The sequence below is a fragment of the Myroides sp. C4067 genome (assembly GCF_038039665.1).
GTDB classification, from domain to species: domain Bacteria; phylum Bacteroidota; class Bacteroidia; order Flavobacteriales; family Flavobacteriaceae; genus Flavobacterium; species Flavobacterium odoratimimum.
In genome coordinates this window covers 1-202,078 of the sequence record NZ_JBBPHJ010000006.1, presented here as the reverse complement: position 1 = coordinate 202,078, position 202,078 = coordinate 1, and the positions used below count along the sequence as shown (strand labels likewise).

Annotated in this window: 188 protein-coding genes, 3 tRNA genes, 1 other RNA gene, 1 pseudogene and 2 riboswitches; of the genes and pseudogenes, 90 read left to right on the top strand and 103 right to left on the bottom strand. The window is 33.7% G+C overall.

Annotated features, from left to right (window positions below):
• Window positions 1–253: 253 nt before the first annotated feature.
• On the bottom strand, window positions 254–1,141 hold the full coding sequence (locus tag AABL87_RS06610; RefSeq protein WP_006256929.1) for a bifunctional 5,10-methylenetetrahydrofolate dehydrogenase/5,10-methenyltetrahydrofolate cyclohydrolase: 888 nt from the start codon (window positions 1,139–1,141) through the stop codon (window positions 254–256).
• A gap of 78 nt (window positions 1,142–1,219) precedes the next feature.
• A complete protein-coding gene (gene ffh / locus AABL87_RS06605; protein ID WP_006256930.1) occupies window positions 1,220–2,560 on the bottom strand; it encodes a signal recognition particle protein in 1,341 nt (446 codons plus the stop codon).
• A gap of 214 nt (window positions 2,561–2,774) precedes the next feature.
• On the opposite strand from ffh, the gene AABL87_RS06600 reads away from it, so the two are divergent.
• Window positions 2,775–3,866, top strand: a complete 1,092-nt coding sequence (locus AABL87_RS06600) for a serine hydrolase domain-containing protein (protein WP_341277104.1) — start codon at window positions 2,775–2,777, stop codon at window positions 3,864–3,866.
• 7 nt (window positions 3,867–3,873) lie between these two features.
• Here AABL87_RS06600 and AABL87_RS06595 read toward each other — a convergent pair whose 3' ends face one another.
• The 4 genes from AABL87_RS06595 to AABL87_RS06580 form a co-directional block, all read right to left on the bottom strand.
• Window positions 3,874–6,537, bottom strand: a complete 2,664-nt coding sequence (locus AABL87_RS06595) for a TonB-dependent receptor (RefSeq protein ID WP_341277103.1) — start codon at window positions 6,535–6,537, stop codon at window positions 3,874–3,876.
• 1 nt (window position 6,538) lies between these two features.
• Window positions 6,539–7,363: a GLPGLI family protein gene (locus AABL87_RS06590; protein WP_006263084.1), complete on the bottom strand. Its 825-nt coding sequence runs from the start codon at window positions 7,361–7,363 to the stop codon at window positions 6,539–6,541.
• A 115-nt stretch (window positions 7,364–7,478) separates the two neighbouring features.
• Window positions 7,479–7,673, bottom strand: a complete 195-nt coding sequence (locus AABL87_RS06585; protein WP_016649775.1) for a hypothetical protein — start codon at window positions 7,671–7,673, stop codon at window positions 7,479–7,481.
• Between the two features lie 167 nt (window positions 7,674–7,840).
• The gene (locus AABL87_RS06580) at window positions 7,841–8,665 is read right to left on the bottom strand and encodes a GLPGLI family protein (protein WP_341277102.1); all 825 of its coding nucleotides are present in this window, start codon (window positions 8,663–8,665) and stop codon (window positions 7,841–7,843) included.
• A gap of 205 nt (window positions 8,666–8,870) precedes the next feature.
• Between AABL87_RS06580 and AABL87_RS06575 the strand changes: the two genes are divergently transcribed.
• Window positions 8,871–10,562 carry an RluA family pseudouridine synthase gene (locus AABL87_RS06575; protein ID WP_341277101.1) on the top strand — a complete coding sequence of 564 codons (1,692 nt, stop codon included), beginning with the start codon at window positions 8,871–8,873 and terminating at the stop codon, window positions 10,560–10,562.
• 39 nt (window positions 10,563–10,601) lie between these two features.
• The gene (locus AABL87_RS06570; RefSeq protein ID WP_016649777.1) at window positions 10,602–11,834 is read left to right on the top strand and encodes a DUF445 domain-containing protein; all 1,233 of its coding nucleotides are present in this window, start codon (window positions 10,602–10,604) and stop codon (window positions 11,832–11,834) included.
• 301 nt (window positions 11,835–12,135) lie between these two features.
• Here AABL87_RS06570 and AABL87_RS06565 read toward each other — a convergent pair whose 3' ends face one another.
• From AABL87_RS06565 to hisS, 7 genes are all read right to left on the bottom strand, one after another.
• The gene (locus AABL87_RS06565; protein ID WP_341277100.1) at window positions 12,136–12,894 is read right to left on the bottom strand and encodes a hypothetical protein; all 759 of its coding nucleotides are present in this window, start codon (window positions 12,892–12,894) and stop codon (window positions 12,136–12,138) included.
• Entirely contained in the window at window positions 12,891–13,391 is a 501-nt protein-coding gene (locus AABL87_RS06560) for a hypothetical protein (protein WP_006263077.1), read from the bottom strand. Before AABL87_RS06560 ends, AABL87_RS06565 begins: the two co-directional genes overlap by 4 nt.
• Before the next feature lie 121 nt (window positions 13,392–13,512).
• Window positions 13,513–14,025, bottom strand: coding sequence for an ankyrin repeat domain-containing protein (locus AABL87_RS06555; protein WP_341277099.1), 513 nt, complete (start codon window positions 14,023–14,025; stop codon window positions 13,513–13,515).
• A gap of 200 nt (window positions 14,026–14,225) precedes the next feature.
• Window positions 14,226–15,749, bottom strand: coding sequence for a catalase (locus tag AABL87_RS06550; RefSeq protein WP_006266515.1), 1,524 nt, complete (start codon window positions 15,747–15,749; stop codon window positions 14,226–14,228).
• 323 nt (window positions 15,750–16,072) lie between these two features.
• Window positions 16,073–16,879, bottom strand: coding sequence for a DUF4261 domain-containing protein (locus AABL87_RS06545; protein ID WP_006256938.1), 807 nt, complete (start codon window positions 16,877–16,879; stop codon window positions 16,073–16,075).
• A gap of 78 nt (window positions 16,880–16,957) precedes the next feature.
• Complete coding sequence (locus tag AABL87_RS06540; protein ID WP_230493112.1) at window positions 16,958–17,353, bottom strand: hypothetical protein; 396 nt, start codon at window positions 17,351–17,353, stop codon at window positions 16,958–16,960.
• Window positions 17,354–17,416: 63 nt separating this feature from the next.
• The gene (hisS, locus tag AABL87_RS06535) at window positions 17,417–18,787 is read right to left on the bottom strand and encodes a histidine--tRNA ligase (protein WP_006266513.1); all 1,371 of its coding nucleotides are present in this window, start codon (window positions 18,785–18,787) and stop codon (window positions 17,417–17,419) included.
• A 186-nt stretch (window positions 18,788–18,973) separates the two neighbouring features.
• Here hisS and AABL87_RS06530 point away from each other — a divergent pair, with 186 nt between their 5' ends.
• The gene (locus AABL87_RS06530) at window positions 18,974–20,215 is read left to right on the top strand and encodes an ABC transporter permease (protein WP_341277098.1); all 1,242 of its coding nucleotides are present in this window, start codon (window positions 18,974–18,976) and stop codon (window positions 20,213–20,215) included.
• Between the two features lie 397 nt (window positions 20,216–20,612).
• Here the strand turns inward: AABL87_RS06530 and AABL87_RS06525 are convergent, their stop codons facing one another.
• The gene (locus AABL87_RS06525; protein WP_006256942.1) at window positions 20,613–21,308 is read right to left on the bottom strand and encodes a pseudouridine synthase; all 696 of its coding nucleotides are present in this window, start codon (window positions 21,306–21,308) and stop codon (window positions 20,613–20,615) included.
• Window positions 21,309–21,485: 177 nt separating this feature from the next.
• On the opposite strand from AABL87_RS06525, the gene yiaA reads away from it, so the two are divergent.
• Complete coding sequence (yiaA, locus tag AABL87_RS06520) at window positions 21,486–21,968, top strand: inner membrane protein YiaA (protein WP_006256943.1); 483 nt, start codon at window positions 21,486–21,488, stop codon at window positions 21,966–21,968.
• Between the two features lie 78 nt (window positions 21,969–22,046).
• On the opposite strand, the gene AABL87_RS06515 is transcribed toward yiaA, so the two are convergent.
• Genes AABL87_RS06515 through AABL87_RS06495 form a run of 5 tightly spaced genes read right to left on the bottom strand, consistent with a single transcriptional unit; the run spans window position 22,047 to window position 28,005 of the window.
• Complete coding sequence (locus tag AABL87_RS06515) at window positions 22,047–24,674, bottom strand: hypothetical protein (protein ID WP_286393616.1); 2,628 nt, start codon at window positions 24,672–24,674, stop codon at window positions 22,047–22,049.
• A 57-nt stretch (window positions 24,675–24,731) separates the two neighbouring features.
• Window positions 24,732–25,517 (bottom strand): GLPGLI family protein, encoded by a 786-nt coding sequence (locus AABL87_RS06510; RefSeq protein WP_225581518.1) that lies wholly within the window; start codon window positions 25,515–25,517, stop codon window positions 24,732–24,734.
• A 4-nt stretch (window positions 25,518–25,521) separates the two neighbouring features.
• Complete coding sequence (locus AABL87_RS06505; RefSeq protein WP_006263067.1) at window positions 25,522–26,328, bottom strand: GLPGLI family protein; 807 nt, start codon at window positions 26,326–26,328, stop codon at window positions 25,522–25,524.
• Window positions 26,329–26,332: 4 nt separating this feature from the next.
• On the bottom strand, window positions 26,333–27,139 hold the full coding sequence (locus AABL87_RS06500; protein WP_006266510.1) for a GLPGLI family protein: 807 nt from the start codon (window positions 27,137–27,139) through the stop codon (window positions 26,333–26,335).
• 17 nt (window positions 27,140–27,156) lie between these two features.
• Window positions 27,157–28,005: a GLPGLI family protein gene (locus AABL87_RS06495; RefSeq protein ID WP_006263065.1), complete on the bottom strand. Its 849-nt coding sequence runs from the start codon at window positions 28,003–28,005 to the stop codon at window positions 27,157–27,159.
• A 402-nt stretch (window positions 28,006–28,407) separates the two neighbouring features.
• Between AABL87_RS06495 and AABL87_RS06490 the strand changes: the two genes are divergently transcribed.
• On the top strand, window positions 28,408–29,826 hold the full coding sequence (locus AABL87_RS06490) for an MATE family efflux transporter (protein WP_341277097.1): 1,419 nt from the start codon (window positions 28,408–28,410) through the stop codon (window positions 29,824–29,826).
• A 38-nt stretch (window positions 29,827–29,864) separates the two neighbouring features.
• Here the strand turns inward: AABL87_RS06490 and AABL87_RS06485 are convergent, their stop codons facing one another.
• The 8 genes from AABL87_RS06485 to AABL87_RS06450 form a co-directional block, all read right to left on the bottom strand.
• Complete coding sequence (locus AABL87_RS06485; protein WP_006263063.1) at window positions 29,865–30,332, bottom strand: GNAT family N-acetyltransferase; 468 nt, start codon at window positions 30,330–30,332, stop codon at window positions 29,865–29,867.
• A 132-nt stretch (window positions 30,333–30,464) separates the two neighbouring features.
• Entirely contained in the window at window positions 30,465–31,175 is a 711-nt protein-coding gene (locus AABL87_RS06480; protein WP_006256951.1) for a CPBP family glutamic-type intramembrane protease, read from the bottom strand.
• A gap of 142 nt (window positions 31,176–31,317) precedes the next feature.
• Window positions 31,318–32,535 (bottom strand): DUF4374 domain-containing protein, encoded by a 1,218-nt coding sequence (locus AABL87_RS06475; RefSeq protein ID WP_006263062.1) that lies wholly within the window; start codon window positions 32,533–32,535, stop codon window positions 31,318–31,320.
• A 20-nt stretch (window positions 32,536–32,555) separates the two neighbouring features.
• On the bottom strand, window positions 32,556–34,916 hold the full coding sequence (locus tag AABL87_RS06470) for a TonB-dependent receptor (protein ID WP_025124132.1): 2,361 nt from the start codon (window positions 34,914–34,916) through the stop codon (window positions 32,556–32,558).
• Between the two features lie 371 nt (window positions 34,917–35,287).
• Window positions 35,288–35,764 (bottom strand): hypothetical protein, encoded by a 477-nt coding sequence (locus tag AABL87_RS06465; RefSeq protein WP_006256954.1) that lies wholly within the window; start codon window positions 35,762–35,764, stop codon window positions 35,288–35,290.
• A gap of 32 nt (window positions 35,765–35,796) precedes the next feature.
• Window positions 35,797–36,747 (bottom strand): NAD(P)-dependent oxidoreductase, encoded by a 951-nt coding sequence (locus AABL87_RS06460; protein WP_025124133.1) that lies wholly within the window; start codon window positions 36,745–36,747, stop codon window positions 35,797–35,799.
• Window positions 36,748–36,767: 20 nt separating this feature from the next.
• Window positions 36,768–37,835 carry a 3-phosphoserine/phosphohydroxythreonine transaminase gene (gene serC / locus AABL87_RS06455; RefSeq protein WP_341277096.1) on the bottom strand — a complete coding sequence of 356 codons (1,068 nt, stop codon included), beginning with the start codon at window positions 37,833–37,835 and terminating at the stop codon, window positions 36,768–36,770.
• Window positions 37,836–38,312: 477 nt separating this feature from the next.
• Complete coding sequence (locus AABL87_RS06450) at window positions 38,313–39,371, bottom strand: acyl-CoA reductase (protein ID WP_006256957.1); 1,059 nt, start codon at window positions 39,369–39,371, stop codon at window positions 38,313–38,315.
• A gap of 74 nt (window positions 39,372–39,445) precedes the next feature.
• Between AABL87_RS06450 and AABL87_RS06445 the strand changes: the two genes are divergently transcribed.
• Window positions 39,446–39,796 carry a 4Fe-4S dicluster domain-containing protein gene (locus AABL87_RS06445; RefSeq protein ID WP_006256958.1) on the top strand — a complete coding sequence of 117 codons (351 nt, stop codon included), beginning with the start codon at window positions 39,446–39,448 and terminating at the stop codon, window positions 39,794–39,796.
• 565 nt (window positions 39,797–40,361) lie between these two features.
• Here the strand turns inward: AABL87_RS06445 and AABL87_RS06435 are convergent.
• From AABL87_RS06435 to AABL87_RS06415, 5 genes are all read right to left on the bottom strand, one after another.
• Window positions 40,362–41,198: a hypothetical protein gene (locus AABL87_RS06435; RefSeq protein WP_006263056.1), complete on the bottom strand. Its 837-nt coding sequence runs from the start codon at window positions 41,196–41,198 to the stop codon at window positions 40,362–40,364.
• Between the two features lie 149 nt (window positions 41,199–41,347).
• Window positions 41,348–42,187, bottom strand: coding sequence for a hypothetical protein (locus AABL87_RS06430; RefSeq protein ID WP_006263055.1), 840 nt, complete (start codon window positions 42,185–42,187; stop codon window positions 41,348–41,350).
• Between the two features lie 207 nt (window positions 42,188–42,394).
• Window positions 42,395–43,213, bottom strand: coding sequence for a hypothetical protein (locus AABL87_RS06425; protein WP_341277095.1), 819 nt, complete (start codon window positions 43,211–43,213; stop codon window positions 42,395–42,397).
• 809 nt (window positions 43,214–44,022) lie between these two features.
• Window positions 44,023–44,421 (bottom strand): acyl-CoA thioesterase, encoded by a 399-nt coding sequence (locus AABL87_RS06420; protein ID WP_253113716.1) that lies wholly within the window; start codon window positions 44,419–44,421, stop codon window positions 44,023–44,025.
• Between the two features lie 200 nt (window positions 44,422–44,621).
• Window positions 44,622–44,814: riboswitch (cobalamin riboswitch) on the bottom strand.
• A 133-nt stretch (window positions 44,815–44,947) separates the two neighbouring features.
• Window positions 44,948–46,441: a hypothetical protein gene (locus tag AABL87_RS06415; protein WP_006263053.1), complete on the bottom strand. Its 1,494-nt coding sequence runs from the start codon at window positions 46,439–46,441 to the stop codon at window positions 44,948–44,950.
• Window positions 46,442–46,587: 146 nt separating this feature from the next.
• Between AABL87_RS06415 and AABL87_RS06410 the strand changes: the two genes are divergently transcribed.
• From AABL87_RS06410 to leuB, 4 genes are read left to right on the top strand one after another with little or no spacing between them, the layout of a single operon-like run.
• Complete coding sequence (locus AABL87_RS06410; RefSeq protein WP_341277094.1) at window positions 46,588–47,763, top strand: 2-isopropylmalate synthase; 1,176 nt, start codon at window positions 46,588–46,590, stop codon at window positions 47,761–47,763.
• A gap of 13 nt (window positions 47,764–47,776) precedes the next feature.
• A complete protein-coding gene (gene leuC, locus AABL87_RS06405) occupies window positions 47,777–49,180 on the top strand; it encodes a 3-isopropylmalate dehydratase large subunit (protein ID WP_326367929.1) in 1,404 nt (467 codons plus the stop codon).
• Window positions 49,164–49,748, top strand: a complete 585-nt coding sequence (gene leuD / locus AABL87_RS06400) for a 3-isopropylmalate dehydratase small subunit (protein WP_006256968.1) — start codon at window positions 49,164–49,166, stop codon at window positions 49,746–49,748. Before leuC ends, leuD begins: the two co-directional genes overlap by 17 nt.
• A 2-nt stretch (window positions 49,749–49,750) precedes the next feature.
• Window positions 49,751–50,869, top strand: a complete 1,119-nt coding sequence (gene leuB, locus AABL87_RS06395; RefSeq protein ID WP_006266495.1) for a 3-isopropylmalate dehydrogenase — start codon at window positions 49,751–49,753, stop codon at window positions 50,867–50,869.
• Between the two features lie 31 nt (window positions 50,870–50,900).
• Here the strand turns inward: leuB and AABL87_RS06390 are convergent, their stop codons facing one another.
• Window positions 50,901–51,125: a hypothetical protein gene (locus tag AABL87_RS06390; RefSeq protein ID WP_341277093.1), complete on the bottom strand. Its 225-nt coding sequence runs from the start codon at window positions 51,123–51,125 to the stop codon at window positions 50,901–50,903.
• Window positions 51,126–51,406: 281 nt separating this feature from the next.
• Between AABL87_RS06390 and AABL87_RS06385 the strand changes: the two genes are divergently transcribed.
• The 3 genes from AABL87_RS06385 (at window position 51,407) to carB (ending at window position 55,657) form a co-directional block, all read left to right on the top strand.
• Window positions 51,407–52,330: a beta-1,6-N-acetylglucosaminyltransferase gene (locus AABL87_RS06385; RefSeq protein ID WP_006256971.1), complete on the top strand. Its 924-nt coding sequence runs from the start codon at window positions 51,407–51,409 to the stop codon at window positions 52,328–52,330.
• A gap of 165 nt (window positions 52,331–52,495) precedes the next feature.
• Window positions 52,496–52,657, top strand: coding sequence for a 50S ribosomal protein L34 (rpmH, locus tag AABL87_RS06380; protein WP_006256972.1), 162 nt, complete (start codon window positions 52,496–52,498; stop codon window positions 52,655–52,657).
• A 147-nt stretch (window positions 52,658–52,804) separates the two neighbouring features.
• Complete coding sequence (gene carB / locus AABL87_RS06375) at window positions 52,805–55,657, top strand: carbamoyl-phosphate synthase large subunit (RefSeq protein WP_006256973.1); 2,853 nt, start codon at window positions 52,805–52,807, stop codon at window positions 55,655–55,657.
• 36 nt (window positions 55,658–55,693) lie between these two features.
• Here carB and AABL87_RS06370 read toward each other — a convergent pair whose 3' ends face one another.
• Window positions 55,694–56,119 carry a hypothetical protein gene (locus AABL87_RS06370; protein ID WP_341277092.1) on the bottom strand — a complete coding sequence of 142 codons (426 nt, stop codon included), beginning with the start codon at window positions 56,117–56,119 and terminating at the stop codon, window positions 55,694–55,696.
• A 179-nt stretch (window positions 56,120–56,298) separates the two neighbouring features.
• Here AABL87_RS06370 and AABL87_RS06365 point away from each other — a divergent pair, with 179 nt between their 5' ends.
• Complete coding sequence (locus AABL87_RS06365) at window positions 56,299–57,621, top strand: DNA recombination protein RmuC (RefSeq protein WP_006263046.1); 1,323 nt, start codon at window positions 56,299–56,301, stop codon at window positions 57,619–57,621.
• Window positions 57,622–57,756: 135 nt separating this feature from the next.
• Window positions 57,757–59,070, top strand: coding sequence for a magnesium transporter (mgtE, locus tag AABL87_RS06360; protein WP_006256976.1), 1,314 nt, complete (start codon window positions 57,757–57,759; stop codon window positions 59,068–59,070).
• Window positions 59,071–59,134: 64 nt separating this feature from the next.
• On the opposite strand, the gene AABL87_RS06355 is transcribed toward mgtE, so the two are convergent.
• Together AABL87_RS06355 and AABL87_RS06350 are read right to left on the bottom strand one after the other, a co-directional pair.
• Window positions 59,135–59,338 (bottom strand): hypothetical protein, encoded by a 204-nt coding sequence (locus AABL87_RS06355; protein ID WP_006256977.1) that lies wholly within the window; start codon window positions 59,336–59,338, stop codon window positions 59,135–59,137.
• 54 nt (window positions 59,339–59,392) lie between these two features.
• A complete protein-coding gene (locus AABL87_RS06350) occupies window positions 59,393–60,637 on the bottom strand; it encodes an MFS transporter (RefSeq protein ID WP_006260731.1) in 1,245 nt (414 codons plus the stop codon).
• Between the two features lie 135 nt (window positions 60,638–60,772).
• On the opposite strand from AABL87_RS06350, the gene meaB reads away from it, so the two are divergent.
• The gene (meaB, locus tag AABL87_RS06345) at window positions 60,773–61,870 is read left to right on the top strand and encodes a methylmalonyl Co-A mutase-associated GTPase MeaB (RefSeq protein WP_006256979.1); all 1,098 of its coding nucleotides are present in this window, start codon (window positions 60,773–60,775) and stop codon (window positions 61,868–61,870) included.
• A gap of 26 nt (window positions 61,871–61,896) precedes the next feature.
• On the opposite strand, the gene AABL87_RS06340 is transcribed toward meaB, so the two are convergent.
• Window positions 61,897–62,148, bottom strand: coding sequence for a hypothetical protein (locus AABL87_RS06340; protein ID WP_006256980.1), 252 nt, complete (start codon window positions 62,146–62,148; stop codon window positions 61,897–61,899).
• A 7-nt stretch (window positions 62,149–62,155) separates the two neighbouring features.
• A complete protein-coding gene (locus tag AABL87_RS06335; protein ID WP_006266491.1) occupies window positions 62,156–63,529 on the bottom strand; it encodes an MATE family efflux transporter in 1,374 nt (457 codons plus the stop codon).
• Between the two features lie 141 nt (window positions 63,530–63,670).
• On the opposite strand from AABL87_RS06335, the gene AABL87_RS06330 reads away from it, so the two are divergent.
• Window positions 63,671–64,198, top strand: coding sequence for a hypothetical protein (locus AABL87_RS06330; protein WP_006256982.1), 528 nt, complete (start codon window positions 63,671–63,673; stop codon window positions 64,196–64,198).
• A gap of 61 nt (window positions 64,199–64,259) precedes the next feature.
• Here the strand turns inward: AABL87_RS06330 and AABL87_RS06325 are convergent, their stop codons facing one another.
• Window positions 64,260–65,135, bottom strand: coding sequence for a PPK2 family polyphosphate kinase (locus AABL87_RS06325; RefSeq protein WP_039328961.1), 876 nt, complete (start codon window positions 65,133–65,135; stop codon window positions 64,260–64,262).
• A gap of 70 nt (window positions 65,136–65,205) precedes the next feature.
• Between AABL87_RS06325 and AABL87_RS06320 the strand changes: the two genes are divergently transcribed.
• On the top strand, window positions 65,206–66,045 hold the full coding sequence (locus tag AABL87_RS06320; protein ID WP_341277091.1) for a DUF6929 family protein: 840 nt from the start codon (window positions 65,206–65,208) through the stop codon (window positions 66,043–66,045).
• 73 nt (window positions 66,046–66,118) lie between these two features.
• Here AABL87_RS06320 and AABL87_RS06315 read toward each other — a convergent pair whose 3' ends face one another.
• The 6 genes from AABL87_RS06315 to nhaA form a co-directional block, all read right to left on the bottom strand.
• Window positions 66,119–67,318, bottom strand: coding sequence for an ABC transporter permease (locus tag AABL87_RS06315; protein WP_006256985.1), 1,200 nt, complete (start codon window positions 67,316–67,318; stop codon window positions 66,119–66,121).
• On the bottom strand, window positions 67,311–68,432 hold the full coding sequence (locus tag AABL87_RS06310) for an ABC transporter permease (protein ID WP_232297427.1): 1,122 nt from the start codon (window positions 68,430–68,432) through the stop codon (window positions 67,311–67,313). Before AABL87_RS06310 ends, AABL87_RS06315 begins: the two co-directional genes overlap by 8 nt.
• Window positions 68,433–68,488: 56 nt before the next feature.
• The gene (locus AABL87_RS06305; protein ID WP_006266487.1) at window positions 68,489–69,475 is read right to left on the bottom strand and encodes an HlyD family secretion protein; all 987 of its coding nucleotides are present in this window, start codon (window positions 69,473–69,475) and stop codon (window positions 68,489–68,491) included.
• Between the two features lie 15 nt (window positions 69,476–69,490).
• A complete protein-coding gene (locus AABL87_RS06300; protein ID WP_225581512.1) occupies window positions 69,491–70,879 on the bottom strand; it encodes a TolC family protein in 1,389 nt (462 codons plus the stop codon).
• A 380-nt stretch (window positions 70,880–71,259) separates the two neighbouring features.
• Window positions 71,260–72,891 (bottom strand): ABC-F family ATP-binding cassette domain-containing protein, encoded by a 1,632-nt coding sequence (locus AABL87_RS06295; protein ID WP_341277090.1) that lies wholly within the window; start codon window positions 72,889–72,891, stop codon window positions 71,260–71,262.
• A gap of 133 nt (window positions 72,892–73,024) precedes the next feature.
• Complete coding sequence (gene nhaA, locus AABL87_RS06290; RefSeq protein WP_341277089.1) at window positions 73,025–74,380, bottom strand: Na+/H+ antiporter NhaA; 1,356 nt, start codon at window positions 74,378–74,380, stop codon at window positions 73,025–73,027.
• Between the two features lie 616 nt (window positions 74,381–74,996).
• Here nhaA and AABL87_RS06285 point away from each other — a divergent pair.
• The 3 genes from AABL87_RS06285 (at window position 74,997) to gap (ending at window position 77,128) form a co-directional block, all read left to right on the top strand.
• Complete coding sequence (locus AABL87_RS06285; protein ID WP_341277088.1) at window positions 74,997–75,122, top strand: hypothetical protein; 126 nt, start codon at window positions 74,997–74,999, stop codon at window positions 75,120–75,122.
• A gap of 80 nt (window positions 75,123–75,202) precedes the next feature.
• Complete coding sequence (gene lipA / locus AABL87_RS06280) at window positions 75,203–76,075, top strand: lipoyl synthase (protein ID WP_341277087.1); 873 nt, start codon at window positions 75,203–75,205, stop codon at window positions 76,073–76,075.
• Between the two features lie 45 nt (window positions 76,076–76,120).
• A complete protein-coding gene (gap, locus tag AABL87_RS06275) occupies window positions 76,121–77,128 on the top strand; it encodes a type I glyceraldehyde-3-phosphate dehydrogenase (protein ID WP_341277086.1) in 1,008 nt (335 codons plus the stop codon).
• 74 nt (window positions 77,129–77,202) lie between these two features.
• Here gap and yajC read toward each other — a convergent pair whose 3' ends face one another.
• The 3 genes from yajC to nusB are packed head-to-tail and all read right to left on the bottom strand — an operon-like array spanning window position 77,203 to window position 78,914.
• Window positions 77,203–77,478, bottom strand: coding sequence for a preprotein translocase subunit YajC (yajC, locus tag AABL87_RS06270; RefSeq protein ID WP_006256993.1), 276 nt, complete (start codon window positions 77,476–77,478; stop codon window positions 77,203–77,205).
• Window positions 77,479–77,498: 20 nt separating this feature from the next.
• Window positions 77,499–77,948: a DUF1573 domain-containing protein gene (locus AABL87_RS06265; protein ID WP_006256994.1), complete on the bottom strand. Its 450-nt coding sequence runs from the start codon at window positions 77,946–77,948 to the stop codon at window positions 77,499–77,501.
• Window positions 77,949–77,972: 24 nt separating this feature from the next.
• Complete coding sequence (nusB, locus tag AABL87_RS06260) at window positions 77,973–78,914, bottom strand: transcription antitermination factor NusB (RefSeq protein ID WP_006266483.1); 942 nt, start codon at window positions 78,912–78,914, stop codon at window positions 77,973–77,975.
• 251 nt (window positions 78,915–79,165) lie between these two features.
• Between nusB and AABL87_RS06255 the strand changes: the two genes are divergently transcribed.
• From AABL87_RS06255 to AABL87_RS06235, 5 genes are all read left to right on the top strand, one after another.
• Window positions 79,166–80,917, top strand: coding sequence for an ABC transporter ATP-binding protein (locus AABL87_RS06255; RefSeq protein WP_006256996.1), 1,752 nt, complete (start codon window positions 79,166–79,168; stop codon window positions 80,915–80,917).
• Window positions 80,918–80,993: 76 nt separating this feature from the next.
• Window positions 80,994–81,353 carry a PUR family DNA/RNA-binding protein gene (locus AABL87_RS06250; RefSeq protein ID WP_006256997.1) on the top strand — a complete coding sequence of 120 codons (360 nt, stop codon included), beginning with the start codon at window positions 80,994–80,996 and terminating at the stop codon, window positions 81,351–81,353.
• A 66-nt stretch (window positions 81,354–81,419) separates the two neighbouring features.
• Window positions 81,420–81,487: riboswitch (Fluoride riboswitch) on the top strand.
• A 31-nt stretch (window positions 81,488–81,518) separates the two neighbouring features.
• Window positions 81,519–82,778: a chloride channel protein gene (locus AABL87_RS06245; protein ID WP_006256998.1), complete on the top strand. Its 1,260-nt coding sequence runs from the start codon at window positions 81,519–81,521 to the stop codon at window positions 82,776–82,778.
• A gap of 293 nt (window positions 82,779–83,071) precedes the next feature.
• Window positions 83,072–84,625, top strand: coding sequence for an FMN-binding glutamate synthase family protein (locus AABL87_RS06240; protein ID WP_006256999.1), 1,554 nt, complete (start codon window positions 83,072–83,074; stop codon window positions 84,623–84,625).
• 94 nt (window positions 84,626–84,719) lie between these two features.
• The gene (locus tag AABL87_RS06235; protein ID WP_006257000.1) at window positions 84,720–85,625 is read left to right on the top strand and encodes a DMT family transporter; all 906 of its coding nucleotides are present in this window, start codon (window positions 84,720–84,722) and stop codon (window positions 85,623–85,625) included.
• 38 nt (window positions 85,626–85,663) lie between these two features.
• Here AABL87_RS06235 and AABL87_RS06230 read toward each other — a convergent pair whose 3' ends face one another.
• The 3 genes from AABL87_RS06230 to AABL87_RS06220 form a co-directional block, all read right to left on the bottom strand.
• The gene (locus tag AABL87_RS06230; protein WP_006257001.1) at window positions 85,664–86,602 is read right to left on the bottom strand and encodes a pyridoxal-phosphate dependent enzyme; all 939 of its coding nucleotides are present in this window, start codon (window positions 86,600–86,602) and stop codon (window positions 85,664–85,666) included.
• Window positions 86,603–86,663: 61 nt separating this feature from the next.
• Entirely contained in the window at window positions 86,664–87,596 is a 933-nt protein-coding gene (locus AABL87_RS06225) for a peptidylprolyl isomerase (protein ID WP_006257002.1), read from the bottom strand.
• A gap of 59 nt (window positions 87,597–87,655) precedes the next feature.
• Window positions 87,656–88,813: an MFS transporter gene (locus AABL87_RS06220; RefSeq protein WP_006257003.1), complete on the bottom strand. Its 1,158-nt coding sequence runs from the start codon at window positions 88,811–88,813 to the stop codon at window positions 87,656–87,658.
• A gap of 270 nt (window positions 88,814–89,083) precedes the next feature.
• On the opposite strand from AABL87_RS06220, the gene AABL87_RS06215 reads away from it, so the two are divergent.
• On the top strand, window positions 89,084–89,416 hold the full coding sequence (locus AABL87_RS06215) for a DMT family transporter (protein WP_006260721.1): 333 nt from the start codon (window positions 89,084–89,086) through the stop codon (window positions 89,414–89,416).
• Between the two features lie 58 nt (window positions 89,417–89,474).
• Entirely contained in the window at window positions 89,475–90,158 is a 684-nt protein-coding gene (gene trmD / locus AABL87_RS06210; RefSeq protein WP_006257005.1) for a tRNA (guanosine(37)-N1)-methyltransferase TrmD, read from the top strand.
• Window positions 90,159–90,264: 106 nt separating this feature from the next.
• Here trmD and AABL87_RS06205 read toward each other — a convergent pair whose 3' ends face one another.
• The gene (locus AABL87_RS06205; protein ID WP_341277085.1) at window positions 90,265–91,578 is read right to left on the bottom strand and encodes a DUF4374 domain-containing protein; all 1,314 of its coding nucleotides are present in this window, start codon (window positions 91,576–91,578) and stop codon (window positions 90,265–90,267) included.
• Window positions 91,579–91,593: 15 nt separating this feature from the next.
• Window positions 91,594–94,095, bottom strand: coding sequence for a TonB-dependent receptor (locus AABL87_RS06200; protein WP_341277084.1), 2,502 nt, complete (start codon window positions 94,093–94,095; stop codon window positions 91,594–91,596).
• Between the two features lie 192 nt (window positions 94,096–94,287).
• Here AABL87_RS06200 and AABL87_RS06195 point away from each other — a divergent pair, with 192 nt between their 5' ends.
• Together AABL87_RS06195 and rplS are read left to right on the top strand one after the other, a co-directional pair.
• Window positions 94,288–95,313: a helix-turn-helix domain-containing protein gene (locus tag AABL87_RS06195; RefSeq protein ID WP_006257008.1), complete on the top strand. Its 1,026-nt coding sequence runs from the start codon at window positions 94,288–94,290 to the stop codon at window positions 95,311–95,313.
• 154 nt (window positions 95,314–95,467) lie between these two features.
• Window positions 95,468–95,818, top strand: coding sequence for a 50S ribosomal protein L19 (rplS, locus tag AABL87_RS06190; RefSeq protein WP_006257009.1), 351 nt, complete (start codon window positions 95,468–95,470; stop codon window positions 95,816–95,818).
• A gap of 103 nt (window positions 95,819–95,921) precedes the next feature.
• On the opposite strand, the gene AABL87_RS06185 is transcribed toward rplS, so the two are convergent.
• A complete protein-coding gene (locus tag AABL87_RS06185; RefSeq protein ID WP_341277083.1) occupies window positions 95,922–99,605 on the bottom strand; it encodes a M1 family aminopeptidase in 3,684 nt (1,227 codons plus the stop codon).
• A gap of 3 nt (window positions 99,606–99,608) precedes the next feature.
• Window positions 99,609–100,484: an ABC transporter ATP-binding protein gene (locus tag AABL87_RS06180; RefSeq protein ID WP_006257011.1), complete on the bottom strand. Its 876-nt coding sequence runs from the start codon at window positions 100,482–100,484 to the stop codon at window positions 99,609–99,611.
• A gap of 222 nt (window positions 100,485–100,706) precedes the next feature.
• Between AABL87_RS06180 and AABL87_RS06175 the strand changes: the two genes are divergently transcribed.
• Window positions 100,707–102,212 (top strand): SulP family inorganic anion transporter, encoded by a 1,506-nt coding sequence (locus AABL87_RS06175; protein ID WP_341277082.1) that lies wholly within the window; start codon window positions 100,707–100,709, stop codon window positions 102,210–102,212.
• An 85-nt stretch (window positions 102,213–102,297) separates the two neighbouring features.
• Window positions 102,298–102,450, top strand: coding sequence for a hypothetical protein (locus AABL87_RS06170; RefSeq protein ID WP_006257013.1), 153 nt, complete (start codon window positions 102,298–102,300; stop codon window positions 102,448–102,450).
• 145 nt (window positions 102,451–102,595) lie between these two features.
• On the opposite strand, the gene AABL87_RS06165 is transcribed toward AABL87_RS06170, so the two are convergent.
• From AABL87_RS06165 to AABL87_RS06120, 10 genes and pseudogenes are all read right to left on the bottom strand, one after another.
• Entirely contained in the window at window positions 102,596–102,775 is a 180-nt protein-coding gene (locus AABL87_RS06165; protein WP_041889570.1) for a type II toxin-antitoxin system Phd/YefM family antitoxin, read from the bottom strand.
• A gap of 65 nt (window positions 102,776–102,840) precedes the next feature.
• Window positions 102,841–103,248, bottom strand: a complete 408-nt coding sequence (locus tag AABL87_RS06160) for a hypothetical protein (RefSeq protein ID WP_341277081.1) — start codon at window positions 103,246–103,248, stop codon at window positions 102,841–102,843.
• Window positions 103,249–103,409: 161 nt separating this feature from the next.
• Window positions 103,410–103,647 (bottom strand): annotated as a pseudogene (locus AABL87_RS06155) (type II toxin-antitoxin system Phd/YefM family antitoxin).
• Window positions 103,648–103,783: 136 nt separating this feature from the next.
• On the bottom strand, window positions 103,784–104,815 hold the full coding sequence (locus AABL87_RS06150) for a PLP-dependent cysteine synthase family protein (RefSeq protein ID WP_006257016.1): 1,032 nt from the start codon (window positions 104,813–104,815) through the stop codon (window positions 103,784–103,786).
• An 81-nt stretch (window positions 104,816–104,896) separates the two neighbouring features.
• Window positions 104,897–106,957 carry a S9 family peptidase gene (locus AABL87_RS06145; RefSeq protein WP_016649810.1) on the bottom strand — a complete coding sequence of 687 codons (2,061 nt, stop codon included), beginning with the start codon at window positions 106,955–106,957 and terminating at the stop codon, window positions 104,897–104,899.
• 165 nt (window positions 106,958–107,122) lie between these two features.
• Entirely contained in the window at window positions 107,123–108,514 is a 1,392-nt protein-coding gene (locus AABL87_RS06140; RefSeq protein WP_006257018.1) for a S41 family peptidase, read from the bottom strand.
• Window positions 108,515–108,690: 176 nt separating this feature from the next.
• Complete coding sequence (locus tag AABL87_RS06135) at window positions 108,691–110,391, bottom strand: S41 family peptidase (protein WP_131540606.1); 1,701 nt, start codon at window positions 110,389–110,391, stop codon at window positions 108,691–108,693.
• Window positions 110,392–110,692: 301 nt separating this feature from the next.
• Window positions 110,693–111,334: a hydrolase gene (locus AABL87_RS06130; RefSeq protein WP_006260719.1), complete on the bottom strand. Its 642-nt coding sequence runs from the start codon at window positions 111,332–111,334 to the stop codon at window positions 110,693–110,695.
• A gap of 788 nt (window positions 111,335–112,122) precedes the next feature.
• Entirely contained in the window at window positions 112,123–112,665 is a 543-nt protein-coding gene (locus tag AABL87_RS06125; RefSeq protein WP_006260718.1) for an NADPH-dependent FMN reductase, read from the bottom strand.
• A 13-nt stretch (window positions 112,666–112,678) separates the two neighbouring features.
• Window positions 112,679–112,996 (bottom strand): GNAT family N-acetyltransferase, encoded by a 318-nt coding sequence (locus tag AABL87_RS06120; RefSeq protein WP_006263024.1) that lies wholly within the window; start codon window positions 112,994–112,996, stop codon window positions 112,679–112,681.
• A gap of 503 nt (window positions 112,997–113,499) precedes the next feature.
• Between AABL87_RS06120 and AABL87_RS06115 the strand changes: the two genes are divergently transcribed.
• The 7 genes from AABL87_RS06115 (at window position 113,500) to AABL87_RS06085 (ending at window position 118,115) form a co-directional block, all read left to right on the top strand.
• Window positions 113,500–113,823, top strand: a complete 324-nt coding sequence (locus AABL87_RS06115; protein WP_006257023.1) for a YbaB/EbfC family nucleoid-associated protein — start codon at window positions 113,500–113,502, stop codon at window positions 113,821–113,823.
• A 4-nt stretch (window positions 113,824–113,827) separates the two neighbouring features.
• On the top strand, window positions 113,828–114,589 hold the full coding sequence (locus AABL87_RS06110; protein ID WP_006260716.1) for a DUF4369 domain-containing protein: 762 nt from the start codon (window positions 113,828–113,830) through the stop codon (window positions 114,587–114,589).
• Window positions 114,590–114,633: 44 nt separating this feature from the next.
• A complete protein-coding gene (locus AABL87_RS06105) occupies window positions 114,634–115,206 on the top strand; it encodes a Crp/Fnr family transcriptional regulator (protein WP_253113692.1) in 573 nt (190 codons plus the stop codon).
• A gap of 83 nt (window positions 115,207–115,289) precedes the next feature.
• Window positions 115,290–116,294 (top strand): nicotinate-nucleotide--dimethylbenzimidazole phosphoribosyltransferase, encoded by a 1,005-nt coding sequence (cobT, locus tag AABL87_RS06100; protein WP_253113689.1) that lies wholly within the window; start codon window positions 115,290–115,292, stop codon window positions 116,292–116,294.
• Window positions 116,291–117,067 (top strand): adenosylcobinamide-GDP ribazoletransferase, encoded by a 777-nt coding sequence (locus AABL87_RS06095; RefSeq protein WP_253113687.1) that lies wholly within the window; start codon window positions 116,291–116,293, stop codon window positions 117,065–117,067. Before cobT ends, AABL87_RS06095 begins: the two co-directional genes overlap by 4 nt.
• Window positions 117,052–117,612, top strand: coding sequence for a histidine phosphatase family protein (locus AABL87_RS06090; RefSeq protein ID WP_006260712.1), 561 nt, complete (start codon window positions 117,052–117,054; stop codon window positions 117,610–117,612). The genes AABL87_RS06095 and AABL87_RS06090 overlap by 16 nt, the downstream gene beginning before the upstream one ends.
• Before the next feature lie 86 nt (window positions 117,613–117,698).
• Window positions 117,699–118,115 (top strand): SRPBCC domain-containing protein, encoded by a 417-nt coding sequence (locus tag AABL87_RS06085; RefSeq protein WP_253113683.1) that lies wholly within the window; start codon window positions 117,699–117,701, stop codon window positions 118,113–118,115.
• 33 nt (window positions 118,116–118,148) lie between these two features.
• On the opposite strand, the gene AABL87_RS06080 is transcribed toward AABL87_RS06085, so the two are convergent.
• Together AABL87_RS06080 and AABL87_RS06075 are read right to left on the bottom strand one after the other, a co-directional pair.
• Window positions 118,149–118,907: a hypothetical protein gene (locus AABL87_RS06080; protein WP_006266460.1), complete on the bottom strand. Its 759-nt coding sequence runs from the start codon at window positions 118,905–118,907 to the stop codon at window positions 118,149–118,151.
• 104 nt (window positions 118,908–119,011) lie between these two features.
• Window positions 119,012–120,778: a M23 family metallopeptidase gene (locus AABL87_RS06075; protein WP_341277080.1), complete on the bottom strand. Its 1,767-nt coding sequence runs from the start codon at window positions 120,776–120,778 to the stop codon at window positions 119,012–119,014.
• Window positions 120,779–120,890: 112 nt separating this feature from the next.
• Between AABL87_RS06075 and AABL87_RS06070 the strand changes: the two genes are divergently transcribed.
• From AABL87_RS06070 to rny, 4 genes are all read left to right on the top strand, one after another.
• On the top strand, window positions 120,891–121,181 hold the full coding sequence (locus AABL87_RS06070) for a hypothetical protein (RefSeq protein WP_006257032.1): 291 nt from the start codon (window positions 120,891–120,893) through the stop codon (window positions 121,179–121,181).
• 7 nt (window positions 121,182–121,188) lie between these two features.
• Window positions 121,189–121,497, top strand: a complete 309-nt coding sequence (locus AABL87_RS06065; protein WP_006257033.1) for a cell division protein ZapA — start codon at window positions 121,189–121,191, stop codon at window positions 121,495–121,497.
• Window positions 121,498–121,555: 58 nt separating this feature from the next.
• Window positions 121,556–121,663, top strand: a non-coding RNA gene (ssrS, locus tag AABL87_RS06060) — 6S RNA.
• A gap of 53 nt (window positions 121,664–121,716) precedes the next feature.
• On the top strand, window positions 121,717–123,279 hold the full coding sequence (rny, locus tag AABL87_RS06055; RefSeq protein ID WP_006257034.1) for a ribonuclease Y: 1,563 nt from the start codon (window positions 121,717–121,719) through the stop codon (window positions 123,277–123,279).
• Window positions 123,280–123,331: 52 nt separating this feature from the next.
• On the opposite strand, the gene xerD is transcribed toward rny, so the two are convergent.
• Together xerD and AABL87_RS06045 are read right to left on the bottom strand one after the other, a co-directional pair.
• Window positions 123,332–124,246, bottom strand: coding sequence for a site-specific tyrosine recombinase XerD (gene xerD / locus AABL87_RS06050; protein WP_006257035.1), 915 nt, complete (start codon window positions 124,244–124,246; stop codon window positions 123,332–123,334).
• Between the two features lie 87 nt (window positions 124,247–124,333).
• Entirely contained in the window at window positions 124,334–124,999 is a 666-nt protein-coding gene (locus AABL87_RS06045; RefSeq protein ID WP_006257036.1) for an outer membrane beta-barrel protein, read from the bottom strand.
• Window positions 125,000–125,416: 417 nt separating this feature from the next.
• On the opposite strand from AABL87_RS06045, the gene aroQ reads away from it, so the two are divergent.
• Window positions 125,417–125,833 (top strand): type II 3-dehydroquinate dehydratase, encoded by a 417-nt coding sequence (gene aroQ, locus AABL87_RS06040; protein ID WP_006257037.1) that lies wholly within the window; start codon window positions 125,417–125,419, stop codon window positions 125,831–125,833.
• Entirely contained in the window at window positions 125,833–128,325 is a 2,493-nt protein-coding gene (locus AABL87_RS06035; RefSeq protein ID WP_006257038.1) for a DUF5686 family protein, read from the top strand. Before aroQ ends, AABL87_RS06035 begins: the two co-directional genes overlap by 1 nt.
• Window positions 128,326–128,901: 576 nt before the next feature.
• On the opposite strand, the gene murA is transcribed toward AABL87_RS06035, so the two are convergent.
• From murA to AABL87_RS06020, 3 genes are all read right to left on the bottom strand, one after another.
• On the bottom strand, window positions 128,902–130,215 hold the full coding sequence (murA, locus tag AABL87_RS06030) for a UDP-N-acetylglucosamine 1-carboxyvinyltransferase (protein ID WP_006257040.1): 1,314 nt from the start codon (window positions 130,213–130,215) through the stop codon (window positions 128,902–128,904).
• Window positions 130,215–130,922 carry a DUF4290 domain-containing protein gene (locus AABL87_RS06025; protein ID WP_006257041.1) on the bottom strand — a complete coding sequence of 236 codons (708 nt, stop codon included), beginning with the start codon at window positions 130,920–130,922 and terminating at the stop codon, window positions 130,215–130,217. The genes murA and AABL87_RS06025 overlap by 1 nt, the downstream gene beginning before the upstream one ends.
• Before the next feature lie 95 nt (window positions 130,923–131,017).
• Complete coding sequence (locus AABL87_RS06020; RefSeq protein WP_006260705.1) at window positions 131,018–131,302, bottom strand: DUF493 family protein; 285 nt, start codon at window positions 131,300–131,302, stop codon at window positions 131,018–131,020.
• A gap of 119 nt (window positions 131,303–131,421) precedes the next feature.
• Here AABL87_RS06020 and AABL87_RS06015 point away from each other — a divergent pair, with 119 nt between their 5' ends.
• The 5 genes from AABL87_RS06015 to AABL87_RS05995 all read left to right on the top strand — a co-directional run bounded on the left by AABL87_RS06015 (window position 131,422) and on the right by AABL87_RS05995 (window position 136,023).
• Window positions 131,422–131,955 (top strand): AAA family ATPase, encoded by a 534-nt coding sequence (locus tag AABL87_RS06015; protein ID WP_006257043.1) that lies wholly within the window; start codon window positions 131,422–131,424, stop codon window positions 131,953–131,955.
• Between the two features lie 110 nt (window positions 131,956–132,065).
• The gene (locus AABL87_RS06010) at window positions 132,066–133,958 is read left to right on the top strand and encodes a RecQ family ATP-dependent DNA helicase (RefSeq protein ID WP_341277079.1); all 1,893 of its coding nucleotides are present in this window, start codon (window positions 132,066–132,068) and stop codon (window positions 133,956–133,958) included.
• The gene (gene fmt, locus AABL87_RS06005; protein ID WP_006260704.1) at window positions 133,955–134,899 is read left to right on the top strand and encodes a methionyl-tRNA formyltransferase; all 945 of its coding nucleotides are present in this window, start codon (window positions 133,955–133,957) and stop codon (window positions 134,897–134,899) included. The genes AABL87_RS06010 and fmt overlap by 4 nt, the downstream gene beginning before the upstream one ends.
• A 166-nt stretch (window positions 134,900–135,065) precedes the next feature.
• On the top strand, window positions 135,066–135,350 hold the full coding sequence (locus tag AABL87_RS06000; protein ID WP_006257046.1) for an HU family DNA-binding protein: 285 nt from the start codon (window positions 135,066–135,068) through the stop codon (window positions 135,348–135,350).
• Between the two features lie 106 nt (window positions 135,351–135,456).
• Window positions 135,457–136,023 (top strand): YqgE/AlgH family protein, encoded by a 567-nt coding sequence (locus tag AABL87_RS05995; RefSeq protein WP_341277078.1) that lies wholly within the window; start codon window positions 135,457–135,459, stop codon window positions 136,021–136,023.
• An 18-nt stretch (window positions 136,024–136,041) separates the two neighbouring features.
• Here the strand turns inward: AABL87_RS05995 and AABL87_RS05990 are convergent, their stop codons facing one another.
• Window positions 136,042–136,884 (bottom strand): aminotransferase class IV, encoded by an 843-nt coding sequence (locus AABL87_RS05990; RefSeq protein WP_006263010.1) that lies wholly within the window; start codon window positions 136,882–136,884, stop codon window positions 136,042–136,044.
• 56 nt (window positions 136,885–136,940) lie between these two features.
• A complete protein-coding gene (locus AABL87_RS05985) occupies window positions 136,941–137,327 on the bottom strand; it encodes an START-like domain-containing protein (RefSeq protein WP_006257049.1) in 387 nt (128 codons plus the stop codon).
• A gap of 145 nt (window positions 137,328–137,472) precedes the next feature.
• Between AABL87_RS05985 and AABL87_RS05980 the strand changes: the two genes are divergently transcribed.
• From AABL87_RS05980 to AABL87_RS05960, 5 genes are all read left to right on the top strand, one after another.
• Window positions 137,473–137,546: transfer RNA gene (locus AABL87_RS05980), tRNA-Met, on the top strand.
• Window positions 137,547–137,696: 150 nt separating this feature from the next.
• Window positions 137,697–138,323 carry an NAD(P)H-dependent oxidoreductase gene (locus AABL87_RS05975; protein WP_006257050.1) on the top strand — a complete coding sequence of 209 codons (627 nt, stop codon included), beginning with the start codon at window positions 137,697–137,699 and terminating at the stop codon, window positions 138,321–138,323.
• A gap of 106 nt (window positions 138,324–138,429) precedes the next feature.
• A tRNA-Met gene (locus tag AABL87_RS05970) sits at window positions 138,430–138,502 on the top strand.
• 113 nt (window positions 138,503–138,615) lie between these two features.
• The gene (locus AABL87_RS05965) at window positions 138,616–139,311 is read left to right on the top strand and encodes a hypothetical protein (protein WP_006263008.1); all 696 of its coding nucleotides are present in this window, start codon (window positions 138,616–138,618) and stop codon (window positions 139,309–139,311) included.
• 42 nt (window positions 139,312–139,353) lie between these two features.
• On the top strand, window positions 139,354–139,986 hold the full coding sequence (locus AABL87_RS05960; RefSeq protein WP_006260675.1) for a hypothetical protein: 633 nt from the start codon (window positions 139,354–139,356) through the stop codon (window positions 139,984–139,986).
• Between the two features lie 34 nt (window positions 139,987–140,020).
• Here AABL87_RS05960 and AABL87_RS05955 read toward each other — a convergent pair whose 3' ends face one another.
• From AABL87_RS05955 to AABL87_RS05920, 8 genes are all read right to left on the bottom strand, one after another.
• The gene (locus AABL87_RS05955; protein ID WP_006260674.1) at window positions 140,021–140,671 is read right to left on the bottom strand and encodes a DEAD/DEAH box helicase; all 651 of its coding nucleotides are present in this window, start codon (window positions 140,669–140,671) and stop codon (window positions 140,021–140,023) included.
• 3 nt (window positions 140,672–140,674) lie between these two features.
• On the bottom strand, window positions 140,675–141,847 hold the full coding sequence (locus tag AABL87_RS05950; RefSeq protein WP_006260673.1) for a sigma-54-dependent transcriptional regulator: 1,173 nt from the start codon (window positions 141,845–141,847) through the stop codon (window positions 140,675–140,677).
• 28 nt (window positions 141,848–141,875) lie between these two features.
• A complete protein-coding gene (locus AABL87_RS05945) occupies window positions 141,876–143,189 on the bottom strand; it encodes an ABC transporter permease (protein WP_006260672.1) in 1,314 nt (437 codons plus the stop codon).
• Between the two features lies 1 nt (window position 143,190).
• Window positions 143,191–144,111, bottom strand: coding sequence for an ABC transporter ATP-binding protein (locus tag AABL87_RS05940; RefSeq protein ID WP_006257056.1), 921 nt, complete (start codon window positions 144,109–144,111; stop codon window positions 143,191–143,193).
• Window positions 144,112–144,297: 186 nt separating this feature from the next.
• Window positions 144,298–145,422 carry a molecular chaperone DnaJ gene (dnaJ, locus tag AABL87_RS05935; RefSeq protein ID WP_341277077.1) on the bottom strand — a complete coding sequence of 375 codons (1,125 nt, stop codon included), beginning with the start codon at window positions 145,420–145,422 and terminating at the stop codon, window positions 144,298–144,300.
• Between the two features lie 33 nt (window positions 145,423–145,455).
• Window positions 145,456–146,046: a nucleotide exchange factor GrpE gene (locus AABL87_RS05930; RefSeq protein ID WP_006263006.1), complete on the bottom strand. Its 591-nt coding sequence runs from the start codon at window positions 146,044–146,046 to the stop codon at window positions 145,456–145,458.
• A 177-nt stretch (window positions 146,047–146,223) separates the two neighbouring features.
• Window positions 146,224–147,126 carry a TIGR01777 family oxidoreductase gene (locus AABL87_RS05925; protein WP_006263005.1) on the bottom strand — a complete coding sequence of 301 codons (903 nt, stop codon included), beginning with the start codon at window positions 147,124–147,126 and terminating at the stop codon, window positions 146,224–146,226.
• Window positions 147,126–147,587 carry a DUF4442 domain-containing protein gene (locus AABL87_RS05920; protein WP_006263004.1) on the bottom strand — a complete coding sequence of 154 codons (462 nt, stop codon included), beginning with the start codon at window positions 147,585–147,587 and terminating at the stop codon, window positions 147,126–147,128. The genes AABL87_RS05925 and AABL87_RS05920 overlap by 1 nt, the downstream gene beginning before the upstream one ends.
• Window positions 147,588–147,739: 152 nt before the next feature.
• On the opposite strand from AABL87_RS05920, the gene AABL87_RS05915 reads away from it, so the two are divergent.
• Both AABL87_RS05915 and AABL87_RS05910 read left to right on the top strand, forming a co-directional pair.
• The gene (locus AABL87_RS05915) at window positions 147,740–148,081 is read left to right on the top strand and encodes a PadR family transcriptional regulator (RefSeq protein ID WP_006257061.1); all 342 of its coding nucleotides are present in this window, start codon (window positions 147,740–147,742) and stop codon (window positions 148,079–148,081) included.
• A complete protein-coding gene (locus AABL87_RS05910) occupies window positions 148,074–149,594 on the top strand; it encodes a PspC domain-containing protein (protein WP_006260668.1) in 1,521 nt (506 codons plus the stop codon). Before AABL87_RS05915 ends, AABL87_RS05910 begins: the two co-directional genes overlap by 8 nt.
• Window positions 149,595–149,674: 80 nt before the next feature.
• Here AABL87_RS05910 and AABL87_RS05905 read toward each other — a convergent pair whose 3' ends face one another.
• Together AABL87_RS05905 and AABL87_RS05900 are read right to left on the bottom strand one after the other, a co-directional pair.
• On the bottom strand, window positions 149,675–150,382 hold the full coding sequence (locus AABL87_RS05905; protein WP_006257063.1) for an OmpA family protein: 708 nt from the start codon (window positions 150,380–150,382) through the stop codon (window positions 149,675–149,677).
• A gap of 31 nt (window positions 150,383–150,413) precedes the next feature.
• On the bottom strand, window positions 150,414–150,959 hold the full coding sequence (locus AABL87_RS05900) for a lipocalin family protein (RefSeq protein ID WP_006257064.1): 546 nt from the start codon (window positions 150,957–150,959) through the stop codon (window positions 150,414–150,416).
• Between the two features lie 87 nt (window positions 150,960–151,046).
• Here AABL87_RS05900 and htpG point away from each other — a divergent pair, with 87 nt between their 5' ends.
• The 4 genes from htpG (at window position 151,047) to AABL87_RS05880 (ending at window position 157,451) form a co-directional block, all read left to right on the top strand.
• Window positions 151,047–152,903 carry a molecular chaperone HtpG gene (gene htpG, locus AABL87_RS05895; RefSeq protein ID WP_341277076.1) on the top strand — a complete coding sequence of 619 codons (1,857 nt, stop codon included), beginning with the start codon at window positions 151,047–151,049 and terminating at the stop codon, window positions 152,901–152,903.
• Window positions 152,904–153,259: 356 nt separating this feature from the next.
• Window positions 153,260–154,375: a hypothetical protein gene (locus tag AABL87_RS05890; protein ID WP_341277075.1), complete on the top strand. Its 1,116-nt coding sequence runs from the start codon at window positions 153,260–153,262 to the stop codon at window positions 154,373–154,375.
• Window positions 154,376–154,640: 265 nt separating this feature from the next.
• Entirely contained in the window at window positions 154,641–155,687 is a 1,047-nt protein-coding gene (locus AABL87_RS05885) for a serine hydrolase domain-containing protein (RefSeq protein ID WP_341277074.1), read from the top strand.
• Between the two features lie 786 nt (window positions 155,688–156,473).
• The gene (locus AABL87_RS05880) at window positions 156,474–157,451 is read left to right on the top strand and encodes an EamA family transporter (protein WP_006263003.1); all 978 of its coding nucleotides are present in this window, start codon (window positions 156,474–156,476) and stop codon (window positions 157,449–157,451) included.
• Between the two features lie 80 nt (window positions 157,452–157,531).
• Here AABL87_RS05880 and AABL87_RS05875 read toward each other — a convergent pair whose 3' ends face one another.
• A complete protein-coding gene (locus AABL87_RS05875) occupies window positions 157,532–158,272 on the bottom strand; it encodes a YggS family pyridoxal phosphate-dependent enzyme (protein ID WP_341277073.1) in 741 nt (246 codons plus the stop codon).
• 308 nt (window positions 158,273–158,580) lie between these two features.
• Between AABL87_RS05875 and AABL87_RS05870 the strand changes: the two genes are divergently transcribed.
• The 10 genes from AABL87_RS05870 (at window position 158,581) to AABL87_RS05825 (ending at window position 165,985) form a co-directional block, all read left to right on the top strand.
• Window positions 158,581–161,328, top strand: a complete 2,748-nt coding sequence (locus AABL87_RS05870; RefSeq protein WP_341277072.1) for a toxin-antitoxin system YwqK family antitoxin — start codon at window positions 158,581–158,583, stop codon at window positions 161,326–161,328.
• Window positions 161,329–161,487: 159 nt separating this feature from the next.
• A complete protein-coding gene (locus AABL87_RS05865) occupies window positions 161,488–161,772 on the top strand; it encodes a DUF2089 family protein (protein ID WP_006263001.1) in 285 nt (94 codons plus the stop codon).
• Between the two features lie 22 nt (window positions 161,773–161,794).
• Complete coding sequence (locus AABL87_RS05860) at window positions 161,795–162,382, top strand: hypothetical protein (protein ID WP_016649825.1); 588 nt, start codon at window positions 161,795–161,797, stop codon at window positions 162,380–162,382.
• A 16-nt stretch (window positions 162,383–162,398) separates the two neighbouring features.
• Window positions 162,399–163,310, top strand: a complete 912-nt coding sequence (locus AABL87_RS05855) for an alpha/beta hydrolase (protein WP_341277071.1) — start codon at window positions 162,399–162,401, stop codon at window positions 163,308–163,310.
• 1 nt (window position 163,311) lies between these two features.
• Entirely contained in the window at window positions 163,312–163,689 is a 378-nt protein-coding gene (locus AABL87_RS05850) for a DUF3784 domain-containing protein (protein ID WP_286419203.1), read from the top strand.
• Window positions 163,686–164,009, top strand: a complete 324-nt coding sequence (locus AABL87_RS05845) for an SdpI family protein (protein WP_006260658.1) — start codon at window positions 163,686–163,688, stop codon at window positions 164,007–164,009. The genes AABL87_RS05850 and AABL87_RS05845 overlap by 4 nt, the downstream gene beginning before the upstream one ends.
• Window positions 164,010–164,011: 2 nt before the next feature.
• Entirely contained in the window at window positions 164,012–164,548 is a 537-nt protein-coding gene (locus AABL87_RS05840; protein WP_286419202.1) for a DUF1697 domain-containing protein, read from the top strand.
• A 39-nt stretch (window positions 164,549–164,587) separates the two neighbouring features.
• On the top strand, window positions 164,588–165,007 hold the full coding sequence (locus tag AABL87_RS05835; protein ID WP_006266444.1) for a hypothetical protein: 420 nt from the start codon (window positions 164,588–164,590) through the stop codon (window positions 165,005–165,007).
• A 175-nt stretch (window positions 165,008–165,182) separates the two neighbouring features.
• On the top strand, window positions 165,183–165,542 hold the full coding sequence (locus AABL87_RS05830; RefSeq protein ID WP_058699319.1) for a hypothetical protein: 360 nt from the start codon (window positions 165,183–165,185) through the stop codon (window positions 165,540–165,542).
• Entirely contained in the window at window positions 165,542–165,985 is a 444-nt protein-coding gene (locus tag AABL87_RS05825; RefSeq protein ID WP_006257078.1) for a PEGA domain-containing protein, read from the top strand. The genes AABL87_RS05830 and AABL87_RS05825 overlap by 1 nt, the downstream gene beginning before the upstream one ends.
• A 36-nt stretch (window positions 165,986–166,021) precedes the next feature.
• Here the strand turns inward: AABL87_RS05825 and AABL87_RS05820 are convergent, their stop codons facing one another.
• Window positions 166,022–168,220, bottom strand: a complete 2,199-nt coding sequence (locus AABL87_RS05820) for a B12-binding domain-containing radical SAM protein (RefSeq protein ID WP_286419201.1) — start codon at window positions 168,218–168,220, stop codon at window positions 166,022–166,024.
• 164 nt (window positions 168,221–168,384) lie between these two features.
• On the opposite strand from AABL87_RS05820, the gene AABL87_RS05815 reads away from it, so the two are divergent.
• Window positions 168,385–168,546 carry a hypothetical protein gene (locus tag AABL87_RS05815; RefSeq protein WP_341277070.1) on the top strand — a complete coding sequence of 54 codons (162 nt, stop codon included), beginning with the start codon at window positions 168,385–168,387 and terminating at the stop codon, window positions 168,544–168,546.
• Window positions 168,547–168,585: 39 nt separating this feature from the next.
• Here the strand turns inward: AABL87_RS05815 and AABL87_RS05810 are convergent, their stop codons facing one another.
• Window positions 168,586–169,008, bottom strand: coding sequence for a GNAT family N-acetyltransferase (locus AABL87_RS05810; protein ID WP_341277069.1), 423 nt, complete (start codon window positions 169,006–169,008; stop codon window positions 168,586–168,588).
• 35 nt (window positions 169,009–169,043) lie between these two features.
• On the bottom strand, window positions 169,044–169,763 hold the full coding sequence (locus AABL87_RS05805; RefSeq protein WP_341277068.1) for a class I SAM-dependent methyltransferase: 720 nt from the start codon (window positions 169,761–169,763) through the stop codon (window positions 169,044–169,046).
• 152 nt (window positions 169,764–169,915) lie between these two features.
• On the opposite strand from AABL87_RS05805, the gene AABL87_RS05800 reads away from it, so the two are divergent.
• The 4 genes from AABL87_RS05800 (at window position 169,916) to AABL87_RS05785 (ending at window position 173,896) form a co-directional block, all read left to right on the top strand.
• A complete protein-coding gene (locus AABL87_RS05800) occupies window positions 169,916–170,803 on the top strand; it encodes an AraC family transcriptional regulator (RefSeq protein ID WP_326368252.1) in 888 nt (295 codons plus the stop codon).
• A gap of 127 nt (window positions 170,804–170,930) precedes the next feature.
• Entirely contained in the window at window positions 170,931–172,391 is a 1,461-nt protein-coding gene (locus AABL87_RS05795; RefSeq protein ID WP_006257083.1) for a c-type cytochrome, read from the top strand.
• The gene (locus AABL87_RS05790; protein WP_341277067.1) at window positions 172,384–173,721 is read left to right on the top strand and encodes a c-type cytochrome; all 1,338 of its coding nucleotides are present in this window, start codon (window positions 172,384–172,386) and stop codon (window positions 173,719–173,721) included. Before AABL87_RS05795 ends, AABL87_RS05790 begins: the two co-directional genes overlap by 8 nt.
• Before the next feature lie 7 nt (window positions 173,722–173,728).
• Complete coding sequence (locus AABL87_RS05785; RefSeq protein WP_006257085.1) at window positions 173,729–173,896, top strand: hypothetical protein; 168 nt, start codon at window positions 173,729–173,731, stop codon at window positions 173,894–173,896.
• 210 nt (window positions 173,897–174,106) lie between these two features.
• Here AABL87_RS05785 and AABL87_RS05780 read toward each other — a convergent pair whose 3' ends face one another.
• Entirely contained in the window at window positions 174,107–174,544 is a 438-nt protein-coding gene (locus AABL87_RS05780; RefSeq protein WP_006257086.1) for a hypothetical protein, read from the bottom strand.
• A gap of 623 nt (window positions 174,545–175,167) precedes the next feature.
• Between AABL87_RS05780 and AABL87_RS05775 the strand changes: the two genes are divergently transcribed.
• From AABL87_RS05775 to AABL87_RS05735, 9 genes are all read left to right on the top strand, one after another.
• On the top strand, window positions 175,168–175,470 hold the full coding sequence (locus AABL87_RS05775) for a hypothetical protein (RefSeq protein ID WP_006257087.1): 303 nt from the start codon (window positions 175,168–175,170) through the stop codon (window positions 175,468–175,470).
• Window positions 175,471–175,479: 9 nt separating this feature from the next.
• Window positions 175,480–175,767 (top strand): hypothetical protein, encoded by a 288-nt coding sequence (locus tag AABL87_RS05770; RefSeq protein WP_006257088.1) that lies wholly within the window; start codon window positions 175,480–175,482, stop codon window positions 175,765–175,767.
• A 154-nt stretch (window positions 175,768–175,921) separates the two neighbouring features.
• A complete protein-coding gene (gene bshC / locus AABL87_RS05765) occupies window positions 175,922–177,511 on the top strand; it encodes a bacillithiol biosynthesis cysteine-adding enzyme BshC (protein ID WP_006257089.1) in 1,590 nt (529 codons plus the stop codon).
• A 212-nt stretch (window positions 177,512–177,723) separates the two neighbouring features.
• Entirely contained in the window at window positions 177,724–178,488 is a 765-nt protein-coding gene (locus AABL87_RS05760; RefSeq protein WP_006257090.1) for a ParA family protein, read from the top strand.
• Between the two features lie 29 nt (window positions 178,489–178,517).
• Window positions 178,518–179,423, top strand: a complete 906-nt coding sequence (locus AABL87_RS05755) for a ParB/RepB/Spo0J family partition protein (RefSeq protein WP_006257091.1) — start codon at window positions 178,518–178,520, stop codon at window positions 179,421–179,423.
• The gene (locus tag AABL87_RS05750; RefSeq protein ID WP_006257093.1) at window positions 179,423–180,010 is read left to right on the top strand and encodes a DUF5683 domain-containing protein; all 588 of its coding nucleotides are present in this window, start codon (window positions 179,423–179,425) and stop codon (window positions 180,008–180,010) included. The genes AABL87_RS05755 and AABL87_RS05750 overlap by 1 nt, the downstream gene beginning before the upstream one ends.
• A gap of 12 nt (window positions 180,011–180,022) precedes the next feature.
• On the top strand, window positions 180,023–180,727 hold the full coding sequence (dapB, locus tag AABL87_RS05745) for a 4-hydroxy-tetrahydrodipicolinate reductase (protein WP_006257094.1): 705 nt from the start codon (window positions 180,023–180,025) through the stop codon (window positions 180,725–180,727).
• A 36-nt stretch (window positions 180,728–180,763) separates the two neighbouring features.
• Window positions 180,764–182,356, top strand: coding sequence for a signal peptidase I (gene lepB / locus AABL87_RS05740; RefSeq protein ID WP_006257095.1), 1,593 nt, complete (start codon window positions 180,764–180,766; stop codon window positions 182,354–182,356).
• A gap of 8 nt (window positions 182,357–182,364) precedes the next feature.
• On the top strand, window positions 182,365–182,988 hold the full coding sequence (locus tag AABL87_RS05735; protein WP_006257097.1) for a WbqC family protein: 624 nt from the start codon (window positions 182,365–182,367) through the stop codon (window positions 182,986–182,988).
• Window positions 182,989–183,212: 224 nt separating this feature from the next.
• On the opposite strand, the gene AABL87_RS05730 is transcribed toward AABL87_RS05735, so the two are convergent.
• The 8 genes from AABL87_RS05730 to AABL87_RS05695 all read right to left on the bottom strand — a co-directional run bounded on the left by AABL87_RS05730 (window position 183,213) and on the right by AABL87_RS05695 (window position 192,492).
• Window positions 183,213–183,908 (bottom strand): sulfite exporter TauE/SafE family protein, encoded by a 696-nt coding sequence (locus tag AABL87_RS05730; RefSeq protein WP_006257098.1) that lies wholly within the window; start codon window positions 183,906–183,908, stop codon window positions 183,213–183,215.
• Window positions 183,909–183,911: 3 nt separating this feature from the next.
• Window positions 183,912–184,370 carry a FixH family protein gene (locus tag AABL87_RS05725; protein WP_006257099.1) on the bottom strand — a complete coding sequence of 153 codons (459 nt, stop codon included), beginning with the start codon at window positions 184,368–184,370 and terminating at the stop codon, window positions 183,912–183,914.
• An 18-nt stretch (window positions 184,371–184,388) separates the two neighbouring features.
• Complete coding sequence (gene ccoG / locus AABL87_RS05720; RefSeq protein ID WP_006257100.1) at window positions 184,389–185,822, bottom strand: cytochrome c oxidase accessory protein CcoG; 1,434 nt, start codon at window positions 185,820–185,822, stop codon at window positions 184,389–184,391.
• A gap of 608 nt (window positions 185,823–186,430) precedes the next feature.
• Window positions 186,431–187,408, bottom strand: a complete 978-nt coding sequence (locus tag AABL87_RS05715) for a cbb3-type cytochrome c oxidase N-terminal domain-containing protein (protein ID WP_006257101.1) — start codon at window positions 187,406–187,408, stop codon at window positions 186,431–186,433.
• Window positions 187,405–187,611: a CcoQ/FixQ family Cbb3-type cytochrome c oxidase assembly chaperone gene (locus AABL87_RS05710; protein WP_341277066.1), complete on the bottom strand. Its 207-nt coding sequence runs from the start codon at window positions 187,609–187,611 to the stop codon at window positions 187,405–187,407. The genes AABL87_RS05715 and AABL87_RS05710 overlap by 4 nt, the downstream gene beginning before the upstream one ends.
• Window positions 187,612–187,631: 20 nt before the next feature.
• Window positions 187,632–189,812, bottom strand: a complete 2,181-nt coding sequence (gene ccoN / locus AABL87_RS05705) for a cytochrome-c oxidase, cbb3-type subunit I (protein WP_006260641.1) — start codon at window positions 189,810–189,812, stop codon at window positions 187,632–187,634.
• A gap of 6 nt (window positions 189,813–189,818) precedes the next feature.
• Window positions 189,819–190,025: a cbb3-type cytochrome oxidase assembly protein CcoS gene (gene ccoS / locus AABL87_RS05700; RefSeq protein ID WP_006257104.1), complete on the bottom strand. Its 207-nt coding sequence runs from the start codon at window positions 190,023–190,025 to the stop codon at window positions 189,819–189,821.
• Window positions 190,026–190,101: 76 nt separating this feature from the next.
• Window positions 190,102–192,492 (bottom strand): heavy metal translocating P-type ATPase, encoded by a 2,391-nt coding sequence (locus AABL87_RS05695; protein WP_341277065.1) that lies wholly within the window; start codon window positions 192,490–192,492, stop codon window positions 190,102–190,104.
• Between the two features lie 117 nt (window positions 192,493–192,609).
• On the opposite strand from AABL87_RS05695, the gene AABL87_RS05690 reads away from it, so the two are divergent.
• The 4 genes from AABL87_RS05690 (at window position 192,610) to AABL87_RS05675 (ending at window position 196,031) form a co-directional block, all read left to right on the top strand.
• The gene (locus tag AABL87_RS05690) at window positions 192,610–193,293 is read left to right on the top strand and encodes a Crp/Fnr family transcriptional regulator (RefSeq protein WP_006257106.1); all 684 of its coding nucleotides are present in this window, start codon (window positions 192,610–192,612) and stop codon (window positions 193,291–193,293) included.
• Window positions 193,294–193,378: 85 nt separating this feature from the next.
• Complete coding sequence (locus AABL87_RS05685) at window positions 193,379–194,401, top strand: DHH family phosphoesterase (protein WP_006257108.1); 1,023 nt, start codon at window positions 193,379–193,381, stop codon at window positions 194,399–194,401.
• Entirely contained in the window at window positions 194,394–194,945 is a 552-nt protein-coding gene (gene gldI / locus AABL87_RS05680) for a gliding motility-associated peptidyl-prolyl isomerase GldI (protein ID WP_131540583.1), read from the top strand. Before AABL87_RS05685 ends, gldI begins: the two co-directional genes overlap by 8 nt.
• Before the next feature lie 6 nt (window positions 194,946–194,951).
• Window positions 194,952–196,031, top strand: a complete 1,080-nt coding sequence (locus AABL87_RS05675; RefSeq protein ID WP_131540582.1) for a peptidylprolyl isomerase — start codon at window positions 194,952–194,954, stop codon at window positions 196,029–196,031.
• 208 nt (window positions 196,032–196,239) lie between these two features.
• On the opposite strand, the gene secA is transcribed toward AABL87_RS05675, so the two are convergent.
• The 6 genes from secA to AABL87_RS05645 form a co-directional block, all read right to left on the bottom strand.
• A complete protein-coding gene (secA, locus tag AABL87_RS05670; RefSeq protein ID WP_016649842.1) occupies window positions 196,240–199,341 on the bottom strand; it encodes a preprotein translocase subunit SecA in 3,102 nt (1,033 codons plus the stop codon).
• Between the two features lie 90 nt (window positions 199,342–199,431).
• Entirely contained in the window at window positions 199,432–199,653 is a 222-nt protein-coding gene (locus tag AABL87_RS05665) for a DUF2795 domain-containing protein (protein WP_002986941.1), read from the bottom strand.
• 134 nt (window positions 199,654–199,787) lie between these two features.
• A complete protein-coding gene (locus AABL87_RS05660) occupies window positions 199,788–200,363 on the bottom strand; it encodes a cob(I)yrinic acid a,c-diamide adenosyltransferase (RefSeq protein ID WP_006260637.1) in 576 nt (191 codons plus the stop codon).
• Between the two features lie 157 nt (window positions 200,364–200,520).
• Window positions 200,521–201,210 carry an ABC transporter ATP-binding protein gene (locus AABL87_RS05655; RefSeq protein ID WP_006257113.1) on the bottom strand — a complete coding sequence of 230 codons (690 nt, stop codon included), beginning with the start codon at window positions 201,208–201,210 and terminating at the stop codon, window positions 200,521–200,523.
• A 120-nt stretch (window positions 201,211–201,330) separates the two neighbouring features.
• Window positions 201,331–201,819, bottom strand: coding sequence for a hypothetical protein (locus tag AABL87_RS05650; RefSeq protein ID WP_006257114.1), 489 nt, complete (start codon window positions 201,817–201,819; stop codon window positions 201,331–201,333).
• Between the two features lie 72 nt (window positions 201,820–201,891).
• A tRNA-Arg gene (locus AABL87_RS05645) sits at window positions 201,892–201,965 on the bottom strand.
• Between the last annotated feature and the right edge of the window lie 113 nt (window positions 201,966–202,078).

The window sequence follows — 202,078 nt, the reverse complement described above, 5'->3', positions numbered from 1 at the left end:
TAACACATCAGTAGAGACACAATATTTTGTATTTTCAATAAATACATCTCCAATATAACACATCAATAGAGATGCAATATTTTACATGTCACACAATACATCTCCAATATAACACATCAGTAGAGATGCAATACTTTGCATGTCACACAATACATACCCAATATAACACATCAGTAAAGGCGATTAATATGAAACAAAAAAAAGAGAGATGATCTCTCATCTCTCTTGATATATAAATAGAATAGTCTAATTCTTATTCCCCTTTTTTAGCTCTTCTTGATCTAGCTAATAAAGTATTCTTCAATAACATCGCTATTGTCATTGGTCCTACACCACCTGGTACAGGAGTGATAAAAGCGGCTTTCTTACTAACCTCATCGAAGTCCACATCTCCTGCGATAACGTATCCTCTAGGATTAGTCTCGTCTGGTACTCGTGTGATACCTACGTCTACTACAGTTACTCCATCCTTCACCATATCTCCTTTTAAGAAGTAAGGCACTCCTAATGCTGAAATGATAATGTCTGCTTCTCTAGTAATCTCTGCAATATTCTTAGTACGACTATGTGTAAGTGTCACAGTAGCATCCCCAGGATAACCTTTACGGCTTAATAAGATACTCATAGGACGACCTACAATGTGAGAACGACCGATAACTACTACGTTTTTACCTGCTGTCTCTACTTTATAACGCTCTAATAATTCCATGATTCCATAAGGAGTAGCTGGCAAAAATGTTTCCATCTCTAGAGCCATACGACCGAAGTTCGTTGGGTGGAACCCATCTACGTCTTTATCCGCATCGATAGCTAATAAGATTTTTTGCTCATCAATGTGTTTTGGAAGAGGTAATTGAACGATATATCCATCTATAGCAGGATCAGCATTCAATTCTTTTACTTTAGCTAAAAGCTCTTCTTCTGTAGTTTCTTCTGGCAAAGAAACTAATGTAGATTCAAAACCTACTTTCTCACAAGATTTAACCTTACTTCCTACGTAAGTTAAACTTGCTCCATTAGTACCAACAATAACTGCTGCTAAATGAGGTACTTTTTCTCCACGAGCTTTCATCTGTTGAACCTCAACAGCGATCTCATTCTTGATATCTTCCGATACCTTTTTTCCGTCTAGTAGTTGCATTAAAATAAAATGTGTGTTGTGTGTATGTAAATAAAGAAGGTTTAAACCTCATAATGAACCTTAAACCTTCTTCTTTAATTATCTTTGCATGCCTTTCATTTGCCCCATCATTCTCATCAAATTCTTTCCTTTTGCCCCTTGCATCATCTTCATCATTTTGCTCATTTGATCGAACTGCTTAAGCAATTGATTCACTTGTTGTATATCTGTACCTGATCCTTTAGCGATACGGTTCTTACGTTTTACATCTATAATAGATGGTTTAGAACGTTCTGCAGGTGTCATCGAGTAGATAATAGCCTCGATATGTTTAAACGCATCATCTTCTATCTCTACATCTTTCATTGCTTTTCCAACTCCAGGTATCATCCCCATCAAGTCTTTCATATTCCCCATCTTCTTCACTTGCTGAATCTGATTTAAGAAATCATCAAAACCGAACTCATTCTTCGCGATTTTCTTCTGGATTTTACGAGCCTCTTCTTCGTCGTATTGAGCCTGTGCACGCTCTACTAACGAGATAACGTCTCCCATCCCTAAGATACGGTCTGCCATACGATCTGGATAGAACACATCTATCGCTTCCATCTTCTCACCAGTACCGATAAACTTAATCGGTTTATTTACTACTGATTTAATTGAGATTGCAGCCCCTCCACGTGTATCCCCATCTAACTTAGTAAGGATAACTCCGTCGAAGTTTAATCTATCGTTAAAAGCTTTCGCTGTATTTACGGCATCTTGTCCTGTCATAGAGTCCACTACGAATAGTGTCTCATGCGGTGTAATTGCTTTGTGAATATTAGCGATCTCCGTCATCATCTCCTCGTCTACTGCTAAACGACCAGCTGTATCGACAATCACTACATTGAATCCATTTGCTTTCGCATGCTTAATAGCATTCTCTGCAATTAGTACAGGATTGTTATTTCCTTCTTCTGAATATACTTCTATACCTAATTGATCACCTACTACGTGTAACTGATTAATAGCCGCAGGACGATATACGTCACACGCTACCAATAAAGGTTTCTTATTTTTCTTTGTCTTTAAGAAGTTTGCTAGTTTACCAGAGAACGTTGTTTTCCCTGACCCTTGCAAACCTGACATTAAAATAACTGAAGGATTACCAGATAAGTTAATACCCGCAGCCTCACCTCCCATTAATTGAGTCAACTCGTCCTTAACGATTTTGATCATCAATTGTCCTGGTTGTAAAGTTGTAAGTACCTCTTGTCCTAAGGCTTTTTCTTTTACTATATTAGTAAAATCTTTAGCAATCTTAAAGTTAACGTCGGCATCTAATAGAGCTCTACGAACCTCTTTTAGAGTGTCTGCTACATTGACTTCTGTAATCTTGCCGTGTCCCTTAAGGATATGAAAGGCTTTATCTAATTTATCACTTAAATTATCAAACATATCGGTATTATTTTAATACTTTGAGTCGCCAAAGATACTATTTAACTCGTTAAGTCACAAAAAGCAAAAGCAACAAAACATACTTTTTTAAAAATTATTTGTTATTTCGGTTATTTATCACCAATTACCTTCCCTCTACCTAACCTTTTCGAAGGAGAAAAACTTATTTATAAACCGAATATCATTACCTTAGTTTTTATAATAAATCCAAAACATGAAAAAACTACTTATACTAACCTCAGCCTTCATATTATCATGTAGTCAAACAATATACAGTCAAGACTTACACGTTAAAATAGATAGTATACGCAACCTATACAACGTTCCTGAAGTCGCCTTTGCCATTGTAACAAAAGACCAGACTGTTCAAAAAGGAATCTCAGGACATCACAAATTCAGTGAAAAGAACACACCCTCTAACGCTGATCTAAAAGACTACTTCCACTTAGGTTCTAACTCTAAAGCGATTACAGGGTTTATAGCAGCGAAGCTAGTAGAACAAGGCAAAATCGAATGGAATACTACCTATTTTGATCTATTCCCTGAAGCAAAAGAATCTGCTAATCCTGCATACTACACTGCTACACTGAAGGACTTCTTCTCTCACAGAGCTAAAGTACACGCCTTTACTAGTGGTACAGAACGCATTGGTCTACCTAAATTTGAAGGGACAAAACAACAACAGAGACAAGCTTTCGCTCAACATGTATTAACGATGGCTCCACTAGAAGCTCCTGATGGATATACCTATTCTAATGCAGGGTATAGTATAGCAGCTTCTATGTTAGAGAAAGTAGCTAACAAATCTTGGGAAGAACTAGCAAAAAATATTCTAACCAATGAACTAGGTATAGACTTCGTCATCGGCTGGCCAAATCGCAATCTAGAAAACCAACCTTGGGGACATGCCCTACAGTATGATGTACTAGAATCTGTACCTCCTACTTATAACTATGCATTAACCCTTATAGAACCTGCTGGTGACTTAAGTATGAATATAGAGAATTATATCAAATACATCCAACTCAATCTACAAGGTCTTGCAGGTCAAAACAACGCCCTTAAAGCAAGTACTTATGACTTCTTATTTAATAGTCAAAGCAAATATGCTATAGGCTGGGGGAATCTTATCAATGAAACTACTAAGCTATATGACCACGCTGGTTCTGATGGTACATTCTTTACCTATACACAGATAGATGGAATTACGAATACTGCCTATATCATTATGGCAAACAGCGGTACTGCCAATGCACAACAGGCTGTAATGAAAATAGTGCAAGTGATGAAAGAGGCTGATAAGTAAAACAATATTAAAAACTAAATGTAGCTCCTATAAGAACACTTCTACCTCGAATAGGTATCTTTAAGGAGCTGCTATTTAACCCATTATAACTCGTATACGAATACTCTTTTTTATCAAGTAAGTTCTGTAACAATGCTGTGAACTCCACTTGCTTCAACTTATATGATGCTGTAGCATCTATAAAGAAGTTTTTATAACTCTCCTTACCTCCCATATCATTATAGTTATGCTCTCCACTGAGCTGTAATTGTACATTCTTTAAAGTAAAGAAAGACAAATTCACTTGTTGAGTGATATTGTGTAACTTATCAGTATTTCTAAATTGATTGTTCTCCCAAAATATATTGTCACTAATGATATACTGTATAGACATCCAATCTAATTTCTTTACAAAAGCCTCAAAACCTACAGTCCACTGATTACTGTAGTTTGTAAACAACGTATTCTGTTGCCATATATCACTTTTATAATACTCATAAGAAGTACTTAAAGCTAATGTCGTCTTTAACTCACTAAATAACTTAGACACTCTCGTATTTAGATATAACTTATCCATCTTTATATCTTGCGCTACTTTATTGCTCCACGTATAATCCTTATCATAATATCCTTGATTAGCTACATTAATCTTAGAAGGTTGGTACCCTATATTCAAATTAAAGAATACAGAAGTCAATAGATTGCGATGATCTAAACCTACCTCATAACGCATAGACTTATACTTCTGTGGCAAGTTACCATAAGTCATAAAATCTCTATAGGTAGCCATCACCACTCCTTGATAATAATTATCTATCTGACTTACAGACTCTGTATAAGAAGTATTCGCATTAAACTTCCACAACTGATTCAAATTATAATTAAACGAAACTGAAGGTGTTATTAAGAAGTTACCTTTCTCTTCATTCTCAACTCCTATTCTGTCAGATACACTGTGTTGTTCATATTTTAGAGGTATGTTAATACGTAAATTACCTTCTTTTAAATAATATGTATAACTCGTCGTTAATGTAGTCCCATATTTCTTAAATCTTACACTATTATCATGTAGATATTGATCTAAAAAACTATATTTCTTATCTGTCTCTAATCTAGTCTTTAACTCATCATTATTATAGTACAACTCTACATTAAAAGACAGTGGATTAGACCACACTCTCATCGTCTTGCCAGATTGGGCTTTAAACAATAAATGCTTATTATCTACCTTCTGCCTATCCATACTAGACACCTTATCAGTTCCTTTAAGCGTATTTAAAGTCATACGCTCTGGCTGATCTACATATTTTATGAATGCATCGATCGTATACTTATTATTATCCGTTCCAAATATATACGCAAAGCGATTCTGAATAGTCACATTATCCTGTTTAACATGATTAGTAAACTGATCTAAGCCCTGCAGCAAACTTTCATTGCTTCTCTGCCAATTAAAGATGGTCTTCAGTTCATTCTTAAAATAGACAGCTGTGCTATTCTTTTCATAGTTCACAGAAGCATTTAATCTAGTATTACTAAGTGCAACATTCCTATCCTCGTTTAATGTCAATACTTCACCATTCATTAAATCGTAGTTAGAAATATAGTAACTATCTTGTTGTTTGTGATCTTTTGTAATGTCAACCTTAAAACGCAATGTAGCCTCCTTAGCAAGTTTCTTTAGATGGTTGATAGATCCTAAATACGTTTCATTAAACAAGTATCGTTTCTCATCCATCGGTATTCTACGAATACTCGTGTTACCGATGTATTGCTTGAGTGGCATATCAAAAGAAAACAAATCTGTAAAGTCAATCTGTTCTCTTGTATCTACTTCTATATTAACACCTGTATTATCAGACTTCGCAGTCACTAAAGTTTGACTGTTCTTGGCTATTAAAGTAGCGAATACTTTATTGCTGCTCAACAGAGGTGATCCGCCGAAAGCAGTCTTAACCTCACCAAAAGGCTTTTGTTTATACTCGTCTTTAAACTTGATATTTAAAGCCGCATTCTCACTAAATTCAACTCCTTTTAGTGTTTTGATATGTTGATTATTCTCTATCACTTGTACAGACTGTACAGCATCGATAGGTAAGTTATTAGATGCTATTGTATATTGATTACCTAGCAAGTCAAGCCCTTCCATATAAAACTTATTAATAGGCTTCCCTTGATAAGTAATAGCTCCTGTCGTATTTACTGTAATACCAGGTAGCTTCTTTAAGACATCTTTCAGATAGCGATCCTCTTTTCCTTTAAAGGGAGTGACACTGTAGTTAAGCGTATCTCCTTCTTGGGTTATAGCCTGACTTTTAATCACGATCTCCTCTATCTCTATCGCCTTGCTAAACAGTTTTACCTCTTTACTCTTTATAAACGAAATATACTCCACTCTCTCATTCTGAAACCCTAAATAGGAAAATATAATATATGCTGGTGTTTCATCACTCTTTATCAACACTTCGCCAGACTTAGTACTTAATGCATAAGTTATCATCTCATCGGTACTATCGTATACCTTACAGATAACTCCTTCTATAGGTTCGTCACTCTCTCCATTAATAACTCTCCCCTTCACAATACTACCTTGACTAAAACATAACTGAGTAAACAGCAATAAAAATATAGTCCAAAATTGATTAAACAATCTCAGACTAATTCTCTCGCTATTTATACTCTTAATGCTCATTTTACTCTAACTCTATCGGATTATAGGGTATTGACTTCATACCACTTGTATTAGCCATTTTTCCTGGTTCTGTATAAATCTTTCCTTGTAATGAAGCTCCTGGGTCAAGATGATCATTCTTATCTCCTCTTCTAAATGATTCTCTATCTGTCTTCGTTACTTTAGGATATAAGGCTATATATACATCTTCATTTTTGCGCTCTACACCATTAGCCATAAAAACGTACTCATTCTTAGTATCTCTTACTTCTAATATCAAACCTGGTAATCCAGTAAATAAGAATGGACCATCACTAATCGGCAACTCACTAGCATACCAGGCAATATAGTCACGCCCTCTAAACTTAGCAGTAGCTTTAGTACATTGATACCCTAAGATTTCTTTCTGTTCCTTTCCTATTTTCCACTCTATCTTAGGAATACCTTCCTCATATTGAAACTTATAACCTGAAATATCTCTATGAATAATTACTTTTGACTTTTCAAAGTCTTTTATTATCGTGCCTGAAAAAACATATTGTTTTAACAACTTTAATGCTTCTCCAAAATTTTCATTACTGACTGTTCCTAAAAAGTGCTTATTATTATAATCAATCATTTTATCTTCAGTTACATCTACATATTTACTCTTAGAATCAAGTATCTGTAACACTGTTTCTCCTGATTTCTTCTGATTTGTAGAGTTATCATTTAATTGATAATACACAGACAACTTAGATTGTCCTATAATCTCTGTCTCTATCTTAGGAAAGCCTTTTGACTTTTGTCCTTTAACTTTGTTTACAGTACTAAAAACTATAACTATTAAAATAAAAATATTTTTCATAATTTGTATTATACTTATAAAAACCAAGGAGTATAGTACTATATTCCTTGGTTTTAAAAATTATTAATCTAATTAGCAGTTATAAATAACTAAAATCTTCAATAAAAAAAATCAACTATTGACATCGTAATTTATTATATTTTTCTGCAGCTTTTAATGCCGCATCTCCATCAGGATACATATCTGCCTTTAAATAAAAAGTACCTCCACAATTATCATGTACAGTAATCCATCCTTCTGCAGCTGCAAATGCTACCGTACTCACTACTAAAACTGCCACTACTAAAATGGCTTTCATTGTTTTCTTCATAATTTTAAATTTATTTGGTTAAAACTAAAATCCTTCTTGTGCACCAAAGAACTTACAAATTAAAGTTATGTTAAATAAAGTTAACAAACAATATCCAAAAAAATAAATCTCATAAAAAACAAATAAATAAAAACAATTACTTAACAAATACACAACAAACACAAACATTACTCTAACTCTATCGGATTATAGGGTATTGATTTCATTCCACTTATATTAGTCACTTTTCCTGGTTCTGTATAAATCTTTCCTTGTAATGAAGCTCCTGGATCAAGATGATCATTCTTATCTCCTCTTCTAAATGATCCTCTATCTGTCTTCGTTACTTTAGGATGAATAGTTAAAAATACCTCCTCATTCTTATTCTCAATTCTATTAGCTATAAAAGCATAGGCATTCTTAGTGTCTCTTACTTCTAATATCAAACCTGGTAATCCAGTAAATAAAAATGGACCATCACTAATAGGCAAATCATCTGTGTACCACACTACATAATCACGCCCTCTAAACTTAGCAGTAGCTTTAGTACATTGATAACCTAAAATTTCTTTCTGTTCCTTTCCTATTTTCCATTCTATCTTAGGAATACTTTCCTCATATTCAAATCTCTTACCTCCTATCAAATCATTTACCACTACTTTAGATGTTGAAAAATCTTTCAGTATTACACCTTTATAAACATATTTACCAAACACCTTCAGACCTTCAGCTATATTATCCTTATTCAACTCTCCCGTAAGTGCTGCATTATTATAAGCGATAGCATCTGATTCAACTACATCAAAATACTTACTCTTAGAATCAAGTATCTGTAACACTGTTTCTCCTGATTTCTTTTTACTTGTTGAGTTATCTTCTAATTGATAATACACAGACAACTTAGATTGTCCTATAATCTCTGTTTCTATCTTAGGAAAGCCTTTTGTACTCTGAGCAGACATATTATTTACTACTATAAAAAACAGATACATTAAATTCAATATTTTTTTCATCTTTGCTATTCTTTATATAACAAGATATTTTACCTTGTCTAAATAACTAATTAATTAGTTACTAAACTACAAAAATAGTTTTACATCTTTTAATAATTATCAAATACTTTTTGAAATAGCTAAATATGAATTATAAGATTTTAAAACAATGCTCTTTCCCATCTCCCTTTTATCCTTAATTTTGCAGTCTAAAAATTAGAATTACATGTCTCAGCCTAAAGCTATCTTCAGAAAGTTTACCAGTGATGTGCAGTCTATAGCACTGCCGACTAAGTTTACTTTCCCTTTTTATTACGAACCTCATCCCCTAACCGTACTAGCAGCAGAAGAGTTACAACGTGAACTAAGTACACATCCTCTTATAGCACCGCTATTTGACACAGGGGATGAGAATTGCCTACCTACAGGTAAGATGTTTGGTGTACTAGTAGTAAAAAATGAAAAAGGAGAACTAGGCTACTTAGCAGGCTTCTCTGGTAAGCTAGGCAGTCATACAGACCTAGAGGGATATGTACCTCTAATCTTTGACCTGTGGAATGAAGACGGCTTTTTTGCAAGAGAAGATGTAGAGGTAAAAGCTATTAATGCTATCAATGCCAAAATAGAAAAACTAGAAGCAGATACTGTATATAGCAATGCCAAAGCTTTATTGAAACAACAGATAGCTGAAGAAAAAACAGCCATCGAAGAGAAGAAAGCACAGCATAAAAAACAAAAAAACGAGCGAAAAGCCATCCGAAAAGAACAAGAAGCTATACTCTCTCCTGAAGAATTTCAGCTTTTAAATGATGATTTAGTCAAACAGAGCTTAAGAGATAAATATGAGTTGCGCGTACTGACAGAATATTGGCAAGAGCAAATCACTACGACTAGAGATATCACGACAAGTATAGAAGAGGAGCTAAATAACCTAAAAGAAGAACGCAAACAAAAGTCTAATGGACTACAGCAAAAACTATTCGCTTCTTACAAATTCTTAAATTACAAAGGAGAGGAACAAAGCTTATTAGAGATCTTCGAAAAGACAGTATTACAACAGCCACCTGCTGCTGCAGGAGACTGTGCCGCTCCTAAACTGATGCAATACGCCTATGAGCATAATTATACGCCTATTGCCTTAGGAGAATTCTGGTGGGGAGAGTCTCCGAAGTCAGAGATTCGCAAGCATCAGCACTTCTACCCTTCTTGTCGCAGTAAGTGTGAGCCTATTTTAGGACATATGCTAGAAGGCTTAGAAGTAGATGATAACCCACTACTAATCAACCCTGCTCTTAATAGACCTATTGAGGTAGTCTATGAGGATGAGTACTTTGCTATTGTCAATAAGCCTGAAGACTTCTTATCTGTACCTGGTATTTATATACTAGACTCTGTATATGAACGTATGAAACTTCGCTACCCTAATGCTACAGGGCCTCTTATCGTACACCGATTAGACATGCCTACATCAGGTATCTTAATCATTGCTAAGGATAAAGACTCTCATAAAGCACTACAGAGCCAGTTTATAAAGAAGAGCTTAGAGAAGAGATATGTCGCTATACTTGATGGTATCATAGCAGAAGACGAAGGGATTATAGAACTACCGTTGAGAATAGACTTTGACGATAGACCTAGACAGATGGTATGCTATGAATATGGCAAGTATGCCAAGACTAGATACGAAGTGATAGAACGAAAAGATGGCAAGACAAAAGTGTACTTCTATCCTATCACAGGGCGTACACATCAGCTGCGTATGCATGCCTCACACCCAAAAGGACTAAACACACCTATAGTAGGTGATGACCTATATGGTACCAAAGCAGATAGACTATACCTACATGCAGAAAGTATCACTTTTAGACATCCAAAGACATACGAATTAATGACATTTACCATAAAAGAGAGCTTCTAAGCTCTCTTTTTTCATTACATTAGCTATAAATACAGCACTATGAATGAAAAGAAAAAACAGTTACAAAAGCATAAACGCATAGCTACTGGTCTATTTATACTTATGGCTATCCTCTATATCTCTATGGTATATGCCATCAGACATTCACCTGCTTCGTGGATGGGATATGTCAAGGCATTCTCAGAAGCTGCGATGGTCGGGGCACTAGCAGACTGGTTTGCAGTGACAGCTCTTTTTAGACATCCGATGGGCATGCCCATTCCGCATACTAATCTTATTGTCAATAGCAAAAACAAGATTGGAGATAACCTAGGAGACTTTGTCACAGATAACTTCTTGACGTCAGAGAATATCAGACCTTATGTGGAGAAAGTTGATTTAGCGAATATGATTTCTACTTGGTTAAACAAACCTAATAATCAAATCATTTTAGAGCATGAGATTACTTCACTTGCCAAACGAATACTCGCTGAACTAGAAGATGAAACAATCATCGCACTGATGACTTCAAAAGCGAAAGAAGGCATCGCGGCTATTAATATTCAAAGCTTTGTATCACAAGGAGTCACCTATGCTATCGAAAAGAATGAACACAACAGATTATTAGATATTATCTTGCCTAAGGCACAACTCTATGTAGAAGAACACCGCCAAGAAATATATGACAATGTCGTAGAGAAAAAACCTATCTTAGGGCTTATCGGAGGTAAAGCGGTGACGAATCAACTTATCAGTGGTATCAATACCTTCTTAAGTGATATAGAAAAAGACCCTCATCACAAAATAAGAAAAGAGATTACCCTAAGGTTAGAAATGCTCGCTGTAGATATAGAAGCTTCTCCTATGTGGAAAGCTAAGTTTGATGAAATCATAGGTCAATTCATTACTGATGATACTATTCATACGTATATGCAAGATCTATGGTGCTCTACGAAGGAAAATCTACTCGTACAACTAGAGGACAATAACTCAGTACTGCGCAAGTACATCTCTAATAGCCTGTCTAAAATAGCCCTAGACTTAGAGAATAACGAAGAGAATAAAATCAAGATCAATAAGTGGATACAACACACCATCTATAAAGTAGCTCTTAAAAACACAAAAGAAGTAGGGCAACTAATCAGAAATACTGTAGATAGCTGGGATGGTCGCGAACTAAGTGATAAACTAGAACTAGAAGTAGGTAAAGACTTACAGTATATCCGTATCAACGGTACTCTAGTGGGAGGACTAGTAGGACTACTTATTTATATTATTACTTCCTTGCTATAATTATATTACACTTGTAATATAACTAGGCTAATTTATTGTAATCTTTATACCTATTTTACACTACTCTGCTTCCTATCTCCTCTTAAAATGAGTTGAGGTGAGTCCGTAGTGAGTCCGTTATGAGTCCGTAGTGTGTCCGTTAAATCAAGTAAAAAAACGGAGGCAATACCTACTTAAACCATAAACAATATCGAAATATCTGCTATTAGACTAAACTTAGTTTACTATAAAGCTAATACTACAGAACAAAAAAAGCTGTAACATCTCTGTTACAGCTTCATTATATTAGATGGTTTAGGATCTAATTATCAGATTGTCCTTTTAGGCTTACTTCATTTCCTTCACTATCTATTGTAATGATAGTTACTTCATGTGCTACTTCTGACTCAGGATTATCCATTAAGATCGTGATCATGTTATTCGCTTTTTTATCTTTAAAATACAATACTCTATTACCCATTGTACCTTGTATATCTTCAGTTCCTTCTAGAATCAGGTCAGGGACATCAGATACTAGCTTACCGTCGTTCCATATTGTTAAGCGCATTACTTTCTCATCTTTTCTATCTATACGCCAGATATCCTGTCCTGTTTTAATAATAGCATATGGTTCTAAGAACTTATTCACACTTCTGTGCAATCTCTTCTTATCTGCCTGAATCATTTCTTCTCTTATCTTCTTCTCTAGCTCAGTCTGATCGATAATGCGATAAATATCTCCGCTCTCTGTCAGCCACATTCTACCCAAGTCAAACATAATACCGCGCCATCCCATATGACTGTATTCTTCTATTACAGAGTTCGCTATCTTAGCTGAAAACTCGGGTACAAAAAACTCTTCAAAACGACTCACAAATTCGAACTCGGAAGTCACTGGTGGCAAAGGGTATTCTCGCTTCAAAGGATAGACTATTCTCTTGGCAATACCTTCTCTATCTTCATTCTCAAACAAAGTGATTAAGGATTTTATTCGTTCTACCGAAGCATCAGACAGATTACTCTCCTGACTATACCCACTTAATCCCATCACTAGGAATAAAACTGCTAATATTCTTTTCATATTTTTATTTTCTTTTTTAATCTTTCTAATCTATCACGCATATGCTCTGACAGTAGTTTCTGTACTTCTAGATCTGACTCCGTTTCTTTTAAATAATCGAAGTGCACTAATAATTCTTCTATTCTCTCTTGACTCAATTCTATATTAGCTGTACTCAAAAAAGTATCAAAAGAAATATGAGCTGCACATAGATAATCAAATAAATACTCTTTCCCTCCTCTTTCTAATAAAGTCTGTGCTAATAAATGAAACTTATTATACACTGAAAAATTAAGTTTAGACGCTGTCCCGATATGGATAAATAACTCTCTTAATAGAGGCAAATCTACAGTATCTAATTGCTGACAAACTAACTCTGCTATCTGAATTCTAAAAAGGTAATTATCATCTTTAAACTTAGCTCCATACTTTCCGTTCCAATCTAGGGCTAACCACTCACTATCAGACGAAGAATAATTATCTATAAAACTTTGAAAATCAACACTACTCACTTCCATATCTCCTTACTTTTTTTATTCTAATACGAATGATAAAAATACAACTAAAAATAAAAAAGCGAACAATTACTTTTCTACTATTTAAAAAGTAATTGTTCGCTTATATTTAGATCCTTATTCTTTACTGTAAGAGTGAGATCATCTCTTTATTATCTTGTAATACGGCATGGTCTAATGCTGTCTTTCCTCTATTATCTTTTACTGTCTTATCTGCACCTGCCTTTAGTAAAGCACCTACAATATCAGTAGTCCCAAAAGTTACTGCAAAAATAAGAGGATTAGCATCATTACTATTCCTTCTATTGACATCTGCACCTGACTCTAATAACCAATTAACCAAAGTCAAATTCTTTTTAAACACAGCTCCTATCAAGGCTGTATTGCCCATAGCATCTTGTTTCTCTAGGTCTACTCCTGCTTCTAGTAGTACCTTCACTACCTCCTTACTATCGTTATACACTGCTATCGTTAAGGGAGTAAAAGAACGATCATTGACTTGATTTAAATCTATCTTTTGACTGACCAACTGCTTTACCTCCTCTGTATTATTCTCTCTTGCGGCTGTAAATATATCTTGTCCAAAACTAATCTGAACACTACATAACAACAGTCCTACTATCATCCATTGTTTCATCACTAACACTAAAAATAGATTCAACACAAATACATATCCATAGAAGCAAATCTAGGTACAGAACAATGGTAGAAAGTAAATAATATAAAAATATAAGCTTGTACCTAAATCTGTTCTTCTATACTCTTGATAAAATATGATGTGGGGCCATATAGAGTAGATAATGTATCTATGCTGAATCCTTGTTTATACTATATCTATTATTGAGCTAAATAAGGTTTTATCTCATCTAGTTTCATATCTACTGCTTTTAATAAGCGCGTACCATATTCTTTATCAGCTTGATAAAAATAAGCAATCATCTTATGTACAATCACCTTATTCTTAATCGTCTTAAATGCTCCACTCAAATTCTTGATTAAATTATCTTGGTCTTTTTTAGAGAACGAGCGATATAGATCACCAGCTTGTTTAAAGTTATTCTCCTTATCTATCACATGCTGTGTAGTACTAACAGGTTTAAAGAACTCAGACTTAGAGTACATAAACTTAGCATTATCTACTACTTCAGGTTTATTAGTAGATGGCTGATAGTTCACATCACCAGACTGTACACGTGTAGACATATACCCATTCTGGTTATAAGTAGTCGCTGTATTCTTAGGTGCATTAACAGGTATTTGTTGGAAATTCCCTGTTAAACGGTGACGTTGTGTATCTGCATAAGAGAATAATCTTCCTTGTAACAGTTTATCCTCAGAAGGCTCTATACCAGGCACTAATGTACTAGGTGCAAAGGCAGCTTGTTCTACCTGTTGGAAGTAGTTCGTAGGATTAGCCTTTAATGTCATTGTACCTACTTTTACAGACTTCGCTATCTCAGCTGGCCAAATCTTCGTTACATCTACAGGATTAAAGTCTAAGGCATCAAAGTCTTCTCTCTTTAACATCTGTACATATAAGTCCCAGATAGGATAATCACCTCTATCTATTGCGTGATATAAGTCTAAAGTCGCATGCTCTACTGAAGTTGCTTGGATAGCGTTAGCCTCTTCTTGTGTCAGGTTTTTAATCTCCTGACGAGGTACCCATTTATACTTTACATACGTTACTTCTCCTTTATCATTCACCCATTTATACGCGTGTACTCCATTCCCTTCCATCTGTCTAAAGTTAGCTGGTATACCATAATCAGAGAACAGCCAAGTAAACATATGAGTAGATTCTGGCAAATTAGAAAAGAAGTCAAATACTCTATTCGGATCTGATGCCCCATTAGTCAAAGGAGACGGTTTAAAAGCGTGTACCATATCAGGGAACTTAATCGCATCTCTGATAAAGAATACCGGAAGGTTATTTCCGACTAAGTCATAGTTACCTTGCTCTGTATAGAACTTTACCGCAAAACCACGTGGGTCTCTATACGTCTCTGGTGATCCTTGCTGATGTGTCACAGTAGAGAATCGTACCATCACAGGCGTTGTCTTACCTGCTTGTGATAAAAAGTCTGCCATCGTCACATCCGAAAAATCAGCACTCGCTACAAACTCTCCGAAAGCTCCAGCTCCACGAGCGTGTACTACTCTCTCAGGAATACGCTCTCTGTCAAAAGCAGCTAACTTCTCTATTAAATGGATGTCTTCTAATAATACTTGTCCATTATTACCAATGGTTTTAGAATGTTGATTACTTCCTACAGGGCTACCTGTATTCGTAGTCAAAACTTGAGCTTGAATAAATGATGATACTACTAATGCAGATATCAAAAAACTACGTTTAAGCATAAAATTAATATTTGTTGTTTAGATTTTTTCTTTACATCACAAATATATTATACCACTCAACGGCAAGTCAGTCTTTACTAATGATAGATTTTATTCTATCATAGGTACTATTTATCATAAATACTATCTATTATAGATTCCTCTATATCGCCTACTATTTATTCATAAAAAAACAAGTTTAGTCCTCAATGTACTATAATACCTAGGATCTCTCTATCATACTACTCCTCTGTGTAAACAAAAAAGGAGCAATAATCTTTTAAAAACTATTACTCCTCAGGGTTCAATTATATATATTCTATTGTAAGTGTCTACTTTTCTGACTAACTCATCACTACATTGATCACTGTTCTTCTAGGTTGAGACGAAGAGAACTCCTTATGACAAGTCCATTTGCTTCCTGGCTCAAACCCTTCTATTGTATTTCCATCTTCTATGACATCCCCTGCTTCCATTAAATAATAAGCATAGTCCCATAGACGACCTGCTACCTCATTCACTATCGTATCATCATCAAAGAAAAACTGAAAATCAGAAATACCTAACGCATGTAACCCTACTGTATCCATTAACAAACTTCCATACTCTGGCTGATTCACATTATATAAACGAACATTGATCATTAAGTCTAATGCAACGTAGTTAGGATCTAGACAGTCTCTCATAAATACTTCTGGATCAATCAACTTCTCACCGTGCTCAGAAACAATGATAGTAGGCTGAGCTACTTTAGCCATCGCAAAAAGCATCTGCTGCATTAATACAATACGTATGCGAGGCTCTAAACTTCTACTCAAAAAATCAGTCACTAACACTTCATATTGACAATTCTTCAATACCTCTGCTCCCTCTTCCCAATGCCAATTCTGTTCTGTATATTTCTGGTCAATCTTCTTAACACTGTCATCCTCTGCATGCATCACGACACACTGCGCAGGCACAATACCCTCTTCGAACTCTACTTCACAATCAGGGAAAGTAAACACATTAGCCTCTTTTGCAAAGGTTACATTAGGAAACACTTGTTTTAATTCTTCTAATACTGCTTGTAGGTCTATAGATGGCTTCTGTTCAAATAACAATCTAAACATCATCATCTTCGGGTTATTACCTAGTTTTTTACTTCCCATATCTTATTGAAATATTATTAATGTATTGCAAGTTTAAAATTACGGAATTACAACAATTAAAAGATGAGTATTATCACCTTATTTGCTATAAGTCTTTTTTAATAGCTTATCGATCTGATAACCATGCTGTACTAATAGATCTAAACCATCTAACTCTAGTCTTTCTTTTGTTGGCCTCCACCCTTGTTCTAATCCATAATCTAAGGCTAAACGGATAAATAATGGTCGATTTAAATTCACTACTATTTCTTTTTCTAACGCTGTATTATATAATAGCACACCATGATTAAGTGGATTACCTACATAATAATCATCTAACACACGGAAGTGGACGAATAAAGCATACTTACTATACTTATCTACAAAGATGCGCATAATGAAAATGCTCTCCTCTGTATCAGCGATATAAGTACCTCCTATACTATATAGGTACTCCGAGTTATCTACTCTTAGTGTTCTTAGCTTCTTCTTCATAGGCATAAAAAAAGGTATGTGTAAGTAAACACATACCTTCTATATTTCAAAATAAACTATTCGTTATTTTAATTTAGCAATCAGCTCTTCTAATGATAATACCTCCTGCTCACCTGATGCTAATTCCTTTAGTGTATATTTCTGATCTGCCATTTCTTGAGATCCTACTAACACTGCATAAGGAATTCCTTTCTTATCTGCGAACTGGAATTGCTTACCTACTTTAGCTTTATCAGGGTAAACTTCTGTACGGATACCAGCATCTCTTAGCTTCATCACTGCTTGTACTCCATAGCTCATCTCTTCTTCTCCCATATTTAAGAACATCGCTTTAGAAGATGCACTTACTGTCTCTGGGAATAGATTTAACTCTTCCATCACTAAATAGATACGGTCTAAACCGAATGAAATACCTACCCCGCTCATATCTTTAAGCCCGAAGATACCTGTAAGGTCATCATAACGACCACCTCCACCTATAGAACCAAGCTGTACTGTCTCAGGTGCTCCAATCTCAAAGATCGCTCCTGTATAGTAATTAAGTCCTCTAGCTAAAGTCACATCTAAGTTTAATTTCGCTGTCTGTAGCCCGATAAGCGCTACTTCTCTTCCTACGAATGCTAACTCTTCTACTCCTTTTAATCCTTCTTCTGATGAAGCTAACATTACACGTAGTTTCGCTAATTTCTCTTCAAAAGTACCTGTGAAGTTAAACAATGCTTTTACTTTTTCAATAGACTCTGCAGCAATACCTTTTTCGATCATTTCTGCTTTTACTCCATCTTCCCCTATCTTATCTAGTTTATCAAGAGCTACAGTAAAGTCAATTAACTTATCACTTGCATCAATCACCTCAGCAATACCTGCTAATATCTTTCTATTGTTTAGTTTTATAGTTACTCCATTTACTCCTAATGCAGTGAATACTCTATCATATAGTGTAACGAACTCTACCTCTTGCCACAGTGATTTAGATCCGATCACATCAGCATCACACTGATAGAACTCTCTATATCTACCTTTCTGTGGACGGTCTGCACGCCATACAGGCTGCATTTGGTAACGTTTAAAAGGGAAGTCTAACTCATTCTGGTGCATTACTACATAACGAGCAAAAGGCACAGTCAAGTCATAACGCAATGCCTTCTCAGAGATTTGATTCGTTAGTTTTAAACTATTCTTGCTCTCTAATGCAGTCTCATCTACTTTACTTAAGTAATCCCCTGAGTTTAAAATCTTAAAAATTAAACGATCACCCTCTTCGCCATACTTACCAAGTAGTGTATCAAGGTTTTCGAAAGAAGGAGTCTCGATGGGATGGAATCCAAATTTCTCAAATCCATGTCGGATAGTCTGCATGATGTATTGTCTTCTTGCTACTTCTGTTGGAGAAAAGTCTCTTGTACCTTTTGGAATTCCAGGTTTCTTTGCCATCTCTAATTAATTTTTATGTATTATTATTAGACAAAACTACTACTTTTTTTAAAATCCTCCTATTGAATCAGAGGGGTAAGTATGAGTATTTGTCACTTATTTTAAGAAAAGAGGATAACTGTGAGGTTTAAACTTTTTTTGTGTATTTTTACTTCTAGCAACTATATTAATTACTCCTACCACTATATGTTTAAAATCGGAATCGAAAACATGAGAATCGCCTTGACAAGTATTAAGAGTCAGATACTCCGTACTTGTATCACTGTGTTTATCATAGCGATCGGTATATGGGCATTAGTAGGAATATTAGCTGTAGTCTCTGCTCTACGCAATACAATATTAGATGACTTTGCCTCTATGGGAGCAAATACATTTACGATATTGAGATACGATGTCGCAGACAGAATGGCTAAGAATAAGTCTGTACAAAAAGTTAATCCTGTTATTACCTATAGTGAAGCACAGGCATTTAAAAGAGAGTTTTTGTTTCCTTTCGCTAATGTGTCTCTGTCTTTTAACGCTGCCTCGAATATCGAAGTCAAAAATGACTTCATGAAAACAGATCCTGAAATCCCTATTATCGGATGTGATGAGAACTACTTATCCAATAGTGGATTAACTGTCACGGAGGGTAGAAACTTCAGTTATACTGATATTGCTAATGATCACTTTGTGTGTGTTATCGGTTCTGACTTTTCTAAAAAGATGTTTAAAGATCAGAATCCGATAAGTCAGGTTATCTCTATCCGAGGGTACAAATTTAGAATAATAGGGATGCTGAAAGAGCAAGGAAGTACTTTTGGTCAAAATGAAGACCAACGAATCTTTATCCCGATAAAGATTGCTCGTTCTATATTTAATAGTGCACATGGTAATTATGATATCAAGATAGGTCTATTACAAGATAACTTACTTAATCAAGCCATAGATCAGGCTACTATAGACTTTAGAAATATCAGAAAACTAACTCCTGCTCAACCTTCTAATTTTGGTATCGAACGCAGTGATGATTTGATACGCTCTATGATGAAACAGGTGAATATGCTGAATGTAGCAGCCTGGGTAATCGGTCTAATCACAATACTAGGATCGTCTATAGCACTGATGAATATCATGCTCGTATCTGTCACTGAACGTACTCGTGAGATAGGTGTTCGCAAATCTCTAGGTGCTAAAAAGAAAACAATAGCAATACAGTTCTTTACTGAAACAATCATCATCGGTCAGTTAGGTGGGCTATTAGGCACCTTACTTGGTATCCTGACAGCTTATGCTTTAGCCCAAGTCATGAGCTTTAGTTTTACAGTGCCGTGGACAGCTATCATAGCTGCTTTTACTACTACCTTCGTTGTTGCGATAATATCAGGGCTATACCCTGCGATGAAAGCTGCTAAGCTAGATCCTGTAGAAGCATTGAGATATGAGTAGTGTCTTTTTGAAATCGTGAAATCGTTTTTTTGTGATGGTGTCAAGGTGTGATGAAGAATATCTCGTTGCACAAAGTCTCCTGACTTTGAGGCTTTATAACACTATTATCTTATTTACTGTGACACGCAAGATATGCGTCTCTACTTTATGTTGGGGTGGTTTGTACTCTCGCTGCGCAAAGTCTCCTGACTTTGAGCCTTTATAACACTATTATCTAATTTACTGTGACACGCAAGATATTGCATCTCTACTTTATGTTGGGATGGTTTGTACTCTCGCTACGCAAAGTCTACTGACTTTGAGTCTTTATAACACTATTATCTTATTTACTGTGACACGCAAGATATTGCGTATTTACTTTATGTAGTGGACGTAATATACACCGTTAACTGCCAACCTAATAATACTGTTCTAAGTCAAAGTCCAGTACAGCGTTATACTTACGATACTGCTCATCGATAGTTGCTCTAAGTTCTATGACTTCCTTTGTAACAGGGTGTGTAAATTTCAGTTCTAAAGCATGTAATAACATCGCTCCTAATCCATGTCTGTCAAGCCAAAGCTTATTCTGCTTATTACAGCCATGTGGGCGACTCCCTAGAATAGGGTGAAAGATATGTTTAAAATGCTTGCGCAATTGGTGTTGTCTTCCTGTCTCAGGATAAGCTTCTACCAAGGAATAACGAGAAGTCAAGTGCTTACCAAATGGCATTTCTACCTCTACTCTCTGCAAGGTTTTGTAATATGTTTTTGCTTCTTGTACTTGACCATTGTCATTGGTCAAAGCATAATCAATTGTCTCTTCATCTATCGTATATCCTCTCACGATAGCGATATACTTCTTCTCTACACTACGGGTAGCAAAGTCATCATTAAGCTGTTTTAGAATCTCTTTATCCAAAGCAAACAATAATACGCCTGATGTCTTTCTGTCTAAGCGATGTACTGGATAAACATACTGCCCTATCTGATCTCTTAAGATCTGAATAGCATACTCCTGAATATCACTTGCTATAAAAGATTTGTGTACTAATAAATCACGTGGCTTATTAATCGCTACTATATACTCGTCTTGGTAAAGGATTTCTAACATCTGACAAAGATAAAAAAGCAATAAAGACAATCACTAAAAACAACACAACCTTATTAGTATTCATATAAAAAGCACAAACAACAAACAATTAAACAACACAATACATAATAAAATAAAAATACAATATTAAATTTTATAAAAATTTATACATATATTTACTTCTTTAATACAAAAAATATGATAGAAGAAGAAAAAACAGAAACAAGAAATACAACGTCATCTAGTACTACTAATAGAGCACACTTACAAAATGACACTATTAATCTAGAGAGATTTAAACCTTCAGCGATATATACATTAGTTGCATGGATAGCTTTAGGACTTGGTATTACTAGTTATTGTATAGGTCTGTGGAATGCAGAGATTTTATTAAGTGAGAAAGGTTTTTACTTTACCCTTATTTTATTTGGGTTATTTGCAGTAGTTGCTTTACAAAAGAGTGTAAGAGATAAGATAGAAGGTGTACCTGTTACCCCTATTTTCTATACATTAGGATGGATTGGTACCTTAGCAAGTATAACATTACTAACTATTGGGCTAATCAATGCAGAAATGACTTTAAGTGAGAAAGGGTTCTATGCTATCTCTTATTTATTATCACTTTTCGCTGCTGTGAGTGTTCAAAAGAATGTACGTGATTTAGAAAATTTCAATAAATAGTTTTTATAATATCACTTTACCACAAAAGAAAACCTCCAATCTTAATTATTAAAGATTGGAGGTTTTTTTATATTCTATTTAAAAATTAAATCGCACTGATACTAAGAATTGTGAAGGTCTTAGTTTAAAGTTAGTTGTTGATGTCTGTATACTATTGATTACTACTTGTTCGTATTCTTTTGTATTCAGTATATTATTCCACTCGAAGTCAAAGTCTATCTTCTTCTTATTCCACTTAAAGCGGTACATAACATCCATAAATCGATTAGTAAACTTCTGATTATTAAATACATTTTCTTTATAATCTAGCTTCCAAATAAAACTATGTGATTTAAAAGGGATAAGGTCTATACGCAGATTATGTGAGTTGCCATAAGAATGTGTTGACTGCTTCATATCCTTTCGCTCTGTCTCCATATAATTAAAATCATAAGTAAAGTTTAACCAATCAAAATAATTATTCGTCAATTGTAATCCATAATTATAGTTATAGGTATTCACATCTCTTAGATACTCATTTACTAATATCTCTGACTTACCTTTATTAACTGAGAAACTTCCTTTAATATTAGAGCTATACTCACTAAAGAACTTACCTAGGTTAATATTAGCACTTTGATTATTTGAAATGTTCTTTTGCTCTAAAGCTTCTAAAACAGACTGTCCATTCTCATCAATTGTCTGTGATAATATAATCTTTCTCTCTTGGTAGTTATTATTTAAAGACCCATTAAAGAATATTCCATTAAAAGGATTTTTAAACTCAAACCTAAACCAAGAAAAAATACTCTGTGTGTCTTCTATCTTCGCCTTATATGCTGTAAAGTTTAGTCCACTAAAAATATAGTGACTGTACAGTTGGTCAAGAGGGGTATAACTAGTACTCAAGTTACTTCCTCCTCTTAATGTCCACATATTATTAATCTTATATGACAGGTATAATGATGGTGAGAAATCTACTGCATTCTTTGTAGTCTTCGTATCTATAGACTTATCATCTAACTTCATAGATGACCATATAATAGGCACAGTAAATGTCATATCCCATGACACTCCCTTAAAATTAACACTAGAATTTAAACGATTTACAAATCTATTGTAAGTCAAATCATTCTGATAATTATCCCCTAGCCAAACAGACTGAGTATTATATCCGTATAAGTCTGTCTCAAAACGCTTATTCTCATACAATAAACTATACTCTTCTGTAAAAGTCCACTTTCTGTACTTCCACGAAAGTGATAAAGCATTCTGTGTATAGAAAGTATTGTCTAAGAATGACTGATTTAATAAATCGTATTTCTTCAAATCTTGATCTGGGAAGTTCACATTGCCATTCGCTACCACATCATAATCTTGTTTATCTCTTGTAAAGTCAATAATAGACTTAAAGTTAGCAAACTTATTACTACCTACTGGTACTAGGGTACTCAATGAATTCTGTAAGCTAAAAGAAGGAGATAATACACTCTGATTAATAGGATCGTTATTCTGTAATAATAGTCCTCTTTCTTTATTTCTACTTACATTAATCGTTATATAATCTTTTAAGTAATTGTCTTTTGTATTCTTCGTAATCGTAAACTTAGAGTTAAATGCTTCTTTAAAGTATCTGTTCTCATCTTTTCTACTATATCTAATTACATCACTGACATTGCCATTTGCGTCTAAGTTTCTAATCTCTGTAGATTGTGCTCCTGATTGCTTAACCTCATCATTGTTATAAAAAGCATTCGTATTCATCTCTATCTTATCTGTAAACTTCACTAAGAAGTTAGCAGAAACATAATGAGATCTATTGTCTAAATAACGTGATTTAGCAATACCAGGAGCAGACGTTGTACTCATAGACAGCGCCTGGCCTGTACTCTTCGTATAATTATAAACATCAAAAGAACCAAAAGAGCCAAATGCTCTAAATTTATTAGTAAGGTCTTCTCCTGTATTATTAGTATCATAACTTACTAAGTACTGTAATCCTTTACTAAAAAACATCGGAGATATAGTACTATTCCATAAAAAGGGATCACCACCTACTCCTATCTTAGCACTACCACTTAAACTTATTTTATTCTTTAATCTAATATTAATAGCAGGACTCTCTGAAGGTACTTTTCCCTCTAGCATCTTAATCGGCTGATGGTTTTCTATTACCTCTAGCTTGCTAACATGAAGATTAGGCAAGGCTTTAGTAATAGCACCATATCTTCCTTGCATCAAGTCTTTCCCTTCTACATAAAACTTATTTAGAGGCTTACCTTGATATTCTATTTCTCCATTACTCTTCACCTCCATTCCTGGCATCTTCTTTATCACATCTTCTAGTACTCTATCATTCTTCCCTGCAAATTTGCTAAGATCAAATACTAGAGTATCATTGTGTTGAGTAATAGGAGAAGCTTTAACGAATATTTCTTCTAATTGTGTAAACTCATCTACTAACTGAATTTGAATATCCTGAGACTTATTCTCAATCACTTTTTCAAATACACTGTAGTTCACTATAGATGCCTTGATCTTTAGTGTTGTTAGAGAAGACTTGATAGGTATCTGATAAGTCCCTTTGCTATCCGTCATCTCATAAGCTATTACAGCATTAGTCTCTGGATTAAGTATAGAAACAATGACATTAGATAATGCTTGTTTATTCTCACCATTTACTTTTCCCTTTAGAACTACTTGTGCCTGTAAAGGCAGTACTATCATAAAAAAAAGTATATATATTACATATTTCATCGTTAATAAGGTCGTTTAGATTAATTACTAATAAAGCTCTATAGGGTTAGGCTCTTTGCCAAATTTCTTAGTCATAAAATCAGAAGGTTCTTTATCATCATTCATTAACTTCCCCCCTCTTTCTTGCATGAGTTGCATATAAGTTTTATTGGCGTTTAATGTTTTTAATCGATTTAATTGTTTACCTGTTACTTCCTTGAAAAAATCTAATTCCTTTAATTCAATCCAGTAATTATGTACTCTCATACTCTCAGTAAACTCAAATACATAGTCTTTATTTTTATCCTCTGCTTTTACTACAAAACCTGGCAGATTCTTAAACTTATAAGGGCCTTCTATTATAGGTATCTCAGTAGTAAACCATACTGTCCAATTACGTCCACTTAGTTCTCCAGTTGCCTTCTGTACTTTCATACCGCGATAATCTTCTATCTCACTTGAGATAGTCCATTGAATAAGATTAAGAGGCTGTTTTACTTTATAAGCTTCTAACGAATTAATCATCTCATAAAGAATAATGTTCCCTGAGTCTTTAGCAACCATCCAAGGCACTTGAGAATTTGGAATATCTATTTCTACCTTTTCTAAGTCAGCAACAAATTCTTGGTAAGTAAACTCATCATAGAACATAGAGTTTTCTCCGTCTATATCTAGATAAAACTTCTCTGTAATAGGAAGACTATCAGGCATTACTTTTACATCATAAGGCTTAAAAGTCAATGAGTACTCATAACGCATAAAGTCTTTTTTCTCTTGAGCCATACTATGAATAGAAAATAAAAATAGTACAACACATCCTATTAAATACTTCATAAATTTACTTTTTTAACCATTCAAGGTAATTACTACTATTTCCCACTTTCTTATTTAACATCTGTTGATTCTCAACAGTATCTTCAAAATAAACAATCATACCTTGACTATCTAAATTCTGCTTAACTGTCATATTCGCCTTAACCTCTCTTAGCTTGACTAACTCACTAGTTTTATACAATCCAGCCTGTTTATATTCGTTGAAGTCTACTGGTATTTCTACTTTCTCACTCTTTCTGAACTCAAAAACATAATCTTCCTTATCATCCTGTGCTTTGACTACAAATCCAGGCAAGTTCTTAAACTTATATGGCCCTTCTATGATAGGAATTTCAGAAGTAAACCATACTGTCCAATTACGCCCATTCAGTTCACCTATAGCTTTCTGTACCTTCATACCTTCAAACTCCTCTACAGTATCATCTATATTCCATTTGACCTGATTAACTGGACTTTCTATCTTCAACATAGTACCACTCACATTCTGTACATAAAATAGTTTATTAGCTTCCTTTACTAATACCGCTTCAAGCCGTGTCTGTTCACCAGCCATACTAAACGACTTACCTATTAGTCCGCTATTCTCTTTTTTAGCTAAACGTTCTACCCTAGTAGCATATCCTTTAGAATAAAAACGTGAAGAAGTATCCCATACATCTAAGAATACAGACTCTGTAAACATTTCGTCTGACTTAATAGATGGTTTAAACGTTGCCTCATATTCATATCGCATGACCTCTATTTTCTCCTGAGCTACTACTCCTAAAACAGTTAAAACAGTAACTGTAATACTAAATAAATACTTCTTCATAACCTTACTTTTTTAACCATTCAAGATAGTTCGTATCATCTCCCCTCTTTCGATTCATCTCCTGTTGATTTTCTATTGTATCAGGTTCATCAAAAATTATTCTTTGAGCTGCCAAACCTTGTTTTATAGTCATATTAGCTTTAACCTCTCTTATCTTTATTAACTCAGTAGTTTTGTAAAGCCCTGCTATTTCGTATTCGTTGAAATCTACTGATATTTGGGCTTTCTCACTTTTTCTAAATTCAAAAGTATAGTCTGCTTTATCATCCTGTGCTTTGACTACAAACCCAGGCAGGTTCTTAAACTTATAAGGCCCTTCTATAATAGGTATTTCAGAAGTGAACCATACTGTCCATATACGTCCATTTAATTCTCCTATTGCTTTCTGTACTTTCATCCCTTCATACACCTCTATATCCTCAGAAATACTCCATTTGACCTCATTAAGTGGGCTTTCTATTTTAAGTAATGTACCAGTTAACATCTGTAAATAGAATAGCTTATTACTTTCTTTTACCAATACTGCCTCAAACTCAGTTCGTTCATTAGGCATACTAACAGACTTACCTATTAGCCCCCTATTCTTAGGATTAGCTAAGCTTTCTACCCTAGTAGCATATCCTTTAGAATAAAAACGAGAAGAAGTATCCCATACATCTAAGAATACAGACTCTGTAAACATTTCGTCTGACTTAATAGATGGTTTAAACGTTGCCTCATACTCATATCTCATGACCTCTATTTTCTCCTGAGCTACTGCTCCTAAAACAGTTAAAACAGTAACTGTAATACTAAATAAATACTTCTTCATTACTTAATCACTTTATACTAATAGAACTCTATAGGCTTACTTTCTTTTCCCATCTTCTTTTTAGTCATCTCATCGGTTATATCCTTCCCTTTTTCATCTACCATTTTAAAAGTAGCTGTACCTCCTCTTTCGTTCATAATCTGAGAGAAACTTTTATTAGCATTCATATTTCTAATCTTATCCCATTGTTTCTTATCTATTTTCATCGCCTTCTCTTGTCTATTTGATAACCAAAAATCAGTAGTAGCTCTCTCACTCTTTAAGAACTCAAACTTGTAGTCTCCTGTACTATCCTCTGCTTTGACTACAAATCCAGGTAGATTCTTAAACTTATACGGTCCGTCTATCAATGGGATATCTTGAGTAAACCACACAGTCCAAGTACGTCCGCTCAACTCTCCTATTGCTTTCTGTACTTTCATACCATTATAATCTTCTATATCTCCAGAAATATTCCATTTCACTAGATCATTAGTTTCTCCTACATTGTACGACTCTATACCTGAAGAAGCATAAGTATTTAATTCTGCTCCATTTTTATATATTGTCCATTTTACTCTACTCTTAAATTGGCTTAAAGCCTGCATACGCACAGCAAAATCAGCATCTTTCTTAGCCCCAGTAGAATATTCCATCAAAGTCTCTTCCCTTTTAATATCCCCCTCACTAGCACATCTAGACTCGCTTCCTTTTATATCTAAATAAACAATTTCAGTGCTACTCTGTAATGCCTCTTCATCTCCAGTAGCATTTGTACTTGGTAAGGTTAGTTGATACTCATACCTCATTACATCTATTTTCTCCTGTGCATTAATTAACGTTACACTACATAATGCTACAACTGATACATACATTGCTTTAATCATATTCTATAGTTATTTATGGTTTATACTAACTATGATTTAAATTATTTAACATCTATATTATTTTCAGAACGGCTATATTAAATAAATATAACACTAATAATCAAAAATCAATAAATATATTCAAATCATTAACAACAAAAACTAACTTATCATCACTAATAAATAGTTATCCAAACTAACAACTATTTATTTAGTTTTACAACTATTTAAATAGTTTAAATATAAAATGATTATATAAAACAAAATAACACACTTATTTTCAATTACTTAAAAACAAAAAAAACATAAATAACAGAGTCTATTTATAAATACCATTGGAATAAAAAAGGTACTAACCTATATCTTAATTACATAATCAACTTATCTTTGAGTCCTTAAATACCCTTAGGCAATTCATTAAATATGTCAACAACAACATTTAAATCAAAAAACAATATATTTTCTTTAATCAAGCAATCCTTTTCTAATGAAAACTTTGACTTGACGAATATGTCTATTAATAAAGCTGTTTTTCTACTAGCTATTCCTATGATGTTTGAGATGCTAATGGAGTCAGTGTTTGCTTTAGTTGACTTATATTTTGTTGGTCATTTAAAAGAGAGTGCCTACGCTATACAAAGTGTCGGGCTAACAGAGTCTCTACTATCTATTATTTACGCTATATGTATAGGGATTAGTATGGCTGCCACAGCTATCGTAGCAAGGCGTATAGGTGAAAAAGATAAAGAAAAGGCAGCGCAAAATGCAGCACAAGCCATCACACTTTCAATATTAATCACCATTGTATTAAGTATACTTGGTTTTATTTATGCAAAAGATTGGTTACTGTGGATGGGAGCATCAGAAGCTTCAGCAGAATATGGATACGGATATACCAGAATCTTATTAGTCAGCTGTGTATCCATCATGCTCTTATTCCTTATTAATGGAATATTTAGAGGCGCAGGTAATGCGGCCATAGCCATGAAAAGTCTTGGTTTTGGTAATATCATCAATATCATCCTATGCCCTATTATGGTTAGAGGATGGTGGATATTTCCAGAAATGGGATTAGAAGGAGCTGCTTACTCTACAGCTATAGGACGTAGTATGGGGGTAGTGTATCAGTTGTATTATCTGTCTAAAAAAGACTCTCTTATTCAGTTAAAACTAAAGTACTTCAAAATACAATGGGATATGACCTGGAATATCATTAAAATCGCAGTACCAGGTATGGTACAGTATATGATATCCACTTGTAGTTGGGTTATTCTTGCACGCATAGTAGCGCAAAGCGGAGGAGAAATAGGCTCGTCAGGTTTCTTGACATGTTTACGCCTTCTTGTATTTTTTATTCTTCCCGCATGGGGATTGAGCAATGCGGCTTCTACTTTAGTTGGTCAAAACTTAGGAGATAACAATCCCGACAGGGCATATAAATCAGTGATTGCAACTTTAAAATACAATGTCTTCTATATGGCTATTGTCACGATTATATTCTTTAGTATGGCCGAAATTTTAGCTTCCTTCTTTACAACCGATGAAGCTATTAAAACAGTCGCTAAAGAAGCAATGTATATAGGAGCTATTGGTTTTATAGCTTATGGAGCAGGAATGACCTTGATGAATGCCTTTAATGGAGCTGGAGATACTGTTACCCCAACAATAATAAATATTGTAGGGTTCTGGTTATTTCAGATACCTTTTGCTTATTTAATGACTTATCATTTTAATTTGGGTTCTACAGGAGCATTTATCGCTATCCCTTCTGCCGAATTAGTAATCGCTATTCTTGCCTTTATTTTATTTAGGCGAGGTAAATGGAAACAGAAAAAAGTATAATAAAAATGCCTTAACATCATCCTGTTAAGGCATTTTATCTATTTAGTATATTCTGATTCTTTTCTAATCATATCCACATGTGGAATACCATCTTCTAAATACTCTTCAGAAGAAGGTTCAAAACCAAATGAACCATAAAAGTTCTTCAAATAACTCTGAGCACCTATCTGAATATCTTGAGCTCCAAACTCCTCTTCTATCTTATCTATAGCATATTGCATTAAGATACGACCATAACCATCCTTGCGATAGTCTGCGTGGACAGCTACTCTTCCTATAGCTATTTCTGGATAACTAAGCCCAGGAGGGACAATACGAGCGCAAGCAACGACTTGATCTAACTTCGTTGCATAAATGTGTAAACATTTCTTATCCTTACCATCTAATTCAGGATAAGGACAGTTTTGTTCTACCACAAATACATCTGTACGTAAACGCATAATATCATATAATTCACTCACTGTCAACTCATCAAAAACTTTGGTATGCCAATGTATACTATTCATAACTCAATATTTTAAAGTCTATTATTCAAAGATAAAAATTACAAATTAACATATTGTAATTTTTATTTAAAACACATTAATCATTTATAGTTAAATCCTCTTCACTTAATGTAACCTTCTAAGAATACCTATCTATTTAATAACACCAGTCCCATACAATAATAACATAAGAATAGTATTATAGATTATATGTATCATACAATTATAACCAAAACCAAATCTCATCCGTATATATCCGAGTAGAAGTCCTCCTATGAACTGAGGAAGAAACAACAAAGGGCTATATACCAGTACTTCAGTATTAATCGTATAAAAGTTACTAATATGCATAATCATAAACAAAAATGTGTAACTGTAAAACACATACCCAAAATACTTCTCATGTCTCTCTTTAAGTATCACTATATTATTTCTATGTAGATAAAGATAGGCACACAGTATCACGTAGAATACCCCTCCTACTATGAAGGCTATACTCAGATTAAACCTATACAAGATCCAAAGGCTATATACTAATGTAAGAGGAGTACTTAACAACAAATACCAACTCTTAAACCTTAGAGCTAATCTAAAAGCAACCTCCTCTGCTAAAGGTCCTAATAATACAATAAACAACATAGCTACTAACAGTCCTTTGTCAGCTATAAAATCAAGTAATCTAGCTGTCTTAGGTAATGGAACTATTTTATTAATACTGAATATATAAACTGTTATCACTATTAATGTAAAAACAACTAATACCAAGCTTCTTCTTACTTTCTCTTTCTTGCTAATATCTAATACTTCAGTATGAGGTTGTCGTATATAATGGATAAAATCACTAATGATAACTGATATACTCATTTTATTAAGTCAATAATTTTACAATACAAGATAAACAAAAAAACAGTAATCACATTTCCGTGATTACTGCTTCAACAACTTATTATACTCTGAATTTGCCTAATTCAAAACACGCTAACTAACTAATTTATTTTAAATGCTACTATTGTACAGACTCTAATTTAGAGATAGCTGTAACGTCATTTGCATTTTCGATTGTAATACCTTTTTTAGCAATACCTGTTGCAACATCAATATTGTATACTTGGAAACGATTTGTTTTCTCTATTGGAGCTACATAGTGTACTGTTTTCTTATCCTTCTCTACATATATCTTTTGTTTATATGGCATTTGTTCATGATCAGCAATAGTGTCTATCCATCTAATAGATTGAGTAGATACATTTACGATTGCTAACTTAGTCACACCAGACCAAGTGCTTTGAATATTCTTATCTACAAAGAAGCTCACTAAGAAATCATTACCTCCAATGTACTCTGCACGAGATAACTTATGTCCTCCTGATGCTTTTTGTACATCAAAGAAGTATCCTTTATCTATCTCATGGTTTTTGATTTTAATAAAAGCAGAAGGGTTCTTAGACTTCTCAGCAGGAGACCATGCATATACAGATCCATCTTCCACTTGTTGAATACCATTCATCCCAAACCAGCTTCCTATTAACCCAGTTCTATCATCTATAATGGTTTTACTAACTTTAAGACTTGGATAATCTACTACTGCAATAAATGTATTGTCTCTATATTTTGTATCTCCTTCTTTTGGCGACACAGAATAAGGAATATATAATTTATCTGTTCCTACCGCAAACACCCCAGTTAAATTACGCCCTCCAGCTTCTTCATCTTTATATTTTAATTTATCAAAATCAACAGCTCCTTTATGAGTCATTTGTTTTAACTCAGTATTTATAGCAAACAGATTTCCTCCTAATGTAGCACTAACTACATCAGTTTTTCCAATATTTCCATAACTACCTATTGTTTCAGTCGCTAGTTTAGTTCCCTCTACTATTTCATTCTTAGCATTTAAACTATAGAATGTCAATGGGCTTTGTCCACTGAATCCATATACAGCAGCCATTAATTGATTGTTTTGTACGAAGAATGAATAAGAATCAGTTTCGATACCATTGTTCTTATCTATTTTTATAACACCTTCTGTTAATGACGATGCGGTTGCTATATATTTTGTTCCTCCTTCTTGTCCTGTCAAGGAGTTAATCACAAATACATAAGAACTAGCTTTTTTACCTTCTTCAGGAGTTGTTGGTTTTTCTGATGATGAGTTGTCATCACTACTACATGATGCTATTAATACAAGTGATAATAGACTTAGTGTTTTTTTTATGATATTCATATTATATTTAATTATGTTTTTTATAAATTATATCTCAGTTTTAAAGTCACTGAACGACTTGGCTTTTGTAAACTGAAGTTGTCATACAATGTCTTATTAGCTAGATTCTTCACCTCTACTGCCACATTATATCTTCCATCACGAATAGCATAATGCAAACTGATATCTTGTGAGAATTGCTCTGGTATATATCTCTTATACTTAGCGATACCAGCACTAGGAGCATATAAATAATATTTCTGTACATACATCATATTATAGTCTAGACGCAAACTATTCTTAGATCCAAATACTTCTTTAAAATTGAATGACACCATCCCATTTCCATATAGATAAGGGATATTAGCCACTCTATCTCTATATAAAGCACTCACTTCCTCAGAATTATTCTCATACTTCATATCATTTAGAATATCCTGATAAGTAATATTAGCCATCACAGAGAAGAAATCTTTGTAGCTATATTTTATCTCTCCATCAAATGATTTTACTAATACCCCACCGATATTTCTATTTACTTTTTGAGCTGCAGTACCTTGTCCTGTATTAACTTCCTCCTTTATATAATCTTTAGCTTTTCGATATAAGAAATTAGTCTCTACCTTGAATTGGTTTACTTCATTAATAGTAAATCCATATTGAAGTCCTACATTAAAGTTATTACTAGACTCTGGTTTTAGATTATAATTAGAAGCTAAGTTTACCTCATCCCCAAACATCTCATATGCTTCTGGCATACGTATGCTATGTTCAAAAGACCCTTTTACTTGTAAGTCTGGCAGTATATTATAAGCTGTAGCTATTCCATATCCAGTAAAGTTCTGTCTATTGTCTTGTGTGAAGTAAGTCTCGTTATAATAGCGTTCTGAGTAATTATATTGGAAGTACTTCTTTAGAAATGCTATCGCGTTCCACTTTTCATTATGCGTATACTGGTAACTAAAACCTAATATAGCCTTATTAGATTTCTTAGGTAGATTATTATTCTTTAACGTAGCGTCTAATAAATCCTCTCCTTTTCTATTAAATAAAGATAGATTATAGTTTACCGCAAACAGATGATGCTCACTTAGTGCATAATTTGCATTAGCGATTACTGATCCATTATTATTTTTGTACTTAAATCTTCTTCTCTCTATCTCCCCTCCTTCTTTCTTTAAAGTATTTTTTATAATATAATCTCCATCCCAGTTATACAATCTATTCATTGTATCTACAGATTGTTCACTACCTAGATTATAATTAGCATTTACAGAAACATTCAGATTTTCTACTAAGAAATCTTTCTTTGTATAACTAAAACTTGGTAATATTAAGTCCCCTTTAGTAAAACGACCGCCATAGACATCTTCCATTCTATTCCCAGTCTGGATCTGATTGTAATTCTTTCCTAACGTAATCCCAAATAGTAACTCATCAGCATACCACTTATTCACCATACCTCCTTTTAGGACAATTCCTTCATTGTGATAACGATCGTGGAATCGACGAACTCTCTTTGGCGTAAGTACTCCTGTTTCAAAATTGTGAACATCTACATTCACTTTATAATCATTGTCTGAATAGTTTTGATAAGCATTTAATTGAAACTTATATCCTTTATCTGTAGTCATTCCCATATTGACAGATGAACGCACAGTATTAAAAGATCCATAAGAAACTGTAGCATCTAAATATTTGCTCTTAGTATTCTTAGTGATAATATTTAGAGCACCTCCTAGAGCATCCCCTCCTAAACTAATAGGAACTACCCCTTTATAGATCTCTATGCGTTCTATCATATTTACAGGGATATTGTTTAGTTGGAAAGAAGATCCTACTCCCTCTAATGGAACTCCATCTAAGTAGAATTTGATCTGATTTCCACTAAAGCCGTTTAGAGCAAAATTAAAGTTAGAACCAAGTCCCCCTTCTTCTCGCACACGTACTCCAGCACTTCGGTTTAAAATCTGATTGACATCAGATACTGTATTGGCTAAAGCTTTTACTTCTACAGCGTTGACAGTATAAGCACTTTGCCTTACTTTTTCACTAGCACTCTTAGCTTTAATATTAATTTCACTTAATTGCTGTTGTTGTTCTTTTAATTTTACTGACAGTACTTTAGTAGTTTCTTGATCAAAAGTAATATTGCTTTTAAAAGAGTTGTATCCCATAAAACTAACTTCTATGGTCTCTTTTTTATTTGGAACTTTTAACTCAAAGTTTCCTCTTTCATCAGTTTGAGTAGACTGATTAGATTCGATACCAACAATGGTTGCATAAGCTATTGGTACATTTTTTTCATCTAACACTTTTCCTTTTATAGAATAAGCCAGTTGTTGAGCATGACATAAAAGGTTAAAAGAGAATAAGAACGTAAGTAGTATATATTTTTTCATTTAAGATTGTATTTCTCAAAAGGCAATAAAGAACTTGACACAACACCTTTTGATTACTATGCATTGAATATTTAACTAGTTTATAAATCACATATAAGTGTTTACTTAGACCATAAATATTTAACAGCTATTTAGATATTCCATAATTAACTATGATTAGCAACAAAAAAATAAAAATCTAATAATCAACATATTACCAACAACAATATATTAATTATTATTTAGACTAATTTTATATAAGTGCAAATATATAGTAAAACTTAACATAAAATCAAGTTATGCGAGTATTTATTTTTAATAAATCTAAATAATAAAAAAAGGCGATTATTCATTGTATGAATAATCGCCTCTATATTAATGCGTTATAACGACTAGAACAATCCTTTTAATTTATCGATTGCTCCTCCTAATCCTTCTTTTCCTCCTAGTAAAGACCCTAGCATATCTTGTGCTCCTCCTTGTCCTAGTCCACTTAGGATTGTAGACATATCAAAACCTGATTCTCCTCCTTGTATTTTAGCTACTATAGCTGATACCACTTGCGGTACTACACCATTAGCAAAACTTCCAGCTACACCTTCTGATAAACCTAATTTACCAACTAATCCACTGATAAGGTTACCTATCATACCTGTTACGATAGGATTAGATGCAATATTAGAAGCTTGACCTGATAATAAATTAGTCAATCCACTAATATCTCCAGAGCTAACACTATCCTTTAATCCATTGATAATACTGTCTCCTGTTTCTTTAGTAACTGCACTTGTAAGATCTGACGTGATCCCACCTTTAGCCACTTCACTAGAACTAATCTGTTCTACTAATTTTGTAATTTGCTCTAACATAGTTTTATTTTTTAGATGTATAAAACTACTTATTATTTTCGCAATACTTGCATTTTCTCAAAAATTTCATCCCATATTAACACTTTACTTTCATCAGTAGAAGCATTAATATTAGGAGATAAAGAAAAGGCAGGTTGCATCAATACTTGAATAGCGGGATGAGGCTCCTCTTCGAATCGATCAATCCCAGCAAACAATACCGTTTCAGCATTTACTACATCCACTAAATCTACTTCGTTAATCGCTTCTGGATAAGCACAGTTAATCACTCCTATCAAGTTATGAGCATGACTAAATGCCTCTTTATCTAAGATATACTTTTGATAATGCTTAGTATGAATAGTGATAAAATGAGAATCATGTAATAATCTATGCATATCTGTAGAAGCCAAATCTACTCTAAAGTGTATTCCATTTGGCAATACAAAGTCAGCTTTAATCTCAGGTACTGAGGCATCTGTATACAACACATTCATTCCTAAAGCCAACGCTTTTTGAGCCACCTTCTCTCCTGCTGTATTTAACCCAATAATTCCAAGTGTCTTACCTGCTAATTCTATCCCATTGCTATAAGACTGCTGTAGAGATTTAAAACTAGCATCGCCTTCTAGAGGCATATTGCGGTTCGACTCTTGTAACAAACGACATCCCGAAAACAAATGTGCAAATACTAACTCTGCAGTAGCATTAGACAATGCTTCTTCTGCCCATATTACCTTAATACCACAACTTTGGATATAATCTATACTATCTAAGTCTATCGAAGTACCTGCAAAAACAATAGCTTTTAGATGGGACATCTCATCTATCATTTTTTTATTCAATAAAGTTCCCTGTTGTAACAACAGAATCTCTATCTCATTCTTACTTGTATAATTAACTAACTGTTCGTGAGCTACCCGAACCTCTTTTACTTCAAATCCCAATCCCTCTAAGTCGTTCTTTACTTCTTCTGGGATACCATCATTCGCTAATATTCTCATCTGTGTTATTTGGTTCTTTATTAAATCTTTGATTTCATCGTATGTAACACTTCTACTAGAGCATCCACACTCTCTTGCTTCAAGGCATTATACAGAGAAGCGCGATATCCTCCAGCTACTCGATGACCTTTTATATTGGTGATATTCGCCTCCATACACAATGTATAGAAGACACTTCTCATTGTCTCATCTTTAAAATCAAAAGTCACATTCATCTTTGATCGATATGCGACATCAGCTAGTCCTACTACATAATCTAACTCATCTATAGCACGATATAGAGTAGCTGCTTTTTGATTATTAATCTTTTCGATAGCCTCGACACCTCCTAAACGTTGTAACCATCTCAAGTTTAATAAACTCGTGTATATAGCAAACACATTAGCTGTGTGATATAAACTACCTTTATCGATATGCTCAGCATAATCCATCATTTGAGGTATCATACGACCTGACTTACCAAGAATACTATCTTTTACTAAAACAACACTTAACCCTGCTGGGCCTATATTCTTTTGTGCCCCAGCATAGATTAGGTCTATTTTATCACAGTCATATACTCTCGAATAAATATCCGAACTCATATCACAGACTATCGGACAGTCTGCCTTAGGCACATCGCTAAACTGCGTACCATATATTGTATTATTAGAAGTATAATGCACATAATCTAGCCCCGAAGGAATAACGATATCTTCTGGGATATAAGCATATTTTCTATCCTTAGAAGTAGCTAATACCTCAACTTGACCGAATGTTTCTGCCTGTGCTATAGCCTTAGAAGACCAATTACCTGTATCGATATATCCTGCTCGTTTCTGCATTAGATTATATGGAACCCTTAAGAATTCCATACTTGCTCCTCCTTGTAAGAATAGAGCTGAATACCCCTTTCCTTCTAGTCCCAATAGAGATAGAGCCAAATGCTGTGCTTCTTCTAGTACAGCTATAAACTCCTTACTTCGATGAGAAATCGAAAGTAGAGATAATCCACTTCCATTAAAATCCAATACAGCATCTGCAGCTCCTTTATATACCTCATCTGGTAATAGACATGGCCCTGCACAGAAATTATGTACTTTAATCATGTTTTTTTGTTTTTTCTGTGAAACTGTGAATTTGTGAAACTGTGAAATCGTTTTTTTGTAATGTCGTTTTTTTGTGATATCGTGAAATTGTTCAGTCTATAATCCTAAAATTAATCTATCAGTTGGCGCGGATTTGTAATCCGTACCTTGTTCTGTAAACATTTACAGTGACACGCAAAATATTGCGTCTCTACTAATGCTGATGTGGTTTGTAACCTGTGCCTTATATCAGTTGACGCGGATTTGTAATCCGTGCCTTTACTTACTGTGACACGCAAAATATTGCGTTTCTACTTGCTGTCACAGATTTATAACCTGTACCGTATATCAGTGTGCACGGATCTATAATCCGTGCCATGTTCTATAAACATTAACTGTGACACGCAAAATATTGCGTCTCTACTAATGCTGGTGTGGTTTGTAACCTGTTCCGTATATCAGTTGGCGCGGATTTATAATCCGTGCCATCTCTAATCATTACAATCCTAACAAAAATTCAATAGTATCCACATTATCAGCATAATCCCATAACTGTGGTTCTTGTGTCTGTCCAAAAGCAATACTGCCATCTACTAGATTATTAGACACGATACATTGTATCTTATCCACATCCTCAGCTAGTCTCGCTTTTACCTCATTAATATCAGTATAGTATTCATAGAATACAGACGATATAGGTGAAGCATATCCCTTATCCTCTTTCACAGTTAAGAATCCATTATCTAGAATCTTAAACTCACTCATTAAGAATACAGCTTTATTATAATCATAGTTATTAGAATATTTCTCATATTCTATAACATCTTTGTACTCAAACATACCTTGATAAAAACTATCAAATACATAACCTTCTGGTACGAATATCTTAGATACATTACGGCATCCTAAGCCGTAGTATGTAAACACATCTTTACCTAAAGCCACCATATCCTCATGACTCTCTGTACCATCTAAGACAGCAACAGAGTTTCTATTCTTGCGAATGATATTAGGAACACTATTAAAGTAATAATCAAAATAACGAGCTGTATTATTACTTCCTGTAGCTATCACTGCATCAAATCCTTCCATCTTCCCTTCAATAAAATCAAAACGACTAGCAAATCCAGGCTCTACAGCTACTAAGTAATTCGCTAAAAAAGGAAGTAATTTTTGGTCATTAGAAGACATTTTTACCTTAGCAATATTACCCGAAATCAATACACTGATAAAATCGTGAAATCCTACTAAAGGAATATTACCTGCTAAAATCAATCCTACTCGCTTATTAGGCTCAGTAGAAAAATCATATTTTGAAGTCCACTTTTCTAAATTATCTTGTGTCAACGCACTTGCCCAAGAGTTGATCGAGATCACTACTTGTTCTAATGTGAACCATCCATTGTAGTTTACTGAGCTGTGAATCAGCTCTTCAAACTTTGAAAAAAATTCATCATTATGACATACATCATTGTTTTTTACAAATTCATTTGCAGCGAATTGGCTCAAAAATTGACCTAACTTAACAAATGCATTTTTTTTAACATCTAAATTCATATTGACTTGTTTGTGAATTGTTTTGGGTGTAAATTTGCATACAAAGTTAATACATATAAAACAAAATATAAGCTATGGCAATCATTATAACAGACGAATGCATAAATTGTGGAGCTTGCGAACCTGAATGTCCTAACACAGCGATATATGAAGGAGCAGATGACTGGAGATATAAAGACGGTACAGCCTTAACAGGTAAGGTAGTTTTACCTGATGGTACTGAAGTTGATGCTGAAGCAGCTCAAGAACCTGTTTCTGATGAGTTCTACTACATCGTACCTTCTAAGTGTACAGAGTGTAAAGGATTCCACGAAGAACCTCAGTGTGCGGCAGTTTGTCCAGTAGATTGTTGTATTCCTGACGACAACCATGTCGAAAGTGAAGAAACTCTTTTACAAAGACAAGCATTCTTGCATAAGCACTAAGCAACATATAAAGCTACTCTCTATGAGTAGCTTTTTTCATTTATCACCATAGCCATAAATCGATATATTACTCTACTAGCTCAAGGATTCTTGAGCTTTTTGTTTTTGACCTTTCGTTGTAATACAATCCTTATTTCCATTACAACTCTAAATTACAATTAGTTATAAAAAATATTTTTTATTAACTTTATAGGTAATTAACACAAAAAACAAAATCATTATGAACAAATCTCATGCATTTTGGATCACGGCCATGATCCTTATCACGACCTCAGCCTTTGCAGATAGTCCCTCCATCAAGATATGGGGAGGTGGACTTACACTAGGTTCGCTTATCGCAGTATTCCTATCTTGGACGAGAAATAAATCTATTCTTTGGGCCATTGTCCATTTCTTTCTCGGATGGTTATATGTGATTTATTATTTCTTTAGCAACAACTCTAAATAGTATAAAAAATACGCTCTGATGACTAGTCATCAGAGCGTATTCATTTCTATCTCTTCCCTATTGAATGTTACACTCAATTAGTTTATATCGCCAATCATATTATACCAAGTTAATATCTTATCTTTTATTCACTGCTTTATTAAAAGTAATTGGAACAATCAAATTGCTATTATAGTAATTTCCATTAATATCTCTATTAAAATGATAATCTTCTAACTTTTCATTTTTTAAAGCATACATAATATCTGTCACTAATTCAGTATACATAGCATTATCTGAACTATAATTTCTAGGAAAATCTAATGCCAGATTCCACTTTTGAGCTTTATAATCAGATTCAATATTTACTAATATATAATTAGGCACAGAACCATTCTTAGTATAAATAGTATTAGTTATTTTTGCCTTCACTTTTTCAGATAAATCTATCATTTTATCCTTTGGAAACTTAAATCTAGTATATAACAAACAACCATCAGTATTAATAACTTTTCCATCTTTAGAATAGCATTTAATCACTTTTTCTTTATTTACAGTTGTAATCTCTTCTATCAATCCATCCAACAAAAATTGCTTAGTAACAAGTGTAGAACCCTTTTCTTTTTTATTAAGATAGGTTACAACCCTATCCATATAAAGAGTTTCTTCTTTAGTATTTAAATCTCTCTTATATATTTTTGATTTAAACTCATACTTATTATCAGCTAATACACTACCTGTATAGACCACTCTATTTGTCCAAGAACGAGTAGAATCAACCTCAAATCCACCGTTGAAATAGCGTGTAAAAGTTATATTCTCATTCTTTTTTAGAATACTCTTAATAATATCATTCCCCGTAAATTTCATTCGACTCTGTCTAAGGGCACTTCCGCCTGGTGTAGTCTGACTATAACCAAGTGAAGATATAACTATAGCTACAAATAATAGCATTGATTTAAATAATACTTTCATTGAGGTTTGATTTAATATTTTACATATAAAATCAAAAGTAGAAAGTATACTCCGTATATCCTAGACGTTATCTGACAAAACGGATAAAACTTTAACTTATTATTAATATTTCATACAAAACTTACATTCCATCATTTAACACACTATAACTATCCATGGTGAGCTATAAATGTAAAAGGAATAGTATAGCTACGATTATAGAAATTACCGTATAAATCCTTATTAAAGTGATACTCTTCTATTTTTAAACTATTTAGAGCATTAAGAGTGTTAATCACTAATCCTGAGTACAAATGATTACTCACCTTATAGTCTTCAGGAAAAGAAAATGTTACAAACCATTTCTTACTTAAATAATCAGCTTCTATATTCAGTAAGATGTAAGAAGGTACTCTTCCTGTAGAAGTATACAAATGATTTTGTATTCTCTGTTTTACATCTTCGTAGAAAGCCTCAAACTTATGTCTTGGAAATTTAGAATAAGTATATAGTAGACATCCCTTATCGTTTAACTTAGCTCCATTTTTATCATAACAGCTAATAGTCTCCTTCCCTTTATCACTCTTATACTCTTCTACTAGCCCCCCTTTTAAGAATTGCTTTCTTATGTAGACCTGCTTCTTTCCTTTCTTATCTAATAAAGTTCTTTTGCTTTCTTCCTCTTTAACTAATTTTCTTGTTTCTATATCAAGCTTATAAGTCTTAGTCATTAGTAAATACTGATTATCCTTTAGGCTTTTCCCTGTATACTTCACTACTCTGTCCCACGTAGATACAGAATCTACAGCATTAATACTGTTAAAGTATCTAGTAAACAATGTATCTTTCTCTTGCTTATTTAACTCTTTTACAATATCATATCCACTTAAAAGCTGCCTATTAATTATAAGCGCATCAGAGGCTGGTCCCCCCTGACCATATCCTAATACTGAAATTAAAAAAAGTATTAAAGCCGTTATTCTATTTAATTGCATTTGTCTCATTATCATATCTATTTCTTTATTCTATAATTTAATTACATATAACTATAAAAGTATTTTTCACCTACTTTATTGTATAAATACTTTCTATTTAAGATTACTCTTGTCCTAAACGACCTATCACCTAGATAACTATTACTATTCTCTTAGATCATTCCTTCTTCAAAACATTATATTTTCAATACTCTAGAGTCCTTTCATCTCTAACTATTCTTATCATCTAAAAGATAATGGGATAAACATAGTTCTATTATAATAATTACCATTAATATCTTTATCAAAATGATATTCTTCTAGTTTCTCATTATTTAATACATGTGCTATAGCAGCTACTAGACTTGTATGCATATCAGAGCCTAACTTATACTCTTTAGGAAAGTCTAAAGCTAGATTCCAACGCTGACTCTCATAATCTGCTTCAATAGCCAATATGATATAACGGGGTAGTCTACCTTTACTCTTACTTACTAGATTAGTTATTGTTTTTTGTAGATTGCGTTGAAACTTTTCTGTTTTTTCAACTGGGAAAGGTGTCTGAGAGTAGCGAAGGCATCCTGTTTCATTCAACACGTTCCCTTCCTTATCTATACATTTGACAACATATTGTTTATTCTGATGAACTATTTCTTCTACTAATCCATCCACTAGATATCTTTTATTCAATACATAAACAGCATCTGATTTATTCTTATGATATACCTTCTCACTTTCGGTATTTAGCTTTAGCTCACCCGAATTCTTTTCTTTAAGCATACTCTGGGCAGACATTTTATATTTATTATCGTCCAGTTTTTCTCCTGTATACGTTACTTCCTCTTTCCATAAACGTGTAGAGTCTACTAAGAAGCTGCTTAAATAATGCCTCGTAAAAACCGTATCTCTTCCCGTTTTTAATAGATCTTGAATAACATCATTAGCACGATATACCTCAGCACTATTATACTGCTTTACATTTCTTTTCTTTTTTTGACCATATACAGTCATAGTTGTAGTAGCTAATACCACTGCTAATACAATGTTTAATAATCCTCTCATGCGTGATGTTTATTGGTTTTTTACAAGTGAATCTAAAACTATAAAGTCCATTTCCAAAATCCTAGACATTATCTGACAGATTCACTATTTCTCAAATTTATTTTAACCTTATATCCAAGGAGAATACATGGTCAATAAAAGGATACTTCTTCGACTAACGACCTCTTTTGCCCACTAAATACGGATTATTATCCACCAACTGTCGAAGGAATTGCAGTCAAACTACTGTTTATAAGGCTTTAAGGGATATAAAGAAAGTATTCATTCTACACAAAAAGCAAACAAAACACTGTTAATCAATACATTAAATAAAACTAGTTACTAAAAAAAATAACATCTTTTTTTCAAAAAGAGCTCATTATAGGTCTTTACAGAGCTAATTATCAAAAAAAAGGAAGTATACTCTATAAAAACTCGTTATAAAAGGTCAATTTTTGAATCAAAAAGTAAAAAAATGAGTTTATTATTTTTAAGATTATACCTCTTATAAAAGGTTTATAAATGGAGTTAGATAGCTATAATGAAACCAATGTTTAGATCTCAAAGACTAGATTAAACCCAGAATAAGCGTTAGCCAAATACTACAAAGCAATTCTACTTCATATCTCTTTCATTAGCTCTAAAACCATACTATAGTATGCTTGTATCACTAATTCAGAGCTATTTTGTATAATTACTTTTCGTTTATCTGTCTATCACTGATTCTGGGTTAAAAAGAGTCAAAAAAATGGGGATAGACACTAACCTGTCTATCCCCCTACCAAAAACTAAAAAATGTAAGATGCTTACAAAATTTACTTGTATAAAACCTAGTCTAATATAGATATCGGTTTGAAATTATCATTTAATGCTACGAGTGTAAATACTCCTGTCACTACCTGGATGCGTTCATCCTCTCTCATCTTCTCTCTATACACATTGACACGGATGCGAATACTCGTAGTACCGATAGACTCTACCTCGCCTACCATCTCTACTAATGAGCCTGCTGGTATCGGCTTGCTGAAGTCAATCTTATCACTGCTAACAATCACAAAGTTCTTTCTACAAAAACGAGTAGCAGTCATAAATGCTGTCTCTGTCATCATCATGATAACTCGTCCACCGAACATCGTGTTATGATGATTAGTAGTATCTGGAAATACTACCTTAAAGACACTAGTGATTGCCTTCGATTTGCGTTCTTCTATCTCTGCTTCTATTAACATAGTTATATTCGTTAATCCTACAGTATTCAGACAATACTATAGACTAGATAGAAATCTATCAAACTGCTATTCGAGAAAATGATTTGGAATTAAATGAAAAGATACAATGTGCTTATCCTAGATTATATAGACTATAATCTCATGGATTAAATAATAAACACATTCCAACTTGACATAAAGCTCTAAACCGCGAAAGCATAGTCTATAAACAGAATTAGGCAGGTCTCCTGACTTGTAACTATTTTTTATCGTCCTTCCCATTACTTAAGTAATAACAGTGGATCACTTGGATAAAAAATTAATGAGTTACTTACAGTTGCGCGACAGTTCGTGATTCTCACACGATTCCCTTTTCATATACAACTAAGTATAACCTATTTCTATGGAATTAATACTGTATTATTTTCTAATACTGTGGCGAAGATAGTAATTCTTTTGAAACATCCAACATATTTTAATCAAACAAAGCCACATAAACTAAGAAGTCTATGTGGCTTTTATCATTGCATAAGTCGATATATTTAAACTAAGCTATTTTCTTTTTTGCCCAATTTAGGACATCTATATAGAGAATACTTCTCACATAAAATCTATTTGTATAGAGCTCTTCAGTTTCTTTTACAAATCGCTCTAAAACAACCTTCTGATCTTTAGCCGATGCCCCTAATAGCCCTTCGAATAGCCTCATAAAGGTATCGTGTATCTGTGTTTTATTTTTCATTTTTTTCATCAAGGTTCTATTGGCTTTAATAAAATCTTCATAATACTGATCTTGCCCTGACTCATACTGTGCCATTAGAGATAAGATGCGGGTGTGGAATAGTAAATCTTCTTGTACAGAATAGTCAGATTTGTTCAAAATGCGCGCTGTATAAGCAAGTGAATCTTCATACTTCTTGTACCCAAAATACAATGAGGCTACTTTAAAATACAGAATATGGAAGTGATGCTCATCGATCATATTTCGATATTCATTAATACCACGCTGTAATTGCTTGACAAAAAGTAAACTGCCATTATAAGTCTGTTGTATAAACTCTATATTCAGCTTATTACTAAACTGCAATAAGAATCGCTGAGAATCTATATTCATAGACTGAGGGAAACTCTCTAAAGCCAATTGTTCTTCTAACTTAGCATTCCAATAGATATATTTATCCACTGATTTAAACAACAATAAAATTTTAAATAAATAAGAATTCCCTTTTAAATACCATATAGGATGACTCTGTATCATCTTAGGATGCTCATAGAATAGCGTTACCCATAGCTTAGCATATTTATAAGCATTGTGATAATCTTGGATTAGAAAACATAGCCACACATGTGCTTTAAAGTACCACAACTTCTCTCTAAAGTTAAGCACCTTCACATCTATATCTAAGAGCTGATCACTAAATCGGGTAATTAGTTCTTGCTTATCCTCCTCACTTTTAGCATACCCTGAGGTAAGCATCTCGTTATAGAACTTCAGTGATAGATTAGATAACTTAGTCGCATAATAGTTCTGTATAATCAGGTCATTAGACTGTGCGATAAGCTCGTCTGCACGCCCCGTAATACTACGAGTGATATACTGAGATTCGATTACCTTTTCTAGTTCTATAATCTCTAGAGCTAGGCTTTTCTCCTCTACATCTAAAGCGATTTGTTTCGCCTTGTCTAATATCTTTAATCCTTGTTTATGCAACCCTTTTTGATATAAGATAGTTGCAAAATCTAATTGTTCACGTATCTGTATTCTTACGTTTTTCTTACTAGGATTCATACGAAGGCTAGCCAAAATAGCTTTATACAGATTTGCTTTTAAGTTGGATAATTGCTGCTTACTCGTTATTTTTTGTTTGAGAATAACTTGCTCATCATACTCCTCCATCTTATCCATCGCATTAAATAGTGAGATGAATTTAGCATCTGCATTATTCTGCAACCTATTCACATATAAAGTAAATTGACGTTTCTCTGACCTTGTCAAAGATTTTATCAATATAAATAACCAGTCTTTTCCCCAATTTGACATTGTAATAAAAAATATTTTAACAAACTCAAAAACAACAACTTAGATATTGAAATTAGTTTTTTAACATTGTAGTTTTTGTTTTTTTGATAAAGTTAACAAAAAGCTTTTATACACTTTTGTCTAAAGTTATTTAAAAACATAAAAATATGAAAACTGAAAAGATTGAGATTTTTGACACCACATTAAGAGACGGAGAACAAGTACCTGGTTGTAAACTAGATAAACAACAAAAGTTAACTATTGCTCAGCAACTCGATGAATTAGGTGTTGATGTGATTGAGGCAGGTTTTCCTATTTCTAGTCCTGGTGACTTTGAGGCTGTTCAGGCGATTAGTAAAATCGTTAAAAACGCTAAAATATGTGCACTTACTCGTGCGAATACAAAAGATATAGATTCGGCAGCTAAAGCATTAGAGTTTGCACAAAAACCAAGAATACACACAGGTATCGGTACATCTGACTCACATATAAAATACAAGTTTAACTCAACACAAGAGGCTATTATAGATCGTGCTGCAGAAGCTGTAGTTTATGCTAAAAAATATGTGCATGATGTAGAGTTCTACGCTGAGGATGCTGGTAGAACTGATAATGCTTATCTAGCGAAAGTATGTGAGGCAGTAATCCAAGCAGGGGTGACAGTGATCAATATCCCAGATACTACGGGATACTGTCTACCTACAGATTATGGAACCAAAATCAAATACCTAAGAGATCATGTCAAAGGAATAGAAAACGTCATCTTATCATGCCATTGTCACAATGATCTAGGTATGGCTACTGCTAATTCTATCGCTGGAATAATCAATGGAGCTAGACAGATAGAATGTACGATCAATGGTATAGGTGAACGCGCAGGTAATACTGCTCTAGAGGAAGTGGTCATGATCTTAAAACAACATGAGAATTTAGGCTTTCATACCGATATTAATACGACGTTGTTAAACCACTTAAGCCAGTTGACTTCTTCTACGATGGGCATGGTAGTCCAACCGAATAAAGCTATCGTAGGTGCGAATGCCTTTGCTCACAGTTCTGGTATTCATCAAGATGGAGTGATTAAACGAAGAGACACTTATGAGATTATAGACCCTAAAGATGTAGGTGTAGATGCCTCTTCTATTATTCTAACAGCACGTAGTGGTAGATCTGCCTTAGCGTACCGCTTCAAGAATATCGGATATGACGTTACTAAAACCGAATTAGATACCTTATACGAATATTTCTTAGGCGTAGCAGATACTAAAAAAGAAGTAACCGAAGTAGACTTATTTGCCATTATGAATATGTACACACAGAACCAGATTATTAAACACGCCTAAACAAACAAAGAAAATGAGTAAAACACCAAAAACATTATTTGACAAGGTATGGGATGCCCATGTCGTAGAAAGTATTGAGAACGGTCCGGATATATTATATATAGATAAACATCTAATTCATGAGGTAACGAGTCCACAAGCCTTTGATGAACTAAAGAAGAGAGATATTCCTGTCTTTAGACCTCAACAAATCATCGCTACAGTGGATCACAATGTACCTACTCTAAATCAAGAATTACCAATAAAAGATCCTTTATCAAAACAGCAAGTAGAACAATTAGCAATTAACTGTAAGGAAAACAACATTACTTACTATGATTTAGGACACCCATACCAAGGAATAGTGCATATTATCGCACCCGAACTTGGTATTACTCAGCCAGGTATGAGTATGGTCTGTGGAGACAGTCATACTTCTACTCATGGCGCATTCGGAACTATTGCCTTTGGTATCGGGACGAGCCAAGTAGCGCAAGTATTCGCTAGTCAATGTATCTTAATGAATAAACCAAAGACTATGCGTATCACTGTAAATGGTAAGCTTAATGCTCATGTACAGCCAAAAGATGTGATCTTATACATCATCTCTCAGGTAGGTACAGATGCAGGTACAGGATACTTCTGTGAATATGCTGGTAACGTATTTGAAGAGATGAGTATGGAAGGGAGAATGACGGTCTGCAATATGAGTATAGAGATGGGAGCTCGTGGAGGAATGATAGCTCCTGACAAAACTACTTTTGACTATGTAAAAAATAAAACCTTTGCTCCTCAAGGAGAAGAGTGGAATCAAAAAGTAGCGTATTGGTCAACGTTACCAACAGATAAGGATGCGAAATTTGACTGTGAATATCACTTCAATGCTGAGGATATCAAGCCGATGATTACTTATGGTACTAACCCAAGTATGGGAATAGACATAGATACGTTCATTCCATTCAATAAAAATGAATCAGAAGAGAAAGCTCTTAATTATATGGGATTATTACCTGGTCAGGCTATTGATACGATACCGATTAAACACGTATTTATAGGTAGTTGTACGAATGCGAGAATAGAAGACTTTAGAGTAGCTGCTTCTTATATTAAAGGAAAGCAAATCTCTAAAGACATCAATGCTCTAATAGTACCTGGTTCACAAAAAGTAGTCGCTCAGATTAAAGAAGAAGGACTAGATATAGTGTTCCAAGAAGCTGGTTTTATAATTAGACAACCAGGCTGTTCTGCTTGTCTAGCGATGAATGAAGACAAGATACCATCAGGCGAATTCTGTGTTTCTACTTCAAATAGAAACTTCGAAGGAAGACAAGGACAAGGAGCTCGTACCTTATTAGCAAGCCCATTAACAGCAGCTATCGTAGCTGTAGAAGGAAAGATTACTTACTCTAAAATGAATGAATATGCAAGCCTTAACTAAGATAACATCTACCGCTACTCCATTAGCTATAGAGAATATAGATACAGATCAGATCATACCTGCTCGTTTCTTAAAAAGTATAAACAGAGAAGGCTTCGGTGATAATCTATTTAGAGACTGGAGATATAACAATGATGGTAGTGAGAAAAAAGACTTCTCTCTAAACAACCCTAAATACGCTGGTGAAATATTAATCGCTGGTAATAATTTTGGGTGTGGAAGTAGTAGAGAACACGCAGCATGGGCTTTATCTGATTATGGTTTTAAAGTGATTGTGAGTAGTTACTTTGCAGATATCTTTAAAACGAATGCTTTAAACAATGGTGTACTTCCTATTATGGTAAGTAAGGAGTATCTCTCTTACTTATTTAATGAAGTACAAAATAACCCTAATGTAGAGATAGATGTGGATGTGGAACAACAGTCTATTACAGTCAATAATCAAAAAGAGCACTATGAACTAGATCCGTATAAAAAGATCTGTTTGCTAAATGGATATGACGACATAGACTTCTTAATTGCTAAAAAGGATGCAATAAAATCCTTTGAACAAACTAAATCGTACTAGACATGATGAACAAATACAATATAGCGGTATTATCGGGAGACGGTATAGGCCCTGAGGTAATCCACGAGACAATAAAAGTATTAAACGCAGCGGCACAGACCTATGTGTTCCAATTACAATATCACGAAGCACTAATCGGAGCTATTGCTATAGACGAAACAAACAATCCTTTGCCACAGGAAACATTAGCTAAATGCAAGGCTTCGGATGCTGTGCTTTTTGGCGCGATTGGGGATCCTAAATACGATAATGATCCGTCTGCGAAGATACGCCCTGAGCAAGGGTTACTTGCTCTTAGAAAAGAATTAGGCCTTTATGCTAATGTACGTCCTGTAAAAGCGTATCAAAAGCTGATCAATAAAAGCCCTTTAAAAGAAAGCATCATTCAGGGAACTGATATGGTAATTTATAGAGAATTAATTAGCGGTATCTACTTCGGAGACAAAAGCACTTCTGCTGACGGCAAGTCAGCAGTAGATATCTGCTCGTATCATCAAGAAGAAATAGAAAGTATCGCTCGTCTAGCTTTTAAAACTGCTAAACAACGTAATAATAAAGTGACACTTATAGATAAAGCAAACGTATTAGAAACTTCTAGGCTGTGGAGAAAAGTAGTGAAGACCATTGCTATGGAGTTCCCAGAAGTTGAACTAGACTTTATGTTTGTAGATAACGCGGCTATGCAATTAATCTTAAACCCAAAACAGTTTGACGTTATTCTAACAGAAAATATGTTTGGAGACATTATTTCTGATGAAGCTAGTGTTATCGGTGGCTCTATTGGCTTATTGCCTTCTGCATCTATCGGAGAAGAAAGCGCTTTATTCGAGCCTATTCACGGTTCTTATCCACAGGCAAAAGGACTAGGAATCGCTAATCCTATTGCTTCCATATTAAGTGGAGCTATGATGCTAGAACATTTAGGCGAACACGAAGCTGCTGAAGCTATAGAGGATGCAGTACTACACTGTATCAATGCAGGAGTATTAACTACTGACTTAGACAAGACTTCTAAATTTATTACATCTGATATCGGTGACTATATCTGTAACCATATTCGATACAGAACAGGATATCGATATCAAGATAATATCCCGTATCACAAATCAACGATTATATAAACAGAAAAGAGCTCCTTAATGGAGCTCTTTATTATTTTGTTCTGCTCATTTGATGAGCTTGTATATCTTCGTATATCTTTACCGTCTGCATAGTGGTAAAAGCTTTCATCTTATTCAGCATATACTGTCCATGTTCTCCCATTTCTGGTTGTACTTTCGGCTTTCGCTTATCACTTCCTACCCAAGTATAATAATATGTTTTATCATTCTCAACCGCCACTATCCCCCACAGAGTCAACCACATAACTATAGTCATTTAGACCAAATCTATAAGACTTAGTATTACAAAACAGATTATCTCCTGTATATTTATAATTCGCATCAGATAAAATATAATTATTATATTATCATAAAAGATATTTTATTTCAAAACTATACTATATTTGTTTTAGTTTAAAAAAGTATAATTAAGTAAAATCTTTTGTCTTCATTATTATTTCTAATCAAAAACGAAAGATAAGTTAACTCTCTTCAATAACAGCTTCATATTGATTTCATTTACTTCAATACGAAGTTATAATTTTTTATTGTTTCAATATGAAAATATATTATTTAGTACAAGCTCATACAAATCCATCACAGTTAAAACGTATGATAAGTCAATTGACAGATGATCAAGTTTTTTTTCTAATTCACATTGATTCTAAAACTTCTATCGATATATTTAAAGAAATTAGTTATAAAAAAAACATACATTTCATAGAGAACAGAGTTAACTGTATTTGGGGAGATTTTTCACAAGTTCAAGCAACACTTAATCTAATACAAAATTTAAAACTATTTCCTGTACAACCAGAAGATAGAATAGTCTTAATTAGTGGACAAGATTACCCCCTAAAAAACGCGAAAGAGATAACAAAATTTTACTCTGAGAATATATCAAAAGATTTCATTGAATTTTTTGTAGCTAAAGAAAAACATTACCGCCCTTACTTAAACTTCAAAGGTTACAAAGTTAACAGAAGTGATAAAAGAGGTGATTATGTAATTTTTAAAAAACATAACTTTACAGGTATATACAAATCACTACTTAAAAGGTGCTTTAAATTTAAATACTTAAAGTATTTTTTTACAGAAAAAAAACTCAATCCATCTATAACGTTTTACAAAGGCTCTCAATGGTGGTCATTGAGATATGATACATTGCAAAAAATAGTAGATTTATACAATTCTAATTATGATGAATTTTATAATTTCTTTAAAGTATCGTTTTGTTCTGATGAATATTTTTTTCAAACTCTATTAGTACAAGTTATGAAAGATGATATCGATATTAAAGTCGAATCTTTACTAACATATATAGATTGGGATAGAACGAATGTTCCTCTACCAGTTACTTTTACAATCGAAGATAAGGAGTTTTTAAAAACAGCTTCAGACAATTTTCTTTATGCAAGAAAATTCGATACTACAAAAGATAAAGAAATATTAGATTGGATAGATTTGAAGTTGTTAAAGTAGAAAACAATCACTTAAAAAATCTAATCATGAAAAGAATGAAAATATTTTTCAAAAACGTTTTGTAAGAGTAAAAAGACTTTTATATATTTGCACTCGGTTTTTAAGCAACAGCTAATTCAAATAAACCAGTTAGATTAGTAAAATTAAGATTTAAAGATAAAAGCAATGAGCAAAAGAACGTTTCAACCATCGAATAGAAAAAGAAGAAACAAACATGGTTTCATGGATAGAATGTCTACTCCTAACGGTAGAAAAGTATTAGCTGCTAGAAGAGCTAAAGGAAGACATAAATTGACTGTTTCTTGTGAAACAAGACATAAAAAATAATGTTTGATTCAAACATAAATAAAGGTGTTACTATTATTCGTAACGCCTTTTTTTATACTTTGTCGTAAAACATATCATCTATCACACACAACAACACTAAACTTACTTCACTCACAACGAAGTATTTAACATAACAACACAATTAAAATGCCCAAAGACAATTCTATCAAAACTGTATTAATCATTGGTTCTGGACCAATCATTATCGGACAGGCTTGTGAATTCGATTACTCAGGTTCACAATCAGCAAGATCTTTAAGAGAAGAAGGAATTAAAGTTATTTTGATTAACTCTAATCCTGCGACAATTATGACTGACCCATCTATGGCAGATCATATTTACTTAAAACCACTGACAGCAAGATCTATTATTGAGATTCTTGTAGCTCATCCTGAGATTGATGCTGTATTACCTACTATGGGTGGTCAGACAGCACTAAACTTATGTTTAGAATGCGATGAGAAAGGTATATGGGCAGACTTCGGAGTTCGCCTAATCGGTGTTGATATCAACGCTATTAACATCACTGAAGATCGTGAGCAGTTCAAACAACTTCTAGAAAAAATAGATGTTCCTGCAGCTCCTGCAAGTACAGCTACCTCATTCTTAGAAGGAAAAGAGATCGCTCAAAAATTTGGTTTCCCATTAGTTATTCGTCCTTCATTTACCTTAGGAGGTACTGGAGCAGCTTTCGTTCACAAAGAAGAAGACTTCGACGATTTATTAACTTATGGATTAGAAGCTTCTCCTATCCACGAAGTTTTAATTGACAAAGCTTTATTGGGATGGAAAGAATACGAATTAGAATTATTACGCGACAAAAATGATAACGTAGTAATCATCTGTACTATCGAGAATATGGACCCTATGGGTATCCACACAGGAGATAGTATCACAGTAGCTCCTGCTATGACATTATCAGATAGAACATTCCAGAGAATGCGTGATCTATCGATCAAGATGATGCGTAGTATCGGTAACTTCGCTGGAGGATGTAACGTACAGTTCGCTGTATCACCAGACGAAAAAGAAGATATCGTAGCTATTGAGATCAACCCTCGTGTATCTCGTTCTTCTGCATTAGCTTCTAAAGCGACTGGTTACCCTATCGCTAAGATTGCAACTAAACTTGCATTAGGATATACACTTGATGAATTACAAAACCAAATTACTAAATCTACATCTGCTTTATTCGAGCCGACTTTAGACTATGTAATCGTTAAAATACCTCGTTGGAACTTTGACAAATTTGAAGGCGCTGATAGAACATTAGGTCTTCAAATGAAATCTGTAGGTGAGGTTATGGGTATCGGACGTTCATTCCAAGAAGCTTTACACAAAGCAACTCAATCATTAGAGATTAAACGTAATGGTCTAGGAGCTGACGGTAAAGGATACACTAACTATGATCAAATTATCGATAAACTTACTCACGCAAGTTGGGATAGAGTTTTCGTAATCTATGATGCAATCCAACACGGTATTCCATTAAGTAGAATACACGAAATCACTAAAATCGACATGTGGTTCTTAAAACAATACGAAGAACTATATATGTTAGAAAAAGAGATTTCTAAATATACACTTGAAACTCTACCTAAAGATTTATTACTAGAAGCAAAACAAAAAGGTTTTGCCGATAGACAAATCGCTCATATGCTAAATACACTTGAGAGTAAAGTACACGACTTACGTGATACAATGAACATTCAACGTGTGTTTAAATTAGTAGATACTTGTGCTGCAGAATTCCCTGCTAAGACTCCTTACTACTACTCTACGTTCGAGGCTGAAATCGAAAGACCTGACGGTACACGTTATGTCTCTAACGAAAGCATCGTAACAGATAAGAAAAAGGTAGTGGTACTAGGTTCAGGACCTAACCGTATCGGTCAAGGTATCGAATTCGATTACTCATGTGTACACGGAGTATTGGCAGCTGAAGAGTGTGGTTATGAAACAATCATGATTAACTGTAACCCAGAGACAGTATCTACTGACTTTGATACAGCGAACAAATTATACTTCGAACCGGTATTCTGGGAGCATATCTATGACATCATCCAACACGAGAAACCAGAAGGTGTAATCGTGCAGTTAGGTGGTCAAACAGCTCTTAAACTAGCTGAAAAACTAGAGAAGAATGGTATTAAGATCTTAGGAACTAGTTTTGACGCATTAGACTTAGCAGAAGACAGAGGACGTTTCTCTGAATTATTAGAGCAATTAGATATCCCATTCCCTCAATTCGGTGTTGCTAAGACAGCTGAACAAGCTAATAAACTAGCAGATCAATTAGACTTCCCTCTACTAGTAAGACCTTCTTATGTATTAGGAGGACAAGGAATGAAGATCGTTATCAACAAAAAAGAATTAGAGGAACACGTAATCGAATTACTGAACTCTATTCCTGGTAACTCATTATTACTTGACCACTATCTAGCAGGAGCTATTGAAGCTGAAGCAGATGCTATCTGTGACGGTGAGAATGTACACATCATCGGTATTATGGAGCATATAGAACCATGTGGAGTTCACTCTGGTGATAGCCACGCTATGTTACCTCCATTTAACTTAGGTGAATATGTGTTAAACCAAATTAAAGACCACACAAGAAAAATTGCTGTAGCTTTAAAAACAGTTGGTTTAATCAACATTCAGTTTGCTATCAAAGATGATATTGTATATATCATCGAAGCTAACCCTAGAGCATCTAGAACAGTTCCATTCATCGCTAAAGCGTATGGAGAACCTTATGTAAACTACGCTACTAAGGTAATGCTAGGACACAACAAGGTAACTGATTTTGACTTTAATCCACAATTAAACGGATACGCAATCAAAACTCCAGTATTCTCTTTCAACAAGTTCAAAAATGTAAATAAAGCATTAGGACCTGAAATGAAATCTACAGGAGAAAGTATCTTGTTTATCGAAAACTTAAGAGACGATCAATTCTATGAAATCTATTCTCGTAGAAAAATGTACTTAAGTAGATAATACTAAAAAAGCCCACTTGATAAAAGTGGGCTTTTTTTATTTATTTCTAGAGTATCCTTCTCTTTTATCTACTCTACTATTATAATATTTATAATAAATACCTCCTGCACATACCTCATACTCTCCAAATTCTATAGAGTCATAAGCTGAAATTATAAAAATAGAGCTAAGTAATACATTTCGATCTTTCATTACAAACTTTTTAAGACTTGTCATAGCTTCAGGGCTCATAAAAACATTCCCATCTGCTATAGACTGTGTTTCATCCACTTGTGTAAAATTACAAGCAATATATCCATCCATCTGAGTTAGTTTTTCTTTTAAATCTCTTTTCTTTTTGCTTTTCGATTCTTGCTTAATATCACTCTGTATAAGTGTATCATTAACATGAATAAAAACAAAAGAATTAGCAAATAAACTTGAGGTCATAAATAATAACCATACACATAAAAAGTTTCTCATAATAAATATCTTTAAAATTATAGCCTGATATTAAAGATATAACATTTAACAATACAAAAACCTAAATTACAAACACTAAAATCCATAATATAGTTTTGCTAAAATCCATAGCAATACTACACTCTGTTATACAGACATTATTTACTACTTTTGACTATCTAACTTCATTGTCAAAAAACATGTCACAAGAAATATTAATAGGCTTATTAGCTATTCTAATTATCGTTGCTTTTTTTATTGGTAAATCAGGTAAAAAAGAAACTACCTCATCTGGAGATCTTATTAGACTACAAGCAGACAACGACTTTAAAGATAAACTGATAGATCAACTAAAAAGCGAAAAGAAAACAATAGAAGAAAACTTAGAGATTATCCGATTAGATAATCAGGAACTAATAGCACGTATATCTATTCGCGATACAGAATACATTAATTTACAAGAACGATTAGAATCACAACAACAAGAGACTGCTAATCTTCAAGAGAAGTTCACAAAAGAGTTTGAGAACCTCGCTAATCGAATATTAGAGGAGAAAAGTGATAAGTTCACTAAACAAAACAAAGCTAGCTTAGAAACGCTATTATCACCTCTACAAGAGAAAATACAACACTTCGAACAAAAAGTAGAACAAACACATAAAGAAAGTATTGATCATCATGCTGCATTGCGTCAACAGATATTTGGGTTACAACAACTAAACCAAAAAATGAGTCAAGAAACCCTTAATCTAACAAAAGCACTAAAAGGGGATAATAAAATGCAAGGAAACTGGGGAGAGATGATTCTAGAAAGTGTACTTGAAAAATCTGGTTTAGAAAAAGGTAGAGAATATGAAACTCAACAAAGCTACACTTCTGAAGAAGGTAATAGACTACAACCCGATGTTGTAATCTACTTACCTGACAATAGACATATGGTAGTCGACTCTAAAGTATCCTTAGTTGCTTATGAACAGTATATCAATACTGTAGATATCGAAGAACAAAAACGCTATCTACAAGAGCACTTAATTTCTTTAAAAAGACATATAGAAGGATTATCTGAAAAGAATTACCACGAACTATACAGAGGTACAAGTCCTGATTTTGTATTGCTATTTATCCCTATAGAGACAGCCTTCTCGATAGCAATTAACGCAGATAATACACTATACACTAAGGCTTTTGAAAAAAACATCGTCATAGTAACCCCTTCTACTCTATTAGCAACATTACGCACAATAGAAACAATGTGGAGTCAACGCAAGCAACAAGAAAACGCTTATGAAATAGCTAGACAAGCAGGCTTGCTATATGATAAATTTGTTGGACTAGTTACAGACTTACAAAAAGTAGGAAAGAAGATAGATGAATCAAGAAATGAATATGACAATGCCTTCAATAAATTAAGTGAAGGAAAAGGAAACTTGATAACTTCTGTGCAAAAATTAAAAGACATGGGCGCCAAGGCTAAGAAAAGCTTAGATTCACAAATTTTAGACAATGCTATTGATAACCTTTAATTTAAATAGATAAAATATTAAGAGAAGTTTATTTTATTAAAAAATCATTAGAAATTTTAAAGTACACTTTGTATAGATTACCTTTGCATAGTTTTTAAGAAAATATTATACTAACTACTTAATAAGCTTCGATCTATGACTTTTAAAGACATGCACCCAGCAGATATTGCTGAAGCAATTACAGAGATGAAAAGAACCGATAGAAACCTTGCGTTTCTAAAGCTTTCACCTGACTTAAAAGTTGAAGTATTCTCCTTTTTAGATATTAATATTCAAGAGGAAATAGTACGTAGCATGACTAGAGAAGATTATGCAGATGTACTTAATAACTTAGAACCCGATGACCGTACAGAGTTATTAGAAGATTTCCCAGATGAATTAATTAAATACTCTATCAACTTATTAAATGATAAAGAAAAGCAAATTGCACTTAACTTAATAGGATATAAAGAAGATAGTATTGCTCGTTTAATGACTCCTTTATACATACAAACAAAGGCTAACAAAACAGTTAGACAAGTTTTAGATCATATCAAGGTGTATGGTAAAAAAGCCGAAACATTAAACTATATCTATGTAGTAGATGATCACAATAGATTAATTGATGACTTAAAACTAGGTGAATTAGTTCTAGCAGACGAAAATACACTAATAGCAGACTTAATAGACAATACATTTGCTTCTATTACAAGTACTACAAAAACAGAAGATGCTTTTGATATATTCGAGAAATACGATCGTTCTGCACTACCGATTATTACTGAAAGCGGAGTACTTGTGGGTATAGTAACCTTCGATGATATCTTAGATGCTATTAAAGATAGAGATACCGAAGATATCCAAAAGTTCGGGGGTATGGAAGAGTTAGATTTATCTTATACACATACACCACTATTCGAATTAGTACGAAAAAGAGCTGGTTGGTTAATTATATTATTTTTAGGAGAAATGTTAACCGCTTCAGCCATGGGACATTTTGAAGATGAAATAGAAAAGGCAGTTGTCTTAGCACTATTCGTTCCTTTAATCATATCTAGTGGAGGTAACTCAGGTTCACAAGCAGCTTCTCTTATTATACGCGCTATGGCATTAGGAGAGCTAAAGTTAAGTGATTGGTGGTATGTAATGCGAAAAGAGGTTGCCTCAGGAGTTATGCTAGGAGGTATCTTAGGAATTATAGGTTTCGTGAGAATCTTTATTTGGCAAGAAGCAGGTATCTATGACTACGGAGAGCATTGGATTGCTATCGGACTAAGTGTATCAGTCTCTTTACTATTCATTGTGTTATGGGGTACCTTATCAGGTTCGTTAATACCATTTATACTAAGAAAGTTTGGAATGGACCCTGCTACTGCATCAGCTCCGTTTGTTGCTACACTAGTAGACGTTTCTGGATTAATAATCTACTTCTCTATAGCAGCAATGTTCTTATCAGGAAAGATATTATAATAAATAAGTATAACTAAAAAAAAGCGAGTAAACATTTGTGTTTACTCGCTTTTTTTATATAACCTTACTTTAAGGTAAGAGGTTTTTCAGCTTCTAATACAGGAGCATTAGAGTTATTATAAATCTGAGGCTCATTATTTTTATTATAACTAACTAGAGCTTGCTCATACTCTTTTTTATACTTGTCTTTATCTGAAGTCAATTTATCTTTTGTTCCACAAGAAATAAATAATATACTTATTGATAGTGTAATATACGCTACTCTCATACTATCTAGTTTAAAGGTTGATTCTCTTAAAGATAAACTTTAAATTAATAGATACTACTCCTCTTCTCTAAATTTGACTTTTTTCATATTTGGTAACAAAGCTGCTATAATCCCTATTAAAGGTAAATAGGCACAAATCATATAGATATTCTCAATAGAAGTACGATCAGCCCACCATCCTAAAACAGCAGATCCTAAACCTCCCATACCAAAAGCAAAGCCATAAAACAAACCTGATACCATCCCTATTTTACGTGGTAATAGCTCTTGTGCATACACTAATATAGATGGGAATGCTGAGGATAGGATTAAACCGATAATCACAATTAATATACCTGTCCACTCTAAAGAAGCATAAGGTAGTAACATCGTGAACGGAGCTACTCCTAATACTGAGAACCAAATAATATATTTACGTCCTACCTTATCTCCAAAGAAACCGCCTATTAAAGTTCCTGCTGCCACAGCTAACAAGAAGTAAAAAAGATAAACCTGAGCTTGTACTTCACTTATACCAAACTTATCCATTGTATAAAACTGAAAATAACTAGAAATACTAGCTACATAGAAATACTTAGAAAAGATAAGTAATAATAAAACTACAATAGATGTCCATACTCTTAACTTAGAAAGTTCAGGAATACGAATAACTTTCTTCTTCTTACCAACTTGACTCTTTAATACATCTTTATACCATCCACCAATAAAAGCATATACAAATTGAGCAATAAAACCAACAACTAAGAACCATAGTAAATGTTGTTGTCCTTTTGGTAATACAACCCAAGCTACTAATAATGGTGCTAAAGCTGTTCCTGTGTTACCTCCAATCTGGAAAATAGATTGTGCTAAACTACGTTTCCCTCCTGAAGCTACATAAGATACCCTAGATGACTCTGGATGGAATATAGAAGATCCTATTCCTATTAATATAACAGCACATAGTACCATTGCATAAGAAGGGGCGTAACTAAGTAAAATCACTCCAAGCATAGAACAAATCATACCAATCATTTGTGAATAAGGTTTTGGATGTTTGTCTGTATAAGTTCCTACTAAAGGTTGAAGTAAAGAGGAAGAAACTTGATAACAAAAAGTGATCATTCCGATTTGTGCAAATGTTAAGTTATAGTTAGTCTTTAATAGAGGATAGACCGCTGGTACTATAGCTTGTAGAAAATCATTACATAAGTGTCCAAAGCTTATTGCTAATAGAATTGGAAAGACTGTTTTTTGATTTACTGTTTGTTCATTGATTTTGTTTACTAATGTTTTGGGTGCAAAAAGTTTAGTATTCATTACGTCATTTTTCGTTAAGCCCAAATATAATAGGTTGTACATATACTGTCCTAACCGTTCAAATAAATTTCGAAATATGCCTATTTTTAGTACTTTTACCTTTTATCATTACACCAACCCAATAGATTCTTAAAAATGTCACAGCATAATTATAATAAATCAGCGTTAACTGAAAACGAAGGTATTGAACAACCTAATACTACGGATCAAGATGCTATAGCTAAGTTTCAAGCTAGACGCAGACAGAAGATATCTACTGTTGAAATTATTCAGAGAATCATTAACAATGATAAAGTAGCCTTAAGTCAAGGTATCACACTTATTGAGAGTTTAAATCCACTGCATCACGCACAAGCAGACGAAATAGTACAAGGATGTCTTCCTTATGCTAATAAATCTGTCCGCATTGGTATAACAGGTGTACCTGGAGTTGGGAAAAGTACATTCATAGAAGCCTTCGGTCTCTTACTGACTAAAATGGGTAAAAAAGTAGCTGTATTAGCTATTGATCCTAGTAGCAGTATCACTAAGGGAAGTATCTTAGGAGATAAGACACGTATGGAAGAACTAGTCCGAGAAGAGAATGCTTTTATACGCCCATCAGCTTCTGGAGACAGCTTGGGTGGTGTAGCTAGAAAAACAAGAGAAAGTATAATCTTATGCGAAGCTTGCGGTTTTGACACTATACTAGTAGAGACAGTGGGGGTTGGACAAAGCGAAACTGCGGTACAGAGTATGGTAGACTTCTTCTTATTACTTAATCTAGCTGGTGCTGGTGATGAACTTCAGGGAATCAAAAGAGGGATTATGGAAATGGCGGATGCTGTTATTATCAATAAAGCAGATGGTGAAAATATAAAAAGAGCTCATATGGCTAAACTTGATTACAATAGAGCCTTACATCTTTTCCCTAAGAAGCCTTCTGGATGGACACCAAAAGTAAGTACCTGTAGTGCTATTGAAAACACAGGAATAAAAGAAATTTGGGACATCATCACTCAATACACCACATTGACCAAAGAAAATGGTTATTTCGACAACAGACGTCAAGAACAAAACCAATATTGGATGATGGAGACTATAAACGAAAACATATTAATGAACTTCTACAATCACCCAGAAATAAAAGCAATGCTTACTGAAAACAAAAAAGCAGTGCAAAACAGTGAATTATCACCTTTCGCAGCTGCTCATAAAATCTTAGATCTATATTTTAACTCACAAGCTAAATAGTATTGAACTATTTAGCTTGTTCTATATTAATCTTCTTCGTCTAGTTCCTCGTCATCTACGTAACGCTCCATCTCTCTTTCGTAAAACTCACCAGCTTTTACGATCAATCCTTCCATCTCAGCTTCTATCTCAGCTTCTTCAGACTCTTCTATTGTTTCTAAGAACTCTACCTCATCAGTATTTAAGTTGATGATAAATCTAGGGAATTCTAAATGTATAATAAAAATATCCTCTGGATACTCAGTATTATCAGCTAGTACGAATTTTGGTAACTCCATATTAATTCTAATTATTATTTATTAATCTGTTTGACAATTTATGAAAACGCCAGTATAGACATATTGCAGCAGTAGTTAATCCTGCTAATAAACCTATCCATATCCCAGCTGCTCCTACACTAGTATACAATCCAAGGTAAATAGATATAGGAAAACCAATAATCCAATAAGATACAAAAGTAATTCCCATAGGCATATTTACATCTTGAAGTCCTCTAAGTGCTCCTAATGTTACTACTTGTATACAATCTGATATTTGGAATACTGCCGCTACAAGTAATAACGTGCCTGCTAATTTAATCACTTCTTGATTCATTACCGCATTTTCGATGTCATTATTATCTAAAAACAACATTGGAATATACTGATGGAATAAAACAAAAAGAATTGCAAAGCCTGTATAAATAATAACTGCCATTAAGATAATAGACCTCGCTACTACTCTTAACTTCACATAATCCTTTAATCCTCTTTGATTCCCTACTCTAATCATCGCAGCTACGCTTAGCCCACTTGCAAACATAAAAGTCATCGAAGACATACTCAATGCGATCTGATTAGCGGCCTGTGCCTCTGTACCTATCATTCCAGATAACCATACTGCTCCAACAAAAAGTGCTACTTCAAAGAAACTCATCATTCCTGAAGGAACTCCAATTTTTGTAATTTTCAGTAACATCTCCTTTTTGATTTCATGAAACTTAATATGTGATAAGAAAGGCTTAAACATCTCTTGTCTCTTCAAAGCGAAATGCATATAAATAATCATCACAATACGCGAAATAAGTGTACCATAAGCTGCCCCTAGCATACCCAATTCGGGGAAAATCCACACACCATATATCAACAAATAGTTAAATACTATATTAGTTAAGTTTGCAATTATCGTTGCATACATAGAATTTTTTGTCTGTGATTTACCATCTGCAAACTGCTTATAAGATTGATACATTACTAATGGAATCAAAGATAAAGCTACAATATCTAAGAATGGTTTAGCAAGGATCGTTACCTCCTCTGGCTGCCCCATGTGCATTAATAGAGGCTTTGCAAAAAAGATAATACTAAATAACACTACTCCTAAAATAGTACATAATGCCAGCCCATTAATAAAAATACTTCTTCCACCTTCTACATCTTTTTCTGCATCACTATGAGCTACTAATGGAGTCAAAGCTGTTGAAAATCCGACACCTAAAGCCACTGCTATAAAAACAAAACTATTTGCTAAAGAAGCTGCTGCTAATTCTGTAGCTCCGATTTTCCCCACCATAATATTATCAATCACCCCCACAATTGTATGACCAAGCATTGCTAATATAATAGGATAAGCTAAACGTATATTATACCCAAATTCTTTATAGTATACTGATAAATTCATTCACAAAAATTTTGTGCAAATATAACTACTGTATACGGAAACTCACTCTCTTAATTACACGAATAAACAAAAACATATTCTCAAACGGCAAGTTTATTGCAGTATATTTTTCTCAAACAACAAAATAAAGACACAATCCTCATGATTAAACTCACTAAAAAAATTTCACTTACAGTGTTAGCACTAAGTGCTATTTTAGTTGCAATGCCAGCTGCAGCTCAAAAGAAAGACAAGCCTTATTACCCTCAGGGATTTAGAGTAGGTTTTGGTCTAAACGGAGGTATGCCTTTAGATTCTAAATATGATGCCGCACTTGGTGTAGATGCAAGAATCCAATATGACGTTAGTCAAAAAACCTCGTTTACTTTAACTTCAGGTTATACTCATTTATTTAATGGAGATGAAGGAGATTTAGGATTAGTTCCAATAAAAGCAGGATTTAAACAGTTTTTAAACAAAAACATCTATGCTATGGGAGAATTAGGAGTAGGTATTGGTACGCACTCAGGAATGGGAAATACCTTTATTTGGTCACCCTCTATTGGTTTTGCTAATCGCTATGTAGATGTAAGTCTTCGTTATGAAAATTACAATGATTATAACACTGATCAACTTGCTGTCCGTGTAGCCTACGGATTTTCTTTAAAAAAGAAAAGCAAAAAGAAATAGAAATAGAAACATAACTGAACAATAAAGCCAATTCAATAATTGAATTGGCTTTATCATTATCTTACTCTTCATTCTTTAATTTCTCAATATACATATCCAGATCCTTTTGAATCTCAGGGTCTAGTTTAGGCAGTTTGATATCGTCATATTTACTAAATACTTCTTCTAGTATTTTAGCAAACACATAACGACAATAAGCCTTATCATCAGCAGGTAATACATACCATGGACATTCTGCTGTAGAAGTCCTATTAATAGCCTCTTCATAATACTTTTGATAGTTATCCCAGTACTCTCTTTCTTTAATATCACTAGGTTCAAACTTCCAATTGTGTTTCTCTTTTTCTAATCGACGCAATATTCTTTTCTTCTGCTCCTTCTTACTTAGGTGCAAAAAGAACTTCAAGACTATTACTCCATTATTACTGATATGTTTCTCAAAGTTATTAATCTCTTCGTAACGTTTGTCCCAAAACTCATCTGTTATATCTTCTGCTTTATTAATACCAGGTATTCTTTCATTTAAAACTACTTGTGGGTGAACTCTAGAAATCAATACATTCTCATAATGACTACGATTAAACACAGTAAACTTTCCTCTCTCAGGCAAGGTCACATAATGCCTCCAGATATAATCATGCTCTAGTTCATAAGACGTAGGTTTCTTAAAACTTTGCACCACTACCCCTCTAGCGTTAAAAGCCTTAAAAACTTCTCTAATTAAACTGTCCTTCCCAGCTGTATCCATTCCTTGTATACAGATAAGTACACTATAACGATTATGAGCATACATCACATCCTGAAATTTACCTAAGTTACGACTCAGTTTTTCCACTTTTCGAAATGCCTTGGTCATAGATAGATTTAAATCTGGTACAGTTGATAATTTTTCTAGCTCAACTTTATTGTCTATTCTATATTTTTCTTCTATATTCATTCTCAGAAATTTTTAAGCTTAAATTACTATTTTATTTTAATTTACTCCGCTTTTACATAACATTTATTCTATGAAACAAATTGCACTAGAACTACTTTTCCAGATATTAGGCATTGGAGCTGCATCTGGCTTAGTGTATGATGACAACCAACTCCATATCATTTCTGACAATTCTACTTACTTCTATCACTATAGTTTACAGAATAATCATCTTTATAAAACGTCTTTATCAAGTGACAATCTAAGTCAAGAGAATATAGAGAAAGCTATTAAACCTGATTATGAAGCAATCACTACAGATGGGTTAAACTACTATATTTTTGGTTCTGGCTCTAAACCGAATAGAATAAACTTAGTAGAAGTAAACGGACTGACACACGAAGTCCTTTCAGAAAACGAACTAGACATACTATATGATTCTATGAAGAGTTTTGCTAATCTAAGTGATGCTGACTTTAATATAGAAGGGGTAATTTTTGACAATGATCTATGGTATTTTTTTAATCGAGGAAATGGACCTAAAGGTGCTAATGGAGTATTCGTTGTAAAGGGTAACAACATTCTAAATGATTTTCAAATCACTTATACTCCTATGAAATTACCAAAACTTAATAAAGTACAGACTAGCTTTACAGACGCTATTAAAGTAGAAGACAAGATATACTTCTTAGCTGCTGCAGAAGATGGTCAATCAACCTATGCTGATGGAGAAATAAAAGGAACTATACTAGGCCGTATAGATACCAAAAAACTAAAAGTAGAAAAGACACTAACCATAATTAACACACATAAATTCGAAGGATTAACCTTATATAGTCAAGAAGGAAAAAACTTAGAGTTCTTACTATGTGAAGATCCTGATAATGACAAAAATGAATCAGGCATATACAAACTATCTATTAAGAATTAAATTTTCCCTTTATATCTGAACAAAAAAAGCAGAAGTAAATACTTCTGCTTTTTTAATTTTATTAGCTCTAAAGCTATATTGAATTAGTTGTTTTCGTTTGTCTTAACCTTCTGTTGGTCCAGACCGCAAAGATAAAATAAAAAATACAAATACCCCACATTTTAATAAAGACATCGCTAATTTCTGTCAGTGATGCTCCGAACTGTGTAAGAGATATAAATCCTTTTACTCCTAACGTACTTGGTACCAATACAGAAACACCTTTTATCCAAGCAGGAAAGGCTATTGTAGGCCATGAAGTACCACTAAGCATTAGAGCTGGAATAGAGAATACTGTAACACTCATAATTGCCTCTTCTCTTCTCTTAAAGAAGTTTACTAAAGTCATTCCCATAAAGGTAATAGACAAGATAACAGGAATCAAAAAGATCATAATCTCAAATATATTTCCTCGTTGGGGCAAATTATAAACATGCATGATAATAAGCACCCCTACTAAAAGTAATATCATTGATATAATCAAATAAGTCAAGGCTCTTCCTAAAGTTAAAAAGACATTGCTAAAACGTCTTTTTTCAGCATAAGAAAAGACCTGAGCAAACATCCCATTCTGACGAAGTGTCCCCCCCATAATCCCCATACCTGTTAACTGTAATGTCTGTAATGCAATAATAAACACTACTGGGATAACGAATGTAGCATATCCAACATTAATATTATAAAGAGGTACAGCTGTGACATTAAATGGACGTCTAGTAGCAATAGCCTGATCCATTGGTGTGCTTTTAGCCATTGCCTTGTTCACTTCTACTTGCGCATTGAACGTTCCCATAGAGACCATCACAGCTCCTATAGTTTGCTTATAATAGAGCATATAAGACGCATCTGCATATACTGAGATAGAAGGGACTTCTCCCTTTTGCATATCACGAGTAAAATCTTTTGGTATCATTATAATACCTCTAATTTCACCTTTATCATATACTTCCTTAGCTGCATCAAAATCACTTGTATGATATACTACCTTTAACTGATGTGTAGCATCTATCATTCTACTAACCTGCTGCCCTAACTTAGCCTGATCGTGATCTACAATTGCTACAGGTAAGTCATCAAAGTTCTCATGTGAGTAGACATAAGAATAGAAGAATCCTACTAACATAAAAGATAGCATATAGGACATCACTACAGCCGAATCCGAAAAGATTAGTTTAAACTCTCGTTTACACGCTTCTGTAATTAAAGCGAAGTTAGCTATTAGACCTTTAAACATCGTATCCTCCTTTCTTCAATTTTTTATAGTACAACGGAATACACAACAATCCTACGCATACAAATATAGCTAGCGTTATGATGTAATTCTGTTGTGTATTATTATATTGAAATCCTTTAATAGCATAATCAACTGTAAAACGCATATAAGAGTGGAATGGAAAAATATAATTAAACCCTCTTATGAATGCACTCATCCCTTCTGGAGGAAACGTATATCCAGCAAAAGAAAAGGCTAGAGCTGCATAAGACCCTCCTATAGTCAGTGCTGTTCTAAGGCTAGACATAATAGAAGCCATAAAGAAAGCCATACTCTGACATACCACTACGAAAGAACAAAAGAATAAATTTATAACGAAGAAATTTCCTTTAAAAGGAACTCCGATTCGGTAATAAAGTAAACTATTCATCATGAACCCCATTAAACAGAACAGTAACGTATAAGGTAATATTCTACTTATCACAGCTACGAATACTTTATCATTACTCTGTTCTAATAATTGTTTCCCTTTATTATATCTCAACACAGATCCAAAAACATAGATAGAGATGACCATAATAATAATCTGAAATGACATTGGCATAAAAGCAAGTGTCAGATAATACCCATAACTTGTATAAGGATTATACAGCACATGGCTATTAGTACCTGTAGGCACTACAGTAGCCACAGCCTGTTCTGCCATCAGTCCACTCTGTTGTAAACTCATGATCTTTGCCCCTGCAGCTAGATTACCTGCTACCATCTGGAAATCTCTTTGTATTAATCCTGCTGGTAATAAATACTGCCCATTGTAGTAACACACTACATTAGTATAAACACCTTTCTGAGCATTTTTCTGAAAATTCTTTGGTATTATAATTAGAGCAAAAGAATCTCCTCTTCTAATTGTCTGTTGACCTTCTAGCTCATCACTTACTTCATAAGCAATGTCCATACTAGCTGTAGCATCGATCATACGTCCTAACTGACGAGACAATTTACTTTTATCTAAATCTAGTAACGTAACAGGGAGATCTCGTGAAATCCCCTGACTCAGCAGTGATGAATAAAAATAGAATAGCATCATAGGCACACCTATCATCAAGACAAGCAACCGCGGTGATGTAAACATCCTTTTACATTCACTAATAAATATAGATAAAAAACCTGTTTTAGTCATTACACCCTTTATTTCAAACTACTTTCTAATACTAAAGCACTCATACCTGGTCTAAGACCTTCTACCTTCTTAGTTGGGTAAGCTTTAATTAAGAATGTCTTCATATCAAAATCACCTTTTGTTTTCGTAGCCGTCCATGTAGCATAGTCTCCTTGAGCAGCGATATACTGTACTTCTAGCTCTACCATCTCATCCCCTAAAGCAGGAAACTTAGCCATAAACTTACTTGCCATCTTAAACTTAGGCATTAGATTTTCTTTGATATTGAAATATACCCATACATCTGACAAATCTACTAGATTGACCACAGGATAACCAGAATTCACTATTTCCCCTTTATTAGGCATGATAGTCAATACTTCTCCTTGTTGTGGAGCTTTTACATCACCTTCTCCTTTCAGAGACAACACTTCATTTACAGCACCTTGTGCTTGTCCTACCATAGCTAATGCTGCAGCTTTATCCTCTACACGAGCTCCTTTTTGTACCATTTGATACTTAGCATAAGCCGCTTTCTCTACTTCTTGTGAAGCCTTAAACTGTGTATATGCCTCATCTCTTTTTTGAGCTGGTACTACTTTCTCTTTATATAAATTCTCTACACGATTATAAGTCTTCTCTGCTAACTCTGCTCCAGCTTTTGCTTGTTGCCACATATTATAAGTCGCAGAGACTTCTTCACCTCTTGCTCCTTTATTAGCTTTAGCATCCATAGCTTGTGCAGCCTGTTTAGCTGATTCCGCCTGTAGTAGTTTAGCATCTATCTCAGGAGTGCTTATTTTTAATAATAACTCCCCAGCTTTAACTTGTTGTCCCTCCTTTACTAAAATATCTTCTACACGTCCAGGTATCTTAGAAGCCACATTAATCTGTGTAGCATCTACCTGTCCTTGAATATAGGATTCTGATGGTGCACTCATATACCATAGTGATATAATTAAAATTAAAAGCACTATAACGATAGCAACCATTGCACTTACAACTTTATTTTTCATCTTTTAAAGCTTATATTATTTTGTGTATTGTAAAAAATCATGACTTAATCCTGCTACTTCGAAAAGGGATGCCACCCCTATAGCATAATTATAATTGGCTTGTAGTTTCATTAATCTTACTCCTGACAAATTCATCTCAGCATCCACTACCTCTGTTGATGTTGCAAAACCTTCTGAGAATGCTTTAGTTCTAACACGTAGATACTCCACTGCTAATTTCTCTTGTACATTAAGATTCTTAATCTGATCTTCTTGTTTTTGAATATCTTGATACAGCTTAGCTACTAGCATCTTCACATCACTCTTCGCTTTTGTTTCGAATAATTCTACGCTTTCTCTAGTTGCTTTAGCAGCTTTAATCTCATTCTTGTTTTTAAATCCTTCGAATAACGTATAACTAACACCTATCCCTACTACCCACGGCTTACTATCTTTCTCTCCTATTAAGATAGGGTTATTATGTGCTAATATTGTTTGTCCGAATCCAAATACTGTTGGATAATTAGCAGATTGCTTTACTTTTACCCCTTGATCAGCTAGCTCTTTTTGCAATACTAATTTTTGTAGTTCTGGATAATTTTCTACAGCAGAACCTTGAAAGAAGTCAACGTTCTCTAACTGAGGTATCGAAAAGAAATCACTATCTAACGTAGCTGTAACTTCATCTACTTCTAATGTATTTGCTAAGGCTAACCTTGCTAATTTAGCATCTTTTAGCGCTCCATCTAGCTGTCTATTAGCTTCTGATACAGCCACATCAGCACTCATCTTTTCTACAGCTGCTATCATACCGTGTTCCTCTAGCTTAGTCGCATCGTGTAGATGTTTATTCATCCCCTCTAAGACTGTTCTTCTTACAGCCACAGCTTCTTCAGCTAACTTCACTGAATAATAACGTTGTGCTAATTCAGTGATTAACTTATTCTTCGTTTTTTCTAAATCTTTCTCTCCTATTTTACTCTCTATCTCATGTGCCTTTATAGCTGCGTTAATCTTTCCTCCTGTATAAAGAGGCCAAGTAGCCATAAAACCACCGAAAACCATATCTTTTTTATTAAATGACTTAGACCAGTTACCTAAGACATCTGGATTAGGTAAATGAATAAAATCTCCTATTCCATTTTTCAACCCATTTAGATCTACTCCTAACGATTTGCTAAGATATAGTCCTCCTCCGAAAGCACGCACAGAAGGATAGCGTAGCCCCTTAGTAGCTTGCCATTTATAATGGTGTACTTCTTCCTGTTTCTCTACTGCCTTAATAAGACTATTATCTTGATACATCTTATTATACGCATCTGTAAATGACAGACTCTCCTGTGCATACACAGAACTAGACATACCTATAAAGAATAATACTCCTCCTACTACAGAGAAATAATCCCTTAAATCTAATCGCTTCATGAACATACTTTCTATTTATATATTGCAAATATAGAGACTATACTCCTAATATTATATTTTACGTAAAATTACCTATAAATTTAAACTTTTTTAATACAATTAAAAATGATTAAACGCTCTTTTTAGCAATAAGCTGTACACTATATAGCAGTCTTATTTATTGAATAAAACATCTGCATCAGAGACCCTATATAAAATACTGACCTCATCACTGTAGTAATCAACCCATTACTTATATCTAAAACTATGTATCTATGTAGAATACAACTATTTTATCAAAATAATAAAACTCAAAACATATGCCACTCTATCAATATCCACAAACTAAACTTTAGAGTACAAAAAAAAGAGCAATCCTTACTGACTGCTCTTTTACGATTTTATTTTTCGATTTCTCTTAAGTTCTCCATTTTCTTATGTGCTAAGAATCCTTTGATATCTTCGAAGTGTTCTTTCACTCGTTTATTTCCAAACTCAAATACCTTCTCTGCAAGACCATCTAAGAAATCACGGTCGTGAGACACTAAAATCACGGTTCCTTCGAAGTCGCGCAAAGCTTCTTTAATGATATCTTTCGTTTTCATATCTAAGTGGTTCGTTGGCTCATCCAGAATCAATACATTATAAGGTTCTAACAGAAGTTTCACCATCGCTAAACGAGTTTTCTCTCCTCCTGATAACACTTTTACTTTTTTATGAATATCATCACCAGAGAACATAAATGCTCCTAAGATATTTTTTATCTGTGTTCTGATATCTCCTTCTGCTATTCTATCTACTGTTTCGAAAATAGTCAAATCTTCATCTAATAAAGAAGCTTGATTCTGTGCGAAGTAACCAATCTGTACATTATGTCCAATCTCAACTTCACCTTGAAAATCTATTTCTTTCATGATCGCTTTAATCATAGTAGATTTACCCTCACCATTCTTTCCTACAAACGAAACCTTCTGGCCTCTCTCTATTACAATATTTGCATCTTTAAATACAACGTGATCTCCATAAGACTTTGACATCTCTTTTACTACCACAGGATACTGTCCTGAACGTGCTGCTGGTGGAAACTTCAAACGAAGTGCAGAATTATCAATTTCGTCCACTTCGATGATTTCAAGTTTCTCAAGCATCTTTACACGAGACTGTACTTGTAAAGTCTTAGAATACGTTCCTTTAAAACGTTCAATAAACTCTGTTGTCTCTGCGATCATCTTTTGTTGCTCCTCATACGCTTTTAGCTGATGAGCACGTCTATCTTGACGCAATACTAAGTAATCAGAATACTTCGCTTTATAATCATAGATTTTACCCATCGTTACTTCGATCGTACGATTGGTAATATTATCTACGAATGCACGGTCGTGAGAGATAACCATCACCGCCTTAGCTTGGTTGATTAAGAAGTCTTCTAACCATTCGATACTTTCGATATCCATATGGTTCGTAGGCTCATCTAGTAAAATCAAATCTGGTTTTTGCAATAAGATTTTTGCCAACTCGATACGCATTCTCCATCCACCACTAAACTCTGATGTAGGTCTATTAAAGTCTTCTCTAGTAAAACCTAATCCTTTTAATATCTTCTCTACCTCTGCTTCATAGTTCACCTCTTCGATAGAATAGAACTTCTCACTTAACTCAGATACACGCTCGATTAGCTTCATATAAGCATCACTCTCATAGTCAGTACGCACTGTTAGTTGCTCATTGATATCATCTATCTCTTTCTTCATAGAGAAGATACTTGCATACGCCTTAGACGCTTCTTCCATTACAGTACAGTTATCTTCAGTCAATAAATGCTGTGGAAGATAAGCAATAACAGCATCTTTTGGTGCTGAGATATTCCCTGTAGAAGGTTTATTCACTCCTGCTACTATCTTTAATAAAGTAGATTTTCCTGCCCCATTTTTTCCCATTAAGGCAATCTTGTCGTTTTCATTGATTGAAAAATTGACACCACTAAATAAAGTAGTACCACCAAACTGAACTGAAATATCGTTAACTGTAATCATGTAACTCTGTATATCTGTTTTTGAATTAAGTTGCAAATATAGTATTTGTTAAGTACCATCTACTACATTTTAATCAATAAAAAAGCTCTGTAAAAATTAATTTACAGAGCTTTATATTTTTATAGTATCATTACTAAACTTCTTCTTGAACTCCCGTTTTCTTACCACACATAAATAGTAGTACATATCCTATGATACCACCAAGTCCTGAAGCAATTAGAATACCTAATTTCGCTTGATCTGGAAACTCAGGGTGTAGATTGATATCAAATGCTAATTCAGTAACGAATAACGACATCGTGAACCCAATAGCAGCTAAGAATCCTAATCCTAGTAAGTTAAGATAAGTCATCCCCTTAGGCATTGCTACTACTTTAAGTTTGATTAATAACGCTGTTAGTCCAGATACTCCTAACACTTTTCCTACTAATAAACCGAATGCTACTCCTAATGTCACAGCACTTAATCCACCATCTCCGATACTAATCGGAATAGCTGCATTAGCTAATGCAAACACTGGCATCACAAAGAACGCTACGAAATTATGCATACTGTGTTCTAAACGAATAGAAGCTGGTAACGCGTCTGTAGCTAAATCTTTAATATCGTGCACACATTCCATCTGATCTCCTGTAAGGTTAGGAATCTTATCGTCTGGATCTATTTTGCTGAAACGGTCTCTTAACTTGTTTAATTTTGTTACGAAGTATGACTCGTGTACTCTCGCTGTACTTGGTATAGCGAATGCCGCTAATACTGCTGCGATAGTAGCGTGTACTCCTGATAATAAGAAGCATAACCACACTCCACCGATACCGATAATCGCGTAATATATCGTGTTTCTAATTCCCACTAGATTACTGATTACTAATAATCCGAAGAACCCTAATCCCATACCTAGATTAGCTAGAGATAAGTCACTTGTATAGAACATAGCGATAACTAATACCGCTCCTAAGTCATCCGCAATCGCTAAAGCTGTCAAAAACACTTTTAACGAAGTAGGTACTTTATCACCTAATAAATATAATACTCCTAATGCAAAGGCAATATCTGTAGCCATCGGGATTCCCCAACCATGCGCAGCATCTGTTCCACCATTAAATACAGTATATACTAGAGCTGGTACAGCCATACCACCGATAGCAGCTATAATAGGTAACATCGCCTTCTTAGGAGATGATAATTCTCCAGTAGTTAACTCACGTTTTAATTCTAAACCAACCACAAAGAAGAAAATAGCCATCAGACCATCATTCACCCAATGTTTTAAAGAGTGGTTTAAAGTCATATCATTTAATGAAAACCCAATATGGTTATCATCCCAAAAACTCATGTAAGCATCTGCCCATTGTGAATTTGCCATAAAAATAGCAAATACAGCAGCTAAAAATAATACTACCCCACCAGATGTAGATTTGCTCATGAATCTACTCATGGGTTTTGCAATCCACTTGTCTGCAGGTGTCTCTCTAATTTGATCTTCCATTATGTTGTAAAATAAATAATAGCGAATATATATTTTCTCCGCATTTTACACAAATTTCTACTGTGTTTTTTACAAATAACTAAATTTACATCAGTAATAAACTTTTTATTTTAAATAATTCACATTTAATAATTAAATAGAACTGTTCCCTAAACTCCTTGCTCTTAATACAAAAAAACGTTACTTTTTTTATCAATCTAAAAAATATCTCCTAACCTTTTCGTAGACTATTTAAAAAATAAAGAAACTATACGGCTATCATATTCTAGCCTGTCTTGTTATTTTTCAATGGAATAACAGCCAAAATTATACAAACACTACTTTTATTTTTTTTGTCTTAAAGTTTATTGTTCTGGTTAGTAACACTACTGTTAGTACATACTCATCATCACCTTATAGTTCTCACTAGCTAATTTTTCTATTTCCTCTTACTATACTAGCACATTGCTAGGGGTATTCTTGCACATTCCTTCGACAAAATGGCCTTCTAGGCAAGCAAACCCCAAGGATACTCCTAGCAACCCCCTAGAAAGTGCAAGCCAAATGACATCAAGAGCAGATTTATAGGATGAGATTCTTAGTAAGCGCAGAATAAAAATAAAAGTGGATATGTAGGATGGGATTCTTCGCAGGCTCAGAAGGACAACGAGAACGGATGTGTAGGATGGGATTCTTCGCAAGCTCAGAAGGACATAGCGAACAGAAATACACTAGTGTAAAGTCACAGATTATGAATCAGTGACAACATGATAACTTTTAGCATATATTAATAATGTATAACTCTTAAGATTAAGTATATTTGTACTTTCATAAACTCATACTATGGATACAATCTTAGACTCAAATATAGAACCTAAAGCTAAACCAAAGTGGCTTCGTGTAAAACTTCCCACTGGAAAGAAGTACACTGAACTTAGAGGTTTAGTAGATAAATATAAACTGAACACAATCTGTACTTCAGGTAGTTGTCCTAATATGGGAGAATGCTGGGGAGAAGGAACTGCTACATTTATGATATTAGGAAATATCTGTACGCGTTCTTGTGGATTCTGTGGTGTAAAGACAGGACGTCCTGAGACGGTGGACTGGGATGAACCAGAGAAAGTAGCGCGCTCGATCAAATTAATGTCTATCAAACACGCTGTAATCACTAGTGTGGATAGAGATGACATTAAAGATGGAGGATCTATTATCTGGGCAGAAACTGTACAAGCAGTGAGAAGAATCAGCCCTGGTACTACAATGGAAACCCTGATACCAGACTTCCAAGGAATAGAGAGAAATATAGATAGAATCATAGAAGTAGCTCCAGAGATTGTCTCTCACAATATGGAGACGGTTAGAAGACTGACTCGTGAGGTACGTATTCAGGCTAAATATGATCGAAGCCTAGAAGTACTGAGATACTTAAAAGAAAAAGGAGTGAATAGAACTAAATCTGGTATCATGCTAGGACTAGGAGAAACGGAAGAAGAAGTAATCCAAACTATGTATGATCTAAGAGCTGTTAACCTTGACGTATTAACGATCGGACAGTATCTACAGCCTAGTAAAAAGCACTTACCTGTGAAGGAGTTTATCACTCCTGAGCAATTCGAAAAATACGAAAAGATAGGGCTAGAATTAGGATTCAGACACGTAGAGAGTGGTGCCTTAGTTCGCTCATCTTACCGAGCACAAAAACACCTTTTATAATATAAATAGGGTCGCGTATATCGCGACCTTCTTCTTTTTACACTTATGAGTAAAATAAAAATAGCAATAAATGGTTTTGGTCGTATAGGCCGTAACCTTTTTAAACTCCTTTTAGATCATCCTACCATAGAGGTAGTTGCTATAAATGATCTGGCTGATACGCAGACCATGTCTCACCTACTAAAATATGATAGTATACATGGTATACTGAATAAAGAGGTAAGTCATGACAAGGACCATATCATCGTAGATGGTAAGAAAATAGCATTCTTTAGAGAAAGTGAGATATCAGGTCTTGATTGGAAAACGCTAGATATAGACTATGTCATAGAAGCTACTGGACGTAGAAAAACATATCCCCTATTAGAGCAACATATCCAGCAAGGAGCTAAACGTGTCATCTTATCTGTACCACCAGAAGACAATGTCATCAAGACTATCGTACTCGGTGTGAATCACAATATCTTGACAGGAGAAGAGTTTATCATCTCTAATGCGAGCTGTACGACTAATAATGCTGCTCCTATGGTCAAAGTAATTAAAGAGCTATGTGGTATAGAACATGCTTACATCACTACCGTACACTCTTATACTACTGACCAGAGTCTACACGATCAACCTCATAAAGATCTGAGAAGAGCTAGAGGGGCTGCTCAGTCTATAGTTCCTACTACTACAGGAGCAGCGAAGGCACTGACTAAAATATTTCCTGAATACGAAGGCAATATTGGTGGGGGTGGTATACGCGTACCTGTACCGGATGGATCATTGACAGACATTACTTGTATCGTCAAAAGAAAAGTAGAAATAGAGGAAATCAATGCTGCATTCAAAAAAGCAGCAGAAGGAGAGCTAAAAGGGATCTTAGCCTATACTACAGATCCTATAGTCTCTGTAGATATCTTAGGGAATACAAACTCGTGTCTATTCGACTCTCAACTCACTTCTGTCTTAGACAAAATGGTAAAAGTAGTAGGATGGTATGACAACGAAATCGGTTATTCTTCTAGGTTAATAGACTTGATTACTTATTTCGAAAAGATTAAGAAGTAATTTTCATCTAAAAAAAGACATAAAAAAAGCGTTATCAATATATTGATAACGCTTTTTTTATAGTGCAATGAGAATTACTTTTTCTCATTTAATTTTTGACTCATTTCCATAGAGATCGCAGAGCGCTCCATTTGTAACTTACCAGCCATAGTCTCGATAATTACTGTAGTTTCGTGTAATTCATTGATTCTACCGTGAATTCCAGACTTAGTAACAATACGATCACCTACTTTAATACTAGCTTCATAAGCTTTCTCTTGTTTCATTTTCTTTTGTTGTGGGCGAATCATTAAGAAATAGATTACCACGAACATTAAAACTATAGGTAAAAATTGTTGTAAATTTTCCATTTGGTATTATTTATAGATTATTAATTACTACGAAGACCTACGTTAGCTTTAATCGTAAGTGTCTCATTTCCTTTTTTTGTATTCGTAACCAAAGTTACTGTTTTTTGTTGTTGTCCTTCTGCCCCTGTTTGAAACTTAACAGTTAATTTTGAAGTTTCTCCTGGCTTAATAGGTGTTTTTTGATATTCTGGAACTGTACATCCACAAGATGCTGTAGCATTAATAATAACTAAATCAGCTTTTCCTGTATTCTTTAGTTCGATCTCAGTAGTTACAGATTCATTATTTGCAATATTACCGAAATCATGTACTGTTCTGTCAAAAACAATCTCAGGATACTCTCCATTAGTTCTAGTACCTTCTACTTTAGCTGCATTCTCTCTGTCAATCAAGCTAGAAGCAGCATTGTTCTCTTTACAAGAAACTACTGTAAAAGCTAACCCTAATGTTAATAATAAAATTTTTCTCATAGTTCTTTACTTAGTTTAGAAAGGTTATAGCAATCCTTTACCGATTTTATTAAGTCTATTCTCCTCGTTATAAACTTTAGAGATATTATCTAATACTCCATTGATAAAAATACTACTTTTTGCTGTAGAATACTCTTTTGCAATCTCTAAATATTCATTAATTGTCACTTTTACTGGAATAGAGCTGAATTTTAAGAATTCACAGATAGCCATTCTCAAGATAATCGTGTCTAATTCTGCAATACGCTCAGGATCCCAGTTAGGTGTTTTATCTTCAAACTCTTTCGTTAACTCTGCAAAGTTTAAAATCGTCTTTCTGTAAAGATTAATAGCAAACTCCTGGTCTTCTGAATCTTTATAAACCTTAGGTACGATGAACTGTACGTCTCTTTCTTTTAACTTGCGAAGTTGTTTTTGGATCATGGTATTCACCACAGGAATATCGTCTAACCAAGTTAACTTACTATCTTCTAAGAACTCATAGATTTTCTCATTAGGAGCGATAACTTCTGTAAAGATGTCACATACGAACTGACGATCGTCTTCAAAAGTTACTTCACTCTTAGCCATATAAGCTTTAAAGAAAGTACTCTCTTTCACTTCGTCCAATAACATTTGGATATAGTTATCGTGTACTTGCCATGTAGTTATCTTCTTCTCCTCTATCTTATTAGATATAGAAGTAGAGTTTTCTAATAGGTCTAAAACTCTGTTCTCGATAAAACGCTTGCTTGGGTTTCGTTCTGCGGCAGTAGCTAAATGTTTTTTTTGTGCTAAGGAGATATACTCGACTTCTTTTTTTCTAATCTCTACTAAGGTAGTAATCATTAATAAGTATAGGTCTTGTATATTCTCTATACTATTGATTAGAAACTTTTCTCCTGACTGAATTTGTTCAGAATTACTTTGTTGCATTGCATAAAGCGTTTGCATAACCTTTATACGAATGTGTCTTCTGTTTAACATGCTACTTAAGAACTTTAAAAAAAATAAATTATATGTTGTTTGTATAACGAGGGCAAAGGTATAAAAATATACTTTTAATCAAATCAGAAATTTAATAGAACTATATAATTTAACTTGAATTTTAATAATTTATTTAAAACTCTAAAATTTAGGATCTCTAATAATCCTTTATCTTTGCAAAGCTAGACAAGCTTTTTTTGCCTAGTTTTATCAATTATTAAAAATGCTTCTATATAGCATTTATCCCAAGTATGAGCGCATTAAGTCAATTAAATAAGTATTTCTATAAATATAAATATCGTTTCTTAATAGGTGTTATTATTACTATAGTAGCACAGATATTTACATTATACACCCCTAAACTAGTCGGGGACTCTATCCGTACATTAGAACAGATGACTGTCTTCGACAAAGAGGAAGTGACCTCTATCCTACTAAATAATATTCTGTGGATACTAATCACTACATTAATAGCAGGATTCCTAACCTTCTTAATGAGACAAACACTGATCGTGATGTCACGTCATATCGAGTTTGACTTAAAGAATGATGTCTTTAAACATTATGAGGTGCTATCTCAGAGTTTCTATAAAAGAAATAGAACTGGAGACTTAATGAACCGCATCAGTGAAGATGTCGGTAAGGTAAGACAGTATGTGGGACCTGCTGTAATGTACTCTATCAATACATTAATCCGTTTTGCTGTAGTACTGACACAGATGTACTTAATCTCTCCACAGTTAACCCTGTATTCGTTAGTACCACTTCCATTGCTAGGATATTTTATCTACAAATTAAGTAAACAGATCAATGAGAGAAGTTCTATCTTCCAAGCTAATCTATCTAAACTAACTACTTTCTCACAAGAGATGTTCTCTGGAATAAGAGTAATCAAAGCTTATTCTATAGAACAAGAAAAGCAAGACGAGTTTAGAACACTAACACAAGAGAGTAAAGACAAGTACTTAAACTTAGCGAAGTCTAGTGCTTTAATAGCTCCTCTGATGATCTTCTTAATCGGGTTAAGTAACTTAGTAGTGATCGCTGTCGGAGCCTTAATGTTCTTCAATGGTAGTATACCAGACATCGGTATTATCGCTCAGTTTATCCTGTACATTAATATGCTGACATGGCCTATTGCTTCTATTGGCTGGGTATCTTCAATGATCCAAGAAGCAGAAGCTTCTCAGAAGCGTATCAATGAATTCTTAAACGAACAACCTGAGATATACAATACGAATCCTAACCCAACTAACGTAGAAGGGAATATCACCTTTGACAAAGTGTCATACACTTATGAAGATACAGGTATACAGGCTCTAAAAGACGTCTCTTTTACTTTAGAAAAAGGAAAGACACTTGCTATATTAGGTAAAACGGGGTCTGGTAAGTCTACTCTACTTACGCTAATCAGTAGAATGTACGATGTCACTAGCGGAAATATCTATATAGATAACACACCTATCAAAGACTGTAATCTAAAGGATCTGAGAAACAGTATCGCTGTAGTACCTCAAGATGCTTTCTTATTCTCTGATACCATCAGTAACAATATTAGATTTGGTAAAGAAGATGCTACTGAAGAAGAAATCATCGAAGTAGCTAAAAAGGCTGTTGTACACGATAATATCACTCAATTCAATGAGGGATATAACACTACGCTAGGAGAAAGAGGGCTTACGCTATCCGGAGGTCAGAAACAACGTGTTTCTATCGCTAGAGCACTGATAAAGGATGCTCCTATTCTAATTTTAGACGATGCATTATCTGCTGTAGATACAGAAACTGAAGAGAAAATACTGCAAAATCTAGAAGAACACAGCAAAGAAATCACGACACTAATTGTCACACACAGAGTTTCTTCTGCTAAGAATGCAGACCAAATAATCGTACTAGACCACGGTCAAATCGTAGAACAGGGTACACACAACGAACTTATTCATACTGAAGGATACTATAGAGAGTTATACCAAAAACAATTAAATGAAAAAGAATTATTATAAATAGTTGGTTTATTAAGTTTTTTTTTAGACTTTTGAATGCTATATGAACAAATCAATTAATTGATAAGAAGGAATTATGAGAGATAACGAAATGTTAGAAAAAGAAGAAATTTTTTCAAAAGTACTAAGAGCGGGTAGAAGAACTTATTTCTTTGATGTTAGATCTACAAAGGCAGATGACTATTACATAACAATTACTGAGAGTAAAAAGTTCACGGAAGAAGATGGATCTTTTCACTTTAAAAAACACAAAATCTATTTATACAAAGAGGATTTCGGTGCTTTTAGAGAGATATTAGATGAGATGACTCAATTCGTAGTAGATCACAAGGGAGAAGAAGTTATTTCTGAGAGACATCAAAAAGATTTCAAAAAAGAATATCAGTCAGAGAATGAGGTAAGTTCATTTACTGATGTTAGTTTTGACGATATTTAATAGAAACACACAAAATAAAATAGGTTCGAGTTATTCAACTCGGACTTTTTTTATACCTTTGACTTATAAATCATAGGCAATGATGTCTGCCTCGAACCGCTTCTCTATAGAATGCTGATGACGTCTAACATAATAGTATACTAACGTAAAACTGAATGATAGACTATGCATTTAAATTTCTCAAGCTTTAAACAAGCTTTTAATCCAAAAAATATTTCTTTTTCTCTACTGATAAGATGGTTCATTGCTATTCTCCTTTCTGGGACAATAATAGGTAGCATATCTGCCCTATTCCTTTATATCTTAGAAGAAGTAACAGAGTTAAGAATCTCTCATACTTACTTATTATATGTTTTACCTCTTGGTGGTTTTTTAATAGGATTATTATATCACTACTATGGCAAAGAAGCTAATCAAGGGAATAACCTAATCATATCAGAATACCACACTCCTTCTAAGACAATACCATTTAGAATGTTCCCTTTAGTTCTATTAGGAACTTGGGTTACTCATCTATTTGGAGGATCTGCTGGTCGTGAAGGTACTGCTGTACAAATGGGAGGTACTATAGCAGATCAACTTAATAAATACTTACATCTAGGTGCTGAAGCTAGAAAGACTATTCTTCTGATGGGAGTTAGTGCTGGATTTGCCTCTGTGTTTGGAACTCCAATAGCAGGTATTTTCTTTGCATTCGAATTAATGCTCCTAAGAAATTTTAAACTTAATAGTCTATTACCTGTTATTCTGACAGCTTATATAAGTCATTACACTTGTATCGCTTGGGGAATACATCATACCATATACACTGTAGATATACCTATCTCACATACTATAACTACGTTACTGAAATGTGGAGTAATAGGAGTAGTATTTGGTCTAACAGCTTATCTATTCATCCTGTTTTTACAAAAATGGGGAAAGCTATTTACCACAACTATCACCTACCCTCCCCTAAGACCTTTTATAGGAGCGCTACTCTTTATACTCTTAATCCATACGATAGGTAATGAAAGCTACTTAGGACTAGGTGTTCCAACTATCGTAGACTCCTTCACTATACAAATGAACTGGGAAGTATTTATACTAAAAATAGTCTTCACCACATTAATCTTAGGGGCAGGCTTTAAAGGAGGTGAAGTTACACCTCTATTCTTTATAGGGGCGACACTAGGTAGTTACCTCTCTCTTTATGTAGGATTACCAATAAGCCTAATGGCTGCATTAGGTTTTGTAGCTGTTTTCGCTGGAGCTACTAAAACGCCGCTTGCTTGTACATTTATGGGCATAGAACTTTTTGGCATAGAATATGCTATATTACTAGCGGTAGTATGCTTTGTAGCCTATTTTACATCAGGGAAACAAAGTATATATAGTGAACAGTTCAAAAACAAGAACAAGATAATAGATCTAAAATTGAAATAAGCGTATATAATCAAAGGATAAATAGCATATTTTCAAAGTACTACTAGTAATTTAGTATTAAATTATCAATATGATATTTTCAAGGCTTTATATTCACAAAATTATAATTACAAAAACGAGGTAAATTCAAAATCTTTGCTACCTTTGCTTCGTAAATTTCATAAGGTATTGATTGATTTGAGACTAAGAAATTAGGGCAATCTTCATAAAATAACTTATGAAAAAGAATAACAAAATAAACGCTAATTCTATTACAAACTAAACAACAAAAGATTGCATTAAAATTCTATTTTATGTTTCACAAAAAATTTTTAAATCGGTTTACATTTGGACAATTAACGATGGCTGTCGTTTTCCTTTACCTTATTTACGCAATTACTTCATTTGTATTATACCAATCAACTGCTAGTATAGTAAATATCGTTATTTCAGGTTTTCTTGCAACACTTGCTATAATCGACAAAATACAAAACAAACATACAATTCGTAAAAACTACCCAATTTTTGCACGATTCAGATATATGTTTGAATCAATCAGACCAGAGATGCGTCAGTACTTTTGGGAAGGAGAATTAGACGGTAAACCATTCAATAGACGTGAGCGTTCTATTGTTTATCAAAGAGCAAAAAACGAGAAACAAACTGTTTCTTTCGGTATGCAAGATGACCCTAACCGTATCGGTTACGAATGGGCTTCTCACTCAGTATACCCTAAACATATATCAGATACAAACTTTAGAACTACTATCGGTAGCGACTTATGTAGCCAACCTTATAGTGCAAGTGTTTACAACATTAGTGCGATGAGTTATGGTGCATTAAGTAAAAAAGCTATTACTGCTCTTAATGAAGGAGCTAAGATAGGTGGTTTTGCACACAATACAGGAGAAGGAGGTATTAGTCAATACCACCGTTCTGGAGGAGATTTAATTTGGCAAATCGGTACTGGATACTTTGGATGTCGTAATGAAAAAGGTTTCTTTGACGATACTTTATTCGAAGAGCGTTCTAACTACCCAGAGGTAAAAATGATTGAGTTAAAACTATCTCAAGGAGCTAAACCTGGTCACGGAGGTCTTTTACCTGCTGAGAAAAATACACTAGAGATTTCTAAAATCCGTAGTATTACTCCTCACACTACAGTACACTCTCCATCAGGACACACAGCTTTCTCTAACCCTACTGAATTAGTTCACTTCATCGCTAGATTAAGAAAACTATCAAATGGTAAACCAATTGGTTTTAAAATCTGTATTGGTAAGAAAGATGAGTTCTTAGATATCGTAGCTGCAATGGTAGAAACTGGTATTCACCCTGACTTTATCACTATCGATGGGGCTGAAGGAGGAACAGGAGCTGCGCCATTAGAGTTTATTGACTACATGGGTATGGCATTAAATGATGCTTTAGTATTCGCTAATAAAACATTAATCGAAAACGGATTAAGAGATAAAATAAAAATACTAGCATCAGGACGTATCATTTCTGCTTTTGACATTGCTAAAACAATGGCTTTAGGTGCAGATGCTTGTTATAGTGCTCGTGGTATGATGTTCGCTTTAGGATGTATCCAAGCTTTACAATGTGATAGTGGTCACTGTCCAGTAGGTATTGCAACTCAAGATGAGACATTATACAAAGGATTAGATGTAACAGATAAGAGAATGCGTGTTGCTAACTTCCATAAAAACACAATGAAAGCTTTAGGAGAGTTCATCAGTGCTTGTGGATATGAGAATACTCAAGAAGTTAATCCTAAAACATTCTACAAACGTATCGATCACGGAGTGATTAAAAGTTTCCAAGAAATGTACTTCGGTAACTTAGATACTAGAAAAGTAAAATAATAAGCTGACTAAGCTTCGTTTATATAAAAGACCACAAAGTTATTGTGGTCTTTTTTTATATTAGCCCTATCAAAACAACATAATAATAAACGCCTTGAAACTTAAACCAAAACACTGGGTAACACTCATTATCCTTTCCTTAATATGGGGATCGTCTTTCATCCTTATCAAACGAGGTTTAGAATATTTTACTCCTATACAAGTAGGTGCACTTAGAATTACTTTTGCAGGTTTATTCTTATTGCCTATTTCTCTAAAGCATATTAAAAAGTTACCTAAGAAAACATTTCACTGGTTATTTCTTACTGCTCTAGTAGGAAGCTTTATTCCTATGTTTTTATTCCCAATAGCAGAAGTACACCTAGATAGTTCTATAGCCGGAATATTAAATGCCTTAATGTCGATATTCGTAATTGTATTAGGTGTTTTATTCTTTAAGTACAAAACTCACCTTGGAGAAGTCACAGGAGTTATCCTCTCTTTTATTGGAGTCATTTTATTATTACAGTCTCCTGAATCTACAGGTCTTGTATCGGATGAGTGGTTCTATCATTTATTATTAGTAATCGCTTCCTTAATGTATGCTTATAGTGGATTATTAACTCAGAAATACATGGGTAATATTCCTCCTATTGTCTGGACAGCATTTATAGAACTAGTCTTACTTATACCTGCCTTAATTGTATTAACATCATCAGGCTTCTTTCAAACTATCGGTGAACATCCTGAAGCATTGAAAGGACTTGGTTTTGTCTTCTTATTGGCTTTATTTGGTAGTGCATTAGCTAATATCTATTACTATAAACTTATCCATGAGACCAATGCTAGTTTTGCCTCGTCTGTATCTCTACTAATGCCTTTAGTAGCTTTCTGTTGGGGATTATTAGATGATGAAGTATTAGGGTTCTTACAGATATTAGGAGGTATACTAATCGTAGCTGGACTTTACTTCGGTAGAAAAGAAATAAAACTGCCTGTACTAAAAAAGAAACCGATATAAAAAAGGGTGTCATTAGTTTGACACCCTTTTGTAATAATCTATTCAAAAGGTAAATTATTCAAATCAACATTACCTCCAGAAAGAATAATCCCTACTTTCTTTCCTGCAAAAGAAGGTCTTTCTTTTATCAATACTGCTAAAGCAACAGCACTACTTGGTTCTACAACAATCTTCATACGTTCCCATATCAATCGCATCGAACTAATAATTTCATTTTCTCGTACACGTATAATTTTAGATACATGGTCTTTGATAATAGGAAAAGTAATATCCCCTAATTGGGTACGCAAACCATCAGCTATAGTATCTGTAGTCTCATTACACTCAATCTGCCCACTCATTAAAGAACGATAGGCATCATCTGCTTCTAAAGGTTCACCTCCTATTACTTCAATAGTATCCTTACCAAAAGCTTTTGCTGCTAATGCAGTGCCTGCAATTAAGCCTCCTCCACCTACTGGAGTGATAATAACATCTAGGTCAGGGTACGCTTCTAACAATTCCATAGCGGCAGTACCTTGCCCCATAATAACATCTATATTATTAGATGCATGTATAAATGTTGCTCCTGTGTCCTCTATCACTTGATTGCAAATACGTTCTCTAGACTCTAATGTAGCAATGCAGTCTATAATCTCTCCTCCATAAGCCATTACTGCATTACGCTTAACATCAGGAGCATCTTTTGGCATTACGATATAACATTTCACTCCAAGATATTTAGCAGCAAGAGCTAAAGCCTGCGCAAAATTACCAGAAGAGTGAGTGATCACTCCCTTTGCTCTCTGATCTTCTGTCAACTGAAGAATAGCATTGGCTGCACCTCTCATCTTAAATGCACCTGCACGTTGAAAATTCTCACACTTAAAGTACAAATCGTTACCTAAAAAGTTTTCTATTTGACCAGACTCCATAATTGGAGTATAACGTGCATATGGTCGAATACGTTCTAAACAAGCTAAGAAATCCTCTTTCATAAAATGTAATCATTTAAACAAAAAACTCCCAACTGTAAGTTGAGAGTTTTTATATAACTTATTATTTTACGTCCATTAACTCTACGTCAAATACTAAAGTTGCATTTGGAGGAATAACCCCACCTGCACCAGCTTCTCCATATCCTAAATAAGAAGGGATAACGAATCTAGCTTTATCACCAACGTTTAATAAAGCAATTCCTTCGTCCCATCCTTCGATTACATAACCTTGTCCTAATGGGAATTCAATAGGTTTTTTTCTTTTATAAGAACTATCAAACTCTTGTCCATTTGCTAAAGCACCTTTGTAGTGTACAGAAACAGTTTTACCTTTCTCTGCTTTCTTACCTGTACCTTTAACAATCATTTGATATCTTAATCCGCTTGGAGTTTCTTCAAAACCAGCAGATAATTTCTCTACTTCTACTAAAGCAGCTTTTTTAGCTTCAGCTTCTCTTTTCTCTCTAGCTCCTTCAAAAGTTCTGAAAGCTTCAATAGCATTCCATTTCTCAGCAGTCTCTCCTACTCTTACAATCTCTACAGACTCTAAAATATCTCCTTGTGCTACTGCATCTACAATATCTTGTCCTTCAACAACTTTACCAAAAACAGTATGTTTACCATCTAACCAAGGTGTAGCAACATGCGTAATAAAGAATTGAGACCCGTTAGTACCTGGACCTGCATTAGCCATAGATAATACACCAGGACCATCATGTCTTAAAGCTGGGTGGAACTCATCATCAAATTTATAACCTGGACCTCCAGAACCTTGACCTAATGGACAACCTCCTTGGATCATAAAGTCAGGAATAACTCTGTGAAACTTAAGACCGTCATAGTATGGTTTTCCTTGTGGACGTGCACTATTTTCTAAATTACCTTCTGCTAAAGCTACGAAGTTACCAACTGTACCAGGTGTTAATTCTTCTGTAAGCTTTACTAATATTGCTCCTTTTGATGTGTTGAACTTAGCGTAAATACCGTTTTCCATTGTTCTAATTTTTATCGTTTTTGAATTACTTCACTTAGTCTTAAGACTAATTCTTTCTTTTATGATTTCTTATTTGCAGCAAGATATACTACTAGAGATAATAATGCTAAACACATACCTCCTATACATACTCCACTCCATCCAAAAAACTTCCACAAATATAGTCCAAAAGCCGAGCCAAAAGCAGTTCCAAGGAAACTAAATGACATATAGACAGTATTTAATCTATTGCGAGCTTCAGGTAAAAGAGAATAAATACGCGTTTGATTAGATACATGTATAGTCTGTAATCCTAAGTCTATCAAAATAATACCTATAATAAGCCCTATCACTGAAGCACTTGAAAAATAAAATATTACAAAACTTATGAATGTCATGAATATGCCATATAGTATCAACTTTCTAGCTCCTCCTGCTCCCCCTATTTTTCCTACTAAAGGAGCTGCAAAAGCACCACATGCACCTATCAATCCGAACGCCCCAATTACAGCAGAGTCATATCCGAAAGGTTCATTGTGTAAAAGTAATACCATCGTAGTCCAAAAAGTTCCAAACTGAGCAAAAGCTAAAGCTGTTACTCCTGTTGAGTCCCTTAATACAGGTTGTTCTTTTATTAAGACAAAAAGAGATTTATATAAGTCTTTGACCTTTCCATTAAAGGTAGGTTTATTATAGGGTAGTCTAATTTGAATCATGATTACGATAATAATACTTACTATAGTAGCTATCCAAAACATACCTCGCCATCCTAACCATACACCTACAAAGCCACTAAGCGTTCTAGAAAACAATATCCCTATAAGTAATCCACTCACTACTGTTCCGATTACTTTTCCGCGTTGCTCATCAGAAGATAAACTAGCAGCTAATGGCAAGACTAACTGAGGGACAATAGAAGTCGCTCCTAAGACAAAGCTAATAATCTGTAATAAAAAGAAATTTTGTACAATTGCAGTTAGGGCTAAAGCAATAGTAGCAAATATTGTTGTTATAATAATTTGTTTTTTCCTTTCGAGCATGTCTCCTAAAGGAATCATTAAAAACATCCCTACAGCATACCCTGCCTGAGTCAGATAGGTAAGTGTTCCTGCTGAAGCTTCAGACACACCAAACTCTTCTGATATCAAAGGAATTAATGGTTGACAATAATATAAATTAGCAACGATTAAACCTGTAATCGCTGCCATAAATAGCACATTTGATTTTGATAAACTCATAGATACAAATTTAAACTAATTCAGATGTAGAAATCTTAAGATAACATAAGAAATTATAATAATTACAGTAAAATTAGAAGTACTACAATAGCCTATCTCTTTAATTTAAATTCATAACTATCAAATAACTTCTTTTCTAATATTCATTATTAGCTTCAATAATCTATATCCATTACTTCTAAGAAAGTAATTTTCAAATCATATATCATAAAGTATTTTGCCTTACACAATTTTAATAGACCTAATAAAAAGCTACTTTTGCATTAAAAAATGAAGAATATATTATTCTTACTTCTTGCTATACTCTTAGAGACTATAGCTACAACTACTCTTAAAGCTAGTGAAGGATTTACTAAACTTGTTCCTACCACTATAACTTTACTTGGTTATGTAGGTGCTTTTTATTTATTGAGTTTGACCTTACGTACTATACCTATTGGAATTGCATATGCTTTATGGTCAGGGATTGGAATTGTGTTGGTCACTATAGCGGCTTACTTTTTATACAAACAAAAACTCGATACTGCTGCTTTAATAGGAATTGCATTTATAATTACAGGAGTCTTAATCATTCAGCTTTTTTCAAAAAGCCAAGCCCACTAATACAATTTTGTAGGTTACAGAATACAATTGTACATTTGCCAAAATATCAAAAGTAATTATGCGCATAGACATTATTTCCGTTTTACCAGAATTAATAGAGAGCCCTTTTCAAGCTTCTATCCTAAAAAGAGCAATAGAGAAGGGACTAGTAGAAGTACATTTTCACAACTTACGTGATTATAGTACTAATAAGCATAAGAATGTAGATGACTACCAATTCGGTGGTGGAGCAGGAATGGTTATGAGTGTAGAACCGATAGATAAATGTATTACTGCATTAAAAGCCGAAAGAGAATATGATGAAATAATCTATATGACTCCTGATGGCGAAACTTTAAATCAACAAATGGCCAATGGAATGTCTATGCTTAAAAACATTATCATTCTATGTGGACACTATAAAGGAGTAGACCAACGTGTACGTGACCATTTCATCACAAAGGAAATCTCTATAGGAGATTATGTCTTATCTGGTGGAGAGCTAGGGGCAGCTATTTTATGCGATGCTATTATCCGTCTTATTCCAGGAGTACTTTCTAATGAAACTTCAGCATTGACTGATAGCTTTCAAGATAACTTATTAGCCCCTCCTATATACACTAGACCATCTGAATATAAGGGATGGAAAGTTCCAGATGTGTTACTAAGTGGAAACTTCGCTGCTATAGATAAATGGAGAGAAGATATGGCTTATGAACACACAAAGACAAGAAGACCAGATTTATTAGAGAGAGAAGACTAAATTATCTCTCCACTTCTTAAAATACTTAATAAAAATAGGGATAAATCACATACTGATTATCCCTATTTTTATTGATAAAATGATTTACATTTTATTCTTTTCTATCCTAATATACACCTATATAATACTGATCTACTCCAGTTGTTATTGTTGCTCCTAATTGTCCTTTTTTAGCTGTTGACTTAATATCATAAATGTAAACATTTCCTTTTCCTGAAACAGGTGCTAAAGCAATATAGAACTTCCCTCCTCTTACAACTGATGTCTGATATTGTGTCAACCATAAGTTAGCTGGTACTTCTAAATCCACCGCAGTTTTATTATTTAAGTCTATACGTGCTAATCCCCATGCATGAGTAGTTGTTGGTTTACCATTAGGGTCTACTCCCATTTCGATCTCTGGTGCATCAAGTTTCTCATAAGGCATATAACCTATACCATCTCCTATATAAAACCATCCATTACTAGAAACTTTCTTTCCACCTAAGGCACTACCTAAATCGAATTTAAATGTAGTATCATATTTACCATCTTTAATTTTTGCAATATATGTCTTATCAGTTCCATTAACCATTTGAAGAACTTCTTTTTGGTTATTTACATATAAAGTTGGCGTACGATACCCATTAGTACTTCCTACAACATGATCTGTTGTGATTACATCTGTTTTAGACAAATTATTTTTATCAACAACTAAAGTAAAAGTTTTATCTGTAGGTTTTCTTTTTCCAGTACTTGGATCATAAAGACTAACAGCAGCACCATAATAAAGTTTATTATCAACTAATACAGGCGAATCAATCCTACTTATGTAATATCCTTTTTTAGTAAATTCGTCACTAAGTTTAACATTAATTTCTTTTTGTGCTCCTGGCAAAAATGACCATTTATTTAAATCTATAAGAGCAATACTTGCTGTAATTTTATGTCCCAAATAAGCACCTTCTCCATTTTCTCCAGCATGTTGAGGCGCTGCAGTTATATAATGAACAGACCCCATATCTTCATTAATTTTAGTAAATCTACCTGTTTTTGTCCCTAATACAGGAGCAGATTCAATATGACCTACTTGAGTGTAATTTTGTCCACCTTTATGTTCATATTTTCGTAAATCTCCCACAGTATAATTTAAATTATATACATACTTTCCATCTTTTGATACATATATTCGAGAAGTTCGGGATGAAGGCATTTGGAATCCTTTTTTACTAAAACTTATTTCTCCTTCCGTTAGTTTATCTACCCCTTGTAAATAAGTAGCTGACTGTGATCCCGATCCACTAGCATAAGCTAATTGAAATTGCTTACCTTTAAGTTCCTCTCCTGTATCTGGGTTAGAATTATCATCAGATGAACATCCTATTGTCATTAATGCTAGCCCTGCAAATAATAATGTGCTTTTAAAAAATTTACGTTTCATAGTATTTATTATATATTAAAAAATTGAATAAGTTACTTTTCCATAAAAAGCTCTTCCTGGTTTCTGCAAACCAAAATTGTCATATATCCTTTGATTAAAAATATTCTTCATATCAAAACTTACTGTTGCTTTTTTATTAGAGAACTGATATATCACTCCAATGTCATTAGGATATTGAGAAGGTATTTCATCTAAATTAGTTCCCCCTACATTAGACCAGTTCCTCAAAAATTTCTTTACATAGTAAACATTGTAATTCACAGAAAAGAAATCTCCTTTCGATAAAACATTATTAAACTTATAACTCAGATTAGCATTTAGTTTAAATGAAGGCTCATTTCTTATCTGCGTTTTGTAGTATAAATATGGATTGCCATCTTTATCAAATTGCTTATTAAATAATACATCAAACTTAGATAGTGCTAGATTGAACGCTAAACGTTGTCTAAAAGAATAGTTTAACTCTATATCAAAACCTCTACTTAATACATCATCTAAATTTTCATACCTAGTAAAGATTCCTTTTGAGTCAATACTCTCCCTAATCATTCCTTTTACATTTCGATAAAAGTAAGTAGCATTTAAGCTCATTGAATGGTCTTTAAAATTAAATGGCCCTGCTATAAACCCTATATTATAGTTTGTGCTTTTCTCAGGATCAAGACTAAATGAAGGCAATAGATTATCTGCATTACTTCCAAAAAGCTCAGATTCTTCTGGCAAGCGAATTGCCTTTTCTGCAGAACCTAATAAGTACAATGGTTCTAACAATTTGTAAGACACACTTACCCCCACTCCATTATGATTAATACCATTATTTATTTTCTTAGTCTTATATAAATCACCAACTAATGGCTTATTCGTGTCTTTATAAGGTTCATTAGAGACTGCCTTCTGATGATATAGTTTATAAAATAAATTGGTTTGAAGCCTATTGTCAAAAAGTTTATTCTCATAGCTAAACGAGAGTATATCCTTAGTCAAATCTCTTGTATTAACTAATCTCATAACAGCTACTGGTTGTAAAACATCAGTTATTCCTCTTTCAAAACTGTTATAGAAATAGTTAACACTCAGCTTATGATTAGTTATAAATTCATACCCTACATTTGCACGAACAACCCAAGATTCATCTTTGTTCTTTTCTAGTGTTTTTTGAGACGCTACTTCTGCACCACTTGTATATTTCAGTGGTTTCCCTAAAGGATCTCTTATTACATTTCCACTCCAATCGTACATATTACCAACTGTATCGATAACTTGTCTAGTTAAATCACTATAAGATAAATCTAGCTTTACCTTTAATCCTTTTACTAATAAATCCTTTTTTTCGTAATTAAGTGTTGCTACATAAGATTCTCTCTTAGTATTTCTATCCCCGTATACATTCTCCATAGTAATACCATGCTGAATCTCTTTTCTATTTCCAGAAACAATGCCTCCAATAAAAAATTTATCCGCCCATTTCACATCTGTGAAACCTACATCTACTTTAGTTCCATAAGATTTATAACCATCGTGAAAACGCCTAGCTCCATTCTTTGGATAACTTACATTTCCTTGATAATCCACATACCTAATATGATCTCCATAGACTTTATAATCATTATCACTATAATTATAAAATGCATTAGCTCTAACAGTCAGTCCATTTTTATCATTTCGATATCCTCCATTGACATTATACTGGTGTGTATTAAAAGAGCCAAAAGAGCCACTAGCACTCAAAGTATTAGTCATTTTCTGTTTTAATACTACATTGATAGCTCCTCCTAAAGCGTCTTGTGATAAATAAGTAGGCACTACACCCTTATATACTTCTATACGCTCTATCAAAGCTGGAGGAATACTGTTCAATGAAAATGAACTACCATAATTACTTGCTGGTACTCCATCTATAAATACCCTCACCGCGTTTCCAGACAAACCATTTAAATTATAATTTACTCTAGAACCTAACCCTCCATCTTGTCTTATTTTAACTCCTGCAGTTCTATCAAGTATTTCATTCGTTTGCAAAGACATCAGAGATGCTTCTTTCATTTCTATAACACTCACTGCAAAACCTTTAGTTTCAAGATCTCGTTTCTCTGTTTTGACTGAAATAAGCATTTCTTCTAGATTGTGTCCTTTAGATTCTTCTACTGTAACCAATAAATTACTTTTAGAATCTTTAAAGTCAATTTTTACTTTAAAATCAACTATTTCCATAGATTTCACATCTAATACATATTGACCATAATCAACATTTTGAATAGAGAACTCTCCTTCATCATTTGTCTCACTATACAAGTTTCCTTTATCTAAGCTAACAACGGCATATGCTATAGGTCTCCCATCTTTTAGTTTTATTACTCCTGATAAAACTCCTTTTTGAGCAACCATGAACATAGGTATAAGTAGCATTAAAATATAAATAACATATTTACTCCAAGTATTATTTCTATAACTACCTAGCACTTCTTTTTCACTCTTTTTTGTACCCCAATATTTTTTTATACTAATGATTCTAAACACCTTTCAATATATTTTTTTTAATAAAAACCATTTTTAATAAGAGGTATACCACTTATTAATTCTGTAATGCAAAATTACTTTAAGCATTAAGCCTTTTATCTTTCAAAAAAGGATAATTAAATACACATCAAGGATTATTTTTATTAAATCTAATTAATATCTATATTTACAATCTTAATTTCATTCTATTATATGCAACTAACTACTAACTATATAGACAAAATAAGCGGTCAACAAACAACAAAGAAAACAGAAGGAGAATCAATTATAGAGTACACAGTTAATGATGGTGATTACTTTCTAGAAAAAACTCAAAAAGTAGGGCGTTACTTTATAACTTACTATGAGTTTATGTTGAATAGCCCCATCACCATTTCTCTATCTCCAAACTCTAAAGGTATTTTAATGCTGTTCTTACTTGAAGGTGAACAACAACTTTCTCATCATCTAATAAGAAAAGTAAATAAAGAGAACTATATGCTTAAAATAGATTCCTCAAAACAAGAAACTCGCTATATTTCCATTTTAATACCTAAAGAGATTATAATAAAACTAAAACAAGATTTATTAATAGATTTTGAAGCTGAAGAACTACCTAGCACTTTAAAACTAGACGATTTAATAAAAAAGAACAAAATCATCTCTCCAGAAATGAAATCCGTAATCACGGATATATGCTCCTGTCAAAGAGATGGTTCATTCAAACAAGTTTATTTAGAAAATAAAATAATAGAGTTACTGTTTCTACAATTAGAATACATCAATCAAGACCAATCAAAATCTTATATATCCAATATAGACATTGAAAGAATGCACTCTGCTAGAAAACTATTGACTCAAAATATTAAACATCCATATACTCTATCAACTCTTGCTAAAAAAGTAGGTACAAATGAATTTAAATTGAAAAAGTATTTTAAAGAACTCTTTGGCTCAACAGTATTTGGGTATCTAAATGAGCACAAGATGAATAAAGCAAAAGAACGATTACAAAATTCAGATATTACAATTTCGGAGCTAGCAGAAGATCTAGGTTATAAATCACAGAATCATTTTAGTACAGTTTTTAAAAAATTTTATGGTTATCCTCCTAGTGATGTAAAAAAAGTTAAAAACATAAATAATAACAGCACACACACTATATACTTATTACCTTTATTCATTATAGAGAAACTTGAAGCTCTAGAGCTTCTTACATTAGGCACATTTATATTATAACGAAATAGAAATCAATAGAATAACAACTATGCTTTTACTTAAAATAATTAGTTATTATTCTGTTTTATTTTTTATATTTGCACTCGATTTTAGACCAACCTCTGGCGAGGTCCGTGTATGTTGTTCTGAAAAATAACTTTTATACATTATTACAATGGCAGATTTAATGAAATTCGTTCAAGACGAATTAGTTGCAAAAAAAGATTTTCCTCAATTCAACGCAGGAGATACTATCACTGTTTACTACGAAATTAAAGAGGGTGACAAAAAAAGAACTCAGTTCTTTAAAGGTGTAGTTATCCAAAGAAGAGGACAAGGTACTACTGAAACTTTTACTATCCGTAAAATGTCAGGTAACGTAGGTGTAGAGCGTATCTTCCCAATCAACATGCCAGCTTTAGAAAAAATCGAAGTTAATCAAAGAGGTAAAGTACGTAGAGCTCGTATCTTCTACTTCAGAGAGCTTACTGGTAAAAAAGCAAAAATCAAAGAAAGAAGAAGATAATCAACTTTCTAAGAGTTATAAAAAAAGAGATTGTACAATTGTACAGTCTCTTTTTTTTTATGTCAAAAAAAGGGAAGAGATAATTAAATCCCTTCCCTATATATTAATTTACACCTTTTCTATTATCATAAGATCTTGTGTCGATTAACTTATTATATGGATCGATACCAACCTCTGTTGGCTTCTCATCTACTATAATAGTAAAATCATTCATAATATCTGATACTTTTACTTTTTTCAGATATAAGACTTTCTCTTTACTGTTTTTAGACTTGTCTTTCACATCTTCTTGTGCAAAAACCCCTATTTCTATATAATCTGCTAATGGTAGTGATTTAATTTCTACTCCTTTATCCGATTTGTAGACACGTGTATTCAGATCAGAACCAGCTTTAGTCGTTACATCCGTATAGCTCTTTTCTCCTTTATCATCAGCTCTATATTTACTTACGATAGCTTTAATTTTCACTTCATACTTACCATTGTCTAACTTTTTTACTTCTGCTTTATCTATATAATTGTCATATAAAGTAATTGTCTCAAACATATCCTTAACTAAGTATTTCAGTGAATCAGGAGTTGCCTCTTTAATATCCGCTACTAACTCAGATGCAGTAGTATAAGGAGCATCTTGAAAAGCTACCTTTTTAATATATCCTTTTAAAACATCATTAAGCTGCTTATCTCCCAGATAATCACTCATCGCGTAGAATACTAAAGAGCCCTTTTGATAATGGATATACTGTTGGTTTTCATTATACATCAATGCTTTTTCTTTTTTACTCTCACCACTACGTCCTCCTAAGTATCTATCTAATGCTTCTTTCAAGAACTTACGCATCTGTCCTTTTCCATATTCTGCTTCTAATACTTTTAAAGAACTATATTCAGCTAAACTCTCAGACAACATCGTTGCACCTTGGACATTAGCTCCTATCACTTGATGAGCCCACCATTGATGCGCTACCTCATGTGAAGTTACTGCGAATGGATAATCTACCTTATTATCTGCCTCTTCATCTACTTTAGCAATAAATCCAATAGCTTCTGAGAAGGGTATTGTATTCGCAAATGATTGAGCGAAAGTTCCCATTGAACTAGGAAACTCAATAATACGAACTTGTTTATGTTGGTATGGGCTAAATTCTTTCTCATAATAAGCTAGGGACTTCTTCACCCCATTTACCATGCGATCGATATTATATTCATGCCCTTTATGGTAATATATCTCTATATTAATATCATTCCATTTATCGCGTTTCACTTCATATCTAGCAGAATTATAAGCATAGAAATTCAGCATTTTCTGGTCCATTTTATAATGGAAATAGCGTCTATCCCCTTCTGTCCACTCTTTCTGTAGGTATCCAGGAGCTATTGCTATTTGATCTGCTGATGTACTTACGGTAGTTTCAAATGTTACCCAATCTGAGTCAGAACTTATATATGTATTTTGTAATGCTTTCTTATCTGTTTGCTCAGCCATGCGCTCTTTTGGTTTTAGACCATACTTTTTACGCACCTCATCATCAGATAACTCAAATCGACTTATGTACCCAAAAGAAGGAAACAACTCACCATTATTAATGAATGTACCATTCTCTAGTACAGAGGAATTACTGCGAATAGTGGTATTTTCTTTATTCTTTACTTCAAACTTAAACACCAATTTCTCCCCATGAGCTAAAGGCTTAGTTAATTTGTATAATCTAATACCAATTACAGTATCATTTAATACTTCTTTTGCTCCATCAACAGTGATGACATTAATATATCTTTTAACATAGTTTACATAAAGGCTATCTACTGCTTTCTCATTCTTGTTCTCTAGTACATACTGTCCTTTTGCTAAAAAGTCCCCTTGTGCAGGATATAAATCAAAATCTACTTTTATATCTGTAATACGAGGAAGAATCATATTCTCATACTTTTTATAAGTCTTTTCGTACTCTACCCCTAATAGCTCATTTTCTTTGTCTGAAGTATACTTATTCAATACAGTATTTTCATAGTACAGATATCCACCTAAACTAAAAAATCCTATACCAAAAAGTACAATAACACTTACTATACCTTTGCTAGCTCTTTTTCTAGCAAAGTATAATCTCTCTTTCAAATTATTCACTATACCTCTTCTCCAGAACAATAATGTCAATCCACTTAATGAAGTAATAAACATTACCCAATAAAGAGCATAGATATAATATCTACTTAGGTTAGAACCAAAACCATTCATATCAGAATAGGGTGTTCCTGGTAGTTTATTAAAAAAGAAGATACGTTGCTCAATACCTAACTTTGACAATTGTCCTCCAAATAAGAAGAACACAAATAAAACAAAGAATCCTACTAGATAGTTTCTAAAATAAGTTTGAACCGCAATAGCTAAACCTGCCCAAATCATATACCATATCCAACTTATTCCTATTAACTCTTTAAAATAAAGTCCTATCTCAAAGTTGTAATAACCATTGTGTATTTGTACAATAATCCCTCCTATCATAATCACTAATAACAAGAATAACTGTACTACTATTAAACTTATAAACTTAGAAAAGAAGAATACATAGTTAGGAGTTGGAGTAGCATCTATTAATAAGTCCATTCTTGACAACTTTCCTCTATGTACTAATAACCCAGCTCCTAAGAAAGTAATGATGATGATAACCAACTGAAATGTAGATCCTGGTATTCCTAACATCAAGCGAGTTATTGGATATACTGTGGTTCCATATAAAGAAGTCGCTGAAGAAGAGACTAACAACATCATTAAAACACCTAATCCCACAAGGATCATAAACACTTTATTCTTAGCTAGATATTTTATCTCTCCTTTAGCAAAACTAAATATATTACTCCACTGTGTTCCTAATGAAAAGTTATAGCTAACCTTAGGTAATTCAATACGTACTATTCCTCCGAAATTATTCTTCGTTACGCGTTCTGATTTCTTAGACTTTCTACTAAAAGTAAATGCTTGCTGTGTAAATGTAAAGAACTTTGCAAGACCTCCTAAGAACAATAAAGATACCGCTAACCAAATTCCTCTATTTAATAGATACCACTTTTCTATAGGAAGATTATTATTGTTTATTTCATCCACTGTCCAGTACTCAGTATAATATCTTAAAGCCGAACTTCCTGATGGATCTAATAAAGCAACTAACTCTTTATTATCCATATCATGTCCTAAGCCTCCTATTATCCCTTGTATAATCAATAAGATCACCATAGAGACAAAACCGATATACACGCTTCTAGACATTGTCACTACAACAAATACAATACTACCAAAGAATATCATATTAGGAATAATGGTCAATAAATACACCTGTACATAACTCCAAAGCACATTCTCTCCTAATAAATTAGGATTAGCCCACGGTAGTAACGTCGCTAGGAATATACCAATACCTATCGTTAAACTAATTAATAAGGTTACTAAAAATGAACTTAAGAATTTTCCTGCTAAATATTCTCTTTTAGAAAAAGGATACGAGAATAGAATATGATGTACTTCATAACGAAAATCTCTATAAATAGAAGCCCCGATAATAGAAGGAAATAAGAAATAAAGTAAATTATTAAAACCTTCTATAAAATTAGCCAATACATAAGGTGAATTAAACTTCATTAGAGAACTAGACGTTACTTTCACGACATCAAAAACTCCAACGGCACTAGCCATACTTAAAAAACCTAGCAAAAAGAATAATACTAGATATAGATAAAATACCCAGTTCTTTAACCAGCGTTTTATTTCAAATGAAAAAATAGTTCCAAACATCGTTTATCCGTTTTTAAGTGCCACAAAATAAACATCTTCTAAACTTGGCTGTACTGATACAAAACCTGCTTCTGTAAGCGAATCCTCTGAATACACTCTAATGTTTAACTTATTATCTTGATTATACTTTCCAGACAGGATCATAAGCTCCTTATTCAGTTCTTCTGCCACCTCACGAGTAGTTTCTCTAGTCCATATCTTACCTTCCAATTTCTGTTCAGCTTGCTTAGGTGTACTTCTTTCTAATAGATTTCCTCCATTTAGAATAGCCATCTCATGACATAGCTCATTTACATCATCTACGATATGAGTCGAGAATATCACTGTATTATTATTACCAATCTCTCTAAGTACATTTAAGAAGCGGTGTCTCTCGGCAGGATCTAGTCCAGCTGTAGGTTCGTCTACTATGATTAACTTTGGATCGTTTAATAACAACTGAGCAATCCCAAAGCGTTGTTTCATACCACCTGAATATCCACTCACACTTTTGCGACGAACCTCATAAAGATTCGTTACTTCTAATACTTTCGTTACTATTTCCTTTCTTTCAGCAGCTTTTGATATCCCTTTTAATCGAGCGAAATAATCTAATAGATCTACTGCTGACATATTAGGATATACACCGAAATCTTGTGGTAAGTACCCCAACAGTTTTCTAAACTCACTTTGTTGTTCTAATATATTGATATCGCCGAAGTGAATTGTTCCACTATCTGGTTTTTGAAGAGTAGCGATGGTACGCATCAGAGATGACTTACCAGCTCCGTTAGGCCCTAGCAGACCGAACATCCCTGCTCCTATCTCTAAATCTAAATTATCTATTGCCTTAACCCCATTTTTATAGGTCTTGTTCAAGTTTTTAATAACTAATTTCATAATCACATTTTTGGTTCTATATCATAAGTAGCAAAAACTATAATTATGTTACATTATTTTTTAATCTTTTTTTAACAAGTATATTTTTATCTATTATTTACAACGATACATAATACTAAGCATATCACGCCTTCATTGACTTTAAAACATAATTTCTATTATTTCAATCAATATAACTTTATCATTTATACCTTACTTTTACACCTTCTAAACACCTATTAAATGTTACAACGCTTATTTGGTTTACAAAATCAAAATATCAGAATTCAAAGTGAAATACTAGCTGGTCTAACTGTAGCTATGACTATGATTCCAGAGTCACTGTCTTTTGCCATACTAGCTGGCTTACATCCATTAACAGGATTATACGCTGCCTTTCTTATGGGGATTATAACAGCTGTTTTTGGAGGAAGACCAGGTATGGTCTCAGGAGGAGCTGGTGCTACTATCATTGTCATGATCTCACTTATTGCTATGTATGGAATAGAGTACTTATTCGCAGCAGTAGTATTAGCTGGTATTATACAAGTATTAGTAGGAGTACTTAAGTTAGGAAGGTTTGTACGATTCATACCCCAGCCTGTCATGTATGGGTTCTTGAATGGATTAGCTATTGTAATATTCTTTGCACAAATAGCCCAATTCAAAATTGATATAGAGGGAGTTAATACATGGCTTAGCGGAATGGCTCTATACATAATGATTGGATTAACCCTATTAACCATACTAGTTGTAACTATCTTTCCTAAAGTCACTAAGAAAGTACCTGCTACTCTTGTTGCTATAATTGTGACTACAGCAGTTGTGTTTTTCTTCCAAGTAGACACTCGAAAAGTTATGGACATCGCTCATATCAGTGGTAGCTTACCTAGCTTTCATATTCCTTCACTCCCTTTTACACTAGAGACTTTACAGATCATCTTGCCCTTTTCTCTGGTTATGGCAGGAGTAGGTTTAGTAGAATCTTTACTAACCTTAAGTATCGTAGACGAAATCACCAATACAAAAGGGAATAGTAATAAAGAATCTATAGCCCAAGGTATAGCTAATATCACAAATGGATTCTTTGGAGGTATGGGAGGTTGTGCCATGATAGCACAGACTTTAGTTAACTTAGATGCAGGAGCTAGAAGTAGACTAGCTACTATTATTGGCTCGCTTACCATCTTAGCCATTATATTAGTTGGCGCTCCTATCATTGAACAGATACCTCTAGCTGCATTAGTAGGAGTGATGATGATTGTCGCGATTACTACATTTAAGTGGGTATCCTTTCAGTTAGTGACCAGAATGCCTAAAGCCGATATCTTTGTTTTATTTCTAGTTACTATTATTATTGTAATCACACATAACTTAGCCTTAGCTGTATTAATCGGTGTTATCGTTTCTGCTTTAGTATTTGCCTGGGACAATGCCATACGTATACGAGCTAGAAAATCTTTTGACCCTCACGGCAATAAAGTCTACGCTATTTATGGCCCATTATTCTTTGGGAGTACTACTTCTTTTATTGAGAAATTTACTCCTCTTACAGACACTCCTGTGGTATACTTAGATTTTAAAGAATCTAGAATAGTAGATATGTCTGCTATAGAAGCTTTGAAAAAACTAATCGATAAATATCAAGAACAAAACAAACAAATCTTACTTATCAATGTCAATGCTGAAAGCAAAAGATTGTTAATCAATTCTAAACTTTTCAACAGTAACTTATTAGAAAACAATTAGATTGATATAATCCAGTAGCCTATTATCAGAGTTAATTCTTTATATTTGAGTTTAAACCACTACAATTTTAAAAAACACTATTATTATGTTAAAAATATCACTATCTGTATTACTTGCTATTCTAGGAGGTTATCTTATTTTTTTAGGATTAAACAATGATATGTTGCCTCCAACCATTACAGGAATAGGATTCTTTATAATTGCTATTATATTTAATCTACCTAAAGACAAAAAATAAGGGACTACCTCATCCGTTGTCCTTTTCTATTCTAGATTATAGACATTGATAGTATCATTTGATACTATCACCTATAAAAAAACACCTCTATGAGGTGTTTTTTTGTGTAAAACGTTTCTTATTACAAGCTGTTTACCTAATCTCTTTAATTTGATGATAACTCACAGTCAATACCTTTTAATGAATTATATTCTTCGATAGGAATAATTACGATTCCATTATGTTCGTTTTCATTTACGATTAACTCATTACCACTGTCCATTACATAGTCTACATAAGTAGTTACATCCTCTGTAAAGTCACTAAAACTGATTACTTTATTCATTTTTTTAATCTTTTGAAGATACTAATACAAGTATTAGACCAAAAAATTAACATTCATAAAAAAAATTACAATTTAAATTTAAATCCTCGTGGTGCATATAACTTATCCTCATCATATAGGTTTAAATAAAGACGAACAGTATCTTGTTTTCCCTTTATATAAACTGCATATATATCAAGTACTCCTCTACCGTTAAACAGTCCATTAGGAGTGTCAAAATGACAACAACTACCTACTCTGTAGAAAGATAAATTATTTCCTTCTAAATCAGTCAAATCCTTTAAATACTCTATTTGATTCTGTGGTCCTCTATTATCCTTAACCCCTCCTACTTTTATAGGATTCTCAGGTGTATATCCATACTCAAAAGTTCCTATCTCATTCACAGCCGTTACTTTGTTTTCTAATACTTGCTTAGATTTACAACTCACCCCAATAAGAACTAACAAAACGAAAAATATAGACTTTCTCATAATAAACTGATTTAAAGAATATTTACATCTCTAAGATACAGAAAATAAATAGACATTGAACTATTTGATAGTATCATATGATACTATCAAGGATATAAAAACAATTCCATAGCTACCAAAAATAAAAAGCACTCCATTGGGAATGCTTTATTTATTTCTATCTATTCATTTTTATTTTTTTGCTTCATTTTTTCAATAGCAGCATCTAATCTCATTTCATTTTTTCTTGAAGAAAGCTCGTGATTTGTCGTCATTAAAGAATTATACTCTTCTAGTGATATCACAACAATTCCTTCACTTTTCCCCCCTATTGATAATTAAAGTTTCAAAGTCAGTAGACACCTTATCAAAATAAGCTTTGATGTCTTTTTTAAATTCACTAAAACTTGCTACTAACATGTTATAACATTTTATTTTGTACAAATATATGTACAAAAAACAATACCATATAAAACATAACTATCAAATAATAAATATTTTACAAAAAAACACCTCATCCTAAGGAGAGGTGTTTTCTATATTTTAGTAGATTGAATTACTTAATGTAAGTAATCTCATTTTTAGGTTCTCCATCTAAGAAACCTTGTTGCTCCATCCATGCATCACTATAAATCTTACTCATATAACGCGAACCATGGTCTGGGAATAACATAACTACTACACTATTCTCGTCAAATGCTCCTTCAGCAGCATATTGTCTTGTAGCTTGTAGTACAGCACCTGAAGTATATCCTAAGAATAATCCTTCTGTACGTGCCAATTCACGTGCTGTTTGTGCAGCATCTTTATCTGTTACTTTCATAAACTTATCGATAACAGAGAAGTCCGTAGCAGTTGGTATTAAGTTCTTTCCTAATCCTTCTATCTTATAAGGAGCAATCTCATTAGGATCTAGCTCTCCTGTCTCGTGATATTTCTTTAATACAGAACCATAAGCATCTACACCTAAGATTTGAATATTTGGATTCATCTCTTTTAAGAAACGAGCTGTACCAGAGATAGTACCTCCCGTACCAGAACAACATACGAAGTGTGTAATCTTACCTCCTGTTTGCTCCCATATCTCAGGTCCTGTAGATAGATAGTGTGCTTCAGTATTTAACTCATTAAAATATTGATTGATATAAATAGAGTTTGGCGTTTCTTTCTGCACTGTCTTCGCTACCTCATAGTATGAACGAGGATCATCAGCCGCTACATTAGCAGGACATACATATACTGTAGCTCCCATCGCACGTAGCATATCTATCTTATCAGGAGAAGACTTATCACTCACAGATAAGATACATTTATATCCCTTAATAGCACTCACCATCGCAATACTAAATCCTGTATTACCTGATGTAGTCTCTACGATAGTACTACCTGGCTTTAATATTCCTTTTTTCTCAGCTGCCTCGATAATGTGCATTGCTATTCTATCTTTTGCAGATTGTCCAGCACTGAAAGCTTCTACTTTACCATAGAAATTCCCTTTTAACTCTTTTGTTGCTTTACTCAATTTTACAATTGGCGTTTTCCCTACAAGAGCCAATACATTATCATACGCTTGAATTTCTTCTTTCATAATATCTTATTTACTACGGATAGATGTTCTTTATCTCATCTACCACTGTTATCTAACAAATTTACTAAAAAAACAAAGAGACTACTCTTTTATCCCTTCTAAATCGAACATGAAAGCAAACTCTTTTGCGACCTCTTTTAAAGCCTCAAAACGTCCTGAAGCTCCTCCATGTCCTGCCTCCATATTCGTGTCTAAATACAGTTGCTTATCATTCGTTTTCATCACACGTAACTTAGCTACCCACTTCGCTGGCTCCCAATATTGTACTTGAGAATCGTGTAACCCTGTTGATACATACATATTCGGATAATCTTGAGCGACTACATTATCTATTGGAGAATAAGACAGCATATAGTCATAATACTCTTTCTCATTCGGATTTCCCCATTCATCATACTCTCCTGTTGTCAATGGTATTGTATCATCCAGCATAGTCGTCATCACATCTACGAAAGGTACTTGAGCAATAACTCCATTGTATAAATCAGGGCGTTTATTCACCACTACTCCCATTAATAAACCTCCTGCTGAGCCACCTTCTGCATATAAATGTTCTGGAGAAGTATACCCTTCAGCAATCACGTGCTCTGAACAAGCGATAAAATCGTCAAATGTATTCCACTTCTCTAATAGCTTACCATCTTCATACCATTGACGTCCCATATCTTCACCTCCGCGAATATGCGCTATCGCATAGATAAATCCTCTATCTAATAAGCTTAGACGAGTAGTAGAGAAATAAGGCTCCATCGAATATCCGTATGATCCATATGCATATTGTAAGAATGGATTAGTACCATCTTTCTTCATCCCCTTTTTATACACGATAGACATCGGAACTTTAACTCCGTCTTTTGCAGTTGCCCAGATTCGTTCTTCTACATAATTATTCTTATCGAAAGTCCCTAATACTTCTTGTTCCTTCTTCACTTCTTTCTCACGCGTACGCATATTAAAGTCAATTACAGAAGAAGGCGTATTCATAGACTGGTATCCATAGCGTAGTATCTCTGTATCGAAGTCTAAATTCGTACCTGTATACGCATTATAGGTCTCACTCTCAAATGGTAGATAATACGCCTCTTGGCTATCATCCCAAGGTTGAATCTTCAAATGAACTAATCCATTAGATCGCTCAGAGATCACTAAGTAATCTTTAAAGATATCTACACCTTCTAACAGTACCTCTTCTCTGTGTGGGATAAGCTCTACCCAATGCTCCGCAGCAGTCTTATCCTCAGGACAACGCATCAACTTAAAATTATCTGCCTCATCTAGATTTGTCATGATATAGAAATGTCCATCGTAGTGTGAAATATTATACTCTACCTCACGCACTCTCTCTTGGAATACCCTAAACTCTCCATCAGGATTATGAGACTCTAAGATTCTGTACTCACTTGTCAACGTACTCTCACTTCCTATCACTAAATACTTGCGCGATTTCTCTTTAAAGATATGAGTATCAAAAGTATCATCCTCTTCGAAGTACACCATCACATCCTCTGTGATCGCAGTTCCTAATTTGTGTTTATAGATTTTATCTGCACGCAGTGTTACCTCATCTTTACGAGAGTAAAACAAAGTCTTATTATCAGCAGCCCAAGTAGAACTACCTGTTGTTTTCTCTATCGAGATAGGAGATATTTCTCCTGTTACTAAGTTCTTTACTTGCAGTGTGTATTCTCTACGAGATACAGTATCTACCCCAAAAGCAACCCATTGGTTATCTTCTGATACATTAATCCCTCTTAAATGAAAATAAGAGTGTCCTTCTGCCATCACATTACAGTCAAACATGATCTCTTCATCAGCCTCTAAGCTTCCTTGTTTACGAGAAAATATAGGGTAATCTTTTCCTTTCTCAAATCGAGTGATATAATAATATCCGTTGTAGAAATAAGGTACAGAACTATCGTCCTCTTTTATTCTGCTCTTCATCTCTTCAAACAAGTCTGCTTGGAAAGCCTTAGTATGTGCAGTCTGTCCTTCATAGTATGCATTCTCAGCATTTAGGTAATCGATCACTTCTTGATCTTCTCTATTGTTTAACCAGAAGTAGTTATCGATACGTGTATGATTGTGTGCTGTTAACTCGTGAGGTCTCACTGTAGCTATTGGCGCTTGTATATCTTTATTCATTTTCAAATGTTAAAACACAAAAGTAAGGTTTTAATATTTAAATAAATGTTAGCATGGTTTAAATGAATACTAATGACCTACTCGTCCATTTATTGACTCAACTGAGTAGAAACAAAAAAGCCAAAGACTCCCATCTTTGGCTTTTCTATATCGTTGTATTAATCTCTATTTCTTCAAGAGTTCTAATGCTAAATTCATCTCAGCATCTTGTGCTTGCTGTAATCCCTTTTGGAAATCATCTGCTTTAATAGTATGATTAGGCAATACTCCTCTACAAGTGCGATCTTTATTTGCTATTGCATTAAAGAATACCTCACTTCTAGGCAATGATAATACAGATTCTGTATTCGGTAATTTATAACTTAAAAACCAGGCTGCCGTTGTAAAGTCACTACAACTTCTAGTCTCCTGACCTACGATATCACCACGCTTATTCAATTGGAACAAATGTGCAAAATAAGCTGCTGCTGATACAGTATTATTATTTGACAATAAAACTACTTTACCTGTAAACGCATTTTTATCCTGTGGGTAATTCTCTACATAAGAATCGTCTAGACGACTGTTTCCATAATAAAACTGATCTTCTTCATTATAATCAAATCGCTGACTCATAAAGTTGTCTTGGCTAATAATATCAGCTGTATTTGCCAACTTACCATTTCCATCCAATAGATTCTCTTTCATATTCACTTTAGGAACTCTAGTCGCATATTTATAAATATTTTTAAAACTCTTCTCTGGACTAATAAAAGAATAAAACAAAGGAATATTAGACAATAGACCTCCTCCATTATCACGAATATCAACCACTAGCTTTTTAATATTCTTGTCTTTGATGTCTTGAAATACGTTGTTCAAGATATAATAAGCATATGTCTCTGATACACTAAATGTTGTTATTTTCAAAATATAAGTATCATCATTTAATGGATATCCATAGATCCCTTTAGAGAAGGCAACAGTACTCAGTGGTAGAACACTCTTCTGAGCATGATACTCATAGTCATTAAAGTTCACTGCTTTCAGCGTTATCGTCTTAGGGGTTGCCTCCACAGTTTCTTTATACTCAATGATAAACTCTTTGGCTTCTGGAAATATTAAAGAAGCATAATTAGAGAAATTCTTATTAGAACTAGCCTCTACTCCTCCATCTACCTTATTCGGTATTTTATTCAATAAGTCAGCAATACTTACATTATTTACTTTGATAATCTCAGCTCCCATCGGGATATCTAGAGTGTACTGATTAACGAACACTCTATTGTCATATACACTAGTCGCAATAGGAAAGAAATGACTGACCTTAATATAATCCTCATAAATAATATCATCCATCTCAATACTTGAATGAGCATCACGTATTAATGCAACAGGGTTACATAAGACAAAATTCTCTAAAATTGGCTTTTGCTCTAAAGTATGACGTAGTTCCTTTACCTTCTTATCAAATTCTTTTTCTGTTATAAATCGAAATGGATTAGGATGCTGTTCTTTTATTGCCTTAACTACAAAATCAAAATCAGCTAAGTAATTATCTTTAGTAAAGTCTTTCACTTTTTTCTACCCAAATGCAAAAACCTGTAAAAATAAAACCATTATTACTATAATACCTCGAAGTTTTATCATGTTTTTATTTATTTAAATATCAAAAAGCAAATATAATAACTTAACTAACCTCATCTAAAGAATATTTTTAATTAATCTAAAAAAACACTCTTTAGCAGTTTGTCTTACTTACCTAAACTCTTTTTATTAATTAAGTCCACTGCGTACTGTATCATCCCATACGCATTATAATCATTTGCTGATTCAGATACTATATGATCTATCTTTAAACCATTTCGGTGCACATTATACTCTTTATCATTTGGGTAGAAAGCTCCATAACCTGAGAAGTCTATTGTAGTATCATCTTTTAAAAGTACCCGTACACGATTAGTCACAGCTCCTCCTGTCTGCTTACCTATAGTAATACATCTTGGTGCCTGCTGAATCCCCATTCCCATATATTCAGCAGCACTCAGCGTAGTATGATCCACAAGTAGGACTACAGTTCCTTTATAATAATCTTTATTCTCATTGCCCGCCTTGAAAGGATCTATAATCTTAGCAATGCCCACCTTACTATCCCATTCTCCTAACGCTGGCCCATACCAACCTAATGCTTTAAAAAAAGTAGTTCTATGAGGTAATAGGTAAGATGTAATAAGCTCTGGGCTTATATTCTCAGGATAATTACGTAGATCTAAGATAATACTCTGCTTACTACTATTAGCCTTAAAGAAACTCTTCAGTCTTTTCTTTGTCGCTCTACCTAGATGAAGATATCCTATATCATCACCTAACTCAGGAGCTTTCTGTTCTTTAAAAAGTGACTTTATTGTTTTAAAATTCTTAAACTCTTCTCCCTTTAATAGAGGAACCGTTCTTTCTATAATCTCTCCACTTTTCTTTTTTATACTTACTGTCATTGATTCTTGATCTCCTAAAGCAGGAAAATAAAAACTCTCAAATCTTTTTAAATAATTGGGATTAGATACACTTACATATTTTCCTATTGTACTTTCTCTATAGTCCTTTACAGACTTTCCTTCGACTCTAAAAATCACATCTCCTAGCTCTATATTACTCTCTTTAGCCTCGATAGGGTCATAAATAGTCGTTATCACTAAGGAGTCATTTATATTTTTGGTTCCATAGGTACTAAAACGTTTAACTTTAGTATTCAGATAATAGCTTGCTTGATAGTCACTATGTGAATCATTTAACTTTACGAAAAGCTCATCTTTCAGATACTCAAATTCTATTCCTTCAGTCGTATTAAACCTCGGAACGAACTCAGTCAACACCTCATCCCATGGTGTATCAGCTAGATATATATTCACATTCCCATAACGGATACTATTCCAAAAAGAAGATAAAAACAGCATACGGTGGCTTTCATTCCCATTGCTAAAATTAGGCAACGCCTTTTCGTGATCAAATTTTACGATAGAAGATATTTTACGATTAGTTAGATAATACTTACCATAATTAGTATTGTCTTTTAAGTCTGTCAAAATAGACTTTAATTCCTTATCATAGAGGTCACTGTTTATCCATTCAAACCTAGCATTAACTGTAAATAATTTATCTTCACTTACTTTAATACCATCCTTTTTTAGAGGATGTTTAGAAGAGTCAAACTGTTTTATCCATTGCTTTAAGAAGGTATTTAAAGCCTCTTCGTTCTTTATCGTTTCTAGAGTAGTATATGCTTTTAAGAATTCTTGATCCATATCATAACCACCTCTACTTACATTAGGATGTTTATACTTGACTAATCCCCATACATATATTAGACTTTCAGAACTTACCTCTTTCAACTCTCTTTGCTGAGCAAAAGAAACAGTACAAATCAATAGTGTAAACAGTGCAAAAAATTTCTTCATTATATCATTAGTTAGATGTTTAGTATCTAAATATATTGATAACTCCACAGAGCTTTTAAGCTATTAACACTAAAATAACTTTGCTATTTACTGTCAATCAATCACCTATAAAAGAGAAAAGGTCAGAAACATACGTCTCTGACCTTTTCGAAAATAACTGAATAACTAAATAACTCCACACCTTACAGTGTGTATAAACCTCGTTTTTTAAAAGCGATTAGAACTCGTGCTTTATTGACTTATAACGCTAATAAAAAAGTAAATAAACACGCGTATTCTAACCTCTATGTACAGCTAAGGATTACTCCGCTAGATCATATCCAAACTGAATACCTGCTGTACCTCCTAGTTCTGTAAATAACTTCATGAATCCTTCTGCAGTTTCTGTACGATTCCAGTCACGTTGTAATTCACAGAATAATTGTACTACGCTAATTGGTTTAGCACCTGCCTGTACCATTCTCATAATTGCGGCATCATGTGCCTCTTTAGAAGTACCACCTACAGCATCTACCACGATATATACCTCGTATCCTTCTTGTAACGCATCCATCACTGGGAATGTAAGACATGCTTCTGTCCACAGTGCTGTCATGATTAATTTTTTTCTACCTGTAGCTTTTACAGCCTCTACGAACTCCTTATCTTCCCATGAGTTAATCGTCGTTCTATCATAAGAAGGCACGCCTTCTAAGTGTTTTCTTAGTTGAGGAACAGTCTCTTTATTTAATCCTGTTTTTACATTCACTGTAGATAGAATGATAGGCATATCATACAGTTTAGCTGCATTTACAGTTCCTCTAATATTGTTTAGTAGTAACTGTCTATCCATAGAAGCGATAGAATTTACTTGTACTGGTTGATAATCAATAACGATTAATGCTGCGTTCTCACCTGTTAATAAGTGATCTTGTTTTTTGTCTCTAATTGGTAAACTTGCCATAACTTTATTTTTTTACTATTTAATCATGATGCATTCACTTCTAGTCTCTCTGTCTTATAGTCTCTCTTTTATTGGAGATAAAACAGTGTTCGCTAGAAGAAAATGAAATGTTATACACTGTAATTAAAAAAGAATACAGACTGTATTTATAAGGCCTTTTATAAATTCAATAAATGATAGTCTAACTCCCTTTCTGATTACAAGTATAAAATTATCACATCCTCTCCCAAAATCACTTAACCTAGATTAACAAAGGATTTTCAAGCAACTTTACTACTATGCTTACACTGCTAAAACTTCACTTTATCTCTTCTACCGCCCTCTATTATATGACCTAATATTCTCTTCTCATCTTATTCTTTTGTTTACAGCACATTCTAGGAGAATAGTTGATATATAAAAGGAGCATTCTTCGACAAACAAGTCCTCTACTCCACTAATCTCGAGGTATTGTCCATGAATTGTCGAAGGAATTCGCTTCAAGTGCCGTAAATACTACGGTCAGCAGGTATAGTGCATAATGAGGTACAACACACATAAAACATATAACAAACTAATAAACAATAACTTAAATTAAAAACAGCAATTAATAGGCTTAAAAAAACAGGTATCTTTTTTCGATTAGATAGTTCAATACCCATTAAATTAGGCTGAAAAACAAAAAAAAGTATCTTCTAAAAAGACTTTTAAGTATATAAATTGCCCAAAAAAGAAATTAAAAAACAAAAAAAAGGTCAAAGATTATCTCTTTGACCTTTTATATTATTCACTAAGTATATATCCTTACTTTATACAGCTACTTCATTTAATTCACTTCTATACTTTTCGATTTTCTCTTTTAGTTCTGCTGCGAGCTCACCATTTATAATACCATTCACCTCATCAAAATTTTCATAATACTTAGGCAATGCAAAGCTGTCCTTTACTTGTCCTCCAAAAGAAGGAAACACCGTCTTAGCAAGGTTTAATGAATTCTGACCTCCATATCCTCCTGGTGAAGTAGACATTAAGAACATCGGTCGTTCTTGGAATAGCTTTAACTCTATTCTAGAACACCAATCAAACAAGTTTTTAAAACAAGCTGTCCAGTTGCGATTGTGTTCAGACATAGAGCAGATGATAGCATCAGACTGCTTTATCTTTTCTAAGAATAACTTCGCTCCTTCTGGAAAACCTTGTTTCTCTTGATCTACAGAAAATGGAGGTACTTTATAGTCATTCAGATCTATCACTTCCACTTCTCCTGCTGGGAACAAAGGCACGGTATACTCAACTAACTTTTTATTAATAGAAGTACTCGATGTACTTGCTGCAAATCCTAATATTCTCATAGCTTATTTATTGTTATAGTTTATCGTATGCAGGAAACGCTCTAGATACTATTCTCTTCCATTCTGGATGACGCTTAATATAAGCATATACTAACGGACATAATGGGTACAGCTCATAGTTATGCTCTTCTATATACATCAGACTCTTCTCGATCAGAGCAGTAGCCACTCCTCTACCTGCTAGCTCTTCTGGGCTCTCTGTATGAATAAGTTTGATAATATTACCTTCTTCAGCATAATCTATAAATGCAGTATACCCATCTACTGTTAATTCAAAACGGTTAGTATCAGCATTTTTATTTACTTCTAAATTTACAAATTCTTCTTTCATATCCTATACGTTTACGTGGTTAATTCTACTCTATTACAAAATTAGAACTAATTCTCTTCTACTAGACTTGACCTAGATTAAGTTTATTGTACTTTTCTACACAAAGATCATACCTATCTATCCCGTACTAATATAATTTTAACACCGTCGAAATCTCTTTGTTTAAAAGACTTTTTAACTACTCAAAGAAAGAAAACCAACTTTTTATCTCAATAAAAAACATAAATTTTCATGTATTTGTATTTTTTGGCACGATATATGTAAAACACATATCACAACAAAAACAACAAAACTTTCTTTTTCTTAAGTGACCTGGTTACCCCCAAATAACTAGGTCACTTTTTTTATATCCTATTGACTACTGCGTTTTGATAGCCATAAATTCCCTCATACACTGTTATAATATAGAATATCCTTCAGTTGTTATTAACTATTCTATAACAAAATCATTTATCTTAAAAAGATTTTAATATTTTTGCGCCACTAACTAAAATGTATTTAACATGTTTGGAGACTTAATGGGCATGATGGGTAAACTACAAGAGACCCAAGCTAAGATAGAAGAAACAAAGAAGAGATTAGACACCGTATTAGTAGATGATCAGAGTAATGATGGGTTACTACAAGTAACGATGACTGCTAATAGAACTATTCGTTCTTTATCTATCAGTGATGAACTAATGGAGGACAAAGAACAACTAGAAGATTACTTAGTCATGGTACTTAACCGTGCTATCGAAAAAGCGTCTGCTATCAATGAGGCAGAATTAGCTGCGGCTGCTAAAGATGGAATGCCGAATATCCCTGGACTAGATCTATTTAAATAATATTATGAAAAAAATTGTTTGTGCTCTTTTACTTGCTACTGGAGCGTTATTCGTGTCTTGTAATAAAGAAGAAACTAAGGGGAACCTTACTGTTACTGGAAAAGTAGATGGATTTAAACAAGGTAAGTTATACCTATTTCAGATTCAAGATACTATATTTAAAGCAATAGATTCATTAAATGTAAAAGGAGATGCTAACTTTAAGTTTGACTTAAATATTGACTCTCCTGAAGTATTCTATTTAACCTTAGACCGCGGTCATTCTAACTCTCAGGATAATCAGATTATGTTCTTCGCTGAACCTGGAAAAATGACAATCAATACTACACTTAAGAATTTCTATAGTGATGCTAAGGTAACTGGATCGAAATCTCAAGAGGTGTATGATGAATACTTAAAAACACGTTCGTTAATCACAGATAAACAGAATGGTCTATTAGTAGACATCTTTAATGCTGAAAAAGAACAAAACGCTGCCAAAAAAGACAGCCTTAATAACTTATCTAAGAAACTTACCATCAGAAAGTATCTTAATGCTGTAAACTTTGCTATTAATCATAAAGACTCTGATGCGAGTCCTTATATCGCATTGACAGATTTATACAACGCTCATACTAAGTTATTAGACACGATCTATAACTCTCTATCTCCTGAAGTAACTGCTCGTAAATACGGAAAGCAACTGAATGAGTATATCAAAGAGAGAAAAGAATCAGAAGCACAAGTGACGACTACTCAGAATACAACTACTGAAGTTCAAGAATAATCAAAAAACGCCTTATAGGCGTTTTTTTTGTATGTTTACTATCCATGTCATTAGCTATTCAATTACAACAATCCTTACAGCTCTCTACAGAAGAAACTTCTATAGCAGAAGAGCTATTCTATACTATACAATTCAATAGAGGTGAGACTATTATTACTCCTCTTCAGAAGAGTGCTCCTCTGTACTATATAACAGAAGGGTATATCCGTATCTATGCTCTAGTAGATGATAAAGAGGTCACACAGTGGATCAGTGGAGCGGGCTACTTTATGACTGATCTGTCTAATTGGTTATTTGACACCCCTATTAAGTGGACAATAGAAGCGCTTACACCTGTCACAGCGCTATGCATCACTCCTACAGACTATAAAGAATTAGCAACACAGATACCTAATTGGGCAGAAAAAGAGAGAGGTTTCATCGGACATTGTTTCACACAGATGGAAAATAGAATATTTCAATTCATCTCTTTAACAGCAGAGCAACGCTACCTTCACTTCATGGAGCAATTTGGTTTCTTATTTAATGAAGTGCCTCATCAATATATCGCCTCTATGCTAGGTATGACACCCGAAACACTGAGCAGAATAAGAAAAAAAGCAGTAACACTTCGATAATCAAGTTAGTTAAGCCTGCTATCCTCTTCGTTGTGGGAACTATACTAATTCTATTATATTTGTGTGAACCAAAACACTATAAAATGAATTTTGAACAACAACTACAAACGAAGATAGACTTAAAGACAAAACCTCTACAAGCACTAGGACTATTAGAAAAGATAGCTTATAAAATAGGAAAGGTACAACAGACCCTGACACCTAGTCTAGTATCTCCTACCATCATCGTATTCGCAGCTGATCATGGCTTAGCAAAAGAAGGTGTGAGTGCTTATCCTGCTGAAGTAACTTATCAGATGGTACTTAACTTTCTAAATCACGGTGCTGCAATCAATGTATTCTGTAAGCAACACAACATCAATCTAAAAGTAGTAGATGCTGGTGTGAGTAAAGACTTTGCCCCTCATCCTGACTTAATCCAAGCTAAAGCAGGTCATGGTACACATAATATGATCTCTGGCCCAGCTATAACTAAAGAAGAACTAGCCTTCTGCTTCACTTCTGGAGAGCAAATAGTGAAAGATATCGCTGCTACAGGAACTAATATTATAGGATTCGGAGAAATGGGAATAGGGAATACTTCTTCTGCTTCTCTGCTGATGAGTTCTCTATTAGATCTACCTATAGATAAATGTGTAGGGAGAGGAACTGGTCTAGATGATGAAGGATTAAAAAGAAAAAAAGATATCCTTACCAAGATTATCAATACTCATCCAAAACCTGCGAATGCGAAAGATGCTCTAGAACAATATGGAGGATACGAGATCGCTCAGATGTGTGCTGCTATGCTAGAAGCTTACAGACATAATATGATCATATTAGTAGATGGCTTTATCGCATCGAGTGCATTCTTATGCGCGGCTAACTTAGAGCCAATGATAACCGGTAATGCAATCTTCTGCCATAAATCTGATGAGATAGGTCATCACCTATTGATTCGCTCTTTTAATGAACAGGCAATTCTAGATATGAACTTACGCCTAGGAGAAGGTACTGGGTGTGCTCTAGCATATCCTCTTATACAAAGTGCTGTAGCATTCTTAAACGAAATGGCTAGTTTCGAATCTGCAAATGTTTCTAACAAATGATCCGAAAAGAGCTCACTTACTTTCTGACGGCTGTCATGTTCTTTACGAGAATACCTATTCCTTTTAAAGTACCTTATAGCCATGAGATCATGAATAAGTCTCAGAAATATTTCCCTCTGATAGGTTATCTAGTAGGCGGCATGGCAATACTCGTCTATTGGGCTACCTCCTATTTATTCTCTGCAGATATAGCTATCGTACTCTCTATGGTGAGCACAGTATTACTGACTGGGGCATTTCATGAAGATGGATTTACAGATGTCTGTGATTCTTTTGGCGGTGGATATGGCAAGGAGAAGATTATGACGATTATGAAAGATAGTCGTATAGGAGCGTATGGTGTCATCGGTATTGTTTTATTACTTCTGTTGAAGTTTCTTGCCTTGCATAATATTGCCGAGTTATCTACTTCCTTTTTACTTGTAGTGATGCTAAATGGGCATACCACGAGTAGATTTCACGCTGCTACAGCTATATATACTCATCGATATGTAAGAGATACAGATGACAGTAAGTCTAAACCGATGGCTAATCAAAAGCTGTCTTATTCATCCTTACTGTTTTCTCTGATTCTAGCGATCATCCCTTACATCCTATTTGACAACTGGTTATTTATCATAGCTTTTTTTGTTAGCTACATTGGTAAAATGTACCTGACGATGTACTTTAAAAAACATATAGGCGGATATACTGGTGACTGTCTTGGCACGATACAGCAAGTATGTGAAGTCTTATTTTACTTAACAACACTAACACTATGGAAATTTTTGTAATCCGTCATACGAAAGTAGACGTTCCCCCTGGCCACTGTTATGGACAGACTGATGTCAATCTACTCAATGACTATCCTGATGAAATAACTACCTTCAGAGATAGAATCCCAAATGACATCGACACGGTTATCTCTAGTCCTCTAAAGAGGTGTACTTTTATAGCCGATCACTTCTCTCAATGGTACTCTACGGATGACAGACTCTTAGAAATGAGCTTCGGAGAATGGGAGATGAAAAAATGGGACGAAATACCAAAAGATGACTTACAAAACTGGATGGACAACCTCGCACAAACTTGTCCTCCTTACGGAGAAAGCTTATCTATAGTACAAGATAGAGTAGCTTCTTTCTTAGATGACTTGCGCAAAGCAGAGTATAAAAAAGTATTACTAGTCACTCATGCAGGACCGATAAGATGTATGTGGAACTACCTATTACAAACTCCAATCAACAACACCTTTAAAGTACCTGTAGATTATAATGAAGTCTTTCACTTTAATCTGGGAGCCACTCCTCAGGATGACTTTATTCTACAGAAAGCTTAGCTCCCTTATCTGATTACTTTTCTTGATAAATGTCAAGAGGTGATAAATAGAGATATACAACCTTTGTCTATCTAATTTACAATCTTATGACAATAGAAACGAGTATCACAATTAAAGCTACGAAGGAAGTAATATGGCAAGTATTAATGAGCTTCTCTGAATATCCTGAATGGAATCCTTTTATACTATCCATCACAGGTGAGCCAATAGTAGGCAGACAAATCAAGATTAGCCTGTCTACGATGAAGTTTAAGCCTATAATTCTAACTAATCAAAAAGAACAACTCCTTAGTTGGAAGGGAAAATTAGGAATAAAAGGGATATTCGATGGGCATCATCAATTCGAAATACAACAGCTAGATGAGCAACATTGTTTATTTATACATAGAGAGGACTTCAGTGGAATATTAGTTCCCCTATTCAAAAAGAAACTACAAACTGAAACTCAACAAGGCTTTGAAGCTATGAATATCGCTTTAAAGAACAGAGCTGAGAAGGCATAAAAAAACTCGTGAAGCAATTCACGAGTTTTGTTTTTATTTATCTACTTCTATTTCTGCATTGATATGAAGTGGGTCATAACTGATAACTTCCCAATCTTTACTCAACAAGTCAATATAGTAGTAGTTTACATTATCATCTTTGTCAAAAGCACCATTCTTATTGATATCTTCTATTGTTCTAAAGTACAATCTATTCTGACTATCAATAACTGTCCAATCTAACAATTCATGTAGATCAGCACTTAGCTTTTTAAAGTGTGTACCGTCTCCCCTACTAATATATAATGTCTTGATATCATTAGAATCTACCTTGCCATCTCTATTCGTATCTGCATCGAATAAGCTGTACACTAATATATTCTTTTTGGTCTTCTCTGCTATTGTATTAAGGTAAGATACATTCTGTATCTGCACTTTCTTATCTGTTAATGGTCTGATCTGTAAAGAGTCTTTATGTTGGAACATAAGGTTCTCTAGATACCCTGTTAGTTCAAAAGGCGCATAGTTAGATACGGTATAAGAAGTTTGATTTACTTTACTCATACCACTTTTAGAAGAATAGCTATATACTCTAATCTCTCCTATAGGATGAATCAGGTGGTCTGATTTTCCCATCAGAATAGGAAGATCGGCAATGCGAATATCTTCTGAACGGTCTCTTTCTTTTACCACTTCTGTCGTAGCAGCAGAGGTACCGTCTTCTTTATAAATAACTTTTGGTTTTTCGCCTTCTTGTTTACAAGCTGTTACTAAAACTAATGCGCTTAAAAACAGGGTTATTCTTACTTTCATAATAGAAAATTTAATACTTCAAAGATACATAATTAGTGTTTCTGTACACAACACTACTTTGGCATTTTTTCAACAAAGCTTTATCAGTTATTATACGAGATCTACTATCCTCTGAAGAAGTGTGATTCAAAGGTTCCTTCGTTTCCTACATTATCTTTTATCTTAATCACTACATCGTTTCGTCCTTTTACTACTTTACCATCACTAAACTTGTGAACAATCTTACGTGTCTTGTAGTCATAATCCAATAATATCCAATTGCCATTGATAAAACCTGTAATGGTATTAATCCCTGACAGATCATCTTTAATCAAGAAAGAGATCTGAGATTCTTTAGTTAACCACTGCCCTTCTGTGAAACTTGGTTTCTCAATAACAGGCGCTTTTTCATCCACTAAAATTTTATAATCTCCAAAGCTCTTAGTATAGATCGTCCACAGATCACCTTTCTTAGCCGTTTTAAAGTAATCTCTTCTACCTCCATCTACTCTAGCAATAAATGCTTTATCACGATTAGAGATATTCATAGAAGACGTGTCAAATGATACCAGAATATTCTTAGCTAAAGGAACAACAGGTTTGTGCAATTTTAATACATCATCTTCTACAGACATATCCATCAAGAAGTCATTGTAAAATGTCTTAATAGGGAAACTCACTGTTACGTTCTTCTTCTCAAAAATATAATCTCTATCTGTAACTATCTTGTATTCTCCTTTTGCCTCTGACTTCTTCACTTTAGCAGTAGCGTCTGTATATTCTACAGGAATATTGATCGTTTTCTTATTCCCGTGATAATCTGACAACACAATACTATAGTTATAGTTCTGCCCACTCTTAACAGTAACAATCCCTTTAGTAGGATCTACTTTTAAGACTGATAAGTTATAAGGTTTCTCATAAAACAGTTTTTGTACTTTTTTCTTTGTTGAAACATAGCGTTCATAGTCAATTAAAGCATTGACATAACCCGTCTCAGAAAAAGAAAAAGTATCAAATTTATAAGAAAACATAGCCTTTCCATTCACAAAAGTCTCTACCATATACACCCCATTTTTATTTGTATTAAAATTAGCTGTATCGTGAATATCTATTCCAAAACTAATATCTCCTCTAGCCTTGACGGGAGAGGTCAAAAAAGTACCATCACTCTGTGTCACATAAGATAACTGCTGCGGAGTCTCATTATCATTAGCCATAGCTCCAACACCAACAGGGTATACATAAAGCCCATTAACGGTAGGTGCTTGAGTATCTGTTAACAATTTATCCATTCCTTCTTTTAAAGGATTAATGATATTCTGTGTCTTTGTGTCACGAATCTCATAGTGAAGGTGAGGTCCACCAGATCCACCTGTATTCCCGGTATATGCAATGATTTGACCTTTCTTTACCAAAACTTCATTCTTACGAGGGAAAATCTCTATCTCAAAGTTCTTCTCTGCATAATGTCTATTTAACACAAGAGTAGCAATATCCCCTGCATAAGAATCTAGATGTCCATAAACAGTAGTCTGTCCATTAGGATGATCAATATACAGAGCCTTACCGTATCCCCAAGTTGACACTTTGATACGAGATACATAACCATCTGCAGGAGCATAAACTGGCAAGCCAATTCTCTGTTGTGTCTTTATATCAAGACCTGTATGGAAATGAGTACCTCTTAACTCTCCAAAATTACCTGAGGCATGTATGCTTATATTTAAAGGACTATCAAAGGTTTCGGTATTCTGTGCATACGCAAAAGTTCCTAATACACTTAAAAAAAGACTAGGTAGTATTCTTACTTTCATAATTTTTAAAACATTTCTGCTAAAATACATAATAACCCTAGAAAAAATAGTATTATCTCTAAAAATGAAACACATAGCTAAAAGCTGTTTAAAGAAAAAGATAAATAACCTTTTTTTTTACAGAAAACTTTTTTAAATTTAAATACTAATTGTAACTTTGTTGAAAGGATAGTGAATAACAAGTATAATGAGCGAGCTAACTGATATTATTAATTCTTTAGAGGTAAAGTTTGCTAAACTTATGCAAAGGCTAAGTGTCTTGGAAGCAGAGAACAAACAGTTAAAAACTAGTTTGGAGCAAGCTCAAAAAGAGATTCTTAAAAATGAGGAGCAATTAGACTCTATTTATAAAAAATATGAGTCAATACAATTAGCTAATTCACTATTGGGCAGTGAAGAAAATAGAAGAGATACGAAACTCAAGATAAATTCATTGATTAAAGAGATAGATCAGTGTATAGCTCATCTCACAAAATAGGAGAAATATGAGTCAAAAAGATGAACAATTAAAAATAAAACTATCTATAGCTGATAGAGTATATCCACTTACGGTGGCTTATTCACAAGAGGAAGGACTGCGATCGGCATCGAAGAAGATAGATTTAATGATACATCAATTTGAGGAAAACTATGCTGTAAGAGATAAGCAAGATGTTCTAGCGATGTGTGCATTACAGTTCGCATCACAAAACGAACAAAAGACAATTGATACTACAGATAGTTATAACAAAGCTGTAGAACGTTTAATCAGGCTGGATGAAGCTTTAGATCGTGTGCTTTCTAAAAAAATATAACAATTCGTTCTTAACATAAGATACTAAAAATACTGCTCACATTAGTACTGTTTGATAAACTCAACACAAACAAATTAAAATGGGTGAATCTTTGCAACTAAAGCATGCTGCCTTGCGCAGATCCTTGAAAAGCAAGCTAACTCAAAACTTGTTAATAAGAGAGTTTACGCGACTCAAACTAATGTGGGCTTTTTTTATATATAATTTATAGAAACATTTATGGAAATACTAATGATCGTTGGGGGAATAATACTTGGTGCTGCGATAGGCTTCATGGTGGCGAAGTACCTTGAAAAAAACCATGCTTCCTCAATATTGTCTAATGCTCAAAACGAGGCCAAAACGATATTGCGTGATGCAAAGACTGATGGAGAGGCAATTAAAAAAGAGAAAATATTACAAGCTAAAGAAAAGTTTATAGAGTTAAAATCTGAACATGAACAAGTAATCTTAGCTCGTGATAAGAAGATGGCGGAGGCTGAGAAAAGAACTAGAGATAAAGAATCTCAAATTTCAAGTGAATTAGCTAAAGCAAAGAAAGCAAATGATGAAAGTGAGAAAAAAGTTGCTGAATACAGTACTAAACTTGAAATCATTGAAAAGAAACAAGAAGAGGTAGATAGACTTCACCGTTCTCAAGTAGAACAATTAGAAATCATCTCTGGTCTTACAGCTGAAGAAGCAAAAGCTCAAATCGTAGAGAGTCTTAAAAATGAAGCAAAAGCAAATGCTATGGCTTCAATACAAGAAACTATCGAAGAAGCTAAACTTACAGCTCAACAAGAGGCTAAAAAGATTATTATCAATACTATTCAACGCATCGGTACAGAAGAAGCTGTAGAAAACTGCGTGTCTGTATTCAACATCGAGTCTGATGATGTAAAAGGTAGAATCATTGGTAGAGAAGGTAGAAACATTAGAGCTATAGAGGCTGCTACTGGAGTAGAAATTATTGTAGATGATACTCCTGAGGCTATTATCCTATCTTGCTTTGACCCTGTTAGAAGAGAGATTGCTCGTCTATCTCTACACAGATTAGTAACAGATGGTCGTATTCACCCTGCTCGTATCGAAGAAGTAGTAGCTAAAACGACTAAACAAATCGATGAAGAAATTATCGAAATAGGTAAGAGAACTGTTATTGATTTAGGTATTCACGGTCTACACCCTGAACTAATCAAAATAGTAGGTAGAATGAAATACCGTTCTTCTTATGGACAAAACTTACTACAACACTCACGTGAAGTAGCTAAATTATGTGGATTAATGGCAGCAGAGTTAGGCTTAAATGTTAAGTTAGCTAAACGTGCTGGGTTACTTCACGATATCGGTAAAGTACCAGAAACAGAAAGTGAATTACCACACGCCATCCTAGGTATGCAGTGGGCAGAAAAATACGGAGAGAAACCGGAAGTATGTAATGCAATAGGTGCCCACCACGATGAGATAGAAATGACTACATTAATCGCTCCGATTATCCAAGTATGTGATGCTATCTCAGGTGCTAGACCAGGTGCTAGACGTCAAGTACTGGATTCATACATTCAACGTCTTAAAGATCTAGAAAGTATAGCTAATGAATTCGGAGGAGTTAAAAACGCTTATGCTATTCAAGCAGGACGTGAATTACGTGTTATCGTAGAAAGTGAAAAAGTAACTGATGAAATGGCTGCTACTCTTTCTTTCGATATCTCTCAAAAAATCCAAACAGAAATGACTTATCCAGGTCAAGTGAAGATTACTGTAATTAGAGAAACTAGAGCAATCAATATTGCTAAATAATAAAGACTACAAGTCGTAAAAAAAGAGCTATTCAAAATGAATAGCTCTTTTTTTATATCTTACCAGCACGTGGATGAAATTCTTCTAATACCGACCTCAAACGCTCTGTACTAATATGTGTGTATATTTCTGTTGTAGTGATAGACTCATGTCCTAGCATCAATTGAATAGCTCTAATATCAGCTCCATTCTCTAATAAATGCGTAGCAAAAGAATGTCTAAATGTGTGTGGACTAATATTCTTCTCTAAACCTACTTCTACAGCTAATCGCTTAATAATAGTAAATATCATAGCTCGGGTCAATTGCCCTCCTCTTCTATTCAAAAATAAAATATCAGAACTATCTTTCTTAACTACCTGATGAGAACGTATAGAATCATTATACAATACGATTAGTTCCATACTATTATGATCAATAGGTACAAAACGATGCTTACTCCCCTTACCTATCACACGTATAAAACCTTCTTCAAAAAAGAGATCAGATAACCTAAGTCCTACTAATTCACTTACACGTAAACCACAGCTGTACAATACTTCTAACATTACTTTATTTCTAAAGCCTTCTGGAGTAGATTGATCAATTGCCTCTATAAGTATATCTATTTCTTCTACACTTAATACATCAGGTAATTTACGTCCTGTCTTAGGTGTTTCTATCAACTCTACTGGGGAAACCTTTAGATAACCTTCTAAGATAAAGTAATTAAAAAAATTCTTTAATCCTGATATTATACGCGATTGGGTGGTAGGTGCAACTATATCAGCGATACTATACAAGAACTCCTGTACCACACTTGCATCTATAGCCTCTAATAAGACGTGCTCATCATACCCTTCTATATACCCGATAAACTTACGAATATCTAATTCGTAACTTTCTATCGAATTAAGCGAGAGTCCTCGCTCTAACTTTAAATAAGTAGTAAACATCTTAATAAACCCTTCCCAATACCCAGAAGCCATAGTACATTCTTTTATATCCCAAATATACAAACAAAAAAAGAGCCTCTAAAAAGAGGCTCTCTATATTCAAATAAGATTTTATTCTAATTAGAATTTGTAAGTTAAACTAAACTTAGCATTATCAAAGAAGTTATTGAAAATGTTTAAGTTAGATTTAGTATTTGAAACTGTTGCAACTTTTGTTCCAGCTGCCTTAACATTGTAATTCTCGTAAAAGAAGATATCTCCCATATTAAATCCAAGAGCAATTTTCTCAGTTACAAAGTAATTAAATCCAACAGTAACTCCAGTTTTAATACCTGTTGCTTTTACATCAGCAACTCCACCTCTAATTTTTGCCTCATTATATCCAATACCTACTTCAGCAAAAGTTTTAAAACGTCTTCCAACTTCTAAAAAGTAGTAACGTCCAAATGCTCCTGCATATGTTGTATTAACATGGTCTCCTTTTAAATCCTCAATTCCATCAAATCCTTCAAAACTATTTAAACCAAGTTTTCCAAATCCTAATTCAACACCAACAGCGAATTTATCTGATAACATATATCCTACTTTTGGAGTAAAGTTAAATTCTGTTGTTTTGATATCAGATCCACCATTCTTAGGTTTAACTGTTACATCATTAATTTGGAAAGCCCCTTCAACGAATACATTAGATTCTTGGAATCCGAAAGTTGGTTTTTCTGTCTCTTGTGCGTTAGCAGTGAACCCGAAAGCTGCAACTGCAACTAATGAAAGTACTAGTTTTTTCATGTTTTTAAGCTATTTTTAATTAACAATCCAAATGTAGCGACTATCACCAAAAGCGAAGTGATTTTTAATGATAAAATAACAATTAGATAACATAAAATCTACAAAAAACACACTAAAACACTAATAAACAAGATAATATAAAATAAAAAACAATTCATAAATATAAGTTAAAATAACTATTTTTAACCATAACAAAACAATTATTATTCGATTTTATACTAAAACACCAGCTATATAAAACCATTTTTAACATAATAAACAGCACAAACCACATAAAACAACACTAAACACTATTCTTATAAGTGTGAAATACTATTTATAAAAACACTATATAACACACATAAGAAGCATTAACTTTTTTTTTAAGCAACTGATTAAGTATTAAATAATATATTTGTCAGAAGTAAATTAAACTACATGAAAATATTAATTATAAATGGTCCTAATCTGAATCTTCTAGGAAAAAGAGAACCTGATGTATATGGTCACACCTCTTTTGAAGATTACTTTGAAGTATTAAAGGCTAATTATCCTGAAGTAGAACTCGAGTACTATCAGTCTAATATAGAAGGAGAACTAATTAATAAAATACATGAAGTAGGTTTTAGCTATGATGCTATTATCTTAAATGCAGGAGCGTACACGCATACCTCTATCGCTATAGCTGATGCCATCTCAGGTATAACAGCACCTGTCATCGAAGTACATATCTCTAATACACATAAGAGAGAAGATTTTAGAAAACATTCTTATATATCACCAGTATCACATGGAGTAATATTAGGCTTTGGTCTAAAAAGTTACGACTTAGCTATTGCTTCTTTACAGTTATAATGAAACATTCTTTTTCTAAGTATATTACTTCTATATGCGTTGTGATACTATCTATATACGGTAGTTATGCACAAGACAACACTGTAAATGGTAAAGTCATAGACTTATATGGTAATCCTATAGAGAATGCTACAGTATTTGTAAAAAAAACGGATAAACAGACTATCACTAACCAGAATGGAGAGTTTCAGATAGAAATAATTCCAGGTCAATATATCTATGCTCAAAAAGAGGATTTTACAATTAGAAGGATAGAGTACACTCCAAATAAAACTAATGCACAAAAACTAGAGCTAGTCCTTACTCCTTTAGAAGAAACAGACATCTTTTACGATAATCCACAAGATGAATATGCCATCTTCATTATGGATCTAGCTAGTACGCATAAAAAAACGAATAACTTAGAGAAATATACTCTTGACTATTATTCTAAAGGTAATCTTCAACTTGCATCAGGAAGAGAAACATTCTTAGGGCAAAAAAGAAAAGACCTAGATCCCTCACTTGATATAACAGATGTAAATAACTTTATCTATCTAGGAGAGTTATCTTCTCAACAAACAGTTTTAAATGAAGATTATGGAAAAGAAAAAGTTATCGCCTTCAATGAAATAGGAAAGGCAAAAGATCTTTTCTTCTTAACAGCAACAGATAGTGATATTAATTTATACGATAAAATCGTTTCTAATCAGATTAATGTAATCTCTCCTCTGATGTCCTATGCTAAGACATATTACTATTTTAAATTACTGAAAAAAGACACTGATTCTTTAGGAAATGATATATATACAATAGGTTTTACCCCAAAAAGGGATAGAGAACCTATCATGGAAGGTAAAATAAAAATCACTAGTGATAAATGGCAAATTACAGAACTGTATGCAGCTATGAATGGAGAAAATGTTGGATTAAAGAATGTAAAACAAGTCGTAATAACTCAACAGTATAAGCATAATCCATTACTAAATCTATATCTTAAAGAAAGTCAAAACCTATATTTGAAAGGAAAATTCTTAGTATTTGACTATGTTGGTTCATTTAAAGCGCATTATACAAATTACCAAACAGACAACTCTATTAATAAATCACAATTCAGCAATGAACTAATCCAATATTCTAATAACTTCTTACATCAGCCAGAAAGTTACTGGGAAAAGAATAGACCATATCCTTTATCTAAAAAAGAGATGGCTACTTTCAATGAACAAGAAATAAAAATACAAGAAGCAACAAGGGTAACATTAGATTCTATAGATAATAGAACTAATAACTTCACTCTTTTTAAGTTAGTCAAGGGATATCAACATTTAAACTCTTATAAAAACTCGGCTATTACCTATCGTGGACTTTTATCCACATTCGCATTTAATGCGGTACAAGGATTCAATGTTACTACAGGCTTAGACTATGTAAAAGTAAAAGACGACTACTCTCAAACTAAACTAGGTACAATCGTCAACTATGGTATCTCCGAAAATAAATATAGAGTATCTGGATATGCATCTCATATCTTTAATCAAATAGACTATAATACAATCACTATATCTGGTGGTAGTACGATATTACAGTTTAACCAAGATGATCCTATTAAAACGCCTATTAACTCATTTGCAAGTGCTTATTTTGGTAAAAACTATGCAAAGTATTTTCAGAAAAGTTACCTTCAAATCAAGTATGAACAATATGCTTTTAATAGATTTAAGTTTAGTGGTTTATTAGAGTATGCTCATAGAAGAGCATTAAATAATAGTCTTAACAGCCCACCATTTGCACCACAAAAAGACTTTACTTCTAATAACCCATTAGACCCAACGGATTTTGATAATGCACCATTTAAAGATAATTCTATCTTTAAATTTAACTTAGGGCTAAACATAATCTTTGACCAAAAAATAATCACTTATCCAGATTACAAACAATATTTACCTACTTCTAAATATCCTATTATATCACTTACATTAGATAAGACATTGAATGCTACAACTAGTAATTATAACTATACTTTTGTATCATTTGCAACACAGTACAATGATAATATCGGTAAAATAGGAAACTTATACATAGGGCTAGCTGCAGGAAAATACCTTGAACAAAATGATATCGCCTTCACTGACTATAAACACTTCAATGGAAATAGAACTTTTATAGGGTCTACTGCTGTATATAACAAACAATTCAACTTACTACCCTACTATGAATATAGTACAAATAAATCTTATGTTGAGTTTCACCTAGAACACGACTTTAGAGGGTATATCATGAATAAAATTCCTTTATTAAATAAGACCCGATATTCTATCGTAGTAGGATACCATATGCTGAATGTTCCTGATAAAGATGTGTATGGAGAATATAGTATAGGCTTAAATAACTTTGGTTTTGGAAAGTTTAGACCTTTTAGAATAGACTTCTTTAAAACTGTTTCGAATGGACCTTATAAGAATTTTGGTTTTGTATTCGGTATTAAAGTACTTGACTTAATCCAAAAATAATAACGCTGTATTAGTATTTGATATTTAGCAAGAACGACTCTCGTTATTAATGTAGATCCTTACTTTACGAGCTTAGTTTAGTGAATTCTTAGTTGTCTACAATTACACAAAAGATAGAATAACCACAGCTTCAAAAAGCCGAATATTAAAATATCAAAAAACGACATTCATATATAAGTATATTCTTTTTAGTGTGTATTGAGTAGTTAATGAATTTTGCTCTGGTATACTAGCAGATTGCTTGCAGGTTTCTTGCACATTTCTTCGACAAAAACACCTTCTAGGCAGGAAAACCCCTAGAAATCTCCTAGCAAACCCCTATAAAGTGCAAGCCATACACTTATATCTTATTCCTAAATACTGAAATCAAAACTCTTGTACTAGTTTAAGGTATTAACTGCTGCTTTCACTTTAACGTATTCATACCTAATGGTATTACTTTTAAATGATACTGTTATAAAGTCTTTTAAATCAATATTAGGATTACAACTAAGAACTATCTATGGAGAGATATACTACAAAAAAGCACAAAAAAAAGAACTAAGCTTGACTTAGTCCTTTTAATATATTCTTATACTATTCTTCTATTCTTTCTATATGAGCTCCTAGAGCACGTAGTCTATCATCTATAGCTTCGTATCCTCTATCTATTTGCTCTATATTCTGAATCTCGCTTACTCCCTTAGCTGATAGAGCAGCTATCAATAAAGATATACCTGCACGAATATCTGGAGAAGACATCTTAGTAGCCTTTAACTGAGACTTAAAGTCATGTCCTATAATAACAGCTCTATGCGGATCACATAAAATGATCTTAGCTCCCATGTCAATTAGCTTATCCACAAAGAATAATCTACTCTCAAACATCTTTTGGTGGATTAATACCTCTCCTCTAGCTTGTGTCGCTACTACTAAGATAACACTTAACAAATCAGGCGTTAGTCCTGGCCATGGCGCATCTGCTATAGTAAGTATAGAACCATCTATAAAGTTTTGGATTTCATATCCATCTGTATGAGCTGGAATATAAATATCATCTCCACGCTTCTCTAATGTAATTCCAAGTCTTCTAAAAGTATTCGGTATCACACCTAAATGCTCCCAACCTACGTTCTTAATCGTAATTTCACTCTGTGTCATCGCTGCTAACCCAATCCATGAACCGATCTCTATCATATCTGGTAACATCGTATGCTCACAACCTTTTAGTGCTGTCACTCCTTCTATAGTCAGTAAGTTAGACCCAACACCTTGAATCTTAGCTCCCATAGAGTTCAACATCTTACACAGTTGTTGGATATATGGCTCACAGGCTGCATTATAGATAGTCGTAACTCCTTCTGCTAATACAGAAGCCATTAGTATATTAGCAGTTCCTGTTACAGATGCTTCATCTAACAACATATCAGCACCTACTAACTTCTCTGCTTCTACTCCATAGAAATATTCTTCTCTATTATATCTAAATGTAGCACCTAATTTTATAAATCCATCGAAATGCGTATCTAATCTTCTACGTCCTATCTTATCTCCTCCTGGTTTTGGGATATATCCTTTTCCAAAACGAGCTAATAAAGGCCCAACCATCATAATAGATCCTCTTAAGGCTTTACCATCTGTCTTAAAGTCATCTGAGATAAGATAATCTAAATCTAACTCATCCGCTTGAAATGACATCTTATTAGGACCTAACTTTTCAATTTTAACTCCTAATTTGCCTAATAACTCTATTAATTTATTTATATCAATGATATCCGGTATATTAGAGAGTACAATTTTTTCTGGTGTTAATAAGACAGCACATAAAATCTGCAATGCCTCATTTTTAGCACCCTGAGCATATACCTCCCCTTGTAGTTTAAAACCTCCTTCAATCTTAAATGTACTCATTACTTCTTACCTTTTGAATGATAGTTATTACTTTTATATTTCTTATTGTTATTGTTGTTGTTAGAATTACTCTTCTGATTATTAGAGTGATTCGTTTTGTTAGATTGTTTCTTATTTACCTGCATTAAGTTAGCAGTAGTAGATAATTCTTCTTCTTTTTTAAATAAATTAATCTTTCCATTAGACAGCTCACATAGATGCTCAAAGATCACTTCGTCTTTCACTGTTTCTTTATTCCAACTCAGATAACTCTTCTTCATATGATTAGCGATCACTAATATCAAGGCATCCTTCATCTCACCATCTTCCCAAGCGATAGCCTTATTTATCATATAGGTAATATTATTACCATAAAATCTATATTTAGGGTGATTCTGAGGATAGGCTAATTTACCAGGTTTTGTAAAGATAGTTTCTTGTGTTGCAATAGGAAATGGGCTATCAACATCTAATTTAAACTCAGACATCATGAATAGTTGATCCCATAACTTATGTTGAAAATCAGGTACATCACGCAAGTGCGGATTCATACTCCCCATCACACTAATAGCATACTTAGCGCCATTATTTCGCTCTTCTCTATCTTCGATTTTACAAATATGGTCTATCAAACTATGTAGATGACGCCCATATTCTGGTATTATCAATGGTTTTCTTAAGGAATTATAATCTAAGTGAGTTACTGCTTCTTTGGAATCAAATTTCATATTATCTATACTGTTATATTGGAGTAATTACTTATTAAGTTATTTATACATAACTCCTAATCAAGTAATTTATTTAAAAATAGGTAAAAAAAGGATTATAAAGAAACTATTCCTTCAATAGTTGAAACTGCAATGTATTTATCAATGATTTCTTGTGCATTCTTCACTGTAAGTTTTACAGAAACACTTGCAAACTTACCTGTACTAGAGTTCTTAATTTGAATATCTGCATTACAACCATCAAAAGCTTCTTCTACTCTGGCAATTTTCTCAGGTTCACCTGGCACTATAAATTTATAAAGGTAAGGTCTTGGCCACGTTTTATCGTCTTCTAATTGCTCTTTTAATCTTTTATAAAATTCTATTGTCTTATCGTCCATATCGTTTTTATTAGGCAAATATAATCAAATTAACCACTATAATTTTCAAAAGATGTAGTTAAAACTCTTTTGCAGACCACATTTTATTGTACTTTTGCACCTTTGATATTTACAGCAAAATGGACACAAAAATAATCTTAATCATAGGAGGACCCGGTTCTGGTAAAACTACGTTGATTAACGAACTTACTAACAAAGGATATGTTTGCTATCCAGAAATATCTCGTGCGGTAACGAAAAAAGCCCAAGAAAAAGGTATTGATCAATTGTTCTTAACAGAACCTCTATTATTCAGCCAATTACTTTTAGAAGGAAGAATCGAGCAACATAAAGATGCTGTTAAAGAATCAGCGAATATTGTTTTTATAGATAGAGGAATTCCTGATGTACTAGCTTATATGCATTACACAGGAGACAAATACCCTGAGAGTTTTGATATAGCATGTAAACAACATCTTTATCACCAAATATTCTTATTACCACCTTGGGAATCAATTTATCAAAGTGATGAACAACGTTATGAGAATTTTGAACAGGCAAGTCAAATACACGAACATCTTATCTCAACATATAAAAACTATGGTTACGATCTAATCGAAGTTCCAAGAGACACAGTTGAGAATAGAATTGATTTTATATTAAGCAGAATTTAAGAAATCATCATATTTGAGTTAAAAGGGTTATAGTATTCAAACTATAACCCTTTTATTTACAACAAATTTTGTAAATTCGTTATCATATTTTCATATATTTCTGTTAGCACATGACCACACCAATTGAAATTCTTCAAAAGTACTGGAACTACGACAGTTTTCGAGAGCCACAGAAAGACATTATAGATTCTGTCCTAGCAAAGAATGATACTTTTGCTTTACTTCCTACAGGTGGAGGAAAAAGTATCTGCTTTCAGATTCCTACACTTCTATTACCAGGCACATGTTTAGTAGTTTCCCCCTTGATCGCTCTAATAGAAGACCAAGTCAACAATCTTAACAAACTTAATATAAAGGCTACTTCTATTATAGGAGGTACGCCAATGCATGAGATAGATGCCATATTTGACAATTGCCTATATGGAAACTATAAATTTCTATATATATCACCTGAGCGATTAAAACAGACTTGGATTCTTGAACGAATAGAAAAGCTTAAAATCAGTATTATAGCCATTGATGAAGCCCATTGTATCTCTCAATGGGGACATGACTTTAGACCTGCTTATCTAGAATTAGGAAAATTACGTGATGTTTTCCCTGAAGTACCTATTATTGCACTGACAGCATCTGCTAATAAAAAAGTAATAGAAGACATCTGCACAAATCTTAAACTTAATTCTCCAAAGCTATTCACAAAAAGCTTTTTGAGAGAGAATCTAATATACGGTGTATATAAGGTAGAGAACCAATTAAACATGGTTCTACGCATATTACAAAAAAATCCTGCACCAACAATCATCTATGTTCGCAATAGAAAAGAAGCTTATTTCTTCTCTAACCAATTAAATCAAATGAATTATAAAGCTACTTTTTTTCATGGGGGCTTATCTATCATTGAAAAAAAGAAAAGAATGCAAGATTGGATAGAAGAAAAAACACCTATTATGGTAGCGACTAATGCTTTCGGAATGGGGATTGACAAAAAAAATGTAAAGAATGTAATCCATATACAGATACCCGAAAACATAGAGAACTATTACCAAGAAGCCGGAAGAGCAGGACGAGATGGTAATAAAGCATTTGCTACTATGCTAGTCACTCCACAAGAAATCAAGCAAAACAGTGAAATGTTTGAAACGAATCTCTTTGACAAAGAGTTTCTTAAACGCATCTATCGAAAACTCAATAACTTTCTAAGTATTGCTTATGGAGAGGGATACAACTGTACTTACAGTTTAAATTTCAATAAATTCTGTAGTCATAATAACTTTCCACATAGGAGAGCTTATAACGCACTACAATTCTTAGATAGACAAGGTATAATTCGACTATTAGAAAACAGTAAAAATAAAACTAAACTGCTCTTTACTGCTCCTAGTAGTGAAATACTAGACATAACGTATGACAATGAAAGTTACGAGAACATCATTCACTTCATACTACGTACTTACACAGGAATACACGAGTACGAACAAGATTTAGATTTACATCTAATAGAACAACATACTGGCGAAAGTCAAGAGAACATTATCGCTTGTTTAAAGGACTGTCATGACCAAAACTTATGCAACTACATTCCTGAAGAAAACGATCTTACAGTGATATTCAATGAGGCTTGGGAAGAAGACAGAGTACTATACCGTACATTCCCATATCTTAAACAACAGAACGAACAAAAGATAAATCAATATAAATCTCTCTTATTTTATATTGAAAATGAAGATATTTGTAAGAACAAAATACTGCTAAAGTATTTTGATGAAGAGAAAACAAATGACTGTGGTACTTGTTCTACATGTATATCTAATAAAAAGAAACATAAAACTAGTAGTGTTATTATTGACAATATATTTAAAATTCTATTACATACACCTAGCACTATTCAACAATTAGAAGTAGAACATGGTATAGATAAAGAGGATATAATATATTCACTACAAGTACTACAAGAACAAAATAAAATAAAAATAAACCTAGAAAATCAATATTTAGTAATATGAAAGACTTGCGTATCGTATTCATGGGAACTCCAGACTTTGCTGTCGGGATTCTAGATGCTATATATACAAATAACTATAACGTAGTAGCTGTAATTACTGCTCCTGACAGACCAGCTGGTAGAGGACAGAAGATTAAGTACTCAGCTGTTAAAGAATATGCTTTAGAAAAAAATTTACCAATACTACAACCAACAAACTTAAAAGACGAACAGTTTTTAGAAGAATTAAAAAGTTATAATGCTAACCTTAATGTAGTGGTTGCCTTTAGAATGCTTCCTGAAGTAGTATGGAAAATGCCAGAACTAGGAACCTTTAATTTACATGCTTCCCTTTTACCAGATTATAGAGGAGCGGCTCCTATCAATTGGGCTATTATCAATGGAGAAACAACAACTGGAGTATCTACATTCTTTATAGACGAAAAAATAGATACGGGAGCTATCATTCTTAAAAAGGAATTAAATATTGGAGCTAATGAGAATGCTGGTGAACTACATGACAGACTCATGGTCTTAGGAGCTTCTACTGTATTAGAAACGCTTGAATTGATCAAAGAAAGTAATGTTACTACAACTACTCAACCAAAAGAAGAAACCAAAACAGCTTATAAATTAAATAAGGACAATACTAAAATTGACTTCACACAAACAGGTCAGCAAATACACAATCTTATTAGAGGGCTTAGTCCATACCCTACAGCATGGTGTTTCTTTCAAGATAAAAGTAATGAATGGACAGTTAAAATATACGAAGCTAATTATGAGGAAGATAGTCACAACTACCCTATTGGTAAAGTAGTTTCTAGTAAAAAAGAACTTAAAATTGCCGTCGAAAAAGGTTTTATCAATATTTTAAGACTTCAATTCCCTGGTAAAAAACCTATGAAAGCCAATGAATTACTCAATGGAGTTACTTTTACCGAAGACTTAATAGCTCTATAAAGCTCTAAAAATCAACATTTAATGAATTTATAGTTTATTTTAGCTTTTAAATCACTTTGATTTATCAAATTTTTATTTTTTTTTATGCAAAAGACTTGCTTTATTACAGAATTACCCTAAATTTGTATAAGGACGTTAATAAAGTTAACCTTTAAAAAAAATTATTATGAACAAAACTGAATTAATTGATGCAATTGCTAAAGATGCAGAGATCAGCAAAGTGGCTGCTAAAAAAGCATTAGAATCATTCTTATCAAATGTTGAAACTACTTTAGGTAAAGGTGGAAAAATTTCTTTAGTTGGTTTTGGATCTTGGTCAGTATCTGAAAGAGCTGCTAGAGAAGGAAGAAACCCTCAAACTGGGAAAACAATCAAAATTGCTGCTAAAAATGTAGTAAAATTTAAAGCTGGTTCTGAATTAGAAAACGCTGTAAACAAGAAGAAAAAATAATATTAATAGTAATATTAACACTTTTTCGAAAATATAAAGCCTCACTTATTTTAGTGGGGTTTTTTTATTATATTAGAAGATGAAATCTATCTGATAGTTTATATATATGATTCATTCACTTTCCATACAAAGAGGAGATCAGTTAATCTCATTGCCTAGTGCCCTTAACGCAGATCTTATTTTCTCAAGATCAGTCATTCTATTAACAGAACACAGTCAGGATGGCTCTGTTGGCTTTATTCTGAATAAACCATTAGATCTAACCTTATCAGATCTTTTACCGAATACGGAAGCCTCATTTACTATTTATGACGGAGGTCCTGTTCAAAAAAACAGAATATTCTATATCCATACTAAACCAGAGTTAATTCCTGATAGTATTCATATTGTAGATGATTTATATTGGGGAGTAGATTTTGAAGAATTGAATAACATTCTATCCCTAGGAATACTTAACAAGAATGATATTCGCTTTTTTCTAGGATATTCAGGTTGGGACTGCGACCAATTAAAAAATGAGATTCAAGACAACTTTTGGATAGCTTCTAATAAATTAGATACCAAGAATATTTTTTCCCAATCTCCGACAGAACTATGGAAAAGTTCGTTATCTAAATTGGGAAACAAATACTCTCTATGGTTAAATGCACCTGAAAACCCTAACTTTAATTAGGGAATACAGATAACATACTTACATCAATCTAATTTTAGCATTTAATTTATTTACCAAATCAGCAGCTAAAACGTTGCCATATTCTTTCTTACGGTACTTAGTCACAGGTTGAATTCCCATAATGACATTCGTAATAAATAATTCATCGGCCTTCTGTAATTCAAATGGTGAAATGACTGCTTCTTCAAATTTATATTCAGGATGTTTTTGTAGTAACTCGATTACTTGTTTTCGCATAATCCCTTTCACACATCCATCAGATAATGGAGGGGTTTTTACCACATTATCTTTAACGATAAAAATATTACCATTTAAAGCCTCTACAATGTTTTTAGTATCATTCAACAATAAACAGTTCTGATAATCATTCTCTTCAGCAAAAATACTTCCTGTTACATTGATTAACCTATTATTTGTTTTTAAAGTTGACAACAAATGAGAAGTTATATAAAAATCTTTATATAGTTCTATCTCGTAGTTCATAGTATTTAAACTATAAACTCCATTATTTAAAACCTCAGCCGAAACGATATAACCTATTTTTCGACTAGTTGGTAAATACTTACCTTCAGCATCTCTATATACTGTAAAACGCACTCTAAATGCATTTACAACTGATTCAAGACTATTGATTGTTTTAAGTATTTCTTCCTGAAAATACTCCATTGTAAACTCCATAGGTATCTCCATACGCAGAATGCGCATAGAAGACATTAATCTAAAGTAGTGGTCTTCTAAGAATAAAACCTTTTTATCTAAAACTCTAACTGTTTCAAAAACAGCATCTCCATATAAAAAGCCTCTATTATGCTCTACAGATACGTCACTATTAGAAACAATTTTGCCGTTAACATTAATCATATATTTCTTTTCTTCTGATTACTATTAACGGCAAATATAAGTTATATTTTATGGAATTATGCAGAACCTAATACTTGTTTTAAGTCCATGATTTGATTTTCCCATAATTGTTTTGATTCATTGATTTCATCTGGCTCAGCGAAATCTGTAACGATAATAGTTACATCTTTTGTCAATTCATCTTTATTGATTTTTAACTCAAAGAAATAGTCAGTTTCTTTATCGTTTTCATCTAGCCATCTATATCGAACTCTCTCATCAGCTTTACGAGTAACAACACGAGCTTTCTCTTCTGAATCTCCCCAAATAAAAGAATAGATCTCTCCACGTGAATTTACATTATCAGCGAACCACTCGCTTAGCCCTGAGGGATCCGAAATATACTGATACAATAATTGCGGAGATGAATTAATTGAGAATTCTAGTTCGTATTTTTCTTTCATAGCCTTTTATCAAATTTTATAATTTTTTCGAATATAATCATATTTTGTAAATAAAAAAATATTTTTTTTCTCATTCTCTATTTGCATTATAAAGTTTTTGTTCTATATTTGCACCCGCATTACAGAAGTAACGCAGCCCAACAATGGCGAGGTAGCTCAGTCGGTTAGAGCGCAGGATTCATAACCCTGAGGTCACGGGTTCAACTCCCGTCTTCGCTACAAGGTAAAAGGACATCTTATTTAAGATGTCCTTTTTTTATTTATATTCTCTCCTGTATTATAAATACTACCGAACTATCATAGAAATATACCTACTTCTATAGAAAGTCACGAACTAAGTTTGTCATCTCAAAAAATCATTAATACAATATGACAAAAAAAATATTAGTAATCAATGGGCATCCTGATCCAGAAAGTTATAATCAAGCACTTGCTACAGCTTATATAGAAGCACTTAAAGAAACTCCTCACACAGAAGTAAAATATTTAGCACTACATTCATTAGATTTCAACCCTAATCTTGAATATGGATATAGAAAACGTACAGAACTAGAGCCTGATTTAATAAAAGCCTTAGATGATATTAAATGGAGTAACCATATGGTATGGATACATCCTCTATGGTGGGTGGGGCTACCTGCTCTGATGAAAGGCTTTTTTGATAGAGCCTTCTTGCCTGGCATCACGTTTAACCATATCTCTACTACAGAAACAATAGGCCTTTTAAAAGGCAGAACAGCTAGAATAATAACAACAGGTGGTGACCTTAGTCAAGAAATCTACACAACAGTTTTTAATGATAGTGGTCTACTTCAACTCAAAACAGGTATTTTAGAATACTGTGGTGTGGAAGTAACAGATACAACTTTCATCGGGTTAATGAATAATTCATCATTAGAAGATCGTCAAAACTGGCTAGAGGAAGTCCAACACTACGCAATAATAGACTCTAAACCTCATAATGTCGATATACACACAAAAACCTTATCAAAATAACAACCTTAAAAACAACGCATTAACCCATAAACTAAAATATTTTTAAAAATAAAAGCTTCTATCCCTTGCATGGTTACTATTTAGTAGTATATTTGCACCACAATATCGCGGGATAGAGCAGTAGGCAGCTCGTCGGGCTCATAACCCGAAGGTCACAGGTTCGAGTCCTGTTCCCGCTACTACCAAGGAGACTTAAATAAGTCTCCTTTTTTTATGCCTATTTTTTTACTTCCTCTTATCTAAATCAGCTTCTCAATAATTTTATATTTTTACACTTTAATAAAAGATAAAGATGAAATATACTTCAGATACTTTCCCTGAATTAACTACTCTTACGAATCCTAAATTAACTTTATTGGTTCGCGTTGTATTTCTACTTTTTACGACATTTTTATTAGTGTTATTATATCTCATCCCTTTGGCTTTAATAAACGACTATATAGGCAGTATGGAGATTTACATACTTATAGGCATATATGCTTTAATACTCACTTATGGAATATATAAGTTCAGTAAAGACTACAAAAAGAAAAGTACTAATGCCATACATAAAATTGTAGTCAATAAACTAGGAATACAATATCACAAACTCAATGGAGAAATAGAACACTTATCATATAAAGACCTCAACAAGTCTAAACAACTTTATACTAAAGATATTTTCACAAAAACAATAGGAGTTAATATAAGCAGTAAAACTTTGTTAAAAGTATTTTACAATCAGCAGGAACGTACTATATCTTTTCAGAACACCGATATTTTTTACACATACCTTTCTACTAATTCTAGAGAACTTAGACAGCACTTCTTACAAGGAGTTACATTATACAGACCAGACTTAAAAATAGCTGATAGTGTATATAATGATTTTTTTATCAATCCTAACACCTTTGAATTTGATAAAAAAGGGTACAAAAAAACAATGATTATCGCACTTATTATATCTCTAGTGATATTAGCTATTGTCTTTTTATCAATCAATGCTTAAAACTGTATATTAACCATAATTCAACAGAATCCATATTACAATATGAACAAAACTCTATTAATATTGGCATTTCTTTGTATTAACTTACATTCGATTGCTCAAATAAACCAAAGATTAAAACCTAAAGACCAAAAATTTAAAAATATAATTGAGGAACTAGGTAATCCACTAGAAGGAACACCTAAAATGATTATAAATTATATGGGCGATAAAACAGGGAGTTATTTGTGGTTCTTCAATGAGCGAAAAGCAATCAAATCAAGTTATTTTTCTAATAAGCCTACAGATATATTGTCTGGTATCTATATAGAAGACCATGGAGGAATATTGGAAAAAATTAAATTCAAAGACTACGCAGAAGGTTTATCACAGCCAGAATTTTTATGTGATTACTGTATTGTTACAGATATAGATAAAGATGGTAAACCAGAATTTTACCTAACCTATTTTATGAATTCTGATGGTCTAGATGCAAAGCCGTTAAAAGTAATTGTATACACTGCTAAAGCGAATAGTTATGAACTTTATAAATCTAAGGTTACAGCTTATATTCCTTATCAAGAAGAAGATAAATATCAGATAGAAGAAGACAGTAACTTCAAACAACTTCCCTCTACTATAAAGAAAAAAGCTTTAAATATCTTAGCTGAAGTCAAAAACAAAAACATATTATAAAAGAAAAGGCTGTCCATCAAGACAGCCTATAGTTTTATTCATTATCCTCTTCTTCCTCGTCATCATCGTAAAAGTCAAACCACTCTGCATCTTCACTAAGAGACTTATCAGCGAACATATCTAATTGTTCAACAAACTCAGTAGCTAAATAAAGGCGTTGTGTTTTCCCGATACTTTCTGACAAACGGTGTAAACGCGGTTCTAAGCGATTTCTAAGCTGAATATCTATATCATCTATAATATACATCTTCAACTGATTTACGTCAAACCCTGCGCTTGCAAACATCTCGTTCAATCGATTAGCAGTACCTATCAAGATATCATTTCCTAATGAAAGTAGATTCTTATCTTCATCTAAATCTGTATAATCATGTACTCCATAGATTCTAAGGTCTGTATATCTACTATACTCTTCAAAGACTTCCATTAATCTCTCTACCTCAAACTTATCTTTAACAACAATCAATACTCTTGTAGCGATCTCTCCTTCTACAGGTCTTTCAGTACGCTGTAGAGCTGCGATGATCATAGCTGTTGTTTTCCCCTGCTCTTTAGGTCCAAAAATAACTACATCTCTTCCACTTTTAATTGTTCCAAAAGTTTTCTTTTGAAGAGTTGTTGGTTCTAAAAGACCATTCTTACTTAAGTTCTCTTGTAAAGTACTATTTATCTTTTTTAATTTCATATTCTATTTATTTGCAAACATCTCGACATCTTGCTTCGAAACTTCCTTGCCTCCTAATATTATTAATCTTTCTATTACGTTTCTCAACTCACGGATATTACCAGTCCAATCATATTGTTGTAATAACTCGATAGCTTCACTACTAAATGCTTTTGGAGCTGTTCCTTGCTCTTTTGCTATTTGATTGACAAAATGCTCTGTCAGTAAAGGAATATCATCTCTACGGTCGTTTAATGCAGGCACTTTAATTAAAATAACTGCTAAGCGATGGTATAAGTCTTCTCTGAAGCGCCCTTCAGCTATTTCTTTTCTAAGATCTTTATTCGTAGCCGCAATAACACGTACATCTACTTTCAAATCTTTTTCAGCTCCCACACGTGTGATCACATTCTCTTGTAATGCTCGAAGTACCTTTGCTTGAGCAGACAGACTCATATCCCCTATTTCATCTAGAAATATAGTTCCGTGATTAGCTTGTTCAAACTTACCTGGTCTATCTTTTACAGCAGAAGTAAAAGCTCCTTTTACATGACCGAATAATTCACTCTCTATCAATTCTGAAGGTATAGCTGCACAATTCACCTCTACCAACATATTTTGAGCACGATTACTTTGTAAATGTATCTGATGAGCCACTAATTCTTTTCCAGTACCATTAGGTCCAGTTATCAATACTCTTGCTTCTGTAGGAGCTACTTTTTCGATAATATCTTTTATCTGACTGATAGGTTCACTATTTCCTATCATCTCGTATTTCTTCCCTACCTTTTTCTTTAAGATTGTATTCTCTACTACTAGCTTACTAGTATCTAAAGCATTTCTAACTGTAGTTAATAACCTATTTAGATCAGGTGGTTTTGAGATATAGTCAAAAGCACCTAGACGCATTGTGTTTACAGCAGTCTCTAAATCTCCATGCCCAGATATCATTACAAATACTGTATCTGGCTTTATCTTTTTAGCTGCCACTAACAGTTCCTCACCGTCCATTTTAGGCATCTTGATATCCGAGATTACTAAATCATAATCTTCACCTGTTATCTTTTGTAATGCCTCCTCTCCATTCTCAGCAGCGTCTACTACATAGTCAGAAGACTCTTCTTCTAGAATCTTTACTAACACTCTACGAATAGCAGCTTCATCTTCTACTATTAATATTTTAGATGTTTTCCCCATATATTATAATTCAAAGCAATTTATAACACTAGTATTTAAGCCACTTATAAAGCTCTTTCCATGAAGGTCTCTTTCCGTACATTAACACTCCAATACGATATATCTTAGCCGCTATCCATACTACTAGTATAAAGGTAAGAAATAGAATAATAATTGACACTATAACTTCCCATAAAGGTACACCGAAAGGTATTCTCATCAGCATAACAATCGGAGATGTAAATGGAATCATAGAAAACACAGTAGCTACTGTCCCATGAGGATCCTTCATTACAGTAAAGAAACCAATATACACACCTAACATTAAAGGCAATAAAATAGGTAATAAAAACTGTTGAGTATCTGTTTCGTTATCTACAGCAGCTCCTATAGCTGCATATAATGAACTATATAAAAAATAACCTCCGATAAAGAAAATGATGAAATAGATAAACAGAGAAATCAAAGGCAAACTTAATATCTCACTCACATAGTTCTGTACATCGAACATTATTTCATTCGAAATCATCCCATTAGCAGCTTGCATAGCTTCAGCACTTCCTGCTCCAGGCATAGCATTGATGCCTAATATACTACTTGCTACACCTAATAAAATGGCTCCTACTACTCCCCAGATAAGGAATTGTAGCAACCCAGCCATAGATGTTCCTACTATTTTCCCCATCATCAACTGAAAAGGTTTTACAGATGAGATGATAATTTCTATAATACGGTTTGTCTTTTCTTCTATCACAGAACGCATCACCATATTTCCATAGATAATAATAAACATCATGATAAAGTATCCAAATAACCCACCAATAATAATCTTAATTTCATTAAGACCTTTTACAGTAGCTTCTCCATCTGCTTTCACTAACTTTAAGTTTACATCAGCCTTAGCTTTATCTATCACAGAAATATCGATTCCACTTTGTTCTAAATTGACATGAGTTATCTTATCTCCTAACAATAACTCTACTTTGCTAACAAAACTTAGACTAGGGCTTTCATTAGAAATATAAGTTACACTCTCTTGATAATCTCCAATATTATCAGACTTTGGAACATACACTATCCCTTCGTACTTTTCCTCTTTCACTCCCTCTTTAAGAATATCTAAATCAACTGCCGATAGATCTTGATATTCAAAAGCTTCATTGCTTTCAAACTGAGTTACAAATAATCCACTCTCATCGTGAATAGCTATTTTCTTTACCTCCCCTTTCATACTGCTCAGATAAGCAATAAACACAGTTAGTAAAACAAAAAATATAGGACTTACGAAAGTCATTACGATAAAGGACTTATTGCGCACTTTAGCAATGAACTCTCTTTTTATTATTAATGGTAGTATATTCATATTACTTACTTACAGATTGAATAAAAATATCGTTTACAGTTGGTAATTTTTCTACGAAGTGAGTTACCTGTCCATTCACTGACAATATATTTAATAACTCATTAGGCATTTTTGTACCTAAGTCCACTTCTAACTGTACTTCGTTATTCAGTGATTTAAAACGAGTACTCTCAAACTTAAACTTATCACTCAATTCTAAAAACAAACGCTCGATATTATCACTTAATACCCCTACTTGATATAAGTTTGTTCTGTGTTCTCTTTTCACATCTACTAACTTACCTTCTATTAGTTTGTTGGATTTATTAATCAATGCAATATAGTCACACATCTCTTCCACACTTTCCATACGGTGAGTAGAGAATATGATAGTAGTACCTTTTTCTTTTAACTCTAGGATTTCATCTTTTATGATATTTGCATTAACTGGGTCAAATCCTGAGAATGGCTCATCTAAGATAAGCAGTTTAGGCTCGTGTAACACAGTTACTACAAATTGTATCTTCTGAGCCATCCCTTTTGACAGCTCTTGAATCTTTTTATTCCACCATCCCTTGATATCAAGTTTATCAAACCAATAATCTAATTGACGTTTAGCTTCGGCTTTAGACAATCCTTTTAGTTGAGCTAAGTACATAGCCTGCTCTCCTACTTTCATCGTTTTATACAGACCTCTTTCTTCAGGCATATAGCCTATATCTTGAATATGTCTTGGACTTAGAGGTTCTCCATCTAGTAAGATTTGTCCTGAGTCGGGATAAGTGATTTGATTTATTATACGGATTAAAGAAGTTTTACCTGCACCATTAGGTCCTAAAAGACCATAGATTGTACCCTTAGGTACAGTGAGAGATACTTTATTTAATGCTGTTTTATCAGAATATGTCTTTACCACATCCTTTACTTCTAATATAGATTGCATCGGTGAATTCAATTAATTTCTGTAAAAATAAGTAAATATTTGAAAACGGGAGAATGAGGACAGTTATTTTCGGTAGGGCATAAAAAAACCCAACCTTATTTGGATAAATAAGGTTGGGAAAAATTGCTATGAAAAAGAAAATCCACTGTTTAATAAGTGTCCTACAAATGTATAACTTATTTTCAATCAAGAAAACATTTCTTTCACTTTTTCAAAAAAAGATTTGTCATTTTTAGTCGGACTTGGCTTAAAGTTTTGATCCTCAAGCATTTGTTCAAAGAATTCTTTTTGCTCTTTGTTCAACTTTTTAGGTGTCCATACGTTAATATGTACTAACAAATCACCATTTCCGTAACTATTTAAGCTTGGTAACCCCTTACCTTTTAGGCGTAAAATCTTACCAGACTGAATTCCTTCTTCTAATTTGATACGTACACGTCCTGTTACTGAATCAATTTCTTTACTTCCTCCAAGAGCTGCTTCTGCAAAACTTATGTATAAATCATAATGAAGATTATCTCCTTCACGTTGTAATGTATCGTGTTCTAATTCTTCTATTACCACTAATAAGTCTCCTGGTATACTATTCTTTCCTGGTGCTTCATTTCCTTTTCCAGATACCTTCAGTTGCATACCATCTGCTACACCTGCAGGTATTTTGATTGACACAGTCTCATCGCTTACGATCATACCATCATTATCAGCTCCAGCAGGTTTGTGATCCATTACTTGACCACTTCCTTGACAGCTATTACAAGGAGAAGCTGTTTGCATACGTCCAAACACAGTATTAGCTACTCGCATTACCTGTCCTGTACCATTACAGGTAGGACACGTTTTATAAGTAACCCCGTCTGCTTGAACTTTGCGTTTTACTTTTATTTTTTTCTCTACTCCATTAGCGATATCTTCTAAAGTCAACTTCACTTTTATACGTAAGCTAGTTCCTTTCACTCTGCTCTGACCTCCGCCACCTCCGCCGAAGCCACCAAAGCCTCCGCCTCCGAATGCACTACCAAAGATGTCTCCGAACTGACTGAAAATATCATCCATATTCATATGACCTCCACCGCCGAAGCCACCTCCGCCTTCGAATGCAGCATGTCCATATTGGTCATATCTCGCTTTCTTATCCGCATCACTTAATACTTCATAAGCCTCAGCTGCTTCTTTGAACTTCTCTTCTGCTTCTTTATCTCCAGGATTCTTATCAGGGTGAAACTCAATTGCTTTCTTACGGTATGCTTTCTTTATAGCTGCAGCATCTGCACCTTTATCAATACCTAATATTTCGTAATAATCTTTTTTCATCTTTACTGTCTTTTACTTCCTATTTTAGAAAGATTACTGTCCTATAACTACTTTAGGGAAACGAATAACCTTCTCTCCTAGTTTATATCCTCTTTCTATAACGTCTACCACTTTACCTTTCATCTCATCTCCTGCAGGAATTTGTGTCACAGCTTCTGACAAATCGGCATTAAAGTCATCTCCTACCTTTATCTCTACCTCTACTAACCCTTTGCTAGATAATGTATCTGTAAACTTAGTAGCAATTAACTTAATCCCTGTAAGATGATCACTCTCTCCATGTTTTTCTAATTCTATAATAGCTCGGTTAAAATCATCTAACACAGGCAATAAAGATAACATCACACCTTCACTAGCAGTACTTAAAAGCTCTAAACGCTCTTTAGCAGTACGCTTTCTAAAGTTCTCAAATTCAGCAAACAAACGTAAGTTTTTATCTTTTTCACTTGCTAATTGTTCAGCAAGTAATTCTTCTGCACTCTTCACTTCTTGCTCTACGTTCTCTTGCGTTTCAGCAGTATCTTGTACTACTTCTTGTTGAATTTCTTCTTGTTCCTTATTTATATCTTTATTTTCAGTACTCATGATTGTGTATTTATTATTCTTATTAACTGCTAACTTCATAGCAAATCCTTTGCCAACTTAGTCAATCTGTCATTATGACATTTTCATTATTAAGCTATATTCGTGCTAATTACCTCACTTATTCACTCAAAATAGCGATTTATATCACACTCCATAAAAAAAGGAAACTCTAGTTTCCTAAAGTTTCCTTCTATCGTTATCTACTGTACTTCTTCTTTATCCTTTAAAAAAGTCCTTTAAAGCCGTTTTTAACGTCTTAAATTTAAAATCAAATCCTGAACTGATAATCTTTTCACTACTTACTTTTTGTCCTTCCGTTACTAAGATTGCTTTTTCTCCTAGAGCTACTCGAATAACGCTTTCTGGTATAGCAGGTAGCCAAATAGGCTTTCCCATTGCTTCGCCTAAGCTATTTGTAAACGCTCTATTCGTCAAAGGTTCTGGAGCTACACCATTATAAATTCCCTCTAACCCACGTTCTAAGACATAGACAAACAAGTTTACTAAATCATCAATGTGAATCCAAGAATAATACTGCTTACCTGTACCAATAGGTGCTCCTAACCATAATCTAACAGGTTTTATCATCGTAGCTAATGCACATTCGTGCAAATCTAATACTAGACCTATACGCACAAGGCTCACCTTAAGTCCCAATTCTCTAAAAGCTAAATTACCTCTTTCCCATTGTTCTACTACATTTCCTAAGAAGTTAGTAGCTTTTTGATAATGTTCTTCATCTTGAACCTCAGCTATATTGCTATAAATACCGATAGCAGATGCCCCAATAATATGTTTTATCTGGTGCGTATTTTCTTTAAGTACTTGATACAGAAAAGCAGTTGGTATAATACGACTATCCAATATTAACTTCTTACCAGCCTTAGACCAAGAATCGGCTATACTAGACCCCGCAAGATGAATAATAGCTTCTACTCCTTCTAAACAAGCGATATCGATTTCTCCCTTATAAGGATCCCAAACAAATCCTTTTGCACCCTTTACCTCATTCTTCCCTAAAGAGCGTGTAAGGTAATGTACTTCATGACCTTGATTGATTAGAGATTGAGTTACTCTACTCCCGATAAAACCAGTAGCACCTGTTATCAGTACCTTCATTATTTTTTACTTCTTATTTTTAATGTCCATTCAAAGTTCATAACAGACACCTGATCACCATCCGCATTTCTTCCAATGCTCTTCATCCATACAGTCACTCCCTCACCAGTATCTATTGTTTTCTTTATTGCTTCATCTAATAAGGCTCCATCTACACATTCAAAAAAGATGCGCCCCGTTGCCTTCTTGGTAAAACTACTATTATTATTGGCTACTAGCATAGATATTTTCTCGCCACTCTCTGCAATCTTACGCATAACTAATGCTCCTGTAGATAATTCTGCTGCCATAGCTTGTACAGCAAAGTACATAGAATTAAATGGATTCTGATTTTTCCAACCATGCTTAACAGTCGTAACTGCCCTTACATCAGATATTTCTTTCATACGCACACCTGCCCAATAAGCAGACGGCAATTTAAAAAACAAAAACTTATTAATATTCGATACGTTAAACTTCATAAAACTTAGATTTTTACTAAATATACAAAAAATGTTTATCCCTAACATAATTTTAACAAAAGTTAATTCCGTGTTAAAAAACAGTACTATGCAATACAAAGTACCTTCCTTTAGATATATCTTTGCTATAGAAAATAAGAAACACTATTACCATGAATATAGAAAACACAAAAGCTCAAATGCGAAAAGGTATTTTAGAGTTTTGCATTCTTTCTATTCTTAAAGAGAGAGATTGTTATACCTCAGAAATACTAGACGAATTAAAAAGCGTCAAGTTGGTAGTGGTAGAAGGTACAGTATATCCTTTACTAACTAGATTAAAAAATGATGATTACCTAGCTTATAGATGGGAAGAGTCCAGCTCTGGACCTCCACGCAAATACTACAAGCTAACCGAAAAAGGAGAATTATTTTTAGACGAATTAGCTAAAACATGGTATGAGTTAGCTAACGCAGTAAAAGAAATAACTACTAAAAAAATGAACGATGAATAAAACACTTACAATCAATATAGCAGGATCAGTTTTTCACATAGATGAAAATGCTTATCTAAAACTAGATCAATATCTAAAGGCAATCAAACGTTCGTTTCCTAAAGAAGAACAGGACGAAATCATTCATGATATTGAAATCAGAATAGCAGAACTATTCTCTGAGAATATTACAGACTCTAATCAAGTAATCACAATAGCTGATGTAGACAGAGTGATCTCTATTATGGGAAGTCCAGAAGACTATATAATAGATGAAGAGCCAACTGCAAAAACAGAGACTAAATATGTCTACACAGGCACCAAAAAACTATACCGAGATGGTGAGAATGCTATGGTAGGTGGAGTATTAGCTGGTCTAGGTCACTACTTTAAGATAGATACGGTATGGATGAGAATTATCTTTATGATATTAGTATTATTCTACGGAACAGGAGTTTTATTATACCTTATCTTATGGATTATCGTACCAGAAGCGAAGACTACTTCTCAGATCTTAGAAATGAAAAGAGAGCCTATAAACATCTCTACTATTGAGAAAAAGGTAATGGAGAATGTTAATTATGTAACGAGCAAAATCAATGATGTAGACTACGAGCATATCAAAAATCAAACGAAAAGAGCTGGTGAACGCAGTGGTAAAATAATCCTAAATATCATCGGTATCTTCTTTATCGTCATCAGTGTATTGTCCATATTTTCAAGCATAATTGGTATTTCTGCAGCCTTGATTAATAAAGAAATTATCTTAGAAGAAATAGGTTCTGAATTTCCTTTACTTTCTGCAGGAGTTTATCCATTTTGGGTGAGTACCTTATTACTAACTTCTTTAGTTACCCTTCCTTTCATCGGATTGTTAATTATAGGGTTACGCATGATCTATACTAACATTAAGTATGTAGCCCTAATCATAATTGGGTTATTACTACTGTGGTTTATTTCTTTAGGTTTATTCTCTATACCATTCTTAAATGCTAAAAACTATGAATCTCGACACGTCTATAGAACTGAATATACAGAGTCTGCTAAGGCTACCTCAGAATTCAGCTTTGATGACACTACTGATGAAATCAAAATCACATTAGTAACAGAGGATTATTTCAAATCAGATAAGTCAAAAACAGAAGGGTTTGAAGTAAAGGAGATCAACTCTCTTTTGCCTATCGAAATAGAGATTTTACCAACATTTCAAAACGAAATATACGGTACTTCAGAAGTTAAAGACTTTACTATCAATAAAAAGAAAAACAAGATAATAGAGATAGATTTGAACTTAACCAACTTAAATCAAGAAGGGAATCAATTAATCATTTCTAACAATCTATTTCCAGAAAACAAAACAAATGCAGATACTGAAAATGCAAAAATAGTATACACTATTTACATCCCAAAAGGAAAAAAAGTATACATCAGTGAACCAGTAAAAGCATTGATAAAATCAAACGAGACACTTACAGCTGGAGCGCATTGGTACGAGATGCAAGAGGACTCTACCCTTAAATGCTCTGACTGCTAGTAATATTAATTTTGTTTCAATTATTACCAATAAAAAAGGTTCCTTTTTAAGGAACCTTTTTTTGTATCATATTCATCTGATTAGTAAGAACCAGATTCGTTATAAGCATCTCTGATCATTTTATCATTTGCTTTAATCGCAAACTCTACACGTCTATTCTTAGCTTGTCCTTCTTTCGTATCGTTAGAAGCGATAGGGTCAGCTACACCGAAACCATCTGTCTTCATACGATTAGCAGCTACACCTTTAGACGCTAAATATTGTCTTACAGATGCTGCACGTTTTTTAGACAAGCTTAAGTTATACTCTTCTCTACCTGTATTATCCGTATATCCGTATATCTCGATATCTGTATCTTGATTCTCAGGATCTTTAAATACTGTAGTTAACTTGTCTAAATTATCTTTTGCTCTTTGTGTTAACGTTGAAGAGTTTAAATCAAAGTTTACAGAATTCTCTCCTAACACTAGCTTGATTCCCTCTCCTACACGTTCTACTTGAGCACCAGGTACCGTGTTTTCGATCTGACGTGCTTGCTTATCCATCTTGTTTCCGATCACTCCTCCAGCAGCACCACCGATTACACCTCCTAGTACAGCACCTAGAGCACCGTTACCTCCTTTACCTATATTGTTTCCTAAGATCCCTCCGATAATAGCTCCACCTGCAGCACCGATAGCAGCACCACGTTGTGTCTTATTAGAGTTTTTAGCAGCTTCACATCCTGTTAAAGATACTGAAGAGATTAATAATGTTCCTGCTAATATAAATGTGGCTGTTTTTTTCATCTTGTTTTATTGTTTTGTTTTAAAAGGTAAATTAATTCTTAGTAAAGCGGTATGTCACATCATACGATTGTCCACCTGCATAGAATTTATCAACTAACTCAAATGTATTAGCTGTTTGATTCTTCACACGTAGAGAATACCCTGTTGTTACATTTTTAGCTTTGACACCCTCATCGACGAATTTAAATTCGAAGTTACCATTCGGAGTAACAGTCCATTTAAAATCACTTGCAAAACTAGGACAGTCTCCTCCTTTTGTCAATTCTACTACACCTGTATTATTGTTAGAAACGAATTTCCATTGGCTCCCAATAAAACATTGTGAATCAGCAATATTAAATGAACTCACTTTTACGAACTCACCACCGATGTGCTTGATATCCGTTAAAGTCCAATTCCCTTTTATCCCTACCTGAGATTTTGTGTCCATAGTAGGCTTACACGATGCTACTGCAAGAGCCAGTGCACCAAATAATACTAATTTTTTCATAGATTTTTTATTATTGTTACGTTTTCTTTTGCGCGATACTCTTCTCAAAGTTACGAAGAAATAAGATAACCTTGAGTTTTCTGACAAAGTGACACTCTTTTTGCTTTGGTATCTTTTTTGTCCTTACAACACTGTAAAAATATTAAAAATTCAAATAACATTAAACATACAACTATGACATCTGGAAAAATTAACGTTACAGTGGAGAACATCTTCCCACTTATTAAAAAGTTCCTTTACAGTGATCACGAAATTTTTTTAAGAGAGTTAGTATCTAATGCTACTGATGCTACATTAAAACTAAAACATTTAACGAGTATAGGGGAGGCTAATGTAGAATATGGAGACCCTATCATTGAAGTTAAAATAGACAAAGACAATAAAAAACTTCACATCATAGACCAAGGTCTAGGGATGACTAAAGAAGAAGTAGAAAAATACATTAATCAAGTTGCTTTCTCTGGAGCTGAAGAGTTCTTAGAGAAATATAAAGATTCGGCTAAAGACACAGGTATCATCGGACACTTTGGTCTAGGGTTCTACTCTGCTTTTATGGTAGCGGATAAAGTAGAAATCTTCACTAAATCATTTAAAGATGAGCCTGCTGCACATTGGACTTGTGATGGTAGCCCAGAGTACACTTTAGAAGCATGCGACAAAACGACTAGAGGTACTGAGATTGTATTACACATTGCGGAGGATTCACTAGACTTCTTAGAAGACTATAAAATCCGTGAGTTATTAGTAAAATACAATAAATTCATGCCTGTGCCTATTAAGTTCGGTACGCATGAAGAAGGCGAAGGAGATGATAAAGTAGAAGTAGATACTATTATCAATAATCCTAACCCAGCATGGACAAAACAACCTGCTGACTTAAGTGATGAAGATTATAAGAACTTCTATAAAGAGTTATACCCTACTCAATTCGAAGATCCTTTATTCAATATCCACTTAAATGTAGATTATCCATTTAACCTTACAGGTATCTTATACTTCCCTAAGTTAAGTGCTGATCTTCAAATGCAAAAAGACAAAATCCAATTATACCAAAACCAAGTATTCGTAACGGATAATGTAGAAGGTATCGTTCCTGACTTTTTGACAATGTTAAAAGGAGTTATTGACTCTCCAGACATCCCATTGAACGTATCTCGTTCTTACCTTCAGGCTGATGGTAATGTGAAGAAAATCTCTAACTATATCACTCGTAAAGTAGCTGATAAGTTAAAATCATTATTTAACGAAAATAGAGAAGACTTCGAAAGCAAATGGAATGATATCAAAATCGTACTAGAATACGGTATGTTATCTGAAGAGAAGTTCTACGAAAAAGCAGGAGCATTCATGCTTTATCCTACTGTAGATAATAAATTCTATACATTAGAAGAATTAAAAGAAGCTACTAAAGATAACCAAACTGACAAAGATGGTAATCTAGTAATCTTATATGCTTCTAATAAAGATGCTCAACATAGCTATATTGCAGCTGCACAAGAGAAAGGATACCAAGTATTATTATTAGACTCTCCTATCGTATCTCACTTGATCCAAAAGTTAGAAAGCGATAATGAGAAAACTACTTTCGTACGTGTAGACTCTGACCATATCAATAACTTGATTAAGAAAGAGGATTCTGAAATCTCTAGATTATCTGAAGATGAACAAAAATCATTACAAGAGATCGTAGAGAATATCGTACCTAAGGATAAATATACTGTGAAGCTAGAAGCTATGGATAGCACAGCAGAGCCATTCATCATTACACAGCCTGAGTTTATGCGTCGTATGAAAGAAATGAGCCAGTCAGGTGGTGGAGGTATGTTCGGTATGGGTAACTTCCCTGAGATGTATAACCTAGTGGTGAACACAAACTCTCCTCTAGCATCTAACATCATCGGTAATGCTGATGAAGCAACTAGAACAGAAAGTATCAAACAAGCAATGGACCTTGCAAAACTATCTCAAGGCTTATTAAAAGGTGAAGAACTTACTGCCTTCGTAAAAAGAAATTTCAGCAATCTGAAATAAGACTATAACACTTCCAGAAAAGCCCATAACATCGCTGTTATGGGCTTTTTTTATTTAATGTTGAGAATTACAGTTTTATCTAGTACTACAACACAACTATAAAGCATCTAGTGAATAGATATGAATATTTTATTTACTTTTTTTTAGAATACTATATTCAACAATCAGATAAAAAAACAACAATAAAAACAAATTTCATACAGAATAATCACATCTAACAGAATATAATTCATAATTGACTTCATTTAACAAAATAATAATCACAAAACGACACACACAAATGTTAATTATTAATTAAATATTAACTATGTTTGAAGCACGCAAAAACAATAATTAATATTTAAACCAACGGGGTTATGAAAAAAATCGGTTATTTGATTCTATTTTTATTCACTTTAGTTAGTTGTAGTAGTGACGACAACTCTAATAAAGAAGTCAAAACAAGAACTGTAGAAACAAAACTTAAACTTACTGCATCATCTACAGCAGTATTAGTAGGTGAAGAAGTCACATTCACCACAACAAATGACAAAGGTGAGACTGTAGATGGAAGTATTGTAACAGATGGTTATATTATCAAAGCAAACCATGCTTTTGACAAACCAGGAAAATACACAGTAAAATCTATCAAAAAAGGCTACGAACAAAGTAATGAGGTTACAATAAGCGTAGACTTGAGCACACTATCTCTACGTATAAATAAAACAGAGGTAACAGCTGGGGAGAAAGTCTCTTTTGAAGTTTATAGTGCAGATAAACTAGTAACCGAGAATATTAAAATATATCTTGAAGGTCAAGATAAACCATTAGAAAACAATGAATTCATCACTAAAAAAGAAGGTGAATATACATTCATTGCTAAAGCTGAAGGCTATAATGACAGTGAGAAAGTAAAGCTAACAGTACTAGAAGACATGTCTCCTTATGGAAACTATCTGATCTTAAATGATGACAAATTTGAATTGGATAGATTTAATCTAGATCACAACGTTATTACAGTTGATGGTAAGTTAGTATCTGAAGTTTTTAAAACAGCTCAAGGTGAATTAGCAAATCTATATACCTTAATCATCACGAATAAAGCAAATGATAAAGCCAAAAGAAGCTATATATTTATAGACCTATGGGTAGTGAACCCAACTATTAAAGCCGCTGCAGATGGTACTATTATAGATTATGGTAAACGTATTTTACCTACTAATGATGCTAAGGTAATGGTGCGTTCTGTCTATTCATCTATCACAGGTTATGAAATATCTGATATGTTCACCAGCATTAAAGATGTAGACTTTAAGATTAGAAACCTAGATATAGAAGAAACAGGTACTAAAGGTAAATATACTGGTAAAGCAGAAATTATGTTTAGATACAGTTCTGATCCTGAAAACACCAAAAACACAGGTAAAACAATAGATTTCCAGTTTAACGGAGATACTTATATAAAAGAGTATCTAAATGATAAAGTAAAATAAAAACAACCAAGTATAGACAAGCACACATTATAATCAATAATGTCTATACCACAGATAAGATTATAACACTTCTAGAATAGTTCATAACAGTACAGTTATGGGCTATTCATATTTACAAACAGATCCTCTTGCCTTGTAATATTCCTTTCTTCGGAATATACAATATTTAAGTAAAAGGTCTATTTTAGTAAATTAACAGATAATTTACAACGAAATAGTTATAAAAAAATAAGTACTTTAGAACTTTCTATCCAAATAATAATTTATGAAAATAAAACATCTCACGTTAATTTTTATTATTGCATTATGTAGCTGTAAAAGTGTCCAACAAATCAACCAACAAAATGTTGATGATGCAATCTCAAAAAATGCTGTTCAATTATTAAATGATAAAAGGTTTCATTCAGTTTCAATTGCAGTTTTGAAAGATGGAAAATCTACCATAAAACATTTTGGAGAGTTAACAATAGGTAAAGGAAATAAACCAAATGACTCTACTCTTTATGAATTAGCTTCTGTAACTAAGACTTTTACAGGCTATATGGCTGCTAAAGCTATTCTAGATAAAAAAATAAATCTGAATGATGACATCAGAATCTATCTCAATGAAGGTTATCCTAATTTAGAATTTGAAGGAGAACCGATAAGAATCAAACATCTTATTACACATACAAGTGGGTTTCCAAATTTTCCTCCAAAAGGTGAAAATAAAGATGCTTTTTTCGAAGGATTAAAACTAATAAAGATCGAATCAAAACCAGGAGAAGTATATTCCTATTCAAACACAGCTCCAGAGGTAACAGCTTATATTTTAGAGAAAGTCTACCAAAAATCGTATGAAAAGTTGGTTGATGAATTTATTCTAAAACCTAATAAAATGAACCAAACGAAATTTTCATTAAATGATAATGATAAAAAACGATTGGTAAAAGGTTATAATGATCAAAACAAGTTAATGCCGAACTTTACCAAGACTTTATGGGGAGGAATTGCAGGGTTACATTCTACTCCATCCGATTTAGTGAAATATATGAAATTGCAACTTGACAAATCAAATCCTATTGTAACTGAATCTCATCGAAAGTTACACAAAGAAGCTTCTGATTTTTGGGAAAGCTATCATTGGTATATTATAGAAAATAGTGATAAATTAATTTACAGACATCATGGTGGAATATATGGAATGCAGAACTGGCTGGTTATTTATCCTAAACAAAACATAGGAATATTTATAATTACGAATACAAGCTTTAACGAAACAGGAGAAATCTTAGAGAAAGTGGTTGATAAGTTATTTGAGGATATTAATTAAAGTTGTTTTTAAATAAATGAGTGTTTCAAAAAAAATTAGCAAATTGGAATAAAAAAACTAATCATTTGGAACTCCTTAGCAAATATTGAATAGAAGAATTAATATTACCTCATTTAATTGTAGGAAAACGAGGTTTTACTACATTGGACTGACAAAATAAATCTACGTGATATTCCAAAGTTCCAAAGTTTTTCTAAAGGGCTTTTAAAAAATACCAACGTTATTAAAAATGCAATAAACTTACCATGAAATAATGGTTCTGTTTAAGGCAATGTAAATAAACTTAAGACTCTAAAAAGACAAATGTATGGCAGATGTTCTATTGGTTTATTAGAAAAAAAGACTGATACTTTCGATAGATTAACCACCTAAAGTGGGGAATATCCTTAAGTTATCCAATATACTATTATCTCAACTATACTTCCTTAGTTTTTCACTTGATTTTAGTGACTTATCTAAAAGTCCTTTCTTATCTCTAAACCATCCCTGCGTTACACTTTCTACTAACTAATCTCACTATTTTGTCTTACTATACTAGCACATTGCTAGGGGTATTCTTGCACATTCCTTCGACAAAATAGCCTTCTAGGCAAGTAAACCCCAAGGATACTCCTAGCAAACCCCTAGAAAGTGCAAGCCAACCTAGATATAGATGGCTTATAGGAGCATTAAAACAAACATTCTTAATTTATAATTTTTAATTCCTAACTGAAGTGTAGCGCTAGACATTTGTCCTAGACTGCTGAAAAAAATATGACTACCTTTGCCACGCAAAAAGTAATAAAAATGAAAGAACAAAATACAGCAAAAGGTGTTTTCTTAGTTGCTATCGGAGCGTCTAGTTTCGGTATGTTAGCTTCGTTCGTAAAACTGGCTTATGCACAGGGATATACGACTGCAGAAGTAACATTGTCTCAAGTACTTATTGGGTTAATCTGTGTGACCTTAATCAATACGTTACGCAAGAAGTCTAGTGATGAACAAAAGGCGACTTCTAAAGATATTAGACAATTAATCTTAGCTGGTACTTCGATGGGATTCACTTCTGTATTATATTATATGGCTGTGAGTTATATCGATGCTTCTATCGCAGTAGTTCTCTTAATGCAGTCTGTGTGGATCGGTATCGTATTAGACAGTATCGCAACTAAAACGTTCCCTAATCTCTTAAAGATAATATCTGTTATCTTAATCTTATCAGGGACAGTATTAGCGACTAATGTATTGTTTAGTGAAATCAAGTTAGACATTAGAGGAGTGATATTTGGTTTTATGGCAGCGTGCTCTTTTGCTACTACACTATTTGCTTCAGGACGTATCGCTAATCACTTAGCAGCTCCTAAGCGAAGTATGTTTATGCTATGTGGTGCAGCGACTATCGTATCTATCTTTGTGATCATAACACAGATAGGGCCTAATAACTCTGATGCGATGATGAGCTTCTATACGATGTTCTCAGACAATACTTCTGGTATCCGTGATTTTGACTGGAGTATCTTCTACGGATGGGGGCTTATATTAGCCTTATTCGGTACTGTATTACCTCCTATATTCTTGAATATGGGATTCCCATTGACAGGAGTTGGTCTAGGAAGTATTATCTCTTCATTAGAACTACCTGCTTCTGTGACAGTAGCATTCTTTGTACTAAAAGAAGAAGTTATCTTCATTCAATGGATGGGAATATTAATGATACTAGGAGCTATCGTACTAATGAATAGCAACCTATTATTTAAAAAGAAAAAAATTGAGGTAGTGGAATAACTTCCTCATTGTAGTTTTTATATATAAATTTAAAAAGCCTTCTCTTGTTGATCAAAAGAAGGCTTTTTTATTGAATTGAGTTACTTTATATTCTTCTCTTCGTTCCAGTAGTAGCTATCTGGATAAATGCGTTCACCGAAGATGGCAGTACCTACTCTCACGATGGTAGCCCCTTCTTCAATCGCTATTTCTAGGTCATGGCTCATCCCCATAGAGAGTTCTTTCATTTCTACATTAGGTAGTTGGAGCGCTATCGCCTCTTGTTGTACTTTCTTTAGTATTTTAAAACAAGGGCGTACCAACTTCTCTTCTGCGCTGAATAAGCCAATTGTCATTAGTCCCTTAATGTGTAATCGATCATACGTAGCGACTTCTTTTATAAACTCAATAGCCGCTTCTGGTGCTACCCCGAACTTGCTATCTTCATCAGAAGTATTCACTTGGATTAATACATCTATAGTTTTGTTATCTCGTTCTAAGAGTTGTTGTAATTTTTCTACTACACTGATGCGGTCTATAGACTCTATGCAGGTCACTCCATACTTCAGGATATCTTTGATCTTGTTGGTCTGTAGATGTCCGATAAAGTGTCTAGTACAATTATCTGTACCTATACCTTCATACTTATCCCTTAGCTCTTGTACCTTATTCTCTCCTATCAGAGGGTATCCCTCCTCTATCGCTATCTTTATTCTATCCGCATCTACCGTCTTAGTAGCGAGCAATAGTTGTACCTCATCTCTAGAACGACCACTGTGTGCGCATGCTGCTGTAATACGTTTTTCTAAACTTGCTAAATTATCCTTTATTCTAGTTTTCATACTTCTCGATTTAAAAAAAGGATATCCCAAAGATTGTTACTAAGGGATATCATGAACTAAACAACAGTTAGATTTTACTTTAGACTATTATCCTTTACTGTTACTACAAATGTAATACTCCTTTTGATCAAATAGATAACACAGATTTAATAATATGAGCTAGTCCAGATACGCACTAAGCGTCTCACTGAAAATAGTGATTTTGTGAATCAGACCATAAAATATTGCTAATATGCGAAAATAATAAGGGAGACTTCTTTACTTTTACCCTCGATAAGACACAAACAAAACCATTTAAAAAAGAACCTATGATTAAAAAGATTTTCTCATTAGCCATTTTATTCTCTACACCGATGTTCAGTCAGGTAGCACGAGATACTATCTGGGTAGATAGCTATGACTATGTAACAGCTAGAAAAAATGCTGAATCTTTTAAAATTGCAAAAGATATCAAAGGCGAACCGACACTAAAATCAATAGAGGTATATAATGCAGCTTCTAAGAAGATAGAGAGTAAAGGGAAAGGAACTCTTCAAGAAGGAGGACAAGTTCTATACACAGGAGCTGTAAACTACTATAATAAAGAAGGAAAAATAGACGCAACTTATACATATGATCAGGATAATATAATCGCTAAGGCAGAGACTATAGATCCTCGTAATGGCAATAAATATATATGTACTTATAGTGATAATATGATCCAAGATGGTCAGGCTATTTATAACTGGCAAGGAACATATATCTATGTAGAAGCTGAAGGAGGTATATATACTCGCTATGAGATCATCAATCCTAAAAATGAAAAGAACTATATCGCCTATTTCTTCGATGAGAATAATTATATCACAGGGGAGAAATACTTCGATGTAAATGGAGAGGTAAAGCAACAAGCTACTTATAGTGGTGGGACACCTTATGATGGGTACGTGACTGCATTAGACTATGACAGCTTCACAGTACAGTCTATCAGCGAATATGGAGAAGGAACGATGATCTCTACTGTGGCTTACTATACAACAGGAAAAGTGAAGAGTAAATCTACAACTGTAGCTAATGTAACAACAGATGTATACTATGATCAAGCGGGTAAAGAGATGGGTACCTTTACGAGTAAACTAGAAGACGATGGATACTCTACTTATCAGGAAGGAACGAACTACATATTCAATACGTATGATAGTCATCCTGATGAGATCTACTCTATCTATACTTATAAACAAAACGTACCTGTACTGGTAAAAGAATACTATACATTCCCTAAAAAGAATGCAGTGAAATCTATCACGTATAGCAATGAAGAGAGTTATATCCAAAAAGTAGAATACTTCAATGAAGATGGTAGTTCTAAAGGACAAATCACTTATAACGAGGATGGATATACTCCTAAAGAAGGGACTATGATAGTAGGGAATGTAAGCTCTATCTATAAAAACAGCAAACTAGTAGAAAGAACAGAAACGTATGAAAACGGCAAAGTATTCGAAGTTACAAAAAACAATACCTCTGTATACTATGACCAAAAAGGGAAAGAGATAGGTCGTATTGACTTTAAACTAGACCCTATCTATGGATCTATGTCTTATATCACTGGTACTAGATATGTATTATCTAATGATTTGATTTCTACTGTTGCTAAGTATGAAAAAGAATTATTAGTATATCAAGCTGATTATGATACTAATGCTGATAAAGCAGTATTGTCAACAGAGTCATACTATTCTAACAATGCGTTAATCAAAGAAGTAGAATATCATGACAATGGTAAAAAAGCTAAGGTATCTACTTACTCACCTAACTCCTACTCTTATACTCCTGTAAAAGAAACACATTTCGACAAAACAGGGAAAGAAATAGGTACGTATGACTATATCGCTCAGACGGGAACTCGTATAGAGCTATCTTATGATAAGCAAGTAACTTCTATCGAAAAACTACAAGATGGAAACCTACTTTCTAAAAAGGGATATGCGTTAAAAACAGGTAGTAACTCATACGCTAGTAACTCTTATTTCTTACAGGCTGATATCGACTATAATAAGCAAGGTAAATTCTATAATGAAAAAGGAGAGGTAATCTCTACAGCTACTTATAAAGATGGTGTGCCTTATGAAGGAACAGTGACTATCATAGACTCGTATTACAAAACAGAAACTGTTTATAAAAACGGACATAAAGTAGGTAAAGAGACTATTAAGTACTCTAGTGGAGATGAGATTATCAATATCAACTACTATGATGATAAAGGAGAACTTACTAAAATAGAATCTTATGAGAATAGTACTCTGAAAACATCTAGTGAATATAAAGACAATGTGATACACGGTGTGTCTACATACTACGATAGTGAAGGAGAAGTATTATCGACGCTGACTTATAATGAGGGAGTTCCTTATGAAGGAGTGTTAACTGAAGCGTCATATATAAACTTCACCACTAAAGGTTTTGAGAATGGGCAGTTAACTTATGTAAAAGTTTACAATGTAGACGATGCTTATTCTCCTACAAACTTACTGATGGAAGAGCATTATAGAACTAGTACTTCATTTGAGAGAACTATCTATCATGCAGAGACAGAAGCTATAGTGTATAAATATAATCTTACAGATAGTGAGCTAGATGGAGCATACCAATACTACGAAAATGGTAAGGTGAAGTATCAAGCTACTTTTAAGGACGGAACATTAGTAGATGGTTCTGTAGGTATAGTAGACTTTAATTATGAGCCATACAACTATTATTCTTCATACGAAGCTTCTGAAGATACTTCTAAGTACACAGTACTAAGTAATAAAAAAGGTACTTATACGATCAGTATTTTAAATACGGATGATAATAAAGAGGTATTTAAAATGGAAGCGAAGGTTAAAAAAGGAGACCATAGTTTAAACCCATTGGCTAGTAAAAAAATAAAACTAGAAAACTTATACCCAAACAATGAGTATAATGTAATGTCATACTACAGTAGTCCTTATGACTATGCAGTAGATGCAGCAGCTACTGCTGTAGCAGCAGACGCAGCGGCAGTAGAGGCTACTGCTAGTGCATATTATGAATAAAAATATTCTTAGATAAGAACCATTAAATCCCAAGTGTTATACTTGGGATTTTTTTGTTTTATAGAAGTATCATTCTCATTTATTTTAATTAACTATTTTGATATAAATATTAATTTTATTAAATTAGACTTCAATAAAATTAAACAAACTATCCACATTATGTCAATTAAGCCCAAACTACCTATACATTGCCCTAGTTGTGAAAGTGAACTAAAGGTCACCCAGCTTTCTTGTGAGCACTGTCAGACTATCGTCAATGGTAACTTCTCTCTCCCTCTCCTCTTACAGTTGGGTAGAGAAGAACAAGAATTTATACTGGCTTTCTTTCTAAACAGTGGGAGTCTAAAGCAAATGGCACAACAGATGAATATCAGTTACCCTACTGTTCGAAACAAACTAGATGACATGATAGAACATATCCAGCAACTACAGAAAAAAGAATAACTCACTATAAACAACCAACCTTATGACAAAAAACTATATTCTTAAACCATTTGAAAGCGTACAGGATAAAACGCTCTTAGCAATCGGTGTACTAACTGGAGTAGTTATTAGTTGTCTTCAGCTATTAACTCATATGCGTAGTATAGCAATTCTAAAACAAGTAACTCTCAAATCAGCACCTACACTTGTCCAAACCTTGAGTGACTTTGCTATCACAACAATAGTAATGACACTTGCTTTATTTGTATTTGGAAAGATCATTAACAAAAAGACTCGACTAATAGATATACTCAACACCGTGTTGATTGCACGTATATGTCTAGATATAAGTGTACTATTTGATATCAATGGATACCTAAGTGATTTCTCTCTTCAACTTATTGACAATATTGCTAATCCTGAAATATTGTTCAAAAGTAATCCACAAGGTTTTGTTTATTTTATCATTACGTCATTTGCTAGTATTCTCTGTCTAGTTGGTTTTGGATACTATATCTACCAAGGTTTCAAACTAGCTACACACCTCAAAAAGAAATATATGATTATTGTCTTCGTACTAATCATCTTACTTGTAGATACTCTGACAAGGCTAATCACTACATTATATTAACCAACACAACAACACTATGAAAAAACTATTAACTACACTTACCTTATGCTTTGCTACGTCATTTAGCTTTGCACAAACAGCTGTTCAGGTAGACAGTGAAATTGATGGAGACTTATATTTAGCGAATAAAGACAGTAAACAACTCGCTATTATAATAGCGGGTTCTGGTCCTACTAACAAGAATGGAAACAATCCTGCTGGAGTAAATGCGAACTCGTATAAGTACCTTGCCCAAGGGCTAAAAGAGAATGGTATCAACACCTTCACGTATAACAAGAGGATGTTCGCTCAGATGAAGAACCAGACTATTAATGAGGCAGATATTAAGTTTGAAGACAATGTGAGTGACTTAAATATAGTTATTGACTATTTCAAAAAGGACTATCCTAATATTATCTTGATAGGGCACAGTGAAGGAGCCATGGTAGCTACATTGGCTAGCCAAGACAATAGTGCTGTATCAAAGCTTATCTCACTACAAGGGCCAGGAGAATCAGTTGATAAAATACTGTATAAACAGATAACGGCACAAGCGCCTTTCTTTGCAAAATCAATAGAAGACATTCACGCTAAACTTAGAAAAGGTGAAATAGTAGATAGCATTCCTCCTATGCTACAAAGCTTATATCGCACTTCTGCTCAGCCTTACCTTATCTCGTGGATGAAGTACGATCCTACTGTAGAGCTTAAAAAAGTAAAACAACCGATTTTAATCTTACAAGGAGATAAAGACTTACAAGTCAAGACAGATCAGGGAGACAACTTAAAACAAGCTGTACCTACTGCAATTCTTATCACGTTAAAAGGAATGAATCATGTACTAAAAACAGTTGTAAAAGAGGAGGAGAACTTAGCATTATACACAAAGCCTGATGTACCTCTTCACGCTGAACTAGTACCTACTATTGTTAACTTTATAAAGAAATAATATGGAGGCTATCTTAATAACATCTGCATTATTTTTCATAATGAGTTTTATCCTTACTCCTAAAACAGCAAAATACTTATTAGCTGGGTATAACACAATGAGTAAAGAGAAGCAAGAACTCTATGATATAAAAAACATAGTTCGCATACTCAATAATTCTCTAAGAATTTCGGCATTAATAATTTTGATAGGTGCAGCACTATATCAATGGTCTGGATTGGAAATTATAAGAGATATTTTTGTCATGTATTTACCTTTAGTATTTCTATTAGGAGTAAATATTTATACGAAGAAAAAATACTCTACTGATCCTATAAAACCTTTTGATATCATTATACCTATAGCAGTACTAATTTTTGTAATACTAATCACACTATGATAGCAACAGAACTACTTATATTTATGTGTCTATTTATTGTCTTGGGACTACTAGTTCCTCATGTCAAAACAATAAATAGCATACTAGGGTATCGCACACACCGTGCGATGAAGAATCAACGCAACTGGGAGTTTGCACAAAAGCTAAGTGGTAAGTACTTTGTATACTTAGGTATAGGTACGGGTATATACAGTGGTATTTCTTATCTACTTCCTACTTACTCAAAGCTATTAAACAATATATACTTCTTACCGATGATACTCAGTTTAGCATTTATTATTTATAAAACAGAACAAGGATTAAAGAAACTAGAAGAGTAATCATGAAAACTTATATTACTCTACTTAGAGGTATCAATGTCAGTGGTAAGAACATCATCAAAATGGATGTATTAAAACAGTTGTGTATTGACCTAGATCTACACAATGTCCAGACTTATATTCAGAGTGGGAATATAATATACCAGTCTGTAGAAGTAGATTCTTCAATACTATCAAAAAAGATACAAGATAAAATACTGAGTACACTAAACCTCACGGTACCTATTCTTACTCTAGATATTGATCAGTTCGAAGAAATACTTGCACAACATCCTTTTACTAAAGAAGAAGAACTAGCACAATTATATCTCACTTTTATAGATGGTACTCCTCAACAAGAGGGAATTAACAGCCTTGAAGAAAAGAAAGATACTTTAGAATTACTACATACTACTGAATCAGCTGTATACCTCGTCACAAATATTGGATATGGAAAAACGAAGATTACCAATGCTTTAATAGAGAATAAACTCAAGGTAACTGCTACTACTCGTAATTACAAAACATGTTTAAAAATCAAAGCATTAGCTACTAAATAACACTTAAAGCATTATCTTTATTGATAATTAAAAATTACTATGAAAAGACTAACTCAATTATTCTCACTATTCTTTCTTCTATTGATATTCTCTTGTTCTAATGATGACAACGTTTCTTCTAATGATGACAATGTCCATTTTACAATTAAAACATACAGCGAACAAGAACATACAATAGATGTAATCATCACCTATGGTACTTATGATCGTAAAGAGAATAAAACCATCCTAAAAAAGCTAGTGATAAAAGACTTCAAAGAATTTACTTCTCCAAAGATTACAACAGATCAAACTTATGCTTTCTTAACTGTAGAGAAACTAAATGATCCAAATCTAATGACTTTTATTAAAATAAACTCTTTCGTCAATGATAGAGACATTATGACTAATGCTAGTAATAAAGAGTTTACTAATGCAGAAGTTGATATTAAGCATTTTGCAAATATGCACAAGAAATAAAAAACTGCTATTATTATAATTAAAACCAAAAGCTTCGTTTATAACGGAGCTTTTCTATTTTTAAAAGGAATATATAAAATACAAATCATCACTCCTTACAAATATTTATAATACTTCATCCTCTTAATTTTTTTATAATTTTTAACTACTATATTTGCGCCCAAATTTACCTACTATGAAAAAAATATTTCTTTTAATCACTTGTATAGCTCTTGGAGCATGCAGTTCTTCGATGAGTACTACTATGACTACTACAAAAGTTAACACACCTCTTAATACAGAAGTTATAGTACTTAAACTTAATGAAGAAGTTCCTACACCAAATACAAAAGTAGGTAGTAGCAAATTTGGAGATTCAGGTTTTTCTGTCAACTGTAACCTAAATTATATATTAAATAATGCTCGTAAAATTGCTCAAGACTTTGGAGCAGATGTCATTAAAATAACAAAACACAAACGCCCTAACCTATGGAGCACTTGCCATAGAGTGAACGTTGATTATTATAAAACACAAACACTTAAAAATAACAATTAATGAAAAAAACACTCTTACTAATCTCTTCTGCATTACTATTATTAAATACAAGTTGTGCTACTATCGTATCTGGAAGCAAACAAAAAATAGAGATCTACTCTACTCCTACGAACTCTACAGTCTATATAGACAATAAAGAAGTAGGTAAGACACCATATAACACTAAACTAAAGAAAAACCAATCTTATACACTTAAAATAGCAAGTGAAGGATATGACACTTATAAAACTGATTTTGAAAGAAGCTTTAATGCTTGGTACATTGGTAATATTGGTTTGGGAGGGATTATAGGACTTATTGTTGACCCTATCACTGGTGCAATTCATAAATTAAAACCTGTACAATACAACAGAACTCCTGCTAAAGATACTGTTATCAAAGCAAATCACAGAACAATCTTTATGAACATTAGTTTAAAAGAACAAGATAAACCTCAACAATAAATAAACAAAGCCTCGTAAATGCGAGGCTTTTTATATCTAAAGCACTAGTAGTGCCATATCTTTTAATGCTTGTGCTGGTTTAGAATACCAGAATGGCTCAAAGTCTTCATTCGTAAACTCTTCAAAGCTCTTTTTCATTTCTTGATAAGTCATTGTTTGAGAAGCTTTCTCCTTCAAAGTCTCGACAAAATGTACAAACCAATCCCCTACCACTCTATCTACATCTACACCTATCGTCTCTTTTTTAGTATAGAACACCAATTGAGCCATTTCAAACACTCTGTTCTTTTTCTTCTTTTCGAAGTACTCAATATAAGGGAATGTCCCTAACCATACTACTTTTTGATTTGGTTTACATACCGTCAAAGGTTCGTTGTTTAAACAACTGAATATATAATCAGGTGATATACTCGTACGAGGTACTTTAAAATCAAACCATTCATGTAATGGCATATCAAAGCACATCCCATGCATAAAGTTAAACAGTGACTTCTTCAGTCCAAAGGAGAACTTATCGTGTATTGCACCATTCATCTCTATGTGAGGTACATCGTTATTAGCGAATGTTCCCATCTCAGCATTTACACGCTCTACCTTGTATTCCTCTGGGTTCATCCCTACTGGTGAGTGAGCAGTCATCGCAAACTGATGCCAAAAGCCCGATTGCATTACTCCTGCTTCAAACAACTGACGCACCATCTCTAGACTGTCTATTGTCTCCTGTGCAGTCTGTGTTGGGAAACCATACATTAGATAAGCATGTACTAAGATACCTGCCTCTGTAAAGTTTCTATTCACACGAGCTACTTGTTCTACCGTAACTCCCTTATCTATTAATTTTAATAATCTATCTGAGGCTACCTCTAATCCTCCTGATACAGCTACACATCCAGAGGCTTTTAATAATAAGCACAAGTCTTTCGTAAAGCTTTTCTCAAAGCGGATGTTCGTCCACCATGATACCGTTAGTTTACGTCTGATAATCTCTAACGCTACCTCGCGCATTAGTGCTGGTGGTGCTGCTTCATCGACAAAGTGAAAGCCTGTCTCTCCCGTCTGCTCAATTAACGTCTGCATACGGTCTACGATCTGCTTTGCCGCTATTGGTTCATATACCTTGATATAGTCTAAACTAATATCACAGAAGGTACACTTACCCCAATAACATCCATGTGCCATCGTTAATTTATTCCATCGACCATCACTCCACATACGGTGCATTGGATTCACTACCTCTATCACAGAGATATACTCTGTCAATAGTAAGTCTGAATAATCAGGAGTACCTACCTCAGCCTGTTTATAGTCACGCTTCAGTGGATTATTGATATACACTACCTCTCCATCTTTAGCGATAAGCGTACGCTTTAACTCCTCTTGTGCTATCTTTCCTTCTACATAGAGAATCAAGTTCTCTAATGGAGCCTCTCCATCATCTAAGGTGATAAAGTCAAAGAACTCAAATACACGCACATCTTTTAATGAGCGTAACTCCGTATTCGGAAACCCTCCTCCCATCGTGATCTTGATATGAGGATAGTTCTTCTTAATGTACTGAGCACATCTAAAACTGCTGTATAAATTACCAGGGAAGGGTACTGAGAATCCCATTATCTTAGGATTAGTCTTATCTATTAGCTGTTGTAATAAATCAAGCGTAATCTCATCGATATAAGTCAAGGGTTGATGTAGCGCATCATACATCTCATCAAAGGTATGAGCAGAACGCCCTAATCGCTCAGCATATCTACTAAACCCAAAGTTGGTATCTACTGTCTCGACAATTAGATCAGACAAGTCCTCTAAATACAGTGTAGATAAGTGCTTCGCCTTATCTTGTATTCCCATTGTACCGAATGCCCACTCTAATTCCTCTAATTGTTCAAAGCGAGATGCTCGTGGAAGGTAATCTTCTTGTACGATAGCATGTGCTAATGTAGAGTTCTTTCCTTGTAAGAAAGCTATTACAGCATCTATAGTAGAGATATAATCCTCTTCTAAAGCAAGAATACGATGTATATTAGGAGAGACCTCTTCTATGTGTTCATGTACATAGTCGAACAAGTCTATCAAACCTTGTTTACTAAACAATTTCAATATAACCTCTATTCCCAAATCTGCTTGGTAGCTATCTATATTCAGGGTATTCAGAAACCCCTTAATATATGCTGTCGCTGGATAAGGTGTGTTTAACTGCGTAAACGGAGGAGTTATAAATGCTATTGTTGTATTCACTGTATCTAATTTTGGAGTGCAAAGATACTACTATTCAACCGAGTAAAAAACTGTATATCCTTCACTTTTAATCTTTTCAAAAAACAAACTTAACACACATTTAATCAATCAATTAAACCTTTATAAAATACTTTTTATATATCTTTGCATTAAATACATATAAAATGGCAAAACCAATTAAAATAACACCCACTCTAAAAGGAAAAGATGCTGCTCGTTTTCTAAAACAAATTGAATCGAACAAATCTATCCCTAAAGACAATGCGAGATTAGAACAGATTCGCAAGGATGCCTCTATACTAAACTCACTATTTAAGAAAGTTTAATTTGTATTTCCCTTTTACTCTTTCCTATTTATCTGACTTTCAAATCAACACCTTACGCAGATATATCTTAGAATACCCTAAAGGATAGTCCTTCTCTTCTGCGAAAATCTCATAACCTAGAGATTGGTAAAAGTCAGAAGCTTGAAACGAAAAAGTATTCAGTGATATATACTTACAGTTGCGTTCTACAGCTACCCGCTCTGCTGCTAACATGAGTTTCTTACCAAGGCCTTGTCCTCTATGACTCTCTTTCACAGCGAGGTTCTGTATCTCTAGTGTTCCCCATAATGAACGTCCTAATATCCCTCCGATTACCTCTCCTTCTTCTACTAAAGTAATCTCTAGTGATTCATTGATACAATCTGATAAATGTGTCGTATGACTTACATTATAAGAAGATAAGATCTCCTTAATCGCCATCGCATTATGATCATCTATCTCTGTGGTTATCTTTATTTCCATAACTTATTACTTCTAAAATCCACTTGTTATTCTCGCTATTTTAATTTCTTATATCCACTAAATCCTGTTGCGCAACCAAAGAAATAAGAATGCTTTTTAACGTCTAGTCCTACTGACTCAAAACATTGTGCACTCTTACTCACGTCTTTAAACTTATTCGTATATCTCCACAGCATCTTATATTCATTAATTCCTCCCAACAATAAAGCCCCTAATACAGGGACAATACTCCCTAAATAAAAACCATAAAAGAATTTAAGTATACTATTTTTAGGTTCGGAAACTTCTATAAAAGCAAATTGCCCATTCGGTTTGAGTATTCTTTCTACTTCCTTAGCCAATATTTGTATTTGCTCTTCATTAAATGTCTTTAACCCAAAAGCACAAGTAACATAGTCATAGTGTTCTGAAGGCAAGCTACTCACTAATACATTCTGATGAAGTAGATCTACTTCTCCCGTATACTCTGTCTGATTTCTATGTTCTGCTCTTTTAATCATCTCATCGCTATAGTCTAAAGCAGATAGCTTAGCCTGTGGGAAATTTCTTTTTATAACACCCCACATTTCCCCTATCCCCGTCATAAGGTCTATTACTTCTACTTTTTCAAGTGAGGGTTTTAATTCTTTAATCAACTGCCTTCTCCAACGAATAGAGAATCCAAATGAAGTAATATAATTCATCCGTTCATAAGAACCACTCATCTGATTAAACAGACTTTTTATATATTCTGGATTATAATTATTCTGACTCATTTGATATAGATTATAGGCTTTAAATATGTTTATATATAAACGACAATATCACTCCTAAAGTACTAAATCTTAATCACACCATAACTTATTTCTATTCAATCACCATTTAAAGAATTTAACATATTCCTATCTTTGCCTAAAATATTAGAAATATGGAGAACACTAGTATTCCAATTTACAACATCTGTAACCTACTCGACAATAATAATATATCACAAGACTGTGTAGTATATCGACTTGAAGAGTTTATTTCTAATAGACCGAATATGGTATCTGCTCCTCACAGACATGCATTCTATCAAATCCTCTTCGTAGCAGAAGGAAAAGGAATACACTCTATTGACTTTGAGAAATTCTCTATTGAGGAGAAATGCTTATTTTATCTCAACCCTTCGCAAGTACACAAATGGGAATTCGAACCTGGTACCAAAGGGTTTCTTATCAATTTCAATGATAACTTTCTGCGTACATTCTTAGTTAACCCGAACTATCTAAAGGAGTTTACCTTCTTCGGAGGGAACGCTCAGTACTCTAAGTTCTCTTGTGAGAAGTGCTATGAGACACTACACACGAAGTTCGAAAAGATGTATTATGCCTATACAGAAAACCAACCTTTACAGAAAGACTATATCAAAGTCTTAATGCTAGAACTGTTCTTAGAGACACAGCTATTCTTAGTCAAGAAAGTATTCGAGCCAGAAGAACCAAATGAGACAAAGGGTGCACACTTCATCATTAAGAATTTTGAAAAGCTAGTAGAAGACCATTTTATAGAGAAGAGATTACCTGGAGAATACGCTGATATGCTACACATCACTCCTAATCACCTCAACTCTTTATGCAAAAAGGTAGTAGGAATAACAGCAGGTGAAGTTATCCGTAACAGAGTGATCTTAGAATGTAAACGATTATTGGTCAATGCCGATTTATCGATTACAGAGATCTCTTATGAACTCGACTTTAAGAACAATGCTTACTTCTCTAGATTCTTTAAAAAGAATACAGGGCTATCCCCTGAAGAATTTAGAAAACAGAACTAAGAATTGATTACTTAAATACAATTCGCTTTTATCACACTGTTCTAAATTGATTAGTGTAAATATCACCACGTTTAGTGTAATATATTTCAGTAGGTAGGGTTCTAACTTTGCTGAAAAATAATACATTATGGATTTCCCTCTATTTCATTTAGACTGGTTGAACGATCGTTTCCTCATTGCGATGATAGCGATTATTCACGTATTTATAAACCATGGGCTAGCCGTTGGGTTCTTGCCTTATATTACATTATTAGAACAACAAGGAGTAGTCAAAAGTGGACCAGAAGACATCACTGATCTTGCCTGGGATAAGATGGTACACCGTATGATGATGGTTGGCTTTGTGATTACGACCACGATGGGAGCGATGACAGGAGTCGGCATATGGTTCTCAGCAGCACTAATTAGTCCTAACTCTATTGGTAGTTTAATCCGTGTTTTCTACTGGGGATGGTTTACAGAATGGATTGTATTCGTATTAGAAGTAGTTTTTATCATGATCTATTTCTTAACCTGGAAGAACTCTAATAAATCTCTGCGTGCTAAACAACGCCATATCCGATTCGGTTGGTTCCTTTCTGGATTCTCATGGCTGACTATGGCTATTATCGTAGCGATATTAGGATTTATGATGGATCCTGGTAACTGGATACAAGAACAATCTTTAGTAAGTGCATTGACTAACCCTATTTACTTACCTCAGCTATTATTTAGAACACCTACAGCGATGGTCGTAGCAGGAGCCTTTGGTTTCTTACTGATTATGTTATTCACTAAGAAGTCCAGTGCCATCAGACCTACGGCTCTTAAGACTACAGCTATATGGGTATTACTATGGTTGCCGCTATCTATTCTAGCTTCTATCTATTACTATAACGTGATACCTGATGCGATGACAGCGAATATGAGTACAGCAGTAGGTACTATGGACTTTGCTAAATACTATGATTTATTAAAATACATTATCCTTATAGCGACTAGCTCACTAGCCCTGTTAGCAATCTGGACACTGTGGAAACCTAAGAAAGTCAATCTTATCATTGTGATTATTCCTTTTGTACTATCGCTTGGTTTCTTAGGAATATTCGAACGTGTACGAGAATTTATCCGTAAGCCTTATGTCATCGGTAACTATATGTACTCTAACCTGATCAGAGAAGAAGACTATCCTCTACTACAGCGAGACGGTATACTGAAGCACTCTACTTATACTTCTATCACAGAGATTACAGAAGAGAATAAACTAGAGGCAGGTAAAGATGTGTTTATGATAGCGTGTTCTCGATGTCATACCAGTCAGGGGATTAACTCTATCATATATGTATTCGAAAAAATGTATGGAATAGGAAAGCCTTTAGATATCAACTCGATGAAAGCGTATATACCTAATATGCACAACGGTAGAACCTATATGCCTCCTTATCCAGGTAACGAAGAAGAACTAGATGCACTAGCCCATTATATTTTCTATTTACAACAGAGTGGTGCGACACTAGAAGGGGCACAGAGTGCTGGAGCACATCTTAACCCTACTCACTCTGTAGAACATTTTATAGAACAAAAATTAAACAATAACAAAAATGAATAATACTCCATTACCTAAAGATATACCCTTAGACTTGCCATTACCAGAGTGGTTACTAGTTATTCTATTAGTAGTTTCATTCTTAGCACATATTGTGTTTGTAAACTTAATGGTAGGAGGATCTATAGCTACGCTATGGGCAGAAATAAAAGGACTTAAAAACAAAGAATACGATGTACTAGCACAAGAAATAGCTGCGACAATAACAGTAAACAAATCATTAGCTGTAGTACTAGGGGTAGCTCCCCTACTGAGTATTAATGCACTGTACACGATCTATTTTTACACAGCTAACTCCTTGACAGGGATTATGTGGATATTGATTATCCCTATGGTAGCGATTGTTTTCCTATTGACCTACTTACACAAGTACACTTGGGAAGCCATGGCGAATATGAAATTGTTACACATATCTATCAATGCTCTAGCAGTGATTATGTTCTTATTCATTCCCCTAATCTTCTTAGTGAATATCAATCTGATGCTATTCCCTGAGAAATGGATGAGTGTAAGAGGATTCTTATCTGCTTTAGCCCTGCCAAATGTATTCCCGAGATACTTCCATTTTATCTGTGCATCACTAGCCCTGACAGGTCTATTTATCACTTGGTATATGGGGCGTAAGGACTATCCTTTTGAAGAATACTTTAAAGTTTTCACTAGAGCGAAGGTTAAACGTCTTGGATATCAGTTAGCGCTAGGGGCATCAGTAGCTCAGTTCTTATTTGGTCCTATCGTGATGGCTACTTTACCTGCCAAAGGGTTTAGTTGGGCTATGATGGGAGTGATCTTATCAGGTGTAGCAGTGGCAGTATATGCGGTGTACTATATGATCAAAACACTAAAGGGTACAGATGACCAACTAGACAGATACTTCAGAAGAATAGTGATTTCTATGGGGATTGTAGTCGTATTCATGGGAAGTGGTCGTCATGTCTATAGAGCGAATGCTATCAACCCACACCGAGAACTGATGGCTCAAAAGACAGCCGAATTTGAACAAGCATCAAAAGAAGCTAGAGAACAAGCAGCCAACCAACAAGAAGAAGAAAAACAAGCGATAGCTACTGCCGAAGCTTCTGGTGATAATACAGCTAAGGGTAAAGCAGTCTTTAATAGCTACTGTGCTGCCTGTCATAAAGAGAAGACACCACTAGTAGGCCCTCCTGTGACAGAAATGCAAGAAATATATGCAGACAATAAAACGGATCTAATCAAGTGGATTAAGTCTCCAGGTAAGAAACGTCCTGATGCACCACAGATGCCTCCATTCCCTCAGATCAATGATACGGATATGGAAGATCTGACTCAATATATCTTAAACATTAAATAAGTAGATTATGATTATTACGATATCACTATTTCTCATCTTAGCCATACTGATCATCTCAGGTGTTATCATTTCTAAGGTGATTAAAATCTATCTCTACTCTTCTAAGAATAAAGAGATGTGGAAAAAAGAAATTAAAGAAGAAAAAGACTATCAGTTTATAAAAGGTCTTTACTAACTCAGTGTTCTCCCCAGCACTGCGCACATCGTATCCCTCATTAGTAGGTAAGTATTGTATTTCCTGTAAGGTAATCTATTATTGTCATATCAAGAGAATGCTCCCAAAACTCTCTTTTTTATAGATTACTTACATCACCATTCCCAATACCTTATCTATTCTAATGGGGGATATTTTTATTCTATCTACTTCAGGTTATAACACTGTTCTTTACTTCTTAGACCAATTACTCAATTCCTCTTCTGCATCATATAAAGACTGTGCATACCATGCATAGATATTCATAATCATATATCTTTCTATGCTTCCATCTACACTCTTCATAGATACCATGATGAGGTGAATACGCCCAAGATTATACTTTTTTATATTGACTAGCTGTTTAGCTGTATACTGTTTCTCACTTCTAAAATACTTTTTGAGTATCAGCTTATCTCCTCTTATATAAGCAGTACAGAGATATATAACCTGATTCACTGTTATACATGTAACTAACACCGTAATTACATACTTTATAATCACAAACCAATAATCTCCAACATCATGACTGATTGTAACAATGCTACAAAACAGAATGGTCAACAATATATTTAGTATCAGATGCCCTAATGAATACTGATAGGACAATCTCTTTTCTTGTGCAATCATCTAGTTAAAGAGTTTAGTTGTTCCAAAGAAAAGATTTTAACCCCTATATATCAAATCCTATAATCATAAACCATAGTAAACTACACGATATAGGACATAATTAGCTATAATCAGGGATAAGAAAACACCTACTCTACTGCTAATAATTAGGTTCAAATAAGATATCGCGCTCTAACAAAATCTCCTCAATACAAGCTCTCCATCTCCTTAAACTTCCTACTCCAACTATTCACGTACTAAGAAGGCACAGCATGATAGTAATATTATGGGATAGTGATACCATAGTGGTCGCATTAAAATAGGCTAAAATTATGCGACCACTATGCGATCACAAGCCGACCACTATGCGACCACATCAAAAAAAGACTGTCTCATCCTACTATAGCTGTACAGTTATTGTTTATAATCCTACTTTTAGCTGTACACTTACTTATGCTTTCTATTCTTCAAAAGATGAATTGATTTTTTAACAGATATAATTCTTTTAAAATAAACTACTTTTAACCAGGGTAATTCAATTACTAAAATGAATTTTCTAACACCATATCAAGTATTATAATAGACATTGTCCGAAATCGAGTTCAATAACAAGCAATATGCTCAAATACAAATACATCTTCTAAATGATAAAGTTACTTATAGAAAAACATAAAGGTATCATCACGTATGACACCTTATCTCATTTAAATTTTAATGGCTCTCCTGCTGAGGTAATAGATGAGTTAAAAGAAGATTTGTTTCAAGCAGAGTTTGGTAACCATACCTTACTTGATATTGGTTGGTATCCAGAGTTTGATGTCGATGGGCATTTCTGTGTACAAGTTATTTCTAATTATGACTGGGAAGCTCCCTTATATAAAGAGAACTGTAAATCATTTGCCTCTTTAGAAGAGTGTGTGCTCCATGCCCTTCAGCACTGTTTATAAATATACACTATGATACAACAAGATATACTATTAGCCATGATACCTGCTTTCTTAGGTGTCATAGATCATCATATCAGGGCTATCGCTTATGACTATACAGAAGATACAATCTCTCTATATGTTTATACAAGTACCGTCCCTACAGAAGAGGATTATGAGACTATAGATATCGCTGTCACAGAGATATTGGCCTCTCTGCCTCAGCTCCTATATCAGCATATAAAGATTGTACAGCACACAGCTCCTATTAGAGAACTTAATTGTTATAAAGGATGGTTCTTTGTAAGGAAAGAATAATGTTCTATACCTTATTCTCAATTGATTTATTGATAGATTAGTCTTAATAGCCTTCTACTCTGTTTCCTTTTTTAAATTAAACTTTAATCTTTAAACAACGTTAAACCTTCATTTAAAAACTGATTATTGTTTAAATTAGCAAAAAATAAACACTATGCCTTTAGACAAAATTACGTTTCAGAACGCGGGCTATTTTTCAAAACTAATGTTAGATTACCTTAATCAAGAGGCTAATCTAAAACACTTATATAATCACTTTCCTACTATAGAAAACTTTAAACAACAGTTAGACGAGAAGCGTGCTAACTATCCGATAGAACATAGAACTGTACTCTGTCAGGCGTTGTTAAGTCAATATAAAAACACGAAGACTTCTGAGAAGACTTTAGAGCATATAAACGCATTAGCGAAAGAAAATACATTTACAGTTACGACTGGACACCAGTTAAACTTATTTACGGGACCGTTATACTTCTTATACAAAATCATCTCTGTGATCAACTTAGCCAAAGAACTGAACGCTAAGTATCCCAACGAAAACTTTGTCCCAGTGTACTGGATGGCAACAGAAGATCACGACTTCGAAGAAATTAATCACTTCGTATTTGAAGAAAAAGTGATTTGCTGGAACAGAGAGAGCAAAGGTCCTGTAGGAAGATTAAGTACAGAAGGTCTGGATAAAGTATATGAAGTATTCCAATCTCATATCGGGGTAGGTAGTAATGCTACTTATATCAAGGAGCTATTCGAAAATGCTTATCTAAAACACGATAATCTGACGGATGCTACACGTTACTTAGCGAATGAACTATTCGCAGAGTACGGACTGGTAATCATAGATGGTGATGACGCTGAACTGAAAAAGTTATTTGCTCCTCATATCAAAGAAGAATTACTTCATCAAAGTGCTATCAAAGAAGTTGAAAAAAGCTATGATACACTATCAGAATACTTCATACAGGTCAATCCTCGTGATATCAACTTATTCTATATACAGGATAATCTGAGAGAAAGAATTATCTATGAAGATGATATATATAAGGTAAATAATACGTCTATTACCTTCACTAAAGAAGCAATACTAACAGAACTAGAGAATCACCCAGAATGCTTTAGTCCTAATGTGATACTGAGACCGTTATATCAAGAAGTAATATTGCCTAATCTATGCTATACTGGAGGTGGTGGAGAATTGGCATACTGGTTAGAATTAAAAAAAGTATTTGATTTACACAAGATCACTTTCCCGATGCTATTACTGAGAAATTCAGTGCTATTAGCGACTTCTAAACAAGTAGAGAAAATGGATAAACTAGAACTCTCTTGGAAAGATATGTTCATGAAACAAAGTCACTTAATCAATGCGAAAACGAAAGAGTTCTCTTCTATTCAATTTGATTTTGAACAACAACGCCAGTTCTTAGAAGAGCAGTTTAAAACACTAGAAGAAATAGCTTTACAAACGGATAAATCTTTTATCGGAGCAGTAAATGCACAGAAAGTCAAACAACTAAAAGGATTAGACAACTTAGAGAAAAGACTGCGTATCGCTGAGAAAAGAAATCACGCTGACAAGCTAGAGCGCATTACCTTATTACAGAATGAACTATTCCCTAATAATAGCCTACAAGAGCGTATCGTTAACTTCTCTGTGTATTACAAAGAATATGGAGACCAGCTGATCAAGGCACTATTTGCACAATTAGAACCACTAAATCAAGAATTTGACATTGTCATTCTTTAATACAAAGCAAAAACTAGTATATTAACTATTACAGAAACATATTTAGATTAAAATAAAGATATTAGTGAATAAATGCCATTTATAGCACAGATGGCATTTATTTTTATAAGATATTGAATTTTAAGGTTTTTAGGGAAATGTTGATAAATAAGATTTCGTAGAGTCGCAAATAATCGTATTTTTACCAATTATAAAAACATTCTTTTGGTAAAATGGGTAAAATCATTGCTATTGCTAATCAAAAAGGTGGTGTAGGAAAAACTACAACATCAGTTAATCTTGCTGCTTCATTAGGAGCACTAGAGAAAAAAGTACTTATCATAGACGCAGATCCTCAGGCCAATGCTTCCTCTGGATTAGGAATCGATGTAGACTCTGTTGAGATTGGTACTTATGAAATATTAGAGCACAGTAATACGCCAGAAGAAGCGATTGTGGAATGTACAGCTCCGAATGTATATCTAATCCCCGCCCACATTGACTTAGTGGCTATTGAAATTGAGTTGGTGGATAAACCAAACCGAGAATACATGCTTAAAGAAGCACTTAAATCTGTCAAAGATAAGTTTGATTACATCATAATCGACTGTGCTCCTTCTTTAGGTTTACTTACACTAAATGCGTTGACAGCTGCTGATTCTGTAGCTATTCCGATTCAGTGTGAATACTTTGCATTAGAAGGTCTTGGTAAATTATTAAACACAATTAAAAGTGTTCAAAAAATACACAATCCTAATCTAGATATAGAAGGATTGCTATTAACGATGTACGACTCTCGCTTACGCTTGTCTAATCAAGTGGTAGAGGAAGTACAGAAACATTTTAACGATATGGTATTCGATACTATTATCCAACGAAATGTAAAATTAAGTGAAGCACCTAGCTTTGGCGAAAGTATCATTAACTATGACGCTACTAGTAAAGGGGCTACAAATTACATCAATCTAGCAGAAGAAATTATTCGAAAAAATAGTTAGACTTCTCTAGAATTATTATTTAGAATATTATGGCAAAGGCAATTAAGAAACAAGCTTTAGGAAGAGGACTATCGGCTCTATTAAAAGATCCAGATAACGATATTAGATCAATCGAAGATAATAATGCAGATAAAGTAATCGGCAATATTATAGAGCTAGACATAGACTCTATTGAGATAAATCCATTCCAACCTAGAACGAACTTTAACGAAGAGTCTTTACAAGAGTTAGCTACAAGTATTCGAGAATTAGGTGTAATACAACCTATTACGGTTAGAAAAATTGAGTTCAACAAATACCAATTAATCTCTGGTGAACGCCGTTTAAGAGCTTCTAAAATAGTAGGATTAGACTCTGTGCCTGCTTATATCCGTATAGCGAATGACAATGAGTCTCTAACTATGGCTTTAGTAGAGAATATCCAACGTCATGATCTAGACCCTATCGAGATAGCACTGTCGTATCAACGTCTAATGGAAGAAATAAATCTGACACAAGAACAAGTAAGTGATCGCGTAGGAAAGAAACGTTCTACTATCGCTAATTACTTGCGCCTACTGCGTCTAGACCCAATCATTCAGACAGGGATAAGAGATGGATTTATCACTATGGGACATGGTCGTGCTATTATTAATATAGAAGACTTAGATGTACAGACAGATATCTATCACAAAATCATTACAGAAAACTTATCTGTAAGAGAGACTGAGGCTATCGTAAAAAAATATCAAGAACAACTAAGAGGTATAGTATCACCTGCTCTATCTAAGAAAAATACAGAGTTTAATATTCCAGAAAGTTATTCGAGATCATTCGGACAATTCTTTGGAACAAAAGTAGATATTAAAGTTTCTAATAATGGAAAAGGAAAGATATCTATTCCTTTCCACTCTGAAGAAGACTTAAATCGTATTATCAAACTATTAGAAAATTAGTGAAACACAAGTTATTAATCCTATTATTCTTCATAGGAGCAGTCTGTCACCCCACCTATGCACAGTCTGTAAGTGAAGAAGATGAACCTACTACGAAAAAAGAGTCTGCAGACTATAAACCATTAGATCCTGTAGCTCCTTCTCGTGCGGCATTCTATGCCTCTGTTATTCCTGGAGTAGGTCAAATCTATAATAAGAAATACTGGAAAGTACCATTAGTATATGCAGGTATAGGAATACCTACATACTTCTGGATGGATAACCAAAGACAGTATAATAGATATAGAGACGAATATAAGAAACGTCTACAAGGTGTTAACGATCCTAACGACCCTACTTTTGGAGGATTAGACAACGATCGTATATTAGAAGCTCAAAAGTTCTATAGACGTAATAGAGACTTATCTGTCGTAATCACAGTTGGTTTTTATGTTCTAAGTATCATCGACGCTAACGTAGATGCTCACTTGATGCAGTTCAACGTTAATGAGAACTTGACTATTAAGCCTGCCTTTGAGATAGACAGAATGAATCTTCAGAATCAAAATCAGTTCCAATATGCGATAAATGTAGAATATCGCTTTTAAAATATTTATCCAATGAAAATTGCTTTATTAGGATATGGCAAAATGGGTCAAATCATTGAAAGAATTGCCATAGAAAGAGGCCACGAAATAGTACTTCGCAAAAGAAGTTCTGATACTTATGAAGGACTAAAAGAGACAGATGTAGCGATAGACTTCAGTGTGCCTTCTGCTGCTGTACAGAATATTACAACTTGTTTTGAACTAAATATCCCTATTATATCAGGTACCACAGGTTGGTTAGAAGAATATGATAAGATGGTAGATCTATGTACGAAAAGCAATGGTGCTTTTTTATATGGGTCTAATTTTAGTTTAGGAGTAAACCTATTCTTTGAGCTAAACAGCTATTTAGCTAAGATGATGAATAATCTTAATGATTATAAAGTATCTATGGAAGAAATACATCATACCCAAAAGTTAGATGCTCCTAGCGGTACAGCTATTTCTTTGGCTAATGGTATTATCGAAAATACAGATTATACAGCATGGACATTAGATACACCAGATGCTAATCAGATACATATCAATGCAAAACGCATAGATAGCGTACCTGGTACACACAGTGTATTCTATGACTCTGCTATCGACCAGATAGAGATCAAGCACACAGCTCATAATAGAGAAGGCTTTGCTCTAGGAGCAGTAGTAGCCGCTGAATGGATACAAAATAAAAAAGGAATATTCTCTATGAAAGATGTTCTGAATCTAAAAAAATAATTACCTTCACTAATAATCATTAAACAATACTAAACTATGACAATGTCTCAATGGTTTTTGTTTTTTCTTTTAGTACAAGTTATACACTTTCTTGGAACTTGGAAATTATACGTAAAAGCTGGAAAGAAAAGCTGGCAAGCTATCGTGCCTGTATATAATGCTGTGGTCTTAATGCAAATCATAAACCGTCCTAGATGGTGGGTTATCTTATTGTTTGTACCTATTGTGAATTTAATCATGTTTCCAGTAGTTTGGGTAGAGACACTTAGAAGCTTCGGAAAAAACAAAACAGTAGACACTATACTAGGAGTAGTAACACTAGGTCTTTATATCTATTATATCAACTATGCTGTCGATGTAAAATATGTAGAAAACAGAAGTACAAAAGCAGCTACAAGCTCAGGAGAGACTGTTAGTTCAATTCTATTTGCAGTTGTTGTTGCTACAGTGATTCACACTTATGTAATTCAACCTTATACAATACCAACGTCTTCATTAGAAAAGACTTTACTAGTAGGAGACTTCTTATTCGTAAGTAAGTTCCACTATGGGGCAAGAACTCCTATGACTACGGTAGCGTTACCAATGGTACATGATACTTTACCATTTACAAAGAAGAATTCTTACTTAAAAAAGCCACATTTACCATACTTTAGATTACCTGGTTTTCAAAAGATACAACACAACGATATCGTCGTGTTCAACTGGCCAACCGATACTGTTTATCAGTTCAACGATCCACTTAGAAGACCTGCTGTAGATAAACCAATCGACAAGAAAACAAACTATGTTAAACGAGCTGTAGGTTTACCAGGAGAAAACATTTCGTTAGTTAATGGTGATGTTTACATCAATAATGAGAAATTAAAGCTTAATGATCGTGCTAGATTACAGAGCACTTATACTGTAAAAACAGACGGTACACCAATAGATCTAAATGCTTTAGTAAAACGATTAGATACAAGAGAAGGTATTGAATACTTTAACAATGATCCGAAAACATTAATCTTCGCCGCTTTAACAGATGAAAATGTAGAAGTATTAAAGTCTATGTCTCAAATAGTAAGTGTTACAAAAGGATATCCAGAAGAAGCTAAAGCCTATATTCAAGCAGCGTATGCTAATGTAATATTCCCTCATAACTCTAAAACTTGGACAAATGATGACTTAGGTCCTCTACATATTCCTGCTAAAGGAGAGACAGTTACGCTAAATGCTGATAACTTCCCAATGTACCAAAGAGTTATTCAGGTATATGAGGGCAATAAATTAGAGGTTAGAGGCAATAAAATCTATATCAACGATGTAGCTACAGATAAATACACTTTCCAACAAGATTATTACTTCATGATGGGAGACAATAGAAATAGATCTGAAGATAGTAGATATTGGGGATTTGTACCTGAAGATCACATTGTAGGAAAACCTGTTTTTGTATGGTTAAGTATAGATCAATACGTTCCATGGTCAAAAGCATTAGATAAGATTCGTTGGGATAGAATGTTTACTACTGTTAATGGTAATGGTAAGCAGACTTCTTACTTCCCTTACTTCTTAGTAGCCGTGATAGGTTTAGTAGGTTATAATACTTACAAAAAGAGAAAAGAAAAAAAGAATTCAAAATATTAAATTAAAACATGAATAACATACTTATTCATCCTAGTTACTTCCCTTCTATCAGTCACTTTGTAGCTATGTTACAAGCAGACAAAATAACATTTGAGATGGAAGATAACTTTCAAAAACAAACCAATAGAAATAGAGCGTTCATCTATAGTGCTAATGGAAAGCAAATGCTTAATATTCCAATCAAACACTCAAAAGAACTTAAACAAAAATATAAGGATGTAAGAATAGAGCATGCTTTTGGCTGGCAAAAACAGCATTTTAAGAGCCTAGAAGCTGCTTATAGAACTTCTCCTTACTTCGAGTACTTTGAAGATGAGATTCGTCCTATTTTTGAAGGAAAACCAGAGTTTATGTTAGATCTTAACCTTCAAATACATGAAGTGTTATGTTCTTGCTTAGGGATAGACCTCCCTTATGAACAAACTAAAGACTACCATAAAGAAGTAAGTAATGACATTACTGATTTGAGAACTTTAATAAATGGTAAGAAAGATACTAATATCTACACTCCATACATCCAAGTTTTTGATGAAAAACATGGCTACTTAAACAATCTAAGTATTCTAGACTTATTATTCAATGAAGGAAGACATGCTATAGATTATCTTAAAAAGCAGTCATTAAGCATATAAAAAAAAAGCTGACCAGTGGTCAGCTTTTTTTCTTTCATAGCGCAATTTTATACTTTTATTTTAAGTACTATAACGATAAATTATAAGTAACAAACAATCAACATATCTTTTCCTTTTCATAGCATTAAAAATCGTTGATGACCTTATCGTTATACACTTAAGACAATAATTCTGAAAAAAGTCACATCATTTTATACAATTTATTTTAAATAAATTGTACTTAACTAGCAATCAGCCTCTCCCCTTACAAAAAGATTTAAATTATCTGGAGATAAAAAAGGAATATCTAATCCCAGACCGCGTATAATAAACAACATCCCGAAGATTACGATAACATAAGGGTAATACTTCATAATACCGTTTCTTACTCTAGGAGAAAACATATCTCTTACATAAATAATAGAACTCATCAAAGGAATAGTTCCTACTCCAAATAGAGCCATATAAAGCATCCCCATAAATACACTCTGTGTAGCTAATGCACCAAACAATGCGACATAGACCATACCGCATGGCAAAAAGCCATTAAAAAAACCAATAAAGTACAGTGTTCCTTTATTTTGTTTTTTAAACTGACCTCCTAGTTTAGTTTTAATCTTACTCACTATAAAGTAAAAAGGCTTTAGAAAGCCAAAGTTTCCAAGCTTGTTTTGTGGTATTAATATAAAGACAATCATTAAAATCCCTACAACAATAGACATCTGCTGCTGTAGTCCAGCTAAGTAAAGGCCTTTACCAAACATACCAAAAACAAGTCCTAAAATAGAATATGCAGATATTCTCCCTAAATGATAGGTGAATATCTGCATAGCTTTTTTAGTACCATTACTCTTAGAAACTGGCAACATCATAGCTATAGGTCCGCACATACCAATGCAATGCAGACTACTAATCAGTCCAAAAATAAGAGCTGTAATCACTAGTTAATCTTTTTTTACAGTTAAACTTTGTTTATTTCTGTAATCTGATCCATTATAAGACCATTCTACTGCAATATCCCAACGACCGTCTACCAGCGTATTGTTAGGTATGAGCAAATTGGAAGAAGACAGTGATATAGGCATATCAAAGTCTAATTTCTGGTTAGACGGTCTGTATAGGAATATTTTTCCTGTAATATTTTTTGCGTCAAAATCTGAAGGAAACACAATCGATATATCTCCTGCTTTAGTAGACTCAATAGATACCGGAGTAGCAAGCTTCAATGCAGCTACTTCTCTATCGTGTTTACCATCTACTTCTATTTCTTGTTGATAATAATTCTCAGTAACTAACTCATTATCATATTTACTATCAATCTGTACTCTAATAACATATTGCAAAATGAAGACCATAAAAATCCCCATAGCAATAACAATACCTGTTCCAAAATTAAATTTCATACCTAACAAATTTTAATATTAATCCAATGTTCTAGGGCCTAAGAAGTTTGTTGAAGTTGTCTGAATCAACTTATCTCCTTCATACACCTCTATTTTAACTTTTGTACGATGACTTTCTAATAAGAACTGTGGAACATCAATAAACATAGTTCCTTCTGCATATCCTTCTTTAACCACTTTTATAATTGGGTTCCCTACTAAAGTAATAATTCCTGTTTCTGGAGAAGATAACTTAAAGGTTACATTCTCGAAATCCTTCATCGTTTTATTAACTACCTTAAAGGTATAAACGTTTCTAATATTCTCCTTATCATCTACGGTGACATGGGTATACGTTTGACCTGCCACACGAAGCACAGTAGCTTCAATATCTGTTCTTAAGAACAATAACCCTACCAGAATAGTCATTAGGATACAAAGAACAGCTACATAACCTTTCTGACGCAAACTAAATTTAAACTTAGTACCTTCTGATATTTCTGATTCTGATGCATAACGTATCAAACCAGTAGGTAAACCAACACTCTCCATCATGTGATCACACTCATCAATACAAGCTGTACAGTTCACACACTCTAACTGAGTACCATTACGAATATCAATACCTGTTGGACATACATTTACACATTGCTTACAGTCGATACAATCTCCTATACCTTCTGCAGTTCTATCAACTCCTTTTTTAAACTTAGCTCTACCATTTGTCGCTTCACCACGCACGTGGTCATAAGCTACAATAATAGATTTATTGTCTAATAAAACTCCTTGTAATCTACCATAAGGACAAGCAATAACACATACTTGCTCTCTAAACCATGTAAATACAAAGTAGAAAGCTCCAGTAAATATTATTAATCCAATAAAACGCCCCATGTGATCTGCTGGTCCGTCTTTCATCATTTGAAGAACGACATCACTTCCAATAATATAAGCTAAGAAAACATTAGCAATCAAAAAGGAAATAACAAAAAATATAAACCACTTTAAAACTCTCTTTCTTATTTTCTCAGATGTCCATGGTTGTTTATCTAAACGCATTTGAGCTCCTCTATCTCCATCAATCCAATATTCAATACGTCTAAAAACCATTTCCATAAAAATCGTTTGAGGGCAAATCCAACCACAAAATATACGACCAAATGAAACTGTAAATAGGGTAACAAAAACTACACCAATAATCATAGATATTACTACAAGATAAAAATCCTGTGGCCAGAAAGGAAAACCAAAAATATTAAACTTTCTATCTATTACGTTAAACAATAAAAACTGGTTTCCATTTATCTTAATAAATGGCGCAGCAAAAAGAAACAAGATAAGAGCGTAACTTACGATCTTACGTTTATTATAAAAAGGGCCCGAAGGTTTTTTAGGATAGATCCAAGCTCTTTTACCATCTTTGTCAATTGTACCTATGGAGTCACGGAAACTCTCATCATGTATTGTAGCCATAGTAAAATGTTTTTCAATGAGTAATAAAGTAATAAACTACTTATACTCTATTCTTATTATGTTAGTTTATAATAGTGCCTAAGCACAAGTTTTTGACAGATAATCTGTCAGAAATCTTCTAATTATTGTCGCCTAAAAGATTCCTTATTCTCTTAATCTGAAATATACCTAACTGTTCCGCTTTCCCTAACCAAAGTAAAAAACACAAACAATCATATTCGTTTATTAAAAAGATAAGATTTACTTCTCATCTACTGTTATATCAACATCTATATATATAAATCCTAAAACAGTATAATCGCTTCTAAATACCTTATATTTTAAACAGTTTAACTCTACCAAGTCCTCGTTTAACAACTAAATAAAACCTTGACAGACATAAACTTTTTTTATACTAGAAAGGTACGAAAAAAGCTCTCAATATGCATTGTATTTATGATAATAATACTATAGATAATGTCTTTATTAACACCAATAAACGAAATAAGTCAACACCTCTTGATCAATAGAAAATATTTGGTATAAAAGAGGGCTAAATTGTCAACCTTAGCCCTCTATTCTTTTTACCAGTCTATACTAATAATACAGTTAGTATAGACTATATTATTTTAATTCTTTACTTCAACAGTTTCTGCATCTACAGCAACCTCTTCAGAAGCTTCTTCTTTTGCACCTTCTTCTGAAGCATCTCCTCCAGTCAATTCTGCTTTAGACCATACAATATCTCCTTCTGGAGCTTTAGCCTCTGCTGGAACTGTACCATTAAGAGAAATAACATAAGAAGCTAGCTTTTCAATTTCAGATGGTTTGAAATTTGACTTCCAAGGCACCATTCCTTTACCAGGACGTCCACCTTCAGAAATTGTGTTGAAGACATTTTTCATTCCTCCACCTAATATCCAATGGTCGTCAGTTAAGTTAGGTCCGATAGATCCACCTCCGTCATTCTTATGACATACAGCACAATTTGTATCAAAAAGTGCCTTACCAGCAGCTAACACAGTTGGATCATCAGAGAATACTGCTTGATCAGCTGTTAACATATCAGGAGCATTTTTCTTGTACTCCTCAACTTGTTCTTTAGCAGCAATCATTTCTTTTTCAAACTCAGCAACTTGATTATCTGCATCAAACACGTGATATCTCAACATATAGATTACAGCAAAAATTGCAGTTACATAGAAAAGTCCAACCCACCATGGTGGTAAATCATTATCTAACTCTTTAATCCCATCATAATCATGATCCATCATGATATCACCTTCTTGCTCAATTGTTTTAGTGTTAGTCAATTTCTGCATTAAGCGTTTTACCCAAGGGGCATCTCTTAATGGGCGACTAGCTTCTTTTTGTTTTAGAGCTCTCTCTTCAGGAGTCATTAAGCGATCCAAAATCTTGTTTGTTGCAGATGCTACAATTTCAACAGCAATCAATGCGAACAAGAATAAACCTAATAATATTAGAACAACGGGATGTTCTACAAAAGCCGGTTTATCACTATCCCCCCCTACTAACCATTCTATCGCTAAAAAGAAAATAGCAAATAGAAGAGGAACTCTTACATATACTGGAAAAAACTTTTTCATAATTTTCGTGAATTACTATCAACTTTGTGCTCTTCATCATCCATGAATGGCATATTGCTCAATTCTTCTATTGTGTCTTTCTTATAAGTAGCAACCCACACGAAAAGTCCAACAAAGAATGTAAAGAAAATAATAAGTGATATAATAGGGAATATCTCCACTCCACCTATTGTTTCCATATTATGTTTAATGAATTTTAGCATATTGATTCATTTTTAAAATATTATTCTTCTACCTTTTTAATGTCGGTACCTAAACGCTGTAGATAAGCAATCACTGCTACGATCTCACGATCACTCATAGGTATAAACTCTTCACCTTTTGCTTGTGCACGTTTTTTACTGTCCTCATATGACTTCACATAATCAGGATCCCCTTCTAAGTTCTTAGCAATCTCTTCAGACTGTGCTTTAATAGAAGCCTTCGCGTTAGCAATATCCTCATCTGTATATGGAACTCCTAAAGTTCTCATTACACTCATTTTAGTTTCTATATCAGAGTAATCTGCATTTTTATTAGCAAATAACCATTTATATCCAGGCATGATTGAATTAGGAGATGTTGACTGAGGGTCATACATATGGTTATAATGCCAGCTATCAGAATATTTACCTCCAACTCTAAATAAATCTGGACCTGTTCTCTTAGAACCCCATAAGAATGGGTGATCATAAACATATTCTCCTGACTTAGAGTACTCTCCATATCTTTCAACTTCTGAACGGAAAGGACGAATCATTTGTGAGTGACATCCCACACATCCTTCTCTAATATAAAGGTCACGACCTTCTAACTCTAAAGGAGTATATGGTTTAACACTTGTAATGGTAGGAATATTTGACTTCACAAATATTGTAGGAACAATCTGTACCAATCCTCCAATTAAAATAGCTACTGTAGTTAAGATCGTAAACTGAATAGGTCTTCTCTCTAAATGAGTATGCCATCCTTCTCCTTTTAATCTACCAGCAGAAATTCTTTGTAATGCAGGTGCTTCAGCTAATTCATCTTGAACTGGTTGACCAGCTTTTACAGTTTTATAGATATTGTAAATCAATACTAATACCCCTGCTAAATACAATGTTCCTCCAATAGCACGCATTGCATACATTGGCATAATAGCTGTAACTGTTTCTAAGAAGTTACCATATTTTAAAGTTCCATCAGGGTTAAAGTCTTTCCACATTAAGTGTTGAGAGAAACCTGCCACATATAATGGAATAGTATATAAGATAATACCTAATGTACCAATCCAGAAGTGGAAGTTAGCAGCAGCTTTAGAATAAAGCTCTGTTTTAACCATTCTAGGAATTAACCAGTACACCATACCGAATGTCATGAATCCGTTCCAAGCTAATGCTCCAACGTGTACGTGAGCTACGATCCAGTCAGTATAGTGAGCAATAGCGTTTACATTTTTAAGAGATAACATTGGCCCTTCAAAAGTAGCCATACCGTATCCTGTAATACCTACTACGAAGAATTTTAATACTGGATCAACTCTTACTTTATCCCAAACTCCACGAAGAGTTAAAAGACCGTTGATCATACCTCCCCAAGATGGTGCAATTAACATTACTGAGAACACAACTCCTAAGTTTTGAGCCCATTCTGGTAATGCTGAATACAATAAGTGGTGAGGACCTGCCCAGATATATAAGAAAATTAGAGACCAGAAGTGAATGATAGATAGTCTATAAGAATAAACTGGTCTATTCGCTGCTTTTGGTAAATAATAATACATTAAACCTAAGAAAGGTGTAGTTAAGAAGAATGCCACCGCATTATGTCCATACCACCACTGCACTAATGCGTCTTGTACCCCTGCATATACAGAGTAAGATTTAAATGCACTTACAGGCAACTCTAATGAGTTAAAGATATGTAATACTGCTACGGTAACAAAAGTCGCTAAGTAGAACCATATCGCAACATAAATATGACGCTCTCTTCTTTTGATAATCGTCATAATCATATTAACACCGAATGTCACCCAAATCAATGCAATTGCAATATCAATTGGCCATTCTAATTCAGCGTACTCTTTTGATGTTGTAAATCCTAATGGTAAGGTAATTACAGCACCAATTAAAATTAATTGCCATCCGTAAAAGTGAAGATTACTTAAAAAGTCACTGTACATTCTGGCTTTACATAACCTTTGTAAAGAATAGTATATTCCTCCGAAAATTGCGTTACCAACGAACGCAAAAATCACAGCATTAGTATGCAATGGACGCAATCTCCCGAAACTCAACCAAGATATTCCATCTGTTAAGTTAGGAAATATAAACATCACTGCTAAAACTAATCCTACAAGCATCCCGACAGCTCCAAAAAATATTGAAGCATAAAGAAATTTCTTTACAATTTTGTTGTCATAATAAAATTGTTGCACTTCCATAGTTGTTTATATTTGATTTTCTTTTTGTTTATTATCTGTTTTTTTGTCTTTCTTCTCTTTTGAAGTAACTTTTACTTCGTCATCAAAAAGCATACGCACTGAAGGGGTATACGCGTCATCAAACTGACCGCTTTTTACTGACCGTATAAATAAGTATAGAAATATACCAGCTACTACTACACTGATACTAATTAAGAAATATATAACACTCATACCTAATATTTACTTGTCAAAATTAACATTATCTGATGCCTTAAAACATGATAACTATCATATTTAGCTTTTTATCTTAATCTTTCTTTATAATCTTCTTTGCAAAGTAATTACTCATGATCGTTACAAAGCTGATTATAGAAACAGTGCTTATGGGCATTAATATAGCCGCTACCAATGGAGACATTTTATTCATTATAGAAACCGTTATACCAATCACATTATAGCTTAAAGCTAAGATATAACTTAATTTGATAATTTTAACAGATTTCTTTGAATAATTTAAGAATGACTTTAAGCTTTTAAACATCTTAGCATCTAAGATAGCATCACTTGCAGGAGTAAAAACATTAACATTCTCAGAAACAGACACTCCCACATTACTTTGAGCTAATGCTCCTGCATCATTTAATCCATCTCCAACCATCATTACATTCCCCCCATTTTCTTGCAATCTTTTGACATATTCTAATTTCTCTTCTGGCTTCTGATTAAAAACCAACGAAGTAGAACTAGGAAGTAACTTTTCTAACACTTCTTTCTCACCATCATTATCTCCTGAAAGAATAGCTAATTTATATCCGATATTTGTTAAATTATCAAACAATTCTGTAACGCCTTCTCTATAGTGGTTAGCAAATACAAACTTACCTTTATACTCCCCATTAATTTGGATATGAACTGATGTTTCATTTAACACCTGTTCACTTTGAATCCCTAACAAACTAGGAGATCCTATTAGATAACTATTTTTGTTTATCGTACCCAACAGTCCTTTTCCTGGTATTTCTTCAAATAACTCAGGTTTGACAACCACCTTTGTAGACAAAAAGTTATACAGTTTTCTACTCAAGGGATGATTAGATGCTCTAATAATATTTCTAATATCGCCTTGTTCTTCTTTAGATAACTCCTCTCCGACATACTGTATAGTTGAACTTGCATTAGTAGTAATAGTACCTGTCTTATCAAAAACAATAGTATTCACCTTTGCCATTTGTTCTACGACAGTAACATTTTTTAAATAGAACTTATTTCTACCATAAATACGGATAGCATTACCTAAAGTGAATGGAGCAGTCAAAGCTAAGGCACAAGGACAAGCAACGATTAGAATAGCTGTAAACACATTAAAAGCGGCATTGATATCCACAAAAGCCCAACCTATAAAAGCAGATATAGAAATCAGCAATAATACAGGGGTAAAATAATGACTAATCGTATCCGTAATAGTTTTATACTTAATATCCACTTTTTTCTGGAAGACATCATTACTCCATAACTGAGTTAGATAACTTTGAGAAACAGTATTCACTGCCTCTATCTCAATAACGTCTCCCACTTGTTTTCCTCCTGCAAAAACTTTATCTCCTGATTTCTTTTCTACAGGAACAGCTTCACCTGTTACAAAACTATAGTCAATAAAAGCTGATTCTGAAATCAATATTGAATCCACAGGTACTAGTTCTTGGTTACGGATCAGAAGACGATCCCCTTTTACAACCTCATAGACTTGAATAGGCTCTTCTACCCCATCCTCTCCAATCTTAGTAATTGCAATAGGAAAATAGGATTTATAATCTCTTTCAAAAGATAGGAAGTTATAAGTACGTTGCTGAAACAGTTTTCCTAACAACATAAAGAAGACTAACATAGTCATACTATCAAAAAAACCTGGGCCTAAATCAAATATAATATCTATCGTACTTCGAATAAACATCACTATAATTCCTAAAGACATAGGAATGTCTATGGTATAATTTTTTGTTTTAATCCCTTTCCAAGCAGCCAAGTGGTAAGGAGAAGCAGAATAAAAAAATACGGGTAAAGAAATAAGTAATATAAGCCATCTAAAAAAATCCTTATATTCTCTCATCCAGATATCATCAATATTAAAATACTCTGGAAAAGAAAGCATCATAACATTTCCAAAACTAAAAAATGCTATCCCTATTTTATAAATTAAACTTCTATCTATAGCCTGAGGCTTATCTTCATAATTTTTTAAACTTATATAAGGTTCGTAACCTATCTTCGTTAGTAGAAGAACTAACTCTTTTAAAGATACCTTTTCAGAATTAAATGTAATTGTTGCTTTCTTTTCAGGGAAATTAACCAATACTCGAATCACACCGTCATTTAGTCTGTGCAGATTCTCTAATATCCAGATACAAGAACTACAGTGAATATGTGGAATATATAAAGACACTATATTAGTTGCCCCTTCATTGAACTCTAGAAGTTTGTTAATAATTTCTGTTTTCTCTAAAAAATCATACTTACCATTAGCTTCTTCTGGAGTAGCACCTGGAGTAGCCTCCATATCGTAATAACAGCTTAAATCATTCTCGCTAAAAATCTCATAAACTGTCTTACATCCATTACAACAAAATTCTTTATCATCGAAGTCAATGCGGTTAAAGGTTGTCACCTCATTACCACAGTGATAACACTTATTTTTATCCATAATTTATTGCTCATTTTACCTATACCAAAGGTCTACGTTTAATAATGGAGAATATATGACATTTATCATAAAAAATCACTATCTTTGTAGAGTTATTTTAACAAAAACTACTTGGTCATGGGCAGATGTGAACAGTGTATTATTAGAGAATTTAGTTCTCTAAAAGCATTAACTAGAGAAGAGCTTTTAACAATATCTGAAACTAAAACTCACTTTATCGTAAAGAAAGGGGAAACCATCTTCAGTGAAGGTGATAACCTTAATGGTGTGTTTTGTATCAAGGACGGTTTTTGTAAATTAACAAAACTCAACTCTAATGGTAAAGACACAATTGTTAAGCTTGCTAAGAATGGAGACCTTTTAGGACAACGCTCTATCATTAATGAAGAGACATCTAATCTTACTGCAACAGCGATTGAAGATATGCAAATCTGTTTTATTCCTAAGAAAGAAATGATGGAATACTTCACGGATAACAATAAATTCTCTTTACTTGTAACGAGAGACATCTGTAACCACTTAAAAGATGCAGACAAAGGCTTAGCTGATCACACTCACAAGACAGTTAAAGAGCGTCTTGCTATTATACTTCTAAAACTTGAAGAAGTAGGTGGTATTAATCCAGAAAATAATGCACTGAATATCCAATTATCAAGAGAAGATCTTGCTAATATGGTCGGTACTGCCACAGAAAGCTGTATTCGCTTATTATCAGAGCTTAAAAAGGACGGTATAATAGAATTATCCGGTAAAAAGATTATTCTAAAAGACAAAAACGAACTAAAAGCATTAGCTCAATAATATCATTCATTCTTTAACGTAACTTTTTATCATTTAAACTTAGATATCATTATTTAATATTCTTAAAATAATGTATTTTCGCAACATGATGAATGAAAAATATATAGAGCAACTACAATCTATTTTAAGCTCGCCAAAAAAGATAAGTATTATCCCTCATAGAAATCCTGATGGTGACGCCATTGGCTCTACATTAGGGTTGTACCATATTTTAAAAGCATTAGGACATGACGCATATATTATATCTCCTAATGATTTTCCACACTTCCTTGCCTGGATGCCAGCTAGTGAAAACATTATCATCTTTGATAAAAAAAGAGAATTAGCTAATCAGATTCTTTCTTCTAGTGACTATATCTTCACTTTAGACTTTAATATTCTATTAAGAACAGGGGAGGATATGGAAAAAGTTCTTGAAAAGATGACTGCTCCATTTGTAATGATAGACCACCACCAAATGCCCGGTGACTATGCTACATTAACCTTCTCTAATCCAGAGTTTGGGTCTACATGCGAACTTCTATACACTATTATACAAGCATTAAAACTAACTCATTTAGTTGATAAAGATGCTGCTACATGTATATACACAGGTATTGTAACTGACTCAGGTTCTTTTAGGTTCCCTAAAACAAATGCCAACACTCACCGTGTTGTAGCAGAATTGATAGACAAAGGAATAGACAACCCTGCTATACACAATGCTTTATTTGACAACAGTAATTACAACAGATTACAATTATTAGGTAAAGCACTCCAAAACATGGTAATATTACCTGAATACAATACATCATATATATATCTGACTGATAAAGAACTTAACGAGTTCCAACATCAAAAAGGAGACACAGAAGGTTTTGTTAACTATGGATTATCAATTAAAGGGATTGACCTAACCTTTTTCTTTATTGAAAGAAAAGATGAAGGCATTGTAAAAATATCACTAAGATCACAAGGCAATATGGACGTGAACCAACTAGCACGTAAATATTTCGAAGGTGGAGGGCATGTAAATGCCGCAGGTGGTAAATCTACACTATCTTTAGAAGATACAATAACTCGATTTACAGACATCATTAAAAAGCATAAAAAAGAATTCTATGTATAAATCTATTCAGTTTCTAAGTATAGCATTATTTGCTGTTTTTGCTACTAGTTGTAATCAAGATAAAGAAGCAAGAAAACCGATATCAAAGTCAAAAGAAAGCATTATACAAAGCTCTGCTTTGAAAAATATGGATATGGTTAAAAGTGAAGAAGAACTCATAAGCCAATACATAGAAACAGATAAAGATAATACATATATCAATTCTAAAAACGGTTTTTGGTACAGCTATAAAGAAAGAAAAATACATGACTCTATCAGACCATCAGAGGGCAATACTGTCATGTATACTTATGAAATAAGCACTTTACAAGACAGTTTGTTATATTCTTCTAATGACATCGGAGTACTATCTTATATAGTTGATAAAGAAGACATCCTTCCTATATTAAGACACTCTATCAAGCTCATGAAGAAAAATGAGTCTATCAAAGTACTTAGCCCTTCTATATTAGCATACAGCTATCTAGGCGACAGAAACAAAATAGGTAAAAATCAACCATTAATATTCACTATAGATTTAAAATCAATAGAAAAAAGTAACTAAAATAATATGAAAAAAATGACAAGTTTAATTCTAAGTATTGTAGCATTAGCTGCTTCTTGTACTTCAGCTAAGACAGATTTACCTGATGGTTTATATGCTGATATCAAAACATCAAAAGGTAATATCGTTGTTGAACTAGAATATGAGAAAGCACCAGTAACAGTTGCTAACTTCGTTTCATTAGCAGAAGGTAATAACCCTTTTGTGGACAAACAATATAAAGACAAACCTTATTTTGATGGTATCGCCTTTCACAGAGTAGAACCTAATTTTGTTATACAAGGTGGAGACCCTACAGGTACAGGTTCTGGTGGACCAGGCTATGTATTTAAAGACGAATTTGACCCAAGTTTAAAACACGATAAAGCAGGTACTCTATCTATGGCGAACAGTGGTCCTTTTACAAACGGAAGCCAATTCTTTATTACACATAAAGCTACTCCACATTTAGATGGAATGCATTCAGTTTTTGGATATACTGTAAAAGGTCTTGACATTGTTAATACTATCGCTCAAGGAGACAAAATGGAGTCTGTAAAAATCATTAGAGTAGGAAAAGAAGCTAAAAAATTCAACGCAGTCAAAGTGTTTAAAAAATACTTTGAAGACGCTGACAAAGCTAAAAAAGATCAAGCAGACAAAGTAGAAGGTGCCCAAAAAGAATACGCTACTAAATTCGCAGAATTAAAAGCAAAAGCTACTAAAACACACTCAGGTCTATCTTACGTTATCATTAATGAAGGAGAAGGTAAAAAACCTAATATCGGGCAAGATGTAATGATTGACTACGCAGGATTCTTTGAAAACGGACTTATGTTTGATTCAAGTAATGAAGAATTATCTAAGCTATTCGGTACTTTTGATCAAAGAAGAGCTAACGCTAACCAATACATCCCTATCCCTTTTAAATATGGTACTAAAACAGGTTTAATACCAGGTTTCATTGAAGGAATAGAGCAAATGAAAATAGGAGACAAAGCGATTATCTTTATCCCTTCTCATTTAGCTTATGGAGAACGTGGAGTTGGTCCTATCCCTCCTAACACTGATTTAGTTTTCCAATTAGAAATGACTACTGAAAAGTAATATTCCGAGATATTTAAAATTACAAAAAGGATTGACGTACGTCAATCCTTTTTTATTTCCACATACCAGAGCATTCCTTATTTACTCATTTAGCACTGTATAAAACCATTTAACATTCCTAACTACAAAATCTATAGAAACAAAAAAAGACGTGCTTAAAACACGTCTTTTTTATTTCATATATCATCTTACAATGACATATTTATTTTTAAGCTTCAGATACCTCTTCTGCTGGTTGTTCTTGTTGTGGCAAATCTGCTCTTGTTAAGAATGTCATTACCTCAGAATCAATCTCGAAAATAGTCTTTCTAAATAACTCAAATGCTTCGAATTTATAGATCAACAATGGATCTTTTTGCTCATGCACAGCTAACTGCACAGATTGCTTTAATTCATCCATTTTTCTTAAATGTTTCTTCCATGCCTCATCTAGGATAGTCAAAGTAATGTTTTTCTCAAAATCATTAATTAATGACATTCCTTCTGTTGCATAAGCTTCTTCTAAGTTAGTTACGATATTAATCGTTTTAACACCATCTGTAAAAGGAACTACGATACGCTCAAACTGACCTGCATTGTTCTCATAAACATTTTTGATCACTTTAAATGCTTCTGCAGCACTACGTTTACATTTATCTGCATAAGCATTATAAACGATATCATATTGCTTATTAGCGATAGTAACTACATCACCTTTTGCAAACTCTTCTTCGCTAACCACATTGTTCGTACCGAAATTACGGATAATATCAAATTCGTAATTTTTATAGTCACTAGCTAATTTGTTAGTCTCTACAATACGCTCACATAGGTCATACATCATATTCGCGATATCCACTTTAAGACGCTCTCCGAATAAGGCATGCTTTCTACGTTTATAGATTACTTCACGTTGTGCATTCATCACGTCATCATATTCTAATAAACGCTTACGAATACCGAAGTTATTCTCTTCTACTTTTTTCTGAGCTCTTTCAATAGACTTTGTCATCATAGAGTGTTGGATTACTTCTCCATCCTCTAATCCCATTCTGTCCATTAATTTAGCTACACGATCAGATCCGAATAGACGCATTAAGTTATCCTCTAGTGACACATAGAACTGTGAACTACCTGGATCCCCTTGACGACCTGCACGACCTCTTAACTGACGGTCTACACGACGAGAGTCATGGCGCTCTGTACCAATGATAGCAAGACCTCCTAAGTCTTTTACTTCTTGAGAAAGCTTAATATCCGTACCACGACCTGCCATGTTTGTAGCAATAGTTACGATACCTGATTGTCCTGCTTCTTCTACAATTTGAGCCTCTTGTTTATGTAATTTAGCATTCAACACATTGTGTCTAATACCACGCATTTTCAATGATCTACTTAATAACTCAGAAATCTCAACTGATGTTGTACCGATCAATACTGGACGTCCAGCATTTGATAACTCTACTACATCCTCGATTACTGCTTTAAATTTCTCACGTACCGAACGATAAATCTTATCTTCTTTGTCATGACGAGCGATACCTCTATTCGTAGGAATCTCTACAACGTCTAATTTATAAATCTGTAAGAACTCACCCGCTTCTGTAATCGCCGTACCAGTCATACCTCCTAGTTTGTTATACATACGGAAGTAGTTCTGTAATGTAATTGTAGCAAATGTTTGAGTAGCTGCTTCAATTTTCACATTCTCTTTAGCCTCGATAGCTTGGTGTAATCCATCTGAGTAACGACGACCATCCATGATACGTCCCGTTTGCTCATCTACGATCATAATTTTGTTATCCATTACTACATACTCAGTATCTTTTTCGAATAGAGTATAAGCTTTTAATAACTGGCTTAAAGTGTGGATACGCTCACTCTTCACTCCGAAGTCTTGGAACAACACTTCTTTTGCTTCAGCCTCTTCATCCTTAGATAGATTCTGTGCTTCTATCTTAGCGATTTCAACACCAATATCTGGAAGTACGAAGAAGTTTTGATCTGTATCTTTTGATAAGAATTGAATACCTAAATCAGTTAACTGTACTTGGTTATTCTTTTCTTCGATTACGAAGTATAAAGCCTCATCTACTTTATGCATTTCTCTATTGTTGTCCTGCATATAGTGGTTCTCAGTTTTTTGAAGTAATTGTTTTACTCCTTCTTCACTTAAGAACTTAATTAACGCTTTATTCTTAGGTAAACTTCTATATGCTCTAAACAATAAGAATCCACCTTCTTTAGTATTTCCTTCACGAATTAATTTTTTAGCTTCTGCTAAGAATCCGTTAGCTAGCTTTCTTTGCATCTCTACTAAGTTAGCTACTTCTGGTTTTAATTCATTAAATTCATGACGATCTCCTTGTGGTACAGGTCCAGAAATAATCAATGGCGTTCTAGCATCATCAATTAATACAGAATCCACCTCATCCACGATTGCAAAGTTGTGTTTTCTCTGTACTAATTCTTCTGGCGTATGTGCCATATTATCACGTAGGTAGTCAAAACCGAATTCGTTATTTGTACCGTATGTAATATCCGCAGCATAAGCCGCTTTTCTACCTGGAGAGTTTGGTTGGTGATTATCAATACAATCAACAGTCATTCCGTGGAACTCAAACAATGGAGCTTTCCACTGGCTATCACGTTTTGCTAAGTAGTCATTCACTGTTACTAAGTGAACTCCATTTCCTGTTAATGCATTTAAGTACAATGGTGAAGTTGCTACTAACGTTTTCCCTTCCCCTGTATGCATCTCAGCAATTTTACCTTGGTGTAATACGATTCCCCCGATTAACTGTACATCGTAGTGGATCATATCCCAAGTAACTTGTTTTCCTGCAGCAGACCATGTATTCGCCCAATGTGCCTTATCATCTACGATAGTCACATAAGGTTTAGTCTCTGCGAAGATTCTATCTTGTTCTGTTGCAGTAACGATTACTGTTTCATTTTCTTTGAATCGACGAGCTGTTTCTTTTACTACAGCGAATGCTTCTGGTAGAATATCCAATAGCAATTTCTCAGAGTTGTTATAAGCCTCTTTTTCTAAGCTATCAATGCTAGCGTAGATAGACTCTCTCTTATCGATATCTTGCGTTTTCTCAATTTCTTCTTTATAAGAAGCGATTTTAGCATCTTGATCTGCTCTAGATTGCTGTATCTTTTCTTTGAAGTAAATTGTTTTCGCTCTTAGTTCATCGTTTGAAAGGCTAGATAAAGCTCCTTCATACGTTTTTATTTTCTCAATTAAAGGCTTGATGTCTTTGATATCTCTTTCTGATTTATCTCCAACAAACACCTTTAATATGCTGTTTATGATACTCATAAATTTATGTGGTTTATTTTTTTATTACTGTCAAATCGTAAAATTAAATAAAAAAAAAGCCTTTTTAGAGGCTTTTTTCTTATCTATATCTTAATACTCATCCTCGTTCCAAAGGTAATCTTCGTCAGTCGGATAGTCTGGCCATATCTCTTCCATTGATTCATAGATTTCTCCCTCATCTTCTATAGATTGAAGGTTTTCTACTACCTCTAGAGGAGCACCTGTTCTAATTGCATAATCAATAAGCTCATCTTTCGTCGCAGGCCATGGAGCATCACTTAGGTAAGATGCTAATTCTAATGTCCAATACATCTCTATTCGTTTTAAATTTTTAATGCAAAAATAATTTTTATTATGAAATTATCAAGCTTTTTTTTATTTATTTCAGCTGTTTTCAAGAACGTAGCTTTTTAAAATCTACAGATTTTAAGAAAAATAACACTTTTTTAGTCTTCTTTTCTTGGAATCCATTTCACTTCTTCAGCCTGTAAATCAAAAGTCAACTTTCGTGCCAACACAAAAAGATAGTCAGAAAGTCGGTTTAAATACTTCAAAACTGACTCGTCTACAGGCTCTGACTCATTCAGACTCACTGACAAACGCTCTGCTCTACGACAAACACACCTTGCGATATGACAATATGACACAGTAGTATGTCCACCCGGCAAAACGAAATGAGTCATCTGTGGTAATGAATCTTCCATACGATCAATTTCATTTTCTAACAGCTCTATATCAGCCACACTTATTTTTGGAATATTTAGTCTTTCTTTTCCGTTTTTTAAAATTGCTTTCTCTGGATCAGTTGCTAATATAGCTCCCACAGTGAATAATCTATCCTGAATCTCTATCAATACTTTTTTATACAAGGGATTCATCTCTTGATCGCGAATTAAACCGATATACGAATTCAATTCATCTACCGTACCATAACTTTCTATTCTGATGTGATGTTTTGGCACACGTGTACCACCAAATAATGCTGTTGTTCCCTTATCTCCAGTTTTTGTATATACTTTCATAATATTGTCCTTGGTTTAATTAACTCACAAAGTACAACAAAAAAAGAAATGTCTAAAGCTTATTCTCTAACGAAATCTCTATTATTTCTAATCAAAGATCTATTGATATAAGATAAACCTTAATAACACATAAAAATAACTTTCTAAGAACTACGATCTACTTAATACGTTCATCACTCTCTATCACTCCATCTCTAAGTCTGATGATGCGATGTGCATGTGCAGCTATATCTTCTTCATGTGTTACTAGTATAACCGTATTTCCATTCGCATGTATTTCATCGAATAAACTCATAATCTCAACAGAAGTCTTAGTATCTAAATTTCCTGTTGGTTCATCAGCTAATATAATAGCTGGTTTATTTACTAGAGCACGAGCTACAGCTACACGTTGCCTCTGCCCTCCTGAGAGTTGATTAGGATGGTGATCTATACGATCACTTAATCCCACCTGATCTAACACTTCTTTTGCACGAGCATTGCGTTCTGCTTTAGAGTTACCTGCATACACCATAGGTAATGCCACATTATCTAACGCAGTCGTTCTAGGCAATAAATTAAAAGTCTGGAATACAAAACCAATATGCTTATTACGAATCTCTGCTAATTGATCATCTTTTAGAGCACTAACATCTTTACCATCTAAATAATAACTACCGGAAGTAGGCGTATCTAAGCATCCTAAGATATTCATCAAGGTAGACTTACCGCTTCCTGAAGGTCCCATTAGAGCAACATAATCTCCTTTTGCTATTTCTAAATTCACACCTTTCAGCACATATACTGTTTCAGATCCCAATTTAAAATCGCGTTTAATATCTTTTACTTGAATAATATGAGTAGACATAATAGATAGTTTAGTTATGCTTTTAGTTCATTATCTTTTCTAATAATCCGAAAGACTCTTCTAAGATAAATAAATTACTAGAAATAATACATCTACTTACTAACTATCTAACAGAACAAATTACATACGTAGAATAAAATGTTGTTTTAATTGTTCTGATCTAATAAATGCTACACCGTAATAATAGAAATCGATCGTAGCACTGAAGCGCTCATCTAACACGATCTGCTCCCAGAAAGCCTCTATCTCTTCTCGCCCTTCTCTTCTATCAATCACAAGGACGCTATCATTATGCATACGAGTACATACATCAGTTATAGCAATATCGTTCACACTAGACATATAGATCATATCTACTGCATCAGAAGATTCTTTTAATGATTTAACACAAGCCACCTCCACAGAGAGTGTCCCATGTACGGCGAGAGACTGAGGCTGATAGTAATTTAGCATGCGTAGTATAAAAACATCTTTCTTTGCCATCCCTCTCCATCTGCTATCTTTAGGATATAATCCTTTAGTCAATAAATTAAATATAAATGGAGAATGCACCCCATGTTCATTACTTGACTTCCACCAATATCTAAAATAGTTTTCTTTCTTAGCCATCGCATTATAGTAAAGATTCTTCTACAAAAATACATATAAATAAAAAAAGCTTCTCAAATGAGAAGCTTTTAGTGACCGCGGCAGGATTCAAACCTGCAACCTTCTGAGCCGTAATCAGATGCGCTATTCAGTTGCGCCACGCGGCCATTATTCTTTTATTTATTTCTATCACAGTCTTGATTCAAATCAAGACTTTAGTGACCACGGCAGGATTCAAACCTGCAACCTTCTGAGCCGTAATCAGATGCGCTATTCAGTT

Coding starts and splice junctions, on each gene's coding strand:
- AABL87_RS05905 (WP_006257063.1), bottom strand. CDS start 150,382: ATGAAAAAAACAGCCACATTTATATTAGCAGGAACATTATTAATCTCT.
- AABL87_RS06085 (WP_253113683.1), top strand. CDS start 117,699: ATGACAATAGAAACGAGTATCACAATTAAAGCTACGAAGGAAGTAATA.
- dnaJ (WP_341277077.1), bottom strand. CDS start 145,422: ATGAAAAAAGATTATTACGAAATATTAGGTATTGATAAAGGTGCAGAT.
- AABL87_RS06250 (WP_006256997.1), top strand. CDS start 80,994: ATGAGAGATAACGAAATGTTAGAAAAAGAAGAAATTTTTTCAAAAGTA.
- leuC (WP_326367929.1), top strand. CDS start 47,777: ATGAGTAAAACACCAAAAACATTATTTGACAAGGTATGGGATGCCCAT.
- AABL87_RS06170 (WP_006257013.1), top strand. CDS start 102,298: ATGTTAAAAATATCACTATCTGTATTACTTGCTATTCTAGGAGGTTAT.
- AABL87_RS05825 (WP_006257078.1), top strand. CDS start 165,542: ATGAAAAAAACACTCTTACTAATCTCTTCTGCATTACTATTATTAAAT.
- yiaA (WP_006256943.1), top strand. CDS start 21,486: ATGATAGAAGAAGAAAAAACAGAAACAAGAAATACAACGTCATCTAGT.
- AABL87_RS06025 (WP_006257041.1), bottom strand. CDS start 130,922: ATGAAATTTGATTCCAAAGAAGCAGTAACTCACTTAGATTATAATTCC.
- AABL87_RS05675 (WP_131540582.1), top strand. CDS start 194,952: ATGAAAAAAATGACAAGTTTAATTCTAAGTATTGTAGCATTAGCTGCT.
- AABL87_RS06590 (WP_006263084.1), bottom strand. CDS start 7,363: ATGAAAAATATTTTTATTTTAATAGTTATAGTTTTTAGTACTGTAAAC.
- AABL87_RS06540 (WP_230493112.1), bottom strand. CDS start 17,353: ATGAAGAAGAAGCTAAGAACACTAAGAGTAGATAACTCGGAGTACCTA.
- mgtE (WP_006256976.1), top strand. CDS start 57,757: ATGACTTTTAAAGACATGCACCCAGCAGATATTGCTGAAGCAATTACA.
- AABL87_RS06130 (WP_006260719.1), bottom strand. CDS start 111,334: ATGGCAAGTTTACCAATTAGAGACAAAAAACAAGATCACTTATTAACA.
- AABL87_RS06145 (WP_016649810.1), bottom strand. CDS start 106,957: ATGAATAAAGATATACAAGCGCCAATAGCTACAGTGAGACCTCACGAG.
- lepB (WP_006257095.1), top strand. CDS start 180,764: ATGACAATGTCTCAATGGTTTTTGTTTTTTCTTTTAGTACAAGTTATA.
- AABL87_RS06215 (WP_006260721.1), top strand. CDS start 89,084: ATGAAGAATATATTATTCTTACTTCTTGCTATACTCTTAGAGACTATA.
- AABL87_RS06525 (WP_006256942.1), bottom strand. CDS start 21,308: ATGTTAGAAATCCTTTACCAAGACGAGTATATAGTAGCGATTAATAAG.
- AABL87_RS05715 (WP_006257101.1), bottom strand. CDS start 187,408: ATGAAAAAGTTTTTTCCAGTATATGTAAGAGTTCCTCTTCTATTTGCT.
- AABL87_RS06320 (WP_341277091.1), top strand. CDS start 65,206: ATGAAACAAATTGCACTAGAACTACTTTTCCAGATATTAGGCATTGGA.
- AABL87_RS05650 (WP_006257114.1), bottom strand. CDS start 201,819: ATGGCTAAGAAAGAAAACTATTTTAGATATTGGTGGAAGTCAAGTAAT.
- AABL87_RS05785 (WP_006257085.1), top strand. CDS start 173,729: ATGATTATTACGATATCACTATTTCTCATCTTAGCCATACTGATCATC.
- AABL87_RS05910 (WP_006260668.1), top strand. CDS start 148,074: ATGAATAAAACACTTACAATCAATATAGCAGGATCAGTTTTTCACATA.
- AABL87_RS05940 (WP_006257056.1), bottom strand. CDS start 144,111: ATGCAATCTATATTAGAAGTAAAGGATGTGGTAAAGACATATTCTGAT.
- AABL87_RS06500 (WP_006266510.1), bottom strand. CDS start 27,139: ATGAAGAAGTATTTATTTAGTATTACAGTTACTGTTTTAACTGTTTTA.
- AABL87_RS06180 (WP_006257011.1), bottom strand. CDS start 100,484: ATGAAATTAGTTATTAAAAACTTGAACAAGACCTATAAAAATGGGGTT.
- AABL87_RS06410 (WP_341277094.1), top strand. CDS start 46,588: ATGAAAACTGAAAAGATTGAGATTTTTGACACCACATTAAGAGACGGA.
- AABL87_RS06450 (WP_006256957.1), bottom strand. CDS start 39,371: ATGAATTTAGATGTTAAAAAAAATGCATTTGTTAAGTTAGGTCAATTT.
- AABL87_RS05695 (WP_341277065.1), bottom strand. CDS start 192,492: ATGGATAAAAATAAGTGTTATCACTGTGGTAATGAGGTGACAACCTTT.
- AABL87_RS05875 (WP_341277073.1), bottom strand. CDS start 158,272: ATGAAAACTAGAATAAAGGATAATTTAGCAAGTTTAGAAAAACGTATT.
- AABL87_RS05800 (WP_326368252.1), top strand. CDS start 169,916: ATGGAGAACACTAGTATTCCAATTTACAACATCTGTAACCTACTCGAC.
- AABL87_RS06255 (WP_006256996.1), top strand. CDS start 79,166: ATGAGCGCATTAAGTCAATTAAATAAGTATTTCTATAAATATAAATAT.
- AABL87_RS06205 (WP_341277085.1), bottom strand. CDS start 91,578: ATGAAACGTAAATTTTTTAAAAGCACATTATTATTTGCAGGGCTAGCA.
- AABL87_RS06285 (WP_341277088.1), top strand. CDS start 74,997: ATGGGATTCTTCGCAGGCTCAGAAGGACAACGAGAACGGATGTGTAGG.
- AABL87_RS05870 (WP_341277072.1), top strand. CDS start 158,581: ATGATTAAAAAGATTTTCTCATTAGCCATTTTATTCTCTACACCGATG.
- rny (WP_006257034.1), top strand. CDS start 121,717: ATGGAAATACTAATGATCGTTGGGGGAATAATACTTGGTGCTGCGATA.
- AABL87_RS06035 (WP_006257038.1), top strand. CDS start 125,833: ATGAAACATTCTTTTTCTAAGTATATTACTTCTATATGCGTTGTGATA.
- AABL87_RS06175 (WP_341277082.1), top strand. CDS start 100,707: ATGTTACAACGCTTATTTGGTTTACAAAATCAAAATATCAGAATTCAA.
- AABL87_RS06600 (WP_341277104.1), top strand. CDS start 2,775: ATGAAAAAACTACTTATACTAACCTCAGCCTTCATATTATCATGTAGT.
- nusB (WP_006266483.1), bottom strand. CDS start 78,914: ATGTTAAACAGAAGACACATTCGTATAAAGGTTATGCAAACGCTTTAT.
- AABL87_RS06220 (WP_006257003.1), bottom strand. CDS start 88,813: ATGAGTTTATCAAAATCAAATGTGCTATTTATGGCAGCGATTACAGGT.
- gldI (WP_131540583.1), top strand. CDS start 194,394: ATGTATAAATCTATTCAGTTTCTAAGTATAGCATTATTTGCTGTTTTT.
- AABL87_RS06575 (WP_341277101.1), top strand. CDS start 8,871: ATGTCTCAGCCTAAAGCTATCTTCAGAAAGTTTACCAGTGATGTGCAG.
- leuD (WP_006256968.1), top strand. CDS start 49,164: ATGCAAGCCTTAACTAAGATAACATCTACCGCTACTCCATTAGCTATA.
- AABL87_RS05955 (WP_006260674.1), bottom strand. CDS start 140,671: ATGAAATTAAAAAAGATAAATAGTACTTTACAAGAGAACTTAAGTAAG.
- AABL87_RS06495 (WP_006263065.1), bottom strand. CDS start 28,005: ATGATTAAAGCAATGTATGTATCAGTTGTAGCATTATGTAGTGTAACG.
- AABL87_RS06350 (WP_006260731.1), bottom strand. CDS start 60,637: ATGAATACTAAACTTTTTGCACCCAAAACATTAGTAAACAAAATCAAT.
- ccoG (WP_006257100.1), bottom strand. CDS start 185,822: ATGGCTACAATACATGATGAGAGTTTCCGTGACTCCATAGGTACAATT.
- AABL87_RS06585 (WP_016649775.1), bottom strand. CDS start 7,673: ATGAAGAAAACAATGAAAGCCATTTTAGTAGTGGCAGTTTTAGTAGTG.
- AABL87_RS05930 (WP_006263006.1), bottom strand. CDS start 146,046: ATGAAGTTAGCAGTTAATAAGAATAATAAATACACAATCATGAGTACT.
- meaB (WP_006256979.1), top strand. CDS start 60,773: ATGTCACAGCATAATTATAATAAATCAGCGTTAACTGAAAACGAAGGT.
- AABL87_RS06230 (WP_006257001.1), bottom strand. CDS start 86,602: ATGAAAGAGGATTTCTTAGCTTGTTTAGAACGTATTCGACCATATGCA.
- AABL87_RS06195 (WP_006257008.1), top strand. CDS start 94,288: ATGCAACTAACTACTAACTATATAGACAAAATAAGCGGTCAACAAACA.
- aroQ (WP_006257037.1), top strand. CDS start 125,417: ATGAAAATATTAATTATAAATGGTCCTAATCTGAATCTTCTAGGAAAA.
- AABL87_RS06430 (WP_006263055.1), bottom strand. CDS start 42,187: ATGATAATGAGACAAATGCAATTAAATAGAATAACGGCTTTAATACTT.
- AABL87_RS05805 (WP_341277068.1), bottom strand. CDS start 169,763: ATGAGTCAGAATAATTATAATCCAGAATATATAAAAAGTCTGTTTAAT.
- AABL87_RS06490 (WP_341277097.1), top strand. CDS start 28,408: ATGTCAACAACAACATTTAAATCAAAAAACAATATATTTTCTTTAATC.
- AABL87_RS06545 (WP_006256938.1), bottom strand. CDS start 16,879: ATGGGAAGTAAAAAACTAGGTAATAACCCGAAGATGATGATGTTTAGA.
- AABL87_RS06570 (WP_016649777.1), top strand. CDS start 10,602: ATGAATGAAAAGAAAAAACAGTTACAAAAGCATAAACGCATAGCTACT.
- AABL87_RS06565 (WP_341277100.1), bottom strand. CDS start 12,894: ATGAAAAGAATATTAGCAGTTTTATTCCTAGTGATGGGATTAAGTGGG.
- AABL87_RS05790 (WP_341277067.1), top strand. CDS start 172,384: ATGAATAATACTCCATTACCTAAAGATATACCCTTAGACTTGCCATTA.
- AABL87_RS06510 (WP_225581518.1), bottom strand. CDS start 25,517: ATGAAGTATTTAATAGGATGTGTTGTACTATTTTTATTTTCTATTCAT.
- rpmH (WP_006256972.1), top strand. CDS start 52,496: ATGAGCAAAAGAACGTTTCAACCATCGAATAGAAAAAGAAGAAACAAA.
- AABL87_RS05845 (WP_006260658.1), top strand. CDS start 163,686: ATGATAGCAACAGAACTACTTATATTTATGTGTCTATTTATTGTCTTG.
- AABL87_RS06020 (WP_006260705.1), bottom strand. CDS start 131,302: ATGGACGATAAGACAATAGAATTTTATAAAAGATTAAAAGAGCAATTA.
- ccoS (WP_006257104.1), bottom strand. CDS start 190,025: ATGAGTGTTATATATTTCTTAATTAGTATCAGTGTAGTAGTAGCTGGT.
- AABL87_RS06340 (WP_006256980.1), bottom strand. CDS start 62,148: ATGGAGTTACCAAAATTCGTACTAGCTGATAATACTGAGTATCCAGAG.
- AABL87_RS05835 (WP_006266444.1), top strand. CDS start 164,588: ATGAAAAGACTAACTCAATTATTCTCACTATTCTTTCTTCTATTGATA.
- AABL87_RS05725 (WP_006257099.1), bottom strand. CDS start 184,370: ATGAAATTTAATTTTGGAACAGGTATTGTTATTGCTATGGGGATTTTT.
- AABL87_RS06390 (WP_341277093.1), bottom strand. CDS start 51,125: ATGACTATAGTTATGTGGTTGACTCTGTGGGGGATAGTGGCGGTTGAG.
- AABL87_RS05850 (WP_286419203.1), top strand. CDS start 163,312: ATGGAGGCTATCTTAATAACATCTGCATTATTTTTCATAATGAGTTTT.
- AABL87_RS05960 (WP_006260675.1), top strand. CDS start 139,354: ATGAACAAAACTCTATTAATATTGGCATTTCTTTGTATTAACTTACAT.
- AABL87_RS05995 (WP_341277078.1), top strand. CDS start 135,457: ATGATTCATTCACTTTCCATACAAAGAGGAGATCAGTTAATCTCATTG.
- AABL87_RS06125 (WP_006260718.1), bottom strand. CDS start 112,665: ATGAGAATATTAGGATTTGCAGCAAGTACATCGAGTACTTCTATTAAT.
- AABL87_RS06355 (WP_006256977.1), bottom strand. CDS start 59,338: ATGAGAGTAGCGTATATTACACTATCAATAAGTATATTATTTATTTCT.
- AABL87_RS06610 (WP_006256929.1), bottom strand. CDS start 1,141: ATGCAACTACTAGACGGAAAAAAGGTATCGGAAGATATCAAGAATGAG.
- AABL87_RS06385 (WP_006256971.1), top strand. CDS start 51,407: ATGAAAATATATTATTTAGTACAAGCTCATACAAATCCATCACAGTTA.
- AABL87_RS05690 (WP_006257106.1), top strand. CDS start 192,610: ATGGGCAGATGTGAACAGTGTATTATTAGAGAATTTAGTTCTCTAAAA.
- AABL87_RS05780 (WP_006257086.1), bottom strand. CDS start 174,544: ATGATTGCACAAGAAAAGAGATTGTCCTATCAGTATTCATTAGGGCAT.
- AABL87_RS05735 (WP_006257097.1), top strand. CDS start 182,365: ATGAATAACATACTTATTCATCCTAGTTACTTCCCTTCTATCAGTCAC.
- AABL87_RS05770 (WP_006257088.1), top strand. CDS start 175,480: ATGATACAACAAGATATACTATTAGCCATGATACCTGCTTTCTTAGGT.
- serC (WP_341277096.1), bottom strand. CDS start 37,835: ATGATTAAAGTACATAATTTCTGTGCAGGGCCATGTCTATTACCAGAT.
- xerD (WP_006257035.1), bottom strand. CDS start 124,246: ATGGCTTCTGGGTATTGGGAAGGGTTTATTAAGATGTTTACTACTTAT.
- AABL87_RS06185 (WP_341277083.1), bottom strand. CDS start 99,605: ATGTTTGGAACTATTTTTTCATTTGAAATAAAACGCTGGTTAAAGAAC.
- AABL87_RS06090 (WP_006260712.1), top strand. CDS start 117,052: ATGGAAATTTTTGTAATCCGTCATACGAAAGTAGACGTTCCCCCTGGC.
- AABL87_RS06120 (WP_006263024.1), bottom strand. CDS start 112,996: ATGAAAGAAGAATTTGTAAATTTAGAAGTAAATAAAAATGCTGATACT.
- AABL87_RS06515 (WP_286393616.1), bottom strand. CDS start 24,674: ATGATAGTACTGCCTTTACAGGCACAAGTAGTTCTAAAGGGAAAAGTA.
- AABL87_RS05815 (WP_341277070.1), top strand. CDS start 168,385: ATGGCAAAACCAATTAAAATAACACCCACTCTAAAAGGAAAAGATGCT.
- AABL87_RS06265 (WP_006256994.1), bottom strand. CDS start 77,948: ATGAGAAAAATTTTATTATTAACATTAGGGTTAGCTTTTACAGTAGTT.
- leuB (WP_006266495.1), top strand. CDS start 49,751: ATGATGAACAAATACAATATAGCGGTATTATCGGGAGACGGTATAGGC.
- AABL87_RS05990 (WP_006263010.1), bottom strand. CDS start 136,884: ATGATTAATGTTAACGGCAAAATTGTTTCTAATAGTGACGTATCTGTA.
- AABL87_RS06325 (WP_039328961.1), bottom strand. CDS start 65,135: ATGAATATAGAAGAAAAATATAGAATAGACAATAAAGTTGAGCTAGAA.
- AABL87_RS06110 (WP_006260716.1), top strand. CDS start 113,828: ATGAAAAAAATTGTTTGTGCTCTTTTACTTGCTACTGGAGCGTTATTC.
- AABL87_RS05885 (WP_341277074.1), top strand. CDS start 154,641: ATGAAAATAAAACATCTCACGTTAATTTTTATTATTGCATTATGTAGC.
- secA (WP_016649842.1), bottom strand. CDS start 199,341: ATGAGTATCATAAACAGCATATTAAAGGTGTTTGTTGGAGATAAATCA.
- AABL87_RS06105 (WP_253113692.1), top strand. CDS start 114,634: ATGTCATTAGCTATTCAATTACAACAATCCTTACAGCTCTCTACAGAA.
- AABL87_RS05685 (WP_006257108.1), top strand. CDS start 193,379: ATGATGAATGAAAAATATATAGAGCAACTACAATCTATTTTAAGCTCG.
- AABL87_RS05915 (WP_006257061.1), top strand. CDS start 147,740: ATGAATATAGAAAACACAAAAGCTCAAATGCGAAAAGGTATTTTAGAG.
- AABL87_RS06015 (WP_006257043.1), top strand. CDS start 131,422: ATGGACACAAAAATAATCTTAATCATAGGAGGACCCGGTTCTGGTAAA.
- AABL87_RS06445 (WP_006256958.1), top strand. CDS start 39,446: ATGGCAATCATTATAACAGACGAATGCATAAATTGTGGAGCTTGCGAA.
- AABL87_RS06425 (WP_341277095.1), bottom strand. CDS start 43,213: ATGAGAGGATTATTAAACATTGTATTAGCAGTGGTATTAGCTACTACA.
- AABL87_RS05945 (WP_006260672.1), bottom strand. CDS start 143,189: ATGAATATACTACCATTAATAATAAAAAGAGAGTTCATTGCTAAAGTG.
- AABL87_RS05710 (WP_341277066.1), bottom strand. CDS start 187,611: ATGCTAAAATTCATTAAACATAATATGGAAACAATAGGTGGAGTGGAG.
- AABL87_RS05880 (WP_006263003.1), top strand. CDS start 156,474: ATGAAAGAACAAAATACAGCAAAAGGTGTTTTCTTAGTTGCTATCGGA.
- carB (WP_006256973.1), top strand. CDS start 52,805: ATGCCCAAAGACAATTCTATCAAAACTGTATTAATCATTGGTTCTGGA.
- AABL87_RS05860 (WP_016649825.1), top strand. CDS start 161,795: ATGACAAAAAACTATATTCTTAAACCATTTGAAAGCGTACAGGATAAA.
- AABL87_RS06595 (WP_341277103.1), bottom strand. CDS start 6,537: ATGAGCATTAAGAGTATAAATAGCGAGAGAATTAGTCTGAGATTGTTT.
- AABL87_RS06420 (WP_253113716.1), bottom strand. CDS start 44,421: ATGTTAATAGAAGCAGAGATAGAAGAACGCAAATCGAAGGCAATCACT.
- AABL87_RS05755 (WP_006257091.1), top strand. CDS start 178,518: ATGGCAAAGGCAATTAAGAAACAAGCTTTAGGAAGAGGACTATCGGCT.
- htpG (WP_341277076.1), top strand. CDS start 151,047: ATGACATCTGGAAAAATTAACGTTACAGTGGAGAACATCTTCCCACTT.
- AABL87_RS06065 (WP_006257033.1), top strand. CDS start 121,189: ATGAGTCAAAAAGATGAACAATTAAAAATAAAACTATCTATAGCTGAT.
- AABL87_RS06550 (WP_006266515.1), bottom strand. CDS start 15,749: ATGCTTAAACGTAGTTTTTTGATATCTGCATTAGTAGTATCATCATTT.
- AABL87_RS06330 (WP_006256982.1), top strand. CDS start 63,671: ATGATTAAACTCACTAAAAAAATTTCACTTACAGTGTTAGCACTAAGT.
- AABL87_RS06480 (WP_006256951.1), bottom strand. CDS start 31,175: ATGAGTATATCAGTTATCATTAGTGATTTTATCCATTATATACGACAA.
- fmt (WP_006260704.1), top strand. CDS start 133,955: ATGAAAGACTTGCGTATCGTATTCATGGGAACTCCAGACTTTGCTGTC.
- AABL87_RS06555 (WP_341277099.1), bottom strand. CDS start 14,025: ATGAAACAATGGATGATAGTAGGACTGTTGTTATGTAGTGTTCAGATT.
- murA (WP_006257040.1), bottom strand. CDS start 130,215: ATGAGTACATTTAAGATTGAAGGAGGTTTTAAACTACAAGGGGAGGTA.
- cobT (WP_253113689.1), top strand. CDS start 115,290: ATGAATTTTGAACAACAACTACAAACGAAGATAGACTTAAAGACAAAA.
- AABL87_RS05925 (WP_006263005.1), bottom strand. CDS start 147,126: ATGAAGGTACTGATAACAGGTGCTACTGGTTTTATCGGGAGTAGAGTA.
- AABL87_RS06310 (WP_232297427.1), bottom strand. CDS start 68,432: ATGTTTACATCACCGCGGTTGCTTGTCTTGATGATAGGTGTGCCTATG.
- AABL87_RS06295 (WP_341277090.1), bottom strand. CDS start 72,891: ATGATTACAGTTAACGATATTTCAGTTCAGTTTGGTGGTACTACTTTA.
- gap (WP_341277086.1), top strand. CDS start 76,121: ATGAGTAAAATAAAAATAGCAATAAATGGTTTTGGTCGTATAGGCCGT.
- AABL87_RS06485 (WP_006263063.1), bottom strand. CDS start 30,332: ATGAATAGTATACATTGGCATACCAAAGTTTTTGATGAGTTGACAGTG.
- AABL87_RS06245 (WP_006256998.1), top strand. CDS start 81,519: ATGCATTTAAATTTCTCAAGCTTTAAACAAGCTTTTAATCCAAAAAAT.
- AABL87_RS06460 (WP_025124133.1), bottom strand. CDS start 36,747: ATGAGAATATTAGCGAATGATGGTATCCCAGAAGAAGTAAAGAACGAC.
- AABL87_RS05660 (WP_006260637.1), bottom strand. CDS start 200,363: ATGAAAGTATATACAAAAACTGGAGATAAGGGAACAACAGCATTATTT.
- ccoN (WP_006260641.1), bottom strand. CDS start 189,812: ATGGAAGTGCAACAATTTTATTATGACAACAAAATTGTAAAGAAATTT.
- AABL87_RS06165 (WP_041889570.1), bottom strand. CDS start 102,775: ATGAATAAAGTAATCAGTTTTAGTGACTTTACAGAGGATGTAACTACT.
- AABL87_RS06070 (WP_006257032.1), top strand. CDS start 120,891: ATGAGCGAGCTAACTGATATTATTAATTCTTTAGAGGTAAAGTTTGCT.
- AABL87_RS05665 (WP_002986941.1), bottom strand. CDS start 199,653: ATGTATTGGACATTAGAATTAGCATCTTACCTAAGTGATGCTCCATGG.
- AABL87_RS06365 (WP_006263046.1), top strand. CDS start 56,299: ATGTCACAAGAAATATTAATAGGCTTATTAGCTATTCTAATTATCGTT.
- AABL87_RS06470 (WP_025124132.1), bottom strand. CDS start 34,916: ATGAAAAAATATATACTACTTACGTTCTTATTCTCTTTTAACCTTTTA.
- AABL87_RS05840 (WP_286419202.1), top strand. CDS start 164,012: ATGAAAACTTATATTACTCTACTTAGAGGTATCAATGTCAGTGGTAAG.
- lipA (WP_341277087.1), top strand. CDS start 75,203: ATGGATACAATCTTAGACTCAAATATAGAACCTAAAGCTAAACCAAAG.
- AABL87_RS05950 (WP_006260673.1), bottom strand. CDS start 141,847: ATGGGGAAAACATCTAAAATATTAATAGTAGAAGATGAAGCTGCTATT.
- dapB (WP_006257094.1), top strand. CDS start 180,023: ATGAAAATTGCTTTATTAGGATATGGCAAAATGGGTCAAATCATTGAA.
- AABL87_RS06095 (WP_253113687.1), top strand. CDS start 116,291: ATGATCCGAAAAGAGCTCACTTACTTTCTGACGGCTGTCATGTTCTTT.
- AABL87_RS05965 (WP_006263008.1), top strand. CDS start 138,616: ATGAAATATACTTCAGATACTTTCCCTGAATTAACTACTCTTACGAAT.
- AABL87_RS06415 (WP_006263053.1), bottom strand. CDS start 46,441: ATGTCAAATTGGGGAAAAGACTGGTTATTTATATTGATAAAATCTTTG.
- AABL87_RS06300 (WP_225581512.1), bottom strand. CDS start 70,879: ATGAAGCGATTAGATTTAAGGGATTATTTCTCTGTAGTAGGAGGAGTA.
- AABL87_RS06150 (WP_006257016.1), bottom strand. CDS start 104,815: ATGAAAGAAGAAATTCAAGCGTATGATAATGTATTGGCTCTTGTAGGG.
- yajC (WP_006256993.1), bottom strand. CDS start 77,478: ATGGAAAATTTACAACAATTTTTACCTATAGTTTTAATGTTCGTGGTA.
- AABL87_RS05775 (WP_006257087.1), top strand. CDS start 175,168: ATGATAAAGTTACTTATAGAAAAACATAAAGGTATCATCACGTATGAC.
- AABL87_RS05795 (WP_006257083.1), top strand. CDS start 170,931: ATGGATTTCCCTCTATTTCATTTAGACTGGTTGAACGATCGTTTCCTC.
- AABL87_RS06370 (WP_341277092.1), bottom strand. CDS start 56,119: ATGAGAAACTTTTTATGTGTATGGTTATTATTTATGACCTCAAGTTTA.
- AABL87_RS05865 (WP_006263001.1), top strand. CDS start 161,488: ATGTCAATTAAGCCCAAACTACCTATACATTGCCCTAGTTGTGAAAGT.
- bshC (WP_006257089.1), top strand. CDS start 175,922: ATGCCTTTAGACAAAATTACGTTTCAGAACGCGGGCTATTTTTCAAAA.
- AABL87_RS06240 (WP_006256999.1), top strand. CDS start 83,072: ATGTTTCACAAAAAATTTTTAAATCGGTTTACATTTGGACAATTAACG.
- AABL87_RS06435 (WP_006263056.1), bottom strand. CDS start 41,198: ATGAAAGTATTATTTAAATCAATGCTATTATTTGTAGCTATAGTTATA.
- AABL87_RS05760 (WP_006257090.1), top strand. CDS start 177,724: ATGGGTAAAATCATTGCTATTGCTAATCAAAAAGGTGGTGTAGGAAAA.
- AABL87_RS06335 (WP_006266491.1), bottom strand. CDS start 63,529: ATGAATTTATCAGTATACTATAAAGAATTTGGGTATAATATACGTTTA.
- trmD (WP_006257005.1), top strand. CDS start 89,475: ATGCGCATAGACATTATTTCCGTTTTACCAGAATTAATAGAGAGCCCT.
- AABL87_RS06160 (WP_341277081.1), bottom strand. CDS start 103,248: ATGAGAAAGTCTATATTTTTCGTTTTGTTAGTTCTTATTGGGGTGAGT.
- hisS (WP_006266513.1), bottom strand. CDS start 18,787: ATGGCAAAGAAACCTGGAATTCCAAAAGGTACAAGAGACTTTTCTCCA.
- AABL87_RS06115 (WP_006257023.1), top strand. CDS start 113,500: ATGTTTGGAGACTTAATGGGCATGATGGGTAAACTACAAGAGACCCAA.
- AABL87_RS05830 (WP_058699319.1), top strand. CDS start 165,183: ATGAAAAAAATATTTCTTTTAATCACTTGTATAGCTCTTGGAGCATGC.
- AABL87_RS05855 (WP_341277071.1), top strand. CDS start 162,399: ATGAAAAAACTATTAACTACACTTACCTTATGCTTTGCTACGTCATTT.
- AABL87_RS05920 (WP_006263004.1), bottom strand. CDS start 147,587: ATGAAGTTTAACGTATCGAATATTAATAAGTTTTTGTTTTTTAAATTG.
- AABL87_RS05655 (WP_006257113.1), bottom strand. CDS start 201,210: ATGTCTACTCATATTATTCAAGTAAAAGATATTAAACGCGATTTTAAA.
- AABL87_RS06305 (WP_006266487.1), bottom strand. CDS start 69,475: ATGAAAAATAAAGTTGTAAGTGCAATGGTTGCTATCGTTATAGTGCTT.
- AABL87_RS06080 (WP_006266460.1), bottom strand. CDS start 118,907: ATGAAAGTAAGAATAACCCTGTTTTTAAGCGCATTAGTTTTAGTAACA.
- AABL87_RS05975 (WP_006257050.1), top strand. CDS start 137,697: ATGACAAAAAAAATATTAGTAATCAATGGGCATCCTGATCCAGAAAGT.
- AABL87_RS06010 (WP_341277079.1), top strand. CDS start 132,066: ATGACCACACCAATTGAAATTCTTCAAAAGTACTGGAACTACGACAGT.
- AABL87_RS06560 (WP_006263077.1), bottom strand. CDS start 13,391: ATGGAAGTGAGTAGTGTTGATTTTCAAAGTTTTATAGATAATTATTCT.
- AABL87_RS06075 (WP_341277080.1), bottom strand. CDS start 120,778: ATGTGTTTCATTTTTAGAGATAATACTATTTTTTCTAGGGTTATTATG.
- AABL87_RS06225 (WP_006257002.1), bottom strand. CDS start 87,596: ATGGAAAACGGTATTTACGCTAAGTTCAACACATCAAAAGGAGCAATA.
- AABL87_RS05890 (WP_341277075.1), top strand. CDS start 153,260: ATGAAAAAAATCGGTTATTTGATTCTATTTTTATTCACTTTAGTTAGT.
- AABL87_RS06045 (WP_006257036.1), bottom strand. CDS start 124,999: ATGAAAAAACTAGTACTTTCATTAGTTGCAGTTGCAGCTTTCGGGTTC.
- AABL87_RS06475 (WP_006263062.1), bottom strand. CDS start 32,535: ATGAATATCATAAAAAAAACACTAAGTCTATTATCACTTGTATTAATA.
- nhaA (WP_341277089.1), bottom strand. CDS start 74,380: ATGGAAGATCAAATTAGAGAGACACCTGCAGACAAGTGGATTGCAAAA.
- rplS (WP_006257009.1), top strand. CDS start 95,468: ATGGCAGATTTAATGAAATTCGTTCAAGACGAATTAGTTGCAAAAAAA.
- AABL87_RS06000 (WP_006257046.1), top strand. CDS start 135,066: ATGAACAAAACTGAATTAATTGATGCAATTGCTAAAGATGCAGAGATC.
- AABL87_RS06505 (WP_006263067.1), bottom strand. CDS start 26,328: ATGAAGAAGTATTTATTTAGTATTACAGTTACTGTTTTAACTGTTTTA.
- AABL87_RS06135 (WP_131540606.1), bottom strand. CDS start 110,391: ATGAAGAAATTTTTTGCACTGTTTACACTATTGATTTGTACTGTTTCT.
- AABL87_RS05985 (WP_006257049.1), bottom strand. CDS start 137,327: ATGAAAGAAAAATACGAACTAGAATTCTCAATTAATTCATCTCCGCAA.
- AABL87_RS06465 (WP_006256954.1), bottom strand. CDS start 35,764: ATGTTAGAGCAAATTACAAAATTAGTAGAACAGATTAGTTCTAGTGAA.
- ffh (WP_006256930.1), bottom strand. CDS start 2,560: ATGTTTGATAATTTAAGTGATAAATTAGATAAAGCCTTTCATATCCTT.
- AABL87_RS06530 (WP_341277098.1), top strand. CDS start 18,974: ATGTTTAAAATCGGAATCGAAAACATGAGAATCGCCTTGACAAGTATT.
- AABL87_RS06580 (WP_341277102.1), bottom strand. CDS start 8,665: ATGAAAAAAATATTGAATTTAATGTATCTGTTTTTTATAGTAGTAAAT.
- AABL87_RS05810 (WP_341277069.1), bottom strand. CDS start 169,008: ATGGAAATAAAGATAACCACAGAGATAGATGATCATAATGCGATGGCG.
- AABL87_RS06315 (WP_006256985.1), bottom strand. CDS start 67,318: ATGTTTAAAGGTCTAATAGCTAACTTCGCTTTAATTACAGAAGCGTGT.